Genomic DNA, 230,686 nt, shown 5'->3' with positions numbered 1-230,686 from the left:
AAGAATATTTATATTACAATAATAGATAAAATAGTATAAGAACCAGGAGGTAAGAGTATATGATATCAGAAAAAATAATAAGTAACCTAAGTAGATCATCTTGGATTAGAGCAATGTTTGAAGAAGGGGCAAAACTTGCTGAAAAATATGGTGCCGATAAGGTATATGATTTTAGTTTAGGAAATCCTTACGCAGAACCACCTGAAGAAGTAACTGAATCTTTGAAAAAGTATGTATTGACTGAAGAAAAAGGACTACATAGATACATGAACAATGCAGGATTTCCAGAGGTAAGAGAAAAGATAGCCAAGTCTTTGCAGAAGCGAAGTGGTGTTGAATTGACACAACAGAATGTGGTAATGACAGTTGGAGCCGCAGGAGGATTAAATGTTGTTTTAAAAGCTATCCTTAATCCAGAGGAAGAAGTAATCGCCTTCGCCCCATATTTTGTAGAGTACAGTTTTTATGCAGATAATCATGGGGGCAAAACTGTGGTTGTTCCACCGGATGTAACTACCTTCGAACCAGATATAAAGGCCTTTGAAGCTGCTATTACTCCAAAAACAAAGGCTGTTATTATAAATAATCCTAATAACCCTACGGGTGTGATTTATCGAGAAGAAAAATTAAAGGATATTGCACAAATTATAGAAAGAAAAGAAAAGGAATACAATACCACGATCTTTGTAATCTCTGACGAACCTTATGGCGAAATTGTTTACGATGACTTTAATGTACCAAGCATACTTGCCATCTTTAAAAATGGCATTATCATTAATTCCTTCAGTAAGTCTCTTGGACTGGCAGGGGAAAGAATTGGATATATCGCTGTAAGCAGCAAAATAGAGAAGGTAGGACTACTAATTGATGCACTAACTTTCTGTAATCGTACCCTTGGTTTTGTAAATGCACCAGGATTATTTCAAAAAGTCGTAGGAGATGCCTTAGAAGCAAAGGTAGATGTTGAGGCATACAAAAAGAGAAGAGATTTTCTATACAATCATTTAACAGAACTTGGGTTCGAATGTGTTAAACCGCAAGGAGCCTTCTATCTTTTCCCCAAAGCACTTATCGAAGATGATATAGAGTTCGTTAAGAGAGCACTAAAATACAATTTATTGTTGGTGCCTGGAACTGGATTCGGATGTCCTGGATACTTTAGAATTTCTTACTGTGTAAAATTTGATATGATTGAGAATTCTATTGGTGCCTTTACTAAATTAGCAGCCGAATTTAAGTGAAAAGTGTATTAGATAAACTAAGAGGAGGAACATTTTAAATGGCAAGAGCATATAACTTTTCAGCAGGACCAGCAGTATTGCCGGAAGCAGTTCTAAGAGAAGCAGCGGAAGAAATGTTAGACTACAAAGGCACAGGGATGTCAGTAATGGAGATGAGCCACCGTTCTAAGGCTTTCGAAGAAATTATTGGAAATGCTGAAAAAAGCCTAAGAGAGCTAGTGGCTATTCCAGATAACTATAGGGTGTTATTCCTTCAAGGGGGTGCATCTCAACAATTTGCAATGATTCCCATGAACTTAATGAAAAATAAAGTGGCAGACTATATTCATACAGGTCAATGGACAAAAAGGGCAATAGCGGAAGCAAAGATGTATGGTAAAGTGAATGTTATAGCTTCTTCAGAAGACAAAACCTTCTCCTATATCCCAGAAGTAAAGGACTTAAAAATTTCTGATGATGCAGATTATATTTACATATGCCACAACAATACAATCTATGGAACAAAATATAATGATATACCAGAAACAGGGGATAAGCTCTTGGTAGCGGATATGTCATCAGATATGTTATCTGAACCAATAGATGTATCTAAGTACGGATTAATTTTTGCTGGTGTTCAAAAAAACATAGGACCTGCAGGGGTAGTTGTTGTGATTATTCGAGAAGATTTAATTACAGAAGATGTGTTACCAGGTACACCAACAATGTTAAGATATAAGATTCATGCAGACAATGATTCTCTATACAACACCCCGCCAGCTTATGGGATATATATATGTGGCAAAGTATTTAAATGGATTCAAAGTTTAGGAGGTCTAGAAGCCATGAAAAAAATTAACCAAGAAAAGGCTTCTATATTGTATGATTATCTTGATTCTAGCAGCATGTTTAAAGGAACCGCTGCAAAGAAAGATCGTTCTTTGATGAATGTCCCCTTTATAACGGATTCAGAGGAATTGAATGTTAAGTTTCTGAAAGAAGCAAAAGCCTTAGGCTTCGAGAATTTAAAGGGACATAGAACCGTCGGCGGTATGAGGGCCAGCATATATAATGCAATGCCTGTGGAGGGTGTAAAGACTCTGGTAGATTTTATGAAAAAATTTGAAGCGGAAAACAAAAAATAAAGAAAGATCAATGAAGATCTCCCATAGGACTAGAAATAGTTATGTGGGAGATTTTTGTTAGAATACAGAAAATTCATAAGAATTTAATTAATTTCTGGGAAATTTGTTGAAAAAAGTTATTTTATGGTTTAGAATGAAAATATTGTATAGATTATTTAATGTTATTTACAATTCAATACATTAATTATAGGCGTTAACTTAACACAATTATTACCAAAACTCTCTGGAACTGTCATCCTGAGCATAGCGAAGGATCTTGGAATAACGAAGAGTTCTGCTAATACTAAGATCCTTCGACTCCGCTTTGCTCCGCTTAGGATGACAAATTATGGATTAAGTTAACGCTAATGATACATTAATAGAAAAACACTGAACTTTATAAGCAAGACTACATAAATAGATAAGGTGGGTAATAGGTCTGTTTCATGAAAATTATCAGGGGAATTAGCTAGATACTAGAAGATAGTTTAAAAGTGAAACGACTTTATTATATTTATTTTTATTAAATGGGGGGAAAATCAAATGAAAAAGAGTAAAAAAATATGGGCACTGCTTTTAGCAGTGGTATTGGTTTTTGCTGTTGTAGGATGTGGGTCAAACGAAACAGCAGGTGGTGATGATATTGCTACAGGTGCCGAGGATTTTAAAGTAGGGGTAATTCATATAGGAGATCCTTCTGAAGGTGCAGGGTATACCTATGCTCATGATCAAGGTATTGTACAGATGCAACAAGCATTAGGCTTATCTGATGCACAGATCATTCGTAAAAACAATATCGGTGATGCAGATGCAGTTGCTACAAGAAATGCAATTGAGGAATGTATTGAAGAAGGTGCTAAACTTATTTTTGGTACTAGTTGGGGGTATATGGATACTATGGAAGAAATGGCAGAGGAGTATCCGGATATTATGTTCTCTCATGGAAGCGGATATAAGAGTAATGGTAAGAACTTCAACAACTATTTTGGTCGTATTTATGAAGCCCGTTATTTATCAGGAATTGCTGCAGGGCTAAAAACTGAAACAAATAAGATAGGCTATGTTGCAGCAATGGGCCAAGATAACTCAGAGGTTACAGGTGGAATCAATGCTTTTGCTATGGGTGTTGAGTCTGTTAATCCTGATGCAGAAATCTATGTAAAAGTTACCAACACATGGTTTGATCCTACTTTAGAGGGACAGGCAGCAGAGGCTTTATTAGACCTTGGTGCAGACGTTATTACACAGCATCAGGATACCACTGCACCTCAGCTTGCAGCACAAAACAGAGGTGTATGGAGTGTTGGTTATAACTCTGATATGACAAAAGATGCACCAAAAGCACACTTAACAGCACCTATTTGGAATTGGGGTGTATATTATACCCAAACAGCAAAAGATGTAATGGAAGGAACTTGGACAGCAGAAAACTATTTCGGAGGTATGGCAGAGGGCATGGTGGATATTTCTCCCCTTTCAGAAAACTGTGCAGAAGGTACAGCAGAAAAGATTGACGAAGTAAGGGCTAAAATTATGGATGGTTCCTTCAAGGTGTTTGAGGGAGAACTTTATGATAATCAAGGAAATAAGGTTTGTGAGGAAGATCAAGTTCTTACTGAAGCAGAAATTACAGGTGCCATGAATTGGTACTATAGAAATGTTGTTGTAGAATAAGAAAACTGGGCAGGTGGCAGTGTGAACAAGAAAACAGCTATTGAACTTAAAGAAATTACGAAAACCTTTGGAACAGTAATAGCAAATAATAAAGTAAATATATCTGTCAAGCAGGGTGAGATTCTCGCCCTGCTTGGGGAAAATGGTTCTGGAAAAACAACGATCATGAACATGCTGTCAGGTATTTACCGTCCTGACAGCGGTTCTATTTTCGTGAAGGGGCAGGAGGTTGTTATTAATTCCCCTGAGGACTCCGCCAAGTTAGGAATTGGAATGATTCATCAGCACTTTAAACTGGTTGATGTACTGACAGCAACAGATAATATTATTTTAGGTTCAAAAGAAAAGGGTATGTGGTTATCAAAATCAAGGTTTCAAAGGATTGGAGAAATCAGCCAAACCTTTGGATTAGAAATTGACCCTCAAAAATATGTTTACAATATGTCAGTCAGTGAAAAACAAACAGTAGAAATCTTGAAGGTTTTATATCGCAATGCGGATATTTTAATTTTAGATGAACCTACTGCTGTTTTAACACCACAGGAAATCACTGGTCTTTTTGATATTTTACGGAGGATGCGGGATAATGGTTGTGCAGTGATTATTATTACCCATAAATTAAATGAAGTTTTAGAAATAAGTGATAGAGTGACCATTCTTAGAAAGGGAGAGAGTGTTGCCACTGTCAATACAAAGGAGACAAATGCCAAAGAACTAACAGAACTGATGGTTGGACGTGCTATTGAGCTAGCCATTGAACATCCTGAAAATGATTTTGAAGAAAATTTATTAGAGATCCATCACTTAACGGTAGAAAATCAAGAGGGGATAGAGTCTTTGAAGGATATCAGCTTCCAGCTAAACCAAGGGGAGATTCTTGGTGTAGCAGGCATCGCAGGAAGTGGTCAGAAGGAACTGTGTGAGGCGTTGGCTGGATTAATACCTGTGAAAAAAGGAGCGGTCCTTTACCGTAATGAAAATATTGTGGGTATGAATCCACATGATATTATAAAGTTAGGGATCAGCATGAGCTTTATTCCCGAAGACCGCCTTGGCATGGGGCTTGTGGCTTCTATGGGTATGGTGGAAAATATGCTTTTAAAGAATTATCGACACAGTAAGAAAGGGCCTTTTATCAGTAAAAGGGCTGCAAAAGAATTAGCAAAAAAACTAGTAGATGATATGCAAATCGTAACCCCTAGTGTAGAAACTCCTGTTAGAAGATTGTCAGGGGGAAATGTACAAAAAGTACTGCTGGGTAGAGAAATTGAATCCAACCCCAATGTACTAATAACTGCTTACGCTGTCAGGGGACTGGATATTAACTCTTCCTATGCCATATATGATGCTTTAAATGAACAAAAACAAAAAGGTGTTGGTATACTGTTTATAGGGGAAGACTTGGATGTGATGTTAGAACTGTGCGATAGAATTATGGTGTTGTGCCATGGAAGAATCACAGGAATTGTAGATACAAAATCAGCCACAAAAGAGGAGATTGGTTTAATGATGGCGGATGTAGTTTTAGATAAGGAGGAAAAGAAGTATGAGCAATACTGTGGGTAAGATACCTCGCCGTGAACCATTGATCAGGATTGCAAAAAGAGAGGAACTACAAGGCAAACAGGTTGCTCTGCTGTATATAGCAGCATTTGTTGCAGCAATAGTTACGGGTGGATTGTTTTTACTTGCGTTGGGTCTTAATCCAATAAAGGCTTATATGACGATTATAGACGGGGCCTTTCGAAGTAAAATAGCAATGCAGGGGACTGTAAGAATTGCAATTCCTCTTTTGATTAGCTCCCTTGGAGTTACGCTGGCATTTAAAATGAAATTTTGGAACATCGGGGCAGAAGGACAAATCATCATGGGAGCAATCTTTGCCACCTACTTTGCATTGTTTCATAGTGACTGGCCCCATAGTCTACTCATTGCTGTCATGTTGATGGCAGGTATGATAGGAGGCGGTTTATGGGCACTAATTCCAGCTTTCTTCAAAACAAAGTTTGGCACCAATGAAACCTTATTTACACTCATGCTCAACTATATCGCACTATATACGATTAAGTATTTGACAGAAGGACCATGGCTTGATCCAAATGCTGGTGGGTTTCCTAAAATTGCATCCTTTCATGCCAATGCAAGACTGGATAGAGTTTTTGGCGTTCATGCAGGTTGGATTATCGGATTAATATTGGTTGTATTTATTTTTATCTATTTAAAGTTTTCTAAACATGGCTATGAAATCAGTGTGGTGGGAGAAAGTCAAAATACGGCAAAGTATGCTGGAATAGATGTCAGGAAAGTTGTATTACGTACAATGTTTTTAAGTGGAGGTATTTGTGGCATAGCAGGAATGACACAGGCAACAGGAGCTGCCTATACACTAAGCGAAGGAATTGCAGGAGGGGTAGGTTTTACCGCTATTATTGTAGCTTGGTTATCTTACTTGAATCCCATCTTAATTTTACTTGTAGCAATATTATTCAGTATTTTGGAAAAAGGATGCAGTGTCATGCAGAGTGCCTTTGGTATATCAGCAGCAGTATCCGCTATTTTGCAAGGTATTATCTTGTTTTTTATCCTTGGATTTGATTTCTTTCGAAGATATCAATTTATTTTTCGCAAAAAATCGGAAGGGGGACGGTCTGTATGATGCTGATTAATTTTTTATTTGCTGCAATTAAAGCTGGAACCCCTCTTCTTTTTGGTACTACAGGAGAGATTATGAATGAAAAGGTAGGACATTTGAACCTCGGTGTTGAAGGCATGATGTTCATGGGAGCTTTTAGCGGTTTTTTTGTTGGATATCACACCGATAATGTCCTCCTTGCGTTGTTGGCTGCTATATTAGCAGGGATGTTGGGAGCTTTGATCTATGCTTTTCTTACAGTCACCATGATGGCAAATCAAAACGTAACAGGACTTACGCTAACAATTTTTGGTTCAGGCTTTGCTAGGTTTTTTGGAGAAATTATGATTAGTAAATCTGTAGATGGTTCCCCTAAGCTATCACCGAGGTTTGTAGCGGCACTGAGTGAAAGGACCATACCAGTATTGGGAGAGATTCCTGTGATGGGTAAACTTTTATTTTCTCACAATCCATTGGTATATCTTGCTATAGTCATTGCTATTCTATGTGGTATTTATATTAAGCATACAAGGGCGGGACTCAATATGCGTGCCGTAGGCGAAAATCCAGCTACCGCAGATGCAGCAGGAATCAATGTCCTTTTAGTAAAGTATGTCCATATTCTCATAGGCGGAGGCATTTGCGGATTAGGAGGTGCTTACCTATCTTTAATTAACGGCGGCGGTGTTTGGAATAATAGTTGTGTCAACGGACAGGGTTGGATTGCTGTAGCATTGGTAATCTTTGCAAGCTGGAGTCCAGTGAAGGCTATTTTAGGTTCTTTAATATTTGGAGGTTTTAGTATTCTCCAGTTTTATGTCAGAAAGAGTTTGATCAGCCTCCCAAACGCTTTTTATGTGATGCTTCCATTTTTAATTACTGTGATTATACTGATTGTTACCTCTATGCAAAAATCCAAGAAGCATGCTCAACCTGCTGCCTGTGGAGAAAATTATTTTAGAGAAGAAAGATAGGAAGAGATGCTTTAGTGTTATTAGGTAAAGAAGTTAGAAAATATTACTTTAGAAAATATGAGTCTCTTGACTGAAACCATAAGTCAGGAGACTTTTGCATGTATCTGTATATGTAAAGAGTATTGATTTTTTTAAAAAAAGATAGGGAGGAATTTTATAAAAGACCCAATTGGGACTTGACGCTGGGTAATTATACCTATATAATGAACTAAATAATGATAGGTGAGTGATCACTCACCTATCATTTAATGATATTTAACCTCTGCCAGAGATGGTGATTGACATCGATGGAATTTATGTACCTCTTGTAAAAGTTTTTTAAGAAATTATACAAAATCTATAATGCTCTAAAAAAATAGGATGCATATAAATGAGAAGAATAAAGTTAAGGGAGAATATATTATGAAAGCAGAATATATTAACCAATTCATTGAGGCAAGTACAAATGTTATACATCAGACTACGGGACTTGCACCAAAGCTAGGGAAGGTAGGTGTCAAGGATACCCCCTATAAAAGTGACAATGTGTTGGTGCTGATAGGATTAACAGGTAAAATATCTGGAAATGTAGTAATTAATTTTAGTAAGGAAATGGCTTATAGAGTGGCTTCTGCCATGATGATGGGAATGCCTGTAACTGAGTTGGATGAAATGGGGAGAAGTGCAATTGGTGAGTTGTGCAACATGATTATGGGTAACACTGCCACGTTGTTTTCTCAGAAGGGCGTCGACATTGATATTACCCCGCCAACTATATTAACAGGAGAGCGTATTCAGTTGAGTATACATAAAAGTGTGATTATGTGCGTACCACTTCTTTTTGAAGATGGAGATACGATCGAGGTAGATATATCCTACGTGGATAAATAACACCTAAAAAAAGACACCTAGCGAAAAATTAGAAGCTAGGTGTCTTTTTTGCTGTGCTAAAACTCTTTTAGCATTGTGACTTCAATAGGCTTACTTAAAAGCTCACCAGACCTTTCTGCGAAGACAGCGTTGAAATGAGGGCTTGAAGCGTGATACTGTAGAGCAGCTTCATCTACATATTGTTCAAAGATAATAATTTCTGCAGTGTTTTCTACAGAAACATGAGGAATGTAGGTGATACAACCTGTCTCCTCTCGAGTGATCTTGGTTAAATTAGTGATTGCTTCCATGAGTTGTGTTTCTTTTCCTGGTATGGCAGTAATTTTGGCAATAAGTGATACCATCTTATATCCTCTCCTTGGTTTAAATCTAAAATTTAAGCACTTAGACTAAGTTATATACATTAAATTCATTATACCATATTATGGATAAATCTAAAAAGCAGAAATTTTAGAAAGATTGAAAAACAAAGGAAGATCTTTTGTGAAGTTTTAGATTCCTTAAAGTAATAGATGCTATTTCGTCGAATATTTCAGCAGTTTGTCGAATATTCAAGAAAATTGGGGAAAAACCCACTATAATCAAATTATTAGGCAAGCTAGAAGCAGAAGCATTGACATAGTGAAGTGGTATAAGGTAAGGAGGAAGGGTTTAGAAATCAATGGGATTGGAGGGAGGAAACATTCAAAGATAAAAGTAGCTTATAGCTCATAAAAATCATAGGTATCTATTAAGAGAAAAACTTATTGAAGAGTAAAGAACTAAAGCTAAGAAATTTTGCACGGTCATATTTAAATACGTACAATGGAGGCATAGAAATGAAAAGTATAAAAACAAGACTCATTCTTTATTTTTCCATCTTAATTTTATTATCGTCTATTGCATTAGGCGGTATCTCTATACAAAGAGCTAAGATATCTCTTACTGAAGAAGCTGAAAAAAACTTAGCTTCTCTGGCATTTGAGGCTGCAAGGTTGACGGAGAGCAGAGTGAGAATTCAAAAAAGAACCTTGGAGATAATTGCGGGCAGGAGTGATATTGAAAGAATGAATTGGGAGGAACAGCAAGCTGTATTGGAAAGACAGTTACAAAGAACTGATTTTTTTGATTTAGCGGTTGTGCACCCTAATGGCACTGCCTATCATGTAGATGGTACAACCAGTCAATTAGGAGGGGCAGAGTCTATCAAAAGAGCCTTAGATGGTGAAGTAAGTGTATCAGATTTGTTGATTCGTGAAAATAAGCCTATTTTAATGTATGTTGCTCCTATTGAAGAAGATGGTAAGGTAGTGGGGGCTTTAGTAGGCCATAGAGATGGAATGGCTCTAACAAATATTATAGAAGATACAGGTTATGGCAGTACTGGCTACGCCTATATGATTAATCAACAAGGAACAATGGTGGCTCATCCTGATAGAGACAGAGTGTTTAACCAGTATAATCACATTGAGGAAGCATTACACGATGAAAGTCAAAAATCTGTAGCGACGCTATTTGAAAAGATACTAGAAGAGCAAACTGGAGTTAGTAGCTATACTTTTGAAGGGCATGATCTATATGCTGGTTATGCAGCTATTCAAGATACAGACTGGATACTAGTTATCACTGCAAATGAAAGAGAGGTTTTATCGGCAGTTCCATCACTGCAAAGGAGAATTTTATTTGGTACACTTATTATTTTGCTAATAAGTATTGTCATTATATACTTGATTGGGAATTCAATAACAAAACCTATTATTAGAACAGTAAATTTTTCAGAAAAGCTGGCAAATTTAGATATTACAGAGGATATGCCCGAGGACCTTCTCAAAAAAGCAGATGAGATTGGTGTCTTGTCAAAGGCGCTACAGAACATTATTCACAATCTTAGAGAAATTATTAAGGATATCAATCATTCCTCACAGCAGGTGGCAGCTGCTTCGGAGGAGTTGACGGCTACATCCCAACAATCAGCTACCGCTGCTGATGAAGTAGCAAAAACCATAGAAGAAATTGCAAGAAGTGCTTCTGATCAGGCAGGAAATACAGAAGAGGGTTCTTTAAAGGCGACTTTATTAGGAGAAGCTATTGAAAAGGATCAAATAGTTATCAAAAATTTGAATGTAGCTTCTAGTAAAGTAGCAAGAACTGTTAGTGAAGGCCTGCAGGAAATCAGTGATTTGTTTAACATTACTGAAGAAAGTAATCGTGCTTCAAAAGAAATCTATGAGGTAATATTAAAAACCAACGAAAGCTCTGATAGTATTGTAGAAGCTAGCAGAGTAATTGCTTCCATAGCAGAACAAACCAACTTACTGGCTTTAAATGCCGCCATAGAAGCAGCAAGGGCAGGAGATGCAGGAAAAGGTTTTGCAGTGGTAGCAGAAGAAATCAGAAAACTAGCAGAACAATCAGCTACATCTACAAAAACCATCGATAAAATCGTCAGCGAACTGCAAAGTAATGCTAAAGATGCTGTAAAAACAATGGAAAAAGTTAGTAAGATATCTAAAGGGCAAACAAAGGGTGTAACCAATAGTAAAGATAAGTATATGTTAATAGCAGAAGCAATGAAGGATGCGGAAGCAGCTATGGAACAATTAAACTTTTCAGGTAAAGAAATGGAAAAGATGAAAACCGAAATATTAAGTGCTTTACAAAGTCTTTCTGCTATTGCAGAAGAAAACTCTGCTGCTACCCAACAAGCAGCAACATCTATGGAGGAACAGACTGCTGCTGTAGAAGAGATTGCAAGTGCCAGTGAAGGATTATCAAACTTAGCCCAAGAACTACAGACCTTGATTGAAAAGTTTAAAGTTTAAAATGATCATTACTCGTAGATGGATAGCAGTTTTTAGTGCTGCCTCCTCTACGAGTTTGTATTTTGGAAAAATATAACTTGATTATAGATAGTGAATCAGGTATAAAAAAGATAGAGGTATTTGTAAATTATTAGCATATATAATTATTATCAAAATTCTCTGAAACTGTCATTTTGCTAATACTAGGATCCTTCGACTCCGCTTTGCTCCCCTCAGGATGACAAATTATGGTGTAAATTAACGCTAATGAAATTCAAGTATAATGGAGTAAATCTATATACAGGACTGCTTCAATTATAAAAAATTAAAGGAAAGGTAGGTGAAAGTTCTGGTTTAGCCTGTGAAAAATTTACACAGCAGTATTTTATAGTGTCTAGGCTATAGAAACCAGAGTGTAAGATGAAAACTTCCAAGAATTATGTGTGGTTAAGTTTAATCATGTTTGTTGTATTAATTATATCGACAGGATGCAACAATACAAAGCCCACTGACGTAGAAAAAGATCTAGTATATGTAGAAGTACAAAAAGTTGCAAAAGGAGATATAAGCAAGATAGAAGTTTATTCAGGAGAGATTAAGGCGAAAAATCAGGTAAGTGTCATGGCAAAATCTTTTGGAGAAGTAGGAGAAATTTTCTTTGATGTAGGTGACGAGGTGCAGCAGGGAGATCTATTGTTTATTATGGATAAAAGGAATGTTGAACATACCATTGCCCAGCTAAACAACCAGGTAAAGGCAGCAGAAATCTCTATTGATACTGCTTCTATAGGAGTATCAATGGCAGAAGGAAGCATGAGAGAAAACCAAAAAAATCAGTCAGAAGATACCATCAATCTTTTGAAGGTATTATATGAGGATGCACAAAAAAACTATGAAGATATGAATAAACTCTATGATGCAGGGGCTGTCTCTAGGCAGCAGTATGATCAAGTAAAACTAGCCTATGAACAAACAAAACTAAACTATGAAGCAAGTAGGAGAAATCATGAGCTTTTAGTAGGGTCAATTTTGAAGGAAAATATAGAAAACGCAAAAAATCAACTACAACAAGCAGTTGCAGCTAGAGATGCTCTATTGATTCAATTAAAAAATGCCAAAGAAACGCTGGAGGATTTAAATGTTACCAGCCCTATCAAGGGAGTTGTAGCATCGAGAAGTATTGAAAAAGGAGAAATCACAGGAAATACTGTGCCCTCTTTTGTTATTGTAAATATTGATACAGTAGTTTTAGATATTTATGTACCAGAGACTTTTATTAACAAAGTACAGATAGATGAAGAAATAGAAGTAAATATTGCAGCAGCAGGGAAGGAATCCTTTAAAGGAAGGATTACCAAAATTACCCCTGTAACAGAGGGAAGAACATTTACCTATCCTGTTAGTATTGAAATAGAAAATAAAGAGGGTAGGATCAGACCGGGAATGTTTGCAGAAGCTGTTGTAGATTTAGAACGAAGTGAAGATATCATTGTCCTTCCAAGAAAACATCTAAAAATAGATAAAGGTCAATATTTTGCTTATATTGTGGAAGATAATATTGTAAAAACTTTTCCGTTGACAATTGGCATTGATAATGGGAAATATGTAGAAGTGAAAGAAGGCCTGAAGGAAGGACAACAGCTAATTATTAAAGGGAAAGAGTATGTATCAGAGGGTGAAGAAGTATTTATAACCGAAGATCACAGGTAAAGGGGGGCAAATTGATGGAGGATAAAAACAAGAAGGATATACCAGAGCTTTCCCAAAAGAAAAATTTCCTAGGAAGATGGTCTGCTTTTTTTATCAATAGATATAGGGTTACTTACTTATTGATTATAATTATTTTTTTCTGGGGAATCACGCAATACTCTGGATTACAGAGGGAAGCACAGCCAAAAGTCACTATCCCCTTTGCAGTGGTACAAACAACTTATATAGGAGCTTCTCCAGAGGAAGTGGAATCACTGGTGACAGATCCTATAGAAAAAAAGCTGGAGGAACTGACAGATGTTAGAAGAATTACATCGGGATCTACCTTTGGACAGTCTACCATATTCATAGAATTTGATTCCGGTAGTGATATACAGGAAAAAGTTAGAGAAACAAGAGAAAAGATTTTAGATATAAGTGATACATTACCTGTAGATGTAGAAACACCAAGGGTGATGGATATGAAAACAGGGGAAAGTCCTGTATTGGTGTTTACTTTAAGGGGAAATCGTGAAACATTAGAAATTCAGGAAAGTGCTGAAAAAATAAAAAATTTGATTGAATCAGTGGAGGGTGTTACTGAAGTAGCGCTGGTAGGAGATATAAAAAGAGAAATTAGGGTTATTGTAGATCCGCAAAAACTATCAGTGTACAATATTTCTTTACAGGATATTAAAAATGCCCTCATACAGTCCAATGTAAACCTTCCAGGTGGGGATATTAAGCTAAATGAAATACACTATAATGTCCGTACAATAGGAAGATTTGAAAAAGTAGAAGAATTAGGAAGTGTAATTATTAAGGACTTGGGAAACGGAAAGGTTCATTTGAGAGACATTGCCATGATAGAGGATGGTTATGAGGATGTAAAAAAATTTGTAAGAAAACCTGTACTATCAGAAGAAGAACCTTATATTGAAAATGCCATTGCAATCTCTGTCAAGAAAAAAGAATCTGCCGATGATATTATAGTTAAAGACGCTATCTTAAAGAGACTAAATGAACATCAAGAAGGTTTATATCCCAGCGATATGACACTAGAGCTGGTATCTGACAAAGCCCACTATGTAGCTTCGCAACTGGGTTCTGTCACTGATAATGCAAAATCAGGGTTGTTGTTGGTCATCGTGGTATTATTTCTTTTTATAGGATTTAAAGAGTCGTTAATTGTAGCCTTTGTTATTCCCCTCTCTATCTTTACAGCCTTTGGACTGATGAAAGTGTCAGGAATGACTTTAAACGAGATCACCATGTTTTCCCTTGTTTTAGCAGTAGGCATGCTGGTGGACAATGCTATTGTAGTTATGGAAAATATAGATCGACTGAGATTTAAAGGATTATCTTCAAAGTTAGCGGCGGAAGTAGGTACCAATCAGGTGGCTCCTGCTATTATGGCATCTACATTGACAACATTGGCAGCCTTTTTTCCTTTGTCCTTAACCTCTGGAATAATGGGTGAATTTATACGTCCTATTCCCTTGACAGTCATCTTCACCTTGACCGCCTCGTTTTTTATGGCAATTACCATAGCTCCCTCGATTTGTGCGGGGATGATCAAGACCCATAGAAGTCATAAAACAAAGTCTGAAGGATTTAAAAAGCAAAATTACATAAAATGGATTTCTGTAGTTTTTGTCTTTGTTTTATCCTTGATTGCCTTTAAGGATTGGAGTCAAGAGGGTGTAAAACAGTATGGTATGCTATCCATTACAATGGCTGTAGTCTTTGGATTTATTATGTTTCTTAAGCAGTTTAAATTTAAAGGTGGACATGAAGAGAGTAAAGTAATTAGTTATTATCAAAAATGTCTGGGCTGGGTTATTACAACAACGAAAAGAAAACTGCTGTTTATAGGAATGATTTTTTTAGCTTTTATCATAAGTATAGGTTTAATTCCACTAGGTATACTGAAGGTTGAAATGTTTGGAGAAGAAGATATGCCTAGCTTTTACGTAGAGATTAGCACACCACAAGGAAGTAACCTAGAGGAAACTTTAGAGATCGTTGAGGAAGTAGAAAAGTACTTGTTTAACATAAATGAAATCAATCACTTTGTTTCTTATGTAGGTGATGAGGGGACGGATATATGGTCTGACTTTACTGTGGAGGGTCCTGATATGCCTAACAAAGGAAGAATTATTGTAGAATTGAAGGAAGAAGTCCATAGAGAAAGGACTAGTGTGCAGATTGCAAGTGAAATTAGAAGTCATGTAAGAAAAATTGCAGGGGCTGAAATAAAGGTTATTGAATTAGAGGCAGGACCACCAACAGGTGCTCCTATCTATTTGAAAATAAAAGGAGAAAATCTAGAGGATTTAGAAAATACCGCAAGGGACTTTGCTGAGATTCTAAAGTCGCTAGAAGGGGCAAGGGACATAAAAACCAGTATAGGTGAGGGAATGCCAGAATTACAGGTAAGAGTGAATCAAGCTAAGGCATCTACACTAGGGTTAGACAATATGTCCATAGCCCTGTCTATAAGGAATGTGATTCATGGAATTAAGGCCACAACTTTTAGAGAAAATCAAGATGAAATAGATGTTATTATTCGAACCTCAAAGGATCGACTTAGAACCGTACGGGATATAGAAAAAATCTTTTTCTATACACCTAGGGGAGAGGCTGTCCCTTTTTCACAGGTAGCAGAGATCGTAGAAACCGAAAGTATTATGAATATATCCCACGAAGATGGTAAAAGGAGAATAGCGGTTTCGGGAGAAATTGATGCCGAAAGAGTAACAGCAGTTGAAGTCATTAATAAGTTTAAAGAGGAAATAAAAGATTATTCTATGCCTCAAGGGGTAGTATTGGAGTTTGGAGGAGAGATGGAGGAAATGGGAGAATCCTTTGAAGATATGATGAATAACATGATTCTTGCAGCTATTTTGGTATATATTATATTAGCGATTCAATTCAATTCCTTAACACAACCTTTGATCATTTTATTTACTGTACCCATGGCACTGATAGGTGTTATGCCGGGATTACTTATTACGGGTAATAAGTTTGGTTTTGTGGCCTTTGTGGGGTTGGTTGCTTTGGTGGGGATTGCGGTAAATGATGCCATTGTTTTAGTGGACTACATCAATTACCTCAGGGGAACCGGATATGACACAAGGGAAGCCATTCTTGAGACAGGGAAAACAAGGTTCTTGCCTGTATTAGCAACCACTATTACAACTGCCGGGGGGATTTTACCTATTACGTTAAAAGAAGCGTTTTTCGCTCCTTTAGGAATTGCCTTAATTAGTGGTTTGTGTATGGCTACCCTATTAACCTTAGTGGTGGTACCTACCATGTATTCAATCCTGGAGGAACATAAAACAAAACGATCAAATAAAAAGACAAAACCCCTTTCTTCAAGCTGCTAAGCAACAGTTGAAAACCACTTGTTTTTTTACTAAATTTAACGTAAAATCCCTGCTTTAAAGCAGAGAGGTATAAGGCAAGGTTTTTATCCTTTAGAAATTAAAAGCTTTAGAAGAAGCTGTCTATGAATAAGAAAACATATAATGGGTAAAGAAATAAGTAGAGCTATAGGGACAAATAAAGTTTGGAGGGATAAAATGAGTAAAGATTTTTATACATCGATTAAAAATCGTCGGTCTATTTATGGCATTGCTAAGGAAGCGGTTGTTTCTGATGAAAGAATAGCAGAAGTGATTGAATATGCAGTGAAGCATACCCCCTCAGCATTTAATTCTCAAAGTGGGAGAGCGGTACTTCTACTAGGGGAGCAACATGATCGGTTATGGGATATAGTAAAAAAAACTTTGCAGGAAACTGTTTCTGAAAAAAACTTTCCTAAAACAGAAGAAAAAATTAATAGTTTTCGTAATGGTTATGGGTCGGTTTTGTTTTTTGAAGATCAAAAGGTCGTAGGAGATCTGCAAGAACAATTTCCCCTCTATAAAGAAAATTTCTTAATCTGGTCGCAACAAGCCTCAGGAATACTTCAGTATATTATTTGGACATCTTTAGAGGTTGAAGGATTTGGTGCTTCTCTACAGCATTATAACCCTCTTATTGATGAAGAGGTTAGAAAGACATGGGATATACCGAGTCATTGGAAACTCATGGCACAGCTTCCCTTTGGAAAACCAATTGCAGCAGCAGGAGAAAAGGAATTTCAAGCAATAGAAGAAAGAGTGAAGATATTTAAGTAGGTGAGAAGGCGTCATGATGAATCATGACTGGTTGTGTTACTATTGAAAAAGGTTTATAAAGCCCATCCCATTAAATAAGCAGTTAATGAAAAAGAATGCTCCATTAACTGCTTATTATTTTGTCAAGTAATCGATTTTTCTTAGGTGCAACACTAAAACCTCCACACCCCATCCCAAATTACTTATAATTTTGTGGCAATTCCTATAGCATATCAAAAAGCTCTGTACTTAACTTCCCAAACGCTATATTTGATCTTTCCCTAGGTCTTTCTATGTTGACATCTATAATTTTCTTAATTTTTCCTGGACTTTTTGACATAATTACTATTTTATCTGCTAGATAAATAGACTCATCTACACTATGAGTAACAAATATTACTGTTTTTTTATTCTTTTTCCATATTTCCAACAACTCTCTTTGTAGCAGAACTCTTGTATGTGCATCCAATGCACCAAAGGGCTCATCCATTAAAAGAACATTTGAGTCATTTGCTAATACTCTAGCTATAGCAACTCTTTGTTGCATACCTCCTGATAGCTCATAAGGAAAAGAAGTTTCAAATTTTTCTAATCCTACTAAACTTAAATACTTACGTGCCTTATCTATTCTTTGCTTTTTGTCCATTCCATTGATCTCTAAGCCAAGAGCTATATTTTCAATTATGGTTCTCCAAGGTAATAATGTATACTGTTGAAATACCATTCCTATTTCTTTATGACATTTTTTAATTTCTTGATTTTTATAATACACCTCTCCCATTGAAGGTTTTTCTAAACCCGCAATAATTCTAAGTAAAGTGGATTTACCACACCCTGAAGGCCCTAATATACAAATAAATTCGTTTTCCTGTATATTTATATCTATTTTATCTAAAGCATTTATTGTATTTCCTTTTTCTGTTACGAATTTTTTATAAATCCCATTAATCCTTAAAATTGGTTGTTCCATAAGTAAAGTTAAGCCCTCCTATTATTAATCACTGTACATTTTTTTGCCACTTATATTTAGTATCTTCTAATAGCCTAAATAGAGAATCTAATAAAACCCCTATTATACCTATTGTTATCATGCCACTTATTACTACATCTGTTCTTGCTAACTGGTATGCATGGGTAATTAAATAGCCGACTCCCGCAATACTTCCTGGCAGCATTTCTGCAGAAACTAGACACATCCAAGCTACTCCCAGTCCAGTCCTAAGGCCATTAATGATAGAAGGCATAGCTGAAGGAATGATTACCTTTAGAAGTATATGATGCTTTTTTGCACCTAAAGTCATCGTAGCGTCAATTAAACTTTTTCTAACATTTCTTACTCCATAGATGGTGCTAGTTAGTATTGGAAAAAAACCTCCTATAAATATTATAAAAACCATAGATAATCTAATATTTCTCAAATAAATATAAGCAGGGCCTGATTCTATAGGGAAAAATATAGCCATACTAGTAATACCAAACCATGCTAATACAAGAGGAACCCATGCTAAAGGTGGTACGGGACGAAAAATTCCTAGAAAATTACTTAAAAGCCTATAAATCGTATTATTATAACCCATTAAAACCCCTAGCGGAACAGCTACAATAACAGCAGCTAAATAACCAGTGAATACCCTCAAAAAGCTTATGAATAAATTATAGCCTAAAGAACCTATACCTAATAATGAAACTGTAGGGTTTACTAAAATGCTTAATACAGAAGTGAAGGTTGGTAAAACCACAGGATTATTCATTTTAACAGCTAAGAACTGCCAAAATACAATGAAAATAATAGGACAGATTAAAGTTATTAACCTATGTTTTATATTAATCCTATTCCATTTTAATGGTCTTTTTATGCTTTCACTGACTTCATTAGTTTTGTAATGCTTTAAATCTAATGCGTTAACTTTACTTTTCATGAAATACACTCCAATTCAATACTATAAATTTTTTTAAAACCACAATATATCTTTTTCTTTTTAACTTGTTTCTAGATATTGTAATAGCATTTAAGTACTAGCAAACATCTATCAAATTGTTGTTAAAGAAAACTCATGATATATTGTGGTTTTTAAAATTTTCTAGCTTCAAGCCAATATGCAATAGAGGTACACTTTCTTTTGCTTGCAGCTAATTTAATATTTCTTCAATTATACTAAAATCAAATAGTAGATCCTTTGCTTCTTCTATATCTTTTCCTTTTAATTTGTCATTAAAATTACCTATATCATTTAAAACTTCAAGATAAGTATTAGCACCACGTAAGAAGTTTTCTGAGGGTTCTGTTGTGTAGACAACATTAGTATTTCTTGCAGCTTCAATTGGGATGCCTAACCAGTCAGATGATACGCTGGCTCCAATCTCAGGATTTTTAATAATATAATCTGCACCATAAGTTATTAGCTCCACCATAGTAGATACTATTTCTCTTTGTTCTTGCAACATTTTATCTGAAGTAACGATTACACAACAAGGAAATCCTTCCCAAAACCCTTCAGGCGGTAACTCCCTATGTGACATAACAAAATTACCATTACCTTCGAAAGCTGCTACTTGTGGATGTGGTGATGGACCTACCCATCCGTCAACTTCGCCACTCATTAAAGATGAAGTGAAATTAGATGCTGACCGAAGGTCAACTAATAAAATATCTGCCTCTGTATTATTAGGATCAATAGTATAATTGATGTCAGCTCTGGCTAAAGCACCTTCAAACACAATCTTAGGACTACTTGTTGGTGAATGATAACCTATTTTCACAGGCTCATCCTGAGACTGCACATATTCTAAAAATTCGTCCCAACCATTTACATCAATGTCATTATGCATTACTAGACCAGGGCCATCAGTATGTACTGGTGCCAAAACCTTAATTGGAACACCACTGTCAACTCCTGTCATCGCTGCGGTAATAGAAAAAGAAGCAATATCTAAATTACCTTGGGCAAACATTGTTGTTGATTCTGCTCCCCCTTGAGATACAATAACCTCGATGATTGCTTTTTCTTCTCCATTTGTAATTAATTTGTACTTTTCCTTTTCAATAATTGCTTCTAAATAACTATCTACACCTTCAAAGTTTTTGCTTTCTGCAAAAGCAGTAAATAAAGGAATTTGATGGTCATTTCTAAAGTAGCTTAGGTTTATAGTCGGAATAGAATTGCTGGTTGATGTAGAATCACTATCTGAACTGGTACATCCAACGAAAAATAAAGATAACAATAACAAAGAGATCAAAGTAAATAAGTATTTCTTTTTAAAACGCATACAATCAATCCTTTCAATTAATATATTTAAGTAAATAATACTTTTGACTTAGATAGAATATCACACAAAAAACATGTTTACTAATTGAAAAAAACAATAATAGACTATAGTTGAATAGGAGTATTCTATAATGATAGACATTTTAATAAATACATAAATTTACATGAAATTTTATTTTATTATCACAAGTTAATAACAAAAACTATACCGCTATAGTTGACAAAGGTTGAATTATGTGATATATAAATATTTGAAATATTTATAAAAGCTTGAATTCTATAGAGATATGCACTTGGATAAATGATTTTTAGCAGCTGAGGGCTACAAATATAGCTTCTTAGATGGCCTATTTACAAGGGCATATCCCATAGTTGGTAAAAAGAAAGTTTCTAAAAATACTTAAAAAAGGGGATGAGAAAGATGTTATTAGAAGTAGATAAGGATAATTTTCAAAAAGAAGTATTAGAGGCAGAGGAGTTTGTTTTAGTAGACTATTGGAGTGAAAGCTGTGAGCCATGTAAAGCCTTAATGCCGGCGATCATGGAGCTAGCAGAAAAGTACAATGACAATATGAAGTTCTGTAAGCTAGAAACTACTAAAGCAAGAAGACTGGCTATTAAGGAAAAGGTATTGGGTTTGCCTACCATTGCTGTTTATGGTAGGGGTGTAAAGTTGGAAGAATTAACAAATGAAAATGTTACACCAGAAAATATTGAAGCGATGATTAGAAAGTTTATCTACTGGGATTAGTAGAAACAGTTTTTCTTAAAAAAATTAAATATTCTACTTATAGATTCTCCTATCAACTTTTTAGAAAAGTAAAGGACTTGTGTTTTAAACGCAGGTCTTTTGTTTTTTGCAGAATACAAATTTCTACATAATAAAAGAAAAAAAACCAATGATTGACAATAAAAGCTTTCCTATGTAAAATAAAAGCAAGGAAGTGAGTAGTTACTTACCTCGAGGGGGTGAAGATATATTGGAACTATTACATAGAAAAGAAAGAATTATTCTTACGACAATTGAAGTAATAGATGAGTATGGCATACAGGGGTTTTCAACCAGAGAAATAGCAAGAAGACAAGGTGTATCGGAAAGCACCATATTTAAACACTTTAGTAGTAAAAATGAACTAATTCTTGCGGTATTAAATCATTATTCGCAGTACGATCATGATATTATTCAATCCACTGAACTGAAAAAAATCAAAGGTGTCGAAGCGATTACTTATCTTGTGGGGGCTTATGCCACGTACTATGAAAACTACCCTGCCATTACTGCTATTACACAGGTTTATGATACGTTAAACATTAATCCAGAGTTGGCTGGGAAAATAAAGGAAATCTTTACTACACGTATTGATGCAATAGAGAAACTGGTTTGTGAGGCTCAGGAAGAGGGAACGATTTCTTCTGATATCGATGCTGAAAAGCTGGCAATAACAATCATCAGTTCTTTTAGAACAATATGTCTAAAATGGCGTATGGAGGGATATAGCTTTTCTCTAAAAGAATATATCCTATCAACACTAAAAATGCTTTTAGATGTTTTTACTAAAAATCCCGAAAATTAGTTTATCAATAGAGTATGTATAACTTATATATCATAAGCGTTAATTTAATACAGTTATTTTCAAAATTCTCTCCAACTATCACTTTGCTAATTCTAAGATCCTTGGACTACGCTTTGTTCCGTTCGGGATGACAAATTATGGTTTAGATTAATGCGAATGACTTATATATTAAAGATATAAAAAATAGCGCTAGGGGGCGATTTCTTTGTCCAAACAGTCTTACTATGAACCTATGCTGGACATGTTTATATTTGAAACCTCTCAACTCATAACACAGCTGGAACAGTCTATTTTGTGCAGTGAAAAAGCAAGCTGCTATAGTGAAGCGGATATTAATGAAATTTTTCGCATCATGCATACCATTAAAGGTTCTTCTGCTATGATGTTATTTAATAATATTTCTGCACTTGCTCACTCTATCGAAGATCTGTTCTTTTTTTTGAGGGAAGGAGCACTGCAACAGTTTGATTGTTCTATGCTTTCTGATTTAGTCTTAGAGGGTGTTGACTTTATTAAAGTAGAGATAGAAAAGATTAAAAATAACGATGAAGCAGACGGTGATGCATCGATTCTTATTGGAAATATAGAAGACTTTCTATGCTTCTTAAAGCAGGAAAACTCTCTTTCAGAGGTTGAAGAGGTAAAAAAGGATCCTGATGAAAAACAGCAATATTATATACTGCAGGAGAAAATAGCAGACCCCCTTAATGTCAATGAATTCCAAGCCATCATACATTTTCAAGATGGATGCGAAATGGAAAACATACGGGCCTACACTGTGGTTCACAATATTCAACAGATCACTCAAGAATTTTACTATTTTCCACAGGATATTATCGAAAATGAGAGTAGTAGTGAAGTAATTAGAGAAAAGGGTTTTAAACTACTATTTAAGACCAGTAAAACCTATGACCAAGTACACGAGCTTCTTATGCAAACCATTTTCCTTAAGGATTTACAGCTTACAGAACTAAAAAATCACGAAGGATTTGATTCCCCTACAGAGTCTAAAAGTATTCTATTAGAGGATGAAACGATTAAAGTACCAAAGCTGCAGGAAAAAGAGACAAAAAATACTTCTGCACAGCAAAGCATCATTAGTGTAAATGTAGCAAAATTAGATAAGCTTATGGACTTAGTAGGTGAGATGGTGATTGCAGAGGCGATGGTTACACAAAACCCTGATCTACGAGGTCTACATCTCGATAATTTTCATAAAGCCGCGACACAGTTGCATAAGATCACCAATGAACTACAGGACGTGGTGATGTCTATTCGTATGGTGCCTCTTTCTGCTACTTTCCATAAGATGCATCGTATTGTAAGGGATATGTCCAAGAAACTCAATAAAGAAGTGGCGTTAGAAATTATTGGTGAAGAGACTGAAGTAGATAAAAATATTATAGAGCACATTTCTGATCCTTTGATGCACCTTGTACGCAATGCTATTGATCACGGTATTGAAACCCTTGAAGAGAGGGAGAAAAAAGGAAAGTCAGCTTTGGCTACCGTTACACTTGAAGCCAAAAATGCTGGCAGTGATGTCATTGTCATTGTGAAGGATGATGGGAAGGGCTTAAGTAAGGAAAAGATACTTCAAAGGGCTAGAGAACATGGATTGTTATATAAGTCAGAAGATGAAATGAGGGATAAGGAAATCTACAACCTAATACTGCTACCGGGATTTTCCACCAAAGATCATATCACAGAATTCTCTGGTAGAGGGGTAGGTATGGATGTAGTAATGAAAAACATTGAAACCATAGGGGGTTCCATATCTGTAGATAGCAGGGAAGGCGAAGGTACAATCATTACCTTGAAAATCCCTATTACTTTAGCCATCATAGATGGTATGAACATCCGGGTAGGTACCTCCAGATATACCTTACCCACCAGTGCTATTAAGGAATCCTTTAGACCAAAGGAGAAGGATATTATAAGAGACCCAGATGGTAATGAAATGATCATGATTCGGGATCAGTGTTATACAATTCTCCGACTACATCAGTTATATAATATAAGACCAGAAAGGACACAGCTTACTGAAGGAATTATGATTATGCTGGAACAAGAGAATAAAAGCTTATGCATTTTTGCAGATGAGCTATTGGGTCAGCAGCAGGTGGTTGTTAAACCTCTTCCCACTTACATAAGAAACATAAAAAAAATTGAAGGCTTGGCAGGATGTACTTTGCTAGGAGATGGCAATATTAGTTTAATCCTTGATACAGCAGGACTCATTAGTTTGAAACTTCAAGGGAAGGATTAGGATAATCTTATAAAATGAAAGGGGATGTAGAGATGACGGAAAATTTGGTACAGGAAATAACGGAAGAGGATACCCAGAAGGACAAGTTCCTTACTTTTTCCTTAGGAAATGAATTTTATGGTATCGATATAAAATATGTTATTGAGATTATAGGAATACAGCTAATAACAGAAGTTCCGCAGCTTCCCGAGTACATAAAGGGAATCATTAACCTTAGAGGTAAGATTATTCCTGTAATAGATGTAAGGCTTCGATTTAAGAAATCCTTTCGAGAGTACAATGATAGAACCTGCATTATTGTGATAGAGATCAAAGATATATCTGTAGGAATGATTGTTGATGCTGTATCAGAGGTTCTTTCTATTCCTGAGGAGGATATCCTTCAGCCTCCTGAGTTAAATGGAGAAAGTAATAAATATATCAAAGCCATAGGCAAGATAAACAGTGAAATAAAACTTATCTTGGATTGTGACAAGCTTCTAAGCAACGAAGAAACAGAAAATCTAATAAATATTCAATAATTCAAGGAGGAATGAAGTATGGGATGGATCAGTAATTTAAAAATAAAAGTAAAATTAGTAAGTGGTTTTATTATCATAGCACTTTTGATAGGTATTGTAGGAATGATGGGAATTAACAATATGAGTACTATCAATAGCAGAGGTGATGATATTTATGAGAGTAATTTCTTGCCTACACAAGAACTGGTACGGATTCAAAGAGCATTGTTGCTGGTTCGGTCTGAATATCTTTTAATGTTGTACCAAAGGGATATGAGCATGTTTTCTCAAAGGGTAGATACAATAAACCGCTTAGCAGAAGAAAGCAATAGGATTCTTGTTGAGTTTGAAACTACTATTCAGTCTCAAGAGGAAAGAAGTATGGTTGATGGTTTGAAAAATGATCTTGTGACCTATAGAAACATTCGTACAGAACATATAGGCATGATTCAGGGGGAAAGATTTGAGGAGGCAGAAGCAAGAATTGCTGAATTTACTGCAGCTAGAGAAAGAGTAGAGCAAGGTATAGAGAGGTTGTTAGACTACAATATCAGTTCAGCTTCTACAAAAGCCCAACAAAACACTACAGATTTTAACAGACAATCTACCATCATGATTACCATCGTTATTCTAGGGGTATTACTTGCCATTGCTTTGGGATTATTTATTGCTAATATTATTAGTAAACCCCTTGCTGAGATTGTAGAAGGTGCCAATAGGATTGCTGAAGGAGATCTTGATGTTGGGATGAATATTCATACCAGAGATGAGGTAGGTACATTAGCAGAAGCCTTTAAAACCATGACCGAAAACATCAATGAAGTCATGACAAATATCAGTGCAGCTGCAGAGCAGGTAGCATCAGGCTCTAAACAAATGTCAGACTCCAGCATGGCACTGTCTGAAGGGGCCACTGAACAGGCAAGCTCTATTGAAGAATTAACAGCTTCTTTAGAAGAAATTTCTGCTCAAACTAGACAAAATGCTATTAATGCAAATAATGCAAACCAATTAGCAGAGACTGCGGAATTAAACGCCACACAGGGAAATCAGCGAATGCAAGAAATGCTGAAGGCCATGGAGGGAATTAATGATGCCTCCAGTAATATTTCTAAAATTATTAAGGTAATTGATGAAATTGCCTTTCAGACAAATATTCTTGCATTAAATGCAGCAGTTGAAGCTGCTAGAGCGGGACAACATGGTAAAGGTTTTGCAGTAGTAGCGGAAGAGGTGAGGAATCTTGCTGCTAGAAGTGCTAATGCAGCTAAGGAAACAACTGCTATGATTGAGGGATCTATCAAAAAGGTAGAGGGGGGTACCAATATAGCCAATGAAACTGCTGCTGCTTTAAGTAAAATCGTAGAGGATGTAGCAGAGGTAGCTCACCTAGTAAAGGATATAACTATTGCTTCTAATGAACAGGATTCAGGAATAGCTCAAGTGAGCCAAGGTATTAGTCAAATATCGGAAGTAATCCAGACCAATTCTGCTACCGCAGAGGAGAGTGCAGCAGCAAGCGAAGAGCTTGCTAGTCAGGCAGAACTCTTAAAGCAACAGATTAGTAGATTTAAGTTAAAGAAAAATAAAGCTACCTCCTATAAAGAAATGGAAGAAATGAATCCAGAGATACTGGAAATGCTAGAAAATATGCATGAAAGAAAAAGGACAAGTGGACAAGATAGAACCTCAAAGATAGTATTAAGCGATGGAGAGTTTGGCAAGTATTAAAAGTAGAGCAAAAGAGGTAAGGGTAGGTGTGGGTAGTGATTGCTATTACAGAACAAGAGTTTAAACAATTGACAGAATACATTTATGCAAACTATGGAATCCGTCTGAAAAAAGAAAAACAATCTCTTGTTACAGCTAGGCTATATAATGTACTAGCACAGAAAAATTTCAAAAGTTTTTCCCAGTACTATAACTATATTATGGAGGATCAATCAGGTGAGGCTATAACAACTTTAGTAAATAAAATTACTACTAATCACACCTTTTTCATGAGGGAAGCCCAGCACTTTCATTATTTTAGGGATAAGGTGCTGCCTTACCTGATTCCTACAGTAAAAGACAAGGATCTAAGGATATGGAGTGCAGGCTGTTCATCAGGGGAAGAACCCTATACCTTGGCTATGATTATAGATGAACATCTTGGAAAAGAAAAACGGTCATGGGATACAAAAATTTTAGCTACGGATATTTCTAGTAGAGTTTTAGATAGAGCTAAGGGTGGTATCTATAGCAGTGAAGAGATTGCTTCTTTACCTTCCTCCTGGAAAAATACTTATTTTAAGAAGCAAGATAAGGAAAAGACTGTTTTAATAGATAAAATAAAAAGCGAAGTGATCTATAGAAAGTTTAACCTTATGGAGGATGTATTTCCTTTTAAAAAGAAGTTTCATGTGGTCTTTTGTAGAAATGTAATGATTTACTTTGATCATAAAACCAAAGTAGAGTTGGTAAACAAATTTTACGATAAGATGGAATTTGGAGGCTATTTATTTATAGGACATGCAGAATCTATTCATAGAGCTGACACGAGATTTAAGTATATTATGCCAGCGGTATATAGGAAGGTATAAATCAACTAAGCTTAGGAGGTGATATATGGGGTATAATAGAAAAATTAAAGTGCTTATTGTGGATGATAGTCTAATATCTAGAGAGATAATAGCAAGAGGAATTTCTTCTGATTCCTCTATAGAGGTTGTAGCTACAGCTACGGACCCCTTTGATGCAAGAGATAAAATTCTTAAGTATAAACCAGATATAATGACCTGTGACATAGAAATGCCAAAAATGAATGGCATCGAATTCATTAGAAGACTATTACCTCAATATCCCTTACCTATTGTTGTAGTTAGTACCGTAAACCAAGCAGTACTTGATGCTATGAAGGTGGGGGCGGTTGATTTTGTAAGTAAGCCGGATATGCGAATTGCTAAAAATGTAGAAAGTTTTATTCATGAATTGATAGAAAAGGTAAAAATTGCTGCAGAAGCTAAAGTTCTGCAATCTCAAAGTTCTGCCAAAAGTCATGGGGGGCAGTTAAAGAAAACAAACATTGATAAAGTGATTGCCATTGGGGCTTCTACAGGAGGTACAGAGGCGATTTACAATCTATTAAAGTCCTTTCCCCCAGTGATGCCAGGAATCGTGATCGTTCAGCATATTCCACCGGTTTTTTCTAGGATGTTTGCAGAAAGGCTTAATAATACTACAAGTCTTTCTGCTAAAGAAGCAGAAAATGGTGACTATGTAGCAGAAGGAAAAGTCTTTGTTGCTCCTGGAGATCAGCATATGAGGATAAAAAAAATCGGAGAAAGATATAAGATAGAATGTTTCAAAACGGAAAAAGTAAATGGCCACTGTCCTTCGGTAGATATTCTCTTTGAGTCAGTTGCAAAAGAAGCTGGGCCATTAGGTATTGGAATAATTTTGACTGGTATGGGTTATGATGGAGCCAAGGGTCTGCTTGCCATGAGGCGAAAAGGGGCAAGGACCATTGGTCAAGATGCACTTTCCTCTGTTGTTTATGGGATGCCAAAGGTAGCTTTTGACATAGGAGCAGTAGAAAAGCAGATGTCTCTTTTAAAGATGCCTCAATATATTTGTTCCATTATAAATTAAGTGATACTTTATAGAAGATAGTAAAATCAGCAGAGTCTACTTCAAAAAGTTATCTCGGAAAACGATAATAACAGAAATTGAAGGTGAGGTATAAATGGATCAAAACTTAACCACGGGAGAAATGAATGAATTTTTGCTTACAACCCTTGCTTGTATTGGTGACGGTGTAATAGCAACAGATTTAAAGGGTACAATCCTTTATATGAATACATCAGCTGTAGAGCTTACTGGGTGGAAGTTGGAAGAGGCATTGGGGAAACCTATTAACCAAGTGCTTCCTATCATCAATATGCATACCAATGAAGTGATGGATTTAGTCGACAGGGTGCTTAAAGCAGGAACTGCTATAGGTCTAAAGAATCACTCTACACTGATTTCAAAGGAAGGTAAAAAAAGCTATGTATCTGCCAGTTGTTCTCCTATAAAGCTGGAAGATCAAAGCATTGATGGGATCGTTGTAGTATTTCGGGACATTACTATAAGGAAATATACAGAAAATCAGCTAAAAAAGACCAAAGAAGAAGCCGAGGCTGCCAATAAGTCAAAAAGTGAATTTCTTGCGAATATGAGTCACGAAATTCGTACTCCTATTCATGGTATGTTGGGAATGATTGACTTAACCCTTCTTACAGACTTAAATCAAGAACAGCGAGAAAACTTAATTGTAGCAAAGTCTTGTGCCAGTTCCCTTTTAAGCATTATCAATGATATTTTAGATTTTTCTAAGATGGAGGCGGGCAAGCTGAACTTTCAAAACATTAACTTCAACGTCAAACAACTGCTGGAAGGAATGATGAAGGCACATACGCATATGGCAAAAAATAAGGGTTTAGAGATGAATTATAGTTTTTCTACTGATCTACCAGCTGCCATAACGGGGGATCCTAATAGATTACAACAGATACTGAATAATCTAATTCACAATGCCATCAAGTTTACCCAAAAAGGCGGAGTTACAGTGTCTGTAAAAAAATTACAAGCTTCAGAAAATGATATAGAACTAAAATTTGCTATAGCTGATACGGGAAGAGGCATAGCCCAAAAAGATAAGCCGAGACTTTTTAAAGCCTTTAGTCAGATTGATGGGTCTGTTACAAGAAAACATGGAGGTACAGGTTTAGGGCTTGTTATATCCAAGCAACTTGTTGAAATGATGGGGGGCAGCATATGGGTAGAGAGCAAAGAGAGTCATGGCAGTACCTTTTATTTTACAGCTAAGTTTAAACAAGCTGAAAATATAATAGAAGAAGAATACAAGCAAGAGCCTATCATCAATCCCTCTTCAGATTGCAAGAAGATTTTACTGGCTGAGGATGATGCTGTAAACCAAATTGTTATTAAAAAGATATTGGAAAAAAGGGGGCATGCCGTTGATATTGCAAACAACGGAAAAGAAGTCTTGATGATGTATGAAAATAACAACTATGACCTAATTCTTATGGATATACAAATGCCAGAAATAGATGGTATAGAAGCTACAAAGCATATAAGAGAAAGAGAAGCTGCTACCCACAGGCATACACCAGTTATTGCAGTGACTGCCTATGCCCTCAAGGGAGATAAAGAACGGTTTATGTTATTAGGGATGGATGAATATATTTCAAAACCCGTAGAAGTACAGGAATTATTCGATAAAATTGATAGGATTACAACAGATAAGATAAATCAAGCTGAGTTTCAAAGTTTTCTTGATGTTAGAATCAATGATAACAACGAAATTGTATTGATAGGTGCTCAGGAAGAAAAAACTTGTAAAGATAGAAGGATTATCATTAAAAAAATTGAAACATATATTCAAAGGCTTAAGACAGCCTTAGACAGTAATAAGCTAGAAATTATTGAAAAGCAGGCCCATGAAATAAAAAAACTATCTGATTCAATAGATGCTCAAGAAATCAAGCGTACTGCCTTTAGGATAGAACTGGCCATTAGAAGAGGAAATTTACAGGAAGTTATTATGTACGTATTGCAGATAGAGCATGAATTTGATACTTATAAAAAATCCATAATAATCGCTTAAAGGGGGAGCCCAGTATGAAAATTTTAATTACAGAAGATGACTTGGCCAGTAGAAGATTTTTAACAAAATTTTTATCTCAATATGGAGAGGTTGATCAGGTAGTAGATGGTCTTGAAGCCTTAGATGCTTATCTCTTGGCCATCAAGGATGATGATCCTTATGATTTAATATGTTTAGACATTATGATGCCAAAGGTAGATGGTGTCAAAGTTCTAAAGGCTATTAGAGACTATGAACAACAGAAAAAAATTCCACCTGAAAAACGCACAAAAATTATTATGACCACTGCATTGGCAGAAACGGAATATGTTCAAAATGCCTTTGATATAGGATGTGAAGCCTATGCCTCTAAACCCATAGATACTGAAAAGATGGTGGAGGTAATGAAAAAACTGAAGTTAATTTCATAGGAGAAACGTTTTTTAAATAGCCCATATAAGCCCCTATCTATGCCAAAAACATAGATAGGGTTATTTTAGTAAATTCCCCACTGAAAAAGCATGATTTTACCAAAAAAGTCAATATTATACCTTTAATAAAGATACTATTTATTATATAAATAGTATAAGGCGTATTTTATTGGGAAAATATGGGTTGATAGAGGTAGGGGAGACCATATGAATTACAGTGAAGAAAAACAATCTAACAATGCTACCAGCAGAAAACATCTGCTTCAGCTAGTTGATAAAAATGTATTGAAAAATATTTTAGATGCTTTTACGAAAGCTACCGGTCTAACAGCAAATATTGTTGACATCGAAGGAAGATCCATTTTTACAAAGGAAGATGCACAAAAAAACTGTAAGTTTTGTCAATTAATTTGGCAGCTACAAAGGGAAAAGGGTATGCAAAGATGTATAGGTGCTTATGCTAGGGCAGGAAAGCAGGCCGCCATTTTTGGGGAACCTTATATCTTCCGATGTCCGTCGGGATTGATCGAATGGGCGGCACCAATTATTATTGATGGGGAGCACTTTGGGTCGATTATATGCGGGCAGGTCTTAATGTGGGAGCCGGAAGAGTTTTTTTGGATAGAACTTAGAGAAATGAATAAAATACTGACGGAGAATTTTGAGTTATTATTTGATGCTGCCAAAGAATTAAAGGTTGTGTCTGGGAAAAAAGTGCAGGGAGCGGCAGACTTACTTTTTGTAACAGCCAATTATTTTATGAAAGCAGGTTGGGAAAGTCTTCGCCATCAGCAGGAATTAGCTTTGCAGCAATCTTTATTGCATGAAGAAATTCAAAATCGAAAGGCCCTAGAGGCAAAGCTGAGTATACAAAACCTGAACTTAAATTACTCTCTTGAAAAAGAACGAGAACTCATCAGTAAGGTCAGACTAGGAGATTTGGATAAAGCAAAAAAAATCTTTCAGGAGTTATTGGCAGAAATTTTTATAATAGGTGCAGCAAAACTTTCGGTGATTAAGACCCGAGTTCTTGAACTAGGGATTATATTATCTCGGGCCTCGGTGGATGGGGGGGCTGATTCCAATGAAGCATTAGAGATTAATAGCGGATTTCTACAAGATATTCATAGCTTGAATACGATTGAAGAAATCGACTTAGCTGCGGTGAGAGCGCTGGAACGAAATCTGGAGGCTGTCCGACGCAATAATAAAGGTAAAAACCAATCGGTTATTCAAGGGATTAAGGGATTCATCAGAAATAATCACCATAAAAACTTAACCTTAGAAGAAATCTCTGCCTCTGTCTATCTAAGCCCCTATTATGTGAGCCGAATTTTTAAGGAGAGTCAAAGGATCACCGTGATGGACTATGTGACAAAAGTTAAATTGGAAGAGGCAAAAAAATTATTGCGAAACCCGCGGTATCAGATTGACCAAATTGCACAAAAGCTGGGCTATAGTGATGCCAGCTATTTTTCAAAGGTATTTCGTCGCAATGAAGGGATGTCACCTACACAATTCAGGCAGAAAGCATAAAGTATAGGGGTGAGGGGTATATGAAAAAAATAATTATGGAAATACAAGAAGGGCTGATTGAGGGGGATGCCCAGTTTGTAAAAGAGAAAACGGAGATGGCCTTAGCCTGTGGAATTAAGGCAAAAGATATTATTGAACAGGGACTGTTGCCCATTATGAAATCCATAGGTCAAAAATTTCGTGCAGGAGAAATCTTTATTCCTGATGTATTAATGTCTTCACGGGCTATGCATGCCAGCCTATATGTTCTGCGACCAATCCTTACGAATTGCAGGAAAGCTTCTAAAGGATGTATTGTTATAGGTACCGTCGCTGGGGACCTACATGATATCGGAAAAAACATGGTGAGTATGATGCTGGAAGGGGCAGGATATACCGTCATCGATTTAGGCATAGATATACCGGTTTCAGATTTTATTACAGCCGTAGAGCAGCATAACCCCGATGTATTAGCAATTTCTGCTTTACTGACCACCACCTTAAGCGAAATTAGAGAAGTTGTTGAATTTTTGAAAGAAAGAGGGCTAAGAAGTCAAGTAAAGGTAATAATCGGGGGAGGTCCTGTCACACCAGAATTTGCAATGGATATTGAAGCGGATGCCTATGCAGCAAACTCTTTTTGTGCCATTGAAGCGGTTGAAGATTTAATGAAAGGGAGGGTTGGTTTTTTTTCTGTTACAGAGCATTTTCACGATTAGTTTAAAAGAAAGTGAAAGGCAAATGCTTTTTTATCCTTCGGGGAAGAAAAGCTATCCTAAAAAAATAAGAAGCGGTCAAGATTTTTAGACATGTACCCTGTGAAATTTAGCATATATTCAGGGCAGATTCTAGAAGCTTGACTTTTTTTATTGAAAGAAAATAAAAAGGCAAAGGGCAAGATAGTACCTAAAAGTATGAAATTCATCCAGAGACACTATATAGACGTATTTAGTATGATTAAGGTAGAACTTTACTCAATGATTTTGTTAACAGGTACATTTTTGCAGTGAAAATTTAAAGGAGGGGGAGACAGGAGAAAAAAGCTTTACTTGTAAAAAATAAATTATTATAAGGATAAGGGGTGAAGGTGAATGTTTAGATTTACAGAAGAGCAACTGGTATATGACATTCATGGTGTTAAGATAGGGGGACAGCCTGGAGAGTATCCGACGGTCTTAATGGGGAGCATGTTTTACCGGGGACATAAAATTGTAAAGGATGCTGAAAAAGGAATTTTTGACGAGGATGCAGCAAAGGCTTTGTTGGATATGGAAGCTGAACTCTCTGCAGAAACAGGGAATCCAAGAATTGTAGATGTTATTGGTGATACGGTTGAAGCACTGACAAAGCATGCGGAATTTGTCTTGAAACACACGGATACACCTATTTTGTTTGATAGCGTGAGTGCTGAGGTTCGTACGGAGTCTTTAAAGTATTTTGCCAATGACCCTACTGCAATGGATCGAATTATTTATAATTCACTTGAAGAAAATTATACAGAAGAAGAGCTTGCAGCGATAAAGGATTGTGGGGTTAAGACTGCAGTGGTTTTGGCCTTTAGCAAGAAGCATTTGAAGCCATCAAAAAGGGTAGATTTGCTTACAGGAGATGATAAACATGAAGGTCTTATCGATGCAGCAAAGAGAGCTGGTATCCAACAGCTTTTAGTAGATCCCGGTGTTCTGGATGTAGCTAGCAGCAGCTGGACAACAAAGGCGATTTATGATGTGAAGGAGAAATTTGGTTATCCGGGAGGCTGTGCATCCTCCAATGCACTTTACTTATGGAAAAAAATGCGTTCTAAAGGTAGTCCATATTTTGAAACAGCTGGGGGATCAGTTTTTACCTATCCAATTACACAGGGTGCAAACTTTGTTTTGTATGGACCAATGGCCAATGCGCCTTGGGTATATAGAGCTGTTGCAACTACTGATGCAATGAATGCATATATGAATAAAATAACAGGTACCAAATTAGGTACGACAGAACATCCTTTATTAAAGATATTTTAATAAAGTTTGCTAGTAATTAGGGAATAGTCAAAAATGAATAGGATGATTGGAAAGGGGGACTCGATAGTATGACAGATGTAAAAAAAACGAAAAATCCTACAGTGCTATATGTTTCTGCTGCTATAGCCCTGCTATTTGTGGCCTTTGGCATGTTCTTCCCCACACAAATGAATGAAGTTGTGAATAAGGTGTTCGCATTCTTAACAGAAAAGTTTGGTTGGTTATATTTATTGTCGGTAGCTATTTTTATTGTGGTAGCTTTTGGAATTGCCATCAGTTCCTTTGGTAGTATTAAATTAGGAAAAGAAAACGATGTCCCAGAATTCACAAATTTTCAGTGGTTTTCGATGCTCTTTGGCGGGGGAATGGGAATTGGACTTGTGTTTTGGTCTGTGGCAGAACCTATTATGCATTACCTAGCTCCTCCCGTTGGTGAAGGGGGAACCGTTGAATCCATGCGGAAAGCTATGGAGATTGTGTTTTTCCACTGGGGGATTCATGCATGGGTTATCTTTGCCATAGGTGGTCTTGCTCTTGCATATTTCCAATTCCGAAAAGGATTACCTTTCTTGATTAGCTCTGCATTTTATCCGCTGATAGGAGATAAGATATATGGTCCTATGGGAAAAACCATCGACATTCTCTCAGTATTTGCTACGATATTTGGAGTTGCTACGAGTCTTGGTCTTGGATCAAGCCAGATTGCTACTGGACTGGAATATATATGGGGGATTAAGGCTACAACAGGTACAATCTCCATAATTATTGCGGTAATGACTGTGATTTTTACTTTGGCTACTATCTCCGGCCTGCATAAGGCAATGCAGGCTGCAGCAAATATTAAGATCTGGCTTTCCATTGGCTTCATGGTATTTATCTTCCTATTTGGAGGTACAGTCTTTATATTAAATAATTTTACCCATACCCTTGGGGCTTACTTGCAGAATTTTGTGGGTCGGAGTCTATGGATGGGAAATATCGGTTTTGTAAATGGTTGGACGGTATTTTATTGGGCGTGGTGGATTGCTTGGGCACCTTTTGTGGGGCAATTTGTAGCAAGAGTATCTAAGGGACGGACCATCCGTGAGTTTGTTTTTGCTGTAGCATTGCTGCCCGTAGGTTTCTCCTTTATTTGGTTGTCTATCTATGGTGGTGCGGCCTTTAACTTGGATCAAATTTCTGGTGGTGCGATTCAAACCGCTGTAAATGTAGATTATACAACAGCATTGTTTGTAACGCTACAGCAAATGCCTCTGTATAAAATTACAGCTCCGCTAGCGATCGTACTGATTGTTGCTTCTTTTATCGGTGCAGCAAATTCTGCAACTTATGTCTTGGCTATGTTAACATCTGATGGAGATATGAATCCTAGCCAAAAGCTAAGGGGTTTTTGGGGGATTGCTCAAGGGGCAATGACAATTATGCTGATCTTAGTAGGTGGTACTGAAGCCTTAAGGGCATTGCAAACAGCATCTATTGCAGCAGCATTTCCATTCATGCTTATCATGTTAGTTATGTGCTATAGTATATATAAAGCCCTTAAACAGGATCAAAAAGCTGAAGAATCCGTCAAGATTGAATAACACGGAAGGTTAAATCCATTAAATAAAAGAGAGGTGTTTGTTGTGTTACCTAAGTTTGATATTTTAACGGAAGAAGAGTTACAGGCAGTTCACGATCATACCATGCAAATTCTCGAAGAAATAGGTGTAGAGTTTTCCTATGAGCCTGCGATAGAGGTTTTTAAAGCTCATGGGCAACGGGTAGAAGGTCATCGTGTATATCTTAAAAGAGAATTTGTTGAAACAATGGTAAAAAAAGCTCCTGAAGAATTTATGCTGCATGCTCGAAATCCAAAGCATAATCTTATTTGCGGAGGAGAAAACGTTATTTTTATGCCCGGTTATGGTGCGCCTTTTATTCATGAAGTAGATGGTACGAAGCGTAATGCTACGATGGCAGATTATCATAACATCGTTAAATTAGCGGGTGCAAGCAAAAATATGCATATGACCGGAGGCAATGTGGTAGAGCCTACGGATATAGATGATCGCATTCGTCATTTAAAGATGATGGAGAGTCACATTGTAAACTCGGATAAGTGCTTCATGGGTAGTGCTTCTGGCTATGAAAAAGCAAAGGATTCTATTGATCTTACAGCCCTATTGTTTGGCGGTAGAGAGGTGATCAAGGAGAAACCGGCATTAATATGCTTAGTGAACTCCGTAACGCCTCTAAAGTTTGATGACCGAATGCTTGGCGCATTAATGGCCTACGCGGAAGCTGGGCAGGCGGTGGTTATTGCTGCATTGGTCATGGCAGGCTCAACAGGCCCTGTATCTTTGGCAGGGGCATTATCTGTACAGAATGCAGAGGTGTTGGCTGGAATTACGCTGGCTCAATGTATTAATCCGGGTACACCTGTAGTTTACGGCTCTACTTCTGCTATTACAGATATGGCAACGGGATCACTGGCAATTGGAAATCCTGAATGTGCTTTATTTACATCAGCCAGTGCCCAGTTAGCTAGATTTTATGGTGTACCATGCCGTGGTGGTGGAGGATTAAGCGATTCGAAAATTGCCGATGCTCAGGCGGGTTACGAATCTATGATGACCCTTATGGCAGCCAGCACAACAGGAATTAACTTTGTACTTCATACAGCTGGAATCCTTCAATATTATATGGCGATGTCTCTAGAAAAGTTTATGGTGGATGATGAGATTGCTGGAATGATTTTAAGATATCTTCAAGGCATCGATTTCAGTGAAACAAAATTTGCCTTTGATGTAATCAAACAAGTAGGACCAGGAGGTCATTTCTTAACCCAGAAGCATACCAGCAAAAATCATAAGGTGGAGCTTCGCCGCACAGAATTAAGTGATAGACAATCCTATGATGGATGGGCTAAAGAAGGCTTAGACGCTAACCAGCGTGCATATAGAAAATGGCAACAGGTTGTGGCAAATTATGTAGTACCGGAGTTAGATTCAAATATCAGTCAATCTATTCAGGCGTTTATTGAAAACAGATCAAAGGAGCTTCTTAAATAGAGAGAAAAATAAACTTTTATCATAAGGAGGTAAAGTAAAATGAGTAAGATTTTTGATGAGATCAGAGAAGCAGTGATTGAAGGAGACGAAGATTTAGCAGTTGAATTGGCTGAACAGGTATTGTCTGAGGGAATTAATCCTGTAGACGCTGTTCAAAATGGATATATCAAAGGCATCGAAGAAATCGGCAATCAGTGGAAAGCAGGAGAAGCTTTTTTGCCTGATGTAATGATGGCTGCAGATGCAATGAAATCCGGACTGGCAGCCCTTGAAGAGGCTATCGCAGCAATTGGCTCCACAGATGCTGATGAAGTAGGTAAAATTGTATTAGGAACTGTAGAAGGAGATATCCATGATATAGGTAAAAACATCGTAGGGGCATTGTTAACAGCTGCAGGTTTGAAGGTTTATGATATCGGTATAGACAAAAAACCAGAAGAATTCTTAGCAAAAGCTGAGGAGGTTGGGGCAAAGATTATTGCAGCCAGTGCATTGTTGACGACGACAATGAGTGCTCAAAAAGAATTGCTTGAATATCTTAAGGAAAAGAATGCAAGAGATAAATATAAAGTAATTATCGGAGGAGGTCCTACTAGCCAAAAGTGGGCCGATGAAATTAATGCAGACGGATGGGCTGAGACAGCTGATGAAACGGTAATTCTCTGCAAGAACTTAATGGGATTAGGTTGTTAGAAGGAAAGAAGTTTGTAAATTACAATTTAATGACCTCTTTATTAATACTATATACTTTTAAACTCTACCCCCTTTGTTCCAATAGAGTTTATAAATAGCAAGGACATTATAAAAGAGTGCTGGAGATATGTAATCTTTAGCATGGTCATCAGAGGATCATTAAGAAGATAGAGCTAAATAACTGTTAGCTCTATCTTTTTTTGTTTTTAATGCATTGTTTTGTAATGCTGCTTTTATTGTATTAAAACCCATATCTATATATAGTGGATGACTAAAGGGTATAGCTATATATAGTTGTTGTTTCTTTTTAAAAAAGCATCTTGCAAGCTGAAAGTTTTTTTTAGCAAGATTTGATGGGATAAATTAGGGAATAAAAAGAAAAAATAAGGGATCAAACCGCTATTTATCAACAATGATATAAATAAATAAAAAAAATAAAACTTTTTTCAAAAAGTTTTTTCTCTTCAAGATGAAGCATACTACCACTAAAAATAGGGATGAAATTCAAAAAAATGAGGGGTTGAAAAAAACGCTTTCATTTTAGTAAAAGAAAAATATTTAAGAAATTTACTATAAGTCCATTACAAACTTCAAGAACAAACCCAACATGATAGCAATAGCAATAGGTAGAGGCGAGGGTTTTATAGGGATTTTTCTTGAAAAAAACTACAAACCAGAATCGATAGGTCCAATTTTCTAAAAATGGACCTATCGATTCTGGTTTTTTTTATAAAGACACTTGCAAATAACAGAAAAAATACAAGATGAAAGATTGAAATTTCAAGGTTTCATTTATTGAAAAAGGGAGAAAAACGGATTGTAGAGAATCTAGGTTAAGAAACGAGAGAATAAAATTCACTGAAAGCGTTTACAGAATCTAAAATAAGGATATATGGTGAAATTTGAGGATAAACAAATTTGTGAAACCATGTTAGTATGAAATCAAGAAAGCAAGCAAATACAAATTAACACATAAAAATTGGACCAGTCCAATTGGCAAGAAAAATGTCGAAATGAGGTGGTAGACAGAAATGGAGATTGAAAGAAAGAGTGGAGTGCCGATTTATATCCAAGTAAAAAATCATATTATAGACGATATAAAAAACGGCAGATTAAAAATAGGTGAAAAGTTACCGACAGAAAGAGAATTATCTCAAAAACTGAAAGTAAGCAGAAATACCATCTCAACCGCTTATAACCTATTAGAACAAGAAGGTGTACTAATATCTTACCAAGGCAGAGGAACCTTTGTGGCAGAAGAGGGTAAGACGTGGAAACAACATACAACAAAGAATAAGGTAGTCAGGCTTATTGATATAGCCATAGAAGAAGCTGTAGAAATGGGCTTAAATATAAAGGAGTTTGTTGCTCTTGTACAAGAGAGAGTAAAAGAGAAGGAACTTTTAATAAAAAATATCAATGCCATCTTTGTGGAATGTAACATAGAACAGGCAAAGTCCTTTGCTAAAGAATTAAGTCAAGTCACGGATCTTAACGTAGTGCCTATGACGGTAGTGGAACTTCAAAATAGAAGTGAAACTGTGGAAGAGACCATTAATAAAACGCAAATTATTATTACTGCTTTTAACCACGTAAATGAAGTAAAGGATTTGATGCTAGATTTTAAAAAAGAAGTCTTTGGTATAGCCAGTAATCCTAATCTGGAAACCATCGTAAGAATTGCTAAATATCCTAAGGAAACAAAGTTTGGGCAAGTCAGTCTTTCAAAAGAATTTTATTTCAAGGTGCAATACGCATTAGAATCAGCAGGTTTAGAAAATCTTGTGATGAATGCTACCACCAGTAAAGACGAGAAAGAAGTACTTAGGGTAATTGAGGAATCCGATGTAATCATCGTTTCTCCTGGAAGAGGAGAAGAGGTAAAGAGATTAGTCGGTGAAAAAAAAGATGTTATAAAGTTTGATTATGTTCTTGATCAAGGTTCGGTTAAGGCGATCTTATCTAGAATTATGGAAATAAAAAGTCACTTATAAAATTCATTTAAATCAATCAAAAAGGGGAGAATATATCATGAAAAAGAATATAGTAATAGGTGTTATTGGAGCAGATTGTCACGCAGTTGGAAATAAGGTGCTGGACTATGCTTTTACAGAAGCAGGATTTGAAGTAATTAATATAGGTGTGCTTAGTTCTCAAGAAGATTTTATCAATGCAGCGATTGAAACCAATGCATGTGCTATTTTAGTATCATCACTTTATGGTCATGGAGAAATCGACTGTAGAGGATTAAGAGAAAAGTGTGAAGAAGCGGGATTAAAGGATATATTATTATATGCTGGCGGAAATCTTGTAGTCGGAAAGCAAGAATGGGCACCAGTACAAAAAAGATTTGAAAATATGGGCTTCGATCGTGTTTATGCACCAGGAACTTCACCACAAGTAGGAATCAAAGACTTAAGAGAAGATTTAAAGTTAGACTTACAAGAAAGCCTAAAATCTGCTTAATCTGAGGGTGATAAACATGGATGCACTATTACTAATTGACTTTGGCAGTACCTACACAAAACTTACTGCTGTTGACATGGAAAAAGAAGAAATTATTGCCAATGCAAAAGCACTGACAACTGTAGAAAGTGACATTATGGTTGGATTTCAAAATGCATATGTCATTATGAAGGAAAAATGCAAAGGGAAAAATGTCCAATTTAACGAGATGTTGGCATGTAGTAGTGCAGCAGGAGGACTGAAGATGATAGCCGTTGGCTTGGTACCAGACCTTACTGCTGAGGCAGCAAAAAGAGCTGCTTTAGGGGCAGGTTCTAGAATATTAGAGGTATATAGTCATGAACTGACCCTTAGAGAAATCAGAGATATGATCCAAAAGAAACCTGATATTATTTTATTAGCCGGTGGAACAGATGGGGGCAACAAAGACTGCATTATACACAATGCAAAAATGATTGCCATGAATATAAAAGATGTACCAGTAGTGGTGGCAGGAAATAGAAAAGCCAATGATGAAATAGAAGAAATTTTCACACAACAGGGAATCGACTACGAAATAACCGACAATGTTATGCCTAAGCTCAATGTATTAAATGTAGAACCTGCAAGAGAAACGATCCGAGACATCTTCATGAGGAAGATTGTAGAAGCAAAAGGAATGAAGGGAATAGAATCTTTTATCAACGGAATCTTGATGCCCACCCCTGCCGCAGTTTTAAATGCAGCAAAAATTTTATCCCACGGAACCAGTGAAGAAGAAGGGATAGGAGATTTAATTGTGGTGGATATTGGAGGGGCTACAACAGATATTCATTCTATAGCAGAAGGAGAGCCAACAAGACCAGGTGTTATGAAAACAGGTTTACAGGAACCTTATGCAAAGAGAACGGTAGAAGGAGACCTAGGGATGCGGGTAAGTGCTGAGTCTCTTGGTCAAGCAATAGCTACAAGGAAAATCAAAAAATTCGCACCTAACTTGAACTATAATGTTCAGGAACGCTGTAACTACCTTGCTCAGCATGTTAATGAAATCCCTCAAACCTCTGAAGAAATAGAGTTTGATGAGGCTATGAGTATGGCGGCAACAGAAGTCGCTATGGAACGACATGTAGGTGTATTAGAAGATGTTTATACACCTATGGGAAAGGTATACTCCTTAACTGGAAAAGATTTATCCAACACAAAATATGTAATAGGCACCGGTGGTGTATTGATCCATAGTGAAAATCCAGGAAAAATACTACAGGCTGGGTTATATAGTGAAGAAAGTCCTAAGTACCTGAAGCCAATGAAACCAAAGCTTTTAGTAGATAAAACATACATTCTTTCAGCAATGGGTTTAATGGCAGTAAAATATCCGAATCATGCAATCAGAATATTGAAAAAATACCTTATAAATGTATAATGGGAGGAAATGTAATGGAACTTAAAAATAAAAAAATGACAGAAGCAGAATTTTCGAAGCAAAGAGAGGAAATACTAACCCATTGGCCAACTGGAAAAGGTGTAGATCTACAAGAGGCAGTAGAATACTTAAAAAAAGTTCCTGAGCATAAAAACTTTGCAGCGAAGTTAAGAAAAGCAAACCAGGAAGGTGTAACACTTGTACAACCAAGAGCAGGGGTTGCACTGGTAGATGAACATATCAAGCTTTTACAATACCTTCAAGATGAAGGTGGAGCAGATCTTCTGCCAAACACCATTGATAGTTATACAAGACAAAATAGATACAATGAATGCGAAGTGGGTATCCAAGAAAGTATAAAAGAAAATCGTTCAATGTTAAATGGATTTCCTGTAGTAAATCACGGAGTGGCTAATTGTAGGAAAGTATTAGAGGCAGTAGAACTTCCTCTTCAAGCAAGACACGGCACACCAGATGCAAGGTTATTAACAGAAATCATTCATGCTGGTGGTTGGACCTCTAACGAGGGTGGTGGAATTTCTTACAACATCCCTTATGCAAAAAGTGTTAGTTTAGAAAAAACAATTTTAGATTGGCAATATTGTGATAGACTTACAGGAATGTATGAGGAAATGGGTATTGAAATCAATAGAGAACCTTTTGGACCGTTAACGGGAACTCTTGTACCTCCAAGTATGTCCAATGTGGTAGCGATCGTTGAAGGACTTCTTGCTGCAGAGCAAGGCGTAAAAAACCTTACATTAGGATATGGACAGTGCGGAAACTTAGTACAGGACGTTGCAGCTATTAGAGCTTTAGTAGAGCAAGCGTCAGAATACTTTAAAACATATGGTTACAATAATATAGAACTTACAACTGTATTCCATCAATGGATGGGTGGTTTCCCAGCGGATGAGTCAAAGGCATTTGGCGTAATTTCATGGGGATCTGCTACAGCAGCATTAGCTGGTGCAACAAAAGTAATTGTTAAAACACCTCATGAAGCTATTGGAATTCCTACAAAAGAAGCTAATGCTCAAGGAATCAAAGCAACAAAACAAACATTAAACCTGTTAAAAGGGCAAAGACTACCTATGTCAAAAGAGCTTGAGCAAGAAATCAGCTTGATTAAAGCAGAGACAAAGTGTATCATGGATAAATTATTTGAATTAGGTAAAGGCGATCTTGCAGTAGGCGTTGTAAAGGCCTTCGAAACAGGTGTTATGGATATTCCTTTTGCCCCAAGTAAGTACAATGCAGGAAAAATTCTTCCAGCGAGAGATAACAATGGCGCTGTTAGATATTTAGAATTTGGTGGTATTCCAATGTCTAAAGAAATCAAGGACTTCAATAGACAGTTATTAGAAGACAGAGCAAAAACAGAAGGAAGAGATGTTAGCTTCCAAATGGTTGTTGATGATATCTATGCTGTAGGAAAAGGAACACTTGTAGGTAGACCAGAAAACAAATAATTTCACTTGTGCAATTTGCATGGTGACTTTGAGAGAAAATTAAATAGATTAAGTGAAAGCACTTGAAGGTATTGTGACAACTCTTAACCCCTGAAAGTATCAAATCCGTTAAACAATTCTCACGTTTGAAGGTAGTAAGTTTGGGAAGCTTAGGATTTGATACTGAAGGGAGTTTAAGAGTTGAACAATTTTAAATAAATAATATAAAAACTTGGAGGAATTGTTAAAATGAAAATTATAGACATCGTATGCTCATCAGGAAGAACAGGATTTTACTTTGACGATCAAAGAGCGATTAAACAAGGAGCAGAACATGATGGATTCACATATATAGGGGAAGCTGTTACTGAAGGTTTTACAAAGGTTAGACAAGCAGGAGAGTCTATTTCAGTAATGTTCATTTTAGAAGACGGTCAAGTAGCTTATGGTGATTGTGCTGCTGTTCAATACTCAGGAGCAGGCGGAAGAGATCCTCTGTTTTTAGCAGATGAGTTTATTCCAATCATAGAAAAACATATTGCACCAACGCTTATTGGAAGAGAAATAACAGCCTTCAAAGAACTTGCTGAAGAAGTTGACAACATGATGGTGGAAGGTAAAAGACTTCATACAGCCATTAGATACGGTATTACTCAAGGAATTTTAGATGCAGTTTCTAAAGCAAAGAAAATAACCATGGCAGAAGTAATCAAAGAAGAGTATAATACTAATGTAGAATTAAAAAGAATCCCAATTTTCACACAATCTGGGGATGATAGATATAACAATGTAGACAAAATGATTATCAAGGGAGCAGATGTTCTTCCTCATGCATTAATCAATCATGTAGATACAAAGTTAGGAAAAAATGGTGAAATACTTAAAGAATATGTTAGCTGGTTAAAAAATAGAATAGAAGCCTTAAGAGCTAGAGAAGAAGATAGTTTTATCATGCATATCGACGTTTATGGCACCATTGGTTTGGCTTTCAATAATGATGTTGAAAAAATGGCAAACTATCTTGGAGAACTTGAAACAGCAGCGGCACCCTTCAAACTTCGTATAGAAGGACCTATGGATGTTGAAAATAGAGAAGGACAAGTAAAGGCGTTAAAAGCTCTAAGAACAGCTTTAAAAGAAAAAAATATTGGTGTTGAACTTGTTGCAGATGAATGGTGTAATACATGGGAAGACATCAAGTTATTTGTAGACGAAGGTGCTGCGGATATGATTCAAATTAAGACACCAGACCTTGGTGGTATTAACAATATTGTAGAATCTATCTTATACTGTAAAGCAAACGGTGTAGGTGCCTATAGTGGTGGAACCTGTAATGAAACCGATAGATCAGCACAAGTATGTACAAATATAGCCATTGCTTGTGGTGCAGACCAATGTCTTGCAAAACCAGGAATGGGTGTTGATGAAGGATTTATGATCGTTCATAACGAAATGAATAGAGTACTGGCATTAGCAAAAAGAAGAGAAACCTCATCAAAATAAAAATAAATAATTTTCTTCAGCTAAAGCTGGAGATTGGGGATCAGGTGGAGCATTTACTCCACCTGATTAAGAATTCTCCCAGAAAGCAAAATCATAATAAATAGGAGCGCTGTAAAATGAGAGAAGTTCACGTTTCTAAAATTACTGAAACTATAAAAAAACTTTGCATTGATGCAAACTACTATCTAACAAAGGATATGAGAGCAAGATTTGATGAAGCACGAGCTAACGAAGATTTTCCTATTGCACAAAATATCTTAGATGTATTAATAGAAAATGCAGATATTGCACAAAATGAAGCAAGACCTATGTGCCAAGATACAGGGATGGCTGTAGTGTTTTTAGAAATCGGACAAGAGGTACAAGTGGTTGGTGGAAGTTTAGAGGATGCCATCAACGAAGGGGTAAGACAAGGTTATACAGAAGGATACTTAAGAAAGTCCGTAGTAAATGATCCTATAGAGAGAATAAACACCAAGGATAATACACCTGCTATCATTTATTACGATATCATTCCGGGGGATACTTTTAAAGTGACGGTTGCTCCAAAAGGCTTTGGCAGTGAAAATATGAGTCAGATTAAAATGCTAAAACCCTCTGACGGTATTGAAGGGATAAAGGATTTTGTTCTAAAAGTAGTAAAGGAGGCAGGACCAAACCCATGCCCTCCTATTGTTGTAGGCATAGGTATAGGTGGAACTTTTGATAAGGCAGCTTTTCTTGCAAAAAAAGCCCTCTTAAGATCCACAGATGAAAGACATGTAAAGCCCTTCTATGCTGAATTAGAAAAAGAATTACTAGGGGCAATCAATGATCTAGGCATAGGTCCACAAGGTTTTGGTGGCAGAACTACTGCTTTAGCAGTAAACATAGAAACCTATGGAACTCATATTGCAGGATTACCTGTTGCAGTAAATATAAACTGTCATGCAACAAGACACAAAGATGCCCATATATAGGAGGTTTATGAAATGAGCAAAAAAATAACCATGCCTCTAACAAAGGAAAAAGTAGAAGATCTGAAGGCGGGAGATAGTGTTTTACTTACAGGGATCATCTACACCGCTAGAGATGCCGCTCATAAAAGGCTGGTACAACTATTAGAAGAGGGAAAGAATCTCCCTTTTGATATCGAAGATCAGGCAATTTACTATGTAGGACCCACTCCAGCTAAGGAAGGGCAACCTATAGGTTCAGCTGGACCCACTACTAGCTATAGAATGGATGCCTATACGCCACAACTTTTAGCAAAGGGTTTAAAAGGCATGATTGGCAAAGGTATGCGGAATGAAGAAGTGGTAAAGGCTATGAAGGAGTTTGGTGCTGTGTATTTTGCTGCCATAGGTGGGGCAGCAGCTTTAACGGCTAAGTGTGTGAAATCTTCTGAAATTATTGCCTATGAAGACTTAGGTGCGGAAGCTATAAGAAAACTTTATGTTGAAGATCTTCCGTTGGTTGTGGTAATTGATAAAGAAGGTAACAATTATTATGATATAGGACAGCAGAAATACTTAGAAACACAAAGGTAGGTGTTAAGTATGGAGATCAAAGCTCCGGCAAAAGCAGGTACGATGGAATCGAATGACATTTATATTATGGTTCAACCCAACGATGAGAGTGGGATTGCCATCGACCTTGAAAGTATTGTAATGAAACAGTTTGGGAAACAAATCCAACAGGTAATTTTAGAAACACTAGAAAGTTTGGAGATAAAAAATATTCACATTGTTGCTAAAGATAGAGGAGCTCTAGACTATACCATAAGAGCAAGAGTCGAAACCGCAGTAAAAAGGGCAATGTAAGGGGTGATTTCATGGAGAGACTTAGAAGAACAATGCTATTTATGCCAGGAAACAATCCTAGTATGCTGCAAAGTGCTGGCATTCTCGGAGCAGACAGCATTATATTAGATCTGGAAGATGCAGTAAGTATTACAGAAAAGGATGCAGCCAGAATTTTAGTAAGAAACGCTATAAAGCATGTAGACTTTCATGGTACTGAAGTGGTTGTAAGAATCAACCCCCTTTCATCTGGTTTTGGTTTAAAAGATGCTGAAGAAATAGGAAGAGTAAAGCCTGATGCCTTAATGGTAACAAAAGCAACTGAAGAAGATGTAAAAACAGTATGTGAAATCTTAACAGATATTGAGGCACAAGAAGGCTTTCAAATTGGCAGTATAAAAATTTTTGCTTTAATCGAAACCGCCTATGGGCTAGAAACCATTCACAGCGTGATACAGGCTTCACCAAGAGTTATAGGTGTTTTATTAGGTGCAGAAGATTTAACTGCTGACCTTGGCATAAAGAGAACTAGAGAAGGTGAGGAAATCTTCTACGCAAGAAGCAAGGTAGCTGCTGCATGTAAAGCCTATAAAGTAGATGCTATTGATACACCTTTCGCTGATATGAATGACTGTGAAGGTTTTGAAAAGGATATAAATACATCTAAATCCTTAGGGATGACAGGAAAGGCTGCTATTAATCCAAGACAGGTAGATACAATTCACGAAATTTTTGCACCTTCTCAGGAAGAAATCAGCTATGCTCAAAGGGTGATTCATGCTATGGAAGAGGCACAAAAAGAAGGTAAAGGTGTATTTTCTTTAGACGGAAAAATGGTGGATGCACCGATTATTGCAAGGGCAGAAAATGTCATGAAAAAAGCAAAGCTTGCAGGCTTGGTAAAGGAGTGGTAGATATGAAAAATATACTTGGAAGAGAAATTCCTGAATCCATCCAAGGCTACGGAGCCGTTAAACCATTTAAAGGAGCTTTTGCAAGCTTAGGAGAGATAGAGAAGAAATCAGTGGCGATAAAGCCAGCAGTACCAGGAGAAAAGAAAGTACTAGCATCTATTCAAGAAGCCATCAGCAAGTGTAACATGAAGGATGGTATGACGATTTCTTTTCATCATCATTTGCGAAACGGTGACTATATATTAAATATGGTTTTAGAAGAAGTTGCTAAAGTTGGCATAAAGGATATAAAAGTTGCAGCTAGTTCTATATTTCCAGTCCATGCTCCTTTGGTGCAGCACATGAAAACCGGTGTAGTAACTGGAGTCTATGCTAGCTATATGTCAGGACCTGTGGCAGAGGCGATTTCAAGAGGAGAATTAAAAAATCCAGCAATTATGCACACTCATGGAGGAAGGACCAGAGCCATTGCTTCTGGAGACCTTGCCATTGATATAGCGTTTATCGCTGCCCCCACCTGTGACACCTATGGTAATATCAATGGTGTGGATGGGGAGGCTGCCTGTGGTGCTTTAGGTTATGCAGTTGCCGATGCTATCTATGCTGCGAAAACAGTGGCTATCACCGACAACTTAGTAGCTTACCCTGCATGTCCTATTGAGATTACCCAGGAATACATCGATTATATTGTACAGGTAGAGTGTATCGGAGATCCGAAGGGAATTGTATCTGGAACAACGCAAATTACAAAGGACCCTGTAGGTCTAAAAATTGCTAAAATGACTTCTAAAGTCATAGAAACATCAGGACTTTTAAAGGATGGTTTCTCCTTCCAGACAGGAGCAGGGGGAACATCTCTAGCAGTTGCTGCCTATGTAAAGGAACTGATGGAAAAGAAAGAGATCAAAGGTAGTTTTGCAGCTGGAGGAATCACTGGTTACTTGGTAGAGATGTTTGAAGCAGGACTATTTGAATCTATCTTTGATGTGCAATGTTTTGATTTAAAAGCGGTTGAGTCCTATAGAAAGAATCAAAAGCACCAAGGTATGTCGGCATCTATGTATGGCAATCCCCATAATAAAGGTGCTGTTGTCAACAATCTTGATGTGATGATCTTGGGAGCAACAGAAATAGACACAGATTTTAACGTTAATGTTACAACTGGCTCCAGTGGTATGATCATGGGAGGATCAGGAGGGCATAGTGATACAGCAGCAGGAGCAAAGCTGGCAATTGTTGTTACCCAGTTGGTAAAGGGAAGACTTCCTATTGTGGTGGATGGGGTTACTACAGTGACGACTCCTGGAGAAACTATTGATGTACTAGTAACAGAAAGAGGAATCGCTGTAAATCCTAAAAGACAAGACTTAATAGAGAAGTTAGAAGCCGCTAATCTACCAGTAATGACCATCGAAGCCCTAAAACAAATAGCAGAAGGAATGACAGGTGTACCAGAAAAGATTGAAAAAGACGATAAAGTAGTGGCTGTTGTTGAATATCGAGATGGTACTGTGATTGATGTTGTGAAAAAGATAAAGGATTGATTTTATGCAAGACATTTTTATCGAAAAAATAGATCTAAATAGCAATCAAAGGTTAGAAGTTGAAGGTTTTCTTTCAACTTTCAACCTATTTTTTGATAATGATATAGAGTACACTATTGTAGCAAAAACGAAAGATGAAATTTTAGGCACTTGTTCCTATGCAGGAAAAGTGCTTAAATGTTTTGCAGTAAAAAATGGATTACAAGGGGAGGGTATTGCTTCAAAACTTGTCACCCACATCACCAATAGACTTTTTGATAGAGGTATCTATGAGTCTTTTCTATTTACTGAACCTAAAAACCTTTCTATATTTAAGGGGCTTAATTATCATGAAGTCCACACAGTAGAAGAGGTTTCTTTATTGGAGGGGGGCATGGCCAATGTAAGAAGATATACAGAAAAAATGTATAGTAACAGTGGACTTGCCCAAGAAAAAAAGGCCGCACTAGTAATGAATTGTAATCCCTTTACTTTAGGACATAGATATTTAATAGAGAAGGCTGCTAGAGAGAATAAGGAAGTCGTTGTATTTATTGTGGAAGAAAATCGCTCGCTTTTTCCCTTTGAAGTGAGGCTGGACCTTGTGAAAAGAGGAACAGAGGATCTGAAAAATATTCATGTTTTACCGGGAGGTAACTATATTATTTCCTCCACCACTTTTCCTTCTTATTTTTTAAGGCAGGAGGGAGATCGGTTAAGGGCGTACACAAAACTAGATGCGGGGATCTTTGGAAAGTATATTGCTCCAGTTTTTAATATAGAAAAACGATACATTGGAACAGAACCCTACTGTAAGGTGACAAGTCAGTATAACGAAGCATTGCTGGCTACACTACCTCAGCGGGGAATTGAGGTTGTGGAAGTGGATAGATTAAATCTTCAAGAAAAGGCTGTTAGTGCTTCCGAAGTAAGAAGATTGATAAGAAAGGAAGACTGGTACAGCATAGAGAGACTCGTTCATCCAGTTACCTATGAGTTTTTAAGATCAGAAGCGGCAAAACCCATCATAGAAAAAATAAAAAGGAGTGACTCCCCCCATTGATGAAGGATATTCTACAGGATAGGGAAGAACGATATAATACCATATTGGACTTGATCAGTAAATATCAACTACCGGTGGTTTGTGGCAAAATCAACTATCCAGGTAATCATAAAAACACTGTAGAGGCGTTGAAGGTCTTCGAAGTTTTGCAGCAGTTATTAACCTCTAGGTACACTGCCGACAGTGTATTTACAGAAATTCTTTCAGGAGCAGATGGTAAGAGTCTTTTAATCGTGACCAAGCTAACAACGTTGGAGGCTAAACAGGCAGCGATACATATAGAAAGTAATCATCCATTAGGGAGAGTTTTTGATATAGATGTCTATAAAGAAGATGGGACTTCTATAGGACGAGGGGATATAGGTCTAGAAAGCAGACGATGCATTCTTTGCAATGAAGATGCTAGAGTGTGTATGCGAGTGAAAAATCATAGTCTTGAGGAAATTATAGATGGTGTAAATAAACTGATAAGAAAGCACTGTTTTTAAAGTGAGATTTTTATGGAGGAATCATAGGCGTGAACTTAACCCTATTATTTCGAAAATTTTTTCTCAAACTGTCATCCTGAGCATAGCGAAGGATCTTGTGCTACACCGCGGGGCTACGCTTTACTCCCCTTAAGATAACAATTTATGGTTTAAGTTAATGCTAGTGATGGAGGAATTTAACGTGTTCAAAGACTTTGATATTTGTCAGTATTTAAGTGAGTTAGCTATAAAATCCATGTTGTATGAAGTATCAGCTACCCCCAAGCCAGGGCTTGTGGACCGAAATAATGCTGGTGCCCATAAGGACATGGATTTTTTTACCTTTATGGCAAGCAGTGCTGCCTTGAGTAATACTTTTTATCAATGTGCAAAAGCGGGGACTGGATTCGAAGGAAAGGCATTAACTGAGTTAATGAATAGTATCCGACCTATAGGTATTCAAGGAGAAAAAAGAATGTTTCGGACGACACAAGGAATTAATACCCATAAAGGTTTGATTTTTTCCCTTGGGATTATTGTAGCTGTTGCAGCAGTCCAATACAGAGAAGCGCAAAGTTTGAAAATGCAGGTAGAAAAGATCTGTGATAAAGTGAAGAGTATGACGAAGGGAATTTCTGATAGAGAACTAGGAAATGTTAGTAAGGCAAGTCCTTGTACCTATGGAGAAAAACTTTTCCAAAAGTATGGCGTTAAGGGCATACGGGGAGAGGTGGAATCAGGATTTCATACAGTAAGAACCCATAGTCTGCCTATATTTCAGGAACTGATAAAAAGTGGCAAAAACATGAACGATACTTTAGTGCAAGTACTATTGCACTTAATGACTGTGACAGAGGATAGCAATATTTTGGGAAGGCATGATTGGGAGACACTTGAGTATGTGAAAACTTCAGCAAGGGAAGTACTAGATAGAGGCGGTATGTTTACAGAAGAAGGTAAACAAAGAATCATTAAGATGGATAGAGAGTTTATTGATAGAAATATCTCTCCAGGAGGTTCGGCGGATCTTTTAGCTGTAACAATGATGTTTGGCGCTTTAAAAAACCTTTAATAAGATAAGTCAAACAAAACGTCCCCCTGACTTAAAATAACCAATAAAAAGACGCCTAGAGATTTTCAAAGAAAATTCCAGACGTCTTTTTAATATGTTAGTATCCGATCTTTATTTTCACTAAAAGAAGTTTATAAATGCTGTAATAATTCCAACGTTGGCAAAGTCAATAAAGAAACTTCCTACTAGAGGGATGATAAAGAATGCTGCTGGAGCTGGACCGTACTTGTTTGAGATAGCTTCCATATTTGCGATAGCATTAGGTGTAGCTCCCATTCCAAAACCACAATGTCCTCCTGCTAAAACTGCTGCATCATAGTTTCTTCCCATTACGTTGAAGGTTACATAGTAAGCAAATAATCCCATAAGAAGTGCTTGGAAGAACAACATAACAAGCATTGGAACAGCTAAGTCAGCTAATTCCCATAATCTTAATCCCATTAGGGCCATAGATAAGAAGATAGATAAAGCAATGTTACCTAAAATATCTATTTCAGTGCTGGTTACTTTATAAGCATGTGTCAGATCTGAGATGTTTCTTATAATTGCAGCTGCAAACATAGCACCAATATAAGAAGGGAATGTTGCACCTGTCTTTTGAATAAGCAGCGAAACAACTGTACCAATTCCCATTGCTAAAATAATTTGGAATGCTGCTGTAGAGAAATTCTTAGGAACTAAAGGAGTAGAACTGTTCTCTTCTTTAGCAGCAGCAGCAGCAGCTACTAAAGTTTCAGTTTTTACTAAATTATTTTTTTCAATTAATCTCTTGGCAATAGGACCACCTAACATACTTCCGCAGATTAAACCAAAAGTAGCAGAAGCCATAGCAACAGTTGATGCACCAATAGCTCCACGTTCTTCAAATAAAGGAGCAAAAGCACCTGAGGTTCCATGACCCCCTGTCATAGGTACAGATCCTGTAGAAAGACCTATTAAAGCATTTAAGTCGAAAACTCTTGCCAAAGTAACACCAATAACGTTTTGCAGGGCTACTAAAATAATAGCTAAGATTAAAAATAGTGCAACTTGAAATCCACCTTTTTTCAACAGTTTTAAGCTAGCTGTAAATCCTACAGTAGTGAAAAAAGCTGTCATTAAAATACTTTGAAGCGCAGTATCGAATTGGAATAGTAAGATATTGGTTTGTCTTAAGAATAAAGCTAATAGTGCAAAAATCAATCCACCTACAACAGGTGCAGGAATACAAAACTTTTCCAATAAACTTACTTTTCCTCGGATAGTTTGTCCTACAAGTAAAACTACTACTGCTAAAGCTATTGTTTGAATAACATCTAGTTGTAATACCATTTGCATGCCTCCTTAAAATTTTGTAAGATATCGTTTACAAACTTATTATAAGGAGCGCACTACAATATACGACTAGTTGTAACAAGAAGCGACAAAAATGATAGAAAAAAAATTAAAGTATTCGGTAGCTTGATAGATTATGCCAGAAGACAATCATTGTTCTAAAAATTCAGTTTAGAAACAACACCCTCCACGAATTTTTTTACATTAATTTTTCCCCTATCCTCTTTAGGATTATTGATATGTCTAATTTCTTGCTTTACTTGTTTAAAATCAAACAAAACACTACTATACTCTGTGAATTTATTATTGTAATAGTCGTCATTTCCTAAGGCAGCAATATTCTGTAGCCCTTTTAAAATAGTTCTTCGGATTCTCTGTTCGATTGTCCTTGCAAGAACAGGAGTATTGTGAAGCAGACTTTCTTCTTCGGCTATTTGTAGATAAATATCCTGTAGCTGATAATTAGAGGATTTGCTTTTCTTCTTTAAGATAATAATCTCTCCAATAAGTTTCAACAAATCTTTATATCCGGATTCTCCAACAATACCAATGTCTGTAAAAACAGGAGTTATTTGATCCTTCCAGCTGTCTTGAGGATTTATTTGTTTTCCTTGATCAATGTGAAATACTGCATCTTTAATCATTGCTACTGATCTTTCAAGTTGAAGGTTTTGACAAACACCTTTTATAACATTGATAGCTTCTATTCTATTGATAGGTTTATGTATAAAGAAAATAATGCCATTTTCATAAGCCTTTGCGATCATATTATCATTATCTACTTGAGAGATCATAATAAACTTCCCTTTATATCCAAGCGACCGGCAGGATTGAATAATTTCAACCCCATCCTTCTGGGGCAAGAGAAAATCAATGAGGACAATATCAGGTTGATAAAACATAATTTCTTCTGCTGCATGTTCTCCACTACCCAACTCTTCTACAACCTTACCTAAGTTGTTTTTCATAATTAACTGTTCAAGCATTTTTCTTACACTAATATCATCATCAATAATCAAAAAAGTACTCATCATTGTCATCACCCAATCAGTATTTTTTTTGGTAGTACAATCTCAAAAATCGTTTTATCTTCTACTTCATGGATTACCTTTACAGTTCCCATTAGTTCATCTACCATACTTTTGACATGAGATAAACCAATACCTGTAGAAGGAGCACCGCTCTTTTCATCATATTTTGTAGTAAACCCTGGATTAAAAATATAAGGAAGAATTTCTACCTCAATGCCTTCACCGTCATCAATAACCTGAAATAGAATATCATTATGACTACTTTTTTGCAATACTTGAATGGTTCCCCTCCCTTCACAAGCATCTATGGCGTTGATAATTAAGTTGTTTAAAATAGTAAATAAATGATAATATTTCTGCACTTTAAAATTATCCTCATAATTAAAAGTAATAGAAATATCGAGGTCATGTTCTTTTAAATATCGCCAGGTATTTTCACGGATGATGGCAAACATATCTGCCAGCATCATCCTCCCATTTTCTTCAAAGTCATCTAAAAAGCTTTCAAAACCTTTTAATACCCGATAGTAATCCTTCTTGATCTCATGGATTTCTAAAGCGATATTTAGGGTTTTTTCTTTCAAAGTACTATCAATGTTGGCCTCTTCATAAAGAGCATAACTTTTCTTCATAACATTTTCAATATCACGGGCAGACTTTTTTAAATAAAACATTTCTGCTTGAATGTTGGAAATCAGTAGGTTAAGCTGTGCATATTTTTTCCGATGTTCTCGAGTAAGTAAGGAAAGCTCTTGCTTTTTATAAAAAAGAAAAATTAAATAAGCACTGATACTTCGAGTAATCCCTGCTAAAATAAGGACTTGAAGAAAAGGAGCGAGGAATTTATCCTGTCTAATGAGAATTTCAGTCGTATTACTTATTATATCACTAAAGGACAAAAAAATAATTGTCTTTATAACACTGTCTCTATTCTCTTGAACCTGAAACAAGGAGACAAGTATGCCATAAACAACATAATAAATAATAGAAGGACCATGCAAAAGAAAAACATCCTGTGGTGTTAAGGAAAAAAATACTATACTTAATAAACTTCTTTGTAAAAAGACAGCAATACCTGAAAAAGCACAAGTAAAAAAAGGAGAAATTTTTTTATTTACCAATAAAATTAAATTCAGTACAATAATGGCTGCTGAAAATCGCAACGTACTATTAAAAGGATAAAAATAAATTTCACCAAAGGCTGCTACAGCTAGGGCAAAAACTAAATATTTTTTAAAGTTTTTCATAATGACCTCCAATGTTGTTCTTTGTAGCTTTTCACTTATCATTATTTCCTAGACAAGCTAAAGGGATGCAAAAAAGATTTGGTACGAATCATCTCTTCTTATCAATTTATCTTTTATATTCTATCATACATAAGGTATGAAGAAATACTTCCAAAATACTAAAAAACTCTTGACAATAGCATGTAAAAATAGTTATCATATTAATAGTTAACATGTTAATCAAACAGGAGGAGGGAGGGAAAAAATGGGGAAGCAAGAAAGAAGTTTAGGATGCTTATTAAGCAAGACATCTCACTTAATCAAATGGGAACTGAATAATCAGCTAAAAGAATATCAGCTTACTTCATCGCAGTGGCGAGTTTTAATGGATCTTAGATTTCAGGAAGAGATTAAGAGCAATGATACCACGCCTGCTCAAATAGCTGAAAGATTAAATATAGAAAGACCTGCTGTTACACGAACGATTGATGGATTGATAAAGGATGACTGGGTGGTAAGAGAGGGAAATTCTACTGATAGACGTTCTCATATCATTAAGCTAACTGGAAAAGCAAAGGAATTTATGCCTCGGTTTAAAGAAATTAGCGAGAAGGTGATGGGGAAAACCTTAGAAGGGTTTCAAGAGGAAGAAATACAACAGTTGAGATTTTTTTTGATGAAAATAATTGATAACTTCAATTAATATAAATTTTATGTGGAGTGAAAGGAGAAAAGAATGGATCAATCAAAACAGTTAGGAGAAGAAAAAGTATTTAAATTGTTATTAAAATTCTCTATTCCAGCGATTATAGGGATGCTGGTAAATGCTTTGTATAATGTAGTAGATAGAATATTTATAGGTAATGGTGTAGGTTCTTTAGGGCTTGCAGGAATCACCATTGGTTTTCCTATTATGCTTTTTATCATGGCCTGCGGCATGTTGATCGGTTTGGGGGCCAATGCTTTAATCTCCATTAGGCTGGGAGAAGGAAGGAAAGAAGAAGCAGAAAAGATTTTGGCAAATGCTTTGGTCTTGCTGATAGGTATATCTTTAACCATATCTGTAGTAGGTTCTATTTTTCTTGAGCCTTTACTAAGAGTTTTTGGTGCTAGTGCGGCGGTAATGCCTTATGCAAAAGAATATCTACAGATTATATTATGGGGTGCAGTTTTTCAATCTATCGGTTTTGGGATGAATAACTTTATCCGTGCAGAAGGAAATCCCAAAGTTGCTATGTGTACCATGTTAATTGGTGCATTACTTAACACAGCTTTGGACCCCTTGTTTATTTTTGTTTTTAATTGGGGAATAAGGGGTGCTGCATTAGCTACTATTATATCTCAGGCAGTATCTTCGGCATGGGTACTTTACCATTTTCTTGGAGGTAGAAGCACATTAAAAATTCGTGCTGCAAATTTAAAACTAGATTTTGAAGTCATAAATAAAATTGTAGCATTAGGTTCAGCACCTTTTGCTATGCAGATTGCTGCTAGTTTTCTAAATGTATTGATGAATAAATCTTTAACTACTTATGGGGGAGACATTGCTATTTCAGGTATGGGGGTAATAACCAGCATTATGACATTGATCCTAATGCCGATATTTGGAATTAATCAAGGGGTGCAACCCATCATTGGTTATAACTATGGTGCCCGTAAGTTCGACAGAGTGAAGGAAGCATTAAAACTAGGCATCCTTGGAGCAACCATTATCGTTATGATTGGATTTGTTGGAACAAGATTATTTCCTCAGCAGATGGTGGCTTTTTTCAACCGTGAAGATGCAGAGTTGATTGCCTTTGGAACACAGGCAATTAAGATATTTATGGTGTTTTTACCTATGATTGGGTTTCAAATCGTTTCTGCCAGTTATTTTCAAGCGATAGGAAAGCCAAAACAAGCGGCCTTTTTAACCTTATCAAGACAGGTAATCTTTTTAATTCCAGCACTACTGATTTTACCTAAAATATTTGGACTGGAGGGTGTCTTAATGGCAGGGCCTTTGGCTGATTTACTTTCCTCTATTCTAACAGGGATATGGATCACGATGGAGTTAAAGAACTTAGGAAGACAACATCAGGCAAGCTTTGGTTTCAATGAAAGATTTAGCAACTAAAAAACAAGTTAATTATTTGACAAGTTTCTGCAATTATATTATACTAATGATAATACAATCAATTAGTCTGCTAAAGAAACTACAGGATTATTTAAAGGCATGAAGCCAATCTCTGATAGAAGACAGCAGAATATAATGCATGTCCTTTGCTATTGACCATGAAGGTTAAATTAGAATGATAAGGTTCTATTTTACTTTGTGGTTTTTTATTTGCAAAAAATCTCCATCTAATGGAATTGATAAAAAATTAACATGACCCAGCGAAAACTATTAAATGATGCATAAATTTAAAGGGGGAGTGTCAAGGAGTCAATAGTAACTTATTTTATAGTACATTAGGTGTTTAAGCAGTTCTAACAATACAAATGAAAAGAAAGAGGTGTACATCAACTTATGAAAAAGCAAAAATGGTATATTTTATTATTAAGTTTCATTTTAACAGCTTCTATGTTGTTGGCTGGCTGTGGAAGCAACAATCAACCTGCTACTGGAGAAGGTGAAGATACAGCAACAGGAGAGAAGGTGCTAACAACTTCTTGGCCGCGAGACTTAGGAGAGCTAAATCCACATGCTTACTCTCCAAACCAAATGTTTGCTCAAGATATGGTATATGAAGCTTTAGTAACATACGGTAAAGGTGGAGAAATTGAACCTCAGTTAGCAGTAGATTGGGAAATCTCTCCTGATGGAAAAGAATACATTTTTCAACTGCGTGAAGGGGTGAAATTTTCTGATGGAAGTGAATTCAATGCCCATATAGCAAAAAAGAACTTTGATGCAGTATTGGCTAACTTTGAAAGACATAGTTGGTTAGATTTAATTGCACAAATCGATGATACAGAAGTAATAGATGAACATACCCTTAAGGTGGTGTTTAAAAATCCTTATTATCCTGCTCTTCAAGAATTAGCATTAATCAGACCTTTAAGATTTTTAGGAGAAGCTGGTTTCCCTGAAGACGGTAGTACAGCACAAAGGATCGAAAAGCCTATTGGTACAGGACCTTGGGTATTGAGTGAAGTAGTACTAGGGGAATATGCTGTTTTTACAAAAAATGAGTATTACTGGGGAACACAACCGAAGGTAGATAAAGTTGTTGTTAAAATTATTCCTGATGGTGAGACAAGAGCCATGGCTTTTGAGAAAAAAGAAATTGATTTAATTTATGGCAGTGGTCTGATTAGTTTAGATTCCTATAAACAACTAAGAGATTCTGGTAAGTATGAAACAGGTATTTCTCAACCTTTAGCTACAAGATTACTGGCTATTAACTCTAACAAGGGTGCTACAAAGGAATTGGCAGTACGTCAAGCGATACAACATGCCTTTGATAAACAAACACTAATCGATGCTGTATTTTATGGCACAGAGGTAAAGGCAGATACCTTACTTGCACCAAACGTTCCTTACTGTGATTTAGGCTTAGAGCCTTATAACTATGAAGTAGAAAAGGCTAATGTTCTTTTAGATGAAGCAGGTTGGAAGTTGGCTGAAGGTAAGGAGTTCAGAGAAAAGAATGGTGAAGTGCTAGAAATAGATTTAAGCTTTGATAGTGATGATACTGCACAAAAGTCTATTGCGGAAGTTTTGCAGGCAGATTTAAGAAAAGTAGGTATTAACCTTAACTTAGTAGGCGAGGAAAGAGCTTCTCATCTGCAAAGACAAAAGGATGGAAATTTCAACTTAATCTTTAGTGACAGCTCGGGAGCACCTTACGATCCACATGCCCTTGTAGGTTCAATGAGAACCCCTGCCCATGCAGATTATCAAGCACAGATTGGTTTACCGATGAAGGCAGAAATCGATGCTAAGATCACTGAAGTATTAATCAGCACGGATGAAGAAGAGCGTCAAGCACTTTATGAATATATTTTAGGCACTTTGCATGAACAAGCTGTTTATTTACCGATTTCTTACCAAACTAATATTGCTGTTTATCATGATTATGTTTCAGGTGTGGAGTTCCTTGAAACAATGTATGAAATACCTTTTGTAAATATGGATATAAAATAATCTACTAACTCTCCTAAGTATATAGAGACATACACTTTGCAATATACAGGGTCTACGGTTTTGCCCAAAACAGTGGGCTGCAAATGTAGCCCTTAGTATATTAAAATTTACAGGTGTATGTCTATACTGGAAGAGTTACAAACAACAAATGGATATTGATGGAGGAAAAATGAGAAACTTTATTTTAAGACGACTCATAAGTTTAATTCCAATCTTACTGGGAATTTCTATCATAACTTTTATTTTAGTACAACTTGTCCCTGTTGATCCAGCAGAGGTCTATTTGAGAATGTCACAAATTCCACCGACAGATGAAGCTATTGCTGTTACTAGAGCTGAGTTAGGTCTAGACCAGCCATTATATCAGCAATATATTCATTGGATACGAAATGCCATGAGGCTGGATTTTGGGAAGTCTTTTGCCACTAGAAACCCAGTACTAGAAGAACTGCTATACTATTTTCCTGCAACCATTCAATTAGCCATAACTTCTCTAATATTAGTGATTGTTATCAGTATCCCCATGGCTATTTTCTCAGCCCTTTATAAGGATACAGCCTTTGATCATATTTGTCGGTTTTTTGCCTTTGTTGGTGCCTCTATGCCTAGCTTTTGGATAGGGCTCTTGTTTATCTACTTTTTTTCTTTAAAGCTAGATTTATTGCCAGTGATGGGACGAGGCTCTATACAGCATCTTATTCTACCTTCTTTAACCCTAGCATTAGGTTCAGTAGCCACCTATACAAGATTACTTAGAACCACGATCTTAGAAAACTTAAATGAACATTTTGTTCTTTATGCTAAGACCAGGGGATTGAAGGAGCGATTTATTATCCTAAGGCATGTGCTAAAAAATGCTATGTTGCCAGTGGTGACAGCCTTTGGCATGAGTATGGGTCATATGCTAGCGGGAAGCGTAATTGTAGAGAATGTTTTTGCATGGCCGGGGGTAGGCAGGTATATTATTTCTGCCATCTTTAATCGAGATTACCCTGTAATTCAATGCTATGTATTGCTGATAGCCATCATATTTGTATTTTCAAATCTCTTAGTGGATATTCTCTATGGTATTTTAGATCCCCGTATTAGAATGGGGGAGGATTAAAGATGATTGTACAGGAAAAAATGCCCAAACTATTAAAAAATAAGATGATGATCATCAGTATTTTTATTCTAGGGGTGATGGTGCTTTTTAGTTTTTTAGCTCCTGCTCTTGCACCCAATGACCCTAATGAAGTAGACTTAATGAATAAATTATTGGAGCCTAGTAGAAATTTTCCTTTAGGCACAGACCATTTAGGAAGATGTATTTTATCAAGACTGATTTATGGCACAAAAGTCTCCTTAGGAACTGCGGTAGTATCTATGGTGATTACTATTACCATTAGTGTCATAGTGGGAACCTTTTCAGGCTACAAGGGAGGCTATATAGATAGTATTATTATGCGGCTATGTGATATGATTTTGGCTTTTCCGAGTTTGGTTTTGACTTTAGTGATTATCGGTATGTTAGGACCTGGGTTAAAAAACCTAATGATAGCTATGATCTCTGTTCAGTGGGTATGGTACGCTAGAATGATTCGAGGCATGGTGTTAAGTTATAAAGAGAGAAACTTTGTTCTCTCTGCAAAAGTATCGGGAAGTTCTGACTTTAAAATTATCTTTGAGCATATATTGCCCAATATATTACCACAAGTTATTGTATTAGCTACTTTAGATTTGGGAAAGGTGATTCTACACATCTCAGGCTTTTCTTTCTTAGGTCTTGGGGTACAGCCCCCTGACCCTGAATGGGGAGCTATGTTGAATGATGGAAGACAGTTTATAAGAAGCAATCCTTCCTTAATGATGTATCCTGGAATGATGATTCTTATGACAGTAATTTCCTTTAATCTTATTGGAGACGCTTTAAGAGATACCCTTGAAGAAAAAAATTACTAAGGGGAGAGGATAATAATGAAAGAAGAAGTGGTTTTAAAAGTAGAAGAGTTACAAGTATATCTTCCCAGTCAAGAAGGTATGCTTAGAGCGGTGAATGGTGTAAATCTAGAAATTAAAAAGGGAAAAATCCTGGGTTTGGTGGGAGAAAGTGGTTGTGGTAAATCCGTTATGTCGCTGTCTTTACTAAAGTTATTGAAAAATAAAGACTGGAAGACGGAGGGAGAGGTCCGACTAAAGGAAAGAAATATTTTTTCTCTTTCAGAAGAAGAAATGAGAAAGCAAAGGGGTAAAGAAATCGCTATGATTATGCAAAACCCCATGAGTGTTTTTGACCCTTTAAGAACCATAGGCAGCCATTTTGTAGATACCATCCAGAATCATATAAAAGTAAGTGTAAGAGAAGCGAAGAAAATTGCCATAGAAAATCTAAAAAAGGTAAGTCTACCTGAAGCAGAAAAAATCATGAGGCAATATCCTTTTCAATTAAGTGGCGGCATGTTGCAGCGGGTTATGATTGCTATTGCCATAGCTATGAACCCTGATGTATTGATTGCAGATGAACCTACCACCGCTTTAGATGTAACGGTACAGTATCAAATTTTGGGACAGCTAAAAAGCTTAGTAAAGCATAATAACACAGGGGTACTATTAGTATCCCATGACCTTGGTGTGATTGCACAAATGGCAGATGAAGTAGCAGTGATGTACTGTGGCTATATTGTAGAAAAAGCTCCTGTAGAGGAACTGTTCAAACATCCTGCTCACCCCTATACCCGCGGTTTACTAGCTTCAAGATTTCAGCTGAATAAAAAACGATTAAAACCTATAGAAGGTCAGCCTCCTTCTCTTTTAAACTTGGGGAATCAATGTCCTTTTTTAGAAAGGTGCAGTGAAGTAGAGGCAGCCTGTAGAGAGTATACGATGGATGAAGTAGGTGGAATAAAAAATCATTTAGTAAGATGTGTCAAATATGCCCGTGGAAAAGAGATGATTTTAGATGAGCTTGCTTGAGATCAAAGAGGTGACAAAAGTATACAAATCTGGCAACAGCCTATGGGGAAAAGGAAAAATGACAGAAGCTGTAAAGGATGTTAGTCTAGCCATAGAAGAAGGAACTTGTGTAGGGCTGGTGGGGGAGAGCGGCTGTGGCAAAAGCACCTTAGGGAAAATTATCTTAGGCTTAGAAAAACCCAATAGCGGTGAAGTTTTCTTCCAAGGAAAAAATTTTTATAAATCTACTAGTAGACAGCAAAAGACCTTAAGACGGGATCTACAGGTGGTCTTTCAGGATTATCATAGCTCTGTGAATCCTAAGCAAAAAATAGAAAAAATTATTAGTGAACCCATAAGAAATTACTTGAACTTAAGTCCCCTAGAAGAGAAAAAAAGGGTATTGGAGCTACTGGAAATCGTAGGTCTAAGCCATAAAGATATTCATAAATATCCTCATCAGTTTAGCGGAGGACAATTGCAGAGGATATGTATAGCTAAAGCCATTGCTTTAAAACCTAAATTGATTGTTTTAGATGAAGCCATCAGCAGTTTGGACGTATCAGTGCAGGCACAAATTTTAAACCTGCTGGTGGATTTAAAAAAGGAATTTAACTTATCTTATTTGTTTATATCCCATGATATTGAAGCAGTGGACTATATTGCAGATACTATAGCAGTGATGTATCTAGGAAGAATTGTAGAAGAGATAGAAGATGCTAATGATTTAACAGCACTAAGACATCCTTATAGCAAAAAGCTATTGGGTTCTGTATTAAACCCTTATCCGCAGGAGGGGAAAGTCTTAGATTTTTCTTTTGATGAAGTGATCAGCAGTAAGAAGGCATCTTGTGGTTGCAAATATGCTGAAAGATGTAGTCAAGCTACGACTGTATGTGGTGAGAAAGTTCCTCTTTTAAGCTTAGTAAAAAAAGGCCACAAAATAGCTTGTCACCGTGAAGGAGTGAAGGAAGAAGTAGTCGACTTAAACAAAATTTCATAAAAAGGATTGGGAGATACTCGCTCTTCCCAATCCTTTTTATCATTATAATACTTCTCTTTCAGCAATGAGTTTTTCAGCTAATTCATCTGCTATTTTCTCACACATCTCAAATTCTGCTGCTTTAGGAGAAGACTTAGCTTCTACAGATTCTCCAATTTTTTCCCACTTGATTCGGTCAGCAAATTGATTTAAAGTAGAAACCCCTCCGCCACTCCAAGAAGCAGTTCCAAAGATACCAAGATAGCGGTTTTTCAATTGAGAGTTTTCTATTTTATGTATGACTGCCTCCATAGAAGGGAATAAACCAGTATTATAGGCACAGCTACCCAAAACTACCCCTTTAAACCTCCAAATATCGCTTATAATGTAGGAAACATGGGTTTTGGAAGCATCATAAATCCTAATGTTTTTTATACCTTTTTCAGAAAGCTTTCTAGCAATAAAGTCTGCCATTTTCTGTGTATTCCCATACATAGAGCCATATACAATCACAACACCCTCCTGTGTTTGGGCTTTAGACCAACGATCATAGTAGTCTATGATACAAGAAGGGTTGGTTCTCCATACTGGACCGTGGGTAGGGGCAATGATTTTAATGTCGATAGCAGCTTCTGTTAGTTTCTTTAAAGCCTTCTGTACCATGGCACCGTATTTACCAACAATATTAGAATAGTAACGTCTGATTTCATCAGTATAAAATTCCAGATTTACTTCATCGTCAAAAATTCCACCATCTAATGTTCCAAAGCCCCCAAAGGCATCTGCTGAAAACAACACCTTGTTGTTAACTTCATAAGTCATCATGGTCTCTGGCCAGTGAACCATAGGTGTTAAGTAAAATTTAAGCTGATGTTCCCCCAGGTCTAAGGTGTCCCCATCGTCAATAATATAATAGTTGTCCATTTTTCCATAAAAGTTTTCTAAAAATTCAAAGGTCTTTTTATTTCCTACAAGCATCACTTTAGGGTATCTTTCTCTTACAGCTTTAATAGCCCCTGAATGATCTGGCTCCATATGATTGATAATCAGATAATCCACTGATTTATCTCCAATAATGCCCTCAACTTTATCCATAAAAGCATCCATTTTAGTGTTTTTGACGGTATCTATTATAGCAACTTTATCATCGTTGATGAGATAGGCATTATAGGAAACCCCCTTATCTAAAGGCCATAAGTTTTCAAATAAATGAGTTTCTCTATCATTTACCCCCACATAGTGGATATTTTTTGTTACCTCTACAGTATTCAACATCAAAATTCCTCCTAGAATGTTTGTTTTTTATTTATCAACTTATTTTTATCTATATACCCAACTTACTTGTATTAATCAACTAAATTTAATAATATTTTTTATTCGGGTTTTGTCATTCTGAACGTAGTGAAGAATCTTATATCATAGACATTTAAGACCCATTCGCTGTGCTCAGGGTGACAATTCTCACGGCTCATGTGCTATGTATATTTTTTATGTGCCACTGTCCCTGTGGCGTAGCAGGTGTAACATATTTACTACAACTTATTATATTAGCAAAATTTGCATATCCTACTCTATTTAGGTACAATATTTAGATAAAGCAAACTAAGATAGAGAAGAAATACAATACTTATGATACAAAAGAAGGAGTGTTACAAGATGGACAAAAAAGAATCTAAAGTATATGAAGTTTTAGAAAAACTAGCTATTCCTTATGAAAAATATAACCATGCCCCTGTAGCTACGATTGCAGCCATAGAAGAGTTGGAGATGGACCTTGAGGTAATTCATTTCAAAAACTTATTTTTACGTAACTCTAAAGGAGATCAACACTATTTGGTCTTAGTAGATAGCTCAAAAAAAGCAAACACCAAAGCAATAGCTAAGCAAATTGGCAGCACCCGACTAAGCTTTGCTTCTGATGAAAGACTTGAGAAGTATTTGGGATTAGAGCCGGGGGCAGTGTCTCCCATGGGATTGATCAATGATATAAATAAAGAAGTAGAAGTACTGATAGATCAAGACTTAGTTTCACAAGAAAAAGTTACGTTGCATCCCAATGTTAATACTGCTAGTATTACAATAAGCTATGAAAATCTCAAGAAATTTCTTGCGTGGTGTGGTAATAAAGTGCAGTTTGTTGAAATTCCTTAAAAATAGACCATAAAAACTACTTTTATGCGTCAGAGGACTGAAGTATACTTAAGTCCTTAATCATAATAGACTTAGCATCATAGATGATTAAGCCCTCTTCTCTCATTTTACTTAATTCCCTTGAGAGAGAAGGTCGTTGTATCCCCAGCCTTTCAGCCAGTTCCTTTTTGGACATATTAAGTTTTATTCTATAGTTTTGCTGATAATGGTATTCATAAGTTAAGAATTCACTAATACGCTGGCGAATGGTTTTCATGGTAATAGAGCTTAGTTTGTTTGTAAGAATGAAGGTTTTATCGCATATACTGTGAAGAAATTCTATCAAAAATTCTTTGCTTTTTTGACATAACTCTAAAATAAAATCTTTTTTCATATGGAGTAAGATAGAATCAGTTTTAGCAGTGATTGTCATAGGATAGACATTATTGTGACAAAACAAGAGATTGCCTCCTATGACATCGCTGGTTCCAAAGGTAGTCAGAGTTAAGATATTTCCATTGGTATCAATTTTTTGAATAACAATTTCTCCCCTTAGTATAATGTCTACAGTGCTACATACTTCATTCTGAAGATAGATCATACTATTCTTTTCATATTTTTTTATCTGATGATTTTCCTCACAAAATAATTTTAATAATTCTTCCTCTGTAAAGCTTTTAAAAGGGCCTATACAAGTAAGAAGTGGCAGGAAACTTTTTATTTTCATAACAAAACTCCTTAAAGTTAGTAACCGTGGTTACTGTTTTGTTGTTTTAAAAACATTATAATATAGAAAAAAGATTTTTAAAAGGAGTGTAGTTATGATAGAGAAAATTTATGAATTTAAACAGCAAAATGAAAAACTTGTTGAGAAGATTATTGATGATGACAACCTTGCATTAAATCATATGATTCTTGTCAAAGGCACAGGATTGCCTGAGCATTATTCAAATTCTAATGTATATATGATTATTATAAAAGGCATTATGAGTTTGCAGTTAGGGGAACAAGAAGTGCAAAGTTACAAGGAGGGACAAATCATTAATATTCCTTATAATACTAAAATGAGGGTAAATAATCATGATGAAGAAGTTTTAGAGTTCTTTGTAGTAAAAGCCCCAAACCCTAAATATTTTGGAGGAAAATAACATGGATGTCTTCATGATTTTTCTTTGGACAATAACAGGCGTTGGACTTGTTATCTCTTTGTATAAAGACAAAGAAAAAACTTTTGCCTCAATGAAGATGACAGCCAACATGATGAAGCGTATGGTAGGTCAAATTATAGGCATTTTGTTCCTTATAGGATTAATCTTAACCTTTATACCTCCTGAGGGGGTAAGGGATGTGCTAGATAAAACAAATCTATTGTTTGCAACAGTAGTTTCTGCTTTTGTAGGCAGCATAACTTTAATACCTGCCTTTGTGGCTTTTCCTTTAGTAAGTTCTTTTGTAGATATAGGGATAAGTATTATACCAGCAGTGGCTTTTCTAACTACCTTAACTATGGTGGGGTTTGTGACTTTTCCGCTAGAAAAACAGGAGTTTGGGCTAAAGTTCGCGTTAGCTAGAAATCTTTTGAGCTTTCTTTTTGCCATCTTTATTTCTCTTGTTATGGGGGTGCTGCTATGAAGGCTATAGTAAAATTTATAAAAAATAATAAACTACTATCCATAGTGGTGCTGACCTATTTGTTGTTGATGATCTTCCTTCCAATGAAAGCCATCGATTCATCAAAGAGCAGCTTTTACTATATTAAAGAAATGATTCAAGTTATGCCAATTGTTTTTGTCTTAACGGCACTAATAGAAGCGTGGATACCAAAAGACATGATTATCAAAAACTTTGGAGAAAATGCTGGGGCAAAAGGAGCACTTTTCTCCTTCGTGTTGGGAAGCTTTTCCGCAGGACCTATTTATGCAGCATTTCCTATCTGCAAAATGTTGTTCAAAAAAGGTGCTAGTGTTGCCAATATCGTAATTATTCTAAGTGCATGGGCAGTTGTGAAAATTCCTATGCTTGCCAATGAGGCAAAGTTTTTAGGTTCAAGGTTTATGATGATAAGATGGGTATTAACAACGATAGCCATACTGATGATGGCATATATCGTAGCAATTATTGTAAAAAAACATGAGATTCTCATGGAAGACAATGTCACAAAAGGGGAAAAAAGTAGGATACGTATTCAAGGAGAATATTGTGTAGGTTGTGGCTTATGTGAAAAGTTGTTGCCTGAATATTTTACTATCATAGAGAATAAAGTAATACTTAGGCAGGAAGCTACTAATGATGATATAAAAGAAAGTATCTCCATCATCATGAAGAAATGTCCAGCAAAGGTTATAGGTTATCATTATGGATAGGTTTGTGAAAATATAATTATAAATTTTAGTTATAGATAAAGAACATCAGGACTTAATTTTGATATACTAAGGGGTACATTTGCAGCCCACGGTTTTGGGGCGAAACCGTAGACCGTGTATACCAAAATTAAAGTTTGAACTTGCTTATCTATAGATATCCAAGTTAGAAACTTTAATTATAGCTATAAATTTTCACAGGTCAATCCATTGAAGTTTCTATAAATAATTAAATGTATAACTTAAGTTGTTAGGTTAGATATCTATATATGAAGATATAGATTTTCAATCAAGGAGAGAAGCTAGTTAACAAAAACACCTTTCTTATGGAGTAAAATAAGAAAGGTGTTTTTAAATTTAAAAATTTAGTTTTTAGCTTATAACCTCTTGAGAAGTTTCAGTAATTTGATGAATTTCTCCAGCTCTATTTAAAGCAAATTTTGCCATAATAGGACCAACTAACTCAAATACGAAAACTCCTCCTAAGATAACAGTACTTATGGTATTACCTATCTGTGGCACTTCCTGTTTGGCGATCATAGCTAAACCAATGGCTACACCAGCTTGAGGTAACAAACTAAACCCTAAATTTTTAACAATAACATTAGAATAACCCATTGCTTTTGCTCCTAAACCTGCTCCGAAAATTTTTCCTATAGATCTCGCTAAAATGTATCCTATTCCCAATAAGCCTAATTTTCCTAAACTATTAAGATGAAGGCTAGCTCCTGCTAGCGTAAAGAAAAATAAATAGATGGGAGGTGTAAATTTTCCTATAATGTGAAAAACTTTTCTATGATTTTGCATAAGGTTGGTAAGTGTGGCGCCAATCATCATGCATGTTAGTATAGGAGATAGATGAAGTACACGGGCAAGACCACCTCCAGCTAAAATAAAAGCTAGTACAAATGTTAATAGTTCATCTTCAGTCTTTGTTTTATTTGCGAGAAATGTCAACATAAAGCCTATAGCAAATCCCAAGATGAGGGAGCCAAAAATTTCTACAAAGGGTAAAGTAATCATTTTTAAAAAAGACGTTTCTCCTTGTCCAAAAGAAATTTTTGCTAGAGCCATAGCGATGCCAAAACTCATGACACATAAGGCGTCATCAATAGCTACTACTGGTAGAATGGTTTTGGTTAAAGGTCCACTGGTATTATACTGCTTAATAATCATCATTGTGGCAGCAGGTGCAGTAGCGGCAGCTATAGAAGCTAATATAATGCTCAACTCAAAGGGTTGATGCAATAAAAAATAACTAGTAAAAAATACGATAGTAACAGCACCAACTACCTCTGCTAAGGTGACAATAAATATCTTTTTTCCCACCTTCATGAGCTCTTCGATAAGAAATTCACTGCCAATATTAAAGGCAATAGCAGCTAGTGCTATTTCATTTACAATAGAAAAAACTTTGATATTCGTGTCTGTAATGACATTGGTAAAGGAAGGACCGATCAATAATCCTCCTAGTAAATAACCTGTCACATAAGGAAGATGTAAGACCTTAGCCAGTCTTCCGCCCAAAATTCCCATCAATAATACGATACTTATTTTTACTAAAACATTCAAAAAAATGCGCCTCCTTAATACGATATACTGCTTATTTGTTTAAATTTTCTATACCTAATATTTTACCTACAGGAACAGTAAACATTACTCCTGTGCCTTTGCTATTCATGCCTCCTACAATTTTATTAACAGCTTCCATGGCTTGGTCCACTATTTTATCATCCTTCAGGATAGTAAAAATGGTTTTGTTATAAGGACGTGAACTATCCACAAGATTTCTTAAACTGCCGATGATAGGAATATCACTATGATGACCTTCTACCAGGGCACTTGCCATACCTTGACTATCTATAATAGTAGCTCCATTGATGCCAATATTCACAAACTCTGTTAGGATCTCATCTAGATACTCTGGTTTGTTTAAAACAATAAACAATGCATGCACTTCAAAACACCTCCTAGCAATTTTATTTTACCTTTGATTGTATACCTGGTATTTATATTACACAACTTTCATTATTAGCTTTATTCCTCTATATCTAGGATAGGAACCTCTTTAGAAAAGATTATTTTAGAATTTCAAAAGAATCCCCAAGTCCCTAAATAATTTTATTAAAAGCTATAATATTTTAAAAAGAATATTTACTCTAATTGCTATCAAAATTAAGTCCTGATGTTGTTTATCTATAATAGATGCTACACCCTTAATAATCAAGTGTAGAAATGTAGGGCGTATGGAAAAATATGAAAACTTATCAAAAATTATCTATAGAATACCCTAAAACTTTGATTGTTTTCGTAACAATATAATAGAAAATATTTAAGGAGGTAGTGAAATGAAGAAAAAATATGTAAGTTTAGTTGCACTGCTAATGTTCTTTACCTTTACCGCATCTACTGTTGGGGCATTTGTACCGCCTGGGTTAGAAAAAAAGGGAGGATTGCCGCCGGGAATTCAAAAAAGATTTTTACAAGAAGAGCAAGTTAAAGAGGAAAAAAGCGATAAGGTTCTTCATAACCAATATCATACAACGATTGAAAGCATTGATGTACAAACCAGAAGAATCGCTATAAAAGAAGGAACGGCTTATATTTACTTATTAATAGCTGATTCTGTTAAGGTAGAAATAGATGAAAAAACCGGAAGCCTTCAAGAATTACAAAAGAATGATGAAGTAGTTTTGAAACTAGATAAAAATAATACTGTAGTAGAAATTTACGCAGAAAACCTAGGAAATAGAGTTATAACCATGAAGGAAGTCGTGATCAAGTCTATAAGTGATAAAAATAGAGAGATCGTGGTGGTGCATAATAATAAAGAAGTCCTCTACTATGTAAAGGATGAGGCGATTATTGAAATAGATGGTGAGAGAAAGTTGCTGGAAGATATAAAGGTGAATATGAAGGCAGATATCAAGGTAAGAGGAACAGACGTCATAGAAATAAAAGTGAATCAAGGAGCAACAAAATATGAAGGAAGACTGATTGCTAAATATACAGATGATCATCCAATTCTAGTATTACGTATAGATGGCAATGATAAGATTTTCTCAGTAGTGAAGAGTTTGGATCTAAGGGAGGTTAAGGTTGGAGATAATGTTATTATCCGTGTTGAAAAGGATATAGTAACTAGCATTGCTAAAAAGTAGAAGTGCATATCTATGCTAACCCCTAAAATTGGGGATCTTATACCCCAACATAAAATATAAAAAACTGCCAGTTGCATACAGCAACTGGCAGTTTTTTATAAGGAAAACTTTGTTTAAAGCTCTATTAAAAATAAGATATTGTTATTGAAAAAAAATCCTCAGGATTGTAACTAGTGCCATAAATCAAAATCCTTCAGTTTCACCAGAATAATAAAGTCTTGCATAACAAAGCTTAAATTCTTTTGAAAGGTAAAAAATATAGTATTGTACTAAACTATACATTATATATAATTAGTAAAAATATGGTATACTTAATTAATAAATATTTAACAATGTAAGAAGGGTGGGGTTCTGGACTGAAGAAAAATCAAGGTTGGTAGGTTACATTCAATAGGGGGGATAAAAATGAGATTAAAAAAGAAATTAATCATCAGCTATTTAGTAATTGTAGTATTGTGCATAGGCACCTTGGGAACCTTAGCTGTAAATAAATCTCAAAACGCACTGTATAAAGAAGTAGAAGAAAAGATGAATATAGCCATCGAATCTACTTATAATGTTTCCTATGAAAGAAATGATTTATTAACCAAACAAACAACCAGTATATTAAACACCACTGAAAAATTTCTTTATAACTTAGGAAAAATAAGAGTTCAAGATGAAGAACATATTGATGTAGGAGAATATAAGCTACCCAAAATGTATGCAGGAGACAGGCTATTAAGTTTAGATGAGACATTTGTTGATGAAATGTATGTAATGGTGCAAGGTACGACAACTATTTTTATACTACACAACAATGAATTTGTTAGAATTAGTACTAACGTTAGGCATGATAGTGGACAAAGAGCTGTAGGCACCGCCATTCAAAGTGATTCTCCTGTTTATCAAAGTGTTATAAAGGGTGAGAGGTATTATGGAAGGGCAAATGTATTAGGAGATTGGTACGTTACAGCCTATGAACCGCTTTATGATCAAACAAATAACATAGTAGGTATGTTGTATGTGGGTGTACCAGAGCTGGATACAATCTTTGAAGGGATTATCAGTAATGTTTCTTTAGGTAGTTCAGGATACGTATATATTATGGATTCATCTGGAGAACTACTGTTTCATCCAACAAATAGGGGAGAGAATCTCTTAGTCCATGACTTTGCCAAACAAATAGTGAGTGAAAAAAATGGGCTTATTGAATATACATATGAAGATATAGATAGAATTGCTGTGTTTAGGTATTTTGAGCCGTGGGATTGGTATCTTGTAGCTACTGCAGATCATAATGATTTAAATAGCCAGGCTAGAGATTTAATGCTATATATCCTGTTATTGGGCTTAATTATAATTGTGATTATTTTAACACTAAGTGTTTTTATCGCTAATTCCATTGTAGTACCTATCGGTTTAGCAACTGAGCAGGCAATAAAAATAGCAGAGGGTAATTTAAGTGAGAACTTACCTGCCCACTTATTAGCTAGAAAAGATGAGATTGGACAGTTATCTAATGCCTTCCAAAAAATTACAGAAAACCTTAAAATTACACTAGAAAAAATCCTGCAAACGGGAGGAACATTATCCACTGCTTCTGAGCATTTAACGCTTACCAGTCAACAGTCAGGCCAAATGGCAGAAGAGGTAGCCAAAACCATTGAAGAAGTTGCTAAAAGCAGTAGTCAGCAGGCTCAAGACACGGAGAGTGGTGCTATAAAGGTAGAAGAAATTGGGGGATTAATAGAAAAGAATCAGGATTGTATGAAGGCGTTAAATGTATCTACAGATAAAGTGATGACACTAAAGGATGAAGGCTTTAGGACTTTAAAAGAACTCATAGAAAAAACCGAGGTTAACAATAAAGTGACAGAAGAAATTCATCAAGTGATCATAAATGCTAATCAGAGTGCAGAAAAAATAGACAAGGCTAGTCACATGATTCAAAGTATTGCAGAACAAACAAATCTTTTGGCATTAAATGCTGCTATAGAGGCGGCAAGAGCAGGCGAATCAGGGCGAGGATTTGCGGTGGTGGCAGAGGAAATTAGAAAACTAGCAGAACAGTCTACAGAGTTTACTGTAGAAATAACATCCATCATTACAGACTTAACAAGTAAAACAGAAAATGCTGTTTATACAATGCAGGAGGTATCTAAATTGGCACAAGCTCAAACAGAGGGGGTTGTGGCGACAGAGAAAAAATTTGAAGGTATTGCTATGGCTATTGAGAAAACAAAAGAGATTATAGCCGTACTTAATCAATCAGGTCAAGCAATGGAGGAAGCAAAAAATCAAGTGATTGATGTTATGCAAAGTATGGCGGCTATTGCAGAAGAAAATGCCGCCAGCACAGAAGAAGTATCAGCTGCTACTGAAGAACAGGCGGCTTCCGTACAGGAAGTGGCAAATGCCAGCAAAAACTTAGCGGATTTAGCAGAAGAATTAAACCAGCTTGTATTAAAGTTTAGGATTTAAGGCTTAACGCACCTAAAAAAGCAGTCTGAGGATTTATGTGAGGCAGTAACCAGCATAAATCTTCTGGCTGTTTTATATTATAGAAAAGGGGTTATTTGCCAAGTCGCGGATAGATAGGTTATACTATAGTAAGTGAAGTATCAAAAAAACATAGAAAGGAATCTTGTATATAAGAGTTTCACCTTGACTAGATTGTATTATCTCATATTCATACGAAGAACGATTATCCAGAATTGTTCATATAAATCCAGTGATTCTAGCTGACAGATGTAAATTATTGAAAATAGGTAAAGACCCCCACCTGCGCTAACGCTTAGAGGAGGGCTTTGCCGTAAAAATAAAGTCAAGATAAAAGGAGAGGAAAAAATTTGGAGCTAGTTGTAATTGTTTTGAATCAAATAGAGTACTTAACAGAAATTTTAGACGGATTTATGGAGGAAGGTTTAAAGGGAGCGACAGTTATAGATAGTGCTGGTATGGGTCATATTATAGCGGATCATATTCCCTTTTTTGCACAATTTGCAGATCTAGAAGAAGATAATAAAAATAATAGTAAGACCATCTTCACAGTTGTTCATTGCCAGCAAGAAAGAGATAAGGCAGTAAAAGTTGTAGAGAAAGCTTTAGGAGATATTCAAAAAGCAGATACTGCATTTGTTTTTTGTGTGCCAGTGAGTTTTGTAAAAGGAATTACATCTCAAGGGTGTGGTGATTGATGATGAACGCACCCTTGTATGTAGGTATTATTTTATTGATAGGTTTGGTCGGGGGTAAAGCTGCATCAAAAATTAATTTACCCTCTGTCACAGGATATATTTTATTTGGATTATTACTAGGACCATCTTTTACAAATATTATTACAAAAGAAACCATAAAGTCTCTGCAATTTGTAAATGAATTGGCACTGGGAATATTGGCACTATCCATTGGTGCAGAACTACATCGATTAGTTTTTAAAAAGTTCGGCAAAACATTATTGCTGGTATCTTTAGGAGATGAGTTAGTGACTTTTTGTTCAGTATTTCTATTTACTTATCTACTAGGGTTACAGCTTCAGCTAGCGATTGTGCTAGGCATCTTAGCTATGACAGTGTCTCCCTCTGGTGTGTTTTCTATTGTTAAGGAATATAAAACAAAGGGGGAGTTTACTAAAAACCTGCTGGCATTAGTTGCTATTGATAATCTTATTTGCATATTTGTATTTGGTATTGTGACAGCTATATTGCAAGGAATAGGAAATGTAGACATAGGAGGAACTACCCTATTCATACTATTGATTACTGAGATTAGTCTAGCCATTATTTTAGGAATTTTAGGTGGACTAGCTGTCTCTTATATGATTAAGAAAAAGACCAACAATAATAAATTCTTAGTTTTTTTACTGGGACTTATTTTACTAAATATCGGCATTGCTAATCATTTTAATTTGTCAGCTCTATTGATCAATATGGTGAAGGGAGCTACCATTGTAAATCTTACAAATAAGAAGCTTGTTTTATCTTCTACGCTAGAAAGAGTTGAATTGCCTATATTTGTTTTATTCTTAACGCTTGCAGGTGCTAAGCTAGATCTATCTATTTTAGGTAGTGTAGGAATTGTAGGGATTGGATATATAGGAGGAAGATTATTAGGAAAAATAGGAGGTAGCTTCATTTTCTCTAACTTTACATCTTTAGATATGCAAATAAAAAAGAATATTGGTATGGCATTAACCCCCCAGGCGGGAGTTGCCATTGGTTTAAGTATTATTGCTGAGCAGAAACTACCTGCTTCAGGGGGGATTATTACTGGGATTTTATTAACCGGTGTGATATTTTTTGAAATAGTAGGTCCTCTGATGCTTAAACAAGCACTTAAAAATACAGGAGAAATATAATTGCTTTTTTAAATAAATTCCATTTCAAACTTTTCACATGAAACATAAAGGCAGTCTTTACCTTAACAGTAAAGACTGCTTTTATGTTTCGATTTCTCACAATGATCCTCTCTGTAAGAGAGTCTTTTAATTTTCATGATTCTATGGAAATAATTGCACAATCCAAGTTGCTTATAAGTAGACCATGTTTCGTTATAAGATATAAGGTTTAGAGGAAAGGATTTATATCGTTAAAAAAATCAAGCTAAAGATACTAAGGAAATAGAATTCAAGGTTCAATGGAAAGAGAAGCATATAGACCTAAAAAGGAAAAAAGTGGTGCAAAAAAAGGAGAACTCCTTTGTGGTATACTTATGTATAGATTTTATTGTTTCGTAACGGAAAAACTTGTTTTTTTTCGTATACTTTAAAGAGGAGGTGAGGCAGTGGCGAAATTTCTCCATTTATTCAAAAAGAAAAAGACGATTGAGGAACGGGTGAAAAGTATTCAGCAGGGGGACATAGCCTTGAAGGAACAGTTAATTCAGGAGTATATTCCCTTCATTACAAAATCCCTCAGCAATCAATTACATAAATACATAGAGTTAGAAAATGATGATGTTTTTAGTATTGGATTAATAGCTTTTAATGAAGCTATAGATAAGTATGATGAAAAAAAGGGAAATTTTTTGTCTTTTGCATCCCTTGTTATGAAAAGCAGAGTGATCGATCAATGGAGAAGGGAGTATAAAGCTTCTCAAAGGATAAAGACAGTACAACTTTTAAATGAAAATAGGGAAGAAATTCAAGAGGATGCGGCTATAGAGGAAGGTTTCGAAAGTCAAATCGAATTAAAAATTGATATGGCCACATTAGTAGAGAGAATGAAAGACTTCGGTGTTTCTTTAGAGGATTTAATTAAAAGTGCTCCTAAACACGGAGATACGAAAAACACTGCCATCAAGATAGGAAGATATGTTTATGAAAATCAACTGTTAAGGGAAAAGTTTATTCGGACACAAAATTTACCTATAACACAAATAGTAAAAAACTTAGAAGTATCAAAGAAAGTCATCCAAAGAAATAGAAAATTTATTATTGCAGTGATATTTATATTAGAGAGCAATTTGGATACCCTTAAACATTATCTTTCTATAGAGGAAGGGAGTGAAGTGGATGCAACATAAAGGTTGTGTTATGGAACTTAGAGAAGAAACAATGGTTGTTATGACAGAGCAATGCAGTTTTTACGAAATACAAAAAAGAAAAAATATACAAGAAGGCATGGAAATTGAATTTTATGAAAAGGAAATTGTTCTTCATAAAAATCAAACCCTTCGCACTTTTTCTTTGGTAGCAGCGGCTGTTCTTCTTTTGATCATAACCTCTGTCTATGGACTTAAGTCTTGGAATACAGCCAATCAGTTAATGGCGGTAGTTACTATTGATATAAACCCCAGTATACAATTGGAAGTAAATAATAAAAATCAGGTTTTGAAGGCTATTGCTGTGAATAAAGAGGCAGAGACATTATCTTTAGATGCCCTAGAGAAAAAGCCTTTTCAAGAAGCTTTTCAACTGTTATTACGGGAACTGAGAGAAAAAGGATACGTTTTAAAGGAACAGGAGAACTATGTGCTAATAGCAACTGTCTTTTTACAGGAAGAGGAAATTGAGACAGAAAAGTTCCGAAAAATGATTGAGGCTACAAAAGAAGAAGTAGAACTGGAGGCATTAAAGCAAGGAGAAAAGATAGAAGTCATTACAATAGAAGCTACTGAAGATTTATTAATGACAGCACGAGAAGAAAAAACTTCTGTGGGAAAATTGCAAGTTTATCAAAATTTAAAAGAATATAAGAATGATAAAATTGATGTAGATACAACAGAGGAAAAGAAAGTTAAAGAGATAAAAGTTAAAGAGATGAAAGTTAAAGAATTAATACAGCTTCAAAATCAAGATGAAGAACAAGATAAAAAACAAAATAAAAAACAGGAAGAAAAACAGAATGAGAAACAAGGTGGAAAAGTCAAGGAACATCCAATCTTTGACCAACATCCCGGCAGTAAAAAAGAAGAAAAAGTCCCTCCAGCGGTACAAAAAGAACAGCAAAAATTAAACCACTACACGAATGATCAAGAAGAAAAAGGGACTGTGATTAAGAAAAAAGAACATCCAGTATTTGAGGAACATCCTGGACAAGGTAAAAAATCTGAAAAAATAAAAGAAAATAAGGGAAAAAACTCTAGAGAATAATTTTCTAGAGTTTTTTTGTCAGAGAGTCCATGTCTTAAAAGTAAAATCAGACTAACTAAATAGACTGTAGATAGTGTATAATAGTGCTGTAAGTTATCAACATCTATAGAAAGTGGGGAAGGGCATCAATGAATGAAAAAACCATTGGAAACTTAGCAGTTGCAGCAGCAGTATTTATTTTTAGTATCAATTATGTTAGTATGAAACTTTTATTAGAGCATCTACCAACCCTTACATTGATTTTTTTAAGATTTGCCATTGCTTCTATTTTTCTTACAATGCTCGTTAAGATAAAATTAAAGAGAGGCAAACAACTCCAAGAAATAAGGAAGGAAGATAAGAAACTTGTGATAATCACGGGATTTCTAGGGATTGCTGTCTATTATTTCTTTCAAGGGATGGCTCTAAATTATATAAGTGCATCTTTAGCATCTTTACTGGCTGCTATGATCCCAATTTTTACCCTGCTGACAAATATGGTTCTGTACAAAAAAAGAATGGAGCCCTTCTTGCTTGGAAGTATCTTAGCAGGTATATTTGGAGTATTTCTTGTGTTGGATATCGGCAGTACATCTTTAAACACATCAGATTTGATAGGATGTATCTTAATGCTATGTTCAGTATTCAGCTGGATTGCTTATACCATCAAAACCTACGAACTTCAGAAAAAATATGATAGTACTTACTTATTAAGCAAACAATGCACAGCAGGAACACTACTTCTTTTTATCATCGCCTTAATAGATATTCCCAAAGTTTTACCTGTGTTTCAACAGGTGGAGATATTGCCCTCTTTACTACTTAACCTTATCTTTGTAGGGGTAGTATGTGCGGCCTTAGGCTATCTATTTTATATCTACGGCATGGAAAGAGTAGGTGTAGAAGTAGCTGCTTTATACTTAAATCTTAGTCCGGCTATCACTGGTATAACAAGTTACTTTATTCTTCATGAACCAATGACTAGAAACAAAGTACTAGGGATCTTTATTGTGATTGGAGCTTTATATGCAGTAGGTCTTCGAGATTGGATCAATAGTAAAAAAGTAAAGGTACAGTACCAGTAACCAGTTCTTAAGTAAAAGAATCTTATAGCAAGATGGGGGCAAAATATATAGGAGATGTAGATTCAATTGTAGCTGAGAACAGAAGAACAGTGAAGTTTATCTATACAATAGAAAAGTAATGAAATCAAAGGAGAAGTCTTATGCGATTATTTATAGGGATTGATTTACCTGATAAGATGAAGCAAAATCTCTTTCAACTTCAATCTGAGTTGAGAGGGTATGGTGTTAAGGGATCGTGGAAGGCTATAGAAAACCTTCATATAACCTTAGAATTTTTAGGAGAACTAGAAAGCGATGCCATTCCTATCTTGACCAATAGCTTGTCTAAAGTAACAAGCAACCATAAACCTTTTAATCTAAGTATAAAGGGATTAGGGGCTTTTCCTTCATTAAAAAAACCTAATATTTTGTGGTCAGCCCTGGAGGAGAACTTAATCCTATTACATCACTTAAGGGATGAGCTGCATACTGAGTTAATAAAAAGCGGCTATAACTTAGAAGAGAGACCCTTTAAACCTCATATCACTTTAGTTTCTCGCCCTAAGCTGGAGGCTGTTGATTTAGCTGAATTTCATACCAAGAAAATAGGAGAATTTACTGTTAAGGATGTTGTTTTATTCGAAAGTAGACATATAAAGGGAAAATTGACTTATATAGATCTGTTCAGAGTGAATCTTCCACTTTTTTAAGTGGTGAGCAAGCTCAAAAAATACTGATATTTAAGCTAGTCACTTCTTGAGATTTTGAAAAAGACGAGATGAACAAAATCACGGATTTTGTTGTTGCTATCCAGGCTCTAAGCATATTATAATATAGATGTGCACTTCTAAAGTTAAATTTTAATATACACGGTCTACGGTTTCTTCCAAAACTATGGGCTGCAAATATAGCCCTTAGTACATTAAAATTTAAGGACGCATATCTATAGCTATATAAGTAGAGGAATTTTAAATACAATTATCAACAGCTGAGGGAAAAGGGTGTTTATATGAAAATAAGGGGAATAAAAATATTTTTACCTCTTGCTATGATTTTTTTACTGATGTTTTTACTATGTTTTGATATTGATACAAATGCTCCAAACAATAGTATTTCTTTGAATAGTATACGTCTATCTGGTATTTCCCACGCTAAGCTAGTGATTATTGATGATCAAATCCAAAACAGTGATGATGATCTTGTGGATGTGGATCCTATAGATGTACTATGGATGATCCCTATACTACTTTTCTTTCTAATAATACATCATGTTAAAAATTCTTATGAATATCATAATTGGTCCCGCTTGTTTTTGAAGTTATATCAACTACTTATACCTAAGTACCATATGAGCAATTACAAGGGCTTCTTATCTGCAGGATGAATATATTGCAGATAAGGAGGAATAGCAATGTACTTTGAGGAAATCGCAGTTTTGTTGATTTTTATAAGCCTTTGTGCTGGTGGTCATTTTCTTATAAAGAGAGCTAATAAAGATTGGAAAAAACAAATAGCCAAAGACTTTCTAAGTATCTTAACAGATGAGGAGAATTAAAATAAAAGCTATGTTAAAGATAGATGTGATATTGAAAAAAGCCCTAGGACTGCAACTAGTGTCATCCTTCAGTTCCTTCAGGATGGCAGAGCCTTCATCAGCTGTTACTATAATTATCTAGTCAAAAATCAACAATAGTGTTTAACAGAGCCAGAATCAAAAAGACATTAGATATTTTCTAATGTCTTTTTAAATAGAAACAAATCCTTGAAAATACTTTTGGTTAACCTCTATGAATTATTGCTATAATAGTAGTAGATAAGAGTAGATAGGAGGAGAGTTTAGTATGACTATATTAAAGAATGATTGGGGAGCTTTGCTGGAGGAGGAGTTTCAGAAGCCCTACTATTTGAAATTAAGGGAACTATTGATAGAAGAATATAATACAAAAGCTATTTATCCTGATAAATATGACATTTATAATGCCTTACATCTAACCCCTTATAATGATACAAAGGTGGTTATCTTAGGACAAGACCCTTATCACGGTCCAGGACAAGCCCACGGATTGAGCTTTTCTGTAAAGCCAGGGATTAAATTACCGCCTTCCTTGCAGAACATATTTAAAGAGCTACAGGAAGATCTAGGATGTACTATACCCAACAATGGTTATTTAGTAGAATGGGCAAAACAAGGGGTACTAATGCTAAATGCTGTTCTCACTGTGAGAAAAGGGGAACCAAATTCTCATAAGGGAATAGGGTGGGAAATATTTACAGATAGAATCATTGGGCTGTTGAATGAGAGAGAAAAACCCATGGTATTTATTTTATGGGGGAAGAATGCTCAGGAAAAGGAAGGTCTTATTACTTCTTCAAACCACTATATCATCAAAGCTCCTCATCCCAGTCCTTTCTCTGCCAATAGAGGTTTTTTTGGAAGCAAGCCTTTTTCAAAAACCAATAATTTTTTAAGGCAAACTGGTAGTGATGAAATTAATTGGCAAATTCCTAATCTATAGCTTGAAATAAGACTTAGACATAAAAGGAGAGGACAATGAAGCAGTCAAAAAATATTAGTGAAGCTTTAAATATAGAAAAAATCTCAGAAATACAGGAGAAACTTATTTCCTGGTATGAAAAAAATCATCGACAACTCCCCTGGAGAGAAACATTAAATCCTTATTATATATGGATTTCTGAAATTATGCTTCAGCAAACAAGAGTAGATACTGTCATAGATTATTATAAAAGGTTTATAGTTACATTTCCCACAATGAAGGATTTAGCAGAAGCTGATGAGGAGACGGTATTAAAGGCATGGGAAGGGTTAGGTTACTACAGCCGAGCAAAACGTATTCACCAAACAGCTAAGATTATTGTTGAAACATACCAAGGAGAGATGCCAAGAAATTATGAAGAAATACTTAAACTACCGGGGATAGGACCTTATACCGCTGGGGCTATAGCCAGTATTGCGTTTCATCAGTCGGTACCAGCTGTAGATGGAAATGTTATGCGGGTTTTTTCACGGATCTTTTATATAAAGGAAGATATTACTTTAAGCACTGCACAAAAAAAGATGCAGCAAATTGGAGAAGCTGTAGTATCCCATAAAAACCCTTCTTCTTTTAATCAAGGCTTGATGGAGTTAGGTGCTCTTATATGTACGCCTACTTCTCCAAAATGCTTAGCATGTCCCCTGTATGAATTATGTAAAGCTAGGGTCTTGGGGATACAAGAGACATTGCCTGTCAAACGGAAAAAGCTAAAACCAAAAGAAGTCATCATGGAAATGGCACTGGTATATAAAGATGAAAAGATCCTTATTACAAAACGACCGAAGGATAAACTTTTAGGAGATTTATGGGGACTACCGTCTGTAGAAAAAGAGAAAAGTTTTCAAGATGGAAAAAGCATCCTCCTAGAATTAGAGGAAACCTATGGTATTAAGGCAGGCGATATCAAATATCTTTTAGAAAAAAATCATATTTTTACACATATTAAGTGGAAAATGCAGTTATATATGATGATACTCATAGAGGAAAAAACAATAGATTATCCTGAAATAAGATGGATCTCCATCGATGAATTAAAACAACTTCCTCTGCCAACTGCTTTCAAAAAAATTATATATTTTGATTAAAATATTGATAATTATATAACAATATCATAGGCGTTAACTTAACACAATTATTACCAAAATTCTCTCCAACTGTCATCCTGAGTCTAGCGAAGGATCTTGGAACAAAAAAGCATTACAAATTATGGATTAAGTTAACGGTAATATTATATCATAATTTTATGATATAATATTACCGAGACCGTGTATATTAAAATGCTTAGTCAGACATCTATAAAAAAGTATAACATAAAAGAGTTCTGATACTAGGGGGAATGAAGGTGCAAAACTTATTTTTAGAGCAAGAAATGGAAAGTATTATTATGAAGGCAGATGCAATGGATCAAAAAACATTAAAAGCCTACATGCAAATGATAGGAAAGCCTAAAACAGTAGAGGAGTTTTTAAAGAGTCTCCAACAAGCCATAGAAAAGGGAACTTCTCAGCAAATGATCTACTTAAAAATCATAGAAAAGATTAGATCCAAGGCGTTGTTTCCTTTTGTCATGGACATAGTTAAAAATATAACAAACCCCATTCAAGTACAAACGATTTTTAAGTCTACAGTAGCTCTACCAGATGAAGCAGATAGGGTAGAAGAATATATCCCCGTCATCCTTGATGCTATTAAGAGAAATGTTGACACTGAGGTTATTTATCATGGGGTATGCCTTATTTATAGGACTATCAAAAAATATCCTCAACTAGAAGAAATAGTACAGCAAAATAAATTAATCTTAGAATATAAAGAATTGGAGAAAATCATTAAGAAGTTTGACATTCTAGAAAAATGGGAAACAGAAGGTCACAGGGGTAAATCTAAGCCAGGTTATTTGTTAAAACAAGAGGATTTTGTAAATTTTACATTGCAATTTATAAAGTTCCAATAAAAGGTCCGACACCTACCTGAATAAAATTGTCGTAATGAAACACAATAGGCTTAGGAGGTGTGTTTAAAATGAATATACAACTAACACAAAAAGAAACCATGCTTTTGAAGGATCAACAAAGTCACGAGGAGATGTGTATTAAGAAGTATAACAACTATGCAAATCAAGCACAAGACCCTCAACTGAAACAGTTATTTAAAGATCATGCTTCACAGGAACAACAGCATCTTGATAGCATTAATCAACTGCTCAATGGTCAAATTCCTAATACTGGTCAACAAAATCAGCAACAAAGCCAACAACAAAATCAACAGACACAACAAAATATTCAAAGTGCTAATCAAAATCAAAACACAGCCAACAATAGTATGGATGCTGATTTATGTAACGATCTATTGATGACAGAAAAGTATGTATCAGCTACCTACAATACAGCTATTTTTGAATTTACCAATACCAATGTACGTCAAATTCTAAATCACATTCAAAAAGAAGAGCAACAGCATGGAGAAGATATTTTCAATTATATGCAAAGCCATGGTATGTATCAGCCTCAATAACATTTAAAGAAATACATAAAATAGCGGAGAAAAACTTTCTCCGCTATTAATCTTCTATAATGTTTTGTATTCTTACAACTACTTCTGTTAATTCGTTATACTTGTCTTCGCTTAATCTTGCATCATCTTTTGCATTTTCAATTTTCTTGATAGATTCAATTAAGTTTGCCTTCCATATTTCCATCATTATTCCTCCAAATAAAATATTTTATTTCTGCTATTAGGGTATCCTGACTTTGATTTATTATGCGATGCTATTTAAGATTATGGAGGATATTACTATTAATTATCGAATACTTCTTATGAAGATATATTTATCTAGTGAATTTTCACACGATGAATAACATACCTATAAAAGTAAAGGTTGTCTGCGACTTATTTGTTTTTCTTATTGATTACACATCTATAGTGAGATCAACTAGAGGAGGTAGATTCTAATGAATGAAAACTCATTAGATATAAAAGAACTTCAAAGTATGGTGGAAGATTTGACTAGAAAAAATCAAGAGCTTATAGAAGAAAATCAACAGTTAAAATTTAAAATAAACTTGATGGATAATATTCTAGACAATATGTGTGAAGCTGTACATGCTGTTGATAAAGAAGGGAAGGTAATTGTTTATTCCAGGTCCAGTGAAAAATACAGTCATTGGACAAAGGAAGAAGCCATTGGACAACATGAGTCTGATTTATGGAAACAACCAACAAATTTTAAATTAGATAAAAATGAAATTATTAGAACAAGAAAACCTATAAAAAACGTTGAAATGATAGGTAATTCCTCCACTGGAAACCAATTTCATGTGATTGCAGGGTTTTATCCATACTTTGAAGAGGGAGAGTATAAAGCCTTTTATTATACTGGAAAAGATATAACAAGCCTAGATTTTTTCGTCAAAGAGCCCCTTGAACTTCAAAATTATACAGGCGAAGATGATGGTGTGAAGAATCTGAATAATGGTACTAAATATACTTTAGAGGACATCATCGGAAATAGTGTATCTATTCAAGAGTGTAAAAACAAGGCTAGGAAAATTGCAAATTATAATTCTAATATATTACTTTATGGGGAAACTGGTACAGGGAAAGAATTATTTGCTCAAGGAATTCATAATGAGGGATTCTATACTTTTGAGCCCTTTATTGCCTTTAATTGTTCAGCTGTGCCAGAAACATTAATAGAAAGTCTTTTATTTGGAACAGTGAAGGGTGCTTTTACAGGAGCAGAAAATACCATAGGTTTGTTTGAACAAGTAGGAAAAGGAACACTTTTTTTGGATGAAATAAACTCTATGCCCCTCACAATGCAGGCGAAACTTTTGCGTGTGCTACAGGAGAAAAAAATTCGCCGTATAGGGGGTAACAAGGACATAGATATTGAATGCTGCGTGATAAGTGCAACCAATATTGATCCTCAAGAGGCTGTAAAAAAGAATATATTAAGAGAAGATTTGTATTATAGAATAGCAACTGTTGTATTAAACATACCTTCATTGAAAGAGAGAAAAGAAGATATTCCTATTTTAATTAGTTATTTCATTAAAGCTTTAAACAAAAAACTAAGAAAGCATATCAAAGGTGTAGATCCTAAGGTGCTAGATTATTTAGGGGCATATCACTGGCCAGGAAATGTCAGGGAACTCCTAAATATCTTAGAATGTGCTGTGATGTTTTCAGACCAGCATCAAGTTACCTTAACGCCTGAACTTTTTCCTCCCTATATTTTCTATTCAAAAAATAAAATGGATTTTGAAAAAATAGACAGACCAAAAGAAGTTTTTACTACCCATGAGGATCATGCAAAAGACTTGCGGACACTTTTAGATGCTTATGAAAAAAAACTTATTTTAAATGCCATCAATGACAGCGAAAAAAATATTTCTATGGCAGCTAAAAATTTAGGAATAGATCGAAAGTCCTTATATAGAAAAATAGAAAAGCTTAATATAGAATACTAACAACTACGAATGTGGCTTTACGACACATGTGTAATTTTGCTACACTTCGATAGAAATAAGGAAAACGTATTCAATCACAAAACAAGTTGAGGCATTTTGTCTCAACTTGTTTTGTTTTATGAAGATAGCAGATGATATAGGGAAGAGGGGAAACTTGGTAATTGCAATGAAAATTATAAATTTATAACAAAATAAAAAATTGGCATAGATATTGCTTTGTTATAAAGCTATAGAAAGAGTATTAGAGAAAAGATAGAAATAAGTTGATGAACTATGTAAAGAGGGAGGAAGTAGCATGATTAAGTTGAGAAATTTATCACAATTAGTAGCAGAATTTCAGGAAGAGAATGTGATGGTAGGGGCTTTGGCTGCCAACGCAGTGAAAGGTGTAAAAATATGTAAAGGGTGGGTGAAAGAGTATGGCAGATGTTAAGGCACTACAACAAGAAAGAATAAGTATTTTTCGTGATGTATACGATAATAAAATCCCAAAACGGGTTCCTGTAAATATCAGTTTGCCATTTGAACCCATTGCTGAGTTTGGAGGAATTGATTTAGTAGAGGCCCAGTGGCATCCTACACTAATCGAAGAAGCAGTAGATCGGCTTTGCCAAACCTTATACTCTGATATCTGTCCAAATGGAGGATCTCTCCGATATCCTTCATTTTATCAAACACTAGAATCTCAATCCTTTGTTATGGGTTCAAATGGATTTTTCCAGCATCCTGAGGTAGAGGGTATGTTACCAGAAGAGTATGATTATCTTATTGAAAAGCCTTATGATTGTTTATTAGAAAAAGTTATACCAAGACAATACAAAGCAGTAAATCTAAATGATCCTATCAATACGGCAATAAGTATTTCAAAAAGTTTACTAGGTTATAGAAATGACTTTATGGAAACAGGGATGATTACAGCTAAGATGGTAGAAAGATATGGTTATTATACGGGTGTACCAGTTACTGCTGGAGGATTTACAGAAGCCCCCTTTGATTTTCTAGCGGATCAGTTGAGAGGTTTTAAAGGTGTTAGTATGGACGTGAGAAGAATGCCTGAAAAAGTAGCAGAAGCTTGTGAAGCTTTGTATCCTATTGTACTTAAAAAAGGTATGCCGAAAACCATATCAAACTATGCCTCAGTATTTTTACCGTTACATATGCCTACATTTATGAGGGAGAAGGATTTTGCTAAATTATGGTGGCCTAGTTTTAAAAAGTTATTAGATGAGTATGCCTCAATGGGAATACATTGTCGTATTTTCTGTGAAGACGACTGGACTAGATATCTTGACTATTTATATGAATTACCTACAGATACAATCATGATGTTTGAATATGGCGATCCTAAGTTGATCAAAGAAAAATTAGGAAAAAAACATATTATAACAGGTCTTTACCCTTTAACAATGTTAAAAACCCATACAAAGCAACAGTGTGTGGATAAAGCGAAGGAAATGATAGATATACTAGCTCCTGGTGGAAAATATATTTTCTCCTTAGACAAAAATCCGCTTTCCATTAGAGATATCAACATGGAAAATTTCTGTGCTGTAACAGAGTGTGTTAGAGACTATGGTGTATATAGCAATCCCAGTGAAATAGCTGGTATGCAGTTTAATAAAAAAGATTATAAAGCTCTTCCTTCAAGAAAAATAGAGAGCAAGTACTACAGAACATGGGAGCAGTACAAAGCACAAAATCCAAGTGTATCAGATTTTGGGGCAGAAAAGCTACAAGGATTTGAAGATACTTTATTCCAATACCTTATGTTTTTACTGTTATAAAGCTTCAAAAGAATACTTTGCTGCTACTAGGTTTAATTTGGAAAAAAATGAGATAATCCCGCCTATAGAAACATTACTATAACAAAATAATGTAAAAGGGCGGGAGTATACTCAGTACAATCTGATTACAGTGTGATCTATAAGGGGACGAAAACTACAAGTATAAAAGATAGGGGGGACCCCATGAATATACCTTTACTTATAGTAATTGGATATATGATAGCTCTAATTCTAATATCTACTTATTCTAGGAGATTAATGAGCAAGAAGGATTCCAAAAACTATTTTTTCGCAGGAAAAAGTCTGCCTTGGTATTTAGTATGTGTGATGGTGGCCGGTGCAGGTATAGGAGGAGGAAATACCGTAGGTGTGGCAGAGAACGCCTATGCTGCGGGTCTAGCTTCAGGTTGGTATACTGCTTCTAGTTCTGCAGGTGCATTAACTTTTGCACTTCTTATGTTACACAAGGTGATGAAAACCAATATTACCACCGTCAGTCAAATATTTCTTAAAATTTTTGGTGCAAGAGATGGTCTAATCAGTGTGATTGTTCAAATTATATTTATGTTTGGTATAAATTCCCTGCAAATTATTGCAGGAGGAGCAATTTTAACGTCACTTTTACCAACTGTATTTTCCTTTACTACAGGAATGTTTATATCTTTAGTATTATACTTAGCAATAGCTTTGATAGGGGGCTATTTAGCAGCCAGTATATCAAATTTAATTAATGTGCTTGTGATTTATATAGGGTTGATCATAGGAGTAATAGCAAGTTTAAACCAGTACAATGGTTTAGAAGCTATTAAAATGACACTGCCAGTAGGAGATCACTGGTTACATTTTACTGAGGGAATAGGGTTCTCTGTTATCCTTGGATGGTTTATTGTTATGATGCTAAATACGCCACCAAATCAAGCTCATATTCAAGTGACAGCAGCATCGAAGGACTATAAAAGTGCAAAAAAAGGGATGATTGCAGCAGCTATTTTGATGGCACCTATAGGATTTTTAGCAGCCTTTCTCGGTGTAGTGGCAGCATCACAATTTCCTGGTCTGGAAAGTAGAGCAATGGCGCTTCCAATGGTGGTAAGCAGTTTAGGTCCTTGGATTGCAGGTTTTGTTTTATCGGGTCTTTGGGCAGCAAGTGTTTCTACTGCAACTGGGGTTCTAATGGGGCTAACTACAATCATAACAAAGGATTTAATTATTAAATTTATCAACCCTCAAATGTCGGAAATAAAACAAGTTGTTGTTTCAAAAGGACTTCTATTAGTTACAGGTATTACAGGATTTCTAGTGGCTTTAAAGATAAGCAGTATTTTAGGATTTTTATTACAACTTGCTACCTTATTTGTACCCTATGCACTTATTGTTGTAGGTATATTTTATGTACCTAAGTTTATTAAGCAGAGTACATGTTTTTGGACGGTTTTGACGGGGATCTTGATCATCTTAATATGGAATTTGATGCCTTCTTTCCGTATCGTAAGCCAAATTATATATTTAGCACTTCCAGCATGCTTAATAACGATGGTGTTATGTAATATTTTTGACAAAAGATCTATTCATCCAGAAATTCTTTATAACAAGGAAGAGTTGGAAGATGCTACAGTTAAATCTTAAAAATTTTCAGATAAAAAAGTTTTTCATTAAAGTTAAAATATAAAAAGGGGGCGATTGTTATGTTAAATGCCAAAAAATTGCAGATGGAAAGAAAAGCTTTATTTGAAGATCTATTTGAGGGAAGAATCCCAAAGAGAGTACCTATTATGACAAATTTACCGATTGAGTTTTGTATTCAATACGCGGGACTTCCTTTAGCTGAAACCCAATGGACATTAGAAAATATAGAGTTAGCACTAGACAAAGCATGTGAAATGACAAGTGCAGACTGCTATCCCGGAACTTTTACAAGATACCCAACACATCTTCAAATTCTTGGTTCAAAGGGTCTTGTCATGGGTTCCAATGGCTTCATACAGCATCCTGAAATAGAAGGAATGACTGTTAGTGACTACGATGATTTTATAAAAAATCCATATAACTGTATTATGGAAAAAATATTACCTAAATTATACTCGGCATTAGATACAGATCCTGTAACAAGATCAATGGTATTTGCAAAAGCCTTCAAAGCTTTCTATGACTATATAGAAGCCTATGGAAGGATAGATCAAAAACTAATTGAAAAATATGGTTTTCATACCCTACCAAGAGGATCTTTTTCTGGAGCAACTACACCTTTTGATTTTATAGCAGATTTCATGAGGGGATTTAAAGAAATATCTATGGATGTTAGAAGATGTCCAGAAAAAGTAGCAGAAGCCTGTGAAGCAGCTCTTCCATTGCAAATTAAGAAGGGACTACCACCTGCACCTTCTAAATTTGGTCATACTTTTATTGCATTGCATATGGGGCCATATCTTAGAACCAAGGATTTTGAAAATCTATATTGGCCTACTTTCTATAAAATGGTGCATGCTTTGGCAGAGGCAGGTCAACCTTGCTTAATTTTCTGTGAGCATGATTGGATGAGATATTTAGATCACTTATATGAGCTTCCTGAAAACACAAGACTTTATTTCGAATTTGGCGATCCTAAACTTGTAAAAGAGAAGTTAGGAAAAAAACATATTATATCTGGTTTTTACCCTCTAACGTATCTAAAGACAGCAACAAAACAGCAGTGTATTGATAAAGCTAAGGAATTAATTGATATATTGGCACCTGGAGGAAAATATTATTTTACTTTTGATAAAAGCCCAGTTAGTTTAGATAGTATTAATGTAGAGAATTATGCAGCAGTGCTTAAGTATGTAGCAGAAAATACAAACTATCATAATGCAGGGGAAGCAGCAGCATCTGAAAAGAAAATAGAAGTTAAGCCTGTAAGCAAAGATATTCCTGTTTTTCAATCCAAATACTATACCCCTTGGGAGGCTTACAAGGAGAAACATCCTGAAATGGATGCAAAGCTAGAACCTGTCATGGCGCCTAAGATACAAAGTTATGAAGAGATGATGTTTAGAATGATGGCGATGTTACTTTAAACTAGGAAGTTTAAGTTCTATGAAATAGACAACTATAAATTTAATAAAAGAGAGGATGGTAAAATATGATGGTAGAAAAGAAACATGATTTTTTTACTAAAGCAGCTGTATTGTCGATAGCACTATTAATGTATACTACAAGCATGACTACACCAGCACTTGGGGAAATAGCCAAAGCATTTCCAGATGTAAGTCCTGAGGTAATTAAACAAATTGCTTCTTTACCCTCTTTAATGATGGTGGTTTTCTCCTTACTCTGTGGGCAGCTGGAGCGTTTTATGCGTCCAAAGAAAATTTTATATCTAGCTATGACACTAACCTTTGTGGGTGGAATATTACCTGCTTTTGTAGGCGGCATGACCTTTATCTTAATTACGAGGGCTGTTTTTGGTGCAGGCTTTGGCCTATCATTTCCAATGGCTTCCTCTGTCGTAGCGGATTTATTTAAAGGGCAGGAAAGAGATACATTAATGGGTTATAGAAGTGCGGTAGGAGCTATGGCTGGGGTAGTTTTCCAGATGGTTGGTGGTATCTTAGCTTCAATGTACTGGAGATACGCTTTTTTAGGATTCCTTTTAGTAATACCTATATTTATACTCATTCATTTTAAGTTGCCGAATTATGATAAAAAACAAAACGCAACAACAGATGAGGAGATACCTAAAAATAGACTAAGTCGCAAAACCTACTTATTTTCTATCTTCAATGCGTTTTTTAATATACTACAGTTCTCCTTTATGACAAATGTAGCATTAGTAATGACTTCAGGAGAGATAGGTAATGCGGCTCAAGCGGGTACTGTACTTACAGTATTTACTGCTGCAGCATTTGTAGCAGGATTAATCTATGGTAAAGTAGCTGCCATCTTTAAAAGATTTACCATATCACTGGCTGTTGGATTAATTGGTTTTGCCTTCTTGATCCTACTGAATGCAAACACTTTTTTAATGTTTATTGTAGGAAGCATTGTTTTTGGCCTAGGGTTTGGCACCTATAATCCTACTTTGGTTCTTGCTATTGTAAGGAGTGCTCATAAAACCGCATCTACTGTAGCCCTTTCCCTGTATGTGGCGCTGCAAGGTTTAGGACAATTTGCTTCACCTCCTATATTAGCTTTTCTTACTGGCATTTTTGGTTTAACAGGACCAAAGGCCGCCTGGGTAGTAGCTGCAGGAATTATATTAAGTAGTTGTGTGATTTCTATTTTAGTCATAGCATTCACCAAACCTAAAACTGTGGAAACTTCCCCAAACTAAGCAATTCGGCTAACAAAAGATAGATAAGAAAAGCCCCGTTAACGGATTTGTTAGCGGGGCTTGAATTTCACCATTATTTTCAGAAAAATTTCATTATGGTGATAATAATAATGTTTTATTGTGATAGAATGAAGATAGCGAAATAAATAGGGCTAAAAAGAATAAAATAAGACATAATTTAATCAATCCATCTCACAAAGGAGCGGTTAGACCATGCAACAAGATGTAAAAAAACTTCAAGAAGAAAGAAAACAATTATTTCAAGACTTATTTGACGGGAAAATACCGAAACGAGTGCCGATTCATACCAGTTTACCCATTGAATTTTGTATCCAATACGCAGGCCTTCCCTTAGCTGAAACCCAATGGACACTAGAGGGGGTTGAAGAAGCTTTAGATGAAGCTTGTCAGATCACAAGCTCAGACTATTATCCTGTAGGGTTTTCAAGATACCCTGCTCATCTTCAAATACTAGGTTCCAAGGCTTTTGTCATGGGTTCAAGTGGATTTATACAGCACCCTGGTGTAGGTGGTATGGAAGCAATTGAATATGATGAATTTATTAAAAACCCATACGACTGCATTATGGAAAAAGTGCTTCCAAGGCTGTATCCTGAATTAGATACAGACCCCATAACACGGTCGCTGGTGATGGCAAAAGCCTTTAAAGGATTTTTTGATTATGTGGAAACCTATGAAAAAATAGATGCAAAGTTAATAGAAAAATATGGATTTTATACAGTGCCAAAAGAGTCTATTGGGTCAGTAACTACTCCTTTTGACTTTTTAACAGATTTTTTAAGAGGTTTCAAAGGCATTGCAATGGATGTAAAGAGGAATCCCGAAAAAGTAATAGAAGCCTGTGAAGCTGTACTTCCCACTCAGATCAAAAGAGGAATCCCTCCTGTGCCTTCTAAGTATGGCTACACTTTTTTACCTTTACATATGGGTACTTATTTAAGGGACAGTGATTTTGAAAAATTATACTGGCCGACATTTTCTAAAATGGTGAAGCTGCTTGCCCAAGCAGGTCAGCCCTGTTTAATATTTTGTGAGAATAATTGGATGAGATATCTAGATTATCTTTACGAGCTTCCTGAAAATACAAGGTTTTATTTTGAATTTGGTGATCCAAAGCTGGTAAAGGAAAAACTAGGTAAGAAACATATTATTTCAGGTTTTTATCCTTTAACCTACTTGCGGACTGCCACAAAACAACAGTGTATAGATAAAGCAAAAGAACTTTTGGACATTTTGGCACCCGGTGGGAAATATTATTTTACCTTTGATAAAAGCCCTGTTACTTTAGATAGCGTAAACGTAGAAAACTATAAGGCTGTGCTTCAGTATGTGGCGGAAAATGGAAAGTATGATTATCCTGGAGAAACGAAGGCTTCAGAAAGCAAATACAAGAATGAACCCCTTGAAGTTGAAGAAGAGAAATTTAAGTCAAAGTATTATAAAACCTGGGAAATCTACAAAAAAGAACATCCTGACATTCATCCAAAACTGGAGCCTGTAATAGCTGCTAAGTTACAAAGTTATGAAGAGATGATGTTCAAAATGATCTTTATGCTGACATAAAGTCTATAAAAATAGGGTGTTGACGAAACATATTTCAACACCCTATTGCATGATTTAGTTAAAGTTCTTGCACTAAAAGAATGGAAGATAAGTCTATTGTATAATAATTACCTTCAAACCATGCTATCTTTTCTGTGGCATCATATAAGATGACATTTTCAAGAAAAATACCACCTTCTAAGGTGCTGGCGTTATCAGATTGATTACTGAGGGAGAAAGCATAAAAATTTTTGTCACTTTCGGAAATCATCTGGTCGCCCCTCCATACCTTTTCGAACTTAGAAATAATATTGCTTTCTGGCAAAACCTTGCTAGCAGCTTCCATGCCTGTTAAAAGAAATTCAAAATCTTCTTCAAGTAAAAACTCTGTTTGATGCAAGTTATCATCCACTAGGCTTATGTGAAGGGTTTTTGCTGATGTATAGTTGGCTAAGCTGGCTAGTTGGGCATTGAAATCCTCTAATACCTCTTCTAATTCAACTCCCTTATAAAAGAGAAAATTTTGATTAGCTGCTGTTTCTTCAAAACCAGTCCTTGTCCATGTAAGGATTTTGGAATACCACTTTCCCTGAGGCCTGTAGTCTATCCACAGAGTGCCCAAATGTCGATTCGGGGAGTTTTTAGGTTGTGGAGAAGCTTCTAATAGTATTAGCTGTTGGAGAGCATTGCCGAAGGTCTCTAGCAAATCCTCTTGGTTTTGTAATCTGATACCTTTGCCAAATACAACCCCAGAGTTTTCTGAAATTTCAAAGGTTATCCTTGGATCTTCAAAGCGAAGATGAAGGCTTGTAGGGGTAGTGCTTTCTGCACTTTTTACAATATTTACTGCATGTATACGAAAGCTTCCCATAGTAATTATTGGCAGGATCAGTAAAGCAGTTATACCTAGGGTATATTGTTTTTTATATTTTCTTATAGACCACTTATCAACAAACTTTGTATAAAGCAAGTAACCTATAGAGGCGGCTATCATAGCTGTTATGATGTTGGTATAAAACATAGGTGTATGACGGGTATTCATTGGCGGTAAGGTCTTTAGCAGGATACTCCACAGTATGTGTCGAAACACAGATAGTCCTAAGTAATAGCCTAATAAAGCGCTTCCACATACGGCAATGATCTTATCAACTTTTATATGCATTACTTCCCCTCCCTTGCTACTGCTAAGAGTTGTAAACGTGTTTCTTCTGACAACTGATAATGACGGTGGTTCTGCATAAACATAATCCCTGTGTCTATATCCACATGGCTGGTAGTTTCACCGCCCCCTTTAAATTGCAAAAGCAACTGCAGGCCCTCTTTGTAATTCATAGAAGTGAAGTTTCCTATAGGAGAAGCTTCTGAAAGACCTGAAATAATGTCAAGGTATTTTTCTATTTGCAAGTTGTATTGATCGATTCTTAGAAGCCAACTAGTACTATGTTCTTGTTTCTCATAAATGGTGACAGTTTTGATTCCTTCCAGGGCTTCTATTTTGTTCAGGGTATTATTATAAATACCATAGATTCCACCAAACCACAGCATAAAAACAATGATGCCGGAGAGGATAAATCGAAGAATTCTCTTTCTTTGAAAAACCCTTTTATCACTGGTTAGATAGCCTATGATCATAGCAAGAAACATGGCTACAAGTGCAGGGGTTATTAGTTCTACAATAAGACCTAGTATAGGATGATGAGGAAAGTAACCCATTCCCCGTTGAAAATGGTTGTACATTAAGTCCCACTGCTGCAATTGATTTTTAGAGAAGAAAATCCCCAACATAAACTCTGCTAGCTTATAGGGTAGAGCCATAATAGCTTTGGTTACGATAAAACTGTCGGAAGTATAATACAGGGAAAGCAAGCCTAGCAAAAACCCTAAAGTACCATACACATAAATTCGTCGAATACCTCTACGATGGGCTTTGATTTTTTCTACCAATACCTCATCATCAATTTCAATAGAATTTTGGTGGAGTTTTAAAGAGGAATCCAACAAAGTATCTAGTTTCTGTTGACACTCATCACATAGATCAATATGCTCCTCCATTTTCAACATTTCTTCACGAGAAAGTTCTTCTTCTAAATAGTCCTGCAATAAACTTTGGTATGGACAAGGCATTTATTGTCCCTCCAATCTTTTATAAATTTTTTCAAATTCACTTCTTGCACGATAGATATTTACCTTCACAGTGTTTAACTTTAAATCTGTAATTTCACTAATCTCTTGGTAAGACAAGTTTTGTATATCTCTTAAAATGATAAAGGTTCTATGTTTTTCACTGATTTTCATTAGCGTTTCTTTGATACGTATATGTGCCTCATTGTTTAAGAGACAATCTTCTGGACTAGAAGCTTCATCCAGCAGAGGATCGTTTAATAAAGTTATTTCCTCCATCAATACTTCTTTTTTAGTCTTTCTTTTGTATTCTAAGAAGGTATTTTTAGCGATACGATAAATCCAAGTTCTTAAGCTGGAGCGGCCTTCAAATTTATCAATATTTAGATATACCTTTAAGAACACATCTTGACAGACTTCTTCTGCTTCCGTGGTATTTTGTGATAGATAATATATATAAGAAAAAATAGGTTGCTTGTATTTTTCATACAGCAATGTAAAGTCTCTATCCAATTATATCGATCCCTTCTATTTCGCTGGCCAGCTAAAGCAATTCTTTATTATAGACTAAAGGAAGTAAAATATGTTACAAAAAAATTAAGGTTGTAAAGGTTTAAGTTAGCGCTGATGATAAAAATTACAGCTTAAAGATATATACCTAATTTGTACCATAACCTTGCACAATCCTGAGAAATTTTCTAGTTGTATAAACAATGGTTTGTTATATTATAAGGGAAAAAATAATAAGATACTAGAGTACTAAATAGAGATTACCAAACAATATTATTAATGGGACTTGTGCAATTTCTTTAGCTATTTAAGTTGTAATAAATATGTTACATCCGCTACGCCACGGGGACAGTTCCTCAGGCACATAAAAAGCATACGTGCCAGATGAACCGTCCCCATGACTCCGCTATAAAATGTCAGTGCTTTAGAAAGGGAGAAGAAAAATGATAAATAGAAGCAGTGGAATTTTGATGCATATTACTTCTCTACCAAGCCCCTATGGTATAGGAAGTCTCGGAAGAGAAGCCTGTGAGTTTGTTGACTTTTTAGAAGCAGCAGGGCAAAAGTTCTGGCAGGTACTACCTATAACGATGGCTGGTTATGGAGATTCACCTTATCAATCCCTCTCTACCTTTGCTGGCAATCCCTTGTTTATCGATCTGAAGCTATTGGAGGAGGAGGGGTTATTGACAGAACAAGACTTAGAGGGCATAGACTTTGGAAACAATGAAGAAAAGGTGGATTACAATAAGGTTTTTGCAAATAAACTGCCGCTTTTAAAAAAGACTTTTCTTAAAGGAAAAGAAAAATATAAGGAGGAGATAGAGGATTTTAGACAAAACCATAGGGAGTGGATAGAAGATTATGGATTGTATATGGCACTTAAATTTCATTTTGATCTAAAGCCATGGTATCAATGGGAGGAAGGAATCAAATTAAGAAAAAGTGATGCTGTCAATAAATATAAAGAAAAATTAGAAAAAGAAATCAATTACTGGATTTTTCTACAATTCTTATTTTATCGGCAGTGGGGGGCACTAAAAGAATATGCCAACAAGAAAAAGATCAAGATCATTGGAGACCTGCCTATCTATGTGGCAGAGGACAGTGCTGACACATGGGGCAATAGCGAGATTTTTTTATTGGATACCAATAAAAGACCTCTAAAAGTTGCAGGATGTCCCCCAGATGCCTTTTCAAAGACGGGACAGTTATGGGGGAATCCATTATATAGATGGGAAGTTTTAGAAAAAAAGAATTATGACTGGTGGATCAAAAGAATTGCTGGCAGTAGGAAGCTATATGATGTGATAAGAATAGACCACTTTAGGGGCTTAGAATCTTTTTGGGCGGTTCCCTATGGAGCCAAAACGGCTGAAGCAGGGGTATGGATGAAGGGGCCTGGTATGAAATTATTCCATGTCATTAAAGATCAATTGGGAAAGGTGGACTTTATAGCAGAGGATTTAGGCTTTCTAACACCAGAGGTAATCACCTTGAGGGAGGAGAGTGGTTATCCGGGCATGAAGGTTTTACAATTTGCCTTCAGTCCTAATGAGGAAAGCATCTATCTTCCCCATAACCACATAAGAAATTGTGTTGTTTATACAGGGACCCATGATAACGATACTGTTATGGGATGGATACAAAAGGAGCCAGAGGCAAATGTAGCCTTTGCCCAAAAATACTTAAAACTTGATGAAGAAGAGGGATGTCACTGGGGATTTATACGGGGAGTATGGAGTTCTGTGGCAAATTTAGCTATAGCACCATTACAGGATTTTATAGGTTTAGGCAGTGGAGGGAGAATGAACACGCCTTCCACCATTGGAGACAACTGGCGATGGAGGGTGAGAAAAGAAACTTTAACGAAGGGATTGGCTAAAAAAATTTATGAAATAACAAAGCTCTATAGCAGGTAAAAGAGAATCAACTCTTTACCTGCTGTTTATTGGAGGATTTCAAAAAACTTATGATCAGTAAGATCACTGGAAGAACAATTTGAAAAGGGATGGAATAATAGGGCCATATATCTACTGCCCACTGAAGCATCTGAGGAGTACTGTCATAAATCCAAAGAGATAATCCAGTGAGAATTATTCCAATAGGATAAACAAAAACCCTATGATCTTTAGAGTTAGTCAGCTGTGCAAGACCCATGACAACAGCTAGATAACAAACACAAACCTTTGCACCACCACCCACAAAAAACATGACGCCAATTAAGGGATCAAAATTTAAAAACTCTATTCTCTTTGCGGCTAAGTGGGGAGGGAATATTTGTCGATCTATCCCAGTTTCTCCTAGGATTGTAATATCTCTAAAAACCCCCATCAGTAGCAGTGCTCCTGCTAATAAAAAGGAAAAGATAAAGGTTTTTTTTAGTTTTTTTTGCTGATTTACATAGGGAAATAACATCATAAAAACAACAGTTTCGCCGAAGGGAAAGGTAAGCACTGAAAAAGAAGCACTAAACACTGGACTTAGCCCTCTCCCCAAAAAAGGCCGTAAGTTGGCAAAATCAAAATGGGGTATTAGCAGCAAGGTAATCCCTATTTGAAACAAAAACACAAAAGGAACAACTAGTTCGGCGGTACGACTGGTTACTTCTAAGCCACTTTTTACAGAATAACCTATTACAATAATGTAAAGTAAAACCATAAACCACAAAGGGGTTTCTGGAATATTTACTGTGATAGCATATTCCCCAAAATTTCTTAATACCAAAGTACCTAAATGTAAAAAGTACCATAAATATAAAAGAGAAACAATATTTCCCATCCACTTTCCTAAAAGAATCTGATGAATTTCAATCAATGTCTTATTAGGATGTCTTTGATAAAGTAGTAAATAGATACTAAATAATACAAAGCCCCCCAGCCATCCGATAAGATAGGCAAGCCAAGCATCATTAAGAGCATTACTACCAGGAATCATAATAACGGTGCTGCCTAGTATAAAGCCCATAAGAAGAATGGAAAACTGAATGGGGGATATTTGCACTTGTTTTACCATACTACACCCTCCCTATTACAAACACTACTATTTTTTCTATAAGCACTGCAGGAGAAGTGACTGGAACCTCTTGAACTACAATATAACTGATAGCAATTCCTATGAGAACCAAAGCAAGATAAGTAATCGTAACATTACTTTTATTATATTGTAGCAGAAAAGGAAGATCCAACAGGGTTAAACATAACAGAATGAAAATAATAAAAAAAATCATCTACAACACCACCTATTGATTATGGGAGGGACGCAGTATTTGTCCAGATCCCTTAACTCTTGATTGAACACTAATTTCAACAGGACAGTTTCGAAAGATAGTGTCCCAGTCACCTTGTATTTCTTTCCATATATGGGGATATTTTTTATAAACCAGTTCACCAAAACCAAAAAAATCTGTTCCCAGTACATTTTGAGCTATATAAAATACATCTTCAATTTCTTGATAAATTACTTTTTCTTTTTGATTTTCCAGAAAAGCAATGCCCTCGGGATCTGTATAATCCTTTGGATTTTGCTGACCACCAATATTGCCCTCCTCTTCTATTTCAACAGTTAAGTGAAAGACATCTTCTACAAGATGTACATCCATTTTAGAATGAGTGCGAAGAATTTCCATAGAAAGCAATTCACCCTTCCTTCCTTCAGCAGGAACAACTAAAATACCACCCTTTACCTCCCCTATAACCCACAGATATCCTCTGGTTTCTAGAGGATCTAAAAAACCTATTAGCCTACCATACTGCAAAATTGCAACACCATCAATACGAAGATCTCTTACAACCTTAGGCTGCTCAACCGTTTTTTTAGATATGGTGGGTAAAATCAAATGGTTTCCAGGTCTATTAAGATCTTCAAAAACCTGAAATAAAAGCATTTTTCTAGAAGTACCTGTATGTTCAGTATTTTGTATGATGTCTACGATATGGACAGCGGGTAAAAGCTCCATAAGACTTCCTATCTCCAGCAACTCCTTTGCAGACATACCCTTAGTGACAACAGCTAAGGCCTGAGTTCTAAATTCATGATCTCTTTCTAAAAAATCAACAGCATGTTGGAGGTTTTTTTCAACAAGGCTTTCTCCAAAAACAACTAATTGTATATGACCAATATAGGGCTTGTTACTGGAGACCAGGTTAATTTTTCTTAGTGCCTCAAAAAGAGTTAAACCTGTCTCAGTATAAGAAACAATAGCATTTTCTTTACCAGAATCTTTATCTAACATTCTAGGCATTACCATCTGTACTGTTAACGCTATATTATCCTCCTCTACTATATCAATGCCCATAGCGATAACGATACCTAAATCGTTTATTTCCCTCTGGTTCCAACAACCTGTAAGAAGTAGCAGTAGCATTATAAAAATAATAAATACACTTATCTTTTTCATTAAAGCTCATACCCCCTTAATATTATGGCACTTTGTATTTCTTTTTCATAAGGGTTAAATTAATACAATTATTTCCAAAATCTTATTGAACTATTATTTTGCTAATGCTAAGGTCCTTCGACTCCCCTTTGCTTCCTTCAGGATGACAAATTATGCTTTAGGTTAACACTAATGATTTCTTTTTATAAAGATACTCCAAAGAGGAGCACGAATATAAGCATCTTGAAAGTTTTTATAGTGGGTGGGGGTTAAAGAATATAGATATTCCATGCCAAAGGATCTTAAATTACATATGTGAACAAAGATCATAACCAAGCCAAAAACAATGCCATAAAAACCTACGATGCTGGCTAAAGCCAACAAAAGAACCCTTGATAATAAAATAGCCTCATCAAGTGCTGGAACAACAAATCCCGCAATGGCAGTCAGAGCTACAACAATTACCATTAAAGGACTGGCTATCCCTGCTTCAACGGTAGCTTGTCCCAATACGATAGCTCCTACAATACTGATGGCTTGTCCTACAGGTCTAGGCATACGAATACCTGCTTCCTTCAACAACTCAAAGATGATAATCATCATGAGGGCTTCGGTAAAAGAAGAAAAAGGTATACCGTCTCTTGCAGAAGCAATGGACAAAAACAGTTTAAAGGGTATAATTTCTTGATGAAACGTTTGTACAGCTACATAAAAAGCCGGCAGTGTTACTGTAATAAATAGAGCTAAAAACCGTAGAATTCTCAACATAGAGGCATACCCCCATCGGATATAATAATCTTCACTGGTCTGCAAGTGCTCAACGAAAAGATGGGGAATTGTGAGGGCAAAGGGAGTACCATCACATAATATAGCAATTCTGCCCTCTAAAATCTTGCTTACAACTACATCTGGTTTTTCTGTATTTCCTACAGAGGGAAAAGGTGATAGGGGCTGATCCTCTATAAACTCCTCAATATAACCTGATTCTAAAACAGCGTCTATGCTGACTCTTTCTATACGAGCCTTTAATTCCCTTAAGATCTCTTCGTCTGCCAGACCCTCTATATAACAAATAGCCAGCTCTGTATTGGAATAAATGCCACGGGTAATAAATTCAAATTTTAATTTTGTGTTTTTCATTTTTCTACGAATCAATGTGATATTGGTGTACAAATCTTCATTAAAACCCTCCCTAGGACCCCGTACGACAGCTTCCCCAGAAGGTTCTGCTACACTTCTTGTTTCCCAGTTTTGGGCAGGAACGACGATAGCAGTGGGAGAATCCTCAATAAAGACAATGGCTGCTCCCTTTAATAACTGGAAAACTGTCTCATCTAGCTGTTTCACTGTGAAGGAGTTAACAGAGGTAATCACTTCACTTATTAAAGTATCTGCAATTGTTTTGCAGGTGATGTAATGTAATTGTTGTGTAATATCCTCCTTCATCAAAGGCTTTAGTACATTATCTTCTATAGCTTCCATGTGAATGAGACCGTCAATATAAGCAATAAAGGCTTTATGATTTTTATAGGTTTTGATCTTGAAGGGCCGAATGATCAAGCCTTCATTATTATGAAAAAATTCCTTAAGGCGATCCTCAATCCCCTCCATAGTAGAAGGTAGTTTTTCCTTCTTTGCTTGTGGATGTTCAGGAGAAAGATGGCGATTTACTGGAGAATATTTAAAATATTTTAATAGACGAATGGCTTTTCTAAATATAGGAATCACCTCAGTTGTTTTTTAAAAGGTATTAAAAGAAAAAGATAGTTTTATAGTGTATTATTTACTTTTCGGAAGAAGAAATCCCTTTTACAAACATTTTTTTGTTATTTTTTATAACTTCTTTAAAACCCATTTTAAGCAAATAACTTTTGTGTTTCTCAGTTATTGCATGACTATACAAATAGGTATAACCTAAATTCAAAAAGTAGTTTTTCTGATCTTCATAAATATACTTTCCTATCTTAAAGTCTCTATATTCTGGTATAACAAAATCTAACTGTACCAAGAGAGCATCTTCCTCATATTTTTCTCCTAAAAAAATTCCAGCAGGTACTAAATTTCTAAGAACATAAAATCCTACACTGTTTTCAGCAATACGAAAGTTGAATTGAGGAAGATACTTTTTTATATCTTCTTTATAAAAACTAAAAAAGTATTGAAGATATTCAGAATCAGGGTTGATAGGAAGTATTCGAAAATACTCCTTTACTTTATAGATTTTCGTTAAGTGGTAAATGTTAATGATGGTGATACATAAATTCACAATACCTACTGGTAAAGCACCTATGAGAAAACCATAAAGAGAAAATAAGATAGAACCTCCTAAGTTGATCCATCTTAATTTGGCAATAGAACTCATCAACAAAGAAATTAAAATTAAAATAGAAGCTGAATATCCTAGCCATTCTGCCCAATCAATATTTAACATAAAACTTTTCCTCCCATCATATTTTACGTAATTTCTTCATTATTATCATTTTCAATAGTTTATTCATAGGCGTTAACTTAATCCATAATTTGTCATCCTTCGCTACGCTCAGGATGACAGTTCAAGAGAATTTTAGTAATAATTATTTTAAGTTAACGCTAACGATAGTTTATTATAAGTATAAAATAATACAATTATTACCGAGTTCTTCTGGATGAGTATTCCAAGGGATAGAGAAAAATTTCAATGCCTCTAAACAAGCCTAAATAAGAAGGTTTTAAAAGTTTAACAAAAATATAATGAATGATTTGCCAATAAGTTTAATAAGATACCTACGGAAGTAAATTTTTATTATAGAAGGCAGTTGGGAGAAAAATAAAAGGGATAAGTGGGGGACAGCAAAATGAAAAAATATTCCAAAGAGGATCGTGATATTTATTTATTTCATGAAGGAACGTATTTTCAAAGCTACCAGATGATGGGGGCTCACTTGACAGAGGAGGAGAGTAAGAAGGGGGTACGTTTTACTGTATGGGGACCAAATGCAAAAGAAATCAAAGTGGTGGGAGACTTTAATCAGTGGCAGGGAAAGAATCATTCGATGGAAAGAAGCAAAGACTCATCTCTTTGGACAATTTTTGTAGAAGGATTGAAGAAGGGAGATTTATATAAATACCAGATACATACTGATGATGGTGAGAGGCTTTTAAAGAGCGATCCTTATGGTTTTTATGGAGAAGTAAGACCTAATACAGCTTCCGTGGTGTATCCATTAGAGGGATACAAATGGCAGGATGAAGTATGGCAAAGGAATAAGTGTAAAAAAAATAATTTGCAGGGACCTATGGTGATCTATGAAATACATCTAGGTTCTTGGAAGAGAAAAGAAAATGGAGATTTCTATAGTTATAGGGAAATAGCAGATGAACTAGCTGACTATGTCTGTGAGATGGGTTATACCCATGTAGAGCTTATGCCGATTATGGAACATCCCTTTGATGGGTCTTGGGGTTATCAAGTTGTAGGCTATTATGCTGTTACCAGTCGTTATGGTACTCCCCATGACTTTATGTATTTCGTGGATAAACTTCATCAAAAAGGTATAGGTGTTATTTTAGACTGGGTACCGGGACATTTTTGCAAAGATCAGCATGGTTTAATGGCATTTGACGGTAAACATGCTTATGAATATGAAGATTTTATAAAAGCAAATAACAAAGATTGGGGTACCTTGAACTTCGATTTAGGAAGGTTAGAAGTACATAGTTTTTTAATATCTAATGCTTTGTTTTGGTTAGATGTCTATCATATTGATGGACTAAGGGTAGATGCAGTAGCCAATATGCTGTACCTAGATTATGGCAAAAACTCAGGGGAGTGGAGGCCCAATCAATATGGAGGAAGAGAAAACTTAGAAGCCATAGAATTTATCAAGAAGTTAAACAAAACAGTATTTCAATACTTTCCTAATGCCCTTATGATGGCAGAAGAATCCACTCAGTGGCCTTTAGTAACAGCACCCACCTATATCGGGGGATTAGGATTTAATTATAAATGGAACATGGGATGGATGAACGATACATTACGCTATATGGAGATGGATCCTATACATAGAAAGTGGCATCATCATGCCCTTACTTTTTCAATGGTATATGCTTTTTCAGAAAACTTTCTCTTGCCTTTATCCCACGATGAAGTAGTGCATGGTAAAAAATCATTATTAAATAAAATGCCAGGAGACTATTGGCAGAAGTTTGCTAATTTAAGATCTTACTATGGTTATATGATGGGGCATCCAGGCAAAAAACTTATGTTTATGGGGACAGAATTCGGTCAATTTATCGAGTGGGATTTCAATAAAAGTTTAGATTGGGTGTTATTAAATTACGATATGCATAATAAACTTAAATATTATGTAAAAGATCTTCTGAAATTTTATAGAAAAGAAAAAAATCTTTGGCAGCAAGACCATACCACAGAAGGTTTTCAATGGATTGATCCCCATGATTATAGTCAAAGTGTGATCACCTTCATGAGGAAAGAGGAGAAAAGCTTTACCATTGTTCTCTGCAACTTCACACCGATACCAAGGCATAAGTATAGAATTGGTGTTCCAGTGAGGGGCATATATAAAGAAGTCTTCAACAGCGATTTAGAAATTTACGGAGGTACAGGAATGACAAATAGGCAAGAGTTAGCAGCTGACAATATAAAGTGGCATCAACAACAATATTCCTTGGAAGTAGAAGTGCCGCCTTTGGCTACCTTATTTATTAAGCTGGTAAGTGAAGACTCGGTTTCTTTGTGGGAGGATACGGTAGAAAAAAGTTTGTAGTTTGAAAAAAGTAACAAGGTGATAAACAGTTAAAGGAGGGAGACTTTTTGAAAGAAGAATGTGTTGCAATGCTTTTAGCTGGAGGGCAAGGAAGTAGATTAGGACTGTTAACAAAGAATATAGCAAAACCTGCGATACCCTTCGGAGGGAAATATAGGATTATTGATTTTACCCTAAGTAACTGTTCAAACTCAGGGATTCATACATTAGGGGTTTTAACACAATATGAACCACTGGTTCTAAATTCTTATATAGGAATTGGAGGGCCTTGGGACTTAGATAAAGAAGGGGGAGGGGTAAGCGTATTACCTCCTTATGTTACAAGTGATGGGGGGCACTGGTATAAAGGAACAGCCAATGCAGTTTATCAGAATATGGCATTTATTGATTATTATAACCCTAAGTATGTACTAATACTATCGGGAGATCATATTTACAAAATGAACTATGCTCTTATGTTGCAGGAGCACAAGAGAAAAAATGCTGATGCTACTATTTCGGTGATTCAAGTGCCTTGGGAGGAAACCCATAGATTCGGTATTATGAATACCAATGAAAAGGGACGGATTGTAGAGTTTCAAGAAAAACCAAAGGAAGCTATCAGTAATTTGGCTTCTATGGGCGTATATATTTTTAACTGGAGAAAATTGAAGAAACATTTAATAGAGGATGAGGAAGATAGAAAATCCCATAATGACTTTGGTAAAAACATTATACCTAAAATGTTGAGGGAGGGAGAAAAGCTTTATACCTATCACTTTGATGGCTATTGGAAGGATGTAGGAACCATAGAAAGTTTTTGGCAGGCTAATATGGACTTACTTTTACAAAAGGCACCATTAGATATTTTTGATAGGAACTGGAGGATTTATTCTGTCAATACCAGTCAACCACCTCAGTATGTTGCTGAATCTGGCAATCTTCAACAATCATTGGTTACAGATGGGTGCCAAATCTTTGGAGAAATTAATAATACAGTTATTTTTACAGGAGCGTATATAGGAAGTGGAACTGTTATAAAGGATTCTGTTATTATGGGTAACGCCTACATTGGCAAAGGCGTCACCATTGAAAAAGCAATCATTGGAGAAGATGTGACCATAGAAGACAATGTTTGTATTGGAACAGGCAGCAATCAGGGAAAAAAGATTACTGTTATAGGGCAAAAAGTTCGTATTAGTAAAGATACCCATATTGATGCTGGTGCACAAATAAGTAAGGACAGTTGCTCCTTGTTGAAGTCTAAAGATATGATGGCAAGGGAGGGGGCATAGTTTATGAGAAATGTGATGGGGATTATTAATGATATTAAGATTAAGAAGGATCTAAAAGAAATCGTAAGCCAGAGATCAACAGCAGCGGTGCCTTTTGGAGGCAGGTATAGAATGGTGGACTTTATATTATCCAATATGGTGAATTCTGGTATAAACAATGTAGGGATTTTTACCCAGCATCATAGCAGGTCCCTTATAGGTCATGTCAATACAGGCAAAGATTGGGGACTTCATAGTAAAAAAGATGGTCTTTTTATTTTACCTCCTACCCTCCAAAAAAGCACATCTGAAAAGAAATTGGGAGACCTGGACTACTTTTACGATCACATAGATTACCTTCAAAGAAGTAAGCAGGAGTATGTACTGATCAGCAGTAGTAATATACTCTATAAGTTAAATTATGAAAAAGTAAGAGATTATTATGAAGAAAAAAATGCAGATATAATAGTTTTGTATAAAAAAGATAAGGAAAACTTAACAAACACTAGATGTTTAGCCTTAAAAGTAGATCAACAAGATCTTATTACAGAGATGACAGTCAATAAAAGGAAAAATATAGATTGCTGTACTGCACTTGAAACTGTTTTTATGAAAAAATCTTTATTTTTAGAAATAATAGAAGAGTGTACTGCAAAGGGTTGCAGTGATTTTATAAAGGATGGAATCATTAAAAATATTCATAGGTATAATGTGTATGGTTATCAATACGAAGGTTATGTAGCCAATATAGATTGTGTAGCCAGTTACTATAAACATAGTATAGATTTGCTGACACCAGAGATTTGGAAGGAAGTATTCTTTAAAGAAGGATCTATTCGTACAAAAATCAATGACGAGGCTCCTGCTAAGTATGCCAAAAGCTGTGAAGTAAAAAATTCTTTAATAACAGAAGGTTGTATTATTGAAGGAAAAGTAATCAACAGTATTCTCTTTCGGGGAGTAAAGGTTCACAAAAACGCAGTGGTAAAAAATAGTATTCTGATGCAGAAAAATGAAATAGGGGAAAATGCCATCGTAGAAAATGCTATTTTAGATAAAGATGTAAAGATTACAACGGGGAAAATCATAAAGGGTGGAGAAAAAAATCCCATTCTTATAAGAAAAACACAGGTTATATAATGGAGGGGGAAACAAAAAATGAATATTCTCTTTGCTGCATCAGAGGCTGTACCCTTTGCTAAAACAGGGGGGTTAGGAGATGTAGTAGGTTCTTTGCCCTTAGCCCTAAAGGGGGAGGATATGGATGTGCGGGTGGTGATACCAAAGTATGATGCTATAGCCAAAACCTATAAAAAACAAATGAAATGGATCAAAAGTATCCATGTACCCGTAGGGTGGCGTAATCAATTTTGTGGTATTGAGATGTTAGAATATAGGGGCATTATTTTTTATTTTGTAGACAATGAATATTACTTTAAACGAGAAGGTCAGCCTTATGAATATTATGGTCACTATGATGATGCAGAGCGATATGCTTTTTTTTGTAAGAGCATACTAGCTATTTTACCCCATATTGATTTTAAACCAGATATTATCCATTGCCATGACTGGCAGACAGGAATGGTCAGTGCTCTTTTAAAAGCTCATTATCGTCAACAACCTTTTTATGAAAAAATAAAAACAGTATTTACGATTCATAATTTGAAGTATCAGGGATTATTTCCCCACGGTGTATTGGAGGATCTATTGGGATTAGGCAAAGACTATTTCCATCACGAAGGTGTGGAATATTACTATAATGTTAGTTATATCAAGGGGGGACTAAATTTTTCTGATTATATAACAACGGTTAGTCCTGCCTATGCTGAAGAAATACAAAGTCCTTATTATGGAGAAGGACTAGATGGGGTACTGTCTGCTAAAAAACATCAGTTAATGGGAATTATCAATGGTATAGATGATGAGGAATATAATCCAGAAACAGATGACTATCTTTTTAAGAAGTATAATATAGCAAGGATAGAAGATAAAGTGCTAAATAAATTAGAGTTGCAGAAAAAGTTGAAATTGCCTATCGGCGAGGGAATACCTATAATGGCAATTGTCTCAAGATTAGTAGAGCAAAAAGGACTAGATTTGATTGAACATGTTTTAGAAGAAATACTACAACTTGATTTACAACTAGTGATTTTAGGCACAGGAGATAATAAGTATCATAAACTGTTTAGTGACATAGCTATGAAATATCCTAATAAAGTAAGTGCAAATACATTCTTTGATAATGGATTGGCACATCAAATTTATGGTGCTTCTGATTTATTTTTGATGCCTTCTTTATTTGAACCCTGTGGATTAGGGCAATTGATCGCCTTACGTTATGGGAGTCTTCCAATCGTTAGGGAAACAGGAGGATTGAAGGATACGGTTAAATCCTACAATGAAGAGACAGGAGAGGGCAATGGTTTTAGTTTTGCCAACTATAATGCCCATGATATGTTATACACCATAAAAAGAGCTGTTAAGTTTTATCACGATAAGAAGGTTTGGGATGGTTTAGTAAAAAATGCCATGAAAAGTGATGTTAGTTGGAATCTTTCAGCAGATCAATACAAAAGCCTATACAATCGCTTGATAAATCAGTAAATCAAAGGCTGTTTACGTGACAAATATAATATATGGAGGTAGAAAATGAAAAAAAAAGAAATTCAAGTAGAGGATATTAAACATGCAATTGAATTAAAACTACAAACCCTCTTTGGCAGAAATTTAAAAAATGCCTCCAAGTCTCAATTATATAAGGCAGTAGCCACTGCTTTAAGAGATGACATTATGAAGAGCTGGGCTTATTCTAAAGAAAAGGTATTAGAGGAAAACGGAAAAGAACTCTATTATCTATCTATGGAGTTTTTGATGGGACGTTTTTTTCATAATAATCTAACAAATCTCATGTTGGAGGAAAAGGCAGAGATTGCCTGCAATGAATTAGAGATAGACCTAAAGGAAATTCAAGAAAGGGAACCAGATGCAGGGTTAGGAAACGGTGGTTTAGGCAGATTAGCTGCTTGTTTCTTAGATTCTTTAGCGACATTAGGACTATCGGGGCATGGAAATGGTATAAGATACGAGTATGGTTTGTTTAAACAAAAAATCATTGATGGTTATCAAGTGGAGATGCCGGACCCTTGGTTAGAAGATGGCAATGTGTGGGAGGTGGCTAAGCCTGAAGAGCCTGAGATGGTGTATTTTGGAGGAACTGTTGAAAAAGCCATAGAGAATGGCAAGTTGACTATCTTGCAGAAAAATTGCCAGTGTGTCAAGGCAATTCCCTATGATGTACCTATTGTGGGATACAGATCTAATGTCATCAATACTTTAAGATTGTGGGGAGCAAGGGCATTAAAACCACTAGATATGGGCCTCTTTGGAAAGGGACAGTATGTAGATGCGTTGGCAGAAAAAGAACTGGCAGAAGTGATTTCAAAGGTACTGTACCCAGAGGATAATCATGAAGAGGGAAGACATTTACGATTAAAACAACAGTACTTCTTTATTTCTGCTAGTGTGCAAAGTATCGTAAGAAAGTTTAAAAAAATAGGAAATGACATCCATGATCTACACAAAAAAACGGTAATTCATATTAATGATACCCACCCTACTTTAGCTATTCCCGAACTTATGAGGATTTTAATAGATCAAGAAGGCTTAGGTTGGGAGGAGGCTTGGGAGATTACAAGGCAAACTTTTGCCTATACCAATCATACTACTTTGCCAGAGGCGTTAGAAAAATGGCCTGAAGAACTAATCAAGCAGCTTTTGCCTAGAATTTATGATATCATTGATGAAATTAATGAAAGATTTTGTAGAGATTTATGGGAAAGATATCCTTACCAGTGGGATAAAATTAGTAAAATGGCGATTATATCCTATGGGGAAATTCATATGGCAAAGTTATGTATTGTAGGTTCTTTCTCTATCAATGGAGTAGCACAGCTCCACAGCGAGATATTAAAAAAAGATATATTTAAAGATTACTACGAGATCTACCCTGAAAAATTTACAAATATCACCAATGGTGTTACCCATAGAAGGTTTTTGCTAAGGGCAAATCCTAATTTAGCAGAGGCTATTACTGAAAAGATTGGAGATGGATGGATTACCGACTCCTTCCAGTTGAAGGAACTAGAAGCATCATGCAGAGATATAGCCTTCCAAGAGGAAGTTCGTAAGATCAGACAGAAAAATAAAGAAGAGCTGGCAAGATATGTTTTAGATAAGACACAAATCAAAATAGATCCTCACTCGATTTTTGATGCACAGGTGAAGCGGTTACACGAATATAAAAGACAATTGTTAAATGTACTTCATATTATGTATCTCTATAATCAATTGTTGGATCATCCTAAGGATGATATGTACCCTAGGACCTTCATTTTTGCTGCCAAGGCAGCACCAGGATATCATAAGGCTAAACTTATCATTAAGCTGATTCATTCAGTAGCGGATAAAATCAATAACGATAAAAGTATTGGTGATAAGTTAAAGCTAGTGTTTTTAGAGAATTATAGGGTTTCTTTGGCGGAAAAAATCATCCCTGCTTCGGATATAAGTAAACAGATTTCTACAGCAGGCAAAGAGGCCTCCGGAACAGGTAATATGAAATTTATGTTAAATGGTACACTGACAGTAGGAACCCTAGATGGAGCAAACATCGAAATGCATCAGCAGGTGGGATCTGAAAATATTTTTATTTTTGGAGCTACAGCAGAAGAACTTGAAAAAGAGCGAAAAGAAAAGAACTATCAACCTTATGAAATATATCAAAAAAATCATGGTCTAAAACGGGTGATCGACCAGCTTATTAATGGTTTTATAGAACCAGAGCATCCAGATATTTTTAGAGAGATTTATCAAGATCTACTTTATGGTTACGGGGGGGCGGCAGACCCATATTTTATTCTAAAGGACTTTGAATCCTATTGTGCCGTTAATAAAAAAGCTGAGGGAATTTATAAAAAACCTGAAAGCTGGTGGGAAAAGTCTATTATTAATATTGCTAATGCAGGATATTTTTCTAGTGATAGAACTATAGAGGAATACAATGAAAAGATTTGGAGACTGAAAAAGCATGATTTTTAAAATAAAAAAGCAGGTGATGTTATGAAGCCACTTGAAGCCTTCCATAATTCCCATGAAAATTTTTATCGCAGCCCCTTTGGGGCTGTTGCTTGTAATCAAGAGGTAAATATTAGATTAAGGGTGAGTAATAAAGAGACAGTTAGGGGAGTTTATATAAAACTTTTTAACACTAAAATAGGTGAAGAGATAGTGCCTATGGATTTTTATCAAGAGATAGAAGGGAAGAAAATATATCAGATAAAGGTCAGAACGCCTTCATTTCCGTGTCTGTTATATTATTGCTTTGTTATAGAGACAGCTTCAAAGAATTATTATTATGGTAATAATGAAGGTGGTTTTGGAGGTGAAGGTCTATTGAAGGAGGAGGAGCCTCCTAAGTATCAAATCACTGTTCATAAAGAAGATGTTTCTGTGCCCCAGTGGTTTAAGGAAGGGATTATTTACCAGATTTTTCCTGATCGGTTTTATAGAGAAGAAGGTCAGCTATTAGAAATAAAGAAAGATTCTTTTATCTATAGTAGTTGGAGGGATACCCCTATGTATATTAGGGACGGCGGCAGTAATGAAATAGCGAGATGGGATTTTTTTGGCGGGAATCTATTGGGCATTATGAGAAAGCTGACTTATTTGAAGGAATTGGGTATTAGTACGATTTACTTGAATCCTATTTTTAAGTCCCCCAGCAATCATCGCTATGATGTCTCTGACTATAAAACCATCGATCCTTTATTGGGAAATAATAAGATATTTGAGAAATTGTGTTCAGCAGCAGAAGCTTTAGGGATCGTTGTTATACTAGACGGTGTATTTAGTCATACAGGCAGTGATAGCATTTATTTTAATAAAGAAGGTAACTATCCTACTTTAGGTGCTTATCAAGGTGAGGCATCTCCTTATTATTCATGGTACCGATTTCATGAATTTCCTGATAAATATGATTGTTGGTGGGGAATTACCAATATGCCTAATGTCAACGAGATGGAAGCCCCCTATAGAAACTTTATTATAGAAGCAGAAGATAGTGTTTTAAGATATTGGATAGACTTAGGAGCTAAAGGCTGGCGATTGGACGTGGCAGATGAACTTCCAGATGCCTTTATTAAAGTATTTAAAAAGACCTTGAAGGAAGCAGATCAAGATGCCATCTTGATTGGGGAGGTGTGGGAGGACGCTTCTAATAAAATAAGCTACGGAGAAAAAAGGGAATACCTACTAGGGGAAGAGCTAGATTCTGTGATGAACTATCCCTTTAGAGAAGCAGTATTGGATTTCTTTACAGAGAAAATTTCAGCAGAAGATCTAAATAAAAGGCTGATGACGCTTTATGAAAATTATCCTAAGGAATATTTTTATAGTATGATGAACTTGATTGGCAGTCATGATGTGCCAAGAATTTTAACCTTATTGGGGAAACCCTATGTAGAGAATCATATTACCCAAAGAGAAAAAGAAAAACAAAAACTCAATGAAGAAGAAAGAAGGCTAGCTGTAAAAAGGTTAAAACTTCTGGCTTTATTTCAAATGACCTTTCCAGGTGTTCCTTCTATTTATTATGGTGATGAAGTTGGTATGGAGGGTTTAGAGGACCCACTGAACAGAAGGACCTATCCATGGGGTGAAGAAGATAAAGATTTATTACAATGGTATAAAAAGGTTATTTCACTTCGCAATAAAAATGATGTTTTTAAAAGTGGCGAATGGCTGCCTCTATATAATCATGAAGGGGTTTATGGTTTTATAAGAGAAAATCATCATCATCAGGCTTTAATTTTCTTTAATAGAAGTGAGAAGGAAAACCACAAAATCCTTATAGACACAAGGGACAAAGTAAAAACTCTTCAATTGAAGGATATGTTTCACCATCATGAAGAGATCTATATAGAAAACAGTATAGAAATTGAATTAAAACCTTTAGAGGGTAGAGTATTCTTAGGGAAAAAAATTAAGTCAGCCTATTTCTAATGAAGAGGCTGACTTTTATAGATTTAAGCTGCAAATATTTTATAAGCTTCTTTTTTAGCACCACATATAGGGCATTGGTCAGGTAAGCCATCGGTAGTTGTATGACCGCATACATTACAAACATGTACATCATTTATATCCATGTCTTTTCCTTGACGAGCTACATCCTGTGCAGCCTTGAAAAGAGTAGCATGTACTTTTTCTGCTTCTAAAGCGTAATGGAAGGCCCTTTCTGCTCCCTTTTCATTTTGAAAACGGGCAGTTTCTAAGTAAACAGGGTACATTTGCTCTATTTCATGAAGTTCTCCATCAATACCGCCTTGAAGATTTTCTACAGTATTTCCTATACCGAAGATAGCACCTGCAGGTACGGTGAAGTCACCCTTCTGTTCCTTTAGTTCTCTAAAATGATTATCAGCATGAGCATATTCAGCATAGGCAATAGCCCTAAAGAGTCTACCTATATTAGGCATCTTTTCCTTATCTGCTACATCAGCCCAAATAAGGTAACGCATATGCGCCATACTTTCTCCACCATAGGCAGATCTTAAAAAGTCTGCTGTCATTGCATTTTGTACCGCCATGATAAAACTCCTCCTTGGAAATTCATTATATTCCTTCAACTTATGCAATTTTTCTAGTTGTTTCAGTGAAAGGCTTAGTTATTGCACAGTTCAAGACACTAGTTATCATTATTGTCTAAACACTGCTGATTTATACAAAATAGAAGGTGACTTCTTGAGGATGACAAACTATGGATTAAGTTAATGCTAATGATTGGACAATAAAAATAGGGGAGAATTTTTCTCCCCTATGCTTAACTATTTATCTTGGAATTCACTGAGTTTATGTTGATGCCAGTTTTTAATCTTTGGGCTATAGTTGATGCCATTAATTTGTGTATTCTTCCAAACTTTTTCCATCTCAGCTTTTGTATAGGCTGTAGTATTTGCCAAAGGTATGGACACCGTTTGTGTGTATAAGTCATTTCCAACTTTTATCATATAGGTGTATTGATTGTTTAATTGATTGTAATCATAAGATTTCGTTGCATTATTTTCAGCAAATTCATTCATCCCAGCAAGATCATACTCCGTTATAATTCTATAAAGTTTTACTGATTCTACTGCTGTAGAGGACACATCAACTGAAGCCAACCCTATACGGACTTCATCTCGGTCCAATAGATTTTTTACGTAATCATGAATACTGTCCTCAATACCTCTGGTATCAAAACCCGCCATCATCATCAAGTTCAGATTGTTGCCAGTTTGGTAGGCATTAACACTTTCTTGATTGCTTATGTGACCGTAATAGTATTTATCGTAATAATCATAGTAGCCATAATAATTACCGCTATAAAAATTATCGTAGGTATGCCACTTTCTCGTTAAGGTGGCTTTAAAATTATATTTCTTTGTTTTTATTTCCTTTGAAGCATTCCAGTTAATAAGATCAGTAGGATCTAGGATTTTACCTAAATACTTACTGTGCTGATTTGTAAGTTTAAAGGACTTCAGCATACTTTCAAAAGCTTCCTTGGTTTTGGGTTCCTTATACTTGTTATCAGAGATACTAGCAACGACACGGTATTTATAGCCTTTTCCTATAACATATAATGTATCTACTATATAAGGATTTTGTGGGGCGGTACTATACTTCACCTTTACACGATAACCTTCCACATCCCCCAAGGTAACTTTTTCTGTTAATAGTATTTCATAGACTTTGTCATTATAGTTTTGTTGGAGTTGCTCTATTTCTTGACGTCCCCATATTTCAGCAGTTTCGTTAGCTGCTGCAGAACTTACTAAACTTACAGAAATCCCCTCTCTAAAGGGTAGATAATGATCTAGGAGTGTTTGGGATTCTTGTGCTTCTTCATTTTTTTCATTTCCATAAATCTCTTCGTGGCTATAGACAGCAGTAAATTGCTGTACTCTTGCATTGGAAATTCCTTCTTCTTTCCAGTAAGGATTCACAGTGATTTCCCAACCATAGCTGGTATTTTCGTATAATCTAGGCTCACTGACGGAGTCTGATAATTCCTTAATATAAGGATTGTTTTCATCATAATCCAGTATAAAAGAAGAGGCTAATTTGCTAAACATCTCTGGGTTCTCTCGATAATATCTTCCTTCCATTCTTATTTCCAGGTTATATATGTAGTCATTCTTAATATAAATGCGATTTTCAATATAGGAACTAAATTCTTCTGCGGCAGCATCTACTAGGTAGTAGTCATAGTAGGGGTCCATTTTTATAATACGAATATGCTTTTCTCCATGATCATCCTGTTGGATATTAAATGTAAATTCTTTTTGGGAGTAATACCAATAGTAATTAAAATCATTGGTATTCATTTGTTTACTATATAAGATATCTTCTAGGCTATATTTTTGTTCATTTTTGATGACTTCTAAAGAAACCTGAGACTTATAACTATCGGTAGACATATTGAAATAGTTTACTCTATCAGACTTATATACAACTGCATCATCTGGCAAATGCATAGACCATTTAAAAATACGGCTTCCTACTTCTGTCTTCATTCGATCTTTTGTATTAGAAAAGACTTCATATAAGTCGATGACCCCATCTTCAAGGGCATATGCAAAAGAAGGGATTGATGCTATAAAAATAGATAAACAAAGGACTAGAACTATAGTACACTTTTTATATTTCAATGATTTCAACTCCATTCCTATAATATTATCTTAAGGACGTTCCTTTAAGATGACTTTGATATCAAAAGATTTATCTTCCCTAGAGAAAGTCAGTGTCACTTCATCCCCCGGCAGATGTTTTTTCAGTATCTCGTTGTAGGCAGCGATGGAAGAGGTTCTTATACCATCAATAGCCTCCAGCATATCCCCCTCCTGTATCTCACTAGAGGATACCACCGCATCATTTCTCAGGGTAACAACCCTAAGACCTTGGGTTGTTGGGATTCCTAACATTGCCGCCCAGTTTTCTTCAAATTGTATGCCGGTATAGCATCTTTTTATTCTACCAAACTGCTTATAATGCTCTAAAAAATAGGAAACATTTTCCACAGGAATAGCAAAGTTCATACCTGAATAATACATATAACCTAAAGTGTTGATACCCACAAGCCTTCCCTCCATGTTTATTAAAGGACCGCCACTATTGCCAGGGTTGATAGAAGCATCTGTTTGTAGATAGGTATAGGTCTGATCTACGGGACGATTTAAACCGCTGATGATACCCCTGCTGGCACTGTTTCTATAACTAAAATAGAGGGGAGTTCCTATAGCAATAACTGTATTGCCAACCTTAACATTATCAACACTCTCTAGTTCCACAGGCTTCAAATTATCTTTATTAATTTTAATCAGAGCTAAATCAATCTCATCATCACTATATAAAAGCTGCGCCCTATAGGCGTTACCATCGTACATGACAACGTAAATTTCCTCCATATCTTTTACTACATGATTGTTGGTAATAATCTGTCCGTTGGAGGAGACAATCACACCGGATCCATGTTGTAGGTTATTTGGCATTTTTGAATATATGTAATCTTGTTGTCTGTAGGTTTTATTTCTGCCTATAACCGCCACTACAGATTGGTTGATTTCATCAATGAGTTTTGCGATTCGAAAATCTTCATTTTCCTGTTCAATCATTTCTTCAACAACATTTCTAACCAACTCCTGAATACTTTGTTGCGTAGGTGCAGTAGTAGCTTCAGCAAAGACCGTGAATGATTGAGTAAAAACAATGGCAATCATCGTAATAAGTACAGCAATTTTTTTCAAAAAAAATACCTCCTCTTAAAATTAGTGAAAACTTAAAAACATCAAATAATATATATTTAAAATCTATACCAATATAAGGAAAAAGTCAAGAAAAGTTGGTGTGTATTTGAAACAAAGAAAGACCTATAGAGAGGGGGATCTCTATAGGTCTTTCAATGAATTTATTATAAATCTGAACCAGCAGACTTACCAGCTAATCTACCAAATACGATTAAATCTGCTAAAGCATTTCCACCTAGTCTATTACCACCGTGAACACCACCAGTTACTTCACCTGCAGCATATAAACCAGAGATTGGTGTACCTTCGTTATCTAATACTTGTCCTAGGGCATTGATTCTTAAACCACCCATAGTGTGATGAACAGCAGGACCTACTTCGATTGCATAGAATTTACTGTTTTCAAGAGATCTTGGCATATCATCTCTGCCGAAATCTTGATCGTCACCTGCAGCTACATAACCGTTGTAAGCTTCAACGGTAGCTGTTAAGTTCTCAGCATCTATTCCTAAAGCTTCTGCTAGTTCCTCAATACTATCAGCTTCAGTAGTAAATCCTTGACGGATATATCCTTCAATTGCACTTAGACTCTCTCTGATACCTTCGTCAAAGAATAAGAAGGCAGTTTGTTCTTCTTGCTCTAATGTAGCCTCTGAAACTACATCTCTTGTTCCTAGTTCATTCACAAAACGTTGACCATCTCTGTTGATTAAGATAGCACCATTACCTCTTACGGCTTCGGTAATCATATAACCATTGTCTGGAACTACTGTAGGATGTGTTTGGATTTCAACCATATCTACAAGGTCAGCACCAACAGCTACAGCCATAGAAATACCATCACCAGTAGCACCAGGGTGGTTGGTTGTACCAAAACCATCTAAAGCTGCATCATACTCTGTAATCATTGTAGTATTAGAGCCAAAACCACCAGTTGCTACAATGACAGCGGTTGCTTCTATAGTAAACTCATTGTTATTTTTATCTTTAGCAATAATTCCTTTGATTTCTCCATCTTCAGTTAGAATTTCTAAAGCTGTTGTTTCGGTTAAGATTTCGATACCTTTTTCTTCAGCAGCTTCTTTCAATACTTGAACAAGATGAGCACCTACAGGAGCACCACCAGTAGGTCGGTGGGATCTGTTTTGACTTGCTCCAGCCATTCTTCCAACGTCACTTAAATCTGCACCTAGTTCAATCAACCATTCAACAGCTTCAGCAGCTTGACTTGTCAATGCTTCTACCAATTCAGGATCGTTTTTTTCATAACCACCCTTCATTGTATCTTCATAATGAGATGCCACACTATCTTCTATTCCTATGGCAGCTTGTGAAGAAGTACCAGCTGCATTTAAACCACCAGTAGCTCTAAGGGTATTACCACCCACCATAGGCATTTTTTCCACAACAATAACTTCTTTGCCAGCATCATTTGCTTCAATAGCAGCAGATAGCCCAGCACCACCAGAACCGATAACAACGATATCTGTTGACTTATTTTCAGCAGTATCTGAAGCAGGCTCACTTACTTCTTGACTTGAACAACCAATAAGAGCAGTTAAAATAAGTGTCAATACGAGAGCAAGGGAAATAACTTTAAATGACTTTTTCATAAAACAACCTCCTTGTTTGTGTATTAATTAACGAAATTAATATTATCACACTTAAGAAGGGATGTTAACGTTTTGTTAATTTTGTTAATTTTGTTCATATTGTTTATTTGATAGATACCCAAGTTGGAAACTTAAGGTGTGCCTATAAATAACGAAATATTTGAGTTGTGCAATTACTTAATGTAGTAATGAAAATTAAACATATACGCTCACTTAATTTTAAGTATTGACAACACTAAAGCTCCCTCCAATAAAAAATCCTAAAATTTGAAAACTCACTACCGTTCAAACATAGCTAAAAAAATTGCACAAGTCAAGTTACATCCATAGCTTAAATTATTAGGTTATATATCTATAATAGTGATAAACAAAATATTGTTACTTTTTATAAATATACAAATGCTGAGGGCGGCCAACAGTGCCATAAAGGACCTCTACCTCTGCTTCCCCTATCTCTGTTAAATATTCTAAATACCTTCTGACGGTAACACGGGTTAGTCCTAAGGCGTCAGCAACTTCCTGTGCTGATTTGGCTGTTGTCTCTCCTGCCATGTAGCTTTTGATTTTTTCCATAGTTTTTTCTTGAATGCCTTTATCATAAGAAGAAGCTAGTGTTTCTTTCTTACCCCAAATTAGTTTATCGATATCTTCTTGGTTGATTTCTTCCTTTTTGATAAAATTGAACTTTCTATTTTTATAGCCCTCTAAAGCCGCTTTAAATCGATGTAATTCAAAGGGTTTTACTAAATAATCCACAATACCCCATTGGAAGGCTTCTTCTATGCTAGGGGTGTCTTTTGCAGCAGTGACTAAAATCACATCTACACTTATACCTTCTTTTCTAATAGATCTCAGTAATGCTAAACCATTTATTTTAGGCATATAAATATCTAAAATAACTAAATGAGGGTTTAATGACTTGATGAGCTGCAAGGCTATTTCCCCATTGGAGGCTGTGCCTACTACTTGGAAGTCTCTTACTGTTTCAACAAACTTTTTATTAATGTCTGCAACCATTGGGTCGTCATCTACAATCAAAACTTTTAACATGGATTCACCTCAATGCTTTAGGAATTTTTATTAAAAACTGTGTCCCGCTAAATGTTTTAGATTTTACTTGGATACTGCCGCCTAAATTGTCTATACTTTGTTTTACTAAATGAAGACCAATGCCTCTACCATCACTTTTAGTTGTGAAACCTTTTTGAAAAATAAAGGGCTGATGGGATAAATCAATACCTATGCCATTATCTTTAACACTTATAATAATTTCTTCTTCTTTTTCAAGCAGGAGAAAGTCTATGACTTTTTTATCTTCTATATATTGTACAGCATCAAAGGCATTTTCTAAAAGATTTCCTATAATTGTAATCATAAGACTACTGGGGATACTAGAAGGCATTTTCGTTAAGTTGCTTGAGGGATGAATATTCATTTGTATTGCCGATTCTTTTGCAGCACTGTACTTACCAAGTAAAAGGGCAGCGATACTGGTATCTTGTATATTTTTTATAATAAAACTGATGACCTCTTGATGATGGGCAGTAATGTCGAGAATAAATTTTTCTGCCGAGGAATAATCTTTTAATTGGAGAAATCCTAAGATAACATGAAGTTTATTCATAAACTCATGGGTAGTGGCTCTTAAAGAATCCACCAACATCTTAAAGCCCGTTAACTCTTCTGCTAAAGCTGTTACTTCACTTTTATCCCGAAAACTAGCGATAACACCGATGGTCTTTTCCTGATGAAGCACAGGTAAGGTGTTTATCATAATGTTTGTGCCACAAATCTTCTTTTCTTCATTAGAGACAGCAACTCCCGAGTGCAGTACTTTGACCATATCTGTATTGGGTAAAACTTCTTCAATAGGTCTTCCTATAATATCTTTTTCAGTAAAGTTGAGAATATCTTTAGCAGCTGTATTCATCAAGGTAATCCTAGCATCTTCATTAATAGCAATGATGCCTTCTTTTATGGCTTCTAATATAGAACTTCTCTCTCTGAATAAGCCTGCAATTTCTTTAGGCTCTAATCCCATAAGAGTTCTTTTGATATTGTCCCCTAGTAAAACAGCTCCTATGAGTCCAATAAGAATTCCTAGGAAAGTAGAGAAATAAATTTCTTTTTTAAACTGAGTCTTTGTTTGAAAAATATGATCGTTTAATATGCCTACAGATACCATACCAATTCTTTCATGATTAAAGTTGTAAATAGGTGTAAAGCCCCTAGTAGATAAACCTAAAGTACCTTCAGCAGTAGAAACATATTCTTTTCCTTCCAGCAGAGCAGCAGCTTCATCCCCGCCTACAAAACGAGCACCTATTCTGGCAGGATTAGGATGAGAGTAACGAATCCCCTCTAAGTCAGTGACAACGATAAATTCAACGTCCTCTGTAGCTGCACGAATAGATTCTACGATAGGCTGAATAACTAAGGCGGGGTCCTCTGCTTCAAAGGCTCTAATGATGTCAGGAATTTTTGCTACTGCTCTACTAATATTTAGTACATTTGTAGACATTTCATCTTCAAGACTTTCTTCCATCGTCCGCATAATCAACAGGCCAGAAATCATGACGGATAATATGGTAATTGACAAAGAAAGAAGTGCTATTTTCTTTTTAAGTTTCATTATGTACCTCCTTATAACTATATCATAGGCGTTAACCTAATACAGTTATTACCAAAATTCTCTCAAACTGTCACTTTGATAATGCTAAGATCCTTCGACTCCGCTTTACTTCCCTCAGGATGACAAACTATGATTTAAGTTAATGCTCATAGGTGCTAACTTAATACAATTATTACGAGAATTCTCTCTAAATGTCATCCTGAGGGTAGCGAAGGATCTTGGAGTAACGACTCCGCCTTGCTCCCTTCAGGATGACAGATTATAGGTTAAGTTAATGCTGCTGATAGCTATATTATAGTATATGCCATATGGCTATGCACCATTTAAATTTGTACTACATAATATATTAAGGGAAAGGGGAGAAGGATGATGGGATGGTTAGATTCTAAAAATGTAGCAAGTTTACCTTTAGTGATCGCGGTATTATCTATTTTTACTTCTAAAACCACCAGTCCTGATAAACTAGCTATTCTTGGTGCATGGATATCGGTATTTGGGGATACGTTGCAAGCACTAGGGGAAACCCAAGAATTTATAGAAGAAAGAGAAGAAGAACGCTGTAAAATTCAAAGAGAGATTGAGGAATTACAGAAAAGGTTGGATAAACTTAAATAAATATCGCTTTTTTTATCATATTTGGAAGGATTTGGACGAGCCTTGTAGAAAATAACTTAAGGTAAGACACTACGCAACAAAATTATAAATATAAATCGAAGACAACTAGCCAGATCTTAAATATATTGGTAGGCAAGATAAGTAGAGTGCAACATCATAGAAGAAGGAAGTGAGCAAATGAAAAAATGTGCTTCATATACCATTCTCATTGTTGATGATAATGAAAACAATTTATTTACGTTAAGAAGTCTTATTGAAGAATATATAGATGCTACAGTAATTGAAGCAAGTTGTGGTGTGAAAGCTCTTCAAGAGCTATCGAGAAATCATGTAGATTTAATTATTTTAGATATTCAAATGGAGGAAATGGATGGATTCGAAATAGCCTCCTTAATAAAACAGAGAAAAAGAACCAAAGATATTCCTATTGTATTTCTAACTGCCTCTTATATTGGGGAGGAGTGTAGAAAAAGAGGTTTTGAGGTTGGCGGGGTTGATTACTTAACAAAGCCTATTGATGAATATCAACTGGTCAATAGAATCAATGTGTACCTGAAGTTGATAGAAAAAGAAAGAAGCATGAATATGATCCTAGAGGAAAAGGTAAATGAACAGACTAAAGAACTAAGGAAGGCAAAGGAGGATGCTGAAATAGCAAATCAGACAAAAACCGCCTTCTTAGCCAATGTTTCACATGAATTTAAAACCCCCTTGAATATTATCATGGGCACAATTCAAATGTTAAGGCTATACCTTGAAAAGGATGAGGCCTTAGATAGGAAAAAAGTTAAAAAGAAAATTGATATGCAATTACAAAACTGTTATCGTCTGTTGAGATTGGTAAATAACTTAATTGATATTACAAAAATCGATTCAGGAGATTTTGAAGTTTTCAAAAATAAATGCAATATTGTTGAAATTGTAAAAGTGATTACACTTTCAGTGGCGGATTACATAGAGAACAAGGGGATTCTCCTAAGCTTTGATACAGATGTAGAGGAAAAAATTATTCAATGTGATTTAGATGCCATGGAACGTATTTTACTAAATCTTTTATCCAATGCTATTAAGTTTACTCCTACAGGTGGTAGGATTAGTGTTTCATTAAAAAGCTTAGAGGAAAGGATAGAAATCTCTGTAGAGGATACAGGATCAGGTATTCCAGAAGACCAGCTTGAACTTATCTTTGAAAGATTTAAACAAACGGATGAATTATTGACGAGAAGGCAAGAAGGCAGCGGAATAGGTCTAAGTCTTGTAAAATCTCTAGTAGCAATGCAGGGAGGAAGAATTTATGTTGAGAGCCTGTACAAAAAAGGAAGTAAATTTACCATCCAATTACCAGTACAACTAGAAGGCGGAAAAAATACAGAAGAAAAAGTATTGGGATATGAATCTTCAAAAGGTGTCATTGATAAAATCCAAGTAGAATTTTCTGATATTTATTCTTTGGATTTAACTTCATAAAGAAGGTTTTAGAGAGGAATGAAAAAAATGATGGAGCTAAACCGTTTTAATATCAGAAATAGACTAATATTTACTTTTGTTATCTGTATAGCAGTATTCCTAGGGTTTGGGATCTTCACTATTCTACAAATCCATCGTTTGAGTGATGTAACACAAAGTATTTATGAAGATCCATTAAAGGTCTCTAATGCAGCTATTGAGGCACGAGTAGACTTCATAAAAATACAAAAGTTATTGAAAAACATGATATTATCGAAGAATCAGGAAGAATTTGACGAAGCGGTAGAAAACATAAGAACACTGGAAATAAAAATATTCGACAGTTTAGAAAAAATAACACAACAGTCTAGAGAAGAAGAAAACCGCATCCTTTTGGAAGAGATTAAGAAAACTTTTTCAAGTTGGCAGCGAGAATATGAAAAAATAATGGATTTCACCTCGAGGCAGAATTTGGATGAAGCTCTAGGGATTGTACAAGAACATAACCAGCAGTATGTATCTGAAATAGAAAAAAACCTGATATTTATTGATAATAATGCACAGGATTTGGCCAGCACTTTCATTGAAGAGGCTCTTGAAGTTGAGAAATATTTACGGTATATGCTTATTCTATTGATGATAGTTTTAGGAGGGTTTTTATTAATATTCTTCATACTGATTATTAGAAGTATTATTAAGCCTATCGATATGTTAAAAACATCTATGGAACATAGTATCGCTACAGGGAGATTAACCAAGGTACAATTGCAGGGACAGAATGAAATGACAGATATAGCTACCTTTTATAATATGCTTGTCCAAAAACTAAAGGATCAGTTTTGGGTGAAGGATAGTCAAAATTCATTAACTCGAGAGATGTCAGGCATTACAGATTTGGACGTATTGACCCAGAAGGCCTTAAACTTTTTAGCACGAAGGCTAGAAGCAGGTAAAGGAATTCTGTACCTATACGATGATTTGAAAAAGTCTCTTTATCCAGAAGTTTTTTATGCATTTACGGAAAAAGAAAAACGATGTAAGCAATATCAACTGGGGGAAAGTATTGTTGGACAGGTTGCCCTTGAAAGAAAACCTATTCTTTTAAAGGATATTCATAGAAAAGAAGAGCATATAGCTACGGGAATCATGGTAGAATCACCACTTTGTATTTATGCATTTCCTTTGATTTATCAAGGTGAACTTTATGGTGTTGTGGAACTGGCCTTTTTTAAACCCTTCGATCCTTTAAAGGAGGAGTTTTTAAAAAAAGCAGGTGTAATGATTGCTACAAATCTTTACTCACTGGCACAAAGTCAGAAGGTTAAGGATTTGCTACAGCTTTCAGAGGAGGCACAAAGGGAGGCTAAGAACACAGCCTATGAACTTCAAAAGGCCAATGCTGTATTAGAGGAGCAACAATGCACTATGCATCAGCAAACAGCGGAATTGCAACAAACCAATGCTGAGTTGGAGGAACAACAGCAGCTACTACAACAGCAAAGTGAGGAGCTTCAACAAACGAATATACAGTTAGAAGAGCATCAACAACTACTAGAGCAGAAATCAACCATCTTAAATAGAAGAAATCAGGAGCTGCAAAAATCTCAAGAAATGTTATTAAAACATTCTAAAGCGTTAGAAGAGGCTAGTAAGTATAAAACAGAATTTTTAGCAAATATGTCTCATGAACTTCGTACACCTCTAAATTCAATTATCTTATTATCAAGACTTCTGATGAAAAATGAAGCAAGTCATGATAGTAAAATTTTGGAAAGGGTGGAGGTGATTTATCATTCTGGACAAGAACTGTTGCGACTTATTAACGATATTTTAGACTTATCTAAAATTGAAGCAGGTAAAGTGGATATTTGTAGGAGGACCTTTCACTCTAAGGAGTTAACTAAGGAGCTTAAGAAGTTGTTTGAAGGAATATTGGCAGAAAAAAAGCTTCAATTTATCATAGAGGACCATGTAGATCAAATGCTTATTGGTGATCGGGAAAAGATATCTCAAATTTTACGAAACTTTATATCAAATGCTGCAAAGTTCACGGAAAAAGGTGAAGTTAATTTACGGATAATAGGTGATGAGGAAGGTGGCGTTGTTTTTTCAGTAACTGATACAGGTATAGGTATTGCTTCTAAGAACTTCTCTAAGGTTTTTGAAGCTTTTCAACAGGAGGATGGGTCTATATCTAGAAAATTTGGAGGAACTGGGCTAGGACTTTCTATCTCGCAAAAATTAGCAGAGCTTATAGGAGGGGAAATAAAAGTAAGCAGTAGTGTGGGAGAAGGCAGTATATTTTCTTTATATTTAAAGGATACGCTTTTGACAAAGGAGAAAAAAACATCGCACTATAGACAAGAAGAAGTCATTGAAGGAAATGAGACGGTTGTTGATGAAATAGCTCTTTCTAAAGAGCATGATAAAAGGATTTTAGTGATCGAAGATGATGAGAATTTTGCTAATTATATAAAAACTGTTATAGAAAAAAAGGGTTTTAGAACTTTGGTAGCCACAAATGGTGAAGAGGGGCTTATCTATGCAAAGGAATATACGATAGAGGGTATTATTTTAGACTTGGTACTGCCAGATATGAGCGGTATGGAGGTGTTGAGGGAGTTAAAAAGCACCTCAGAGTTAAAAGGCATCCCTGTACATATTATTTCTTCTTGGAAAAAACACGATAAAGCAGAACAAATGGGAGCAATCGGCTATCAGGAAAAGCCATTAAGTGAAGAAGATATTGTAGGGGTTCTTTCAAAACTTACTGCCTTTGGGGGAAAAGAGAAAGAAGGTCATTATTTAACACCTAAGACAAATAAGGATCATAGCCTTCATCTACAGGGAAAAAAAATTATGATTGTAGATGATGATCCGAAAAATATCTTTGTTTTAGCAGCGGCTCTTGAAGATTATGGGGGAGAGATACTAGAGGCATATGATGGGGAAGCTGCACTAGAAAAACTAAAGGAAGAAAAAGTAGACTTGGTTTTGATGGATATTATGATGCCTAATATGGATGGTTTTCAGACTATCGAAGCAATTCGTCAGGATGAAGTGTTAAAAGATATTCCTATTATTGCTATTACTGCAAAGTCCTTGAAAGGAGACCGGGAGAAATGTATAGAAGTAGGAGCAAATGATTATATCTCCAAGCCTGTGAATTATGAAACCTTGATTCAGTTGGTGAAGGCTTGGATCAACAAGTAATAGCAAAGGGGAAGCCTCCATGAGTATAAATATTTATTATGATGCAGAAGAAATCAAGCAAATCGTTATCGTGGGAGAATTAGCTGTAAAGGAAGAAATAATGAAACTTCTAGAACTTATCAAAGGCAAGCAAGAAAAAGTGCACATTACCTTCTTTGATGCCAATATGCTTCCAAAAGATATTATAAAAGAGTTGTATGATTTTCAAAAAAAAAATTGTTGTAAGATTTATGTGTTAAAGTCCTATCTATACTCCTATTTGTATAAGCTAGGAATATACTGTCACTATATTGCTAGGAAATTTATAGATAGTCCTGAAACAATAGGACGTAAGCTGGAAGAAATAAAACCTTTGATAGAAGAAGAAATAGCCATCTTTTTAAAGGAAGTACATTTGCAATATGGATACGATTTTACAAAATACCAAATACAGAGCATTATAAGAAGAGTGAAAATATGTATGATCAAAGAAAATATAAAAGATTTTCGGCGGTTTAAAGAGATGGTACTAACTAATGAAGATTTGTTTGAAGAATTGTTTATTACCTTCTCTATTAACACTACAGAGTTTTTTAGAGATCCTGAAGTTTTTCAAACAATACGAGAAGAGATACTACCTTATTTAAACAGATTCGCCTATATTAAAATATGGTGTGCCGGTTGTTCCACTGGACAGGAGCCCTATTCTTTAGCTATTATATTAGATGAGTTGGCGATGTTAGACAAAGCACAAATATATGCTACAGATATCAATCCTTATGTTATCGAAGAAGCCAAAAACGGCCTTTATCCTATACATGTCTTTGAAAAAGCTATGGAAAATTATAAAAAAACAAGGGGTAACAAAACTTTCGCTGATTATGTTAAATTGCGACAAGATTATATGGAGATAGATGAAAGACTTAAAAAGAGTATTTTGTTTTTTCATCATAGCTTGGTTGGAAGTGGTATGTTAAATGAATTCCAATTGATCCTTTGTAGAAATGTACTAATTTATATGCAAAATGATTTACAAAAAAAGGTCCTAAAGATTTTATATTATTCCTTGGATAGAGGAGGTGTCTTGGTTTTAGGGAAAAGTGAAGGGATTTTATGTAATGAAGGAAGTGACTTTTTCTATAAAATTAAGAAAGATAGTAAAATATTTAAATGTAAAGAAAGATAGCTATAAAAAAAGGACAGGGGAAGTCTATGATTGATCTCTGTCCTTTTTAGTAATTTTATCTAGTATAGATATGTGCTTCTAAAGTTAAATTTTGATATATATGGTCTACGGTTTCCCCCTAAAACTGGGGGTTGCAAATGTAGCCCTTAATATATTAAAATTTAGGGGCACACATCTATATAGATAACCAATTTTATACCTTAACAAAATACGCCTTCCTGCGGTTTCAGAAATGAACAATGTTAGCAATTCACTCCAGTGAAAAATCCTAAAATTTGCAAACTCGCTACCGCTCAAACATGCAAATTTCTTTACGGATTTTCCACTTACATGAATTGAACATTGTAGTCATTTCTTGCAAATGCATCCAGTCTGCATTTTGTTAAGCTTTGTAGTTGGTTATCTATATATAGATGACTAACCTAACAGTTAAAGTTATGCATACAATTTGACTTGCACAATTTTCAAAGTTATGTTTGCGTGTTAGCCAGGGTGCAAACTTTAGTATTTTTTTTATTGGAGGAGCTTTGGCGTTGTCAATACTTGAAACTAAATGTGCATATATATTTAATTTTCACTACTACATTAAATAATTGCACAATGTAAGTTAACAAATTTTACTGAGGAAAAAATGAAGGGTTTATTAAGAAAGATGTCAAATTAAAAGGTAGAAGGAAACTTTTATTATTAAGATCAATAGAAGTAAGGAGGATCAGTGGTGAGAAAATCTGTTGCTGTTATTTTGGCAAGTGTTGTTTTGTTAGCTTGCTTAACATTAGGATTTGTTTTTAGACCTTTAACATTGTTGGAGAGCCTTAATCATCGTTTTTTAAGAGGTTATCATGGAGGAGCAATAATAGATAGAAACTCTCCTGACATAAAGAAGTTAACGGGATTAGATGAAATTATTTTACAGACAAAGGAAAGAGACGTAATTGAAACAGCAGGCTTTTACCAACAGATGTATATAGAAGAAAATCGCAAACAAGAAATAAGAAAATTTGACCTAAAGGAAAGGGAGAAAGCAAAAAAAATCCCTGTGCTGATGTATCATCACCTACTGCCAGAAAAGGAAGAAGCCTTTAAAGATAATAATACAGTTGTAACCGTAGAAAATTTTGAAAAACAGATGGAAATTCTTCATCAAAGTGGATATCATACCATCACCCTATATGAGTTAGAAGGGTTTTTATCAGGGAATTTAGATTTGCCTAAGAAAACAGTAGCTATCACCTTTGACGATGGTTATTTAAGCAATATTGAATATGCCTATCCTATTTTAAAGGAATATGGATTTAAAGCTAGTATTTTTGCCATTACCCATGAGATTGCAGAGGAATCAGAGGCGTTTGATCCTACTATTTTACAATATATTGGTTGGAGGGATATGGTCAATACCCTTGATGTATTTACCTATGATAATCATACTCATGATCTACATCGACTAGAAGAAGAAAAGGGCTATCTAGTTACAAAGTCGATAGAAGAAGTGGTGGAGGACTTAATGATTAATATAGAATTAACGAAAAGTTCTTATTTTGCCTATCCCTATGGCCATTATAATAGTGATACCCTACAGATTCTAGAAGCATTAGGTATAAGAATGGCCTTTACTGTAAATAGTGGTTCAGTTAGACCCGGTGATGACCTATTGCAATTAAATCGCTATGGTGTTTTTCGGAATACCAGCACTTGGCGGTTTAAAAGAATGATTGGATTATGGTAAAAAATTGATCATAGGCGTTAACTTGACACAATTATTACCAAAATTCTCTTGAACTGTCATCCTGAGGGCAGCGAAGGATCTTGGAATAACGAAGGATAACAAGTTATGGTTTAAGTTAACGCTAATGAAAAATTGATAGAACTATTATTTAAGTAAGGGGGACAAAAATGACAAACAACATGACAGAATCTAAAAAGCTTCCCATAGCTTTGTTTAATGGCACAGTGGCCACCACCAATGGTCTTTATAAGGTAAGTGATATTTCTATAGATGAAGCTAAGGCATTAATTAAAGAATATGGACATATATCTGCAATAGGGCATGAAGCAACTGCTGAATTAATGTCAGAAATATTGGGGGTAAAGATTGAAATGAATCGGATACAATTCCAGCAGCAGGTAGGGCAAAAAGCTGTGATATTGAAGCTAAATATTCGACCTGCAGAAGGAATCATCTTGACCCGGGAAGAGGTTGAAGAAGTAGGTTATACCTTTAAACTAATGGAGAGATTGGCATAGCTAAAGACCTGAAAGCCTAGAAAACTTTAGGAGGTAGGAAATGAGAGAAAAGATAGAAGGACATATTAAAACTTTTGTCAAGGAATACCCCAGCAAAAAAGCCACGGTAACAAATTGGCAAGAACCCCTAATTACTTATGGTGATGCAAAAAATCCTATGTTTGATAAATTAAAAGAGGTAGTGACGCCGTCTCATGCATTACCAACAGACTTTTTACAGGATGCTGAGACAGTTATTGCTTATTTTCTTCCCTTTGAAGAGGCGGTTGTTAAAAGCAACATCGATGGGAGAGAAAGTTCAGAGGCCTGGGGAAGAGCCTATATAGAAACCAATCAGTTGATTTTTGACTTAAATAGTTATCTTCATGATGTCATAGAAACGTGGGGTTACAAGTCCACGATTCTTCCTGCTACGCATAATTTTGATCCAAAGCTGTTAATCAGCGAATGGTCCCATAGGCATGTTGCTTATATAGCTGGACTGGGTAAATTTGGCATAAATCGCATGCTGATCACCGAAAAAGGCTGCTGTGGCAGGATTGGCAGTGTTGTAACCAATTTAAAAATAGAGGCTACAGAAGTAAGTGAGGAAGAGTTCTGCTTATATAAAGCTAAAGGTATATGTGAAAGATGTGTAAAAAATTGTGTCAATGATGCCTTAAGCATAGATGGTTTTGACAGACATAAATGTTATGAGATGTGTTTATATAATGATAAGTTGTTAAATAATATGGGGGTGGCTGATGTATGTGGAAAATGCATGGTAGAAATCCCCTGTTCTTATAAGAATCCAATAAAGAAAGCGTAAACTTATCTTAATACTATGAAGTATCGGGAATGAGGAAAAATATATTCTAAGAAAAGATGTTACTTTGAGATGAACAACAGTAATATCTTTTTCTTTTTACGGAATTCTACTGGAAAAATATAAAATAATAGCGTAGATTCACCAAAATAGGGATAATATAATAAGTATAAAACGTATATTATAAAACATAGTTGTTTTAGGGAGAGGATGGATAGAATGATTAGCATTACGAAATTCTTAATAGGAACAGATAATTTTGGAGATTCCTTGAGATATAGGCATGGGGCACGAGCTACTGCTGATGGTACAAATGTAGGACATGGTCCAGTTGTTGCATGGAATATGACAAGGAGCTGCAACTTGAAATGTGTACATTGTTATATGGATTCAGATTGTAAAAAGTATGAAGGAGAATTAAATCATGAAGAAGGTATCAATTTTATTGATGATTTAGGAAAATTCAAGGTACCAGTACTGCTTTTTTCGGGGGGAGAACCCCTTATAAGAGAAGATTTTTTTAAGCTAGCAGAACATGCAGTGAAGAGAAATATTCGACCAACTGTTTCAACAAACGGCACCCTAATTACTAGAAAAGTAGCGGAGAAGTTAAAAAATATTGGTGTGGGATACGTAGGAATTAGTTTAGATGGGCTAAGGGAAACCAATGATCGCTTCAGAGGGGAAAAAGGTGCTTTTGATGCAGCTGTAAGGGGAATAGAAAATTGTGTTGCCGTAGGCCAAAGAGTAGGACTGCGTTTTACTATTAACCAGCACAATTTTAAAGAACTAGGGGATATTTTTAGATTGATCGAAGAATTGAAAATTGATAGGGCCTGTTTTTACCATTTGGTATATTGTGGTCGAGGAAATCAAATGCTCCAGGAGGACCTTTCCCATGAAGAATCTAGAAGGGCCTTAGATTTAATTATGGAAAAGACTTTAGATTTTCATGCTAGGGGATTAAATAAAGAGATTTTAACGGTGGATAATCATGCAGATGGTATTTATTTATACATGAAACTAAGGGAGAGGGACCCTAAAAGGGCTGAAGAAGTTTATGAACTGATGAAAATCAATGGAGGAAATCGATCTGGAATAGCCTTTGCAAATGTAGATAGTTTAGGCAATGTACACCCTGATCAATTTACTCAAAACCACACACTGGGAAATGTAAAGGAGAAGGCTTTTAGTGAAATATGGCGGGATACCACACATCCAATCTTAGCAGGACTAAAGGACAGAAAGCCATTATTAAAAGGACGGTGCAGTAGATGTAAGTGGTTGAATGTATGCAATGGCAACTTTAGGGCAAGAGCAGAAGCTGTAACAGGAGACTTCTGGGAGGCAGATCCTGCCTGCTATTTAACGGAAGAAGAAATAACAGGAGGTGTTGAAGATGATTATATCTTGGAATACAACCAATCAGTGTAATATGTACTGTAAGCATTGTTATAGAGATGCAGGAGCCAAGGCTGAGGAAGAGCTGAATACGGAGGAAGGAAAGGCACTTTTAGAAGAAATTGCCAAGGCAGGATTTAAAATCATGATATTCAGCGGTGGAGAGCCTTTTATGAGGAAGGATATTTTTGAGCTAGTAGCTCATGCTAAACAATTAGGCTTAAGACCGGTATTTGGCACAAATGGCAGCTTTATTACAGCAGATGTAGCAAAAAAACTTAAGGAAGTAGGAACGATGGGGGTTGGAATCAGCCTTGACAGTGTTGATGCCAAGAAACATGATAAACTTCGATGTTATGAAGGAGCATGGAAGGAAGCAGTGGAGGCAATGAAAAATTGTAAGGCAGTAGGGCTTCCTTTTCAAGTACATACAACGGTAATGGATTGGAATCAGGGGGAGTTAGAGGATTTGACGGATTTAGCAGTGGAATTAGGGGCTGTAGCCCATCATATTTTCTTTTTGGTCCCTACTGGTAGAGCTGTAACGATAGAAGAAGAATCCTTAAGGGCAGAGGAATATGAATCTGTTTTAACAAGGATTATGAAAAAGCAACAAGAAGTTTCCATAGAACTGAAACCTACCTGTGCACCACAGTTTATGAGGATTGCAAAGGAGATGGGCATGGACCTTCGGTTCCAGAGGGGATGTTTAGCGGGAACCTCCTACTGCATTATAGGACCTAAGGGAAGAGTACAGCCCTGTGCGTATTTAGATATGGAAATAGGCAATGTGAGAGAAACACCCTTTAGTGAAATTTGGAAGAACAGTGAAGTTTTTAATAAACTACGTACCCTTGATTATACTGGTGGTTGCGGTAGTTGTCGTTATAAAAAAAGCTGCGGTGGTTGCAGAGCTAGGGCTGCTTTTTATCACGAAGGAGACTATATGGCAGAGGAGCCGTGGTGCCTCTATCATGGCAGGAAAGGAGTGGAGACCTATGGATATGCTAGATAAAAAATTACTTACCCTACTTCAAAGTGATTTTCCCATTAGTCATAGACCTTATGCCGACTTAGGAGAGCAACTAGGGATTACAGAAGAAGAAGTAATAAAAAGGATAAGTGAACTAAAGGAAGAGGGTATCATTAGAAGGGTTGGCGGGGTCTTTGATTCTAGAAAGCTAGGATATTATAGCACATTATGTGCATTACAGGTACCAGAAGAACAGGTGCCTCAAGTGGCTGATGTTATCAATACCTTTCCAGAAGTCACCCATAATTACATAAGAAACCATGATTATAATATGTGGTTTACTTTGATTGGACCATCTAAAGAATATGTAGAGAAGCGAATAGAAGAAATTCAGCAGAAAACTAGAGCAGAAGAGATTATGAATCTTCCTGCTGTAAATTTTTTCAAGGTAAATGTAAAGTTTAATCTATAAGGGAGGAATATGTACAATGGAGCTTACAGAGTTAGATAAAAAAATCATTAGGTTGTTACAGGAAGAGATTCCTCTAGCCCCAGAACCTTATAAGGTAATAGCTGAAATTTTAGAAATAGAGGAAGCAGAGTTATTAAAGAAAATTCAAGAATATAGAGAAAAGGGGATTTTGAGGAGAGTAGGGGCAGTATTAAGACATAGAAAAGCTGGATTCACCGCAAATGCTATGGTAGTATGGGAGGTAGAACCCCATAGAACAAAAGAGGTAGGGGACAGGATGGCGACTTTTTCAGAGGTGACCCATTGTTATGAAAGACCTACTTATCACAATTGGCCTTATAATCTTTTTACAATGATCCATGGAACCAACCAAGAAGTCTGTTATGAGATCGCAGAAGAATTATCTCAAGCTGTTGATGTGAAAAATTATAAATTACTTTTCAGTAGTGAAGAACTTAAAAAAACCAGCATGAAATATTTTTGTGTTTAAAAAACTAAAGATAAAGAGCAAATCGTTTCAAAAACCTTAAAATTTGCAAACTTGTTAACGCTCAAACATGCAAATTTCTTAACGGATTTTTCATTTACAGTCGCTAAACGTTGTTACAATACTTTCAAATGCTTTCGCTTAATATATTTAATTTTCTTTGGAAATAGTAGAGAAATTGCACAGGTTAAGATACTTATTATTTTGTAGAGGGAGATACATAGGATGACAAAACAATTACATGTACTGGTGATTGGTGGCGGTGCAGCCGGGTTGACTGCTGCTATCGCTGCTGCTAGAAATGGTGCTAGCGTTACTATTTTAGAAAAAATGGATCGTGTAGGGAAGAAAATTTTAGCTACAGGAAATGGTAGATGTAACCTTACCAATATGAATATGGATTTGAAGTTTTTTCACGGAAAAAATGTAAGGTTTGCTCAAGGAATATTAAATAGTTTTGATGTAGAGCAGACGTTGAACTTCTTTGAATATCTTGGAATCGCTTCTAAGGTTGAGGAGGGGGGAAAGGTTTATCCTATGTCTGACCAAGCCTCCAGTATATTGGATGTATTGCGATATGAGCTTCAACAGTTAGGGGTAAAAGAATATTGTAATGCAGAGGTAATCAAAATACAAAAAAATCACAAGGGCTTCACGGTAGTACTAAAGGACAAGAGTACAGTGGAGGGAGACAAAGTAATTCTTGCAACAGGAGGCAAGGCTAGTCCTCAGCTGGGTTCCGATGGGGAAGGATATATACTGGCCAAGGAGTTAGGCCACCGCTTGATAGATGTCTTTCCAGCTCTGGTTCAGGTGAAATTAAAGGCTCCTTTTTTGAAGGCATTGAAGGGGGTAAAGTTTATAGGTGAAGCTTCTCTGGTGGTAGGAGAAAAAAAACTGCGAAAAGAGGCGGGAGAAATTTTATTTACCGACTATGGTATATCGGGTCCTCCTATTCTACAGCTGAGCCGCATAGGGGCAGAGGCTTTAAATAATAAAGAGAAAGTGTATATAACACTGGATATGTTCCCACATCTTCAACAGGAAGAAGTGATGGAGTTATTACAGATGCGTTTAGCCTATCAGTCAGAAAAAAGTCTAGATTTTAGTTTTATTGGTCTGCTGAATAAAAGGCTGATTCCTGTGGTATTGAGAGAGGTAGGCATGAAGGATCTACAAAAGAAATGCGGACAAGTTTCTCAGGGAGAAATGAAAAACATGGTGAAGATTTTTAAAGAGTGGAAAATCGAAGTGACGGATACACAGTCATGGAGGAATGCACAAACAACTGCTGGTGGCATAGATGTTAGCGAGATAGATGGAAAAACTATGCAGTCAAAGCTGGTGCCGGGAATATACTTTGCAGGAGAGCTTGTAGATATTGATGGAGATTGTGGAGGGTTTAACCTACAGTGGGCATGGTCTTCGGGATACATAGCAGGAGAATATGCGGCTTTAGATACAGTAGAGTAAGAAGGGAGCAAGGAAATCATGATTAGAGTACCAGATATAAAGCTGTCTATTGATGAAGATGCAAGCAGTATAAAAAGTGTTATTATGAAGAAGCTGCAAATAAATGAAACGGATTTAATCGGCTATCAGATATACAAGCGATCTATTGATGCCAGAAAAAGAGATAGAGTGGACTTTGTCTATACAGTAGATGTGGAAGTAGTCAATGAAGATAAGGTGTTAAAGAGAATAAAAGATAAAAAAATTGCTGTATCTCCAGATATGACCTATCGTTATGTAAAAAAAGGAGATGAAAAGCTGCAACATCCTCCCGTTGTTATTGGAACTGGGCCAGCAGGACTGTTTGCTGGATTAATTTTAGCACAGATGGGTTATACACCTATTTTGTTAGAGCGTGGTAAGGATGTAGATAAGAGAACAGAAGATATTCAGGCTTTTTGGACAAAGGGTGAATTAGATACAGAATCTAATGTGCAATTTGGAGAAGGTGGTGCAGGTACCTTTTCAGACGGGAAGCTGACCACTCAAATCAAGGATTTGAGATGTCGAAAGATATTAGAGGAGTTAGTGAAGGCTGGGGCTCCAGAGGAAATTATGTATGTAAGCAAGCCCCATATTGGAACAGATATCTTGAGAAATGTTGTAAAGAATATAAGAGAAGAAATCATTAAGCTTGGTGGAAGTGTACTGTTTGAGAAGAAGGTAACAGATTTTATAATAGAAGGTGGAAAAGTCAAAGGTGTGGTTGTTAATGGTCAAGAAGTGATTAAAACAGAGGCAGCGGTGCTAGCGGTAGGCCATAGTGCAAGGGATACCTTTGAAACCCTTTATAAACATAAGGTTCAGATTCATCAAAAACCCTTTTCTATAGGGGTAAGAATTGAACATCCTCAAAAACTCATTGATATTGCTCAATACGGTTCTTTTGCTGATCACCCTCACCTTGGGGCCGCCGACTATAAAATGGCCCATCATTGTGATAACCAACGCTCTGTTTATACTTTTTGTATGTGTCCAGGAGGTCAGGTGGTGGCCGCTGCTTCTGAAGAGGGAGGGGTTGTTACCAATGGTATGAGTGAGTATGCAAGGGATAAAGAAAATGCCAATAGTGCACTTTTAGTAGGTGTAGGCCCAGAAGATTTTGATAGTGAACATCCTTTGGCAGGTATGTACTTCCAAAGAAAGTGGGAGCAAAAAGCCTTTGAAGTAGGAGGGAGTAATTATTATGCTCCAGCACAGTTGGTAAAAGATTTTTTAAAGGATCAACCTTCAGAGCAATTGGGGAAAGTAAAACCATCATATAAACCAGGGATTGTGTTAACAGATTTAAGGAAATGTCTGCCTAGCTTTGTGGTGGAGACCATGAAGGAAGGAATCATAGCTCTTGATAAAAAACTACGTGGTTTTAACCTGGGGGATGCTGTTATGACAGCCATAGAAAGCAGAAGTTCTTCACCGATTCGGATAAAGCGTGATGAAGATTATCAGAGCAATATTCAAGGACTATACCCTTCAGGTGAAGGAGCAGGATATGCAGGAGGAATTATTTCGGCAGCGGTTGATGGGATAAGGACAGCAGAGGCCATTGCAGAGAGGTTTACTTTTATTTAATATGCATGATGCATAGCGCTAGTTTAACTTTATTATCTCTAAAATTCTCTCGAACTGTCATCCTTGAGGGTAGCGAAGGATCCTTGGGCTCCGCTTTGCTTCCCTCAGGATGACAAATTATGGTTTAAGTTAACGCTAATGAATTAATATTTAAATAAGATACCAATAATAGCTGAAGCGATGATATAGAGAATAGGATGTTTTTTGTATTTGTTTATAGCAAACAGCATGATTGCAAATAGTAGTATTGCTTTATAATCAAAGAGATATAAAATATTATGGGTACTTTTATAATGATGCATGTCAAATAAAGCAGTTCTTGCCACTTCGAATCCAGCAGCTCCAATGAGACCTACAACTGCTGGTCTAATACCTTTAAACCCAGACTGTACAATAGGATTTTCATTAAACTTCATGAAATAATGTACGATGAGGGAGATGATGATAATGGCAGGTGTAATAATTCCTAAAGTTGCAATGATTCCTCCCAGAATATTACCAGCTTTATAACCTACAAAGGTGGCGATATTAATACCTATCGGTCCTGGTGTCGACTCTGCTACTGCAATCATGTTAAGCAAATCATCAGAAGAAATCCAACCGTACTTATCCACCATCTGATAAAGAAAGGGTAAAGTAGCAAGCCCTCCACCTATAGAAAACATACCTATTTTAAAAAACTCTAAAAATAATTCAACATAAATCATGGAGAAGTCACCTCTTTTTTTGTTCTAAGAACACACCCTGATATAGCTGCGATAATTACAATAAAAATAGGGGAAAGTTTTATAAAGATAATCAGGAAAAAGGAAAGGGCGAATAAGCCTATACCAAACCAATTTTTTATGGATTGCTGCCACATTTTGATTACTGCCTGCACAATTAAGGCGACAACTACAACACGAATTCCTCCAAAGGCATGCTGAACAATTGCATAATCTTGAAAGCGTTGAAAAAACGTAGCGATGGTGGTGATGATAACGATAGAAGGAGAAACCATCCCAAGTGTGGCAATGATCCCCCCTAGGAGACCTTTTTGTCTATAGCCGATAAAGGTTGCTGTGTTAACAGCAATAATACCAGGTGTACACTGCCCAATAGCATAACAATCAATAATTTCTTCATCTGTAGCCCAATTTCTTTCCTCTACAATCTCTTTCTGTAAGATAGGAAGCATGGCATAGCCCCCTCCAAAGGTAAATGCTCCCATGCGGAAAAAAATCATGTAGAGTTGCCAAAGTTCTTTCATATCCTGCTGTCATCCCCTTAATATTTGAGTCTAAAGATGCCTATGATCTTCCGTATCATTATAGCATATATAGCATATAATTTTATAGATATGTTCCCCTAAGTTTTAATATATTAAGGGCTACATTTGCGGCCATAGTTTTGAGGGAAACCATAGATCGTGTATATTAAAACTCAACCTTAGAAGCACACATCTATATTTAGAGGAAATGTAGTAAAATTTAAAATAAACAAAAAAGTTCTAAGAATAAAAATAAAAAATTATTGACAAAAGTCTTTAATCATAGTAGGATAGACATTAATATTATATGAACTACATACTTATATAAATGCAATGAAAGAGAATAGTAAACAGACACAAGGTGATAGAGAGCCAATGGTTGGTGGAAATTGGTACTGGAAACTGTTGAATCCACTCTTAAGCAGACGGGGAATAAGAACCCGATCCGGTTGATACCGTTATCTAATAGAAGGTCATAGTCTATGACAAAACAAGGTGGCACCACGTGAGTATAGCTCTCGTCCTTGGCTTATTACGCCAAGTACGGGGGCTTTTATTATTATCATGAAAAATAAGGAGGAATTTCTTATGAATAAAATATTAGTGACAGAAAAGATTGCTGAAAAAGGGATCGAGGCACTTAAAGCATCAGGAATGCATGTAGATGTGGAATTAGGCATTGAAAGAGATAAATTATTAACTATTATAAAAAATTATGACGCTATTGTTGTTCGAAGTGTTACCAAAATTAATGAGGAGTTTTATCAACATGCTACAAATCTAAAGGTAGTAGGCAGGGCAGGTAATGGTGTAGATAATATTGATATGGAGGGGGCTACGAAAAGGGGTATCATCGTAGTAAATACGCCGGAAGCCAATACAGTATCTGCAGCAGAACATACTATAGGTCTTTTGATAGCATCTTGTAGAAATATACCACAAGCCAATACTTTTATTAAAAATAGAAATTGGGATCGAAGTGGTTTTAAGGGAGTAGAGTTGTTGGGAAAAACCTTAGGTGTGATAGGTTTAGGAAGAATAGGTTCTTTAGTAGCAACAAGGATGCAATCTTTTGGTATGAAGGTGATCGCTTATGATCCCTACATTACTGATGAACGATTTGAAAAGTTTGGGGTAGAGAAAAAAGAAAAGCTAGAGGATTTAGTAAAAGAAGCTGATTTTATCACAGTACATACGCCAAAAACTGAAGAAACGTTAGGAATGATTGGAGAAAAAGAGTTTAAAGCTGCTAAAAAAGGTGTACGGGTAGTAAACTGTGCTAGAGGTGGAATCATTAGCGAAGATGGTTTAGTGTGGGGAATTAAAGAAGGTATTGTAGCCAGTGCAGGTATAGACGTACTAGTAGATGAGCCAAATACCACATCACCTTTACTGGACTTGGATAATGTAATTATTACCCCTCACTTAGGAGCAGATACAGTGGAGGCACAAAACAATGTAGGAGTGACCATTGCTCATGAAGTAATAAGTGCATTGAAGGGAGAAATGGTACCAAATGCCGTGAATCTTCCTACTTTGCAGCATCAAGAACTAGAAGCATTAACGGCTTATCTGCAATTAGGAGAGGTTTTAGGAAAGTTATATCATCAATTGGAGAAGGATGCTATTGAAAGGATAGAGATTATTTATAGTGGTACAGTAGCTGAGATGGAAACAACAGCAGTAACTTTGGCAGTATTAAAGGGAATTTTTGAACCGATTCTAAAGGAAAGAGTAAACTATGTAAATGCCAGATTGATTGCACAAAATAGAGGCATTAGCGTTACAGAAAGCAAGAAAACAGTAAATGGTTCTCATATGAACTTGATTCGACTAAATATCGTATCTAAGGATAAGACTTTTACAACAGCAGGAACAGTATTTGCTAAAAGGGATTTAAGGATTGTAGATGTGAATGGTTTTGAGTTTGATGTAACCCCTACACCTTATATGTTGGTAGCAAATAATATGGACAAGCCCGGTATGATTGGGCAGATCGGAACCCTATTGGGAGCAAGCAAAGTAAATATCGCCACAATGCAGGTAAGCAGAAATTTTAAAGTACAACAGGCGATGATGTTCTTAACAGTTGATTCAGATGTGAAAAAAGAAACCTTAAACCTTATTGGCAATGTAGAAGGTATTTTAAAGATCAATTTCTTAAAATTGTAGAGTGAAGAGGGAGGACGTAGAATGAAGACACTTAAAATAGCCGTTATACCAGGGGATGGCATTGGTAACGAAGTTACAGCGGAGGGAGTAAAGGTTTTAGATGCCTTTGCTGCCATTAAAGGAAATATTCAGTTTGAATATACATACTTTCCGTGGGGATGCGAATATTATCTGAAAACAGGAAATATGATGGATGTAGATGGTATAGAAGTACTAAAGGGTTTTGACGCTATTCTTCTGGGGGCAGTGGGATATCCTTCAGTGGCAGATCATATCTCGCTTCATGGATTGCTACTGAAAATTCGCCAAGAGTTTAATCAATACATTAATTTAAGACCAATAAAGCTTTTACCGGGAGCACCTTGTCCTTTGAAGGATAAGGGTCCAGAGGATATTGATTTTGTTGTAATCCGAGAAAATGTTGAAGGTGAATACTCAGGTGTAGGTGGAATTCGTTTCCCAGACAGACCAGAGGAAACGGCTATACAAACAGCAGTATTTACTAGAAAAAATACTGAAAAAGTAATGGATTATGCTTTTAAAGTGGCTCAAAAACGAAATAAATTTAATAAAGTAACCAATGTTACTAAATCTAATGCTCTAAATTATAGTATGGTTTTCTGGGATAAAATCTTTAAAGAAATCGCTGCAAATTATCCAGAAATCGCAACAGAAACCAATCATGTAGATGCTGTATCCATGTACTTCCTTCAAAGACCAGAAAGCTTTGATGTACTGGTGGCTTCTAATTTGTTTGGAGATATCATTACCGACTTAGGGGCAGCACTACAGGGGGGACTAGGTTTTGCCGCCAGTGCCAATCTAAACTTAGAAAAAGAATTCCCTTCAATGTTTGAACCAGTACATGGATCAGCTCCTGATATAAAAGATAAGGGAATGGCGAATCCTATTGCGATGGTTTGGACAGTGAAAATGATGCTGGACTTCCTACTGGAGGATGAAGATACAGAAGCAATCATTGAAGCGATTACACAGGTGCTTTTGGAGGGAAAAAGTCTTACTCCTGACTTAAAGGGAAGTGCGAAAACCCATGAAGTAGGGGATGCTATCTGTGAAAAATTAAAGGGTTTATTAAGTTAAAAATAATTATAGCTTAACAAAATATACCCTTTTGGGGGCTATATATTTTGTTAAGCTTTTTAGTTGCTTATTTATAAAATAGTATCATAAACGTTAACTTAATACAATTATTTCCAAAATTTTGTCGAATTGTCTTCCTGAGCGTAGCGAAGGATCTTGGAATAAGGATGACAAATTATGGTTTAGGTTAACGCTAATGAAAATAGTATATTATTAGGAGTGATGGATGGGTGAAGGGTGAAAATATATTAAGTAGAATAGGTTATGCCGCAACTTTAGGAGAAGAAAGTATTTTTACAGCCATAGAATTTGCTAAAAACAATGAGTTCTCTGCTATAGAGATCAACTTAAATGTCCCTGCTTTTTTCCAGAGAAGTATGATCAGCAGCAAAGAGGGGAAATTAAGAAAATAGTAGAGAAAGAAGGAATTACCTTGAGCTTTCATGCTCCAGAGGACATTCCTCTGTACCATCTCCATTCTGTAGTTCGAAAAGCAGGATTAGCGCGATTAAAGGAATGTATTGATTTTGCTGCAGAAATAGGAGGTAGAAAAATCACCTTCCACTGCGGAGACTCTGTATGCTTTACTCAGACAGATAAAAAGATCTATCTACAGCATATCTTTGCAGATGATTTTGCAGAGCTGTTAAAGGAAAGTCTTATAGAACTGAGAGATTATGCCATCGGCAAAATTATGCCCTGTGTTGAAAATGTAGGAAAATTTAATGATATGGTAAAGAGTGTATTAGAGGAACTACTGCCTCAAGGAAATCTCTACCTTACATGGGATATAGGTCATTCTTATGGGCAACAAGAGAATGAAGCCTTTTTCTTGAAAAATTTAAGCTATATAGGAAACTGTCATATTCATGATCATAACGGCACACAGGATCATCAAGTGATCGGGGAAGGCAAGATACATTTTCCGTATTATTTTAATTTGTTAAAAGACATTGATACATCTTTTATTTTAGAAGTTCGACCAGTGATGAAAGCCTTGATTTCAAGAAATAATTTGAAGGAAATATTAAAAGAATACTAAATTTTTACATTGACAGTCAGATAAGGATATGATAACATACATTAAAATGCAAGGTAATAGAAACCTTTAAATTGGTCCTGTGAGACCAGAAAGGATGAGTAAAAATGACTTATACATTTGGACTTTTTTGTGATGCAGTATTACAGGAAGCTAAAAAATTAGACAGTACCACTAGGAAAAAAGCACAAAACAAACCATTTTGTGTTGCTGTTGCTATTTCTTATTTTTATATATGCTTAAGTAAATTAAGGGCAATAAAAAGATTATTGGTAAGATAATAATCTCTTTATTGTCCTTTTTGTTGTGCACTTGCCTTTTTATTTAGAATTCTGGTTAAGATAAATAAAAGTAAGAAAAACCAAAGGAGTGTTTAAAATGAGTTTACTGATAAAAAATGGTAGGGTGATAGATCCAATAGCAAATATTGATGAAGTGAAGGATGTACTTATAAAGGACCACAAGATTGCTGCTGTCGCAAAAAACATAGAGGTGACAGCGCAGAAGATAGTTGATGCTAAAGGTTGCTGGGTAGTGCCGGGTCTGATTGATGTACATGTACATTTAAGAGAACCTGGATTTGAGTATAAAGAAACCATAGAAACAGGGAGCAAAAGTGCAGCGACTGGGGGATTTACCACCATATGCTGTATGCCTAATACAAACCCTGTGATAGATAGCATTGAGATTGTAGATTTTATCTTTGATAAGGCTTCTAAAGAGGCTGTGGTGAAGGTGCTTCCTATAGGGACCATAACAAAAGGACAGTTAGGGGAAGAATTAGCAGAGATAAAAGAAATGGTGCAAAAAGGAATATGCGGCATTAGTGAAGATGGTAAGACGGTGATGAATCCCCTCCTTATGGGGGAAGCATTAAAATTGGCGGCAGAATTAAATATACCAGTGTTTTCTCATTGTGAGGATCATGCTCTTGCAGGTCAAGGGGCGATGAATGAGGGAAAGCGCTCTAGGGAGTTGGGGATTCAAGGAATACCTGGTGCTTCTGAAGAAGTAATTGCTGCCAGAGATATTGCACTGGCAAAAGATAGAGGTGCCAAACTTCATCTTTGCCATATTAGTACAAAAGGAACAGTAGAAATCCTTAAAAAAGGAAAGGAGGAAGGGGTGTTTGTGACAGCAGAGGTATGTCCCCACCACTTTGCTCTGACAGAAGAAGTAGTGACAGCAGAGGATACCAATACCAAGATGAACCCCCCATTAAGAAGCCAAGAGGATGTAGAGGCCATCAAAGAAGCATTAAGAAATGGAACCATAGATATGATTGCTACGGACCATGCACCCCACCACGAAAAAGATAAAAATACTTCTTATGAGAAGGCGGCCTTTGGAATTGTGGGGCTTGAAACTGCTGTGGCTTTAACTATAACAGAGTTAGTAGAGGAAGGAATTTTAACACCAATGCAGATGATTGAATTGATGAGCAGTAATCCTGCAAAATTATTGGGAATAGACAGAGGAACTTTAGGTATTGGAAAAATGGCAGACATCACCATCATAGATCCTGAGGAGCTCTATAGCATAGATAAAAACCAGTTTGTTTCAAAGGCAAAGAATACACCGTTTCATGGGAAAAAGGTAAAAGGAAAAGTAAAGTATACGATTGTAGAAGGAAATATCGTTGTGGAAAATGGTAGTTTAATAGAAGGAGGCCAAAAAATATGATCGATCGATTAATAGCAAAAATTGAAAAAACACAAAACCCTACAGTAGTAGGATTAGACCCTAGATTAAGTTTTGTACCTCAATATATCAAGGAAGAAGCCTATCGTAATTATGGAAAAACCCCTAAGGCAGCAGCAAAAGCTTTTCTAGAATTCAATAAAAAGATTATTGATGGAATTCATGATATTGTACCAGCGGTAAAGCCTCAGGTTGCCATGTATGAACAATATGGAGCAGAAGGCATGCAGGCTTATATAGATACCCTTCAGTACGCAAAAGAAAAGGGCTTGATGGTGATAGGCGATATTAAAAGAAGTGATATCACTTCAACGGCTGAAGCCTACGCAGATGGACACATAGGAAAAGTGAAGGTGGAGGAAGAAAGCTATACCGTTTATCAACAAGACTGCATCACCTTAAATCCTTATCTTGGTTCTGATTCCATCGATCCTTATATGGAACACTGTAAAAATTATGATAAAGGTCTGTTTATTCTAGTAAAGACCTCCAACCCAAATAGTGGAGAAATACAAGACCTAGATGTAGGTGGAGAAAAACTTTATGAAAGGGTAGGGAAAATGGTAGACCAATGGGGGCAATCTCTGATAGGAAAAAGAGGCTATAGTGCCATAGGGGCAGTAGTAGGAGCTACCCATCCGCAGCAGGCAGAAAAGCTTCGAGGTATCATGCCTAAGACTTATTTCTTGGTGCCGGGATATGGTGCACAGGGAGCCACTGCTAAAGACTTAAAAGGATATTTTAATCAAGATGGATTAGGGGCAATCATCAATTCCTCCAGAGGAATCATCGCAGCCCACCAAAAACAACCTTATCAGTCAAAGTTTACTGAAAAAGAATTTTACCTAGCAGCAAGAGAAGCTGCATTAGATATGAAGGAAGACTTACAGCAGATTTTCAGATAAATGAACTCCTCAAGCTAAAGCTGAAGATCGGGGAATCAGATGGAGACGCTATACCACCTGATTCAAAGCCCACTTATAGAATTGGGGGCTTAACCCAGTAAAGTATTTGATAATAAGATTAAAAAAAGGGGCGAAGTATATGAAGGCAAAATTGATTTTAGAAAATGGCACTGTTTTTGAAGGGAAAGCCTTTGGATATATAAAAGAAGCTGTAGGAGAAGTAGTTTTCAATACAGGTATGACAGGATATCAGGAAATCCTTACAGATCCTTCTTACTTTGGGCAAATGGTAGTCATGACTTACCCGCTTATTGGAAACTACGGTATTAACCTAGAGGACGTAGAATCCTCTTCTCCAAAAGTAAAGGGATTTATTGTGAGGGAAAGAGCCACTGTGCCTAGCAACTGGCGTTGTGAAATGGATTTAGATGGTTATTTAAAAGAAGCAAAGGTCATGGGACTGGAAGGAATAGATACAAGAGCTTTAACAAAAATTCTTAGAAATTATGGAACCATGAAGGGTATAATAACCACTGAAGACTTAAAGGAAGAAATGATCCATGAGAAATTAGAGGCATTTCACAATGATGATGCAGTACAGCAGGTGACAACAGAGGAGATCCGTACCATAGAAGGTACAGGGAAGCATATTGCTATGATGGATTTTGGCATTAAGGAAAATATCATAAGATCTTTTAAGAAAAGAAACTGTAAAATGACAATTTTTCCAGCCGCAGCAACAGCAGAAGAAATTTTAAAGATCAATCCAGATGGCATCTTCTTATCCAATGGTCCTGGGGACCCCAAGGCTCTGACAGGCACCATTGAGACCATAAAAAAACTCATAGGGAAAAAACCTATCGTTGGAATTTGTTTAGGGCATCAGCTTTTGGCACTGAGCTTGGGAGGAGATACAGAAAAACTCAAGTTTGGTCACCGTGGCTGTAATCATCCTGTGAAGGATATTATGAACAACAAGGTTTATATCACTTCACAAAATCATGGTTATGTGGTCAAGAAGGAAAACCAACCAAAAGATATCATCGTTACCCATATCAATTTAAATGATAATACCATAGAAGGAATGCAGCATAAACATCTACCTATATTCAGCGTACAGTTTCACCCTGAAGCATCTCCAGGACCACAGGACACAGCATATATATTTGATAAATTTATGGAAGTTTTAGAGGGGGAATACAAATGCCAAGAGACTATAGCATAAAGAAAGTATTAGTAATCGGATCAGGTCCTATCATTATAGGTCAAGCAGCAGAGTTTGACTATGCAGGCACTCAGGCCTGTGGTGCGTTAAAAGAAGAAGGAATAGAAGTTGTACTGATCAACAGCAATCCTGCCACCATCATGACAGATAGAGAAGTAGCAGATAAAATCTATATAGAACCACTGACCCTTGACTTTGTAGAAAAAGTAATTGCCAAGGAAAAACCTGATAGTCTGTTGGTAGGCATGGGGGGACAAACAGGACTAAATCTTGCAGTAGAACTTTATGATCAAGGCATATTAGAAAAATATAATGTAAATATCATAGGTACCCCTATTGAATCCATCAAAAAGGGAGAAGATAGAGAAATCTTTAAAGCGTTGATGGAGGAAATCAAGCAGCCGGTAGTAGAAAGTGAAATCATCACAACCCTAGAAGGCGGGCTTGAATTTGCCAATAAAGTTGGCTACCCTGTGATTGTAAGACCAGCCTATACCCTTGGTGGTACTGGCGGTGGTATAGCCGACAATGAGGTAGAACTGAAGGAAATTTTAACTTCAGGTTTACAGATGAGTAGAGTTGGACAGGTACTATTGGAGAAAAGTATCAAGGGTTGGAAGGAAATTGAATACGAGGTAATGCGGGATAAAAACGGCAATTGCATCACTGTATGTAATATGGAAAATATTGACCCAGTGGGGATTCATACCGGTGATAGTATTGTCGTGGCTCCCTCTCAAACCCTTTCTGATAAGGAATATCAAATGTTAAGAACTGCATCCATCGATATTATCAATGCCATTGAAATAGAAGGGGGATGTAATGTACAATTTGCTTTAGATCCTAAGAGTTTTGAGTACGCAGTCATAGAAATCAATCCTAGGGTAAGTCGTTCTTCAGCTCTAGCTTCTAAGGTAACTGGCTATCCTATAGCTAGGGTAGCTGCTAAAATTGCTCTTGGTTATGGCTTAGATGAGATAAAAAATGCAGTAACAGAAAAAACCTATGCTTGTTTTGAACCAACGCTGGACTATGTTGTTGTAAAAATCCCTAAATGGCCATTTGATAAATTCCACAGTGCCAATAGAACCTTAGGAACAAAAATGATGGCAACAGGGGAAATTATGGCTATCGGCAACACCTTTGAGGCGGCACTGTTAAAGGGGATACGTTCCTTGGAAATAGGGCAGTATACCCTAGAGAGGAAATCCTCTAAAGAAAAGACCATCGAAGAATTAAAGAAAAGTGTTGTGACACCTAATGATGAAAGAATCTTCGATATAGCAGAAATGCTGAGGAGAAATTATAGAGCAGAAAAAGTATGTGAGATCACCGGCATAGACAGATTCTTTATGGAAAAAATAATGGGGATCGTAGTAGAAGAAAAGAAACTAAAGGAAGTAGATCTTGAAGATATAACAGAAGCTTGGATGAAGGTATTAAAACGAAAAGGATTCTCAGATAAAGGAATTGGGGACTTAGTAAGCTGTAATCCTCAAGAGGTCTATCGCAGAAGATGCAAGTGGAACATGAAGCCAGTTTATAAGATGGTAGATACCTGTGGAGGAGAGTTTGAAGCAGTATCCCCTTACTATTATTCCACCTATGATGAAATCGATGAAGTAGAGACAAGTGATAGGAAAAAAGTAATGGTGATTGGTTCTGGGCCCATAAGAATAGGACAGGGTATAGAATTTGACTACTGTTCTGTCCACAGTATTTTAGCCTTAAGGGAGGCTGGCATAGAGACCATTATTGTAAACAACAATCCTGAAACCGTAAGTACTGACTTCAATATCTCGGACAAACTATATTTTGAGCCTTTGACAGAAGAAGATGTACTAAACATTGTCGAAAAAGAAAAACCAGAGGGTGTGATACTACAATTTGGTGGACAAACCGCTATCAAATTAGCAAAATTCCTTAGAGAGATGAACATACCTATCTTAGGTACAAAACCAGAAGAGATTGACACAGCAGAAGATCGGGAAAAATTCGATGATTTAATGGAAAGATTAAATATACCTAGACCACAGGGTAAGACAGTAACATCGGTAGAACAAGGGATCAAAGAAGCCGAAAAGGTAGGCTACCCTGTGTTGGTGCGACCTTCCTATGTATTAGGAGGTCAGGGGATGGAAATTACCTATGAAGAAGAAGAATTAAAAAGATACTTAAAGGAAGCTTTTATTCGAGACACTAAAAACCCCGTTCTCATCGACCGTTATTTAATAGGAAGAGAAATAGAGGTAGATGCTATATGTGATGGGGAAGAAATATTGATTCCTGGCATTATGGAACATCTGGAAAGGGCTGGCGTACATTCAGGAGACAGTATATCCATCTATCCTAGCCAAAACGTCTCTCAAGAAATCAAAAACAAAATTTTAGATTACACAAAATCCATTGCCATAGCTTTAAAGGTAAAGGGAATGATCAATATACAGTTTGTAGAGTTTCAGAAGGAAGTCTATGTCATCGAAGTAAATCCACGCTCCAGTAGAACAGTACCTTTTATTAGCAAAGTAACAGGGGTACCGATGATTGCTCTTGCCACTAAGGCGATGCTGGGAGAAAAACTGGAGGAACTTGGTTATGGCACCGGGGTTTATCCAGAGGCAGAATTAGTAGCCGTAAAGGTACCCGTGTTTTCTACAGAAAAACTACCGCTAGTGGAGATGAGTCTGGGGCCGGAAATGAAATCTACAGGAGAAGTTTTAGGAATAGGAAAGACATTGACAGAGGCACTATATAAAGGTTTTATAGCAGCAGGTATAAAAATGCCGAAAAAAGAAGGAAAAATTTTAGTCACCTTGAAGGATTATGACAAAGAAGAATTTGTTGAATTAGGAAGACGCTTTGCTGAAGAAGGTTATGCCTTCATGGCAACAGAAGGGACGAAAAACTTCTTAGAAAAACATCAAATTCCTACCACTGAAGTTAAAAAAATCAGTGAAGGGGTACCCAATATATTAGATGCCATTCGAAGTGGCATGGTAGAATTGGTAATCAATACACCTACAAGAGGACATGATGCAAAAAGAGACGGGTTTAGAATTCGAAGAACCGCTTTAGAGACTTCTGTGAATGTATTGACATCTTTAGATACAGTAAAGGCCATGTTAGAGATCATGGAAAGCAATATTACCATAGAAGAAGTTGATATTGTAGATTTAGGAGGAATTGCATGAAAACTATAGGAAAGGTAAAAATCTTAAGCAATAGAGAGATTGTTCCTCAAATTTATGAAATGATATTATTGTCGAAAGAATTAACGATAGAGGGTTTTCCCGGGAAATTTGTAAATCTGTATTGTGAAGATGGACGACATTTATTGCCAAGACCTATTAGTATTTGCGAAATAAATCGAGAAGAAGCCACGACAAGATTGATTTACGCTGTTGTAGGAGAAGGTACGAAAAAACTATCAAAAATGCAGGCAAATGACGAAGTAAAAGTCTTAGGTCCCTTGGGAAATGGATTTACAATAGACGGAAAGACAAGAGAAAATATTGTCATAGGGGGAGGTATTGGAGCCCCGCCATTGGTGGAGTTGGTAAAACATTTAAAGGGAAATACCAGCGTGTATTTAGGGTTTCGATGCAATCCAATTTTAGTAGAGGACTTTGAGAATCTTGGAGCTAAGGTTTATGTAGCTACAGAAGATGGTTCCCATGGTCATAAGGGTAATGTATTGCAGTTATTGGAAAAAGATGATCTAAAGGCAGATATGATCTATAGCTGTGGTCCTAAGCCTATGTTAAAGGCAGTGGCTCAGTGGGCGAAGGAAAAACAGATCCCTGCGGAGTTGTCTCTAGAGGAGCGTATGGCCTGTGGCATAGGGGCTTGTTTGGTATGTACCTGCAAGGCAGCAAAGAAAGAAGCAAATGATTGGGAAAACACAAGGGTATGCAAAGATGGTCCAGTTTTCTTAAGGGATGAGGTGATTTGGGAATGATGAAACCTAATTTAAAAATAAACATAGCAGGTATAGAACTTAAGAACCCTGTGATGACAGCCTCTGGCACCTTTGGCAGCGGTAGAGAATATGGAGAATTTGTAGATTTAAATAAACTAGGAGCTGTGGTGGTAAAGGGAGTTTCTAGTACAGCATGGAAGGGAAATCCTACCCCTAGAGTGGCGGAAACCTACGGGGGGATGTTAAATAGTGTCGGTTTGCAGAATCCCGGTGTAGAGGAATTTATAGAAAAAGATATTCCTTTTCTAAGGAAATATGATACAAAGATTATCGTAAATATCGCTGGTAAGACAGTGGAGGAATATTGTGCAGTAGCAGAAAGACTAGCCTCAGAAGATGTCGATATGCTGGAACTTAATATCTCTTGTCCAAATGTGAAGGAGGGTGGTGTATGCTTCGGTACAGACCCACAAATGGCGGAGTATGTTACAAAAGAAGTGAAAAAATATACCAAACAACCTCTTATTGTAAAGTTAACACCTAATGTAACAGATGTCACAGAAATAGCCAGAGCCGCTGTAGCTGGAGGAGCAGATGCTTTATCTCTAATCAACACCTTGACGGGAATGGCAATAGATATCCATAAAAGAAAGCCAATCTTAGCCAATGTAGTAGGAGGTCTTTCAGGACCAGCCATCAAACCAGTGGCGGTGAGAATGGTGTATCAAGTGGCACAGGCTGTAGATATTCCTATTATAGGCATGGGAGGCATTATGACAGGGGAAGATGCAGTGGAGTTTCTATTGGCAGGGGCTACAGGGGTGGCGATAGGAACGGCGAATTTCACCAATCCAATGGCTACTATAGATGTATTAGAGGGGATAGAGGCTTACTTAGAACAGTATGGATTTGAAAGTATTGAAGAAATAAGAGGAAAGTTAAATGTGGGAATTTAATGTTATTGGTTCACAATTGATATTTTATGTGAAATACACACAGGCGGTCGAAGACCGCCCCTACATTGGATGACTGCAACATTGTAGGGGCGACCTGTGGTCGCCTTAATATAGAACTAAATATGAATAGGAGGATTTAAAATGTTAACAAAGGAAAGAGTTATAGAAATCTTAGAAAAATCAGAGGTGTTATTACAAGGACACTTTTTACTAACCTCAGGACGACACAGTAACCAATATATGCAATGTGCGAAAATATTACAGTATCCAGAATATACAGCGGAAATAGCAAAGGGTTTAGCAGAAGAATTTCAAGAGGATCAAATAGACATCGTTATAGGACCAGCAATGGGGGGAATTATCTTTTCTTATGAATTGGCGAGACAGCTAAAAGCCAAAAACCTTTTTGCAGAAAGGGAAAACGGCAAAATGACCTTGCGCAGAGGATTTAGTATTCCGAAGGGTGCCAGGGTTTTAGTAGCGGAGGATGTTATTACTACAGGGGGATCTGTTAGAGAAGTGATAGACATCGTAAAAGAACAAGAAGGAGAAGTAGTAGGTGTGGCGGTTTTAGTAGATAGAAGTAATGGAACCATTGATTTTGATACAAAGCTAAGAGCGGCATTATCTACAGAAGTAATTTCTTATGACCCTGATGAATGTGCTATTTGTAAAGAAGGAAAACTTCCCTTAGTAAAGCCAGGTAGTAGAAAATTATAAACTTGAGTTGTGCAATTATTTAATACAGTAGGGAAAATTAAATATATACGTTCATTTAGTTTCAAGTATTGACAACGCTAAAGCTCCTTCCAATGAAAAATCCTAAAATTTGCAACTTGGCTAACGCTCAAACATGCAAATTTTTTAACGGATTTTTCATTTCCAGTCACTAAGCGTTGTTACAATACTTTCAAATGCTTTCCCTTAATATATTTAATTTTCCCTGGATATAGCCTGAGAAATTGCACAAGTCAAGTTATAAATATATTTAGTGATGAAGCAGCATATATTTTAAATATTGAATCATTTTAAAGACCCCTATTAAGAAAAGAAATTTGTTGATATAATAATATGAAAAATTATTATGAAGGATGATAAAATAGTGATTTATTATATAGATAGAAAAACAGGGGCAAAGAAAGAAGAAATAGTAGCAGGGGGACGCTACTTAAGATGGATGCATGAAACAAAAATAGGTAGTAGTATGTTGGAGATACTGATAAAGAAAAAATTCCTTTCTGTTATTTATGGGAAAATACAGGATTTACCTATAAGCAGAAGGAAAATTCCTTCCTTTATAAAGGAATTGGATATTGATATGCGGGAAGCAGAAAATGAAGATCCATCCTCCTATAAAAACTTCAACGAGTTTTTTATAAGAAGATTAAAAAAAGAAGTAAGACCTATATGTATGGATGAAAAAGTATTTGCTTCTCCTGTAGATGGTAGAGTGATGGCTTATGAAAACATCCATGCGAAGAACGTATTACAAATAAAAGGACAGGAGTATTGTCTTGAGGAACTTTTGGGAAATAAAGGATTAGCAGAGGAGTATCAAGACGGAGCCTGTATTACCGTCAGGCTAAGCCCAGCTGACTATCACCGTTTTCATTTCCCTGACGAGGGTGTACCTGAACCTTCTACAAAAATTGCTGGTGGGTACTATTCAGTGAATCCCATAGCTTTAAGGAAAATCACTTCTTTATACTGTCAAAACAAAAGGGAATTTACCGTTTTTGATTCTTATAATTTTGGAAAGGTTTTGATGGTGGAGGTGGGTGCCACCTTTGTAGGCTCCATTATTCAAACCTTTCATCCAAATCAGGCTGTAAAAAAAGGAGATGAAAAAGGATACTTTAAATTTGGCGGTTCTACTGTTATTCTCTTCTTACAACCTAATAGAATAAAAATCGATAGGGATCTTATTGAAAATACACAACAAGGCATTGAAACAAAAGTATATGTGGGAGAAAAAATAGGTATAAAAAGATAGGGTATCGTAAAGTTAAAGACATAAAAAAGGTTGAGGAAGTGTTCATTTTCCTCAACCTTTTTAAGTTATACTAAGTAACTAATGCAAGACTATGGGTTTTAAGTATTTTTATATACTTGTAGCAATTAGCAGCAAGCGCAGTTGTGACCTTCAGTACTAAAAGTTGTAAACTTATCAGTTTTTACTTTGCATACTGGGCAGTCGCTTTCTAACTCACCAGTTAAAGTATAGCCACAAACATCACAGACATGAACAGCATTTTCAGCAAAATCTTTGCCAGTATCTACAGCAGCTTTAGCAGTTGTAAATAAAGCAGCATGGGTTTTTTCTGCTTCTATAGCAAATTTGAAGGATCTTACGCTGCCTTTTTCACCTTGTAATTCAGCTACAGCAATAAAAGCAGGATACATTTGTCCTACCTCATGATTTTCACCATCGATAGCTCCTTGAAGATTTTCAGAAGTATTGGTCATACCAAAGCCTGCACCAGCAGTAACAGTAGCATCGCCCACTTCATTTTTTAACTCTCTAAAATGACTTGCTGCATGTACTTGCTCTGCATAAGCTACTGCAGTAAAAAGATTTGCAACATTTGGAAAACCTTCTTTTTTCGCTGCTGCACCCCATTGTAAATATCTCATATGAGCCATACTTTCTCCACCAAAAGCAGATTTTAAATTTGTTGCTGTCATTTCATTCATTATTATCTCCTCCTATAATTCTTATAAGTTATTTTATATATTTGCAGGTTTAAGAATAATCCCATACATTTTTTTACCCTGCAAACTATATTTTAAACAAATAAAATATAAAAGTATAGTATAATTTTTATTTTATTAGCGTTAATTTAAGCTGTAATTTGTCATTCTTCGTTACTCCAAGATCCTTCGCTATGCTCAGGATGACAGTTGGAGAAAAATTTGGTAATACAGGATGACAGTTGAAGGAAAATTTGGTAATACAGGATGACAGTTGAAGGAAAAATTGGTAATAATTGCATTAAGTTGGTGCCTATAATTTTTATTTTTATTATTTAAAAGGAAAGAAGAGGGAAAAATAGAATGTAAATATATGATGTAGAAAAGAAAGTGGGGAGATGTTTATGTATATTAAACAATTAAAAGATCTATCTTCAAAACTATTGAATGAAACCATAGAGGCAGTAGTATTACTATCAGAGGTTAAAGTAAAAACCACAAAAACAGATAAAAAGTATGCGGATATTATTATACAAGATGCATCTAGGATGATGGAAGCCAAGTATTGGGATTATGAAGAAAATCAAGAAAAGTTTAAAAGTTTTCAGCCCCATGAGATTGTTCAGATACAAGGACAGGTGGGGGAGTATGGAGGACAGTTGCAATTAACCATCAGAAATATTGAAAGGGCTAGTAGTGATAAAGTATCTATAAAGGATCTTATTCCTACTAGTCCTTGGGAATTTGAAAGTATGAAAAAAGGTTTAGAGTACTTTCAGAATAGAATAGAAACCCCTCATTTGAAAGAGCTTATAGACAAAATGATCTTTTCAGCAGAGTACTATGAAAAGTTTTGTACTTATCCAGCCGCTAGAAAAGTACATCATAACTTCTATCGCGGTCTATTACATCATACCCTTGAGGTATTAAAACTTGTGAATACAGTGGCTAATACCAAAAAATTGTCACAACATCAAACCGATAGATTATTTGTTATGACAATGCTGCATGATTGGGGGAAAATGATGGAATACAAAGCATTGCCAGAGCTAGGATTGACGGAGAAGGGGATGATGATTGGGCACATTTTTTTAGGCGCTCACTATACATTGAATGCTATTCATGAGATAAACGATTTTCCTGAAGAAGATAAACTGGTGATACTTAATGGCATATTAGGACATCATGGAAGCCTAGAGTTCGGTTCGCCAGTTTTGCCTAAGACGGTAGAAGCACAAATACTACATCAAGCAGATAAAATGTCAGGTGATGTAGAAAGTATTTTATCTTTTATAAAGGAAGATGCAGAAGAGGAAGAAAATTTTACAAAAAGACTATGGAATATGGGTACAGAATATTATAAAAAATAGAGAAGAAACCTAGTGAGACCACTGAAAAAGTTATTTTGTCATCCTGAGCGTTAGTGAAGGATCTTAATTATATTGAAAACATAAGATTCTTCAACTTTGTTTCAGAATGACAAACAAAAAACTATAGTTTTTCAGTGGTCTTAAACCTAGTCTTCTCTATTTTTAAAAAGTATTTCTAGTGATCTCGGTGTTCTATCAGATCAATAGCACCTAAAACCACATGTGCTAATCCAAAGCCTATGATGCCGGCTGCTACAATCGGCTGTACTTTTTTCTTAGACATAATTGTTCCTGTTGCAGTAACCGCTGTACCTAAAACAGTTGGGATCAATCCTTCTTGCATCTTCATAAAATCCCTCCTTAAAATTTTGGATAGCAGTATTAGTATGCTATCAAACTTTTATTATTATTTCATTTAATAAGTAGGAAAAATGTAAAATTTTTCAAGAATATTATACAAAAGAGGTGAAACAAATGGGTATAACCTATATTACTGGCAGGGCGGGAACTGGTAAAAGTTTTTATGTGTTAACTCAAATCAAAGAGAGACTACAACAACAAGTAAAACATCCCTTGATTTTAATTACTCCAGAACAATTTACCCTACAGGCAGAGAGGGATTTGATAGAAAAACAACAGCTAGATGGTATCCTACAGGCGGAAGTACTAAGCTTTACAAGGCTTGCCCACAGGGTTTTTAATGAAGTTGGAGGATTGACAAAGGTGCCTGTAAATACAGTGGGAAAGAGCATGATCATAAAAAAAATACTGGATGAAAAGGGCAGTCTTCTAACGGTTTATAAGAATACCTCAAAACAGGAGGGATTTATAGGGAAATTAAATGATATGATCTGTGAATTAAAACAATATGATATTAGTCCTTTGGACTTAAATAGAGCTACAGATGAAATCCAAGAGGATAGTATTCTAAAAATGAAGTTATCGGATATCGCTTTGATTTATCATGAGTTTTCTAGATATTTAGAAAATCGATATGTGGATAATGAAGATCACTTAAACTTATTTATGGAGAATATTGAGAAGGCTGGGTTTTTGGAGGAGGCAGAGATATGGATCGATGGCTTTCATGTTTTTACCCCCCAAACCCTAAAAATCATTGAAAAATTACTACTAAAGGCAAGAGAAGTACATATTACATTTACATTAGAGTTGAGGGGAAAAGAAAGGGAAAAGGATTTGTTTCAAGTTCCTGAAAATACTCATTTAAAAATAAAAAAGATAGCCCATCAATTAAATATTGAAGAGAAGGTAGTGAACTTAGACCTTCACAAAAGACAAGAGATGGGAAAAACCAAGGAGATTGCCCATATAGAGGAAGAATTTTTTTCCTATCCTTACCGTCAATTTACTAAGAAAGTAGAAAATATAAAGGTTTTTGCTGGATTGAATCCCTATACAGAGGTGGAGCATATTGCTGCAGAAATTATAGCTTTAGTAAGGGAGAGGGGTTATAGGTTTAAGGATATTGCAGTAGTTTCAGGGGACTTCGAAGGGTATAGTGGTATAATAAAAAGAGTTTTTGAGGAATATGATATTCCGTACTTTATCGATGAAAAAAGAAGCATCATGAACAATCCTATTATTGAGTTCATTTTAGCAGCATTAGAAACAACGCTGAAAAATTATCAATATAGAGAAATGTTTAGACTAATGAAGACAGGCTTTACTGATCTAACGAAGGAAGAACAGGAAATTCTCGAAAATTATGTGCTGCGATACGGAATTAGGGGTGATCAGTGGCTACAGCCCTTTAACAAGGGAGAAGATGAAGAAAAGCTTTTATGGCTTAATGAGATGAGAGAAAAGCTTATAGAACCTTTGAATAAGTTTCATAAAAAACTAAAAAAAGATAAGACTTCTCAAGAAATAACCAAGGCATTCTTTACTTTCCTACAGGAAATGAAAATTGAAGAAAAGTTAGAAAAATGGATTAAGGTATTAAAAGAAAAAGAAAGATTTGATTATGTCAATGAAAATACCCAAATCTGGAATACCGTTATGGAGATTTTTGACCAAATCTATGAAATATTAGATGAGAGCAAAATTTCTGTAAAAAAGTATTATAGGATATTAGAGTCTGGTTTTTCTGCCTGTGAGATCGGTGTAATTCCCTCCACCATTGATCAAGTATTGGTAGGAAATATAGACCGTTCTAGAAGTCACGATATCAAAGCCCTCTTTGTAGCAGCGGTGAATGATGGTATCTTACCCTCTCTGCAAGAGGAGGAGGGGATTTTCTTAGATCATGAAAGAAAAGCTTTAGAAGCTGCTGGTATGGAGTTAAGTGCCAGCGGGGAAACAAAATTGTTTCAACAAAATTTTTCTATCTACTCTGCCTTTACAAAGCCCCAGGAATATTTATGGATCAGCTTCGCTGTAGGGGATGAAGAAGGTAGGGCAAAGAGACCTTCTATACTAATCGATCGTTTCAAAAAAGTATTTCCACAGCTTGTGGTAGAAGGAGATATTATAAATACCTTAGAAAATCAGTTGCATTTGGTGGCTGCTCCCACCAGTACCTTTAAATACTTAGCAGAGAATCTACGTTTACATGTAGAAGATAAACCTATGGAGGATTTATGGTGGGATATTTATCACTGGTATGATCATCAACCCTATTGGCAGGGAAAAAAAGATATGATGATCGAAGGGCTTTTTCATGAAAATCAAGTGAGATATATAGATAAAGGAAGAGTAAGAGGTCTATATGACAGCAGCCCTATTAAAACCAGCGTATCAAGATTAGAAACTTTTGTGAAGTGCCCCTTCGCTCATTTTATTAACTATGGGCTAAAACCTAAGGAAAGAAAAGAGTATGCTTTAAGGACTCCGGATGTTGGGAAGCTGTTTCATGACTCTATGGAAAAGTTTGCAAAGCTTACAAAGGAAAAAAAGATCAACTGGTTGGATATGGGGCAAGTAGAAAGTGATGCAATGATGGAGGAAATCATGCAGCAACTAGCAAAGGATTTTGAACATGGAGTGATGCTAAGCACCCATCGCTATAAGTATTTAATCAATCGCTTGACCCGTATTAGCAAAAAAGCTTTATGGACTTTGGTGCAGCATATTAAAAAGGGGGATTTTATTCCTTATGACCATGAAGTTATTTTTGGCGAAGGTTATACCATTCCTGGGATTATCATAGAGCTGGATGATGGGGAAAAAATTATCCTTGAAGGAAGAATCGATCGGGTAGATATTTTAGAGGATGAAGAAGGTAACTACTTCAAAGTCATTGATTATAAATCCGGCAACAAGGAATTTAATTTATCAGACGTTTACTATGGTATTCAGTTGCAGCTGATGGTTTATCTAGAGGCAGTGATGGCCTTAAAAAATCAATGGAGAAAAGGTAAAAACTATCCAGCGGGAGTTTTTTATTTTAAGATTGACGATCCTATGGTAAAAACAACAGATAAGGCAGTTGAAAAAATAGAAAAGGAAATAAACAAAGCGTTTAAAATGAAGGGTCTGGTTTTAAAGGACTTAAAAGTAATTAAAGGCATGGATAATGAAATTGAAAAATATTCTGATGTTATTCCTGTATCCTTGAATCAAGATGAAACGGTGGGAAAAAAATCTGCTGTAGCTACAGAAGAAGATTTTAGAAATTTAATGATTCATGTGAAAAATATTATGAAGGAAATTGGCAAAGAGATTTTAAAAGGTAATATTGAAATCCAGCCCTGCAAAAATGGGAAACAAGTATCTTGTCAATATTGTGATTATGGAGGAATTTGCCAGTTTGATACTGTGTTTCGTGATAATCATTACAAAAACATAAAAGCTCTAACTTCAGAGGAAGTATTAGAAAAACTACGACAAGGAAAGGAGGAGATGCAGAATGAGACAATGGACGAGGGAACAGAAAGCAGCGATTGAAGCTCGAGGAAGTAATCTTTTAATTGCAGCAGCTGCTGGTTCTGGAAAAACGGCGGTATTAGTAGAACGGATTATTAAAATTATTTTGCAGGACAAGATGGATATAGACAAGCTATTGATTGTGACCTTTACCAATGCTGCGGCAGGAGAGATGCGGGAGAGAATTGCTGATGCTATCGTAAAGGAATTGGAGAAAAAAAATGATAATGAAGAACACTTGAGAAGACAAATGACTTTGTTAAACAAAGCCTCCATCATGACGGTACATGCCTTTTGTATAGAAGTAGTAAAAAAACACTTCCATTTCATTGATATTGACCCTACTTTTCGTATCGGGGATATAACGGAAATAGATATTTTGCAATTAGAAGCCTTAGAAGAGTTACTAGAAGAAGAATATGAAAAAAACAATGACACTTTTATTGAATTGGTAGAGGCATTTGGTGGCACAAAAGAGGATGAACCTCTACAAAATTTGATTTTAAAGATATATCGCTTTATACAAAGCCAGCCTAAGCCATATCAGTGGCTAAGAGAGAAGGCAGAAGCTTTCCATGTAGATTTAGAAAATTTTGAGCAAACCCCATGGGTAGATACCATGAAGGAAAGTATTTTCATGGGTCTAAAGGCAGCATTAGATTTGCTAAAAGAGGCGGAAGAAATCTGTAATAAACCACAGGGACCTTATAAATATTTAGAGGCGATTCAAGATGACCTTAGGCAAATAGAAGGTTTAAAACAGAGTTTGAGAGAAGGAATTAGAATATTTTATAGAGATATTGAGGGCTTTAAACATAAGAGTTTCAGCAGAGGAAAGCAAGAGGTAGATGAAGTTCTCAAAGAAGCTGTAAAGGACTTGAGAGATAAAAGCAAAGATATTATAAAAACCATTAAAAAAGATGTTTTTCTCCTCAGTCCTGAGGAATATGTAGAAGATCTAAAGGCATTGCATCCTTTAATGATTTATTTATATGACATGGTGGTAAGTTTTGAAAAAATTTATGGGGAGAAAAAAAGAGAACGGGGAATTGTTGACTTTAACGATTTAGAACACTATGCCCTAGAAATTTTGGAAAATGAGAAGGCAGCAAGAGAATATCGTGATAGATTTCAATATATTTTTATAGACGAATATCAAGATAGTAATATTGTGCAGGAAACCTTGATTGGCTTTATAAAAAGAGAAGATAATCTATTTATGGTGGGGGATGTAAAACAAAGCATATATCGATTTAGATTAGCAGATCCAACCCTATTTATTGATAAATATGAAGCCTATCAGTTAGAAGAAGACGCTCTTTACAGAAAGATTCATTTAGCTAAGAATTTCAGGAGTAGGGGAGAAATTTTAGACGGAGTGAATTTCATCTTTCATCATATTATGTCTAAGGCGCTAGGGGAAATTGATTATAATGAAGAAGCTTACCTTTATCAAGGGGGAAACTTTGAAGCTATTGAGGATGCCTCCATCGAAGTAAATATCATAGAGAAGGACTTTGAGACAGAAGAGGAACTAGAGGAGGAATTAGAGGAATTAGAAGATATAGAAGTAGAAGCTGCACTGGTGGCTAAAAGAATTAGAGAATTATTGAAGGAGAAGATTTACGACCCTGAAGAGAAGCGATATAGGAATGTCATCTATAAAGATATTGTAATACTGATGAGAACAACACAAAATTGGGCACAAACCTTTTTAGAAACCCTGACAGCTGAAAATATCCCCGTTTATGCGGATGTTAATGCTGGCTATTTTGAAGCAGTGGAAATCAGTATGTTTATGAACCTGCTGAAGATCATTGATAATAAAAGACAAGATCTCCCTTTATTGAGTGTTATGCGATCCCCCATAGGTAAGTTTACTGTGGAGGAGCTAATCGAAATAAGGATCTGTCGAAAGGAAGTTAGCTTTTTTGACGCATTACTAACCTATATAGAAAGTTATGAAAACTCTTTAACCATAAAAATAAAGGGTTTTCTAGCTGATCTATCCCGATGGGCAGATGAGGCACGATTTATGAAAACAAATGAATTGATATGGAAACTTTTTATAGATACAGGTTACTTTTATTATGTGGGAGCTATGCCGGGGGGGAAACAAAAACAAGCAAACCTTAGGTTATTATTAAATCGTGCGAGTCAGTTTGAGAAAACTTCTGTTAAAGGACTCTTTGGTTTTATAAAATTTATAGAAAAATTAGAAAGCAGCAAAGGCGACATGGGCGTAGCAAAAGTGCTGGGAGAAAAGGATAATGTAGTGCGGATTATGAGTGTCCATAAAAGCAAAGGTTTAGAATTTCCAGTAGTGATATTGGCAGGAATGGGAAAGAATTTTAATTTAAGGGACGTTCATGCTGATTTACTCCTGCATAAGGATTTGGGATTAGGGCCTAAGTTTACCGATATAAAGCTAAGGACCTATAGAGATACTATAGCAAAGTTAGCAATGAAGAATAAAATTAAAATTGAAAGTTTATCAGAGGAAATGAGGATTTTGTATGTAGCCTTGACAAGAGCCGTAGATAAGCTGATTTTAGTAGGGTCTACTAAAAAGCTTTCTAAACAGGTGGAAAAGTGGAGTAAAAACATGAATACCTATATGCTAACCTCTGCTAGAAATTATTTAGATTGGATAGGCATGGTGTTGACAAAACATCCAAAGGGAGAGGCTTTAAGAGAAAGAGCAGAAATAAAGATGGATATGAATAAGTTGCTTGAGGATAAAGCTAAATTTACAGTTCACTTATTGAGTCGTAAAGACATTGGTATAGAGAAGCTGGAAAAAACAGATAGACAAGAAGAAATAAAGGAAAAATTAAGAAATTATCATGGTGAGGACCTGACACCCTATAAAAATAAAATAGATCATATTCTTAACTGGAAGTATCCACACATAGCAGCTACTACAATCCCCTCCAAACTATCAGTTTCAGAGATTAAAAAGTCCAAAGTGGCTGCGATGGAGAAGATGGGATACAAGATTCCTACTTTAGTAAGAAAGCCTAAGTTTTTGGAGAGTACAAAAAACTTTACAGCAGCCGAGCTGGGAACGATCCTACATTTTGTATTACAGCATTTAGATTTAAGGGAAATAGAAAAAAACAATAATATAAAAGAACAGCTTCAATGGATGGTGGCTAAGGAGCTTTTAACAGAAGAGGAATCTTTGACAGTTGATGTTGAAAAGATTGGAAACTACTTCGATAGTGAACTGGGCAGAAGGATGTTAAAGGCTGAAAAAGTTTACAGAGAAGTTCCCTTTAACATTAAGAAAAAGGCAAAAGATGTTATAGAAGGATTAGAGGAATGTGAAGAAACCCTGTTGGTACAGGGGGTGATCGACTGTTACTTTCAAGAGGAAGATAGACTGGTGTTGGTAGATTATAAGAGTGACAGGGTTGTAAACACTTGTGAGGAAATTAAGAAAAAGTATGAGGTGCAATTGGAACTCTATCGAGAAGCATTAGAAAAAATTACAGGAAAAAATATTAAGGAGAGTTATCTGTATTTATTTGATAGAGATGAAGCGGTAAAACTCTAGTAGGAATTTTTGGATTTGCTTGATTTCTTTTAATAAATAAGCTACAATAAACTATACTTGGGAAGGGACACGTCTTGTGACGGAAACTTCTTTAAGTAAGCTAAGTTGAAAAATTAATGAATGTATATATGTTATTTTATTAAAATTTATAGACGTATGTTTATAGATTCTCGTATAATTATGGAGATAGGGTCCATCAGTTTCTACCAGACTACCGTAAATGGTCTGACTACGGGAGATTTATTTCGATGTTAGGGCAACATTGTTGCCTTTTAACATCTTGCTAAGTAAATCTATTCTAAGACCCGTAGAAACTTTCTGCGGGCTTTTTCTTTATGTAACGACAGGACAATTGTGAGAAGGAGGAAAACAATGGAGTTATTAAAAAAGAAGATCATAGAAGATGGTAGAATCTTAGAAGGAAATATTTTAAAGGTAGATAACTTTCTAAACCACCAACTGGATATTGGGTTATTAAATGAAATAGGAAAGGAATTTAAAAAAATCTTTTCACATAAAAAGATTACCAAAATACTGACAGCAGAGGTTTCAGGAATTGCAATAGCAGCAATAGCAGCACAGTATTTTGATGTACCGGTTGTTTTTGCTAAAAAAACAGAATCTAAAAACTTGGATCAAGAAACCTATGAAGGCAGCGTATACTCCTATACAAAGGGAAAATATTATAAAATCAGGGTTTCGAAACGATATATTAGTAAAGAAGATCATATACTAATCATTGATGATTTTTTAGCGAATGGACAAGCTATATTAGGTTTAAAGGAAGTCGTGGATGCTTCAGGTGCCAACTTAGTCGCAGCAGGGGTTGTGATTGAAAAGGGATTTCAAGAAGGTGGGAAAATTCTAAGGGAAGCAAATCTAGAGGTCCATGCCCTTGCTACCATTGACGCTATGGTGAATGGTAAAGTAGTTTTTAGAAACCATGAACAGTATTGATGTGATATAGTTGTATACGGTTTATGAATAAAATATTTGAAAAAACTTTTAAAATAAGAGAAAAAGGGTATTTTATATATTAAGAAAGTTGATAGGGTGGTGATAGCATGTTGGCTAAGGACATTATGACAAAAGAAGTAATTACCGTAAAAAAAGAGGATACAGTTGAAGATGTGATAAAACTTTTGTTAGAACATAATATCAGTGGTGTACCAGTGGTAAATGAAGAAAATAATGTAGTAGGGATGATTACGGAAGGGGATCTAATTTATCGTAGCAAAGAACTTCATATTCCTGCTTACTTTACTTTGCTAGACAGTTATATCTTCTTAGAGAATCCTAAAACGCTAGAAGTGCAAATAAAAAAAATGGCTGGTTATCTGGTGAAGGATGTTATGACGGAGAAGGTGATTGTAGTAGACCAGGAAGAAACCATGGAAGAAATTGCCACCATTATGGTAAAAAAGAAAATCAACAGAGTTCCTGTGGTGAAGGACCATCAATTGGTAGGAATTGTAAGTAGAAGGGACATTATTAGAGCTTATGCAGGCCAGTAAATAGGGCCTAATTAGGCTCTATTTTTTATTAGCATGTCCATACTAAGTTATATTGCACTTGATTTTGTACATAGATTATAGTATATTAGAGTTAAACATAATAAAAATCATAACAAATTAATAATGTTTGTGAAAATTTCCATCAGAAAGAGACTGAATTTTCTACGAAATATGAAGCTGGAGACACATATCCGCTTTTTTTTATGAAAGAATGATAAATAAATAACAAACTTTTCAGAAAATAGACAAAAAATTTTTTATTCCAGTAGACTTCCTAGTTGATAACGTTTCTATAAAAAAGGCCTTAATAAAAATATTATATAAAAAGGCATTAAAAACTAATTTAATTTAAGGGAGAGGGTTTTATGGTTAGAAAAATGTTTTGGTTGGCAGCGTATGTGGCAACAGGGGTAAGTATGATGGGGGCAGGCGTAGTTAGAAGTGAAAACACACTAAACGTAGTTATTTTATTGGCGGCAGCGATTTTTTTTGTGATTGCTCTAACTGGACATTTCAAAGAATTAAGTAAATAGGGGGGAAGGAAAATGGATAAAAACAAGATATATACAATGATATGTACCTGTATAGGGGCAACGATTACATGGTATATCAATCATAAGATGGGTTATGGTCCTATTGTTGCTAATGGCTTAGTAGGGGTATTGGCGGCAATCTTGTTACCAGCTCCTCTTGCAGCGGCTACTTATATTGCTTCCTTCGTTGGAATGTCTGGTTTCGCAGTATTATCTTCCCCTATGGCTGCAGCAATAGGTGGTATTATAAACGGTATAGTACTTATTTTTTCAGGGGAAGTTTATGCAGGCATTGGTGGTAAAGGCGGGACTACAGCGGCTATGTCTGTGCAGGTTACAAGAGCAATTATGAATTTATTTGTTTAGGGGGTTGAAGATCAATGGACAAATTAGTAATTATATTGGTTTCTATAGCGGCAGCTTTGATAACATATTATATAAGTATTACTATGAATAAGGGAGCAGTGTTTGGTTCAGCCATTGTGACTTTGGTTGCAGGTTTTATTTTTCCTCATTTCTTTCCGGATAAAGGTGCTACATTAGCTGCAGTGGCTACATGTGCTTCTTATGCAGGTATGGTGGCTGTAGGAAAATTCCCTAAAATCCAAGAGATGGTAGCTGTGGGTTTTCTAGCTGGTATTATTTTTATTGCTACCACAACTGCTTTTGTAGGTGTAGGAGGAAGACTAGGAACCATCGCAGCTGTAGCAGGATTATCTTGGCTAGGCATTAAAAAGCTTTATGGTATGACAGCAGTCCAACAAAAAGAGGGCATGGTAGAATAATTTTGCACTTCTTCTAACGTAGTAAATCTAACGTAGTAAAACAAAGTAAATAAAAAATTTTTTAAGGATGGGAGATTATAGAAACATAATCGCTCATCCTTAAAACATGTAGAAATTTTTTAGATTCCGTGGTATAATAGCTAATTAGAACAAATCTCTTTGGAATCTTTTGAAACATTCAAGAGGTTTACATAAGAGGTTAAAAATTAAACAAGATTAGAGGTGAAATAGAATGAAGGAAAAGGATTCATGGTTAGCAAAAAAGAATGTCTATTTGTTTTTACCTTTGTTTTTCTTTTGGTTAATATTATCTCCTAAGATCACTGTAGAATCTATTGCTGTAGGTGCAGTTGTCTGTTTAATGGTGGTAATGTACTCCAAAGAAATTGCCTTTTCAGAGAAGGAAATGCCGCTATATTACCTGAAAAAACTAATGACTTTTTTAAGATTTATACTGACACTTATAGTAGAGATAGTAAAGGCCAATATAGATGTAGCATTAATTGTATTAAATCCATCATTACCCATAAGTCCCTGTTTTGTCAAGGTACCTATGATGCTTAAAAACGATGTAGCTAAAGTAATTTATGGTAATGCAGTAACTTTAACTCCGGGAACATTAACCGTTGATGTTGAAGAAGATGGATTTGTTATACATGCGTTAACAAAGGAAGCTGCTGAAGGAATGACAGATTCAATCTTAGAGCACTATTGTTGCCTACTGGATGATAAGACCACTGGTTAGTAGCAAGAAAGTAGTTGAGGATTTAAGCCATAGGATTTTTAAAGGACATGTGAGAAAATTAGAGGAGGATATCAAATGAGGATGTTAGCCTTTAGTGGGGCGACTATTTTTCTAGCAATTTTAACGTTTGCTTGTTTATATCGAGCCTATGTAGGGCCTACTCCTACAGATCGAGTTATTTCAATCAATGTAATTTCTACAAAAATAACCACGATCATAGCTTTGTTAGCAATATTGACAGGAGAGGATACCTTCATAGATGTAGCTCTAGTATATGCAATGATAGGATTTATTATGACGGTTTGCGTTTCAAAATATGTAGAAAAAGGAAAATTATTTTAAAGGGGTGAGTACTGATGGAACTATTCGTTGATATAATCATGATATTATTAATAATAGGAGGTTGTTTTTTCCTTCTAGTAGGAACTTTGGGACTCATCAGGATGCCTGACGCCTTCTGTCGTATGCATGCTACAACAAAGAGCGATACCTTAGGAGCAGGTTTGATTTTATTAGCTTTGATGATACATGAGGGTCTTAGTTTGACAGCAGTTAAGTTGGTGATCGTAATTGGTTTTATTTGGGTTACTAGTCCTACAGCAGCTCACATTATTGCCAAGGCTGAGTTGAAAAAGGGAAAAACATCATAGGCTTTTTAGAAAGAGGTGGAGCATATGGAAGTTCTAAATATTGTACTGATTATTTTTCTAATTGGTTGTGCTATTGCAGTAGAAAGAACAAAGGATTTATTATCAGCTGTTATTATCTTTGGTGCCTACAGCTTAACAATGGCTATTTTATGGTTGATCCTTAGAGCACCGGATATCGCCTTAACCGAGGCAGCTATTGGGGCAGGGGCTACAACTATTCTCCTAATCGCTACCATTAGTAGGACAAGGAGGTCAGAAAAATGAAAAAGCTATTCACTATATTTGTGTTAATAGGTTTATTAGTGATTATGATTACTGGTATGTTGGAAATGCCACCTATAGGAAATATAAATAACCCAAGTTACAACGAAGTAGCGACTTACTATGTGGACAACTCTATTGACGATACGAAAAGTCCTAATACGGTTACCGCTGTCTTAAAATACTATAGGGGTGCAGATACTTTACTGGAGGCAGGCGTACTTTTTACTTCTATTGTAGCAGTGCTGTCAGTATTAAGAGGAAATGAAACCTCAACACACAAAAAAGAAGGTGAAGCATAATGGATGATTTGATTGTAAAAACCATTACAAGAATCGTAATGCCGTTTATTTATCTTTATGGGATGTATGTTATTTTACACGGTAGTATTTCCCCAGGTGGAGGATTTGCAGGAGGGGCTATTGTTGCCTCAGCTGTTGTTTTATATACGATCGTGTTTGGGATAGAAAAGGCAGAGGTTAAAATGCCTGATAAAATTTTCAAGCGAAAAGTTGAAGGATTACTATGCTTTGCATTCATGGCCTTTGTAGTCATCTTTATGGGGTATGATGTGCATAAGCTTAGGGAAGCAGGAGCTTACATGCTTCGGGTAGGGGAACCTGTTAAAGCAGGACTACTTTCATTAGTAACTATTGGGATAGGTATGAAGGTGGCAGTTACTTTAATCACCCTCTTTCATACATTTATTAAGGAGGATAAATTCAGTGGAGATATTACAAGCGATAATAGACCGCACTAATTATATTGGTGCTGCAATTTTATTTGTAATAGGGCTATATACTGTACTGACACATCCTAATCTTCTAAAAAAAGTAATTGGGATCAATGTTATGGAAACAGCTGTGTTTTTATTAATGGTTTCAGTAGGATATGTTGCAGGAGGAAATTCACCGATATTTGGATTGGTAAAGGAACAAACAACAGAACTTTATGTTAATCCATTACCTACTGCCATGATCCTAACGGGAATTGTTGTAGCCGTTAGTATAACAGCTTACTCGCTTAGTTTAATTGTAAAAATATATGAAGCCTATGGGACCATCGAATTAGATGAGATTATGGAGTTAAGGAGTGAGCAGGCCAATGGATAGTATGCAATTTCCTTTATATATGTTGCTCCTATTATTAATGGCAGCAGTGGTTATACCAGTGATGACGAAGGATTTCGATGGTAAGTCTAAGGCAACAATTTTAGGCACTTTAGCCATCGTATGGGGCATGGCGGTATATTTGCTGGTGGATGTGTTTCAAAATGGAGCTCGCCTTTATAACATTGGTAATTGGAGTGCAAAAATTGGTATTCAGTTCAATATCGATGAATTTTCAACTTTTATGGTGTTCTTTATTATATCTTTAGCAATATTAATTGTTGTTTATTCTATTAAAGATATTGAGCATGAAATATATCCAAAACAAATTGCTGGATATTACAGCTTAGTTTTTTTACTGTTATTGGGAATGGTTGGTATTACCTTTACAAATGATTTATTTAACACCTATGTATTTATGGAGATTTTAGCCATTACATCCTGTGCTATTATTTCTATTAAACGTAAGAAACAAAATTATATGGCAGCCTTTAGATACTTGATTTTAAACACTTTAGGTTCACTCTCCTTCTTGTTTGGTCTTGCATTACTTTATATGGTAACAGGATACTTAAACATGGGAGAAATTTATAGAGTTATGGGAGAAGTGTGGCAATTTTATCCAAGGAACTTATTACTGGCTTTAGGTTTAATGCTAACTGGCTTAGGAATCAAAGCAGCAGTTTTTCCCTTGCATATTTGGCTACCAGACGCCCACTCTTCAGCACCTACCCCTTCAAGTGCCTTATTATCGGGGTTGGTAGTAAAAGTGTATATCTTTGTTGCTATGAAACTGTTATTTAGAGTCATAGGATTACCTATTGTTCAAGCAATATCAATTCCACAATTCATCACTTATTTTGCAGCTGTAGGTATGATTATGGGTTCTGTGTTTGCCATAGGACAGAAGGATATCAAACGGTTGTTGGCCTACTCTAGTGTGGCTCAAATAGGGTATATTTTTCTAGGAATTGGCTTAGCAACGGCTCAAGGGTTTTCAGCAGCATTATTTCATGTGATTACCCATGCATTGATGAAATCTGCTCTATTCTTAAGTGCAGGTGCCATCATTTACAAAACAGGTAAGCGAGATATTAGGGATTTAGAGGGGATAGGCTATGAAATGCCTATAACCATGCTGGTATTTACCACAGGTGCTCTAGGTATGATTGGGATTCCAGGATTGAACGGGTTTATGAGCAAGTGGTACCTGAGTTTTGCTACGTTAGAAGCTGGTAAAATAGTTTATTTGATTGTAATCTTAATCAGTAGTTTCTTAAACGCTGTTTATTATTTACCAATCATCATTAGTGCTTTCTTAAAAGAAGATAAAGAAAGAAAAAATGCCAGTGAAATGGTATGGGATAAACTACCAAAAGCAATGACAGTTCCTATGATTATCATAGCAGCATTATGTGTCATCATTGGTTTCTTCCCACAAATTGTAATGAACTTTGTAGAACAAGCTGTAGTAACATTTTTATATTAATAGGAAGTGATAAACAAAATCATAGGATTTGTGTTCATTCATTCCTTTAAATAATATAATATATTATAATTTTTAAGGTTTTATCGGAATAAAGTATAGTAAAAGATTAAATTTAATGGAGGCGCATTAAAATGAAAGCGACAGAGTCGGTTAAGAAAAATGGTGGCTTTCAGAAAGGCCTAAAAGATTCTCTAAAAAAGCATCCTTTAGACTATTTCTGCATCAACAGTATTTTAATGTTTTTAATTACAATAGTATGTGTTTTTGCTTTTGTAATTTCAACAAAGATGGAGGGCAATAGTTTACAAAAACTTATAAGAATTGGACCGGAGTTTCTTCGAACGGTAACAGGATTTAAGGCACTACCTGTAGCAGTGATCTTGTTTTCCTTATTAGCAGGACCGATAGAAGCGTTTTTAGGAAAAAGATCTGAAAACTTACGGGATTCTACAGTAGTAGATAACAGCTTTATCAGTTTTATATTAGTTTTGGCAATGTATCCGCAGGTAGCTCAAGGAAGTATTCACTACACTTTGAACGGATGGTTTGGATATGGATTGACTTTTCATGTAGACATGTTGAGCTTTCTTATGGCGGCAACTGCAGGTATACTTTGGTTCTTAGTAAGTATTTATGCTCATGATTACATGGGAATAGAGCAGCACCGAAACCGTTTTTATCTTTGGATGTCTGTAACCCTTGGCGGTATTTTAGGAACCGTTATGGCGGGAGACCTTTTGACAATGTTTTTATTCTTTGAATTGATGACCTTCAGTTCCTATATGCTGGTGGCCCATAATCAATCAAAGGAGTCCATCTTAGCTGGAAATAGCTATATTTATATGGGCGTAAGCGGTGGGTTATGTATTCTGTTGGGTATGATTTTATTGGTTGCCCATACAAATACATTAGAATTTGTACCTTTAGCCTCGGCATTACAGGACTTAGGGTGGATAAAGTATTTAATTACGATTCTTTTTGTTGCGGGTTTTGGTATAAAGGCGGGTATGCTTCCTTTGCATATTTGGCTGCCTAAAGCTCATCCGGTAGCGCCTACTCCTGCCAGTGCACTTCTGTCGGGAATCTTGATTAAAGTAGGAGCTTATGGAATCTTAAGGGTAGCTACTAGTTTCTTCGTACCTAGTATAGAGGAGGTAAGTGGCTATAAAGATCCATTATGGGAGGTATCTCAAAAACTAGGAGGCCTCATTATTTGGGTAGGGATCATAACGATGGTTGTAGGAGTTTTTATGGCACTACAGCAAAGTAATATGAAAAAAATGTTGGCCTACCACAGTATTAGCCAAATGGGCTATATCATTATGGGGATAGGTGTAGCTGCATATCTGGGTTACAAAGGAGCTATGGGATTTTCAGGAAGCATATATCATATTATTAATCATGCATTGTTCAAGGCACTGCTATTTATGGCAGTAGGCCTAGTATATATGAGAACCCACGAGTTAGATATGTATAAACTTGGAGGATTATGGAAAAAAATGCCTTTTACGGCCTTTGTTACAATTATTGCCGCATTAGGAATCACTGGGATGCCAGGATTTAACGGCTTTGCCAGTAAGTCTATACTTCATCATGCTATCATTGAAGCCTATGAGTATGGTCACCATTCCTTTAAATATGCAGAAGTTCTCTTCACCATTGTGAGTGCAGGAACCGTGTGCTCTTTTATAAAACTATTTAGTTATGTATTTTTAGGAAAATGTCCTGATAAGTATAAGGATATAGAGGGAGAAAAAGGTATGATGGATATGTCTATGGCGGGGTTAGCCCTCCTGATTGTTTTCATCGGTCAATCTCCCAGTTATATATTAAATCAGTTTATTATACCGGCGACTAGGAGTTTGACCTACGACCCTGGTTTTATAGATAAATATCTTGTAGATATGAAGTTTTTTAACGGTCACGATATGATTGGTATGGTGTGGGTTTACCTATTGGGTATAGCTATATTTGTACTAGGTAAAAAATATCACCTATTCCATCTTCATTTACCAAAATGGTTAAGTGTTGAAAACACTATCTATAAACCGTTGTATAAAGGAGTTTTAAATGTATCTCATAGCATTACAAATCGCTATGAAATAGCGATGATTAAGAGTGATGTAATGATTTATACAATTATTTTGGCAACAACACTGTTTTTATTGACGAGATTTGGTTAATTAAATATAGGGGGCCTTCGGGTTCCCCTTGGTTTACTCATACAAGAGAGGAGGACAAAGAATGGATATAGGCGCGGCAGTTGTACGAATGGGCTTACCCTTCTTGGTGGCGGGATTTGCTATTTTGGAAATATTAATCATACCATTCACAGGTGAAAGAGGTGCAAAAGTTAGAAGAAACGTTGTCAAAGCCTTTATGTTTCTGACTACGGTTTTTGTAGCTTTGACCTATCGACAGCTATTAGAGGGGCCAGTAGTTTATGAGATTGGTAGTGTCTTTCAAACGGGTGTTATCTTAAAAATAGATCTATTTAATTATCTTTTTATCCTATTGGCGGGCGTGTTGTGGTTGGTGATCGGTTTTTACAGTCTAGAGGAATTAAATTACTTTTTCTATACAATCACCTATATTTCCACGATAGGAACCTTAATGGCAGGGGATTTAATAAGCTTTTTCTTGTTCTTTGAAATGATGACTTTTAGTTCCTATTTCTTAATGGTATATCATAGAGGGGACGAGCAGTTAGAGGCGGGAAATGTTTATATCTATATGGGTATTATTGGTGGTTTGTGTATTTTAAGTGGTATTCTTATGTTATCAGCTTATACTGGTACTTTTGAATGGACAAATCTTGCTGTTCAATTTACTGAAATGAACTATATAAAATATATTATTGCAGCTTTTTTAATCGTTGGATTTGGTATTAAAGCTGCTATGTTTCCCTTCCACTTTTGGGTTCCTAAAATCTATGCAGGAGCACCAATTTCTGTAAATGCATTATCTTCAGGTATATTAATGAAGGTAGGGGCTTATGGTATGTTGAAGGTAATGGCTGTTGTTTTTTCTCCAGATTTAAGCAATATAACAGCTGCCAGTGATTTAATATGGCAGGTTTCTAAACATGCTGGTGTTGTGATCATATGGCTTGGAATTTTAACAATGTTAATAGGTGTATTTATGGCACTACAGCAGGGAAATATGAAGAAAATGCTGGCCTACCATAGTGTAAGTCAAATGGGTTATGTAATTATGGGGATTGGTGTAGCAGCTTATTTAGGATATAAAGGTCCTATGGGTTTCATTGGCAGTGTTTATCATATGCTGAATCATTCTCTGTTTAAGGTATTGCTTTTCATGGTGGCAGGTCTTGTATACATGAGAACGAAGGAATTAAATATGTATGAACTTGGTGGGTTGTGGAGAAAAATGCCAATAACTGCACTTCTATGTTTAATAGCAGCCCTTGGTATTACAGGGATGCCAGGATTTAACGGTTTTGCCAGCAAATCTATACTGCATCATGCGATTATTGAGGCTTACGAATATGGTCACCCTTCATTTAAATATGCAGAGTTGTTTTTTAAGCTGGTTAGTGCGGGAACAGTTTGCTCCTTTATTAAGTTCTTCTCTTATATTTTTCTAGGAGATATGAAGGAAAAATATAAGGATATAGAAGGTGATCACCGTAGAATGAACATAGCTATGGCAGTATTAGCTGTTTTCATTGTTGTTATAGGATTAAGACCGTCTATGTTATTAGACAGATTGTTTATACCGACAGTAGGTGCATTTTCCTATAGTCCTGAGTTCGTGGAAAAGTATATTGTGGGCATGAATTTTTGGAACGCTTCCGACTTAGTAGGCATGATTGGCGTCTATACATTGGGCTTTGGTATGTTTATCATAGGTTCTAAATACCATCTATTCCACTTACACTTACCTCGTTGGGCAAATACAGAGGCCTATGTGTATACCCCTGTGACTACCATTGTCGACAAGGTGCCTAACTACTGTGTGAAGGAATATGAGCACAAAATTATTTTTGGTGATGTATTTATTTATGCTATTCTTCTGACGGTTATATTAGCATTTTTGCTATTTACGGGATTTTAATTAGATAAAAAACTATAGAATAAATAGAGCCACTTGCAGTGGCTCTATTTATTCTTCTACATGACTTTTATAAGTATCTTCCATAAGAGCAGTATTTTTTAAAACAATAGCACCGTCTGTTCGTACTAAGTTAAAATTCTGTAGCTTTATTTGATTTTCTAAATCTTCAATAGAAAGGTCAAACTTCTGAAGATCTTGAGCAGCACCTTTCTCCAATAACTCTGCCTGTAATCCATTCTTTATTTCCTTCACCTTATCAATATGTTCTTGCGCTTGACCATACTCATCAATAGACGCATGAAGGAGACTATGACGAATATGATATCTTATTTTGAAGACTTGACCTGGAACCTTAGATGTAAAAGCATTTCTAAAATCAGCCAGATACATAGTAAGCTCATTAAGAGAAAGAAGACTTTCTATAGCTTTTTCCTCCATTACTTCTAAGGAAGCTGTTGTTAAAGTGTGTTCAAAGGCTTCAATTTGATCTTGTGGGGCATTAACATCTCGCAAATCCGCTTCCAGTACATTCCATTTTCTATGCAGGTTTTGGACTTGATCATTTATCTGAAACCAAATTTCTTCTATTTCTTCAGGAGGGCCTTCGATTTCAGCAGTGGCACCTTCTATATCCTCTTCTTCTAGTAGAGGAATGAGCACTGTAGTTTTCTCAATAAACCTTGTGATATCTTCACCGCCTACTTCATCACTACCTGGAGGTTGTTCTATCTTTGCCTCTGTTTCTAGACCTCCTTCTGTTTCTAGTTGAATTTGGGCCTCTCCATCGGATGGAGGTTCTTGAGCTTCTTTCTCAGAAATCGCTACTTGTATACCTTCAATAGAGTCAATATCATACATAAGCGTTAGGATTTGTGTATACATTTCATCTAATACCGTTGGAACTTCGGGAGGCTTATTTTGACCTTCTTTTTGTTGTGGTCGTTGGGGGTTGATATTACAAGCTGATAAAGACATAATGAGTATCGACAATATTAATAATAAGAGATAAAATTTTCTTATAGAGTTTTTCTTCGTCATTGTATCACCTCTTCAGTATTTTTTCCATAATCCTATAAAACATAACAAAAAAATCATAGAGAAGTTGTACAAATCAAAAAAACAAATAAAGGTTAGTAAAATCCTACTAAGGAACTAGAAGGAATCTATGAGAAAATACCGAATAAAACTATAATACAGAAATATAGATATACTTTTTTAAAACTAAGTTTTAATATACACGGTCTATGGTTTCGCCCAAAACTGCGGGCTGCAAATGCAGTTCTTAGTATATTAAAATTTATGAGCGTATGTCTATATAAACTTCATTACCGTTAGCTTAAACCATAATTTGTCATCCTTCGTTATTCCAAGATCCTTCGCTACGCCCAGTATGACAGTTCGAGGAAATTTTGGAAATAATTGTATTGAGTTGACATCGATGATATAAACTTAGAATGATTCTACCAGAAAAGAGGATTGTCATGTTTTTTAAAAAAACTGTAAATATTAACATAGATGAAAAAATCATTAAGAAAAATCGTATACCTATCTTAATAAAAGATAAACAATGGAAGCAAATTATGGAAAGTAACAGGACTAGAACCATACAGATGGCAGCAAAGAAGTTAGAGGACTTAGTGGATAAAGAAAAACTATTAGTAAAGCAACTAAGTATTCTGGAACAAAACAAAAAGAAATTAATGAACAAAATCTTGCATTTATCCGATTTGCTAAATACGCAGGGACAGGAAAATGTTATAGAAGAACTGGAAGACTGCAAAGAAGAGATTAGTAAGATTAATGATGAGGTTAATGTCATTACAGAGACTTTAGACCTGCATCGTATAAATATTGAAGAAACAAACCTGCATTTGTTAAAGGAAACGGTTAAGATTGCTTATAAAAATATCAAGGTTAGTGATAGCAAGCTATTAGGAATTAATAAAGAAATTGAAGGGTTAAGAGTAAAATTAGGAGATTTAAGAGATGAGAAACTAGAAGTAGAGCAAAGGATTGATGTACTATACTCTTTTTTACATATGATGATGGGGCACGAAGAAATGGAAAAGTTGGACCTATATTATTCAACCACAATAGAAGACTGAAGTGGGGGAGGAATGGAACCTATGATTAAAGGATTAGGCATAGATATTATAGAAATTCATCGTATTGAAGAGGCTGTAAGGAGAAACCCAAGATTTTTAAAGAGAGTGTTTACACAGGAAGAAATAATTTTATTTGAAGAAAGAAGTAATCACCCCTCCACCATTGCAGGTTTTTTTGCTGCTAAGGAAGCAACTGTAAAGGCACTAGGTACGGGAATTCGAGGATTAGCATGGTGTGATATTGAAGTCAAGAAGGATGCACTGGGAAAGCCCTTAATAAAATTGCATAATAATGCTCTTAAAGTTGCATATAGTAAAGATATAAAGGAAATATGGATATCTATATCTCACAGCAGACTTTACGCTGTGGCTCAAGCTATAGCTTTATGATTTTACTTTATGTAACAGAAGGAGGAAGTGTTGATGAAGTATTGGAAGGTTGTCTTTATAATAATTGGGACGATTTATTGTCTAAGTGCCTGTCGACAGCCTACCGATGAAGAAATGTACTATAAAGCACAGCAGAAGATTAGTAGTATAGAAAGTTATCAGTGCACTGCTAAAATTTATATAGACAATGGAAAAGAAGAAGTAGAATATATTTTTCAACAAACTTTTAAAGCCCCCAATCTATATAGGCTAGAAGTGACAGCGCCATCTACACTCCAGGGCAACTTGACAATCTATAATGGGAAAACAGCTTGGGTATATCACCCTTCTATAAATCAAGTTTGGAAGATAGATAATTTTAACCAATCTCAAGAACAGATGATGTTCATAGGACATTTTCTAAAGAATTATATGACATCGAAGGAGTCCATCTACGAAAAAGAAACGTTAGAAGGAAGGGAGTATTTTGTATTCTCTGCAACAATTCCAGGAGGTACCCATTATTTTAGTCAACAAAAACTATGGGTAGATAAAATAGAGATGATACCTCAAAAATTATATATCTATGATGGAAAAGGAAATATACGTTTTAGGGTGTATTACGAAGATTTTATTTATAACCCTGTATTAGAGGAAGAACTATTTCATTTATCTCGACCGTAAATATATAACTACTCTCTAAACTAGGAGGCATTGGTAGATGTTAACAAAAGATAAATTAAGGCCTGTGTGGGCGGAAGTTAATTTAGATAACTTAAAGCATAATATTCAAGAAGTTAGCCGTGTGGTTAAACAAGATACGTTAGTATGTGCTGTTATCAAGGCGGACGGTTATGGACATGGGGCAACTGTGATTGCAAAAACTCTTTTAGAAAACGGTGCTGATCGACTGGCAGTGGCTACCTTATCAGAGGCTATAGAATTAAGAAGAGCAGGTTACCAGGTCCCCTTGATGGTATTGGGATATACAAAAGAAACTCAGGGAGAAGATTTATTGGAATATAATATTATTCAAACGATTTACTCGTATGAGCAGGCAGCTGCTTTCTCACAGCTGGCACTTAAAAAGGGTAAAGAATTGGTATTACACTTAAAGATTGATACAGGGATGGGAAGGTTAGGGTTTCAAGTAGAAGAAGAATCCGTAAAGGAAATTAAAAAGATTTTTCAACTGCCTAACATAAAAATAGAAGGTATTTTCACTCATTTTGCTGTCGCAGATGAGAAGGATAAAACTTTTACTTATCATCAGTTTCAGAGATTTATGTATTTGGTGGATCGGTTAGAAAAGGAAAGGTGTTCTATTCCTATTAAACATGTGTCTAATAGTGCCGCTATCATCGATTTGCCAGAAATGAATCTAGATATGGTCAGGGCTGGTATCATGCTATATGGCTTATATCCTTCATCAGAAGTAAATAAAGAAGCTGTTCATCTAAGACAAGTCATGGAATTAAAGAGCAAAGTTGCCCACGTAAAACATCTGCCCTCTGATCGAGGAGTAAGTTATGGATTAACCTATAAAACAAAAGGAGAAAGAAAAATCATTACTTTGCCAATAGGTTATGCCGATGGTTTTACAAGAATGTTAAGTCATAAGGCAGAAATTACAGTAAAGGGAAAAAAACTCCCGATTGTAGGCAGAATTTGCATGGACCAATGTATGGCGGATGCTACAGGTGTAGATATAAATAGAGATGATGAGGTATGTTTATTTAGCAGTGATCAAAGCAGTGGCAATACAATCGATGATGTGGCTCAAAAACTGGGAACCATTAATTATGAGATTGTATGTATGGTAGGAAAGAGAGTACCGAGACTGTATATGGAAAATAATAACACTGTCTATATAAGAGACCATTTGTTATTATAGTATAGAATGTTTTTTTTAGTGCTTGTATAATTTTATAGTAACATTGACACACTTATAATAAATAATATATAATGGTTTATATAGATAGGGTATATAAACTGGACGACATATGTATATACCATTAAAATTCTTGATAAGTTCCGGAGGTGCAAAATGGCTGATTCTAAAAGGATAATGATTAGTCTTCCTGAAAGTCTTCTTAAAGAAGTGGATTATATAGTTTCTATGGAAGAAACAAATAGAAGTGAATTTGTCAGGGAAGCCATGAAACTATATATAAGGGAAAAAAACAAAGTCAAATTAAGAGAGAAAATGAAAAAGGGCTATCAAGAAATGGCTTCAATAAATTTAACATTGGCGGAGGTAGGGTTAAGTCTAGATGTATCCTCCCTAGAAGATTATGAGGCAGAAATAGCGGAGTGTGAGTAAATTGGTTGTAAAAAGAGGCGACATATATTATGCAGACTTAAGCCCTGTTATAGGATCTGAGCAGGGAGGAACTAGACCTGTTTTAGTTGTACAAAATGATATAGGTAATCGGTATAGTCCTACAGTGATTATTGCTGCTATTACATCTCAAATCAACAAAGCAAAACTCCCTACCCATGTAGAAATTGCGGCCTCAGATTATGGATTAACAAAGGATTCAGTCATATTATTGGAGCAAATTAGAACCATTGATAAGAGAAGACTAGAAGAAAAAATAGGCCACTTAGATGATGAAATGATGATTAAGGTGAGTGAAGCACTTTTAATTAGCCTAGGATTAGTGGACTTCTAAAGACTTAAGAAACGAAGACTTAAGTCTTTTTACATGCCCTTTACTAAGCACCTTTTAAGAGAAAGGTAAGGTGCTATAGAACTTCCATTACAGAAAAATCTATAGTATAATAGTAAAACAATGACTTTTAGTGAATAAACAAGGGGGATGAAAAAGTGAAAAAAACATCAGTATCTTTAATCATGCTTATCATTGCTTTAGCAATTATTGGACAAGTTGTCTATGCCAACAGTAAGGAGCCAGGCTCTAGTGAAGATCCTATTGTTACATTATCCTATGTGGAACAGAGAATACAACAATTAAGAGTGTACATAGATGATAAAGTTTCATCTTCCCCAAGTCCTCAACCGCAGCCAAGTGACCAAACTTCGGACACAGCAAAAATAGACATTGTTTTTTTAAAGACAGGCGAGAGGCTGATTGCTGAAGAAGGTACGGAAATTATTTTGAGAGGCGGAACAGCGGTGGCGATTGACAGTCCCAGCGGTGGTCTAGCAAATGTAACTGTAGGAAGAGACATTCAAAATAACCAAGCAATCCTTGCTAATAATTTACACATTGTACCAAAGAGTGATGGCAGAGGTGTTCGTGCCACAAATGATCATGTAGTCTTGATGGTGAGGGGCAGCTATAAAATAGAAAGATAGTTATTAGCATAACTCAAGTTATTTAAAGTTTTTAGATGAAGATTAGACTTCCCAAAAGATGTATTTAGGAAGTCTTTTTTTAAGTATATAACTAATATGAATATGTAATTGCAGGATAAAAAAGTTACTTTACAGAGAGCCCTAGAAGTACTATCATGGTATATGAAGTAATTTAGTAAAAAACAAGTTGATGAGGTGCTGCTGATGAAAAAAAATGCTATATTGCTAGTAATTTTATTGATAAGTACATTTGCTTTAGCCACTACTTTAAGTGCAAGAATCAATGTTGAATCTGATAACAAGGTGGTAGAGGTAGTATTAGATTACAGTGAATTTCAAGATATGGCTAACCAATCGGAGGAAACATTGTCTTGGTGGTTTAGGAAATTTAATGGTTTAGGTATAGAATATGTTGGACTTCAAGAAGAAAATTTAGAGTCTTTGATGATGCAAAATCAACAATTAGAAGTGTTTATGGGGTGGGAACTGTTGCAGCAGGGAAACTGGAGGGAAACCTACTCTCCTGAAGTAGCAGAGTATATTGATTATAAGCAAATAAGCGAATTTGATGTTTTTATTACTACAGGAACCCAAGAGGTTTTTGATTTTATCTACCAAGGACTAACAGAGCGGTATGATGCTGAATATTTTGACATTCTTTCACAGGAAGCTCCCTTTGCTATCGTGATGAAGGGAACAATCGAGGAAGCTTTATACCAACAAAGTCTTCATTTAATTGATGCAAATAGGAAAGTATCACAGCAAAGGCATAAGCCCTATTCTTCTAAACTAATGCAGGTGGGCTTAGGTTTTGATGTTGATAAAATTAACACCGTTAAAGAAAGTGGATTAAAGGTATTGCCAAGACCAAATACCTATAAAGCATGGATGTCAGAAAAATATCTAGAAACTGTTTTTCAAGAGTTTGAAACTTATGAAATGCAACCATCAGTTTTGATTTTTGGTGGTGGAGAGGTGTTAGGGTATCCAGTGGCAGATGATTTAGTAACTAGATATATGATAGAAAATGATATAAAGGCAGGTTTGGTTGAGTCTTTTGTACAAAGAGGTCATTTAGAGCCAGATGGTCTAGACTTAATGGTTAGGAGTTTAGATTATAATGCTGTAAGAATTTTTTCAGTTTGGCCTTTTATACAGGAAAGATTTAAATATTATAACTATGAAGGTGCAGAAGAAATAGAAAATTCTTTATATAGAGCAGTTACAGAAAGAAATATAAGATTGATTTTTTTCAAACCTATTAAGCAGGATAAATATACGGTAAGATATGATCAATTTATTTATCTTACAGATTACAATGAATATGAAAAAATGTTTGAAAGGTTTCAAACAAGAATCGCAAGTCATGGTATGGTTTTAGGAAGCAGCAGTAGGATGCCTTCTATTAGGGTGCGGATTGCGAAACAAACCTTAATGGGTTGGGGTATTGTTGCCGCTAGTATGTTGTTACTTACCTATTTACTAAAATTAAACAAAAAAGTTAAATATAGTTTGTTAGTGATAGGTTTGCTTTTAGTACCTATTGCCTTTTTGGTAAGACCAATGTTGGCAGATAAAATGATGGCATTATGGGCAGCGATGGTATTTCCATCTCTAGCAATGGTATATTTTTGCAATAGATGTTTTCACTATGTATATAAAGAAGAAAAAACTACCAAACTACATCAACAAATTCTTTATGCTATTAAGGGCTTAGTGATTGTTTCTGCTATATCCTTTTTGGGAGCATTATTTGTAGCTGCAATTTTATCGCATATTGAGTATTTACTAGAGATGGATATCTTTAGAGGGGTAAAAATAGGTCAGATGATTCCAATGGTTGCTTATGTTGTAATTTATGCTTCTTATTTCGGCTATAAAAGAAAAAACAACAAAGATCAACAACCTTCATTGAAGTATGAAGATATAAAAAACTTTTTATTTGAGGATATAAAGATTATTTATGTTATTTTTGCAATGCTTTTTTTAGGGGCAGGATATATTTATTTAGCTAGAACCGGCCATGAAAGTAATATTCAAGCTTCTACAATGGAACTAATCTTCAGAAATGTATTGGAAGAAAACTTGTTAGCTAGACCTAGAAACAAAGAATTTCTTATAGGGTTTCCTGTTTTGATGATGGGAATATATTTTGCAAAGAATAAAATGAAGTCTTTAGCATTTTTAGCAGGATTAGTTGCTATGATAGGACAAACCTCAATTGTAAATACCTTCAGCCATTTAAGAACGCCAGTATACCTGTCTGCAGCAAGAACCTTTTACTCATTAGTATTTGGGATTGTAGTAGGTGTAATCTATATTTTACTATTTGAGATTGCTATGAGATTGTTGAAGTATGTTAAAGAGATGAAAGTATTTCAGCAAAATGTTTAAATAGTTCTTATTCGTTCAATCTCAAAGAGCAAGAGAGGAAGAAATTAATGAAAAATATATTCTTGTTTGGTTACTATGGATTCCATAATACAGGAGATGAAGCAATTTTAGAAGCAATTATAAGGGAAATAAAAGAGGTACTACCTCAAGCTAAACTAACTGCCCTTAGTTATAATGCTAAAGATACGATGCAGAAGCATAAAATTCATGCAGTTAGCCGAAATAGCTTTAAGGAGATTACTAAGGCTATTAGAGCATCAGATGTGGTGATTAGCGGAGGAGGATCTATATTACAGGATGTAACTAGCAGTAGGTCTTTGATTTATTACTTGGCAATTATTCTGATGGCAAAAAGAATGGGAAAAAAGGTAATGTTTTATGGTAATGGTTTTGGTCCTATTACAGGATATCTTAATAAAAAGCTTGTGAATTATATTATCAATCAAGTAGATAGAATCACCGTGAGGGATTATCAGTCCAAGGAGGCAATGCAGGCCTTAGGTATAAAGAAGGATATCATGGTGACGGCAGATATTGCTTTGGGCTTAGAGATGATTGATGATAAGAGAATAGAAAAAATCTTTCGTCAAGAAGGAATGGATTTAACAAAAAAATGGGTAGGTATATCTATAAGGGAATGGAAGGGTCAAGTTAAGTACAAAGAAGTTATTGCTCAGACAGCGGATTACTTGATAAATAGAAACTATGAGGTTGTTTTTATTCCAATGCAGTTTCCTAATGATATAAGTACTTCTCAACAAATTGTTGAGAAGATGAAAACAGTACCCAAGATCATCACAAAACAGTATCACCCTAGAGAAATGATAGGAATCATAAGCAAGCTAGATCTTTTGTTGGGGATGCGGTTGCATTCCCTAGTTTTTTCAGCTATTGCTGGCGTGCCAATGGTAGGATTAGAATATGATACTAAAATTTCTAGTTTTCTAAAACTAACGGGGCAAAAAAGTGGAGGAAATGTAGAGAATTTAGATATGATTAACTTATGGACAGCTATTGATGCTGTTATTGAAAATAAAAGTGAGTATGTTCAACAATTAAAGGAAATAAAAAAAAGTTTGGATAAGAAAGTACAGTTGAATGTAGAAATATTCCAAGAGTTTATACAAGAAGGAGATAAGTCATGAGAAATCAGGTTAAAATACTGGGTGTACCAATAGATCAAATAACAGCTCAAGAAGCATTCCAACAATTGACTGTTTTTTTAGAAGGAGATACACTGAAAAAAGTATATACCCCTAACCCAGAAATCATCATGGTGGCACAGCAGGATCAGCGTTTATTAAATGTTCTGCAAGAAGCAGACTTAGTATTACCAGACGGTATTGGATTAATTATTGCTTCTAAAATAAAAGGACTAGGATTAAAAGAGCGGGTTACAGGAATAGATACCATGGACAAGTTGTTAACCTACTGTGGTGAGAAGCAAAAATCTATCTTCTTAATGGGGGGGAAGCCAGGGATAGCAGCATTGGCTTGTGAAACCATGAAGAAGCAATACAGAGGCATTAAAATTGCTGGATTTCATCATGGTTATTTCCAAGAAACCGATGAACCACAAATCATAGAAGAAATCAATCAGGTTGCACCAGATGTTCTTTTTGTTTGTCTAGGTGCTCCGAAGCAAGAGAAATGGATTCATAAATATCGAGACCAGTTAAATTGCAAACTAGCCATGGGGGTAGGGGGCAGTGTAGATATTTATGCAGGCACCGCTAAAAGAGCTCCGTTATTCTTTCAAAGACTGGGTTTAGAATGGTTTTATCGCTTGATTAAGGAACCTTGGAGGGCGAAGAGAATGGCAGCTTTGCCAAAATTCTTAGTTCGTGTAACTTTAAAACAGTAAGGAGTTCACTCACGGAGGGATAATCTTGAGTAATAAAAAGCATAATGTTATGATAGAATATGTAGGTATTACCATAGGCTGTGCCCTTATGGCAATTAGTCTTAACTTATTTTTAAAACCAAATACGATTGCCCCTGGTGGTGTGACGGGTGTAGCTATTCTTATCGAAGAGTTAGTGGGTATTCCTATTGATATCACAAATCTCGCTATTAATATTCCCCTGTTTATGGTAGGACTGCTGGTACTAGGAAAAGTGTTTGGTGTCAAAACCGCTTATGCTATTTTGATATTATCAGCTTTTATTAGAATATTTCTTATGCTTTTTGGTGAGGGGGCCATTATCACCCAGGATATTTTACTGGCGGCTATATATGGTGGTGTTCTTTTAGGGGTTGGTTTAGGTGCTGTTTTTCGTTTTGGAGGGACAACAGGAGGAACAGATCTGGCTGGAGCCATACTAAATAAATACTTTCCAAGCATTAGTACTGCTAAACTAATGATGATTCTAGATTTGATGGTTGTTGCAACAGCTGGTATTGTACAGCGGAATATCGAAACATCGTTGTATTCAGTGATTGCCCTTTATATTACTGTAAAGCTGGCAGACTTTATTGTGGAAGACCTAAGCTATGCAAAAGCCTTTTATATTATTTCTAAGGATTCCGAAAAAATAGGCAAAAGAATCATTGAAGAAATTGGTAGAGGTGTAACTGCCTTAGAGGGCAGAGGACTTTACACTGGTAATAAAAGAGAGGTACTGATGTGTGTAGTAAATCGTGTACAAGTGGCAAAACTAAAGAAAGTTGTTTATGAAATTGATGAGAAGGCTTTTATTATGGTAACTACCATTCACGAAGTATTAGGTGAAGGGTTTAAAGAAATAAAAAAATAGGAGGGAACGCGTTGACTATTGATTACAATTTGTTAAAAGAAAAATCAACCGTAATACGAAGGCATATTATTGAAATGCTTTATGAATCAGCTTCAGGACATCCGGGAGGTTCATTGTCAGCAGCAGATATTTTAACAACATTATACTTTCATGAAATGAAGGTAGATCCTCAAAACCCTAAGAAGGAGGACCGGGATAGATTTGTTCTGTCGAAAGGTCATGCAGCTCCAGTAGTATATGCTGCTTTAGCAGAAAAAGGCTATTTTCCTAAAGAAGAACTTTATCGGTTAAGAAAAGTTGATGCTATGCTGCAAGGGCATCCTGATATGAAGGGTACCCCTGGGGTAGAAATGTCTACAGGTTCTTTAGGGCAGGGTTTTTCAGCCTCCTGTGGTATGGCATTAGGAGGTAAGCTAGATAAAAAAGACTACAGAGTATATACGCTTTTAGGCGATGGAGAGCTACAGGAGGGACTTGTCTGGGAAGCTGCTATGTCTGCTGCTCATTATAAGCTAGATAATTTAACAGCTATTATAGATTTTAATAAGCTGCAAATTGATGGGCCTAATGAAGAAGTAATGAATGTAGATCCTATTACCGATAAATTTAAAGCCTTTGGATGGCACATTATAGAAATTGATGGTCATTCCTTTGAGGAGATTATTAAGGCATTAGAAGAAGCTAAAAGCACAAAGGGCAAGCCAACTGTGATTATTGCTAGTACTGTTAAAGGAAAAGGGGTTTCCTTTATGGAAAATGCAGTAGAATGGCATGGTAATGCTCCAAAGGCAGAAGAGAAAGATCAGGCATTAAAGGAGTTAGGAGGTGAGGCAAATGACTAAAAAAGTAGCTACGAGAGAAGCTTATGGTGAGGCCTTGGTAGAGCTAGGCAGCAGTAATCCTAATGTAGTAGTGCTGGACGCAGATTTATCTAAATCTACTAAAACCAATGATTTTGCAAAAAAGTTTCCTGAAAGATTTTTTAATATGGGTATTGCCGAACAAAACTTGATGGGTACAGCAGCAGGCTTAGCTACAGTAGGTAAAGTTCCCTTCGCCAGTACCTTTGCTATGTTTGCTACAGGGAGGGCTTTTGAGATCATCCGTAACTCTATTGGCTATCCAAAACTAAATGTAAAAATATGTGCAACCCATGCAGGATTGACAGTAGGAGAAGATGGTGCTTCCCATCAAGCGTTAGAGGACATTGCTTGTATGAGAGTGATTCCAAATATGACAGTAATCGTTCCTGCTGATGCTGTGGAGGCAAAAGCTGCTATCCATACTATAGCTGAAGTAAAAGGACCTGTCTATGTGCGATTAGGAAGATCAGGTGTTCCTATTATTAATGATGAAAGCACTTATCAATTTGAAATTGGTAAGGGTGTTATGTTAAAGGATGGCAAAGATGCTACAATTATAGCTACAGGTATTATGGTAAATGAAGCATTGGAGGCGGCTAAAGCCCTAGAAGATAAGGGATTATCTGTAAGAGTGATTAATATACATACGATTAAACCGCTAGATGAAGAAATTATTATAAAGGCAGCTAAAGAAACGGGTACTATTGTAACAGTAGAAGAACATAATATCATTGGAGGACTAGGGGCGGCAGTAGCTGAAGTAGTAGTAGAAAACCATCCGGTACCGATGAAGAGAATAGGAACGTTAGATACTTTTGGAGAATCTGGAAAACCTGATGCTTTACTAAAAAAATATGGTCTAACAAAAGAAAATATCATGGAAACCGTAGAAAATGCAGTAAAGATAAAAGGTTAAATAAAAACCACAGCAAAAAATTTGCTGTGGTTTTTATTTAACCAATTTTTTTCCTTCTATCATTGAATAAATTACAGTACAAGTGAATAAATATAGTGATATAGACTGCCTTGATTAATGGCTGTCACATAAAGGGGGAGGAATATGAAGAATAAATTGAAATTGCCCAAACTACCTAAGATAAATTGGAAATTATTTATTACCATCATTATCATTTTCGTGATTGTAGCACTGGCAGTAAAGGTTATACCTAAGTTTATATCAGGAGGCGATCAAGAGGTGGGATATGAAGTATTAGAACATAGTCAGGTTCCTGAAAAAATCCAAGACATACTACCTAGGTATAAGATGTTGGAAAGAGCCTTAGCAGCAAAGGTGGATGAACAAATTTATGTCATCGTCACAAGAGGAGAAAAACTAACCGGCGGATACCAAGTAGATATCATGAAGATACAATTAGTAAAAGAAAAAAGTGAAGCAAAGATGGTGGTGCACGCTATATTCCGAGATCCAGGAACTGACGAACTAGTACCGCAGGTAATCAGCTATCCCTATGTAGTCGTTAAAACAGATCTCAAGGAATTGCCCCAAAAAGTAGAGTTAAAGGTTGAATATCAATAATATTAATGTTGAATTAAACCATAATTTGTCATCTTTAAAAAAACAGTTGCTTGCACGTGTTTCTATGTGCTATGCAGGCTGTTTTTTTTGCATTTTACTCTAATTGGTTTTTTGCTAGGTTGTAGTTTTAACATAAAAAATTGGTGCTGTGGAAAAATGTAATATAACTGTAATTGAATTATTAGTGGAGTATTATATAATGAAATTAGCAATAGAGGATAAATTTAGCAAGAAACTTTTAGGAGGAGATTTTTTATGAAGGGATTAAAAAAGGCACTAGCTACCATAGGGGTAGTTTCCATAATTGTTACTAGTAGTTTTACAGGTGTTTTTGCAATAGATGGTATTGCTTACGAAAAACAAAGTAAGGAGACGATTTCCAGCGGTGTAACCCATAAACATATTTTAAGATTTAATAAGGATGGGTGGCTGAATGCCAATGTTGTATATATTGACTTAGACAACCCAGCAACGAACCTAGATATACTGCAAAGTGCTGGAGGAGTAGCCACAAAAGAAACCCTATCCACTATGGTCAATAGAAATAATAATGTAGTAGCGGCTATTAATGCTGACTTCTTTTATTTAACAAATCCTGACTCTCCCATGGGAACGATGATTAAAGATGGACAGATGATTAGCAGCCCGATTTTTGTAGAAAACTTTGCAACTTTATCTATCAATAGGAATGATGAGGCTTTTGCAGATTATTGGCAGTATGAAATTTATGTGACCACCGATAAGGGAAAAAGCATACCAGTAACCACTATTAATAAATATACCCATGAGTATCAGGCGATTATGTTGCTTGATAGTAATTGGGGTGCCAACACGCCGGGTTATAATCCAAAGCACTATGATATGGTGGAGATCGTTGTTATAGGAGATACAGTTGCGGAAGTAAGGCAACAACAACCTTCAACAGCTATTCCGCAAAATGGATATGTTTTACTGGCTTCGCAAGATAATGCAAAGGTCTTATATGATAATATACAAGTGGGTGATCAATTAAAAGTAAATACCCAGATCGCTCCCTATGCTTTAGAAGATATAAAGCTTGCTATAGGCGGAGGCACTGTATTGGTAAAAGATGGACAACCCTTTACCTTCACCCAAACCATATCAGGGAACCATCCTAGAACAGCAGTGGGGATAACAAGGGATAGAAAACAATTGATTATGGTAACAGTAGACGGAAGACACAGTTCTTTTGCAGGAGTGAACGGTAAGCGCTTAGTTGATTTAATGATAGAGTTGGGCAGCCACGAAGCCATACTCATGGATGGAGGTGGTTCCACCACGATGATGACTAGAGGGTTAGGAAACGCTAGAGCAGAGCTAGTAAACTATCCTTCTGATGGAGGAGAAAGAAGAATTGTCAATGGATTGGCAGTGGTATCCCCAGGTTTTCAGACAGAGTTGAAGGGAATTACTGCAGAAATCAATGAAGACAAGGGATTTGTCGGGGCTTCAAGAGAGATCATGGTGAAAGCCTTTGATACAAATTATAACCCTCTATCAGCAAATCAAAAGGAATTAAACTTTACAATTAAAAAAGGCGAAGGATTTTTTGAAGACAACCGTTTTACACCTACCAAGGCGGGAGAAACCATCATAGAGGTAGACTACTTAGGAAGAAAAGCGGAAGTGAAGTTGCAGGTACTAGAAGAAGTAGGATTATTACAAATAACTCCTGGAAGTATTTCCTTGAACCCTGGTGGAAGTGTTACTCCAAAGGTAACAGCTGTAGATAGGAGAGGATATAGTACTATTATTTCTACAAAAGATTTAAGCTGGAAGGATGAAAAAGGGCTAGGTACTTTTACAAATGGCACTTATATAGCAGGAGAAAAAAGTGGTACCACTACACTAACCGCTACATTTGGCAATAAAACAGCCACTGTTTCTGTTGCAATAGGATCTAATAAAGCCTCGTTAGGAGGGCTAGATCAATATAATTATAAATTTACTGCGTACCCAGCAGAGGTATCAGGAAGCATTTCAAAGGATACCAACACAAAAGTTGGAGAACATTCTTTAAAATTAGAGTATGACTTTACTCAAGCAGACGCAACAAGAGCAGCTTATATTGAATTTGAAAAAGGTAACGTGCCCCTTCCTGCCAATGCTTCTCGAATAGGCTTATGGGTATATGCTTTTGAAAATGCTCCTAGTTGGATTAGAGGACATGTTAGAGATGCTGGAGGAACCAGACATACTATTGACTTTAAAAATGGGATTGATTGGACTGGGTGGAAATACCTAGAGGCAAATCTACCACAAAATGTTTCGTCACCACTTGAGCTAGAGAGAATTTATGTAGTAGAGACAGATAGTAATAATAAGATAGCAGGGAAACTCTTGTTTGACGGTCTTGATATTACTTATGGAACGCAGCCAAGTGCAGCTGTACAGCAAAAAGGTGTAGAGGATTATCTCAATGTTCCATACCAAGCAAAGGGAACGCAATTCTTCGTGCATAGCGGTGTTACCTACAGCGATGCTCAGAGTCAGATAAATGCTGGAACCGCTGAAAGATTGAAGAGCATGATTAATAATAATTATGATATAGCCATCTTTACCAGCGGTCTTAATAGCGATATTGCCAGCGGATTAAATAAAACAGCAATTGTTGCCTCTCAAGGATACCAGATGAGAGAGCATGAAGAAAACTTAATCATTTACTTAGACAGCAGATCTGGAGGGCTGAGAAATACTGACTATAGTCAGTGGCCATGGCTGATAAATCTATTAGAAACTACCAACAAGAAAAATGTTTTTGTTGTGCTACCTAGACCTATCAGTGGATTTACAGATCAGTTAGAGGCAAATCTGCTGCGACAAACCTTGACAGAGACAGCAGAAAAGGGTAAAAAGGTATTTGTTCTTTATGGTGGGGGACAAGAAGTAAAAGCCGAGTTAATAGAAGGTGTAAGGTATATTTCTACTGGCACTTATAACAATGCAACTGGAAAAGCTTCTAAGTATGTGGCCTTTAATATAGTACAAGATCAGGTTACCTACCAAATTAAGGATTTGTCTGAATAAAAGTATATGGGAGTATATATAAATAGAACTGAGGATATCAGTTCTATTTTTTTGTGAGACTGGCTAAGGGGGGATTATCCCTGATTATCAAATTTTATAAATATTTATCATTGTGGTATAATAGTACAGTAATAATCAAATAAGACTGCCTTAGAAATAAACTTCTTATCAAAATTCAAAATCCGAATAGGGATTTTCCTGTGTCTTTCAAAACACTTATCACTTATATCTTAAAACAACAAAAAAACGGAACAAAACTTCTGCATAATTATACAAATCTACTGATTGCTTATCTATAATAATTATCTTTGTGGCTTTACATCTTTTGTCTTATTACTTCAGCGTGAAATATAAAAGCCCAGTATAAAAAAGTGAATTCCTCTAGTTAAGGCTTAGAGGTAAAGGAGTATACCCTAAAAGTAAAAGTATAATGAATATTCATTAGCGTTAATCTAAATCATAACTTGTCATCCTGAGGGGAGCAAAGTGTAATCGAAGGATCTTAGAATTAGCAAAGGAATAGTTCGAGAGAATTTTGGGAACAATTGTATTTAATTATCTCTTATGAATAAATATTTGATACTTAGGACAGTAAACCCTGTATAATTAAATAATTATACAATTATTATTTTAAAGTTTACATGAATGAGATTCGGTAGATGTAATTCTTATGTTCAAATTTAAAATAGTTAACTAGATAACCAAAGCAGTATGCAATGTTATGAAGGTACTGAATTGGTTGTCTATAACGAAATATTATTTAAAAACAAAAGGAGGAAAAAAATGAGTTACTTAAGAAAAAGACTTTACAGAAAAATTAGTATAACCGTATTGCTTATTTTATCATTAGTAGTGATGGCGGCATGTTCCCCTGAGGGAACAGATGAAAGAATTGTTTTAGCAGATGCAGGCTGGGATAGTCTTGCCTTCCATAATGAGGTAGCTGCTTTGATTATTGAAAACGGCTATGGATATTCCACTTATATTGAAATGGGTTCCACTCCTATTACCTTTGCAGCCCTTAGAAATGGATCTATTGATGTCTATATGGAGTTATGGACAGATAACATTATAGAGGCTTATACAGAAGCATTAGAAGAGGGTGACATTATAGAGGTTTCAACAAACTTTGATGATAATGCACAAGGTCTTTATGTTCCCACTTACGTGATTGAAGGAGATGCTGAAAGAGGCATTGAACCTATGGCACCAGGTTTAAGATCCGTTCAAGATTTACCTGATTATTGGGAGGTTTTTAAAGATCCAGAGGATTCCAGTAAAGGAAGAATCTACGGTGCTATACCAGGTTGGGAAGTAGATGAAATTTTACAGCAAAAAGTAAAAACCCATGGACTTGATGAAAATTACAACTATTTTAGTCCAGGATCTGATACAGCGCTTGGAAGTTCCATCATAGCTGCTATAGAAAGAGGCGAAGCTTGGTTGGGGTATTATTGGGAGCCTACATGGATTATCGGAATGTATGATATGACATTGCTAGAGGATATCCCTTATGATGAAGAAAAATGGAACGATGGGTATGCTACTGAAATGCCTGCTGTAGATGTAACTGTTGCTGTGCACAAGGATATGCCAGAAAAAGCACCAGAGATCGTAGCATTTTTAGAAAACTATCAAACAAGCAGTGCTGTTACCAGTGAGGCTCTGGCTTATATGCAGGCAAATGATGCAACTACTGAAGAAGCAGCAGTTTGGTTTTTAAAAGAATATGAAGATTTATGGACTGCTTGGGTACCTGAAGAAGTAGCTGAAGCAGTAAAAGAAGCAATTCAATAAACATTTTTTTTAGGCAAATAGTGAACTTTAAAAAGTTCACTATTTGTTAGTAAAAAACAAATTGCAAGTTTTTACACTATTACAAAGAGAGGTGAGATTTGATTACTGAGATATAATACAGTAATTAAAAGACATATGTATGAATTTCCAGAGTTTTTAAAATTTGAGTTGGGTGTTTATGTGGATTCTTTTGTTAAATGGCTTGTTAACAACTTTGATAGTGTTTTTGATGCTTTAGGAGCGAACATTTTAAGATTTTTAACAACGGTAGATTTTGTTTTACAATTGTTGCCTTGGTGGTTTTTTATTCTTATTGTATTTTTTATGGGATGGCGTATTAAGAAGCTGTCTTCTGGTATTGGTTTTGCTTTTATGTTATTGATCATAGGCTCCTTTGGTCTTTGGACCCTCATGATTGAAACACTGGCGGTAATTTTAACATCTGTTGTTATTTCTGTCATGATAGGTATACCTATAGGGATTCTTATGGCTTATAAATCAAATATTGAAACTGCTATAAGACCTATTTTAGATGGTATGCAGACAATGCCAAGTTTCGTGTACTTGATTCCTGCCATGCTTCTATTTGGCTTAGGACGTGTTTCCGCAGTATTTGCAACTACCATCTACGCTATTGTTCCTGTTATTCGATTAACAAATCTAGGAATTCGAAATGTTTCCAAAGAAATGGTGGAGGCAGCCCATTCCTTTGGTTCTTCTCCGTGGCAAATATTATATAAAGTAGAGCTGCCACAGGCCTTGCCAACCATTATGACAGGAATAAATCAAACAATCATGATGGCAATGGCAATGGTGGTTATTGCATCTATGATTGGAGCACCAGGCTTAGGTAGAGAGGTCTTAGTAGCTATCAATAGAATTGATATCGCCAAGGGTACAGAGGCAGGATTAGCCATTGTTATTCTTGCTATTATTATAGATAGACTTACACAGGGTGTAGCAGATAAATTTAAGGTAGAGAAGTAAAGAGATCTAGTATAAAAGATAAAAGGTAGGCGATGAAGGATGTCGGTACAACTAAAAGTAGAAAACCTGATAAAAGTTTTTGGCAAAAATCCTAAGGTTGCTTTAAAAAAGTTAGAAAAAGGAATCTCTAAAGAAGAGATATTAAAGCAAACAGGACAGGCAGTTGGGGTAAATAATGTATCCTTTGAAGTGAACAAAGGAGAAATTTTCGTTATTATGGGACTTTCTGGTAGTGGAAAGTCTACGTTAATACGATGTTTAAATCTATTAAACAAGCCAACCAAAGGAAAAATCTATATAGATGGAGAAGATATTGTACAATACGATAAACAACAGCTTAGGGAACTTAGACAAAACAAGATTGCTATGGTATTTCAGCATTTTGGACTTTTTAGCCATAAGAGTGTTATGGAGAACGTAGCTTATGGGTTGGAAGTAAAAGAAATGGACAAGCAAAAAAGATATAAGCTTGCAGAGGAAATGCTGATAGCTGTAGGTTTAGGAGGTTGGGGTGATAAAATGCCTCATCAATTAAGTGGTGGAATGCAGCAAAGGGTAGGCTTGGCAAGAGCCTTGGCCAATGATCCTGATATTTTGTTGATGGATGAGCCCTTTAGTGCGCTAGATCCATTGATTCGTCGAGACATGCAGTTAGAACTTTTAGACCTTCAAGCGAAGCTACAAAAGACCATCATTTTTATTACCCATGATGTAAATGAGGCCTTTAAGATAGGGGATAGGGTTGCTGTTATGAAGGATGGAGAAGTTGTACAAATAGGTACACCAGAAGAAATTTTGTCAAATCCAGAAAATGGATATATTGAAGACTTTATTAAGGATATTGATAAATCTAAGGTGGTACAGGCAAAACACATTATGTTTCATCCAAGTCCTTTGGTTTCTATGAAGGATGGACCTAAGGTAGCAATGAAGGCGATGAAGGATCATGGTCTCTCTAGTATCTTTGTTGTGGATAAGGACAGAAGGCTTCAAGGTATCATAACAATAGAAGATACTATCGAAGCAATTAAAGAAAATAAGACTTTAAAAGAGATTTTAAGAAAAGATTATTACACAACAGATCAGGAGACCTATGTACAAGAATTGATTCCTAAGGCGATTGACACAAAGTATCCTATAGCAGTTGTAGACGATTCAGAAAAATTGTTGGGAATTATTGTACGGGTATCGGTTCTATCGGGATTAGCATAAGGTGAAGTTTCAACTAATATGGGTCAAGACCTATCCCTACTAGACATAATCGTAGGGAAGGGTTTTGACCCTTCCTTTATGGGTTATAACAACCGTATAGTTTTAAAAAGGTATCCCTTGGGGGGTACCTTTTTTGCTATGTGAAACATATGGTTCTAATAGAAAATTTTACATAAAGGGTTTCTGTAGTTTTCTTCGAATTTATATAGAATGTAAGATTATGTAAGATTAGTTTTTTATCACCAAAAGGAGGACAACGATGATGAATAAGAAATTCAAGAAAATTATTATAGGTACTGCAATCGCATCCACTGTATTGACTTCCACCATGACTTCTGCCTTTGCTAACCCCCTTACCCATAGGGTGGCTGCAGGAGATACCCTATGGATCATTTCTCAAAAATATCAAGTATCTTTGGAGGAAATCTATCGTCTTAATCCACAGTATAGAAATAACACTGCTATTAATGCAGGAGACGTTGTGAAGGTGCCGACAAAACAGCAGCAAACTACGTATACTGTGCAGCAAAATGATACGCCATGGATTATCAGCAATAAATTCAAAGTAAGTTTGAATGACTTTTTAAAGATCAATGGTTTAAGAGAAGGACAGCATATCTACCCTGGACAAAGGATGTTGATTCCCAGTACATCTAGTAATACAAGTACATACACTGTGCAAAACAATGATACCCCATGGATTATCAGCAACAAATTTAATGTGAGTTTAAAGGAATTTTTAAATGCCAATGGTTTAAAAGAGGGACAGCATATCTACCCTGGTCAAACAGTAACCATACCCTCAACATCAGGGGCAGTACCTCCTGCCTCTAACCCAACACCCCCTACTTCTAGTACACCCAGCAAATCTTATATTACCCACACGGTTAAAAATGGAGACAACCTGTGGACGCTTTCTATCCAGTATGGTATTCCCTTTAAGGAGTTGCAGAATGTCAATGGTTTGAGGGATAATCATGTATTAAGGATAGGGGATAGGCTGACGATTCCAGTACATCATATTCCTGTAAAATCAACCCCAGGCCCCCAGTATGGAGAACTACTGGATTGGTGGACAGAAGCTCAGTATGTAGTTCCTATAGGAAAGGTTTTTATTGTAGAAGACTTTCATACAGGCAGAAGATGGAGCATGAAGCGTACCATAGGAGCAAATCATGCTGATGTAGAACCTTTGACAGCTAGAGATGCTGCTATTATGAAGGAAGTATGGGGTGGCAACTATAGCTGGAATAGAAGACCGGTGATTGTTGAGGTAGATGGTAGAAGATTAGCGGCATCTGCCAGTGCCATGCCCCATGATATACAATACATAAACAATAATAACTTTCAAGGACATAGTGATTTATACTTTTCAAATAGCACCCGTCATGTAGATGGAAAAAGAGATGAAGCACACCAGAGAAATGTATTGATAGCAGCAGGAAGATAAGACCCAAAATTATATCATTAAAAAAAGATGCTAAAAGATGAAAGTCATTAGCATCTTTTTTCTTTGGTTAGGAAATCATAAATTTTAAAGTTTTGCTTTTAAAAAGTTTTCAAATAGGTATATATAAACTAAACAAACAATATGGGGGAGGAAGTAGCATGATAAATCAATTTCGGCTAAAACCAGAAGGATTAACTAGTCCATGTCATGTTGAAGATTTGGATTTTGAAACAACAGCTGAACTAGAACCACTCAAAGGAATTATTGGACAAGATCGTGCAGTAGAGGCTCTAGAATTTGCCTTGAAAATGAAAAAGAAGGGTTACAATGTTTTTATTGCCGGCTTAAGTGGAACAGGAAGAAATAGTTATGCCCATTCGATTACTGAAAAATTTGCTAAAGATATCATGATTCCCAATGATTGGGTATATGTGTTTAACTTTAAAAACCCTGATATGCCTAAGGCTTTAAGCATGGAAACTGGGTTAGGATTGCAATTTAAAAAAGACATAGAAGGCATGATCGAGATCCTAAAAAAAGAGATTCCCATTGCTTATAATGGCAGGGAATATGAAACAAAAAAGAGCGAAATTCTTCGAGAGTTTCAGCGAAAGAATCAAGAAATTGTACATCAGCTAAATAATACAGCACAGAACTCTGGGTTTTTATTCAAAGAGTCAGAGCATGGGTTAATCACAGTGCCGCTAAAGGATGATCGACCTATGACCCAAGAGGAGTATAATGCCCTTACGGTAGAAGAAATGGAAGAAATCAGACATCGTTCTAACGAATTAGGCTTAGAAACTTTAGAAATTCTTAATAAAATTAGGGACTTAGAAGAACAGTTAAATGATGCAGTAAAAAAGCTTGACAAAAAAGTTGCCTATGAATTGATCAATTATCACATTAAGAAGCTGATTCAACGCTACGGACATAGTGGGGGGCTTAGAGAATTTATTAATGATGTAGAAGAGGATATTCTTGAAAATATAGATGCCTTTAAAAAAGACAAGGAACCAAAGGAACCAGAAGAACTTTTGATGATGCCTTTAAAATTTAATGAAAACTTTTTTAACCGTTATAAAGTCAACTTATTTATAAGCAATGCAGAACTGACCCATGCCCCCATTATCAATGAAACCAATCCTACCTTTGCAAACCTTTTGGGAACGATTGAATACAAAAATGAAATGGGAATTTTGAAAACAGATTTTATGGAAATAAAGCCTGGTTCATTACACAAGGCAAACGGAGGCTTTCTTATTATACAGGCAAAGGAGATACTATCTCAGCCCTATGCGTGGGAAACTTTGAAAAGAGCTTTAAAAACTGGTGAGATTAACATTGAGAGTTTAAATAAGCAGATGGGTTATGTTGTAACCTCTAGTCTTAAACCGCAACCGATACCTATTGACCTAAAAGTCATCATCATAGGAGATGCTTATATATATCATATGCTTTTTAGTATGGATGAGGATTTTAAGAAATTGTTTAAAGTTATGGCTGATTTTGATGTAGAAATGGAAAAGAACCAAGAAAATGTTATGAAAATGGCAAAATTTATAGCAGCCCATTGTAGAGAAGTAGGTTTAAAGGATTTTGATAAAACAGCTGTTGCTAGAATCATAGAATATAGTTCGAGATTGGCGGACCATCAAAGTAAACTTAGCTCACGGTTTAATCAAATTGTAGAAATTTTATATGAAGCAGATACATGGGCACAGTTGGAAAATGCAGACCAAGTTACAAAACAGCATGTAGAAAAGGCGATACAGAAGAAAATTTATCGCAATAGTAAATACGAAGAAAAGTTAAATGAAATGTTCGAAGAAGAAACCCTACTAATCGATGTGGAGGGAGAAAAAATAGGACAAATTAATGGACTTGCTGTGATGGGAACGGGAGAATACTCCTTCGGTAAACCCAGCAGAATAACAGTATCCACTTATCGAGGAAAGGCTGGGATTATTAATATAGAAAGAGAAGTGAAAAAGAGTGGAAGTCTTCATGACAAAGGGGTGCTTATATTAAGTGGTTACTTAGGTTGTAAGTATGCACAGGAAAAACCCATGTCTCTTTCTGTCAGCATCAGTTTTGAACAAAACTATTCTATTATTGACGGGGATAGTGCTTCCAGTACAGAGCTTTATGCCATACTCTCCAGTATTGCGCAGGTTCCTATAAAGCAGAGTATAGCTGTTACAGGATCAGTCAATCAAAAAGGAGAGATTCAGCCTATTGGAGGAGTAAATGAAAAAATAGAAGGGTTTTTTGACATCTGCAAAATAAAAGGTTTAACAGGAGAACAGGGTGTGATGATTCCAAAGCAAAATGTGAAAAATCTAATGCTTAAGGAAGAGGTAATTGAAGCAGTGAGGGAAAATAAGTTTCACATTTACTCTATTGGACACGTAGAGGAGGGTATTGAAGTACTTACAGGAATTCCTGCTGGGGAAAAAAATGATAAAGGAGAATATCCTAAAGGGACAATGAATGAATTGATTACAGAAAAGTTAAAAAATATAGTAGATGAAGAAGAGGAAAAATAACGAAAACATTGCATTATTTCAATAATTTTGTTAAAATTTTATAAACAGATAATAAAACAAGTAATATTTTTGAATATTACTTGTTTTATTATAACCAATGAGAACTTATAAACTTTATAAGTGATGGATAAGTTATAATTTCCCTTATTGGTTTCAACAAAGTCATCCTTTAAATCTTTCATAAAGAAGACTTTGTTATAATTAACATTGACTTTGCAAAAATAAATATGATAAAATAAGGCTCAAGTAAAACATACTATTCTTATCAAATTAGTATGAATTAAAACTAAGGGGGAAAAAAAATGAAAAAGGCAATTATACTTATTTTAATTACATCTATGGTATTCTTACTACTTGCTGGATGTGCCGGCACATCAGAAAAGGCTAATGTAGATCTTGAGGAGATCACAATAGCTGTAGCAGCACCATTATCTGGGGATTACGCTCAATATGGCAATGCTTTTAGAATGGGAACAGAACTAAAGGCAAAAGAAATTAATGAGGCCGGTGGTATTGACGGTAAACAAGTAAAACTAACTTTTTTAGATGATAGAAATGATGCTCGTGAAGCTACAAATGTAGCGCAAAGATTAGTAGATGATGAAAAAGTTACAGCAGTAATAGGACATTTTTCAAGCACAGCGTCTTTAGCTGCATCTTCGGTTTACGAAGCAGGTGGCTTAGTACAGTTCTCACCAACGACATCTCACCCTGATTTTACAGGTGAAGGAAACTATATGTTTAGAAATATTAATACTCAAGCTATTGAAGCACCGATAGCTGCTGATATGGTGGTAAATCAATTAGATAAAAAGAGAATCGCAGTGATTTATATCAACAATGACTGGGGTATCACTGCCAGAGATCACTTTGTTGAAGGAGCAAAAAATTTAGGTGCAGAAATTGTAGCAGAAGAGACTTTTATTGGAGGACAAACACAAGACTTTACCTCTACACTGACAAAAATCAACAGTGTAAATCCTGATGTGATATTTTTAGCAGCCTTCTATACAGAAACTGGTATGATCGCACAACAAATGAAGCAGTTAGGTTATGATATTCCACTAGCTGGTTTAAGTTCAATTTATAATGAAGAGCTAATTAAATTAGCAGGAGATAGTGTAAATGGAATTTATTTAACAACAAACTTTTTCCCAGATGACAATAATGCTGCAATAAGCACATTTATAGAAAGTTTTAGAACAGCTTACAATCAAGAGCCAGATCAATTTGCTGCAGTTGCCTATGATACTTTAGGTGTACTAGCAAAAGCTATAGAAAAAGCTGGTACTGATCGTGCAGCAGTAAGAGATGAGTTAGCAAAAACAGCAGACTATGAAGGTGTTACAGGTAATATTACCTTCAATGAAAATAGAGATGTTGTTAAAACAATGAGCGTTCTTCAAATTCAAGATGGAGAGTTTGTACTTGTAAAATAATAAAACTCTTTTCACAAATGATTTTAAATATGAGCCTTGCAGGATTTGATACTGTTTTTACACATGTTTTCAAAGTACCGCAAGGCTTATATAAATAAACTTATTATTAGGACACTAATCGGGAGAGATGAGGATGTTTTTACAACAAATTATCAATGGAATAACCCTGGGCAGTACCTACGCATTGACAGCTATAGGCTATACGATGGTATTTGGTATTTTAGAGCTGGTTAATTTTTCACATGGTGCAGTATACATGTTTGGGGCTTTTATATGCTTAATGTTAATGACTGCATTAGGGATGAGCTTCTTACCTGCTTTTGCTGTAAGTGTTTTGTTAACAGGTATATTTGGCATTTTGATTGATAAAGTAGCCTTACTGCCTCTAAGGAAAAAAAATGCACCAAAGGTAACTGCTCTGATTAGCACAATAGGAATATCTATCTTTTTGCAAAATCTTGTTATGGTGATGTGGGGTTCTGAAACGAAAAATTTTCCATTAGTATTTAATTTAGGATTTATTCAATTTCAGAGTTTTAGAATATCTTATTTACAGATTATCATTTTATTTACTTCAGTGATCTTAATGATTGGATTAACACTATTGGTAAAAAAGACGAAAATAGGAAAAGCAATGCGGGCCACAGCACAGAATATGGAGGCAGCAAGATTAATGGGTATCAATGTAGATCACGTTGTTTCCTTTACTTTCTTCTTAGGTGCTGTATTAGCAACAGTAGCAGGTGTTATGGTGGGGATGTATTATCAGTCAGTGGACCCTATGATGGGATTTATGGCTGGTTTAAAGGCTTTTGCTGCGGCGGTATTAGGTGGAATTGGTATATTACCAGGAGCTATACTAGGGGGACTACTGATTGGCGTTACAGAAACTTTAGCAGCAGGTTATATACACTCTGGATATAGAGATGCTATTGCCTTTGCTATTTTAATCAGTGTGCTGCTTGTTAAACCTACCGGCCTCTTAGGAAAAGAAGTTCAAAAGAAAGTGTAGGTGGAGTTCATTGGAAACAATTATAAAGAAACTGAATAAAAAGAAAAAAACGCCTAGGGCAAAAGCCATTGTAATAGGAGGTCTATTGCTGGCTTTACTACTATTGCCTTTGCTTTCTATAAATAATTTTCAAATGCGGATGATTATTATGGTGGGGATTTATATGGTGCTAGCCATGAGTTTGAACCTCATCACCGGCTATACGGGTCAGCTGTCTTTAGGACATGCGGCTTTTTATGGTATCGGGGCTTATACTTCTGCTATTTTGAGTATGCGCTACGGCATGAGCTTTATTGTTACAGCTCCTATAGCAGCGACTGTTTCCGCTTTTGCTGCACTTTTATTAGGTATACCTACACTGAAACTTCAGGGAGCTTATTTTGCAATTGTTACCCTTGGATTTTCAGAAATCGTAAGAATTATCGCCTTAAATTGGATAAGTCTTACAAGGGGGCCTATGGGTATTCCGGGTATTGCTAGGCCATTAATTTTTGGTTATCAGGTAAGGAGTAGTACGGACTATTATTATTTGATTCTTTTTCTGGTAGTGATCACCTACATTGCTATTGATAGAATTATGCGCTCTAGGTTAGGTAGAGCCTTTAGTGCTATTAGGGAAGACGAACTGGCTGCTCAAGCTATGGGGGTAGATACCTTGCGGTATAAGATTTTATCTTTTACTATTGCCGCATTTTTCGCAGGATTAGCAGGCAGTTTTTATGCTCATTATATTACTTATATTGATCCTCAGAGTTTTACCTTCAACGAATCTATACAAATTTTAAGTATGGTGGTATTAGGTGGTATGGGGAATATGTGGGGAGCAATGGTGGGAACCATTATTCTAGTAATTGCACCTGAAATGCTGAGGTTTTTAGAGGACTATCGAATGGTAATGTATGGGGCTGTATTAATTATTATGATGCTTACAAGACCGCAGGGAATTTTAGGCGGTATTCACTTTAAGTTAGATAGTGAGGAGGAAGATCACCATGAAACTATTGGAAGTTGACAATCTCACCATGATGTTTGGTGGTCTGAAGGCAGTAAACGATGTAAACTTAAATATTTCTCAAGGAGAAATCGTGAGTTTAATAGGACCAAATGGAGCAGGAAAGACAACTTTTTTTAATATGCTGACAGGGATTTATAAACCAACCAGCGGAACCATCCAATTTGAGAATAAAAAGATTGATGGGATTCCTCCGCAGAAAATCATTGAAAGTGGTATTGCAAGAACCTTTCAAAATATTAGGTTGTTTTCCCATATGACAGTTTTAGAAAATGTTCTTTTGGGTATGCATAGCTGTAGTACCAATAATTTACTACATTCTTTATTACGAACTAAAAAGTTTTATCAAGAAGAAAAAGAAAATACTGCGAAGGCAAAGGAATTATTAGCAACAGTAAATTTGCTTAAAAAGTCTAGTGACTATGCAAAGAACCTTTCCTATGGTCAGCAACGGAAACTAGAGATCATCAGGGCTTTGGCTTCACAGCCTAAGTTGATTCTACTGGATGAGCCTGCTGCTGGTATGAATCCTCAAGAAACTGAGGATTTGATGAGATATATAAGTGGGTTAAAGGATCTAGGGATAACTGTTTTATTGATAGAACACGATATGAAGTTAGTTATGAAGATTTCTGATAGAATCTATGTCTTAGATCATGGTACAAAAATTGCCGAGGGAGAACCTTCTGTGATCAAGAATAATCAAGCAGTTATTGAAGCCTATCTTGGAAAGGGGGCTTAAATGATGCTGACAGTTTCGAATCTCTCCACTTTTTATGGAAATATACAGGCTTTAAAGGGAATTGATTTAGAAATAAATCAGGGAGAAATTGTTGCTTTAATTGGTAGCAATGGTGCTGGTAAAACCACGCTGTTAAAAACTATAACAGGATTAATTAAACCTAAAACTGGCTCTGTTAAATTTGTGGACAAGGAAATTACCACAATGGACGCCTCTGATATTGTAAAGTTAGGGATTAGTCTTTCACCAGAGGGCAGACAGGTTTTTCCTAAAATGACAGTGGTAGAAAACTTAGAAATGGGCGCTTTTATTCGGAAAGATAACAAAGAAATAAAGGAATCCTTCGAAAGAGTGTACCAATTATTTCCTAGGCTATACGAGAGAAAAAGTCAAGAGGCAGGAACCCTCAGTGGAGGGGAACAGCAGATGGTGGCCATAGGTAGGGCTTTAATGAGTAAGCCTAAGCTTTTACTGCTAGATGAACCTTCCTTGGGCTTAGCACCTATGTTGGTAGAAATGATTTTTGAACTGGTGAAGGAAATTAATCTTCAAGGAACAACGATTTTGCTGATTGAACAAAATGCAAGAATGGCTTTAATGATAGCCAATAGAGGCTATGTTATTGAAACAGGTAAAATTGTTTTAGAAGATAGTGCAGATCAACTCTTGGTAAGTGATGAAGTAAGAAAAGCTTACCTAGGGGAGTAAATAAATAAAAATTTTAAAGGAGTGTTAAGATATGTGTGAAGGTAAATATACGCAAGCAGAATTAACCGATGCTTTTAGAGCTGCTATAGAAGATAGGGCAAAGTGGTTCTATTTATTATTAAAATATGCAAAAGAAGAAAATGCTGATGTGGATAAGATTGCAGAAAAAGCTATAAGAGAATTTGGTCATATGAAGGGTGTGGCTATAGGAAAGGCAGACACTGCTGAAGACTTTGCCAAAGCTCTATTGACAGGACATGCAAGAGAAGCCTTTGCTATGAACCCTGTTAAGTTAGAAGAAGAGGAAAGTGTACTGCAATTTAGCTACTGTGCATTAGTAGAGGCTTGGAAAAAACTTGGTTGCTCTGACGAAGAAGTAGCACACTTATGTAAACTTGCAAGATATGGGGATTATGGTATGGTAGAAGCCTTTGAAAACTTAGAGTTAGATTTTAATCAACTGCTAAGTGAAGGGGATGCCTGTTGTGAGTTAGTGATTAGAAAGAAAAAATAAACTTCTAAGAAAAGACCCGATGGGTCTTTTCTTTATATAAATAATTATCGGTTTGATATTTGTTGTTTAAGATTCCTATGATAAAATAACATTAGAAATTATTGATCTATGGCTACAAGAGAAATTGAAAGGGGACAAACTGATGCAATATAAAATACTTTATCAAGATGCTTTTCCAATTATTGAGATGAAACTTCAAAAAGGTGAAATGGTGAAGGCGGAATCTGATGCTATGGTGTCTATGTCGGATACTGTTGATGTTGACGGAAAAATGGAGGGTGGGCTTTTCAAGGGACTAGGGAGGATGTTAGCAGGAGAGAAGTTTTTCTTCCAAACCCTTAAGGCCAGCCGAGGGGCAGGAGAGGTTTTATTAGCACCTTCTATTCCAGGAGGCATTACCGATATAGAGCTAGACGGTTCCTATAACTTATGTGTTCAAAAAGATGGTTTTTTAGCTGCCACACAAAATATAGAAGTCTCTACACAAATGCAAAATATCGCCAGAGGACTGTTTTCTGGAGAAGGTTTTTTTATTCTTAGCATAGGGGGAAGGGGTACTGTTTTTGTTAATTCCTATGGTGCTATTCACCCCATCAACCTTGAAGCAGGTCAGGAAGTAATTATTGATAATAGTCACTTAGTAGCGTGGCCGGACTATATGAAGTATACCATTGAAAAAGCTTCAAAGGGCTGGATTTCAAGCTGGACATCAGGTGAAGGTCTTGTTTGTCGCTTTAGAGGTCCTGGAACTGTCTTGATACAAACCCGTAATCCTCAAGGATTTGGTTCTTGGATTCGACAGTTTATACCTACAAGTAAATAAATATTATGAGGTACTTTGATTATTTAAGTCATGAAAAAAAACAGGCGATTTTTTATTCTTTGCCCAATGCCTTTCAAAGAGATAGTGAAAAAGAGCTATTGGCTTATGCCTTGGGGGCATTGCTATATATGCCAGTAACAAGAGAAGGAATTGCTGAAGAGATCATTAGTGCTAAACACACAGGATTAATATCTATGGTGCTTTGCTTAGAAGATGCTATAGGAGATCATGAAATCCATAGAGCTGAGGAAAAACTCTATCATCATTTGCAAGCATTACATTTGGCTGTGAAAGAAAAAAAGATGGATGCTGCAAAGCTTCCACTTATTTTTGTGAGAGTACGGAGTGTAGAACAGATGGAGAAAATTATGATGATGGCAGGTGAAGTCTTCTATCTTATAACAGGATTTGTCTTTCCTAAGTTTTCTCAACATAACGGCGAAGCTTATTTTCAACAACTAAAAAAGCTTAACCATAAACTTCAAATTCACTTGTATGGCATGCCTATTTTAGAAGCCCCAGAGATCATTTATAAGGAATGTAGATTGGAAACATTAGGGGCTATAAAGAAGGTGCTGCATCAGTACAAGGACTTGGTATTAAATATACGAATTGGTGCCACTGATTTTTCAGGTTTGTTTGGTATTCGTAGAAGCTATGATCTGAGGATCTACGATATCGCAGTTATTCGAGATTGTATTGGAGATATTGTCAACTTCTTTTGTCGTGCAGAAGAAGGCTATGTTGTTTCAGGGCCGGTCTGGGAATATTTTTCAAAGGCTGACAGAGTCTTAAAGCCGCAGCTTCGGCAGAGTCCCTTTGAAGATACTTATGGGGCTAAGGGAATTAAGATTCGTGCTCAAATGTTGGATAAATACTTGGATGGCTTGATTCATGAGGTTTTATTAGACAAGGCCAATGGATTGACAGGAAAGACCATCATCCATCCAAGTCATATTATTCCTGTACAAGCCCTTCAAGTGGTAAGCCACGAAGAGTATACAGATGCTTGCAGTATATTATCCAATAATAATGGAGAATTAGGCGTTGTAAAAAGTCAATATGCCAATAAAATGAATGAGATTAAGCCCCATATTCACTGGGCAAAAAAAATCATATTAAAATCTAGAATTTATGGGGTGTTTCATGAAAGAAAAAACTTTACAAACTTGCTCACTTGAAGAATGGAAATTTAGCATTGCTCATGACTTTCATTTAACTATTGAAGTCCAACATAATCCCTATAAAATTCCTCACCATAGACTATTTTCTATGGCAGCTCGGAAAAATTTAAATAGACGTTTTTTATTTGTCAGTAAAATACTAGGGAAGCACATCCCTGTGCCTCCTTCTATTTCTTTATTAGGGGGGGCAGCTTTGGCGGCAGCCCATTTGGAGACAGTCTATGGAAAGAAAACGGCTTTGATGCCAGCTATTATAGAGGCGATTATACAGGGAAAGAATTGTGAAGAAACCTACCAACTGATGAAAAAAAATCCTTTTTCATTACCGGAACCAACAATCTTTATAGGTTTTGCTGAAACTGCAACAGCATTAGGACATGCAGTTTTTGATTGTTTTTCTCATGGAGGCACCTATATTCATACCACCCGTGAGAGGATTCCAGAAATGGAATCATTGATCAGTTTTGAAGAGGAGCACTCCCATGCCACTTCTCATCGATATTATTCTATAGATGAGAATTTATTAAAATCTTCAAATCCTATTGTATTAATTGATGATGAAATAACCACAGGAAAAACTGCACTGAATTTTATCACTGCCATCCAAGAAAAATACCCTCGAAAAGACTATGTGGTAGCATCTCTTTTAGATTGGCGCTCAGAGGAAGATCGGCAGAGGTTTCGTTTCACAGCTTCTCAATTAGGTGTAGGTATTCAAACAGTATCTTTGATCTCAGGCAGGATTCGGGTTGAAGAGTCAGTGAATAGAGAATTAGCAAAGACGAGGTTTTCAACAAATAAAAAAGAAGTTTTATCTTACGAGCCTCAGGTGAATATACAAAAATTATATTTTGATGATCTTTTCTCCAATAAATTACCCTTTTCTTCTATAAATGCTTTGGGTGAAAAAAATGAAACACCTTATTTATTGGAAACTGGGCGATTTGGTATAACATCCAAGGATAAAAATACTATCGATGAAGCGGCAAAAGCCATTGGCAGTGCTTTGGGAAAAATGAGAAAAGGAAAAAATACTCTTTGTCTTGGAACGGGAGAATTCATGTACCTGCCCATGAGAATTGCCGCTCATATGGGGGAGGGAGTAATGTACCACTCCACCACGAGAAGTCCTATTTTCCCAGAAAGAAAAGAGAATTATGCTGTACAAAACGCTTTTTCCTTTGAAAGTCCTGATGACCCTGAGATTATAAACTACCTTTATAATATTCCCTACGGTTATTATGACGATCTTTATTTATTTTTTGAAAGAGAAACCAAACTAGATGGGCTCAGACCTTTAGTGGAGGTATTAAAGAAATTGGGGATTTTTCACTTGTACTTTGTATTTTGCTTAGGGAGGAAGAACATATGAGTCAACCAGCACCTCTAGGGAGTTATTCCCATAAAGATGTTGTTTTTTTGTTAAAGGACCTCAGCGGTATGATACTGGAACAGGGTACTAAATATAGAGAACAGGAAATCCAGCAGGGAAAACATTATTCTGAGATGTTGCCTATAGAATATAAGCCTTCTGATGCTTATATGGACTTATTCTATACTTCTTTAGAAGCATCAGCAAAAAAGCTAGCTGTAGCAGTGGCTATTGTTTCAGAAAAAATTATAAAAAACAGGGGTAAGGATATTACATTGGTTTCTTTAGCTAGAGCAGGTACCCCCATAGGTATATTGATCAAACGGTATATTTTGCAAAAATATGCTGTAGACTTGCCTCATTATAGCATCTCGATTATTCGGGGAAAAGGGATAGATGAAAATGCTCTGCACTACATTTTAAAAAATCACCCCTCAAAAAAAATCCAGTTTGTTGATGGATGGACGGGCAAGGGGGCTATTACTAAAGTATTGACAGAATCCTGCAACGCTTTCAAGGAAGCTTATGGCATAACCGTAGAAGATGACTTAGCAGTTCTTGCGGATCCTGGACATTGTGTAAGCACCTTTGGTACAAGAGAAGATTTTTTAATTCCAAGTTCCTGTTTAAATGCAACTGTCTCTGGATTAATCAGTCGTACAGTACATCGAGAAGATTTAATTGGGGCAAGGGATTTCCACGGGGTGAAATACTATAAGGAACTAGAGGAAGAAGATGTATCCAACCTTTTTATTGATAGAATCTCTACTGAGTTTTCCGAAGTGATCATGGAGATGGACAAATATCCACAGTTAGATCTTCAACATGAGGTTAGTTGGGCTGGTTGGAAGGACATAGAGAAAATACAGAAAAAGTTTCATATAGAGAGCATTCATTATATTAAACCAGGGATTGGAGAAACAACCCGGGTACTTCTTAGAAGAGTTCCTTGGAAGGTATTGGTGAAGACAAAAGATGACCCCGCCTTAGAACATATCTTTCTGCTGGCGAAAGAGAAAAATGTGCCTGTGGAAATATTTAACGCTATGACCTACAAATGCTGCGGGTTGATTCAATCCCTAAGGGGGGGTTCGTAGTGTTATTTGCTTCTGATTTAGATGAAACTTTAATTTACAGCGGAAGATTTTTACAAGAGGATTGTTTAAAAACTTCGGAAATTCGTTTAATAGAGACAAAGGATGGTAAGGCAATAGCTTATATGACAGAGGCGGCTATAAAAACATTAAAAAGTCTTTCCCAGAAGGTGATTTTTGTACCAGTCACCACCCGTAGTATAGAGCAGTATCAACGAATTACCCTTTTTCAAAAGGAAATCCCTCCTCAATATGCTATTGTCAGCAATGGAGGCAATCTTCTTATTGATGGAAGTGTTGATGAAGGCTGGAATACTTTGATCAGAGAAAAAGTCAAAAAGCATTGTTTACCTTTAAAAGAAATACTTGTAAAATTTAGGGAAATTCACCCAGAGGATTGGGTGACTTCTCAGAAAATGGCGGATGATTTATTTTGTTATGCTATTGTTGATCAAGATCGCCTGCCACAGGAGGAGTTATGTAGATTTATAGAGTGGTTAAAGGAAAACCACTGGGAGGGATATTTACAGAGACGGAAATTATACTTTGTTCCAAAGGTTGTGAATAAAAAAGATGCGATTGAATATCTAATCAATCATATTGATACTGATTTTACTGTGGCAGCAGGGGATTCTCTTATGGATGTAGGTATGCTTAAACAGGCAGATTATAGTATTACACCTCTCCATGGAGAAATAGCTAGGCTTTATCAGAAAGACATAGATAAAGAAGAAAAAATACAGGTTACTTCGGCTACAGGGATTTTGGCTTCAGAAGAAATATTGAAAAATATTGAGAATTTAATTGCTTGCTTTCAAAAATTGGCATAAATATTGCATAATTAATCTTGTACTATGGTTAAAATTGAAGATAGAACATGTTATACTATATAGATAGCCAACTACAAAGCTTAACAAAATGCAGACCGTATGCATTTGCAAGAAATGATTACAATGTTCAATTTTGAAACTGCAGGAGGGTGTATTTTGTTAAGGTATAAAATTGGTTATCTATAAAAGGAAAGGGGTTAAAGCTGTATAAAAGATAGGAGGAACTGAAAAATGAAGAAACTTGCTTATATTTTAGTCCTTATGATTTTGTTCATTACAGTAAATTCGCCTGAAAGCCCACGGTTTCAATCGTGGGATGAAAGGCGTTTCTTTTAATCTTCTTGTTGCAGTTTCAGTTTAAAACTGATACTATAAATATATGGGACAAGATTATAGAAGAACACAAACAACAGTATCTTTAATAAACTATCATTTTGTTTTCTGTCCAAGGTACAGACGTAAAGTTCTAGTTGGAGAAGTTGAAATAAAATTTAAACAGCTTCTCAATGAGATTTGTAAAGACATTGAAATAGAAATTTTGGCAATAGAATGTGATAAAGACCACTGCCATCTTTTTGTCAATGCACTTCCTCATTTAAGTCCAGCAGACATAATGGCAAAAGTGAAAGGAGTGACTTCTCGATTATTAAGGCAGGAATTTAAACATCTGCGACATTTGCCAAGTCTTTGGACAAGAAGCTATTTTGTATCTACCGCAGGAAATGTATCAAGTGAAACTATAAAACGATATGTTGAAGAACAAAAAACAAGGGGGTGAAACAATGCAGATAACAGTAAAATTTAATATTATTTTGACAAAAGAACAAGTACAACTAATAGAATCTATATCAAAAGAATATATCCATACTGTTAATAGCCTTGTTTCATCTACGCTCCAATCAGAAGAAAGAGTAAAGCTATCATCTAAAGATGTTTTTGCAAATATGCCAAGTGCAGTGAAAAATCAATCTATTAGAGATGCCAAAAGTATCTGTACTAAGTACAAGAAAGCTATCAAGGCTAATTCCAAACTGCCTACTGATAAACAAAAAGTAATCAATGTAGCTACCCTTAAAAAACCTGTCTGTATATGGAATAATCAAAATTATTCACTTAAAGACGGTATTCTTAGTTTTCCCGTTATTATAGATGGGAAATCGCAGCGTATTCAAACTAGAACTATCATGACAGACTATCAGCTAAAACAACTAGAAGGTCATTTGGGAGCATTGCGTATAACTAAGAAAAGCAATAAATATATCGCTCAAATAAGTGTTGAAAAAGTATCTCATATAGTTAAAGGTGATGTTGTAATGGGTGTTGACTTAGGCCTAAAAGTTCCTGCTGTAGCTGTAACCGATTCAGGAAAAACGTTTTTTTTTGGAAACGGTAGGCAAAATAAATACGTCAAACGTAAATATAAAGCGAAACGTAAAAAACTTGGAAAAGCCAAGAAGCTTAAAGTCATTAAAAAGCTTGATGATAAAGAACAACGTTGGATGACAGACCAAGACCACAAAGTAAGTAGAGAAATAATTAATTTTGCAGTAAATAATAATGTTTCTGATATTCGGCTTGAAAAATTAACGAATATCAGAAACACGGCAAGAACAAGCCGTAAAAACGAAAAAAATCTACATACATGGTCATTCTATCGTCTAGCTCAATTCATAGAGTATAAGGCACTATTGAAGGGGATAAAGGTTGAATATGTTGATCCTAAATACACTTCTCAAATATGCCCTGAATGTAAGAAACTAAATAAAGCAAGAGATAGAAAATATAAATGCTCCTGTGGTTTTAAAACACATAGGGATAGAGTAGGTGCTATAAATATAATTAATGCACCTGTAGTAGATGGTAAAAGTCTACTAGCCTAGGGTACTATATGTACTGCTCTAGGAGGGGTAATGGCATACCCTAAGCTTGAGGTCATACTCCGATAGCAGAAATGTACTTCGGTTTAATCACTCAAGAATCCCACTGCTTTAGCTGTGGGAGTGTCAAGATAGGAAGCAATCCTGTTTTTGCCGATTCTTTGCAAAAAGAACCGGTGATTGAAAGGGCTAAGGTATTAAATGTACAGGAATTAGCAGAGGATGCTTTAGAAACTGACTTTTTTACAGAGAGTATGGTAGTCAGCCTTGAAGTTCTTTCGGGGGATTATAAGGGGCAGCAGTTTGAAGTAATTCATAGTCTTACAGGAAGCTTTAGCTATGATATTCTTGTTAAGCCAGGAGATAAAGTATTAGTAACGATAGATGATATGGGAAATGGTGTGGTAGATGTTTACATTTCTGAGTATTTAAGGGATACTTATATATATCTTGTGCTTGGAATTTTTGTTGCTTTGTTGATTTTGGTGGGGGGCTTTAAAGGCTTAAAAACAATGCTTACCTTGATTTTAACCATTGTATTGATATTAAAGGTATTATTGCCGGGTCTATTAGCAGGTTATAACCCTATCCTACTGACGATTGCGGTATCCTTTGTAGTTACTTGTATGACTATGCTAGTAGTAGGAGGTATGAATACAAAAAGCTATGCTGCTATTATTGGTGTATTAGGTGGTGTATTTATAGCAGGATTGATTGCTTATGTTATAGGCTCAAAAGTAAGCCTAACAGGACTATCTAACGAAGAAGCTATGATGCTGATGTACATTCCACAGGGAGTAAACTTCGACTTTAGGGGTCTATTATTTGCTGGAATTATTATGGGAGCCTTGGGAGCTGTGATGGATGTAGGTATATCTATTGCCTCCAGTATGGAGGAGATCAAAAGTCTCAACCCCAACATCTCTACAAAGGCATTGATTCAATCAGGGATGAATATCGGCAAGGATATTATGGGAACCATGACCAATACCCTTATCTTGGCCTATACAGGCAGTGCTATTCCCCTATTGTTACTATTCACTGCTTATCAAGATCCTTTGGTAAGGATCATTAATCTTGATATTATTGCTACAGAAATTATAAGAGCCTTTGCCGGCAGTATTGGTTTATTACTATGTATTCCTTTAACTGCTGTGGCGGCAGGTGTATTGACAGAAAAAGCAGATAAGAAGAGGAATGAAGAAAAAACAGTGTAGAAAAAACTCTATGCTGTTTTTTCGTTAGATGAAATTTAAAAAGAGAATCCATTTTAATGGATTCTCTTTTTAAATAAGTTTTTAAAATAACAGTTGATTATTATACCCACAGGGGGTATAATATACCTAAGGGGGGTAGGGTGTAATGCATCGTTATCTACTTATATATTTATATTAAAAGAAGTTAAGGAGGGTATCTATATGAATGATCTAATTATTGTTGCTTTAGTAGCAATAGGGATATACTTTATGATAAAGAGGGGTGGATGCTGCGGAGGACATAGTAGCAAAAACCAAGCTACAAGTAGTAAAAAGACTAGTTGTTGTGGCAAGAATCATGAAATAGATGATGGAGGGGAGCGGTAAGCATGGTACAGGCAAATAATATAGAAAAAGTAACTTTTAAAATTCAAGGTATGTCTTGCACCAGTTGTTCAGCAGGGATAGAAAGAAAGTTAAATAAAACAGAAGGAATTTTAGCAGTGAATGTTAATTTTGCTGTAGAGAAGGCCCAAGTAGAGTTTGATAAAGATAAAATTACTTCAGAGGCTATTGCGGCTATCATTACCAACTTAGGTTATACAGCTTCAATAGAAACAGAAGGTCAACAAGAGAAGAAAACCTTCAAGGTTCAGGGTATGACCTGTAGTGCATGTGCAAATCGTGTAGAAAAAGCCCTTAATAAAATAGAGGGAGTTACCTCTGCTAATGTTAACTTTGCTGTAGAGAAGGTGACCATAGAATATGATCCGGCAGTGATTCGGTTAGCGGAAATGAAAAGAAAAGTTTCTTCGTTAGGTTATGAATTAATTTTAGAAGAAGAAGTAAAAGAAGAAGTCGATGAAGACGAAATAAAGGTAACGAAGGCACAAAAAAACATGACAACATCACTTATCTTCACAGGTGCTATTATGGGGTTGATGATGATTCACATGTTTATACGACCTATTCCAGGTTACTTTCTAATGACAGTAGTGTTAGGTTTTCCTATCATATTTGGTACGGGATTGCATGTTCATAAAGCAAGCATTAAAGCCTTAAAAAATAAAAGTCCTAATATGGATGTTTTGGTGACATTAGGTTCTTTACCTCCCTACTTAATTGGTTTACTAGGTTTCATTTTCCCAATACAAACCTTTATAGAAATGGCTACTACCATTATGAGTTTACACTTAGTTGGAAAGTATTTAGAGGTTCGTGCTAAAGGAAGAGCTTCTCAAGCCATTAAGAAACTCCTGCAAATGGGAGCAAAAACAGCAAAAATTATTGTAAATGGAGAAGAAGTTGAAGTATCGGTAAAAGAACTACAGGTGGGGGATATCATGGTAATCCGCCCAGGAGAAAAAATTCCTACCGATGGTATTGTAGTTGAAGGGAACAGTTTGGTAGATGAATCTATGGCTACTGGAGAATCTATGCCGGTAAAAAGAGAAGCAGGACATGAGGTAATTGGTGCTACTTTAAATAAACAAGGACTTCTAAAGGTAGAAGTAACGAAGGTAGGAAAAGATACCTTCTTATCACAGGTAATAAAAATGGTGGAGGAATGTCAAGGCTCTAAAGTGCCGATACAGGAATTTGCTGATCGAGTAACAGGATACTTTGTTCCTGTAATTATTCTACTAACCTTAGGAACTTTTGCTTCCTTTAACTTATTCCCTGACTTCCATAGGGGGATTATTGAATGGGGTGCAAACTTTTTACCATGGGTAAATCCAGACTTAACGCCTCTCACATTGGCATTTGTTACTTCAACGGCTGTTCTAGTTATCGCTTGTCCTTGTGCCTTGGGACTAGGAACACCGACTGCTTTAATGGTGGGAAGTGGTATAGGAGCAGAAAAGGGAATTCTAATTCGTAATGGTGAGGCAGTACAAACTTTTAAGGATGTAAAGGCCATCGCCTTTGACAAAACTGGAACCATCACTAAAGGTAAACCAGAGGTCACAGATTTAATAACGGTAGAAGGTGTTGAGGAAAAAGAAGTGCTTTATTTTGCTGGAAGCATTGAAAACGGTTCAGAGCATCCATTGGCCCACGCTATTGTAGAAAAGGCAAAGGACCAACAGATTTCTTTAGGAGAAGTAAAGGATTTTCAGGCTATCGTAGGAATGGGTGTAGTAGGAAAGATTGACGGCGTAAAGATTCTAGTAGGTAATAGAAAGCTGATGCAAGAAAATAAGATTGCTTATGAAGCTTATGAAGAGGAACTGGTTCGATTAGAGGAAGAAGCTAAAACTGCTATGCTGATGGCTCGAGAAAATCAACTGTTAGGCATCGTAGCAGTGGCAGATCCTTTAAAAGAAGATTCAATTGCCGCCATAAGAGAACTAGAAGCTATGGGTATTGTAACCGCCATGATTACAGGAGATAATCGCAGAACAGCTGCTGCTATAGGTAAGAGAGTAGGGATTAGTCATGTGATTGCTGAGGTACTACCAGATGGTAAAGTAGAAGAGGTAGTCAGGCTCCAAGAAAAATACCATACAGTAGCTATGGTGGGAGACGGTATCAATGATGCTCCAGCATTAAAACAGGCCAATGTAGGTATAGCCATCGGCACGGGAACAGATATTGCTATTGAAGCTGCTGACGTAACTTTGGTTAGGGGAGAACTTAGTGGGATTATATCTGCTATTAAACTATCCAAGGCTACCTTTAGAAAGATAAAACAGAATTACTTCTGGGCATGGTTTTACAATGCATTGGCGATTCCAGTAGCAATGTTTGGCTTGCTGCATCCGATGATTGGTGCAGCCGCTATGTCTCTCAGTTCTTTAAATGTTGTATATAATTCTTTGAGATTAAAGAAAGTGGATATTGAACCAAGTTATAAAAAAGCATAATAGACTTTTGGGTGATAGAAAAATATCCCTGTACCACTTACTGGTACAGGGATATTTTAGTGTTTAATCATAACAACATTAATGGCCTTTACTAAAGCATCTACTCGATCACCTTCTTTAAAACCAGCATCAAGCAAACTATCTTTCGTCAACACGGACGTAATGCGAGGCGCTTTCTCACCTCAGCCGCCAACTCACATAGTGATTTGTGCCATGATACCATCCTGTTTAATACTCTCGATTTCACCAATCAAACTATTTCTAACACCAGCCTCCATCATACACCTCCTAGCTATTTCATAATAAAGTATCATAGGCTACAATTATTACCAAAACTCTCTTGAACTGTCATCCTTCGACTCCGCTTTGCTCCACTCGGTATGGAAAATTATGGTTTAAGTTAACGCTAATGAATAAAGTATAGTAAAGTTTATACTATATAAAGATTCTATATTTAATATAATCATTATAGAAAGAATCTATACATTTAACAGGACTACAAAAGAACTTTGGCATAAGAATTGCAACGAATTATAGAATAGAGATAAAGGTTTATTTAATATAGGAGTGGAGATATTTAGTAGTACTAAATCCCACCAGGACTGTAGCATATGATACAATATAAGAAGGGACTTTAAAGAGAGGATGATAGACGTGCCTATCATAGCATGTATCGGGATATCAATATTAATATATTATCTGCTGCTGGGGAATATGGCGTCGAAGGAAGTGGAAAAAATATATTGTAGCAAATGTAATAATGAAATAGATTCTTCTTATGAGGTATGTCCTCATTGTAGTGAAAGACTAAAAGAATCCTGTAGTCAATGTAAGAATAAGATAGATGTAGAATGGCGATATTGTCCTTATTGTGGAAATACTAAGAAAAATAGGTGATCATTGAATGAATCAAGAAAAAAAGTCAAAACTATTTATTGTTTTTTTAATTTTAATTATTACTGCTTTTCATTATTTTACTGGCTCTCAGCGCTGGGTGCTGCATGACTTCTTTAGAAGATTATACTACTTACCTATTATTTTGGGGGCTTTTCAACTTCGATTGAAAGGTGGACTCATCGTTTCTGCTGTAGTAGTTTTATTATTTGCTCCTCATCTAGTGATATATTTTGGAGAAATCAACCTAGAGGTAATTAATCAATTTTTAGAAATAGGTATGTTTATGATTATAGGGTTGATTACAGGATATTTAGTGGAGAAGGACTATAAAAGAAAAAAGTTATTAGAACATCAAATTGTCAAGTTAACAGACCTTGAAAACTATACCTATAACATTTTAAATAGCATTGATAGTGGGGTGATTGCTTTTGACAGTGAAGGCAATATCACATCCACCAATAAACAAGCGGACAATATATTAGGTAAAGATCAAGCTATAAAACAATTTTTTCAACAACATCAATTATTAAAAGAAGTAAAAAAAGTGTTGCAGGAGGAAAACAAAGGTTTAAAGAAAGAAATTAGCTATCTCAAAGATGAGGATAAAGAAATTCATTTAAATGTCACCTTGCACCCTTTAAAAAATATTTCTAATAGGACGCAAGGAGTTGTAGCAGTGGTAGAGGATTTTACCGTGATAAAAAAATTGGAGACACAAGTTCGTAGAGGGGAGCGACTGGCGGCGATAGGGCAATTGGCCTCTGGCATTGCGCATGAGATTAGAAATCCACTAGGTATCATAAAAACTATTAGTCAAACCCTTCAGCAGGAGATGAAGGAGGAAGACCTTAGAGAAGGCTTAGAAATCATAGAGGATGAAATCGATAGAGCCAATAGAGTGATTAAAGGGTTGTTAGATTTTTCAAGACCGAATAAAATACAGGTAAAAAAATTTGAACTCGGTGATCTATTAAAAGAACTTCTAAGAATTACTAAAAAATTTGGAGAGCAGCAGGGGGTAGATATCAAACTTAACGTAGGTAAAGCGGTGGAAGTAGAAGGAGATACAGACAAGCTAAAGCAAGCCTTTGTAAACATTATTTTAAATGGAATTCAGGCTATGGAAACGGGGGGCAAATTGGAAATATCTGTAGATGATTTAGATGGTCAATGGGCTATAATTACCTTTAAGGACGAAGGTCAAGGAATAGAGAAGGAAGTGTTAGATAAAGTTTTTAATCCTTTCTTTACTACAAAAGAAACTGGCAGCGGTTTAGGCCTATCGATTACTCACAGAATCATTGAAGAACACCAAGGAAAAATAGAGATAGATAGTAAATTGGAAGAAGGCACAGAGGTAAGGGTGTTGCTGCCTCTATGATAATAAGGAGGGATGGCTGTTGAAAAGAATATTGGTAGTCGATGACGAAAAAAATATGCGTTGGGCTATAAAGAAGGCTCTTGAGAAGGAAGCCTATAAGATTTATGAAGCGGGGAATGGGTTGGAAGCTATAGAAAAGTTTCAAGAAGAAATGCCGGACCTTATATTAATGGATTTAAAAATGCCTAAAATGGAGGGTATGGAGGCATTAAAAAAGATAAAGGAGATCAGCGAGAAGACACCTGTGATTATGATTACTGCCCATGGTACGATGGAATCAGCTGTTGAAGCTATGAAGATAGGGGCCTTAGATTATATTTCAAAGCCCTTTGATATAGAGGAACTTAAGGTGACCATTGCCAAAGCTTTAAAAGTAATGGCGTTGCAGGAGGAAGTAAGTTATCTTCGGGAAGAGCTGGAAAAAAATACAGGTAAAACCATTATTGGCACTAGCCCTCAAATTCAAGAGATACTGAATATAGTTGAGAGGGTAGCCAGTACCAATGCCACGGTATTGATATTAGGTGAAAGTGGTACAGGAAAAGAAGTCATTGCTAATGCCCTGCACTATAGTAGCAATCGTAAACAAAAACCCTATATAAAGGTGAACTGTGGAGCAATTCCAGAAAACTTAGTTGAAAGTGAATTGTTCGGTTACGAAAAAGGATCTTTTACAGGAGCCACTGCTAGAAAAATAGGTAAGTTTGAAAAAGCAGATGGAGGGACCATTTTCTTAGACGAAGTTGGAGAATTGGACTTATCTATGCAGGTAAAACTTTTGAGGGTATTACAGGAGAGAGAGTTTGAAAGAATCGGTGGTAATGAGAGGGTAAAAGTAGAGATTAGGGTAATAGCAGCCACTAACAGGGATTTATATAAGATGGTGGAGGAGGGAAGCTTTAGAGAAGATTTATATTATCGACTGAATGTGATACCTATTAAACTCCCCTCTTTAAGAGAAAGGAAAGAAGATATTCCTTTATTAACCGATTATTTTCTACAAAAATATAGTCAGGAAGTCGGCAGAAAAAACTTAGTCATTAGTGAGGAAGTAAAGAAAAAGTTACTAAATTATCAATGGCGTGGAAATATTCGTGAATTAGAAAATGTAATAGAAAGAATGGTTTTATTGGGACAAGGCAACATCATTACAGAAAAAGACCTTCCCTACGAAATTATTCAAGAGGAAAAAACTGAAGAAATTTATCGTCTGCCTAAAGAGGGCCTTTGTATAGAAGAATTAGAAAAAAATCTCATCCTTCAGGCTTTAGAACGAACAGAATATAACCAAACGAAAGCTGCACAATTGCTGGGCATGACAAGACATACTTTGCTTTACCGTATGGAAAAACACGAAATCAAAAAGAAATAGTTTTTTCAAATCCTATTTCTTTTTGATTTTTACTTTAATTTATTGTCTGTTTTTTTTACAATCCATAAACTGCTTTTCTGTAACAACATATTCAACAGGGAAATCGTATTCATCTGTAGGAGCTTCCTCTATAAGCTGGACTTCGAAGGCTAAAGCAACGGTAGGTGTGTTAGGAGCAAGTCTAGGTAAAAAGCGATCATAGTATCCCCCGCCATAGCCTACACGATATCCCTGCGGATCAAAGCCTACACCTGGAACAATCACTAAATCTAATATTTGCGGGTCAACAGGTCGTATAGCTCCTTCTATTGGTTCTAAAACCCCAAAATTTCCTATTTCTAAATCTTTTTCCATGTCAAGTAGCTCTGAAATAATGAGCTGCTTTGTTTCGGGAACAGTTAAAGGAATAAATACTCTTTTTCCTCGATTAAATAAGTCCTTAATCATTTCTTCAGTACTAACTTCATTTCGGAATGCAAGATAAACCATAACATTGTTTGCATTACTATAAGCAGAACTGGATTTTAGTTGTTGAAAAGCAGAAGCACTTTTATGTAATATTTCTTCCTCTGTCAAGCCATCCCTTTTTGCCAACAGTTCTTTACGCATAACTTTTTTCATAACATAACCTCCTTTATTTACCAATACCAATACAATTGTACCATAGTTTTGGAAATCAATTCAATTGAATTTATGTTGCAATTACTGTTATAATAAAATAGTATTTAAAATCGGTAAGAAAAAAAGATAAAAAGCTGTAAGGAATAGGAAAATTTTACTAGAGTTTTTTGCTATTTATAGCAGGAAATCGCCGGTTGATGTCGAATGTATAAATAGTTAAACGGGAGTTGATGATTTTTGATTCAATTAAAAAATGTGACTAAGGTATATAATAAAGGGATTCAAGCACTAACAAATACTAATTTAACAATTGAAAAAGGTGAATTTGTCTTTTTAGTAGGACCCAGTGGTGCAGGAAAATCTACCTTCATTAAACTATTATTAAAGGAAGAGGAACCTACTGAGGGAAATATTATTTTGGATGGACAAGACATTACAAAGCTGTCCCGAAGAAAAATCCCTTATCTGAGAAGAAATATAAGTGTAGTTTTTCAAGACTTTAGGTTATTGCCAAATAAAACTGTATTTGAAAATATAGCTTTTGCAATGGAGGTAGTTGAGGCATCACCTAAGGAGATACGCCGACAAGTACCTATGGTATTAGCTATGGTTAATCTAAGTGATAAAGCAAAACAATATCCCCATCAGCTTTCAGGGGGAGAGAGACAACGGGTTTCTATAGCCAGGGCCATCGTTAATAATCCAGCTCTTTTGATTGCTGATGAGCCTACCGGGAACTTAGATCCAGAAACTGCTTGGGAAATTATGAAGGTATTAAAACAAATTAATAGAAGAGGCACAACGATTTTAATGGCTACCCATGCTAAAGACATTGTAGATACAATGCAACAACGAGTTGTTGCACTGGAAAAAGGTAGGATTGTTAGGGACGAGCATAGGGGGGCATACGGTTATGAAGATTAGAACAATTAGTTATATATTTAAACAGGGCTTTATAGGAATATGGCGTAATAAAGGTATGAGTTTGGCCTCCATCAGTTCGGTGGCGGCGTCTTTAGCAGTATTAGGCATTATTATTACGGTAGTAATGAATATCAACAACCTTTCTTATATAGCACAAATGCAGTTTGACACGATCCAGATTTATTTAGAACAGGAAGCAGCTATAGAAGATATTGAGGAGTTAGGTGGACAAATTACCTCGATGCAGGGAGTGCAGCTTGTAGAGTATGAATCCAAAGAGGATGCATTAAAAAAGCTGAGGGAACTATGGGGAGAGCAAGGTTATTTACTAGAGGTTTTAGAGGAAAACACCCTGCCAAGTTCCTATATTATTCACTTAGAAAGTCTAGAAGCAGCTGAAGATGTGGTAAAGGCATTAGAAGAAATACAAGTCAGACATGAATTAGAAGAATTAGAAGTGATTGAGGAAATTAAGTATCATAAAGATATTGTAGATAATATGCTAAATATGGCTGGTTTTGTTAGAAATATTGGGTTAGCTTTAATTGTAATCTTGATCTTAGTGGCTATGTTCATTATTTCTAATACAATTAAACTAACTTTAAATGCTAGAAAGCAAGAAATTAATATTATGAAATATGTAGGTGCTACCAATTGGTTTGTACGCTGGCCTTTTTTAATTGAAGGCATGGTGTTGGGCTTTATTGGAGCTATTGCAGCACTAGCTGTGGTTTATTATGGCTATCAATACACATTTGAATTGATCACAACGAAATTTTATGTAATGCTTAGTTCTTATGTAGTTTCAGTAGATGTTATGATGAACAAAACTATACCAATATTTAGTGTGCTAGGTGTAGGTGTAGGAGCTTTAGGTAGTATCTTTTCCTTAAGAAAGCACTTAAAAGTTTAGAAAAAAGAGGGGGGACAAGTAGTGCTGAAGAAGAAATATGGTATTGGTTTGATGATCATAGCTTTTGTAGTTATATCTACGCTATCGACCTTCGCTAATGAAACCAATAGAATTAACAATCAATTGAACAATATTAATTCCCAACAAAACCAAGTAAATAATGCAATAAAGCAAAATGATCAGCAGCAAAAAAGCATTGCAGAACAACTAGAACAATTAGAAGTAGAAATTGCAAAAACAGAAGGTGAAATTGAAACAATACAAGGTGATATAAGAAGCACTGAAGGTAAAATAAGTACAGTTACAAGAGAACTTGTAGAGGCGGAAGAAAATATTGAAGATAAGCAGGATCTATTAGGACAGCGTCTTCGGGTCATATATAAAAATGGTTCAGTTGGTTATGCAGAAGTGCTGTTGAATTCCCGAGATTTTACAGAATTACTTACGAACCTTGATATGGTAAAGCGAATTGTTGATCATGATGTAGAATTATTAAAGTATTTAGAAGAACAAAAAGCTTTGATCGAAGACAAAAAAGCACAGCTGGAAAATCAAAAAAGAAAGCTGGTTAGTTTGAAAAATAGTGTAGAAGATAAGAAACAGCATCTGGTGGTTTCTAGAGGACAACAGCAGCGACTTAGAGAAGAACTGCAGCGAGATAGAGTACAGCTGACGAAACAGCTAGATCAGCTGGAAAGAGAATCCAAAGCTTTGGAAGATCAACTTAGAAAGCTGCAATCCAGCGGACAGTATGTTGGTGGCAAGATGCAATGGCCGGTGTCGGGATATACTAGAATTTCTTCTCCTTACGGCAATCGTGTACACCCTATTTTAAGAACACAAAGATTCCACTCAGGGATTGACATACCAGCCCCTACAGGCACCACTGTTGTAGCGGCAGCAGATGGTAGAGTTGTTTCTTCAGGAAACCAAGGTGGTTATGGTAGAACCGTTATTATTGATCATGGTGGCGGTATACTAACACTATATGCCCACAATAATAGACTTGTAGTGTCGGTGGGTGCTCAGGTGAAAAGAGGACAAAAAATTGCTGAAGTTGGAAGTACAGGATTATCCACAGGTCCACATCTACACTTTGAAGTTAGACAAAATGGTAAAGTTGTAGATCCTATTCCTTGGGTAAGAGGAAACTAAATAGACCAATAATAAAAGTCAAGGTATCTATTACCTTGGCTTTTACTTATATATAGCTAACATAGGCCTTCACTCAACCCTATTATTTCTAAGATTTCCTCGCCAACTGTCATCCTTCGACTTCCCTTTGCTTTCCTCAGGATGACAAATTATAATTTAAGTTAACGCTGGTGATATAGATAAAGGGACTATCCAACTTTAAAAGTTTTTTTACTTGATGTATAATGAAACAGTATAAATAATAAAATAGTAAAATGACAGGTCTAGAATGTTAAGAGGGGAGATAGCTATGATAAGTAAAAGAAAAGCTTTAGTAGGAGCCATTATTCTCATTATAGTAACCACAATACTTAATGCAACACTGGGAAATTTAATTGCTCTGCCGCTGGGACAGAAGGTGCTGATTTCAAGGGATACTTATGAGTATTATAGAGATTTGGGAGGAGAGTATGGTAAACTCCTTACACTAAAAGAATTTTTAACAAAAAATTATTATAAAGAAGTAGATGAAGAAAAATTATTAGAATCAGCCATCAAAGGCATGTTTCAAGGGGTGGAGGATCCCTATACTACCTATATGACAGAAAGAGAATTTACTGACTTAATGACGAGAACCCAAGGTACTTATGGTGGTATTGGTGTTATTATAACACCAGGAGAAGATGGTTTTGTAACGGTGGTATCGCCTATAGAGGATACTCCTGGAGAAAGAGCTGGAATTGCTACCGGTGATAGAATTATTACTGTAGATGGAAAAACTGTATCAGGAGAGCAGTTGGATTTAGCTGCTGACATGATGAAGGGAGAACCTGGTACAAATGTGATCTTAACCCTATGGCGTGAAGGGAGAAATGAGCCCTTTGAAGTAACACTAGAAAGAGAGGAAATTCGTTTAAGAACTGTTAGATCAGAGGTGCTGGAGGGCAATATAGGTTATGTGCGAATATCGATGTTTGATGAACAAACAGCTAATGACTTTAGAGAACATATCGGTGAATTAGAAAAACAAAATGTTCAAGGATTAATTATTGATTTACGAAACAACCCTGGAGGTTTGTTGAGCCAGTGCTTAGAAATTTCTGATATGATATTGGGAGAACAAGTAATTGTTTATACAGAAGATCGTCATGGCAAAAGAGAAATAGAAAAGTCTGATAAAAAGCAAGTAGATCTTCCACTAGTAGTGTTAGTAAATAAGGGAAGTGCCAGTGCATCTGAAATATTAGCAGGCGCCGTCAAGGATGGAAATAGAGGTGTAATTCTTGGTACTACCACCTTTGGCAAGGGCTTAGTGCAGCAAGTAAAACCACTAAATGATGGAACAGGGTTTAAATATACAGTTTCTCAATATTTTACTCCTAATGGAACCAATATTCATGGTACAGGTATCGAACCAGATATAGTAGTAGAATTGCCAGAGGAATTAAGAAATGAAGTGACTATAGAGAGGGATCAAGATATACAGTTAGAAAAAGCCATGGAAATTGTAAAAGAAAAAATGTAAAATTAAGTTTGTAAGAAAAGTCTCTGAAAATAGGGGCTTTTCTATTGCACTTATTTAAGGAATCAAGATATCAAGATATAAAGACAAGCCATTGACAGAAAAATCATAGAGGAATATAATAAGGTTATCGAACGACTGTTCTGAAAGGGGAATTTTACTACTTAACAGGATGATTTTGTTGTGATACCCTTATATAGATGTGGGTCTGTAAAGATAGGGAGACTATGGCTTTTTCCCTATAAAACGAAAACTTATAAGACATAAATATATCATAGGTGTTAATTTAATACAATTATTTCTAAAAATCACTTGAACCGTCATTTTGCTAATTCTAAGATCCTTCGACTACGCTTTACTCCACTTAGGATGACAAATTATGGTTTAAGTTAACGCTAATGATAAATATATAGAAGTGAGAGGGTTTTAGCTATGGAGAAGTTTGAAATCAGCTCCCAGTATAAACCTACGGGAGATCAACCAAAAGCGATTGAAGATTTGAGCAAAGGAATTATAAAGGGGTTAAAACACCAGACTTTGTTGGGAGTTACAGGCTCAGGAAAGACTTTTACGATGGCAAATATTATCCAAAAGGTTCAAAAGCCCACGCTAGTAATAGCCCACAACAAAACTTTGGCTGCTCAATTATGCAGTGAGTTTAAAGCGTTTTTTCCTAATAATGCGGTAGAATATTTTGTTAGTTACTACGATTACTATCAACCAGAGGCTTATGTGGCCCATAGTGATACTTATATAGAAAAGGATGCATCTATTAACGATGAAATAGATAAATTGCGGCACTCTGCTACTTCAGCTCTTTTTGAGAGAAGAGATGTTATTATCGTTGCCAGTGTTTCCTGTATCTATGGTTTGGGAGACCCGGAAGAATATAAAAGTCTGGTGGTTTCTTTAAGGACTGGAATGAATAAAGACCGAGATCAAGTATTAAGACAGCTGGTAGATATACAATACGAGAGAAATGATATCAACTTTGTAAGGGGAACCTTTAGAGTGAGAGGAGATGTTGTGGAGATTTTTCCTGCATCTTCTTCAGAAAATGCTGTAAGAATAGAGTTTTTTGGAGATGAAATTGACCGGATCACAGAGTTGAATGCTCTGACAGGAGAGATTATAGGAAGAAGAAGTCATATTTCTATTTTTCCTGCTTCTCATTATGCTACCAGTATTGATAAGGTAGAAGGGGCGATTCAAAAAATAGAAAAAGAGCTAGAAGAACAAGTAAAGTATTTTAAAGAGCAGGACAAGTTGATAGAAGCTCAAAGAATTCAGCAAAGAACCATGTATGATATAGAAATGCTAAGGGAAGTAGGATTTTGTCAAGGAATAGAAAACTATTCAAGGCATTTAACCGGAAGAGCAGCAGGCAGCAGACCCTATACATTATTAGATTATTTTCCGGAAGATTTTTTAATCATTACCGATGAATCCCATGTTACCATTCCTCAGATTAGGGGTATGTATGGAGGGGACCGTTCTAGAAAAGAGTCTTTAGTAAACTTTGGCTTTCGTCTGCCATCAGCCTATGATAATAGACCTTTGAATTTCCCTGAATTCGAGGGATTAGTAAATCAAATCCTATATGTCAGTGCTACGCCAGGTCCTTATGAATTAGAAAAAAGTCAGCAGGTGGTGGAGCAAATTATTCGTCCTACGGGACTGTTGGACCCAACTGTAGAGGTGAGACCTGTCAAAGGACAAATTGATGATTTGGTGGGGGAAGTAAATCAACAAATAGAAAAAGGTAGGCGAACTCTGATCACTACTTTAACGAAGAAGATGGCGGAGGACTTAACCAACTATCTAAAAGAAATAGACATCAAGGTAAGATACCTTCACTCAGATATAAAGACGATGGAGAGAATGGAAATTATACGGGATTTAAGGATGGGGGTTTTTGACGTATTGGTGGGTATCAATCTTTTAAGGGAAGGCTTGGACTTACCTGAGGTTAGCTTAGTAGCCATCTTAGATGCAGATAAAGAAGGTTTTTTAAGATCAGAAACCTCCATGATCCAGACTATTGGTAGGGCTGCAAGAAACGTTGAAGGAAAAGTAATTATGTATGGTGATAAGATAACCAATTCTATGAAAAAAGCTATGGAAGAAACAGACAGAAGAAGAGAAATTCAATCAGAATACAATAGGGTACATCATATTACACCTAAGTCTATAGAGAAAAAGATCTATGACGTTATAGAGGCTACGAAGGTGGCGGAAGAGGATGGCCAATACACAGTACAGAACAAGAAAAAATATACTAAGGGTGAATTAGAAAAGATGATAAAATCTCTAGAGAGTGAAATGCTCAAGGCTGCGGAGGTCTTAGAATTTGAAAAGGCAGCTCAACTGAGGGATGAGATAGAAGTTTTAAAGAAACAACAATGATAAAAAAGAGGTGTAAATGTGGCAAAGGATAAAATTATTGTAAGAGGAGCTAAGGAACATAATTTAAAAAACATTGATATAGAAATCCCTAGAGATAAGTTTGTAGTCATAACAGGTTTATCTGGATCAGGAAAGTCCTCCTTGGCCTTCGATACTATCTATGCAGAGGGACAGAGACGCTATATTGAAAGCTTATCAGCTTATGCAAGACAGTTCTTAGGACAAATGGAAAAGCCCGATGTTGAATATATTGAAGGGCTTTCTCCTGCCATTTCTATTGATCAAAAAACCACCAGCAGGAATCCCCGTTCTACGGTAGGAACAGTGACAGAAATTTATGATTATTTAAGATTATTGTTTGCAAGGGTAGGAGTGCCCCATTGCCCTGTGTGTGGCATTGAAATTAGTCAAATGACTGTAGAACAGATTGTTGATAAGATTACGGCATTGGGAGAAGGGACGAAACTTCAAATCTTAGCACCGATTCTTCAAGGAAAGAAGGGTGAACATAAAAAATTATTAGAAGAAGTAAAAAAAGAAGGTTTCGTACGGGTTAGAATTGATGGAGAAATAAGAGATATTGAAGAAGAAATTAAGCTAGAAAAAAATAAGAAGCACAATATTGATGTAGTAGTGGATCGTATTGTCATAAGAGAAGATTCTCAACAAAGAATCGCGGATTCCATAGAAACTGTATTAAAGCTGACGGAGGGCTTAGTAATTGCAGATGTTATAGATGGAGAAGAACATCTATTCTCTACAAAGTTTGCTTGTCCTCATCATGGTATAGGGATAGAGGAACTAGCACCAAGAATGTTTTCTTTTAACAGCCCCTTTGGTGCATGTCCTGAGTGCAACGGTATTGGTCATATGAAGGTGGTAGATCCAGACTTGGTGATTCCCAATAAAAGTTTAACCCTTCGACAAGGAGCCATTGATCCTTGGAGTGGTTCCAATGGCAATGGAGAAAATACCTATTACTTTAAAATGCTGGAGAACTTAGCGAAACAGTATCAGGTAAGTTTAGATGTACCTGTAAAGGATCTGCCTGAGGACTTTGTTGAAGATGTTTTATATGGAAAAAGTGGTAAGGAGATTACCTTTCAATATGAATCTAAGTATGGGGGTCTTCGAACCTACTCTTCTTATTTTGAAGGGGTAATCCCCAACCTTGAAAGGCGTTATAGGGAAACCAATTCTGATTATTCAAGGGAAAAAATCGAAGAATATATGGCGGAAATGCCTTGTAATAAATGTAAAGGAGCCAGGTTAAAGGAAGTTATTTTGGCGGTTACGGTTGGAGATAAAAACATCCATGAAGTAACAGAAATGTCAGTAAAGGAAGCTAAAAAGTACTTTGACCATATAGCCCTAGAGGAAAGACAAGCCTTTATCGCAAAACAGATTTTAAAGGAGATTAAGGAAAGATTAAGCTTTTTACAGGATGTTGGTTTAGAGTATTTAACCTTATCTAGAAATGCCGGCACCTTATCTGGAGGAGAATCTCAAAGAATACGTCTGGCAACCCAGATAGGTTCTAGTCTAGTAGGAGTATTGTATATCCTAGATGAACCCAGTATAGGTTTGCATCAAAGGGACAATGACAAACTTTTAAAGACCTTAAGAAATCTCACAGATATAGGAAACACTGTTCTTGTGGTAGAACATGATGAAGATACAATGCTGGAGGCTGACCATATCATCGATATAGGTCCAGGAGCAGGAATTCATGGAGGATATTTGGTGGCGGAGGGTACAATAGAGGATATTAAGAAATCCGAAGCCTCCATTACTGGACAATATTTAAGCGGGAAGAAGAAAATAGAGATCCCTGCGGAGCGAAAAAAACCTAACGGAAAATGGATTGCTATTAAAGGAGCCAAGGAGAACAATTTACAAGATATTGATGTGGAGATTCCTTTAGGGGTGTTTACTTGTGTCACTGGTGTATCTGGTTCTGGGAAAAGTACCTTAGTAAATGAGATATTATACAAAAAAATAGCCCAGGAGTTAAATGGTGCAAAAAGTAAACCAGGAGCCCATAAAGCAATCGAAGGGATAGAGCATATAGACAAAGTCATAGAGATTGATCAATCTCCTATTGGTAGGACACCGAGATCTAACCCTGCCACCTATACAGGGGTTTTTGATCATATCCGGGAGGTCTTTGCCCAAACCCCTTATGCAAAAATGCGGGGATACCAAAAAGGTAGGTTTAGTTTCAATATAAAAGGCGGCCGCTGTGAAGCTTGCAGTGGTGACGGTATTATTAAAATAGAGATGCATTTCCTGCCGGATGTTTATGTACCTTGTGAAGTCTGCAAAGGGAAACGCTATAATAGAGAAACCTTAGAGGTAAAGTATAAGGATAAGACGATTTCTGATATTTTAGAGATGAATGTGGAAGAAGCACTAGGATTCTTTGAAAGCATACCTAAGATTCATAATAAGCTACAGACCTTATATGATGTAGGACTAGGTTATATAAAACTAGGACAACCCTCTACTCAACTGTCTGGAGGAGAAGCACAAAGGATCAAACTGGCCAGCGAGCTAAGCAAAAGAAGTACAGGGAAAACCCTCTATATTTTAGATGAGCCGACAACGGGGCTGCACATAGCGGATATTCACCGACTGATTGGTGTTTTACAAAGACTTGTGGCTACTGGAAATACTGTGTTAGTTATAGAGCATAACCTAGATGTTATTAAAACAGCAGACCATATCATTGACCTTGGGCCCGAGGGAGGAAATGGTGGTGGTACCATTGTAGCTGAAGGTACTCCAGAAAAAATTGTCGAAGTAAAAGACTCTTATACTGGAGCATTTTTGAAAAAAGTTTTGCAGAAAAATTAAGATCAGTAAGTACAAATAATAAAGCCCAGCACATATCACATAGATAAGTGTGCTGGGTTTTATGGATAATGTTATTATCCATCTATGATGATACCTCTTATGGTATCTTCTTTTGTCACAATGAAACTGACGACATCTCCTACCCGTAGATCTTCTAGATGAATTCTCATGGTGTGTGAATTTCTTTTAAGAAAGATTGCAGCATCTTCTTGAACTTTAAGGAAATCAAAGATTTCTCTACTATGATGATCTAAGTGTTGTTCAACTTGTATCTGCTGACCCTCTAGGTCAATAGCTTGAATTTCTCCATAAACAAAGTATTCTCCTATCAAAGGATTGCAGGGAGGAAGTTTTTCCTCTAAAACTTTAGGGTTTAATGTAATTTTTTCATCTTCAGGGTGCCATGTTACCTTATAATCTAATGCCTCGGCAATATACTTGGCAGGAAGGTAAAGACGATTTTCAAATACAATAGGCTTTTTTTCTAAATTGACTACTTGCTGATTTAGTGCAATCGTAAAATTTCTTAAATATCCCTTCACCCATGGCAACTCAGTATCTGCTATACTAAAAGAAGTAGTGAGGAATAATAAACTTAATAATATCAGGATAAATCCTTTCTTTTTCACAAGAACACCTCCAAACAATAATTTGTTAGGAGTATTGTCAATCTATGGTAAATCTATACTAGGAGGGACAGCATGTTTGATATAAACCAACAACTAAAAATGCTGCCGGAAAAGCCGGGAGTATACTTAATGAAAAATCAAGAAGAGGAAATTATTTATGTGGGTAAGGCTGTATCTTTAAAAAATAGAGTGAGACAATATTTTCAATCTTTAAAAAACCAGCCGCCGAAAGTTAGGGCAATGGTAGCAAATATACATTCTTTTGAGTATATTATTACCGATACAGAGTTAGAAGCCTTGATCTTAGAGTGTAATCTAATAAAAGAAAATAGACCGAAGTATAATATATTACTTAGAGATGATAAAACTTACCCCTATATTAAAATCACTATGAAGGAAACCTATCCTAGGGTGATGAAGACAAGACGTTTTTTAAAGGATGGAGCAAAATATTTTGGCCCCTACACAAATGTAACAGCTTTAAACGAAACACTAGATGTGATTCATCAACTTTTTCCTATAAGAACCTGTAAAAGAAATATAGCAAAGTCTATTGAAAATAAAGAAAGGCCCTGCTTAAACCTTCATATAAAAAAATGTTTAGGACCATGTACTGGGAAGATAGAAGAAGAATATTATAGGCAATTCATCCAAGAGATTATCTTGTTTTTAAGTGGCAGAGAGGATGAACTGATCAAGAAGATTCAAGGAAAAATGCGGGAGGCTGCTGAAAAAATGAAC

General features: G+C 35.9%; 201 protein-coding genes, 1 riboswitch and 1 other annotated feature (1 of these 203 cut by a window edge). Of the genes, 168 read left to right on the top strand and 33 right to left on the bottom strand.

The genetic code is table 11. The features are described 5' to 3' along the window. Positions 1 to 59: 59 nt before the first annotated feature. The 7 genes from CACET_RS16915 (at position 60) to CACET_RS16885 (ending at position 8,494) form a co-directional block, all read left to right on the top strand. On the top strand, positions 60 to 1,241 hold the full coding sequence (locus CACET_RS16915) for a pyridoxal phosphate-dependent aminotransferase (protein WP_044824327.1): 1,182 nt from the start codon (positions 60 to 62) through the stop codon (positions 1,239 to 1,241). A 38-nt stretch (positions 1,242 to 1,279) separates the two neighbouring features. Beyond that, a complete protein-coding gene (gene serC / locus CACET_RS16910) occupies positions 1,280 to 2,365 on the top strand; it encodes a 3-phosphoserine/phosphohydroxythreonine transaminase (protein WP_044824326.1) in 1,086 nt (361 codons plus the stop codon). Positions 2,366 to 2,887: 522 nt separating this feature from the next. Then, positions 2,888 to 4,018, top strand: coding sequence for a BMP family ABC transporter substrate-binding protein (locus CACET_RS16905; RefSeq protein WP_044824325.1), 1,131 nt, complete (start codon positions 2,888 to 2,890; stop codon positions 4,016 to 4,018). Positions 4,019 to 4,039: 21 nt separating this feature from the next. After that, positions 4,040 to 5,584 carry an ABC transporter ATP-binding protein gene (locus tag CACET_RS16900; protein ID WP_044824324.1) on the top strand — a complete coding sequence of 515 codons (1,545 nt, stop codon included), beginning with the start codon at positions 4,040 to 4,042 and terminating at the stop codon, positions 5,582 to 5,584. After that, positions 5,565 to 6,674, top strand: coding sequence for an ABC transporter permease (locus tag CACET_RS16895; RefSeq protein ID WP_044824323.1), 1,110 nt, complete (start codon positions 5,565 to 5,567; stop codon positions 6,672 to 6,674). The genes CACET_RS16900 and CACET_RS16895 overlap by 20 nt, the downstream gene beginning before the upstream one ends. Continuing rightward, complete coding sequence (locus CACET_RS16890) at positions 6,671 to 7,624, top strand: ABC transporter permease (protein ID WP_044824322.1); 954 nt, start codon at positions 6,671 to 6,673, stop codon at positions 7,622 to 7,624. Before CACET_RS16895 ends, CACET_RS16890 begins: the two co-directional genes overlap by 4 nt. Positions 7,625 to 8,026: 402 nt before the next feature. Continuing rightward, positions 8,027 to 8,494, top strand: a complete 468-nt coding sequence (locus CACET_RS16885; protein ID WP_044824321.1) for a chemotaxis protein CheX — start codon at positions 8,027 to 8,029, stop codon at positions 8,492 to 8,494. A 56-nt stretch (positions 8,495 to 8,550) separates the two neighbouring features. Here CACET_RS16885 and CACET_RS16880 read toward each other — a convergent pair whose 3' ends face one another. Further along, positions 8,551 to 8,838 carry a putative quinol monooxygenase gene (locus tag CACET_RS16880; RefSeq protein WP_052661321.1) on the bottom strand — a complete coding sequence of 96 codons (288 nt, stop codon included), beginning with the start codon at positions 8,836 to 8,838 and terminating at the stop codon, positions 8,551 to 8,553. A gap of 474 nt (positions 8,839 to 9,312) precedes the next feature. Here CACET_RS16880 and CACET_RS16875 point away from each other — a divergent pair, with 474 nt between their 5' ends. The 4 genes from CACET_RS16875 (at position 9,313) to CACET_RS16860 (ending at position 17,150) form a co-directional block, all read left to right on the top strand. Next, the gene (locus tag CACET_RS16875) at positions 9,313 to 11,295 is read left to right on the top strand and encodes a methyl-accepting chemotaxis protein (RefSeq protein WP_044824320.1); all 1,983 of its coding nucleotides are present in this window, start codon (positions 9,313 to 9,315) and stop codon (positions 11,293 to 11,295) included. Between the two features lie 399 nt (positions 11,296 to 11,694). After that, on the top strand, positions 11,695 to 12,984 hold the full coding sequence (locus tag CACET_RS16870; protein WP_048407551.1) for an efflux RND transporter periplasmic adaptor subunit: 1,290 nt from the start codon (positions 11,695 to 11,697) through the stop codon (positions 12,982 to 12,984). Positions 12,985 to 12,998: 14 nt separating this feature from the next. Beyond that, a complete protein-coding gene (locus tag CACET_RS16865) occupies positions 12,999 to 16,355 on the top strand; it encodes an efflux RND transporter permease subunit (protein ID WP_044824318.1) in 3,357 nt (1,118 codons plus the stop codon). A 195-nt stretch (positions 16,356 to 16,550) separates the two neighbouring features. After that, the gene (locus CACET_RS16860) at positions 16,551 to 17,150 is read left to right on the top strand and encodes a nitroreductase family protein (RefSeq protein WP_044824317.1); all 600 of its coding nucleotides are present in this window, start codon (positions 16,551 to 16,553) and stop codon (positions 17,148 to 17,150) included. Between the two features lie 202 nt (positions 17,151 to 17,352). On the opposite strand, the gene CACET_RS16855 is transcribed toward CACET_RS16860, so the two are convergent. The 3 genes from CACET_RS16855 to CACET_RS16845 all read right to left on the bottom strand — a co-directional run bounded on the left by CACET_RS16855 (position 17,353) and on the right by CACET_RS16845 (position 20,396). Next, on the bottom strand, positions 17,353 to 18,099 hold the full coding sequence (locus CACET_RS16855; protein WP_044824316.1) for an ABC transporter ATP-binding protein: 747 nt from the start codon (positions 18,097 to 18,099) through the stop codon (positions 17,353 to 17,355). 28 nt (positions 18,100 to 18,127) lie between these two features. Beyond that, positions 18,128 to 19,048 carry an ABC transporter permease gene (locus CACET_RS16850; RefSeq protein ID WP_082058152.1) on the bottom strand — a complete coding sequence of 307 codons (921 nt, stop codon included), beginning with the start codon at positions 19,046 to 19,048 and terminating at the stop codon, positions 18,128 to 18,130. A 211-nt stretch (positions 19,049 to 19,259) separates the two neighbouring features. Next, on the bottom strand, positions 19,260 to 20,396 hold the full coding sequence (locus CACET_RS16845; RefSeq protein ID WP_052661319.1) for an ABC transporter substrate-binding protein: 1,137 nt from the start codon (positions 20,394 to 20,396) through the stop codon (positions 19,260 to 19,262). Between the two features lie 420 nt (positions 20,397 to 20,816). On the opposite strand from CACET_RS16845, the gene trxA reads away from it, so the two are divergent. The 28 genes from trxA to citG all read left to right on the top strand — a co-directional run bounded on the left by trxA (position 20,817) and on the right by citG (position 51,716). After that, positions 20,817 to 21,146, top strand: a complete 330-nt coding sequence (gene trxA / locus CACET_RS16840; protein ID WP_044824315.1) for a thioredoxin TrxA — start codon at positions 20,817 to 20,819, stop codon at positions 21,144 to 21,146. Positions 21,147 to 21,375: 229 nt separating this feature from the next. Next, positions 21,376 to 21,969: a TetR/AcrR family transcriptional regulator gene (locus CACET_RS16835; protein WP_082058151.1), complete on the top strand. Its 594-nt coding sequence runs from the start codon at positions 21,376 to 21,378 to the stop codon at positions 21,967 to 21,969. A gap of 205 nt (positions 21,970 to 22,174) precedes the next feature. Further along, a complete protein-coding gene (locus CACET_RS16830) occupies positions 22,175 to 24,238 on the top strand; it encodes a chemotaxis protein CheA (protein WP_044824314.1) in 2,064 nt (687 codons plus the stop codon). Between the two features lie 32 nt (positions 24,239 to 24,270). Then, entirely contained in the window at positions 24,271 to 24,759 is a 489-nt protein-coding gene (locus CACET_RS16825; RefSeq protein WP_044824313.1) for a chemotaxis protein CheW, read from the top strand. 18 nt (positions 24,760 to 24,777) lie between these two features. Next, positions 24,778 to 26,469 (top strand): methyl-accepting chemotaxis protein, encoded by a 1,692-nt coding sequence (locus CACET_RS16820; RefSeq protein WP_044824312.1) that lies wholly within the window; start codon positions 24,778 to 24,780, stop codon positions 26,467 to 26,469. Positions 26,470 to 26,495: 26 nt separating this feature from the next. Further along, positions 26,496 to 27,320 carry a CheR family methyltransferase gene (locus CACET_RS16815; RefSeq protein WP_479722638.1) on the top strand — a complete coding sequence of 275 codons (825 nt, stop codon included), beginning with the start codon at positions 26,496 to 26,498 and terminating at the stop codon, positions 27,318 to 27,320. Between the two features lie 25 nt (positions 27,321 to 27,345). Further along, positions 27,346 to 28,368: a protein-glutamate methylesterase/protein-glutamine glutaminase gene (locus CACET_RS16810; RefSeq protein WP_044824311.1), complete on the top strand. Its 1,023-nt coding sequence runs from the start codon at positions 27,346 to 27,348 to the stop codon at positions 28,366 to 28,368. 94 nt (positions 28,369 to 28,462) lie between these two features. Further along, positions 28,463 to 30,388 (top strand): hybrid sensor histidine kinase/response regulator, encoded by a 1,926-nt coding sequence (locus CACET_RS16805; RefSeq protein ID WP_044824310.1) that lies wholly within the window; start codon positions 28,463 to 28,465, stop codon positions 30,386 to 30,388. Between the two features lie 14 nt (positions 30,389 to 30,402). Next, a complete protein-coding gene (locus tag CACET_RS16800) occupies positions 30,403 to 30,798 on the top strand; it encodes a response regulator (RefSeq protein ID WP_044824309.1) in 396 nt (131 codons plus the stop codon). A 207-nt stretch (positions 30,799 to 31,005) separates the two neighbouring features. Next, a complete protein-coding gene (locus tag CACET_RS16795) occupies positions 31,006 to 32,334 on the top strand; it encodes a PocR ligand-binding domain-containing protein (protein ID WP_044824308.1) in 1,329 nt (442 codons plus the stop codon). 20 nt (positions 32,335 to 32,354) lie between these two features. Next, complete coding sequence (gene mtgC / locus CACET_RS16790; protein WP_044824307.1) at positions 32,355 to 33,032, top strand: glycine betaine-specific corrinoid protein MtgC; 678 nt, start codon at positions 32,355 to 32,357, stop codon at positions 33,030 to 33,032. 372 nt (positions 33,033 to 33,404) lie between these two features. Then, on the top strand, positions 33,405 to 34,325 hold the full coding sequence (gene mtgA / locus CACET_RS16785; protein ID WP_044824306.1) for a [methyl-Co(III) glycine betaine-specific corrinoid protein]--tetrahydrofolate methyltransferase MtgA: 921 nt from the start codon (positions 33,405 to 33,407) through the stop codon (positions 34,323 to 34,325). Between the two features lie 68 nt (positions 34,326 to 34,393). Further along, entirely contained in the window at positions 34,394 to 35,908 is a 1,515-nt protein-coding gene (locus CACET_RS16780) for a glycine betaine uptake BCCT transporter (RefSeq protein WP_044824305.1), read from the top strand. Between the two features lie 42 nt (positions 35,909 to 35,950). Then, the gene (gene mtgB, locus CACET_RS16775) at positions 35,951 to 37,378 is read left to right on the top strand and encodes a glycine betaine--corrinoid protein methyltransferase (RefSeq protein ID WP_044824304.1); all 1,428 of its coding nucleotides are present in this window, start codon (positions 35,951 to 35,953) and stop codon (positions 37,376 to 37,378) included. A 39-nt stretch (positions 37,379 to 37,417) separates the two neighbouring features. Then, on the top strand, positions 37,418 to 38,071 hold the full coding sequence (gene mtgC, locus CACET_RS16770) for a glycine betaine-specific corrinoid protein MtgC (protein WP_044824303.1): 654 nt from the start codon (positions 37,418 to 37,420) through the stop codon (positions 38,069 to 38,071). Positions 38,072 to 39,102: 1,031 nt separating this feature from the next. After that, positions 39,103 to 40,065, top strand: coding sequence for a GntR family transcriptional regulator (locus CACET_RS16765; protein ID WP_044824302.1), 963 nt, complete (start codon positions 39,103 to 39,105; stop codon positions 40,063 to 40,065). 37 nt (positions 40,066 to 40,102) lie between these two features. Next, the gene (gene glmS / locus CACET_RS16760) at positions 40,103 to 40,537 is read left to right on the top strand and encodes a methylaspartate mutase subunit S (RefSeq protein ID WP_082058150.1); all 435 of its coding nucleotides are present in this window, start codon (positions 40,103 to 40,105) and stop codon (positions 40,535 to 40,537) included. A gap of 16 nt (positions 40,538 to 40,553) precedes the next feature. After that, positions 40,554 to 41,942: a methylaspartate mutase accessory protein GlmL gene (glmL, locus tag CACET_RS16755; protein WP_044824300.1), complete on the top strand. Its 1,389-nt coding sequence runs from the start codon at positions 40,554 to 40,556 to the stop codon at positions 41,940 to 41,942. 14 nt (positions 41,943 to 41,956) lie between these two features. Beyond that, positions 41,957 to 43,414 (top strand): methylaspartate mutase subunit E, encoded by a 1,458-nt coding sequence (locus tag CACET_RS16750; RefSeq protein WP_044824299.1) that lies wholly within the window; start codon positions 41,957 to 41,959, stop codon positions 43,412 to 43,414. Between the two features lie 228 nt (positions 43,415 to 43,642). Next, the gene (locus tag CACET_RS16745) at positions 43,643 to 44,896 is read left to right on the top strand and encodes a methylaspartate ammonia-lyase (RefSeq protein ID WP_044824298.1); all 1,254 of its coding nucleotides are present in this window, start codon (positions 43,643 to 43,645) and stop codon (positions 44,894 to 44,896) included. 116 nt (positions 44,897 to 45,012) lie between these two features. Next, on the top strand, positions 45,013 to 45,855 hold the full coding sequence (locus CACET_RS16740; protein WP_044824297.1) for a fumarate hydratase: 843 nt from the start codon (positions 45,013 to 45,015) through the stop codon (positions 45,853 to 45,855). Between the two features lie 12 nt (positions 45,856 to 45,867). After that, positions 45,868 to 46,425: a Fe-S-containing hydro-lyase gene (locus tag CACET_RS16735; RefSeq protein ID WP_044824296.1), complete on the top strand. Its 558-nt coding sequence runs from the start codon at positions 45,868 to 45,870 to the stop codon at positions 46,423 to 46,425. Positions 46,426 to 46,434: 9 nt separating this feature from the next. Further along, positions 46,435 to 46,698, top strand: coding sequence for a citrate lyase acyl carrier protein (gene citD, locus CACET_RS16730; protein WP_044824295.1), 264 nt, complete (start codon positions 46,435 to 46,437; stop codon positions 46,696 to 46,698). Positions 46,699 to 46,709: 11 nt separating this feature from the next. Continuing rightward, a complete protein-coding gene (locus CACET_RS16725) occupies positions 46,710 to 47,591 on the top strand; it encodes an HpcH/HpaI aldolase/citrate lyase family protein (RefSeq protein WP_044824294.1) in 882 nt (293 codons plus the stop codon). Positions 47,592 to 47,593: 2 nt separating this feature from the next. Then, the gene (gene citF, locus CACET_RS16720) at positions 47,594 to 49,135 is read left to right on the top strand and encodes a citrate lyase subunit alpha (RefSeq protein ID WP_044824293.1); all 1,542 of its coding nucleotides are present in this window, start codon (positions 47,594 to 47,596) and stop codon (positions 49,133 to 49,135) included. A 4-nt stretch (positions 49,136 to 49,139) separates the two neighbouring features. Further along, entirely contained in the window at positions 49,140 to 50,177 is a 1,038-nt protein-coding gene (citC, locus tag CACET_RS16715; protein WP_044824292.1) for a [citrate (pro-3S)-lyase] ligase, read from the top strand. Beyond that, positions 50,177 to 50,665, top strand: a complete 489-nt coding sequence (citX, locus tag CACET_RS16710; protein ID WP_242846906.1) for a citrate lyase holo-[acyl-carrier protein] synthase — start codon at positions 50,177 to 50,179, stop codon at positions 50,663 to 50,665. Before citC ends, citX begins: the two co-directional genes overlap by 1 nt. Before the next feature lie 181 nt (positions 50,666 to 50,846). Next, a complete protein-coding gene (gene citG, locus CACET_RS16705; RefSeq protein WP_242846904.1) occupies positions 50,847 to 51,716 on the top strand; it encodes a triphosphoribosyl-dephospho-CoA synthase CitG in 870 nt (289 codons plus the stop codon). A 120-nt stretch (positions 51,717 to 51,836) separates the two neighbouring features. On the opposite strand, the gene gltS is transcribed toward citG, so the two are convergent. From gltS to CACET_RS16690, 3 genes are all read right to left on the bottom strand, one after another. Further along, the gene (gltS, locus tag CACET_RS16700) at positions 51,837 to 53,027 is read right to left on the bottom strand and encodes a sodium/glutamate symporter (protein WP_044824290.1); all 1,191 of its coding nucleotides are present in this window, start codon (positions 53,025 to 53,027) and stop codon (positions 51,837 to 51,839) included. 161 nt (positions 53,028 to 53,188) lie between these two features. After that, a complete protein-coding gene (locus CACET_RS16695; RefSeq protein ID WP_242846903.1) occupies positions 53,189 to 54,061 on the bottom strand; it encodes a response regulator in 873 nt (290 codons plus the stop codon). Between the two features lie 8 nt (positions 54,062 to 54,069). Next, entirely contained in the window at positions 54,070 to 55,308 is a 1,239-nt protein-coding gene (locus tag CACET_RS16690) for an ATP-binding protein (protein ID WP_044824288.1), read from the bottom strand. Positions 55,309 to 55,552: 244 nt separating this feature from the next. Here CACET_RS16690 and CACET_RS16685 point away from each other — a divergent pair, with 244 nt between their 5' ends. The 7 genes from CACET_RS16685 to nikE all read left to right on the top strand — a co-directional run bounded on the left by CACET_RS16685 (position 55,553) and on the right by nikE (position 63,350). Then, positions 55,553 to 55,990, top strand: a complete 438-nt coding sequence (locus CACET_RS16685; protein ID WP_044824287.1) for a MarR family winged helix-turn-helix transcriptional regulator — start codon at positions 55,553 to 55,555, stop codon at positions 55,988 to 55,990. Between the two features lie 33 nt (positions 55,991 to 56,023). Continuing rightward, positions 56,024 to 57,403, top strand: a complete 1,380-nt coding sequence (locus CACET_RS16680; protein ID WP_044824286.1) for an MATE family efflux transporter — start codon at positions 56,024 to 56,026, stop codon at positions 57,401 to 57,403. Between the two features lie 393 nt (positions 57,404 to 57,796). Beyond that, positions 57,797 to 59,416, top strand: coding sequence for a nickel ABC transporter substrate-binding protein (gene nikA / locus CACET_RS16675; protein ID WP_044824285.1), 1,620 nt, complete (start codon positions 57,797 to 57,799; stop codon positions 59,414 to 59,416). A 169-nt stretch (positions 59,417 to 59,585) separates the two neighbouring features. Continuing rightward, positions 59,586 to 60,521: a nickel/cobalt ABC transporter permease gene (gene opp1B, locus CACET_RS16670; RefSeq protein ID WP_044824356.1), complete on the top strand. Its 936-nt coding sequence runs from the start codon at positions 59,586 to 59,588 to the stop codon at positions 60,519 to 60,521. A 2-nt stretch (positions 60,522 to 60,523) separates the two neighbouring features. Continuing rightward, the gene (nikC, locus tag CACET_RS16665) at positions 60,524 to 61,357 is read left to right on the top strand and encodes a nickel ABC transporter permease subunit NikC (RefSeq protein ID WP_201774924.1); all 834 of its coding nucleotides are present in this window, start codon (positions 60,524 to 60,526) and stop codon (positions 61,355 to 61,357) included. A 15-nt stretch (positions 61,358 to 61,372) separates the two neighbouring features. After that, a complete protein-coding gene (locus tag CACET_RS16660) occupies positions 61,373 to 62,368 on the top strand; it encodes an ABC transporter ATP-binding protein (protein ID WP_044824284.1) in 996 nt (331 codons plus the stop codon). Next, complete coding sequence (gene nikE, locus CACET_RS16655; protein ID WP_044824283.1) at positions 62,355 to 63,350, top strand: nickel import ATP-binding protein NikE; 996 nt, start codon at positions 62,355 to 62,357, stop codon at positions 63,348 to 63,350. The genes CACET_RS16660 and nikE overlap by 14 nt, the downstream gene beginning before the upstream one ends. 42 nt (positions 63,351 to 63,392) lie before the next feature. Here the strand turns inward: nikE and CACET_RS16650 are convergent, their stop codons facing one another. Beyond that, positions 63,393 to 64,604, bottom strand: coding sequence for an FprA family A-type flavoprotein (locus CACET_RS16650; protein WP_044824282.1), 1,212 nt, complete (start codon positions 64,602 to 64,604; stop codon positions 63,393 to 63,395). 381 nt (positions 64,605 to 64,985) lie between these two features. Here CACET_RS16650 and CACET_RS16645 point away from each other — a divergent pair, with 381 nt between their 5' ends. Next, positions 64,986 to 65,480, top strand: a complete 495-nt coding sequence (locus tag CACET_RS16645; RefSeq protein WP_044824281.1) for a prolyl-tRNA synthetase associated domain-containing protein — start codon at positions 64,986 to 64,988, stop codon at positions 65,478 to 65,480. A gap of 22 nt (positions 65,481 to 65,502) precedes the next feature. On the opposite strand, the gene CACET_RS16640 is transcribed toward CACET_RS16645, so the two are convergent. Further along, positions 65,503 to 66,186, bottom strand: a complete 684-nt coding sequence (locus tag CACET_RS16640) for a Crp/Fnr family transcriptional regulator (protein WP_044824280.1) — start codon at positions 66,184 to 66,186, stop codon at positions 65,503 to 65,505. Positions 66,187 to 66,280: 94 nt separating this feature from the next. On the opposite strand from CACET_RS16640, the gene CACET_RS16635 reads away from it, so the two are divergent. From CACET_RS16635 to CACET_RS16625, 3 genes are read left to right on the top strand one after another with little or no spacing between them, the layout of a single operon-like run. Beyond that, positions 66,281 to 66,607: a cupin domain-containing protein gene (locus CACET_RS16635; RefSeq protein ID WP_044824279.1), complete on the top strand. Its 327-nt coding sequence runs from the start codon at positions 66,281 to 66,283 to the stop codon at positions 66,605 to 66,607. Between the two features lies 1 nt (position 66,608). Next, the gene (locus tag CACET_RS16630) at positions 66,609 to 67,091 is read left to right on the top strand and encodes a permease (protein ID WP_044824278.1); all 483 of its coding nucleotides are present in this window, start codon (positions 66,609 to 66,611) and stop codon (positions 67,089 to 67,091) included. Then, positions 67,088 to 67,822: a permease gene (locus tag CACET_RS16625; protein WP_044824277.1), complete on the top strand. Its 735-nt coding sequence runs from the start codon at positions 67,088 to 67,090 to the stop codon at positions 67,820 to 67,822. The genes CACET_RS16630 and CACET_RS16625 overlap by 4 nt, the downstream gene beginning before the upstream one ends. A gap of 369 nt (positions 67,823 to 68,191) precedes the next feature. Here CACET_RS16625 and CACET_RS16620 read toward each other — a convergent pair whose 3' ends face one another. Together CACET_RS16620 and CACET_RS16615 are read right to left on the bottom strand one after the other, a co-directional pair. Further along, entirely contained in the window at positions 68,192 to 69,391 is a 1,200-nt protein-coding gene (locus CACET_RS16620; RefSeq protein WP_044824276.1) for a cation:proton antiporter, read from the bottom strand. Between the two features lie 31 nt (positions 69,392 to 69,422). Beyond that, a complete protein-coding gene (locus CACET_RS16615) occupies positions 69,423 to 69,776 on the bottom strand; it encodes a hypothetical protein (RefSeq protein ID WP_044824275.1) in 354 nt (117 codons plus the stop codon). Between the two features lie 391 nt (positions 69,777 to 70,167). Between CACET_RS16615 and CACET_RS16610 the strand changes: the two genes are divergently transcribed. The 14 genes from CACET_RS16610 to CACET_RS16550 all read left to right on the top strand — a co-directional run bounded on the left by CACET_RS16610 (position 70,168) and on the right by CACET_RS16550 (position 83,663). Beyond that, complete coding sequence (locus CACET_RS16610) at positions 70,168 to 70,980, top strand: hypothetical protein (protein ID WP_044824274.1); 813 nt, start codon at positions 70,168 to 70,170, stop codon at positions 70,978 to 70,980. Between the two features lie 405 nt (positions 70,981 to 71,385). Next, a complete protein-coding gene (locus CACET_RS19640; RefSeq protein ID WP_052661316.1) occupies positions 71,386 to 73,443 on the top strand; it encodes a methyl-accepting chemotaxis protein in 2,058 nt (685 codons plus the stop codon). Between the two features lie 368 nt (positions 73,444 to 73,811). Then, positions 73,812 to 74,159, top strand: coding sequence for a hypothetical protein (locus CACET_RS16600; protein ID WP_052661315.1), 348 nt, complete (start codon positions 73,812 to 73,814; stop codon positions 74,157 to 74,159). Beyond that, positions 74,159 to 75,319 (top strand): cation:proton antiporter, encoded by a 1,161-nt coding sequence (locus tag CACET_RS16595; RefSeq protein ID WP_044824273.1) that lies wholly within the window; start codon positions 74,159 to 74,161, stop codon positions 75,317 to 75,319. The genes CACET_RS16600 and CACET_RS16595 overlap by 1 nt, the downstream gene beginning before the upstream one ends. 425 nt (positions 75,320 to 75,744) lie before the next feature. After that, positions 75,745 to 76,485: an RNA polymerase sigma-I factor gene (gene sigI / locus CACET_RS16590; RefSeq protein WP_044824272.1), complete on the top strand. Its 741-nt coding sequence runs from the start codon at positions 75,745 to 75,747 to the stop codon at positions 76,483 to 76,485. Continuing rightward, on the top strand, positions 76,475 to 77,554 hold the full coding sequence (locus CACET_RS16585; protein WP_044824271.1) for an anti-sigma factor domain-containing protein: 1,080 nt from the start codon (positions 76,475 to 76,477) through the stop codon (positions 77,552 to 77,554). The genes sigI and CACET_RS16585 overlap by 11 nt, the downstream gene beginning before the upstream one ends. Positions 77,555 to 77,682: 128 nt before the next feature. Continuing rightward, on the top strand, positions 77,683 to 78,618 hold the full coding sequence (locus CACET_RS16580; RefSeq protein WP_044824270.1) for a DMT family transporter: 936 nt from the start codon (positions 77,683 to 77,685) through the stop codon (positions 78,616 to 78,618). 140 nt (positions 78,619 to 78,758) lie between these two features. Next, complete coding sequence (gene thpR, locus CACET_RS16575; protein WP_044824269.1) at positions 78,759 to 79,307, top strand: RNA 2',3'-cyclic phosphodiesterase; 549 nt, start codon at positions 78,759 to 78,761, stop codon at positions 79,305 to 79,307. A 299-nt stretch (positions 79,308 to 79,606) separates the two neighbouring features. Next, a complete protein-coding gene (locus CACET_RS16570; protein WP_044824268.1) occupies positions 79,607 to 79,981 on the top strand; it encodes a hypothetical protein in 375 nt (124 codons plus the stop codon). Positions 79,982 to 80,008: 27 nt separating this feature from the next. After that, positions 80,009 to 80,152, top strand: coding sequence for a hypothetical protein (locus CACET_RS20635; RefSeq protein WP_158386123.1), 144 nt, complete (start codon positions 80,009 to 80,011; stop codon positions 80,150 to 80,152). A gap of 286 nt (positions 80,153 to 80,438) precedes the next feature. Next, complete coding sequence (locus CACET_RS16565; protein ID WP_044824267.1) at positions 80,439 to 81,113, top strand: uracil-DNA glycosylase; 675 nt, start codon at positions 80,439 to 80,441, stop codon at positions 81,111 to 81,113. A 35-nt stretch (positions 81,114 to 81,148) separates the two neighbouring features. Then, positions 81,149 to 82,237 (top strand): A/G-specific adenine glycosylase, encoded by a 1,089-nt coding sequence (gene mutY / locus CACET_RS16560; protein ID WP_044824266.1) that lies wholly within the window; start codon positions 81,149 to 81,151, stop codon positions 82,235 to 82,237. A gap of 257 nt (positions 82,238 to 82,494) precedes the next feature. Next, the gene (locus CACET_RS16555; protein WP_044824265.1) at positions 82,495 to 83,103 is read left to right on the top strand and encodes a hypothetical protein; all 609 of its coding nucleotides are present in this window, start codon (positions 82,495 to 82,497) and stop codon (positions 83,101 to 83,103) included. A 68-nt stretch (positions 83,104 to 83,171) separates the two neighbouring features. Then, positions 83,172 to 83,663: a DUF892 family protein gene (locus tag CACET_RS16550; RefSeq protein WP_044824264.1), complete on the top strand. Its 492-nt coding sequence runs from the start codon at positions 83,172 to 83,174 to the stop codon at positions 83,661 to 83,663. A 46-nt stretch (positions 83,664 to 83,709) separates the two neighbouring features. Here the strand turns inward: CACET_RS16550 and CACET_RS20630 are convergent, their stop codons facing one another. Beyond that, positions 83,710 to 83,847: a hypothetical protein gene (locus CACET_RS20630; RefSeq protein ID WP_158386121.1), complete on the bottom strand. Its 138-nt coding sequence runs from the start codon at positions 83,845 to 83,847 to the stop codon at positions 83,710 to 83,712. Between the two features lie 253 nt (positions 83,848 to 84,100). Here CACET_RS20630 and CACET_RS16545 point away from each other — a divergent pair, with 253 nt between their 5' ends. The 7 genes from CACET_RS16545 to CACET_RS16520 all read left to right on the top strand — a co-directional run bounded on the left by CACET_RS16545 (position 84,101) and on the right by CACET_RS16520 (position 93,298). After that, positions 84,101 to 85,621, top strand: coding sequence for a sigma-54 interaction domain-containing protein (locus tag CACET_RS16545; protein WP_044824263.1), 1,521 nt, complete (start codon positions 84,101 to 84,103; stop codon positions 85,619 to 85,621). A 295-nt stretch (positions 85,622 to 85,916) separates the two neighbouring features. Then, entirely contained in the window at positions 85,917 to 86,054 is a 138-nt protein-coding gene (locus tag CACET_RS20625; RefSeq protein WP_158386119.1) for a hypothetical protein, read from the top strand. Next, entirely contained in the window at positions 86,041 to 87,405 is a 1,365-nt protein-coding gene (locus CACET_RS16540; RefSeq protein ID WP_044824262.1) for a uroporphyrinogen decarboxylase family protein, read from the top strand. The genes CACET_RS20625 and CACET_RS16540 overlap by 14 nt, the downstream gene beginning before the upstream one ends. A gap of 183 nt (positions 87,406 to 87,588) precedes the next feature. Continuing rightward, positions 87,589 to 89,031, top strand: coding sequence for a sodium:solute symporter family protein (locus tag CACET_RS16535; protein WP_052661313.1), 1,443 nt, complete (start codon positions 87,589 to 87,591; stop codon positions 89,029 to 89,031). A 59-nt stretch (positions 89,032 to 89,090) separates the two neighbouring features. Continuing rightward, positions 89,091 to 90,458 carry a uroporphyrinogen decarboxylase/cobalamine-independent methonine synthase family protein gene (locus tag CACET_RS16530; RefSeq protein WP_044824261.1) on the top strand — a complete coding sequence of 456 codons (1,368 nt, stop codon included), beginning with the start codon at positions 89,091 to 89,093 and terminating at the stop codon, positions 90,456 to 90,458. A 65-nt stretch (positions 90,459 to 90,523) separates the two neighbouring features. After that, positions 90,524 to 91,714, top strand: a complete 1,191-nt coding sequence (locus CACET_RS16525) for an MFS transporter (RefSeq protein ID WP_052661311.1) — start codon at positions 90,524 to 90,526, stop codon at positions 91,712 to 91,714. Positions 91,715 to 91,927: 213 nt separating this feature from the next. Next, complete coding sequence (locus tag CACET_RS16520) at positions 91,928 to 93,298, top strand: uroporphyrinogen decarboxylase/cobalamine-independent methonine synthase family protein (protein ID WP_044824260.1); 1,371 nt, start codon at positions 91,928 to 91,930, stop codon at positions 93,296 to 93,298. 58 nt (positions 93,299 to 93,356) lie between these two features. Here CACET_RS16520 and CACET_RS16515 read toward each other — a convergent pair whose 3' ends face one another. From CACET_RS16515 to CACET_RS16505, 3 genes are read right to left on the bottom strand one after another with little or no spacing between them, the layout of a single operon-like run. After that, positions 93,357 to 94,439, bottom strand: coding sequence for a hypothetical protein (locus CACET_RS16515; RefSeq protein ID WP_044824259.1), 1,083 nt, complete (start codon positions 94,437 to 94,439; stop codon positions 93,357 to 93,359). Next, positions 94,439 to 95,401 carry an anti-sigma factor family protein gene (locus tag CACET_RS16510; protein WP_044824258.1) on the bottom strand — a complete coding sequence of 321 codons (963 nt, stop codon included), beginning with the start codon at positions 95,399 to 95,401 and terminating at the stop codon, positions 94,439 to 94,441. The genes CACET_RS16515 and CACET_RS16510 overlap by 1 nt, the downstream gene beginning before the upstream one ends. Beyond that, positions 95,402 to 95,911, bottom strand: a complete 510-nt coding sequence (locus tag CACET_RS16505) for an RNA polymerase sigma factor (protein WP_044824257.1) — start codon at positions 95,909 to 95,911, stop codon at positions 95,402 to 95,404. Positions 95,912 to 96,351: 440 nt separating this feature from the next. On the opposite strand from CACET_RS16505, the gene malQ reads away from it, so the two are divergent. Continuing rightward, positions 96,352 to 97,830, top strand: coding sequence for a 4-alpha-glucanotransferase (gene malQ, locus CACET_RS16500; protein WP_044824256.1), 1,479 nt, complete (start codon positions 96,352 to 96,354; stop codon positions 97,828 to 97,830). A 7-nt stretch (positions 97,831 to 97,837) separates the two neighbouring features. On the opposite strand, the gene CACET_RS16495 is transcribed toward malQ, so the two are convergent. The 5 genes from CACET_RS16495 to CACET_RS21010 form a co-directional block, all read right to left on the bottom strand. After that, positions 97,838 to 98,923 carry a GerAB/ArcD/ProY family transporter gene (locus CACET_RS16495; RefSeq protein ID WP_044824255.1) on the bottom strand — a complete coding sequence of 362 codons (1,086 nt, stop codon included), beginning with the start codon at positions 98,921 to 98,923 and terminating at the stop codon, positions 97,838 to 97,840. A 1-nt stretch (position 98,924) separates the two neighbouring features. Next, a complete protein-coding gene (locus CACET_RS16490; protein ID WP_044824254.1) occupies positions 98,925 to 99,137 on the bottom strand; it encodes a hypothetical protein in 213 nt (70 codons plus the stop codon). A gap of 12 nt (positions 99,138 to 99,149) precedes the next feature. After that, positions 99,150 to 100,307: a Ger(x)C family spore germination protein gene (locus CACET_RS16485; RefSeq protein ID WP_044824253.1), complete on the bottom strand. Its 1,158-nt coding sequence runs from the start codon at positions 100,305 to 100,307 to the stop codon at positions 99,150 to 99,152. Positions 100,308 to 100,475: 168 nt separating this feature from the next. Further along, positions 100,476 to 102,014, bottom strand: a complete 1,539-nt coding sequence (locus CACET_RS16480) for a spore germination protein (RefSeq protein ID WP_144414797.1) — start codon at positions 102,012 to 102,014, stop codon at positions 100,476 to 100,478. A 55-nt stretch (positions 102,015 to 102,069) separates the two neighbouring features. After that, entirely contained in the window at positions 102,070 to 102,717 is a 648-nt protein-coding gene (locus tag CACET_RS21010; RefSeq protein WP_044824251.1) for a hypothetical protein, read from the bottom strand. A gap of 403 nt (positions 102,718 to 103,120) precedes the next feature. Between CACET_RS21010 and glgB the strand changes: the two genes are divergently transcribed. The 6 genes from glgB to CACET_RS16445 are packed head-to-tail and all read left to right on the top strand — an operon-like array spanning position 103,121 to position 113,364. Next, on the top strand, positions 103,121 to 105,052 hold the full coding sequence (glgB, locus tag CACET_RS16470) for a 1,4-alpha-glucan branching protein GlgB (protein ID WP_044824250.1): 1,932 nt from the start codon (positions 103,121 to 103,123) through the stop codon (positions 105,050 to 105,052). A 47-nt stretch (positions 105,053 to 105,099) separates the two neighbouring features. Continuing rightward, positions 105,100 to 106,326 carry a glucose-1-phosphate adenylyltransferase gene (locus CACET_RS16465; RefSeq protein WP_082058148.1) on the top strand — a complete coding sequence of 409 codons (1,227 nt, stop codon included), beginning with the start codon at positions 105,100 to 105,102 and terminating at the stop codon, positions 106,324 to 106,326. Positions 106,327 to 106,329: 3 nt separating this feature from the next. Then, the gene (gene glgD / locus CACET_RS16460) at positions 106,330 to 107,445 is read left to right on the top strand and encodes a glucose-1-phosphate adenylyltransferase subunit GlgD (protein WP_044824249.1); all 1,116 of its coding nucleotides are present in this window, start codon (positions 106,330 to 106,332) and stop codon (positions 107,443 to 107,445) included. 18 nt (positions 107,446 to 107,463) lie between these two features. Then, positions 107,464 to 108,909: a glycogen synthase GlgA gene (gene glgA, locus CACET_RS16455; protein ID WP_044824248.1), complete on the top strand. Its 1,446-nt coding sequence runs from the start codon at positions 107,464 to 107,466 to the stop codon at positions 108,907 to 108,909. 45 nt (positions 108,910 to 108,954) lie between these two features. Then, the gene (locus tag CACET_RS16450; protein WP_044824247.1) at positions 108,955 to 111,402 is read left to right on the top strand and encodes a glycogen/starch/alpha-glucan phosphorylase; all 2,448 of its coding nucleotides are present in this window, start codon (positions 108,955 to 108,957) and stop codon (positions 111,400 to 111,402) included. A 21-nt stretch (positions 111,403 to 111,423) separates the two neighbouring features. Beyond that, positions 111,424 to 113,364, top strand: coding sequence for a glycoside hydrolase family 13 protein (locus CACET_RS16445; RefSeq protein ID WP_044824246.1), 1,941 nt, complete (start codon positions 111,424 to 111,426; stop codon positions 113,362 to 113,364). Positions 113,365 to 113,387: 23 nt separating this feature from the next. Here CACET_RS16445 and CACET_RS16440 read toward each other — a convergent pair whose 3' ends face one another. The 6 genes from CACET_RS16440 to dcuS all read right to left on the bottom strand — a co-directional run bounded on the left by CACET_RS16440 (position 113,388) and on the right by dcuS (position 121,391). Next, on the bottom strand, positions 113,388 to 113,948 hold the full coding sequence (locus CACET_RS16440; RefSeq protein ID WP_044824245.1) for a rubrerythrin family protein: 561 nt from the start codon (positions 113,946 to 113,948) through the stop codon (positions 113,388 to 113,390). A 237-nt stretch (positions 113,949 to 114,185) separates the two neighbouring features. Next, entirely contained in the window at positions 114,186 to 116,051 is a 1,866-nt protein-coding gene (locus tag CACET_RS16435; RefSeq protein WP_044824244.1) for a hypothetical protein, read from the bottom strand. Positions 116,052 to 116,081: 30 nt separating this feature from the next. Beyond that, complete coding sequence (locus tag CACET_RS16430) at positions 116,082 to 117,146, bottom strand: S1C family serine protease (protein ID WP_052661308.1); 1,065 nt, start codon at positions 117,144 to 117,146, stop codon at positions 116,082 to 116,084. Positions 117,147 to 117,310: 164 nt separating this feature from the next. Beyond that, a complete protein-coding gene (locus tag CACET_RS16425) occupies positions 117,311 to 118,759 on the bottom strand; it encodes a flavocytochrome c (RefSeq protein ID WP_044824243.1) in 1,449 nt (482 codons plus the stop codon). 378 nt (positions 118,760 to 119,137) lie between these two features. Next, positions 119,138 to 119,809 (bottom strand): response regulator, encoded by a 672-nt coding sequence (locus tag CACET_RS16420; RefSeq protein ID WP_044824242.1) that lies wholly within the window; start codon positions 119,807 to 119,809, stop codon positions 119,138 to 119,140. 4 nt (positions 119,810 to 119,813) lie between these two features. Further along, positions 119,814 to 121,391 (bottom strand): DcuS/MalK family sensor histidine kinase, encoded by a 1,578-nt coding sequence (gene dcuS, locus CACET_RS16415; RefSeq protein WP_044824241.1) that lies wholly within the window; start codon positions 121,389 to 121,391, stop codon positions 119,814 to 119,816. A 369-nt stretch (positions 121,392 to 121,760) separates the two neighbouring features. Between dcuS and CACET_RS16410 the strand changes: the two genes are divergently transcribed. The 13 genes from CACET_RS16410 (at position 121,761) to CACET_RS16350 (ending at position 137,296) form a co-directional block, all read left to right on the top strand. Continuing rightward, positions 121,761 to 122,006 (top strand): hypothetical protein, encoded by a 246-nt coding sequence (locus CACET_RS16410; RefSeq protein ID WP_044824240.1) that lies wholly within the window; start codon positions 121,761 to 121,763, stop codon positions 122,004 to 122,006. Between the two features lie 177 nt (positions 122,007 to 122,183). Further along, complete coding sequence (locus tag CACET_RS16405; RefSeq protein ID WP_044824239.1) at positions 122,184 to 123,473, top strand: hybrid sensor histidine kinase/response regulator; 1,290 nt, start codon at positions 122,184 to 122,186, stop codon at positions 123,471 to 123,473. Between the two features lie 18 nt (positions 123,474 to 123,491). Next, positions 123,492 to 126,665, top strand: a complete 3,174-nt coding sequence (locus CACET_RS16400) for a response regulator (protein ID WP_052661307.1) — start codon at positions 123,492 to 123,494, stop codon at positions 126,663 to 126,665. 19 nt (positions 126,666 to 126,684) lie between these two features. Next, a complete protein-coding gene (locus CACET_RS16395) occupies positions 126,685 to 127,830 on the top strand; it encodes a CheR family methyltransferase (protein WP_044824238.1) in 1,146 nt (381 codons plus the stop codon). 718 nt (positions 127,831 to 128,548) lie between these two features. Further along, entirely contained in the window at positions 128,549 to 129,556 is a 1,008-nt protein-coding gene (locus CACET_RS16390; RefSeq protein WP_052661305.1) for a polysaccharide deacetylase family protein, read from the top strand. A gap of 167 nt (positions 129,557 to 129,723) precedes the next feature. Next, complete coding sequence (locus tag CACET_RS16385) at positions 129,724 to 130,074, top strand: YddF family protein (protein ID WP_242846902.1); 351 nt, start codon at positions 129,724 to 129,726, stop codon at positions 130,072 to 130,074. Between the two features lie 40 nt (positions 130,075 to 130,114). Beyond that, the gene (locus CACET_RS16380; RefSeq protein ID WP_044824237.1) at positions 130,115 to 130,882 is read left to right on the top strand and encodes an epoxyqueuosine reductase; all 768 of its coding nucleotides are present in this window, start codon (positions 130,115 to 130,117) and stop codon (positions 130,880 to 130,882) included. A gap of 207 nt (positions 130,883 to 131,089) precedes the next feature. Continuing rightward, the gene (nirJ1, locus tag CACET_RS16375; protein ID WP_479722637.1) at positions 131,090 to 132,313 is read left to right on the top strand and encodes a putative heme d1 biosynthesis radical SAM protein NirJ1; all 1,224 of its coding nucleotides are present in this window, start codon (positions 131,090 to 131,092) and stop codon (positions 132,311 to 132,313) included. Further along, the gene (nirJ2, locus tag CACET_RS16370) at positions 132,279 to 133,295 is read left to right on the top strand and encodes a putative heme d1 biosynthesis radical SAM protein NirJ2 (RefSeq protein WP_044824235.1); all 1,017 of its coding nucleotides are present in this window, start codon (positions 132,279 to 132,281) and stop codon (positions 133,293 to 133,295) included. The genes nirJ1 and nirJ2 overlap by 35 nt, the downstream gene beginning before the upstream one ends. Next, positions 133,279 to 133,725 (top strand): siroheme decarboxylase subunit alpha, encoded by a 447-nt coding sequence (gene ahbA / locus CACET_RS16365; RefSeq protein WP_044824234.1) that lies wholly within the window; start codon positions 133,279 to 133,281, stop codon positions 133,723 to 133,725. The genes nirJ2 and ahbA overlap by 17 nt, the downstream gene beginning before the upstream one ends. A gap of 16 nt (positions 133,726 to 133,741) precedes the next feature. Beyond that, on the top strand, positions 133,742 to 134,215 hold the full coding sequence (ahbB, locus tag CACET_RS16360; protein WP_044824233.1) for a siroheme decarboxylase subunit beta: 474 nt from the start codon (positions 133,742 to 133,744) through the stop codon (positions 134,213 to 134,215). A 222-nt stretch (positions 134,216 to 134,437) separates the two neighbouring features. Continuing rightward, complete coding sequence (locus CACET_RS16355; protein WP_044824232.1) at positions 134,438 to 135,685, top strand: BaiN/RdsA family NAD(P)/FAD-dependent oxidoreductase; 1,248 nt, start codon at positions 134,438 to 134,440, stop codon at positions 135,683 to 135,685. Between the two features lie 18 nt (positions 135,686 to 135,703). Beyond that, positions 135,704 to 137,296: an NAD(P)/FAD-dependent oxidoreductase gene (locus CACET_RS16350; RefSeq protein ID WP_044824231.1), complete on the top strand. Its 1,593-nt coding sequence runs from the start codon at positions 135,704 to 135,706 to the stop codon at positions 137,294 to 137,296. 143 nt (positions 137,297 to 137,439) lie between these two features. On the opposite strand, the gene CACET_RS16345 is transcribed toward CACET_RS16350, so the two are convergent. Next, positions 137,440 to 138,003: a chromate transporter gene (locus CACET_RS16345; RefSeq protein WP_044824230.1), complete on the bottom strand. Its 564-nt coding sequence runs from the start codon at positions 138,001 to 138,003 to the stop codon at positions 137,440 to 137,442. Then, on the bottom strand, positions 138,000 to 138,545 hold the full coding sequence (locus CACET_RS16340) for a chromate transporter (protein WP_044824229.1): 546 nt from the start codon (positions 138,543 to 138,545) through the stop codon (positions 138,000 to 138,002). The genes CACET_RS16345 and CACET_RS16340 overlap by 4 nt, the downstream gene beginning before the upstream one ends. Before the next feature lie 324 nt (positions 138,546 to 138,869). Then, positions 138,870 to 139,074: a binding site (T-box leader), on the top strand. Between the two features lie 59 nt (positions 139,075 to 139,133). Between CACET_RS16340 and serA the strand changes: the two genes are divergently transcribed. The 13 genes from serA to CACET_RS16285 all read left to right on the top strand — a co-directional run bounded on the left by serA (position 139,134) and on the right by CACET_RS16285 (position 153,556). Then, a complete protein-coding gene (serA, locus tag CACET_RS16335) occupies positions 139,134 to 140,717 on the top strand; it encodes a phosphoglycerate dehydrogenase (protein ID WP_044824228.1) in 1,584 nt (527 codons plus the stop codon). Between the two features lie 21 nt (positions 140,718 to 140,738). Beyond that, positions 140,739 to 141,818, top strand: a complete 1,080-nt coding sequence (locus CACET_RS16330) for a tartrate dehydrogenase (RefSeq protein WP_044824227.1) — start codon at positions 140,739 to 140,741, stop codon at positions 141,816 to 141,818. Between the two features lie 230 nt (positions 141,819 to 142,048). Continuing rightward, positions 142,049 to 142,231: a hypothetical protein gene (locus CACET_RS21005; RefSeq protein WP_242849918.1), complete on the top strand. Its 183-nt coding sequence runs from the start codon at positions 142,049 to 142,051 to the stop codon at positions 142,229 to 142,231. After that, the gene (locus CACET_RS16325; RefSeq protein WP_242849936.1) at positions 142,219 to 142,860 is read left to right on the top strand and encodes a sugar phosphate isomerase/epimerase family protein; all 642 of its coding nucleotides are present in this window, start codon (positions 142,219 to 142,221) and stop codon (positions 142,858 to 142,860) included. The genes CACET_RS21005 and CACET_RS16325 overlap by 13 nt, the downstream gene beginning before the upstream one ends. 104 nt (positions 142,861 to 142,964) lie before the next feature. Next, positions 142,965 to 143,138, top strand: a complete 174-nt coding sequence (locus tag CACET_RS20620) for a hypothetical protein (protein ID WP_158386117.1) — start codon at positions 142,965 to 142,967, stop codon at positions 143,136 to 143,138. A gap of 97 nt (positions 143,139 to 143,235) precedes the next feature. Next, positions 143,236 to 144,540: a dihydroorotase gene (locus tag CACET_RS16320; RefSeq protein ID WP_044824226.1), complete on the top strand. Its 1,305-nt coding sequence runs from the start codon at positions 143,236 to 143,238 to the stop codon at positions 144,538 to 144,540. Next, entirely contained in the window at positions 144,537 to 145,463 is a 927-nt protein-coding gene (pyrF, locus tag CACET_RS16315) for an orotidine-5'-phosphate decarboxylase (protein WP_044824225.1), read from the top strand. Before CACET_RS16320 ends, pyrF begins: the two co-directional genes overlap by 4 nt. 139 nt (positions 145,464 to 145,602) lie before the next feature. After that, positions 145,603 to 146,688 carry a carbamoyl phosphate synthase small subunit gene (locus CACET_RS16310; RefSeq protein WP_044824224.1) on the top strand — a complete coding sequence of 362 codons (1,086 nt, stop codon included), beginning with the start codon at positions 145,603 to 145,605 and terminating at the stop codon, positions 146,686 to 146,688. Then, positions 146,667 to 149,879 (top strand): carbamoyl-phosphate synthase large subunit, encoded by a 3,213-nt coding sequence (carB, locus tag CACET_RS16305; protein WP_044824223.1) that lies wholly within the window; start codon positions 146,667 to 146,669, stop codon positions 149,877 to 149,879. Before CACET_RS16310 ends, carB begins: the two co-directional genes overlap by 22 nt. After that, on the top strand, positions 149,876 to 150,646 hold the full coding sequence (locus tag CACET_RS16300) for a dihydroorotate dehydrogenase electron transfer subunit (RefSeq protein WP_044824222.1): 771 nt from the start codon (positions 149,876 to 149,878) through the stop codon (positions 150,644 to 150,646). Before carB ends, CACET_RS16300 begins: the two co-directional genes overlap by 4 nt. Further along, positions 150,643 to 151,563, top strand: a complete 921-nt coding sequence (locus CACET_RS16295; protein WP_044824221.1) for a dihydroorotate dehydrogenase — start codon at positions 150,643 to 150,645, stop codon at positions 151,561 to 151,563. Before CACET_RS16300 ends, CACET_RS16295 begins: the two co-directional genes overlap by 4 nt. A gap of 141 nt (positions 151,564 to 151,704) precedes the next feature. Continuing rightward, the gene (gene pyrE / locus CACET_RS16290; RefSeq protein WP_044824220.1) at positions 151,705 to 152,283 is read left to right on the top strand and encodes an orotate phosphoribosyltransferase; all 579 of its coding nucleotides are present in this window, start codon (positions 151,705 to 151,707) and stop codon (positions 152,281 to 152,283) included. 364 nt (positions 152,284 to 152,647) lie between these two features. Further along, the gene (locus tag CACET_RS16285) at positions 152,648 to 153,556 is read left to right on the top strand and encodes a phosphatidylserine decarboxylase (protein WP_144414796.1); all 909 of its coding nucleotides are present in this window, start codon (positions 152,648 to 152,650) and stop codon (positions 153,554 to 153,556) included. 125 nt (positions 153,557 to 153,681) lie between these two features. Here the strand turns inward: CACET_RS16285 and CACET_RS16280 are convergent, their stop codons facing one another. Beyond that, the gene (locus CACET_RS16280; protein WP_044824218.1) at positions 153,682 to 154,257 is read right to left on the bottom strand and encodes a rubrerythrin family protein; all 576 of its coding nucleotides are present in this window, start codon (positions 154,255 to 154,257) and stop codon (positions 153,682 to 153,684) included. Positions 154,258 to 154,658: 401 nt separating this feature from the next. Between CACET_RS16280 and CACET_RS16275 the strand changes: the two genes are divergently transcribed. Then, positions 154,659 to 155,624, top strand: coding sequence for a 3'-5' exoribonuclease YhaM family protein (locus tag CACET_RS16275; protein WP_044824217.1), 966 nt, complete (start codon positions 154,659 to 154,661; stop codon positions 155,622 to 155,624). 175 nt (positions 155,625 to 155,799) lie between these two features. On the opposite strand, the gene CACET_RS16270 is transcribed toward CACET_RS16275, so the two are convergent. Further along, positions 155,800 to 155,973: a hypothetical protein gene (locus CACET_RS16270; protein ID WP_044824216.1), complete on the bottom strand. Its 174-nt coding sequence runs from the start codon at positions 155,971 to 155,973 to the stop codon at positions 155,800 to 155,802. Positions 155,974 to 156,098: 125 nt separating this feature from the next. On the opposite strand from CACET_RS16270, the gene addB reads away from it, so the two are divergent. From addB to CACET_RS16190, 17 genes are all read left to right on the top strand, one after another. Next, complete coding sequence (addB, locus tag CACET_RS16265) at positions 156,099 to 159,530, top strand: helicase-exonuclease AddAB subunit AddB (RefSeq protein ID WP_044824215.1); 3,432 nt, start codon at positions 156,099 to 156,101, stop codon at positions 159,528 to 159,530. Next, the gene (gene addA / locus CACET_RS16260) at positions 159,493 to 163,068 is read left to right on the top strand and encodes a helicase-exonuclease AddAB subunit AddA (RefSeq protein WP_044824214.1); all 3,576 of its coding nucleotides are present in this window, start codon (positions 159,493 to 159,495) and stop codon (positions 163,066 to 163,068) included. Before addB ends, addA begins: the two co-directional genes overlap by 38 nt. A 150-nt stretch (positions 163,069 to 163,218) precedes the next feature. Continuing rightward, positions 163,219 to 163,320, top strand: a riboswitch (purine riboswitch). Between the two features lie 120 nt (positions 163,321 to 163,440). Next, positions 163,441 to 164,025, top strand: coding sequence for a xanthine phosphoribosyltransferase (locus tag CACET_RS16255; RefSeq protein ID WP_044824213.1), 585 nt, complete (start codon positions 163,441 to 163,443; stop codon positions 164,023 to 164,025). Positions 164,026 to 164,132: 107 nt separating this feature from the next. Next, positions 164,133 to 164,582: a CBS domain-containing protein gene (locus CACET_RS16250; RefSeq protein WP_044824212.1), complete on the top strand. Its 450-nt coding sequence runs from the start codon at positions 164,133 to 164,135 to the stop codon at positions 164,580 to 164,582. Positions 164,583 to 164,947: 365 nt separating this feature from the next. Continuing rightward, complete coding sequence (locus CACET_RS20615; RefSeq protein WP_158386115.1) at positions 164,948 to 165,115, top strand: hypothetical protein; 168 nt, start codon at positions 164,948 to 164,950, stop codon at positions 165,113 to 165,115. A 12-nt stretch (positions 165,116 to 165,127) separates the two neighbouring features. Next, on the top strand, positions 165,128 to 165,481 hold the full coding sequence (locus tag CACET_RS16245; protein WP_044824211.1) for a hypothetical protein: 354 nt from the start codon (positions 165,128 to 165,130) through the stop codon (positions 165,479 to 165,481). A 14-nt stretch (positions 165,482 to 165,495) separates the two neighbouring features. After that, positions 165,496 to 165,900, top strand: a complete 405-nt coding sequence (locus tag CACET_RS16240; RefSeq protein WP_044824210.1) for a hypothetical protein — start codon at positions 165,496 to 165,498, stop codon at positions 165,898 to 165,900. Between the two features lie 232 nt (positions 165,901 to 166,132). Beyond that, the gene (locus CACET_RS16235; RefSeq protein ID WP_044824209.1) at positions 166,133 to 166,645 is read left to right on the top strand and encodes a Na+/H+ antiporter subunit E; all 513 of its coding nucleotides are present in this window, start codon (positions 166,133 to 166,135) and stop codon (positions 166,643 to 166,645) included. Between the two features lie 75 nt (positions 166,646 to 166,720). After that, positions 166,721 to 166,987 (top strand): MrpF/PhaF family protein, encoded by a 267-nt coding sequence (locus CACET_RS16230; RefSeq protein WP_044824208.1) that lies wholly within the window; start codon positions 166,721 to 166,723, stop codon positions 166,985 to 166,987. A 14-nt stretch (positions 166,988 to 167,001) separates the two neighbouring features. Beyond that, positions 167,002 to 167,295 (top strand): monovalent cation/H(+) antiporter subunit G, encoded by a 294-nt coding sequence (gene mnhG / locus CACET_RS16225; protein WP_044824207.1) that lies wholly within the window; start codon positions 167,002 to 167,004, stop codon positions 167,293 to 167,295. 24 nt (positions 167,296 to 167,319) lie between these two features. Next, positions 167,320 to 167,559 carry a hydrogenase subunit MbhD domain-containing protein gene (locus CACET_RS16220; RefSeq protein ID WP_044824206.1) on the top strand — a complete coding sequence of 80 codons (240 nt, stop codon included), beginning with the start codon at positions 167,320 to 167,322 and terminating at the stop codon, positions 167,557 to 167,559. After that, positions 167,556 to 167,858: a Na(+)/H(+) antiporter subunit B gene (locus CACET_RS16215; RefSeq protein WP_044824205.1), complete on the top strand. Its 303-nt coding sequence runs from the start codon at positions 167,556 to 167,558 to the stop codon at positions 167,856 to 167,858. Before CACET_RS16220 ends, CACET_RS16215 begins: the two co-directional genes overlap by 4 nt. After that, a complete protein-coding gene (locus CACET_RS16210; RefSeq protein WP_044824204.1) occupies positions 167,858 to 168,316 on the top strand; it encodes an MnhB domain-containing protein in 459 nt (152 codons plus the stop codon). The genes CACET_RS16215 and CACET_RS16210 overlap by 1 nt, the downstream gene beginning before the upstream one ends. After that, positions 168,282 to 168,668 carry a sodium:proton antiporter gene (locus CACET_RS16205; protein ID WP_044824203.1) on the top strand — a complete coding sequence of 129 codons (387 nt, stop codon included), beginning with the start codon at positions 168,282 to 168,284 and terminating at the stop codon, positions 168,666 to 168,668. Before CACET_RS16210 ends, CACET_RS16205 begins: the two co-directional genes overlap by 35 nt. Then, positions 168,661 to 170,154 (top strand): complex I subunit 5 family protein, encoded by a 1,494-nt coding sequence (locus CACET_RS16200; protein WP_044824202.1) that lies wholly within the window; start codon positions 168,661 to 168,663, stop codon positions 170,152 to 170,154. Before CACET_RS16205 ends, CACET_RS16200 begins: the two co-directional genes overlap by 8 nt. A gap of 131 nt (positions 170,155 to 170,285) precedes the next feature. Further along, complete coding sequence (locus tag CACET_RS16195) at positions 170,286 to 172,337, top strand: complex I subunit 5 family protein (protein ID WP_044824201.1); 2,052 nt, start codon at positions 170,286 to 170,288, stop codon at positions 172,335 to 172,337. 61 nt (positions 172,338 to 172,398) lie between these two features. Next, on the top strand, positions 172,399 to 174,231 hold the full coding sequence (locus CACET_RS16190; protein ID WP_044824200.1) for a complex I subunit 5 family protein: 1,833 nt from the start codon (positions 172,399 to 172,401) through the stop codon (positions 174,229 to 174,231). 48 nt (positions 174,232 to 174,279) lie between these two features. On the opposite strand, the gene CACET_RS16185 is transcribed toward CACET_RS16190, so the two are convergent. Further along, positions 174,280 to 175,269: a hypothetical protein gene (locus CACET_RS16185; protein WP_044824199.1), complete on the bottom strand. Its 990-nt coding sequence runs from the start codon at positions 175,267 to 175,269 to the stop codon at positions 174,280 to 174,282. A gap of 443 nt (positions 175,270 to 175,712) precedes the next feature. On the opposite strand from CACET_RS16185, the gene CACET_RS16180 reads away from it, so the two are divergent. The 39 genes from CACET_RS16180 to CACET_RS16000 all read left to right on the top strand — a co-directional run bounded on the left by CACET_RS16180 (position 175,713) and on the right by CACET_RS16000 (position 218,940). Then, the gene (locus CACET_RS16180) at positions 175,713 to 176,336 is read left to right on the top strand and encodes a hypothetical protein (protein WP_044824198.1); all 624 of its coding nucleotides are present in this window, start codon (positions 175,713 to 175,715) and stop codon (positions 176,334 to 176,336) included. Positions 176,337 to 176,357: 21 nt separating this feature from the next. Then, the gene (gene acpS, locus CACET_RS16175) at positions 176,358 to 176,726 is read left to right on the top strand and encodes a holo-ACP synthase (RefSeq protein ID WP_044824344.1); all 369 of its coding nucleotides are present in this window, start codon (positions 176,358 to 176,360) and stop codon (positions 176,724 to 176,726) included. A 33-nt stretch (positions 176,727 to 176,759) separates the two neighbouring features. Beyond that, positions 176,760 to 177,389: a LolA family protein gene (locus CACET_RS16170; RefSeq protein ID WP_044824197.1), complete on the top strand. Its 630-nt coding sequence runs from the start codon at positions 176,760 to 176,762 to the stop codon at positions 177,387 to 177,389. Between the two features lie 37 nt (positions 177,390 to 177,426). Beyond that, positions 177,427 to 178,599: an alanine racemase gene (gene alr / locus CACET_RS16165; protein ID WP_044824196.1), complete on the top strand. Its 1,173-nt coding sequence runs from the start codon at positions 177,427 to 177,429 to the stop codon at positions 178,597 to 178,599. Between the two features lie 153 nt (positions 178,600 to 178,752). After that, positions 178,753 to 179,028 (top strand): CopG family ribbon-helix-helix protein, encoded by a 276-nt coding sequence (locus CACET_RS16160; protein WP_044824195.1) that lies wholly within the window; start codon positions 178,753 to 178,755, stop codon positions 179,026 to 179,028. Between the two features lies 1 nt (position 179,029). Beyond that, positions 179,030 to 179,380 (top strand): type II toxin-antitoxin system PemK/MazF family toxin, encoded by a 351-nt coding sequence (locus CACET_RS16155; protein WP_044824194.1) that lies wholly within the window; start codon positions 179,030 to 179,032, stop codon positions 179,378 to 179,380. Positions 179,381 to 179,535: 155 nt separating this feature from the next. Then, entirely contained in the window at positions 179,536 to 180,027 is a 492-nt protein-coding gene (locus tag CACET_RS16150) for a hypothetical protein (protein WP_052661304.1), read from the top strand. A 204-nt stretch (positions 180,028 to 180,231) separates the two neighbouring features. After that, on the top strand, positions 180,232 to 182,421 hold the full coding sequence (locus CACET_RS16145; RefSeq protein WP_044824193.1) for a DUF5693 family protein: 2,190 nt from the start codon (positions 180,232 to 180,234) through the stop codon (positions 182,419 to 182,421). A gap of 47 nt (positions 182,422 to 182,468) precedes the next feature. After that, on the top strand, positions 182,469 to 183,566 hold the full coding sequence (csaB, locus tag CACET_RS16140; RefSeq protein ID WP_044824192.1) for a polysaccharide pyruvyl transferase CsaB: 1,098 nt from the start codon (positions 182,469 to 182,471) through the stop codon (positions 183,564 to 183,566). Next, a complete protein-coding gene (locus tag CACET_RS16135; RefSeq protein ID WP_044824191.1) occupies positions 183,563 to 184,285 on the top strand; it encodes a WecB/TagA/CpsF family glycosyltransferase in 723 nt (240 codons plus the stop codon). The genes csaB and CACET_RS16135 overlap by 4 nt, the downstream gene beginning before the upstream one ends. Positions 184,286 to 184,310: 25 nt before the next feature. Further along, positions 184,311 to 185,177, top strand: a complete 867-nt coding sequence (locus CACET_RS16130; protein WP_242846900.1) for a YitT family protein — start codon at positions 184,311 to 184,313, stop codon at positions 185,175 to 185,177. A 17-nt stretch (positions 185,178 to 185,194) separates the two neighbouring features. Then, positions 185,195 to 186,019 carry a transketolase gene (locus tag CACET_RS16125; RefSeq protein WP_044824341.1) on the top strand — a complete coding sequence of 275 codons (825 nt, stop codon included), beginning with the start codon at positions 185,195 to 185,197 and terminating at the stop codon, positions 186,017 to 186,019. After that, positions 186,012 to 186,956, top strand: a complete 945-nt coding sequence (locus CACET_RS16120) for a transketolase family protein (protein ID WP_044824190.1) — start codon at positions 186,012 to 186,014, stop codon at positions 186,954 to 186,956. The genes CACET_RS16125 and CACET_RS16120 overlap by 8 nt, the downstream gene beginning before the upstream one ends. A 144-nt stretch (positions 186,957 to 187,100) precedes the next feature. After that, positions 187,101 to 187,577: a protease complex subunit PrcB family protein gene (locus CACET_RS16115; protein ID WP_044824189.1), complete on the top strand. Its 477-nt coding sequence runs from the start codon at positions 187,101 to 187,103 to the stop codon at positions 187,575 to 187,577. A gap of 255 nt (positions 187,578 to 187,832) precedes the next feature. Next, on the top strand, positions 187,833 to 190,625 hold the full coding sequence (locus CACET_RS16110; protein ID WP_044824188.1) for a phosphodiester glycosidase family protein: 2,793 nt from the start codon (positions 187,833 to 187,835) through the stop codon (positions 190,623 to 190,625). A gap of 783 nt (positions 190,626 to 191,408) precedes the next feature. After that, positions 191,409 to 192,422: an ABC transporter substrate-binding protein gene (locus CACET_RS16105; RefSeq protein ID WP_044824187.1), complete on the top strand. Its 1,014-nt coding sequence runs from the start codon at positions 191,409 to 191,411 to the stop codon at positions 192,420 to 192,422. A gap of 135 nt (positions 192,423 to 192,557) precedes the next feature. Beyond that, the gene (locus CACET_RS16100; RefSeq protein ID WP_044824186.1) at positions 192,558 to 193,409 is read left to right on the top strand and encodes an ABC transporter permease; all 852 of its coding nucleotides are present in this window, start codon (positions 192,558 to 192,560) and stop codon (positions 193,407 to 193,409) included. 39 nt (positions 193,410 to 193,448) lie between these two features. Further along, entirely contained in the window at positions 193,449 to 194,621 is a 1,173-nt protein-coding gene (locus CACET_RS16095; RefSeq protein ID WP_044824185.1) for a quaternary amine ABC transporter ATP-binding protein, read from the top strand. A gap of 259 nt (positions 194,622 to 194,880) precedes the next feature. Then, positions 194,881 to 196,071: a LysM peptidoglycan-binding domain-containing protein gene (locus CACET_RS16090; RefSeq protein WP_052661302.1), complete on the top strand. Its 1,191-nt coding sequence runs from the start codon at positions 194,881 to 194,883 to the stop codon at positions 196,069 to 196,071. A gap of 158 nt (positions 196,072 to 196,229) precedes the next feature. Further along, entirely contained in the window at positions 196,230 to 198,620 is a 2,391-nt protein-coding gene (locus CACET_RS16085) for a Lon protease family protein (RefSeq protein WP_052661300.1), read from the top strand. 302 nt (positions 198,621 to 198,922) lie between these two features. Further along, positions 198,923 to 200,059, top strand: a complete 1,137-nt coding sequence (locus CACET_RS16080; protein WP_044824184.1) for an ABC transporter substrate-binding protein — start codon at positions 198,923 to 198,925, stop codon at positions 200,057 to 200,059. Positions 200,060 to 200,192: 133 nt separating this feature from the next. Then, positions 200,193 to 201,071 carry a branched-chain amino acid ABC transporter permease gene (locus tag CACET_RS16075; protein WP_144414795.1) on the top strand — a complete coding sequence of 293 codons (879 nt, stop codon included), beginning with the start codon at positions 200,193 to 200,195 and terminating at the stop codon, positions 201,069 to 201,071. 10 nt (positions 201,072 to 201,081) lie between these two features. Next, entirely contained in the window at positions 201,082 to 202,083 is a 1,002-nt protein-coding gene (locus CACET_RS16070; RefSeq protein WP_052661298.1) for a branched-chain amino acid ABC transporter permease, read from the top strand. Next, positions 202,064 to 202,825 carry an ABC transporter ATP-binding protein gene (locus tag CACET_RS16065; protein ID WP_044824182.1) on the top strand — a complete coding sequence of 254 codons (762 nt, stop codon included), beginning with the start codon at positions 202,064 to 202,066 and terminating at the stop codon, positions 202,823 to 202,825. Before CACET_RS16070 ends, CACET_RS16065 begins: the two co-directional genes overlap by 20 nt. 3 nt (positions 202,826 to 202,828) lie before the next feature. Beyond that, positions 202,829 to 203,533 carry an ABC transporter ATP-binding protein gene (locus tag CACET_RS16060; protein WP_044824337.1) on the top strand — a complete coding sequence of 235 codons (705 nt, stop codon included), beginning with the start codon at positions 202,829 to 202,831 and terminating at the stop codon, positions 203,531 to 203,533. Between the two features lie 31 nt (positions 203,534 to 203,564). Further along, the gene (locus CACET_RS16055) at positions 203,565 to 204,047 is read left to right on the top strand and encodes an L-2-amino-thiazoline-4-carboxylic acid hydrolase (protein WP_044824181.1); all 483 of its coding nucleotides are present in this window, start codon (positions 203,565 to 203,567) and stop codon (positions 204,045 to 204,047) included. A 142-nt stretch (positions 204,048 to 204,189) separates the two neighbouring features. After that, complete coding sequence (locus CACET_RS16050; protein ID WP_044824180.1) at positions 204,190 to 204,870, top strand: TIGR00266 family protein; 681 nt, start codon at positions 204,190 to 204,192, stop codon at positions 204,868 to 204,870. 5 nt (positions 204,871 to 204,875) lie between these two features. After that, positions 204,876 to 206,051 (top strand): HpcH/HpaI aldolase/citrate lyase family protein, encoded by a 1,176-nt coding sequence (locus CACET_RS16045; RefSeq protein ID WP_044824179.1) that lies wholly within the window; start codon positions 204,876 to 204,878, stop codon positions 206,049 to 206,051. Beyond that, entirely contained in the window at positions 206,017 to 207,426 is a 1,410-nt protein-coding gene (locus CACET_RS20260; protein WP_044824178.1) for a phosphoribosyltransferase family protein, read from the top strand. The genes CACET_RS16045 and CACET_RS20260 overlap by 35 nt, the downstream gene beginning before the upstream one ends. Continuing rightward, positions 207,423 to 208,523, top strand: a complete 1,101-nt coding sequence (locus CACET_RS20255; protein ID WP_044824177.1) for a cysteine protease StiP family protein — start codon at positions 207,423 to 207,425, stop codon at positions 208,521 to 208,523. Before CACET_RS20260 ends, CACET_RS20255 begins: the two co-directional genes overlap by 4 nt. Further along, positions 208,523 to 209,350 carry an HAD family hydrolase gene (locus tag CACET_RS16030; protein WP_044824176.1) on the top strand — a complete coding sequence of 276 codons (828 nt, stop codon included), beginning with the start codon at positions 208,523 to 208,525 and terminating at the stop codon, positions 209,348 to 209,350. Before CACET_RS20255 ends, CACET_RS16030 begins: the two co-directional genes overlap by 1 nt. Positions 209,351 to 209,729: 379 nt before the next feature. Next, positions 209,730 to 210,128 (top strand): IS200/IS605 family transposase, encoded by a 399-nt coding sequence (tnpA, locus tag CACET_RS16025; protein WP_044826404.1) that lies wholly within the window; start codon positions 209,730 to 209,732, stop codon positions 210,126 to 210,128. A gap of 4 nt (positions 210,129 to 210,132) precedes the next feature. Further along, positions 210,133 to 211,230, top strand: a complete 1,098-nt coding sequence (locus CACET_RS16020) for an RNA-guided endonuclease InsQ/TnpB family protein (protein WP_201774978.1) — start codon at positions 210,133 to 210,135, stop codon at positions 211,228 to 211,230. 71 nt (positions 211,231 to 211,301) lie between these two features. Continuing rightward, positions 211,302 to 212,444 carry a YibE/F family protein gene (locus CACET_RS16015; RefSeq protein WP_082139070.1) on the top strand — a complete coding sequence of 381 codons (1,143 nt, stop codon included), beginning with the start codon at positions 211,302 to 211,304 and terminating at the stop codon, positions 212,442 to 212,444. A 201-nt stretch (positions 212,445 to 212,645) separates the two neighbouring features. After that, complete coding sequence (locus tag CACET_RS20610; protein ID WP_158386113.1) at positions 212,646 to 212,810, top strand: hypothetical protein; 165 nt, start codon at positions 212,646 to 212,648, stop codon at positions 212,808 to 212,810. 2 nt (positions 212,811 to 212,812) lie between these two features. Beyond that, the gene (locus tag CACET_RS16010; RefSeq protein ID WP_044824174.1) at positions 212,813 to 215,290 is read left to right on the top strand and encodes a heavy metal translocating P-type ATPase; all 2,478 of its coding nucleotides are present in this window, start codon (positions 212,813 to 212,815) and stop codon (positions 215,288 to 215,290) included. Between the two features lie 654 nt (positions 215,291 to 215,944). Next, positions 215,945 to 216,187: a zinc ribbon domain-containing protein gene (locus CACET_RS19990; RefSeq protein WP_158386111.1), complete on the top strand. Its 243-nt coding sequence runs from the start codon at positions 215,945 to 215,947 to the stop codon at positions 216,185 to 216,187. 7 nt (positions 216,188 to 216,194) lie between these two features. Then, positions 216,195 to 217,568 carry a two-component system sensor histidine kinase NtrB gene (locus tag CACET_RS16005; protein WP_044824173.1) on the top strand — a complete coding sequence of 458 codons (1,374 nt, stop codon included), beginning with the start codon at positions 216,195 to 216,197 and terminating at the stop codon, positions 217,566 to 217,568. A gap of 19 nt (positions 217,569 to 217,587) precedes the next feature. Further along, positions 217,588 to 218,940: a sigma-54-dependent transcriptional regulator gene (locus tag CACET_RS16000; RefSeq protein WP_044824172.1), complete on the top strand. Its 1,353-nt coding sequence runs from the start codon at positions 217,588 to 217,590 to the stop codon at positions 218,938 to 218,940. A 39-nt stretch (positions 218,941 to 218,979) separates the two neighbouring features. Here the strand turns inward: CACET_RS16000 and CACET_RS15995 are convergent, their stop codons facing one another. Next, complete coding sequence (locus tag CACET_RS15995) at positions 218,980 to 219,561, bottom strand: 5-formyltetrahydrofolate cyclo-ligase (RefSeq protein WP_044824171.1); 582 nt, start codon at positions 219,559 to 219,561, stop codon at positions 218,980 to 218,982. 237 nt (positions 219,562 to 219,798) lie between these two features. On the opposite strand from CACET_RS15995, the gene ftsE reads away from it, so the two are divergent. The 6 genes from ftsE to uvrA all read left to right on the top strand — a co-directional run bounded on the left by ftsE (position 219,799) and on the right by uvrA (position 229,316). After that, a complete protein-coding gene (ftsE, locus tag CACET_RS15990) occupies positions 219,799 to 220,485 on the top strand; it encodes a cell division ATP-binding protein FtsE (protein WP_044824170.1) in 687 nt (228 codons plus the stop codon). Beyond that, on the top strand, positions 220,475 to 221,398 hold the full coding sequence (gene ftsX, locus CACET_RS15985; protein ID WP_044824169.1) for a permease-like cell division protein FtsX: 924 nt from the start codon (positions 220,475 to 220,477) through the stop codon (positions 221,396 to 221,398). Before ftsE ends, ftsX begins: the two co-directional genes overlap by 11 nt. Before the next feature lie 21 nt (positions 221,399 to 221,419). Continuing rightward, positions 221,420 to 222,553, top strand: coding sequence for a murein hydrolase activator EnvC family protein (locus CACET_RS15980; RefSeq protein ID WP_242846898.1), 1,134 nt, complete (start codon positions 221,420 to 221,422; stop codon positions 222,551 to 222,553). A gap of 289 nt (positions 222,554 to 222,842) precedes the next feature. Beyond that, positions 222,843 to 224,057: a S41 family peptidase gene (locus tag CACET_RS15975; protein WP_052661297.1), complete on the top strand. Its 1,215-nt coding sequence runs from the start codon at positions 222,843 to 222,845 to the stop codon at positions 224,055 to 224,057. A 429-nt stretch (positions 224,058 to 224,486) separates the two neighbouring features. Beyond that, positions 224,487 to 226,460: an excinuclease ABC subunit UvrB gene (gene uvrB, locus CACET_RS15970; protein ID WP_044824168.1), complete on the top strand. Its 1,974-nt coding sequence runs from the start codon at positions 224,487 to 224,489 to the stop codon at positions 226,458 to 226,460. A gap of 18 nt (positions 226,461 to 226,478) precedes the next feature. Continuing rightward, positions 226,479 to 229,316, top strand: coding sequence for an excinuclease ABC subunit UvrA (gene uvrA, locus CACET_RS15965; protein ID WP_044824167.1), 2,838 nt, complete (start codon positions 226,479 to 226,481; stop codon positions 229,314 to 229,316). 74 nt (positions 229,317 to 229,390) lie between these two features. Here the strand turns inward: uvrA and CACET_RS15960 are convergent, their stop codons facing one another. Further along, complete coding sequence (locus tag CACET_RS15960) at positions 229,391 to 229,945, bottom strand: stalk domain-containing protein (protein WP_044824166.1); 555 nt, start codon at positions 229,943 to 229,945, stop codon at positions 229,391 to 229,393. Positions 229,946 to 230,017: 72 nt separating this feature from the next. On the opposite strand from CACET_RS15960, the gene uvrC reads away from it, so the two are divergent. Then, positions 230,018 to 230,686, top strand: partial view of an excinuclease ABC subunit UvrC gene (uvrC, locus tag CACET_RS15955; RefSeq protein ID WP_044824165.1) — the 5' end (the start) only. Its footprint extends 1,203 nt past the window's final position; 669 of the gene's 1,872 nt are visible here — the first part of the coding sequence; the start codon lies at positions 230,018 to 230,020; the stop codon falls past the right edge of the window.

The organism is Clostridium aceticum, assembly GCF_001042715.1.
Lineage (GTDB): Bacteria > Bacillota > Clostridia > Peptostreptococcales > Natronincolaceae > Andreesenella > Andreesenella acetica.
This window is presented reverse-complemented; position numbering and strand designations above follow the sequence as displayed.

What these genes read in the sequence shown, in the direction of transcription:
- CACET_RS16915 (WP_044824327.1), top strand. Translation starts at nt 60, where the DNA reads ATGATATCAGAAAAAATAATAAGTAACCTAAGTAGATCATCTTGGATT.
- serC (WP_044824326.1), top strand. Translation starts at nt 1,280, where the DNA reads ATGGCAAGAGCATATAACTTTTCAGCAGGACCAGCAGTATTGCCGGAA.
- CACET_RS16905 (WP_044824325.1), top strand. Translation starts at nt 2,888, where the DNA reads ATGAAAAAGAGTAAAAAAATATGGGCACTGCTTTTAGCAGTGGTATTG.
- CACET_RS16895 (WP_044824323.1), top strand. Translation starts at nt 5,565, where the DNA reads ATGAGCAATACTGTGGGTAAGATACCTCGCCGTGAACCATTGATCAGG.
- CACET_RS16890 (WP_044824322.1), top strand. Translation starts at nt 6,671, where the DNA reads ATGATGCTGATTAATTTTTTATTTGCTGCAATTAAAGCTGGAACCCCT.
- CACET_RS16885 (WP_044824321.1), top strand. Translation starts at nt 8,027, where the DNA reads ATGAAAGCAGAATATATTAACCAATTCATTGAGGCAAGTACAAATGTT.
- CACET_RS16880 (WP_052661321.1), bottom strand. Translation starts at nt 8,838, where the DNA reads ATGGTATCACTTATTGCCAAAATTACTGCCATACCAGGAAAAGAAACA.
- CACET_RS16875 (WP_044824320.1), top strand. Translation starts at nt 9,313, where the DNA reads ATGAAAAGTATAAAAACAAGACTCATTCTTTATTTTTCCATCTTAATT.
- CACET_RS16870 (WP_048407551.1), top strand. Translation starts at nt 11,695, where the DNA reads ATGAAAACTTCCAAGAATTATGTGTGGTTAAGTTTAATCATGTTTGTT.
- CACET_RS16865 (WP_044824318.1), top strand. Translation starts at nt 12,999, where the DNA reads ATGGAGGATAAAAACAAGAAGGATATACCAGAGCTTTCCCAAAAGAAA.
- CACET_RS16860 (WP_044824317.1), top strand. Translation starts at nt 16,551, where the DNA reads ATGAGTAAAGATTTTTATACATCGATTAAAAATCGTCGGTCTATTTAT.
- CACET_RS16855 (WP_044824316.1), bottom strand. Translation starts at nt 18,099, where the DNA reads ATGGAACAACCAATTTTAAGGATTAATGGGATTTATAAAAAATTCGTA.
- CACET_RS16850 (WP_082058152.1), bottom strand. Translation starts at nt 19,048, where the DNA reads ATGAAAAGTAAAGTTAACGCATTAGATTTAAAGCATTACAAAACTAAT.
- CACET_RS16845 (WP_052661319.1), bottom strand. Translation starts at nt 20,396, where the DNA reads ATGCGTTTTAAAAAGAAATACTTATTTACTTTGATCTCTTTGTTATTG.
- trxA (WP_044824315.1), top strand. Translation starts at nt 20,817, where the DNA reads ATGTTATTAGAAGTAGATAAGGATAATTTTCAAAAAGAAGTATTAGAG.
- CACET_RS16825 (WP_044824313.1), top strand. Translation starts at nt 24,271, where the DNA reads ATGACGGAAAATTTGGTACAGGAAATAACGGAAGAGGATACCCAGAAG.
- CACET_RS16820 (WP_044824312.1), top strand. Translation starts at nt 24,778, where the DNA reads ATGGGATGGATCAGTAATTTAAAAATAAAAGTAAAATTAGTAAGTGGT.
- CACET_RS16810 (WP_044824311.1), top strand. Translation starts at nt 27,346, where the DNA reads ATGGGGTATAATAGAAAAATTAAAGTGCTTATTGTGGATGATAGTCTA.
- CACET_RS16805 (WP_044824310.1), top strand. Translation starts at nt 28,463, where the DNA reads ATGGATCAAAACTTAACCACGGGAGAAATGAATGAATTTTTGCTTACA.
- CACET_RS16800 (WP_044824309.1), top strand. Translation starts at nt 30,403, where the DNA reads ATGAAAATTTTAATTACAGAAGATGACTTGGCCAGTAGAAGATTTTTA.
- CACET_RS16795 (WP_044824308.1), top strand. Translation starts at nt 31,006, where the DNA reads ATGAATTACAGTGAAGAAAAACAATCTAACAATGCTACCAGCAGAAAA.
- mtgC (WP_044824307.1), top strand. Translation starts at nt 32,355, where the DNA reads ATGAAAAAAATAATTATGGAAATACAAGAAGGGCTGATTGAGGGGGAT.
- mtgA (WP_044824306.1), top strand. Translation starts at nt 33,405, where the DNA reads ATGTTTAGATTTACAGAAGAGCAACTGGTATATGACATTCATGGTGTT.
- CACET_RS16780 (WP_044824305.1), top strand. Translation starts at nt 34,394, where the DNA reads ATGACAGATGTAAAAAAAACGAAAAATCCTACAGTGCTATATGTTTCT.
- mtgC (WP_044824303.1), top strand. Translation starts at nt 37,418, where the DNA reads ATGAGTAAGATTTTTGATGAGATCAGAGAAGCAGTGATTGAAGGAGAC.
- CACET_RS16765 (WP_044824302.1), top strand. Translation starts at nt 39,103, where the DNA reads ATGGAGATTGAAAGAAAGAGTGGAGTGCCGATTTATATCCAAGTAAAA.
- glmS (WP_082058150.1), top strand. Translation starts at nt 40,103, where the DNA reads ATGAAAAAGAATATAGTAATAGGTGTTATTGGAGCAGATTGTCACGCA.
- glmL (WP_044824300.1), top strand. Translation starts at nt 40,554, where the DNA reads ATGGATGCACTATTACTAATTGACTTTGGCAGTACCTACACAAAACTT.
- CACET_RS16750 (WP_044824299.1), top strand. Translation starts at nt 41,957, where the DNA reads ATGGAACTTAAAAATAAAAAAATGACAGAAGCAGAATTTTCGAAGCAA.
- CACET_RS16745 (WP_044824298.1), top strand. Translation starts at nt 43,643, where the DNA reads ATGAAAATTATAGACATCGTATGCTCATCAGGAAGAACAGGATTTTAC.
- CACET_RS16740 (WP_044824297.1), top strand. Translation starts at nt 45,013, where the DNA reads ATGAGAGAAGTTCACGTTTCTAAAATTACTGAAACTATAAAAAAACTT.
- CACET_RS16735 (WP_044824296.1), top strand. Translation starts at nt 45,868, where the DNA reads ATGAGCAAAAAAATAACCATGCCTCTAACAAAGGAAAAAGTAGAAGAT.
- citD (WP_044824295.1), top strand. Translation starts at nt 46,435, where the DNA reads ATGGAGATCAAAGCTCCGGCAAAAGCAGGTACGATGGAATCGAATGAC.
- CACET_RS16725 (WP_044824294.1), top strand. Translation starts at nt 46,710, where the DNA reads ATGGAGAGACTTAGAAGAACAATGCTATTTATGCCAGGAAACAATCCT.
- citF (WP_044824293.1), top strand. Translation starts at nt 47,594, where the DNA reads ATGAAAAATATACTTGGAAGAGAAATTCCTGAATCCATCCAAGGCTAC.
- citC (WP_044824292.1), top strand. Translation starts at nt 49,140, where the DNA reads ATGCAAGACATTTTTATCGAAAAAATAGATCTAAATAGCAATCAAAGG.
- citX (WP_242846906.1), top strand. Translation starts at nt 50,177, where the DNA reads ATGAAGGATATTCTACAGGATAGGGAAGAACGATATAATACCATATTG.
- gltS (WP_044824290.1), bottom strand. Translation starts at nt 53,027, where the DNA reads ATGGTATTACAACTAGATGTTATTCAAACAATAGCTTTAGCAGTAGTA.
- CACET_RS16695 (WP_242846903.1), bottom strand. Translation starts at nt 54,061, where the DNA reads ATGAGTACTTTTTTGATTATTGATGATGATATTAGTGTAAGAAAAATG.
- CACET_RS16690 (WP_044824288.1), bottom strand. Translation starts at nt 55,308, where the DNA reads ATGAAAAACTTTAAAAAATATTTAGTTTTTGCCCTAGCTGTAGCAGCC.
- CACET_RS16685 (WP_044824287.1), top strand. Translation starts at nt 55,553, where the DNA reads ATGGGGAAGCAAGAAAGAAGTTTAGGATGCTTATTAAGCAAGACATCT.
- CACET_RS16680 (WP_044824286.1), top strand. Translation starts at nt 56,024, where the DNA reads ATGGATCAATCAAAACAGTTAGGAGAAGAAAAAGTATTTAAATTGTTA.
- nikA (WP_044824285.1), top strand. Translation starts at nt 57,797, where the DNA reads ATGAAAAAGCAAAAATGGTATATTTTATTATTAAGTTTCATTTTAACA.
- opp1B (WP_044824356.1), top strand. Translation starts at nt 59,586, where the DNA reads ATGAGAAACTTTATTTTAAGACGACTCATAAGTTTAATTCCAATCTTA.
- nikC (WP_201774924.1), top strand. Translation starts at nt 60,524, where the DNA reads ATGATTGTACAGGAAAAAATGCCCAAACTATTAAAAAATAAGATGATG.
- CACET_RS16660 (WP_044824284.1), top strand. Translation starts at nt 61,373, where the DNA reads ATGAAAGAAGAAGTGGTTTTAAAAGTAGAAGAGTTACAAGTATATCTT.
- nikE (WP_044824283.1), top strand. Translation starts at nt 62,355, where the DNA reads ATGAGCTTGCTTGAGATCAAAGAGGTGACAAAAGTATACAAATCTGGC.
- CACET_RS16650 (WP_044824282.1), bottom strand. Translation starts at nt 64,604, where the DNA reads ATGTTGAATACTGTAGAGGTAACAAAAAATATCCACTATGTGGGGGTA.
- CACET_RS16645 (WP_044824281.1), top strand. Translation starts at nt 64,986, where the DNA reads ATGGACAAAAAAGAATCTAAAGTATATGAAGTTTTAGAAAAACTAGCT.
- CACET_RS16640 (WP_044824280.1), bottom strand. Translation starts at nt 66,186, where the DNA reads ATGAAAATAAAAAGTTTCCTGCCACTTCTTACTTGTATAGGCCCTTTT.
- CACET_RS16635 (WP_044824279.1), top strand. Translation starts at nt 66,281, where the DNA reads ATGATAGAGAAAATTTATGAATTTAAACAGCAAAATGAAAAACTTGTT.
- CACET_RS16630 (WP_044824278.1), top strand. Translation starts at nt 66,609, where the DNA reads ATGGATGTCTTCATGATTTTTCTTTGGACAATAACAGGCGTTGGACTT.
- CACET_RS16625 (WP_044824277.1), top strand. Translation starts at nt 67,088, where the DNA reads ATGAAGGCTATAGTAAAATTTATAAAAAATAATAAACTACTATCCATA.
- CACET_RS16610 (WP_044824274.1), top strand. Translation starts at nt 70,168, where the DNA reads ATGAAGAAAAAATATGTAAGTTTAGTTGCACTGCTAATGTTCTTTACC.
- CACET_RS19640 (WP_052661316.1), top strand. Translation starts at nt 71,386, where the DNA reads ATGAGATTAAAAAAGAAATTAATCATCAGCTATTTAGTAATTGTAGTA.
- CACET_RS16595 (WP_044824273.1), top strand. Translation starts at nt 74,159, where the DNA reads ATGATGAACGCACCCTTGTATGTAGGTATTATTTTATTGATAGGTTTG.
- CACET_RS16585 (WP_044824271.1), top strand. Translation starts at nt 76,475, where the DNA reads ATGCAACATAAAGGTTGTGTTATGGAACTTAGAGAAGAAACAATGGTT.
- CACET_RS16580 (WP_044824270.1), top strand. Translation starts at nt 77,683, where the DNA reads ATGAATGAAAAAACCATTGGAAACTTAGCAGTTGCAGCAGCAGTATTT.
- thpR (WP_044824269.1), top strand. Translation starts at nt 78,759, where the DNA reads ATGCGATTATTTATAGGGATTGATTTACCTGATAAGATGAAGCAAAAT.
- CACET_RS16570 (WP_044824268.1), top strand. Translation starts at nt 79,607, where the DNA reads ATGAAAATAAGGGGAATAAAAATATTTTTACCTCTTGCTATGATTTTT.
- CACET_RS20635 (WP_158386123.1), top strand. Translation starts at nt 80,009, where the DNA reads ATGTACTTTGAGGAAATCGCAGTTTTGTTGATTTTTATAAGCCTTTGT.
- CACET_RS16565 (WP_044824267.1), top strand. Translation starts at nt 80,439, where the DNA reads ATGACTATATTAAAGAATGATTGGGGAGCTTTGCTGGAGGAGGAGTTT.
- mutY (WP_044824266.1), top strand. Translation starts at nt 81,149, where the DNA reads ATGAAGCAGTCAAAAAATATTAGTGAAGCTTTAAATATAGAAAAAATC.
- CACET_RS16550 (WP_044824264.1), top strand. Translation starts at nt 83,172, where the DNA reads ATGAATATACAACTAACACAAAAAGAAACCATGCTTTTGAAGGATCAA.
- CACET_RS20630 (WP_158386121.1), bottom strand. Translation starts at nt 83,847, where the DNA reads ATGGAAATATGGAAGGCAAACTTAATTGAATCTATCAAGAAAATTGAA.
- CACET_RS16545 (WP_044824263.1), top strand. Translation starts at nt 84,101, where the DNA reads ATGAATGAAAACTCATTAGATATAAAAGAACTTCAAAGTATGGTGGAA.
- CACET_RS20625 (WP_158386119.1), top strand. Translation starts at nt 85,917, where the DNA reads ATGATTAAGTTGAGAAATTTATCACAATTAGTAGCAGAATTTCAGGAA.
- CACET_RS16540 (WP_044824262.1), top strand. Translation starts at nt 86,041, where the DNA reads ATGGCAGATGTTAAGGCACTACAACAAGAAAGAATAAGTATTTTTCGT.
- CACET_RS16535 (WP_052661313.1), top strand. Translation starts at nt 87,589, where the DNA reads ATGAATATACCTTTACTTATAGTAATTGGATATATGATAGCTCTAATT.
- CACET_RS16530 (WP_044824261.1), top strand. Translation starts at nt 89,091, where the DNA reads ATGTTAAATGCCAAAAAATTGCAGATGGAAAGAAAAGCTTTATTTGAA.
- CACET_RS16525 (WP_052661311.1), top strand. Translation starts at nt 90,524, where the DNA reads ATGATGGTAGAAAAGAAACATGATTTTTTTACTAAAGCAGCTGTATTG.
- CACET_RS16520 (WP_044824260.1), top strand. Translation starts at nt 91,928, where the DNA reads ATGCAACAAGATGTAAAAAAACTTCAAGAAGAAAGAAAACAATTATTT.
- CACET_RS16515 (WP_044824259.1), bottom strand. Translation starts at nt 94,439, where the DNA reads ATGCATATAAAAGTTGATAAGATCATTGCCGTATGTGGAAGCGCTTTA.
- CACET_RS16510 (WP_044824258.1), bottom strand. Translation starts at nt 95,401, where the DNA reads ATGCCTTGTCCATACCAAAGTTTATTGCAGGACTATTTAGAAGAAGAA.
- malQ (WP_044824256.1), top strand. Translation starts at nt 96,352, where the DNA reads ATGATAAATAGAAGCAGTGGAATTTTGATGCATATTACTTCTCTACCA.
- CACET_RS16495 (WP_044824255.1), bottom strand. Translation starts at nt 98,923, where the DNA reads ATGGTAAAACAAGTGCAAATATCCCCCATTCAGTTTTCCATTCTTCTT.
- CACET_RS16490 (WP_044824254.1), bottom strand. Translation starts at nt 99,137, where the DNA reads ATGATTTTTTTTATTATTTTCATTCTGTTATGTTTAACCCTGTTGGAT.
- CACET_RS16485 (WP_044824253.1), bottom strand. Translation starts at nt 100,307, where the DNA reads ATGAAAAAGATAAGTGTATTTATTATTTTTATAATGCTACTGCTACTT.
- CACET_RS21010 (WP_044824251.1), bottom strand. Translation starts at nt 102,717, where the DNA reads ATGTTAAATATTGATTGGGCAGAATGGCTAGGATATTCAGCTTCTATT.
- glgB (WP_044824250.1), top strand. Translation starts at nt 103,121, where the DNA reads ATGAAAAAATATTCCAAAGAGGATCGTGATATTTATTTATTTCATGAA.
- glgD (WP_044824249.1), top strand. Translation starts at nt 106,330, where the DNA reads ATGAGAAATGTGATGGGGATTATTAATGATATTAAGATTAAGAAGGAT.
- glgA (WP_044824248.1), top strand. Translation starts at nt 107,464, where the DNA reads ATGAATATTCTCTTTGCTGCATCAGAGGCTGTACCCTTTGCTAAAACA.
- CACET_RS16450 (WP_044824247.1), top strand. Translation starts at nt 108,955, where the DNA reads ATGAAAAAAAAAGAAATTCAAGTAGAGGATATTAAACATGCAATTGAA.
- CACET_RS16445 (WP_044824246.1), top strand. Translation starts at nt 111,424, where the DNA reads ATGAAGCCACTTGAAGCCTTCCATAATTCCCATGAAAATTTTTATCGC.
- CACET_RS16440 (WP_044824245.1), bottom strand. Translation starts at nt 113,948, where the DNA reads ATGGCGGTACAAAATGCAATGACAGCAGACTTTTTAAGATCTGCCTAT.
- CACET_RS16425 (WP_044824243.1), bottom strand. Translation starts at nt 118,759, where the DNA reads ATGAAAAAGTCATTTAAAGTTATTTCCCTTGCTCTCGTATTGACACTT.
- CACET_RS16420 (WP_044824242.1), bottom strand. Translation starts at nt 119,809, where the DNA reads ATGTTAAAAGTTTTGATTGTAGATGACGACCCAATGGTTGCAGACATT.
- dcuS (WP_044824241.1), bottom strand. Translation starts at nt 121,391, where the DNA reads ATGAAACTTAAAAAGAAAATAGCACTTCTTTCTTTGTCAATTACCATA.
- CACET_RS16410 (WP_044824240.1), top strand. Translation starts at nt 121,761, where the DNA reads ATGGGATGGTTAGATTCTAAAAATGTAGCAAGTTTACCTTTAGTGATC.
- CACET_RS16405 (WP_044824239.1), top strand. Translation starts at nt 122,184, where the DNA reads ATGAAAAAATGTGCTTCATATACCATTCTCATTGTTGATGATAATGAA.
- CACET_RS16400 (WP_052661307.1), top strand. Translation starts at nt 123,492, where the DNA reads ATGAAAAAAATGATGGAGCTAAACCGTTTTAATATCAGAAATAGACTA.
- CACET_RS16395 (WP_044824238.1), top strand. Translation starts at nt 126,685, where the DNA reads ATGAGTATAAATATTTATTATGATGCAGAAGAAATCAAGCAAATCGTT.
- CACET_RS16385 (WP_242846902.1), top strand. Translation starts at nt 129,724, where the DNA reads ATGACAAACAACATGACAGAATCTAAAAAGCTTCCCATAGCTTTGTTT.
- CACET_RS16380 (WP_044824237.1), top strand. Translation starts at nt 130,115, where the DNA reads ATGAGAGAAAAGATAGAAGGACATATTAAAACTTTTGTCAAGGAATAC.
- nirJ1 (WP_479722637.1), top strand. Translation starts at nt 131,090, where the DNA reads ATGGATAGAATGATTAGCATTACGAAATTCTTAATAGGAACAGATAAT.
- nirJ2 (WP_044824235.1), top strand. Translation starts at nt 132,279, where the DNA reads ATGATTATATCTTGGAATACAACCAATCAGTGTAATATGTACTGTAAG.
- ahbA (WP_044824234.1), top strand. Translation starts at nt 133,279, where the DNA reads ATGGATATGCTAGATAAAAAATTACTTACCCTACTTCAAAGTGATTTT.
- ahbB (WP_044824233.1), top strand. Translation starts at nt 133,742, where the DNA reads ATGGAGCTTACAGAGTTAGATAAAAAAATCATTAGGTTGTTACAGGAA.
- CACET_RS16355 (WP_044824232.1), top strand. Translation starts at nt 134,438, where the DNA reads ATGACAAAACAATTACATGTACTGGTGATTGGTGGCGGTGCAGCCGGG.
- CACET_RS16350 (WP_044824231.1), top strand. Translation starts at nt 135,704, where the DNA reads ATGATTAGAGTACCAGATATAAAGCTGTCTATTGATGAAGATGCAAGC.
- CACET_RS16345 (WP_044824230.1), bottom strand. Translation starts at nt 138,003, where the DNA reads ATGATTTATGTTGAATTATTTTTAGAGTTTTTTAAAATAGGTATGTTT.
- CACET_RS16340 (WP_044824229.1), bottom strand. Translation starts at nt 138,545, where the DNA reads ATGAAAGAACTTTGGCAACTCTACATGATTTTTTTCCGCATGGGAGCA.
- serA (WP_044824228.1), top strand. Translation starts at nt 139,134, where the DNA reads ATGAATAAAATATTAGTGACAGAAAAGATTGCTGAAAAAGGGATCGAG.
- CACET_RS16330 (WP_044824227.1), top strand. Translation starts at nt 140,739, where the DNA reads ATGAAGACACTTAAAATAGCCGTTATACCAGGGGATGGCATTGGTAAC.
- CACET_RS20620 (WP_158386117.1), top strand. Translation starts at nt 142,965, where the DNA reads ATGACTTATACATTTGGACTTTTTTGTGATGCAGTATTACAGGAAGCT.
- CACET_RS16320 (WP_044824226.1), top strand. Translation starts at nt 143,236, where the DNA reads ATGAGTTTACTGATAAAAAATGGTAGGGTGATAGATCCAATAGCAAAT.
- pyrF (WP_044824225.1), top strand. Translation starts at nt 144,537, where the DNA reads ATGATCGATCGATTAATAGCAAAAATTGAAAAAACACAAAACCCTACA.
- CACET_RS16310 (WP_044824224.1), top strand. Translation starts at nt 145,603, where the DNA reads ATGAAGGCAAAATTGATTTTAGAAAATGGCACTGTTTTTGAAGGGAAA.
- carB (WP_044824223.1), top strand. Translation starts at nt 146,667, where the DNA reads ATGCCAAGAGACTATAGCATAAAGAAAGTATTAGTAATCGGATCAGGT.
- CACET_RS16300 (WP_044824222.1), top strand. Translation starts at nt 149,876, where the DNA reads ATGAAAACTATAGGAAAGGTAAAAATCTTAAGCAATAGAGAGATTGTT.
- CACET_RS16295 (WP_044824221.1), top strand. Translation starts at nt 150,643, where the DNA reads ATGATGAAACCTAATTTAAAAATAAACATAGCAGGTATAGAACTTAAG.
- pyrE (WP_044824220.1), top strand. Translation starts at nt 151,705, where the DNA reads ATGTTAACAAAGGAAAGAGTTATAGAAATCTTAGAAAAATCAGAGGTG.
- CACET_RS16285 (WP_144414796.1), top strand. Translation starts at nt 152,648, where the DNA reads ATGAAGGATGATAAAATAGTGATTTATTATATAGATAGAAAAACAGGG.
- CACET_RS16280 (WP_044824218.1), bottom strand. Translation starts at nt 154,257, where the DNA reads ATGAATGAAATGACAGCAACAAATTTAAAATCTGCTTTTGGTGGAGAA.
- CACET_RS16275 (WP_044824217.1), top strand. Translation starts at nt 154,659, where the DNA reads ATGTATATTAAACAATTAAAAGATCTATCTTCAAAACTATTGAATGAA.
- CACET_RS16270 (WP_044824216.1), bottom strand. Translation starts at nt 155,973, where the DNA reads ATGAAGATGCAAGAAGGATTGATCCCAACTGTTTTAGGTACAGCGGTT.
- addB (WP_044824215.1), top strand. Translation starts at nt 156,099, where the DNA reads ATGGGTATAACCTATATTACTGGCAGGGCGGGAACTGGTAAAAGTTTT.
- addA (WP_044824214.1), top strand. Translation starts at nt 159,493, where the DNA reads ATGAGACAATGGACGAGGGAACAGAAAGCAGCGATTGAAGCTCGAGGA.
- CACET_RS16255 (WP_044824213.1), top strand. Translation starts at nt 163,441, where the DNA reads ATGGAGTTATTAAAAAAGAAGATCATAGAAGATGGTAGAATCTTAGAA.
- CACET_RS16250 (WP_044824212.1), top strand. Translation starts at nt 164,133, where the DNA reads ATGTTGGCTAAGGACATTATGACAAAAGAAGTAATTACCGTAAAAAAA.
- CACET_RS20615 (WP_158386115.1), top strand. Translation starts at nt 164,948, where the DNA reads ATGGTTAGAAAAATGTTTTGGTTGGCAGCGTATGTGGCAACAGGGGTA.
- CACET_RS16245 (WP_044824211.1), top strand. Translation starts at nt 165,128, where the DNA reads ATGGATAAAAACAAGATATATACAATGATATGTACCTGTATAGGGGCA.
- CACET_RS16240 (WP_044824210.1), top strand. Translation starts at nt 165,496, where the DNA reads ATGGACAAATTAGTAATTATATTGGTTTCTATAGCGGCAGCTTTGATA.
- CACET_RS16235 (WP_044824209.1), top strand. Translation starts at nt 166,133, where the DNA reads ATGAAGGAAAAGGATTCATGGTTAGCAAAAAAGAATGTCTATTTGTTT.
- CACET_RS16230 (WP_044824208.1), top strand. Translation starts at nt 166,721, where the DNA reads ATGAGGATGTTAGCCTTTAGTGGGGCGACTATTTTTCTAGCAATTTTA.
- mnhG (WP_044824207.1), top strand. Translation starts at nt 167,002, where the DNA reads ATGGAACTATTCGTTGATATAATCATGATATTATTAATAATAGGAGGT.
- CACET_RS16220 (WP_044824206.1), top strand. Translation starts at nt 167,320, where the DNA reads ATGGAAGTTCTAAATATTGTACTGATTATTTTTCTAATTGGTTGTGCT.
- CACET_RS16215 (WP_044824205.1), top strand. Translation starts at nt 167,556, where the DNA reads ATGAAAAAGCTATTCACTATATTTGTGTTAATAGGTTTATTAGTGATT.
- CACET_RS16210 (WP_044824204.1), top strand. Translation starts at nt 167,858, where the DNA reads ATGGATGATTTGATTGTAAAAACCATTACAAGAATCGTAATGCCGTTT.
- CACET_RS16200 (WP_044824202.1), top strand. Translation starts at nt 168,661, where the DNA reads ATGGATAGTATGCAATTTCCTTTATATATGTTGCTCCTATTATTAATG.
- CACET_RS16195 (WP_044824201.1), top strand. Translation starts at nt 170,286, where the DNA reads ATGAAAGCGACAGAGTCGGTTAAGAAAAATGGTGGCTTTCAGAAAGGC.
- CACET_RS16190 (WP_044824200.1), top strand. Translation starts at nt 172,399, where the DNA reads ATGGATATAGGCGCGGCAGTTGTACGAATGGGCTTACCCTTCTTGGTG.
- CACET_RS16185 (WP_044824199.1), bottom strand. Translation starts at nt 175,269, where the DNA reads ATGACGAAGAAAAACTCTATAAGAAAATTTTATCTCTTATTATTAATA.
- CACET_RS16180 (WP_044824198.1), top strand. Translation starts at nt 175,713, where the DNA reads ATGTTTTTTAAAAAAACTGTAAATATTAACATAGATGAAAAAATCATT.
- acpS (WP_044824344.1), top strand. Translation starts at nt 176,358, where the DNA reads ATGATTAAAGGATTAGGCATAGATATTATAGAAATTCATCGTATTGAA.
- CACET_RS16170 (WP_044824197.1), top strand. Translation starts at nt 176,760, where the DNA reads ATGAAGTATTGGAAGGTTGTCTTTATAATAATTGGGACGATTTATTGT.
- alr (WP_044824196.1), top strand. Translation starts at nt 177,427, where the DNA reads ATGTTAACAAAAGATAAATTAAGGCCTGTGTGGGCGGAAGTTAATTTA.
- CACET_RS16160 (WP_044824195.1), top strand. Translation starts at nt 178,753, where the DNA reads ATGGCTGATTCTAAAAGGATAATGATTAGTCTTCCTGAAAGTCTTCTT.
- CACET_RS16145 (WP_044824193.1), top strand. Translation starts at nt 180,232, where the DNA reads ATGAAAAAAAATGCTATATTGCTAGTAATTTTATTGATAAGTACATTT.
- csaB (WP_044824192.1), top strand. Translation starts at nt 182,469, where the DNA reads ATGAAAAATATATTCTTGTTTGGTTACTATGGATTCCATAATACAGGA.
- CACET_RS16135 (WP_044824191.1), top strand. Translation starts at nt 183,563, where the DNA reads ATGAGAAATCAGGTTAAAATACTGGGTGTACCAATAGATCAAATAACA.
- CACET_RS16120 (WP_044824190.1), top strand. Translation starts at nt 186,012, where the DNA reads ATGACTAAAAAAGTAGCTACGAGAGAAGCTTATGGTGAGGCCTTGGTA.
- CACET_RS16115 (WP_044824189.1), top strand. Translation starts at nt 187,101, where the DNA reads ATGAAGAATAAATTGAAATTGCCCAAACTACCTAAGATAAATTGGAAA.
- CACET_RS16110 (WP_044824188.1), top strand. Translation starts at nt 187,833, where the DNA reads ATGAAGGGATTAAAAAAGGCACTAGCTACCATAGGGGTAGTTTCCATA.
- CACET_RS16105 (WP_044824187.1), top strand. Translation starts at nt 191,409, where the DNA reads ATGAGTTACTTAAGAAAAAGACTTTACAGAAAAATTAGTATAACCGTA.
- CACET_RS16100 (WP_044824186.1), top strand. Translation starts at nt 192,558, where the DNA reads ATGTATGAATTTCCAGAGTTTTTAAAATTTGAGTTGGGTGTTTATGTG.
- CACET_RS16095 (WP_044824185.1), top strand. Translation starts at nt 193,449, where the DNA reads ATGTCGGTACAACTAAAAGTAGAAAACCTGATAAAAGTTTTTGGCAAA.
- CACET_RS16090 (WP_052661302.1), top strand. Translation starts at nt 194,881, where the DNA reads ATGATGAATAAGAAATTCAAGAAAATTATTATAGGTACTGCAATCGCA.
- CACET_RS16085 (WP_052661300.1), top strand. Translation starts at nt 196,230, where the DNA reads ATGATAAATCAATTTCGGCTAAAACCAGAAGGATTAACTAGTCCATGT.
- CACET_RS16080 (WP_044824184.1), top strand. Translation starts at nt 198,923, where the DNA reads ATGAAAAAGGCAATTATACTTATTTTAATTACATCTATGGTATTCTTA.
- CACET_RS16075 (WP_144414795.1), top strand. Translation starts at nt 200,193, where the DNA reads ATGTTTTTACAACAAATTATCAATGGAATAACCCTGGGCAGTACCTAC.
- CACET_RS16065 (WP_044824182.1), top strand. Translation starts at nt 202,064, where the DNA reads ATGAAACTATTGGAAGTTGACAATCTCACCATGATGTTTGGTGGTCTG.
- CACET_RS16060 (WP_044824337.1), top strand. Translation starts at nt 202,829, where the DNA reads ATGCTGACAGTTTCGAATCTCTCCACTTTTTATGGAAATATACAGGCT.
- CACET_RS16055 (WP_044824181.1), top strand. Translation starts at nt 203,565, where the DNA reads ATGTGTGAAGGTAAATATACGCAAGCAGAATTAACCGATGCTTTTAGA.
- CACET_RS16050 (WP_044824180.1), top strand. Translation starts at nt 204,190, where the DNA reads ATGCAATATAAAATACTTTATCAAGATGCTTTTCCAATTATTGAGATG.
- CACET_RS16045 (WP_044824179.1), top strand. Translation starts at nt 204,876, where the DNA reads ATGAGGTACTTTGATTATTTAAGTCATGAAAAAAAACAGGCGATTTTT.
- CACET_RS20260 (WP_044824178.1), top strand. Translation starts at nt 206,017, where the DNA reads ATGAAAGAAAAAACTTTACAAACTTGCTCACTTGAAGAATGGAAATTT.
- CACET_RS20255 (WP_044824177.1), top strand. Translation starts at nt 207,423, where the DNA reads ATGAGTCAACCAGCACCTCTAGGGAGTTATTCCCATAAAGATGTTGTT.
- tnpA (WP_044826404.1), top strand. Translation starts at nt 209,730, where the DNA reads ATGGGACAAGATTATAGAAGAACACAAACAACAGTATCTTTAATAAAC.
- CACET_RS16020 (WP_201774978.1), top strand. Translation starts at nt 210,133, where the DNA reads ATGCAGATAACAGTAAAATTTAATATTATTTTGACAAAAGAACAAGTA.
- CACET_RS16015 (WP_082139070.1), top strand. Translation starts at nt 211,302, where the DNA reads ATGTACTTCGGTTTAATCACTCAAGAATCCCACTGCTTTAGCTGTGGG.
- CACET_RS20610 (WP_158386113.1), top strand. Translation starts at nt 212,646, where the DNA reads ATGAATGATCTAATTATTGTTGCTTTAGTAGCAATAGGGATATACTTT.
- CACET_RS16010 (WP_044824174.1), top strand. Translation starts at nt 212,813, where the DNA reads ATGGTACAGGCAAATAATATAGAAAAAGTAACTTTTAAAATTCAAGGT.
- CACET_RS16005 (WP_044824173.1), top strand. Translation starts at nt 216,195, where the DNA reads ATGAATCAAGAAAAAAAGTCAAAACTATTTATTGTTTTTTTAATTTTA.
- CACET_RS15995 (WP_044824171.1), bottom strand. Translation starts at nt 219,561, where the DNA reads ATGAAAAAAGTTATGCGTAAAGAACTGTTGGCAAAAAGGGATGGCTTG.
- ftsX (WP_044824169.1), top strand. Translation starts at nt 220,475, where the DNA reads ATGAAGATTAGAACAATTAGTTATATATTTAAACAGGGCTTTATAGGA.
- CACET_RS15975 (WP_052661297.1), top strand. Translation starts at nt 222,843, where the DNA reads ATGATAAGTAAAAGAAAAGCTTTAGTAGGAGCCATTATTCTCATTATA.
- uvrB (WP_044824168.1), top strand. Translation starts at nt 224,487, where the DNA reads ATGGAGAAGTTTGAAATCAGCTCCCAGTATAAACCTACGGGAGATCAA.